This window comes from Stenotrophomonas tumulicola (assembly GCF_014117215.1).
GTDB classification, from domain to species: domain Bacteria; phylum Pseudomonadota; class Gammaproteobacteria; order Xanthomonadales; family Xanthomonadaceae; genus Stenotrophomonas; species Stenotrophomonas tumulicola.
This window is the reverse complement of sequence record NZ_JACGXS010000007.1, coordinates 1-186,764: the sequence shown is the minus strand read 5'-3', so window position 1 is coordinate 186,764 and position 186,764 is coordinate 1. Positions and strand designations below refer to the sequence as shown.

165 protein-coding genes, 4 tRNA genes, 1 other RNA gene, 3 pseudogenes and 2 riboswitches are annotated in these 186,764 nt (G+C 66.6%); of the genes and pseudogenes, 68 read left to right on the top strand and 105 right to left on the bottom strand.

The window, feature by feature from the left end:
- The 13 genes from tuf to H4O11_RS14115 all read right to left on the bottom strand — a co-directional run.
- Nucleotides 1–994 (bottom strand): elongation factor Tu (gene tuf / locus H4O11_RS14175; RefSeq protein ID WP_182340068.1); only part of this gene is annotated, 994 nt, incomplete at its 3' end.
- Between the two features lie 40 nt (nt 995–1,034).
- Nucleotides 1,035–1,110 (bottom strand) — tRNA-Thr (locus tag H4O11_RS14170).
- A 53-nt stretch (nt 1,111–1,163) separates the two neighbouring features.
- Nucleotides 1,164–1,237 (bottom strand) — tRNA-Gly (locus tag H4O11_RS14165).
- Between the two features lie 25 nt (nt 1,238–1,262).
- Nucleotides 1,263–1,348: transfer RNA gene (locus H4O11_RS14160), tRNA-Tyr, on the bottom strand.
- A 136-nt stretch (nt 1,349–1,484) separates the two neighbouring features.
- Nucleotides 1,485–2,501 carry an isoaspartyl peptidase/L-asparaginase family protein gene (locus tag H4O11_RS14155; RefSeq protein ID WP_182340067.1) on the bottom strand — a complete coding sequence of 339 codons (1,017 nt, stop codon included), beginning with the start codon at nt 2,499–2,501 and terminating at the stop codon, nt 1,485–1,487.
- A gap of 450 nt (nt 2,502–2,951) precedes the next feature.
- Nucleotides 2,952–4,043 (bottom strand): redox-regulated ATPase YchF, encoded by a 1,092-nt coding sequence (gene ychF / locus H4O11_RS14150; protein ID WP_182340066.1) that lies wholly within the window; start codon nt 4,041–4,043, stop codon nt 2,952–2,954.
- A 106-nt stretch (nt 4,044–4,149) separates the two neighbouring features.
- Nucleotides 4,150–4,728: an aminoacyl-tRNA hydrolase gene (gene pth, locus H4O11_RS14145; protein ID WP_182340083.1), complete on the bottom strand. Its 579-nt coding sequence runs from the start codon at nt 4,726–4,728 to the stop codon at nt 4,150–4,152.
- 78 nt (nt 4,729–4,806) lie between these two features.
- A complete protein-coding gene (locus H4O11_RS14140; protein WP_182340065.1) occupies nt 4,807–5,430 on the bottom strand; it encodes a 50S ribosomal protein L25/general stress protein Ctc in 624 nt (207 codons plus the stop codon).
- Between the two features lie 109 nt (nt 5,431–5,539).
- Nucleotides 5,540–6,499: a ribose-phosphate diphosphokinase gene (locus tag H4O11_RS14135; protein ID WP_182340082.1), complete on the bottom strand. Its 960-nt coding sequence runs from the start codon at nt 6,497–6,499 to the stop codon at nt 5,540–5,542.
- Nucleotides 6,500–6,639: 140 nt separating this feature from the next.
- A tRNA-Gln gene (locus H4O11_RS14130) sits at nt 6,640–6,716 on the bottom strand.
- 11 nt (nt 6,717–6,727) lie between these two features.
- Nucleotides 6,728–7,600 (bottom strand): 4-(cytidine 5'-diphospho)-2-C-methyl-D-erythritol kinase, encoded by an 873-nt coding sequence (ispE, locus tag H4O11_RS14125; RefSeq protein ID WP_182340064.1) that lies wholly within the window; start codon nt 7,598–7,600, stop codon nt 6,728–6,730.
- The gene (gene lolB, locus H4O11_RS14120) at nt 7,597–8,253 is read right to left on the bottom strand and encodes a lipoprotein insertase outer membrane protein LolB (protein ID WP_182340063.1); all 657 of its coding nucleotides are present in this window, start codon (nt 8,251–8,253) and stop codon (nt 7,597–7,599) included. The genes ispE and lolB overlap by 4 nt, the downstream gene beginning before the upstream one ends.
- Entirely contained in the window at nt 8,250–9,938 is a 1,689-nt protein-coding gene (locus H4O11_RS14115) for a tetratricopeptide repeat protein (RefSeq protein ID WP_182340062.1), read from the bottom strand. Before H4O11_RS14115 ends, lolB begins: the two co-directional genes overlap by 4 nt.
- A gap of 63 nt (nt 9,939–10,001) precedes the next feature.
- Here H4O11_RS14115 and hemA point away from each other — a divergent pair, with 63 nt between their 5' ends.
- The 5 genes from hemA to ppk2 are packed head-to-tail and all read left to right on the top strand — an operon-like array spanning nt 10,002 to nt 15,240.
- Entirely contained in the window at nt 10,002–11,285 is a 1,284-nt protein-coding gene (hemA, locus tag H4O11_RS14110) for a glutamyl-tRNA reductase (protein WP_182340061.1), read from the top strand.
- Entirely contained in the window at nt 11,263–12,348 is a 1,086-nt protein-coding gene (prfA, locus tag H4O11_RS14105; RefSeq protein ID WP_182340060.1) for a peptide chain release factor 1, read from the top strand. The genes hemA and prfA overlap by 23 nt, the downstream gene beginning before the upstream one ends.
- A 3-nt stretch (nt 12,349–12,351) precedes the next feature.
- Nucleotides 12,352–14,052, top strand: a complete 1,701-nt coding sequence (locus H4O11_RS14100) for an O-linked N-acetylglucosamine transferase, SPINDLY family protein (protein ID WP_182340059.1) — start codon at nt 12,352–12,354, stop codon at nt 14,050–14,052.
- Nucleotides 14,049–14,411, top strand: a complete 363-nt coding sequence (locus H4O11_RS14095) for a hypothetical protein (protein WP_182340058.1) — start codon at nt 14,049–14,051, stop codon at nt 14,409–14,411. The genes H4O11_RS14100 and H4O11_RS14095 overlap by 4 nt, the downstream gene beginning before the upstream one ends.
- Before the next feature lie 46 nt (nt 14,412–14,457).
- Nucleotides 14,458–15,240, top strand: a complete 783-nt coding sequence (ppk2, locus tag H4O11_RS14090) for a polyphosphate kinase 2 (RefSeq protein ID WP_182340057.1) — start codon at nt 14,458–14,460, stop codon at nt 15,238–15,240.
- Nucleotides 15,241–15,350: 110 nt separating this feature from the next.
- Here ppk2 and H4O11_RS14085 read toward each other — a convergent pair whose 3' ends face one another.
- Nucleotides 15,351–15,950, bottom strand: a complete 600-nt coding sequence (locus tag H4O11_RS14085; protein ID WP_182340056.1) for a TlpA family protein disulfide reductase — start codon at nt 15,948–15,950, stop codon at nt 15,351–15,353.
- A complete protein-coding gene (locus tag H4O11_RS14080; protein WP_182340055.1) occupies nt 15,947–17,218 on the bottom strand; it encodes a YihY family inner membrane protein in 1,272 nt (423 codons plus the stop codon). Before H4O11_RS14080 ends, H4O11_RS14085 begins: the two co-directional genes overlap by 4 nt.
- Nucleotides 17,219–17,294: 76 nt before the next feature.
- On the opposite strand from H4O11_RS14080, the gene wrbA reads away from it, so the two are divergent.
- From wrbA to H4O11_RS14065, 3 genes are all read left to right on the top strand, one after another.
- Nucleotides 17,295–17,888, top strand: coding sequence for an NAD(P)H:quinone oxidoreductase (gene wrbA, locus H4O11_RS14075; RefSeq protein WP_182340054.1), 594 nt, complete (start codon nt 17,295–17,297; stop codon nt 17,886–17,888).
- A complete protein-coding gene (locus tag H4O11_RS14070; protein WP_182340053.1) occupies nt 17,885–18,241 on the top strand; it encodes a DUF2069 domain-containing protein in 357 nt (118 codons plus the stop codon). The genes wrbA and H4O11_RS14070 overlap by 4 nt, the downstream gene beginning before the upstream one ends.
- A gap of 77 nt (nt 18,242–18,318) precedes the next feature.
- Nucleotides 18,319–18,804, top strand: a complete 486-nt coding sequence (locus H4O11_RS14065) for an asparaginase domain-containing protein (RefSeq protein ID WP_182340081.1) — start codon at nt 18,319–18,321, stop codon at nt 18,802–18,804.
- Between the two features lie 88 nt (nt 18,805–18,892).
- On the opposite strand, the pseudogene H4O11_RS14060 reads toward H4O11_RS14065, so the two are convergent.
- The 4 genes and pseudogenes from H4O11_RS14060 to sufT form a co-directional block, all read right to left on the bottom strand.
- Nucleotides 18,893–20,260, bottom strand: a pseudogene (locus H4O11_RS14060) (S8 family peptidase); the annotation flags it as partial.
- 243 nt (nt 20,261–20,503) lie between these two features.
- Nucleotides 20,504–22,255, bottom strand: coding sequence for a S8 family peptidase (locus tag H4O11_RS14055; protein WP_182340051.1), 1,752 nt, complete (start codon nt 22,253–22,255; stop codon nt 20,504–20,506).
- Between the two features lie 450 nt (nt 22,256–22,705).
- Entirely contained in the window at nt 22,706–23,800 is a 1,095-nt protein-coding gene (locus H4O11_RS14050) for a branched-chain amino acid aminotransferase (RefSeq protein ID WP_182340050.1), read from the bottom strand.
- A gap of 90 nt (nt 23,801–23,890) precedes the next feature.
- Nucleotides 23,891–24,442, bottom strand: coding sequence for a putative Fe-S cluster assembly protein SufT (sufT, locus tag H4O11_RS14045; RefSeq protein WP_182340049.1), 552 nt, complete (start codon nt 24,440–24,442; stop codon nt 23,891–23,893).
- 120 nt (nt 24,443–24,562) lie between these two features.
- Here sufT and H4O11_RS14040 point away from each other — a divergent pair, with 120 nt between their 5' ends.
- On the top strand, nt 24,563–24,982 hold the full coding sequence (locus H4O11_RS14040; RefSeq protein ID WP_182340048.1) for a hypothetical protein: 420 nt from the start codon (nt 24,563–24,565) through the stop codon (nt 24,980–24,982).
- A 120-nt stretch (nt 24,983–25,102) separates the two neighbouring features.
- On the opposite strand, the gene H4O11_RS14035 is transcribed toward H4O11_RS14040, so the two are convergent.
- Nucleotides 25,103–26,563 carry an NAD(P)(+) transhydrogenase (Re/Si-specific) subunit beta gene (locus tag H4O11_RS14035; protein ID WP_182340047.1) on the bottom strand — a complete coding sequence of 487 codons (1,461 nt, stop codon included), beginning with the start codon at nt 26,561–26,563 and terminating at the stop codon, nt 25,103–25,105.
- Nucleotides 26,560–26,880, bottom strand: a complete 321-nt coding sequence (locus tag H4O11_RS14030) for a proton-translocating transhydrogenase family protein (RefSeq protein ID WP_182340046.1) — start codon at nt 26,878–26,880, stop codon at nt 26,560–26,562. Before H4O11_RS14030 ends, H4O11_RS14035 begins: the two co-directional genes overlap by 4 nt.
- A 96-nt stretch (nt 26,881–26,976) precedes the next feature.
- On the opposite strand from H4O11_RS14030, the gene H4O11_RS14025 reads away from it, so the two are divergent.
- From H4O11_RS14025 to H4O11_RS14015, 3 genes are read left to right on the top strand one after another with little or no spacing between them, the layout of a single operon-like run.
- Nucleotides 26,977–27,552 carry an RNA polymerase sigma factor gene (locus H4O11_RS14025; protein ID WP_182340045.1) on the top strand — a complete coding sequence of 192 codons (576 nt, stop codon included), beginning with the start codon at nt 26,977–26,979 and terminating at the stop codon, nt 27,550–27,552.
- The gene (locus H4O11_RS14020) at nt 27,549–27,869 is read left to right on the top strand and encodes a hypothetical protein (protein ID WP_182340044.1); all 321 of its coding nucleotides are present in this window, start codon (nt 27,549–27,551) and stop codon (nt 27,867–27,869) included. Before H4O11_RS14025 ends, H4O11_RS14020 begins: the two co-directional genes overlap by 4 nt.
- 4 nt (nt 27,870–27,873) lie before the next feature.
- Complete coding sequence (locus H4O11_RS14015; protein WP_182340043.1) at nt 27,874–28,305, top strand: DUF3106 domain-containing protein; 432 nt, start codon at nt 27,874–27,876, stop codon at nt 28,303–28,305.
- 46 nt (nt 28,306–28,351) lie between these two features.
- Here H4O11_RS14015 and H4O11_RS14010 read toward each other — a convergent pair whose 3' ends face one another.
- Nucleotides 28,352–29,431, bottom strand: a complete 1,080-nt coding sequence (locus H4O11_RS14010; RefSeq protein ID WP_182340042.1) for an NAD(P) transhydrogenase subunit alpha — start codon at nt 29,429–29,431, stop codon at nt 28,352–28,354.
- Nucleotides 29,432–29,553: 122 nt separating this feature from the next.
- On the bottom strand, nt 29,554–31,887 hold the full coding sequence (locus H4O11_RS14005; protein ID WP_246333496.1) for a DUF1631 domain-containing protein: 2,334 nt from the start codon (nt 31,885–31,887) through the stop codon (nt 29,554–29,556).
- Nucleotides 31,888–32,307: 420 nt separating this feature from the next.
- Between H4O11_RS14005 and H4O11_RS14000 the strand changes: the two genes are divergently transcribed.
- Genes H4O11_RS14000 through H4O11_RS13985 form a run of 4 tightly spaced genes read left to right on the top strand, consistent with a single transcriptional unit; the run spans nt 32,308 to nt 35,216 of the window.
- On the top strand, nt 32,308–32,889 hold the full coding sequence (locus tag H4O11_RS14000; RefSeq protein ID WP_182340041.1) for a nitroreductase family protein: 582 nt from the start codon (nt 32,308–32,310) through the stop codon (nt 32,887–32,889).
- Between the two features lie 20 nt (nt 32,890–32,909).
- Nucleotides 32,910–33,884 carry a 5'-3' exonuclease gene (locus tag H4O11_RS13995; RefSeq protein ID WP_182340079.1) on the top strand — a complete coding sequence of 325 codons (975 nt, stop codon included), beginning with the start codon at nt 32,910–32,912 and terminating at the stop codon, nt 33,882–33,884.
- Nucleotides 33,881–34,435, top strand: a complete 555-nt coding sequence (locus tag H4O11_RS13990) for an NUDIX hydrolase (RefSeq protein WP_182340040.1) — start codon at nt 33,881–33,883, stop codon at nt 34,433–34,435. The genes H4O11_RS13995 and H4O11_RS13990 overlap by 4 nt, the downstream gene beginning before the upstream one ends.
- A complete protein-coding gene (locus H4O11_RS13985; RefSeq protein WP_182340039.1) occupies nt 34,428–35,216 on the top strand; it encodes an N-formylglutamate amidohydrolase in 789 nt (262 codons plus the stop codon). Before H4O11_RS13990 ends, H4O11_RS13985 begins: the two co-directional genes overlap by 8 nt.
- A 32-nt stretch (nt 35,217–35,248) precedes the next feature.
- On the opposite strand, the gene pip is transcribed toward H4O11_RS13985, so the two are convergent.
- The gene (gene pip / locus H4O11_RS13980; RefSeq protein ID WP_182340038.1) at nt 35,249–36,190 is read right to left on the bottom strand and encodes a prolyl aminopeptidase; all 942 of its coding nucleotides are present in this window, start codon (nt 36,188–36,190) and stop codon (nt 35,249–35,251) included.
- A gap of 49 nt (nt 36,191–36,239) precedes the next feature.
- On the bottom strand, nt 36,240–37,091 hold the full coding sequence (prmC, locus tag H4O11_RS13975; RefSeq protein ID WP_182340037.1) for a peptide chain release factor N(5)-glutamine methyltransferase: 852 nt from the start codon (nt 37,089–37,091) through the stop codon (nt 36,240–36,242).
- Nucleotides 37,092–37,449: 358 nt separating this feature from the next.
- Between prmC and ahpC the strand changes: the two genes are divergently transcribed.
- The 5 genes from ahpC (at nt 37,450) to H4O11_RS13950 (ending at nt 42,426) form a co-directional block, all read left to right on the top strand.
- Nucleotides 37,450–38,013 (top strand): alkyl hydroperoxide reductase subunit C, encoded by a 564-nt coding sequence (ahpC, locus tag H4O11_RS13970; RefSeq protein ID WP_182340036.1) that lies wholly within the window; start codon nt 37,450–37,452, stop codon nt 38,011–38,013.
- A 220-nt stretch (nt 38,014–38,233) separates the two neighbouring features.
- Nucleotides 38,234–39,826 carry an alkyl hydroperoxide reductase subunit F gene (ahpF, locus tag H4O11_RS13965; protein WP_182340035.1) on the top strand — a complete coding sequence of 531 codons (1,593 nt, stop codon included), beginning with the start codon at nt 38,234–38,236 and terminating at the stop codon, nt 39,824–39,826.
- Nucleotides 39,827–39,912: 86 nt separating this feature from the next.
- On the top strand, nt 39,913–40,878 hold the full coding sequence (locus tag H4O11_RS13960) for a LysR substrate-binding domain-containing protein (RefSeq protein ID WP_182340034.1): 966 nt from the start codon (nt 39,913–39,915) through the stop codon (nt 40,876–40,878).
- Nucleotides 40,879–41,008: 130 nt separating this feature from the next.
- Complete coding sequence (rnk, locus tag H4O11_RS13955; RefSeq protein WP_182340033.1) at nt 41,009–41,413, top strand: nucleoside diphosphate kinase regulator; 405 nt, start codon at nt 41,009–41,011, stop codon at nt 41,411–41,413.
- A gap of 53 nt (nt 41,414–41,466) precedes the next feature.
- Entirely contained in the window at nt 41,467–42,426 is a 960-nt protein-coding gene (locus tag H4O11_RS13950) for a transaldolase (RefSeq protein WP_182340032.1), read from the top strand.
- A 149-nt stretch (nt 42,427–42,575) separates the two neighbouring features.
- Here the strand turns inward: H4O11_RS13950 and msrA are convergent, their stop codons facing one another.
- Complete coding sequence (gene msrA / locus H4O11_RS13945; RefSeq protein ID WP_182340078.1) at nt 42,576–43,238, bottom strand: peptide-methionine (S)-S-oxide reductase MsrA; 663 nt, start codon at nt 43,236–43,238, stop codon at nt 42,576–42,578.
- Nucleotides 43,239–43,268: 30 nt separating this feature from the next.
- Complete coding sequence (locus H4O11_RS13940; RefSeq protein WP_182340031.1) at nt 43,269–43,532, bottom strand: putative signal transducing protein; 264 nt, start codon at nt 43,530–43,532, stop codon at nt 43,269–43,271.
- A 182-nt stretch (nt 43,533–43,714) separates the two neighbouring features.
- Between H4O11_RS13940 and H4O11_RS13935 the strand changes: the two genes are divergently transcribed.
- From H4O11_RS13935 to rlmM, 3 genes are all read left to right on the top strand, one after another.
- On the top strand, nt 43,715–45,463 hold the full coding sequence (locus H4O11_RS13935) for a glutamine--tRNA ligase/YqeY domain fusion protein (protein ID WP_182340030.1): 1,749 nt from the start codon (nt 43,715–43,717) through the stop codon (nt 45,461–45,463).
- Between the two features lie 146 nt (nt 45,464–45,609).
- Entirely contained in the window at nt 45,610–46,170 is a 561-nt protein-coding gene (locus H4O11_RS13930) for a nucleoside deaminase (protein WP_182340029.1), read from the top strand.
- The gene (rlmM, locus tag H4O11_RS13925; protein ID WP_182340028.1) at nt 46,154–47,236 is read left to right on the top strand and encodes a 23S rRNA (cytidine(2498)-2'-O)-methyltransferase RlmM; all 1,083 of its coding nucleotides are present in this window, start codon (nt 46,154–46,156) and stop codon (nt 47,234–47,236) included. Before H4O11_RS13930 ends, rlmM begins: the two co-directional genes overlap by 17 nt.
- Nucleotides 47,237–47,308: 72 nt before the next feature.
- Here rlmM and H4O11_RS13920 read toward each other — a convergent pair whose 3' ends face one another.
- On the bottom strand, nt 47,309–47,653 hold the full coding sequence (locus tag H4O11_RS13920; RefSeq protein WP_182340027.1) for a hypothetical protein: 345 nt from the start codon (nt 47,651–47,653) through the stop codon (nt 47,309–47,311).
- Between the two features lie 131 nt (nt 47,654–47,784).
- Nucleotides 47,785–48,258: a hypothetical protein gene (locus H4O11_RS13915; protein WP_182340026.1), complete on the bottom strand. Its 474-nt coding sequence runs from the start codon at nt 48,256–48,258 to the stop codon at nt 47,785–47,787.
- Nucleotides 48,259–48,368: 110 nt separating this feature from the next.
- On the opposite strand from H4O11_RS13915, the gene H4O11_RS13910 reads away from it, so the two are divergent.
- Complete coding sequence (locus H4O11_RS13910; protein ID WP_182340025.1) at nt 48,369–48,764, top strand: EF-hand domain-containing protein; 396 nt, start codon at nt 48,369–48,371, stop codon at nt 48,762–48,764.
- Between the two features lie 84 nt (nt 48,765–48,848).
- Here the strand turns inward: H4O11_RS13910 and H4O11_RS13905 are convergent, their stop codons facing one another.
- The gene (locus H4O11_RS13905; protein ID WP_182340024.1) at nt 48,849–50,027 is read right to left on the bottom strand and encodes a UbiH/UbiF family hydroxylase; all 1,179 of its coding nucleotides are present in this window, start codon (nt 50,025–50,027) and stop codon (nt 48,849–48,851) included.
- Nucleotides 50,024–51,229, bottom strand: coding sequence for a 2-octaprenyl-6-methoxyphenyl hydroxylase (gene ubiH, locus H4O11_RS13900; protein WP_182340023.1), 1,206 nt, complete (start codon nt 51,227–51,229; stop codon nt 50,024–50,026). The genes H4O11_RS13905 and ubiH overlap by 4 nt, the downstream gene beginning before the upstream one ends.
- A 106-nt stretch (nt 51,230–51,335) precedes the next feature.
- Between ubiH and H4O11_RS13895 the strand changes: the two genes are divergently transcribed.
- From H4O11_RS13895 to H4O11_RS13855, 9 genes are all read left to right on the top strand, one after another.
- Nucleotides 51,336–51,926, top strand: a complete 591-nt coding sequence (locus H4O11_RS13895; protein WP_182340022.1) for a hypothetical protein — start codon at nt 51,336–51,338, stop codon at nt 51,924–51,926.
- Nucleotides 51,927–51,935: 9 nt separating this feature from the next.
- On the top strand, nt 51,936–52,490 hold the full coding sequence (locus H4O11_RS13890; protein ID WP_182340021.1) for a cob(I)yrinic acid a,c-diamide adenosyltransferase: 555 nt from the start codon (nt 51,936–51,938) through the stop codon (nt 52,488–52,490).
- Between the two features lie 22 nt (nt 52,491–52,512).
- Nucleotides 52,513–53,448, top strand: a complete 936-nt coding sequence (locus tag H4O11_RS13885; protein ID WP_182340020.1) for a histone deacetylase family protein — start codon at nt 52,513–52,515, stop codon at nt 53,446–53,448.
- 90 nt (nt 53,449–53,538) lie between these two features.
- Nucleotides 53,539–55,971, top strand: a complete 2,433-nt coding sequence (gene lptD, locus H4O11_RS13880) for an LPS-assembly protein LptD (protein WP_182340019.1) — start codon at nt 53,539–53,541, stop codon at nt 55,969–55,971.
- Nucleotides 55,968–57,314, top strand: coding sequence for a peptidylprolyl isomerase (locus H4O11_RS13875; RefSeq protein WP_182340018.1), 1,347 nt, complete (start codon nt 55,968–55,970; stop codon nt 57,312–57,314). The genes lptD and H4O11_RS13875 overlap by 4 nt, the downstream gene beginning before the upstream one ends.
- Before the next feature lie 3 nt (nt 57,315–57,317).
- The gene (gene pdxA / locus H4O11_RS13870) at nt 57,318–58,298 is read left to right on the top strand and encodes a 4-hydroxythreonine-4-phosphate dehydrogenase PdxA (RefSeq protein WP_182340017.1); all 981 of its coding nucleotides are present in this window, start codon (nt 57,318–57,320) and stop codon (nt 58,296–58,298) included.
- Nucleotides 58,295–59,095 (top strand): 16S rRNA (adenine(1518)-N(6)/adenine(1519)-N(6))-dimethyltransferase RsmA, encoded by an 801-nt coding sequence (rsmA, locus tag H4O11_RS13865; RefSeq protein WP_182340016.1) that lies wholly within the window; start codon nt 58,295–58,297, stop codon nt 59,093–59,095. Before pdxA ends, rsmA begins: the two co-directional genes overlap by 4 nt.
- Before the next feature lie 13 nt (nt 59,096–59,108).
- Nucleotides 59,109–59,492: a Co2+/Mg2+ efflux protein ApaG gene (gene apaG, locus H4O11_RS13860; RefSeq protein ID WP_182340015.1), complete on the top strand. Its 384-nt coding sequence runs from the start codon at nt 59,109–59,111 to the stop codon at nt 59,490–59,492.
- 14 nt (nt 59,493–59,506) lie between these two features.
- Nucleotides 59,507–60,523, top strand: coding sequence for a symmetrical bis(5'-nucleosyl)-tetraphosphatase (locus H4O11_RS13855; protein ID WP_182340014.1), 1,017 nt, complete (start codon nt 59,507–59,509; stop codon nt 60,521–60,523).
- 87 nt (nt 60,524–60,610) lie between these two features.
- Here H4O11_RS13855 and H4O11_RS13850 read toward each other — a convergent pair whose 3' ends face one another.
- From H4O11_RS13850 to H4O11_RS13815, 8 genes are all read right to left on the bottom strand, one after another.
- Nucleotides 60,611–61,102, bottom strand: a complete 492-nt coding sequence (locus H4O11_RS13850) for a dihydrofolate reductase (RefSeq protein ID WP_182340013.1) — start codon at nt 61,100–61,102, stop codon at nt 60,611–60,613.
- 5 nt (nt 61,103–61,107) lie between these two features.
- Nucleotides 61,108–61,902, bottom strand: coding sequence for a thymidylate synthase (locus H4O11_RS13845; protein WP_182340012.1), 795 nt, complete (start codon nt 61,900–61,902; stop codon nt 61,108–61,110).
- On the bottom strand, nt 61,899–62,783 hold the full coding sequence (gene lgt, locus H4O11_RS13840; protein ID WP_182340011.1) for a prolipoprotein diacylglyceryl transferase: 885 nt from the start codon (nt 62,781–62,783) through the stop codon (nt 61,899–61,901). The genes H4O11_RS13845 and lgt overlap by 4 nt, the downstream gene beginning before the upstream one ends.
- A gap of 51 nt (nt 62,784–62,834) precedes the next feature.
- Nucleotides 62,835–63,332, bottom strand: coding sequence for a TPM domain-containing protein (locus H4O11_RS13835; RefSeq protein WP_182340010.1), 498 nt, complete (start codon nt 63,330–63,332; stop codon nt 62,835–62,837).
- Nucleotides 63,332–64,228: a TPM domain-containing protein gene (locus tag H4O11_RS13830; protein ID WP_182340009.1), complete on the bottom strand. Its 897-nt coding sequence runs from the start codon at nt 64,226–64,228 to the stop codon at nt 63,332–63,334. The genes H4O11_RS13835 and H4O11_RS13830 overlap by 1 nt, the downstream gene beginning before the upstream one ends.
- A gap of 3 nt (nt 64,229–64,231) precedes the next feature.
- Nucleotides 64,232–64,861 carry a LemA family protein gene (locus tag H4O11_RS13825; RefSeq protein WP_182340008.1) on the bottom strand — a complete coding sequence of 210 codons (630 nt, stop codon included), beginning with the start codon at nt 64,859–64,861 and terminating at the stop codon, nt 64,232–64,234.
- A gap of 221 nt (nt 64,862–65,082) precedes the next feature.
- Nucleotides 65,083–65,832: a TerC family protein gene (locus tag H4O11_RS13820; protein ID WP_182340007.1), complete on the bottom strand. Its 750-nt coding sequence runs from the start codon at nt 65,830–65,832 to the stop codon at nt 65,083–65,085.
- Between the two features lie 47 nt (nt 65,833–65,879).
- Complete coding sequence (locus tag H4O11_RS13815; RefSeq protein ID WP_182340006.1) at nt 65,880–66,260, bottom strand: diacylglycerol kinase; 381 nt, start codon at nt 66,258–66,260, stop codon at nt 65,880–65,882.
- A gap of 198 nt (nt 66,261–66,458) precedes the next feature.
- On the opposite strand from H4O11_RS13815, the gene H4O11_RS13810 reads away from it, so the two are divergent.
- On the top strand, nt 66,459–67,163 hold the full coding sequence (locus tag H4O11_RS13810; RefSeq protein WP_182340005.1) for an SGNH/GDSL hydrolase family protein: 705 nt from the start codon (nt 66,459–66,461) through the stop codon (nt 67,161–67,163).
- Nucleotides 67,164–67,327: 164 nt separating this feature from the next.
- Here H4O11_RS13810 and H4O11_RS13805 read toward each other — a convergent pair whose 3' ends face one another.
- The 3 genes from H4O11_RS13805 to H4O11_RS13795 form a co-directional block, all read right to left on the bottom strand.
- The gene (locus H4O11_RS13805; protein WP_182340004.1) at nt 67,328–68,599 is read right to left on the bottom strand and encodes a sensor histidine kinase; all 1,272 of its coding nucleotides are present in this window, start codon (nt 68,597–68,599) and stop codon (nt 67,328–67,330) included.
- A 105-nt stretch (nt 68,600–68,704) separates the two neighbouring features.
- On the bottom strand, nt 68,705–69,418 hold the full coding sequence (locus H4O11_RS13800; protein WP_042613699.1) for a response regulator transcription factor: 714 nt from the start codon (nt 69,416–69,418) through the stop codon (nt 68,705–68,707).
- A gap of 88 nt (nt 69,419–69,506) precedes the next feature.
- Nucleotides 69,507–70,151: an arylesterase gene (locus H4O11_RS13795; protein ID WP_182340003.1), complete on the bottom strand. Its 645-nt coding sequence runs from the start codon at nt 70,149–70,151 to the stop codon at nt 69,507–69,509.
- Between the two features lie 75 nt (nt 70,152–70,226).
- On the opposite strand from H4O11_RS13795, the gene H4O11_RS13790 reads away from it, so the two are divergent.
- The 4 genes from H4O11_RS13790 to H4O11_RS13775 all read left to right on the top strand — a co-directional run bounded on the left by H4O11_RS13790 (nt 70,227) and on the right by H4O11_RS13775 (nt 75,190).
- The gene (locus tag H4O11_RS13790) at nt 70,227–70,874 is read left to right on the top strand and encodes an ATP-binding cassette domain-containing protein (RefSeq protein ID WP_182340002.1); all 648 of its coding nucleotides are present in this window, start codon (nt 70,227–70,229) and stop codon (nt 70,872–70,874) included.
- Entirely contained in the window at nt 70,871–73,393 is a 2,523-nt protein-coding gene (locus H4O11_RS13785) for an ABC transporter permease (protein WP_182340001.1), read from the top strand. Before H4O11_RS13790 ends, H4O11_RS13785 begins: the two co-directional genes overlap by 4 nt.
- A 218-nt stretch (nt 73,394–73,611) precedes the next feature.
- Entirely contained in the window at nt 73,612–74,754 is a 1,143-nt protein-coding gene (locus H4O11_RS13780) for an alginate lyase family protein (RefSeq protein ID WP_182340000.1), read from the top strand.
- Nucleotides 74,755–74,851: 97 nt separating this feature from the next.
- Nucleotides 74,852–75,190: a DMT family protein gene (locus tag H4O11_RS13775; protein WP_182339999.1), complete on the top strand. Its 339-nt coding sequence runs from the start codon at nt 74,852–74,854 to the stop codon at nt 75,188–75,190.
- A 50-nt stretch (nt 75,191–75,240) separates the two neighbouring features.
- Here H4O11_RS13775 and H4O11_RS13770 read toward each other — a convergent pair whose 3' ends face one another.
- The 3 genes from H4O11_RS13770 to H4O11_RS13760 form a co-directional block, all read right to left on the bottom strand.
- Complete coding sequence (locus tag H4O11_RS13770) at nt 75,241–75,795, bottom strand: Hemin transport protein (RefSeq protein ID WP_246333495.1); 555 nt, start codon at nt 75,793–75,795, stop codon at nt 75,241–75,243.
- 173 nt (nt 75,796–75,968) lie between these two features.
- A complete protein-coding gene (gene hemP / locus H4O11_RS13765; protein ID WP_057507839.1) occupies nt 75,969–76,163 on the bottom strand; it encodes a hemin uptake protein HemP in 195 nt (64 codons plus the stop codon).
- A 220-nt stretch (nt 76,164–76,383) separates the two neighbouring features.
- Nucleotides 76,384–77,355 carry a potassium channel beta subunit family protein gene (locus tag H4O11_RS13760; RefSeq protein ID WP_182339998.1) on the bottom strand — a complete coding sequence of 324 codons (972 nt, stop codon included), beginning with the start codon at nt 77,353–77,355 and terminating at the stop codon, nt 76,384–76,386.
- 191 nt (nt 77,356–77,546) lie between these two features.
- On the opposite strand from H4O11_RS13760, the gene H4O11_RS13755 reads away from it, so the two are divergent.
- The 4 genes from H4O11_RS13755 (at nt 77,547) to H4O11_RS13740 (ending at nt 81,970) form a co-directional block, all read left to right on the top strand.
- Entirely contained in the window at nt 77,547–78,845 is a 1,299-nt protein-coding gene (locus tag H4O11_RS13755) for a NupC/NupG family nucleoside CNT transporter (protein WP_182339997.1), read from the top strand.
- A 41-nt stretch (nt 78,846–78,886) separates the two neighbouring features.
- Entirely contained in the window at nt 78,887–79,846 is a 960-nt protein-coding gene (locus tag H4O11_RS13750; protein ID WP_182339996.1) for a ribokinase, read from the top strand.
- A 233-nt stretch (nt 79,847–80,079) separates the two neighbouring features.
- Nucleotides 80,080–81,132, top strand: coding sequence for a tRNA dihydrouridine synthase DusB (gene dusB, locus H4O11_RS13745; protein WP_246333498.1), 1,053 nt, complete (start codon nt 80,080–80,082; stop codon nt 81,130–81,132).
- A 10-nt stretch (nt 81,133–81,142) separates the two neighbouring features.
- On the top strand, nt 81,143–81,970 hold the full coding sequence (locus H4O11_RS13740) for a methyltransferase domain-containing protein (protein WP_182339995.1): 828 nt from the start codon (nt 81,143–81,145) through the stop codon (nt 81,968–81,970).
- A 51-nt stretch (nt 81,971–82,021) separates the two neighbouring features.
- On the opposite strand, the gene H4O11_RS13735 is transcribed toward H4O11_RS13740, so the two are convergent.
- From H4O11_RS13735 to olsF, 3 genes are all read right to left on the bottom strand, one after another.
- Nucleotides 82,022–83,080, bottom strand: a complete 1,059-nt coding sequence (locus H4O11_RS13735) for a metal-dependent hydrolase (RefSeq protein WP_182339994.1) — start codon at nt 83,078–83,080, stop codon at nt 82,022–82,024.
- Nucleotides 83,081–83,204: 124 nt separating this feature from the next.
- Nucleotides 83,205–84,005 (bottom strand): UDP-2,3-diacylglucosamine diphosphatase, encoded by an 801-nt coding sequence (locus tag H4O11_RS13730; RefSeq protein WP_182339993.1) that lies wholly within the window; start codon nt 84,003–84,005, stop codon nt 83,205–83,207.
- A complete protein-coding gene (gene olsF / locus H4O11_RS13725; RefSeq protein ID WP_182339992.1) occupies nt 84,002–85,711 on the bottom strand; it encodes a bifunctional ornithine lipid synthase OlsF in 1,710 nt (569 codons plus the stop codon). Before olsF ends, H4O11_RS13730 begins: the two co-directional genes overlap by 4 nt.
- A gap of 335 nt (nt 85,712–86,046) precedes the next feature.
- On the opposite strand from olsF, the gene metK reads away from it, so the two are divergent.
- Together metK and H4O11_RS13715 are read left to right on the top strand one after the other, a co-directional pair.
- Nucleotides 86,047–87,258: a methionine adenosyltransferase gene (gene metK, locus H4O11_RS13720; protein WP_182339991.1), complete on the top strand. Its 1,212-nt coding sequence runs from the start codon at nt 86,047–86,049 to the stop codon at nt 87,256–87,258.
- A gap of 135 nt (nt 87,259–87,393) precedes the next feature.
- Nucleotides 87,394–87,900 (top strand): acyl-CoA thioesterase, encoded by a 507-nt coding sequence (locus H4O11_RS13715; RefSeq protein WP_182339990.1) that lies wholly within the window; start codon nt 87,394–87,396, stop codon nt 87,898–87,900.
- A gap of 69 nt (nt 87,901–87,969) precedes the next feature.
- Here the strand turns inward: H4O11_RS13715 and ppc are convergent, their stop codons facing one another.
- Both ppc and H4O11_RS13705 read right to left on the bottom strand, forming a co-directional pair.
- The gene (gene ppc / locus H4O11_RS13710; protein WP_182339989.1) at nt 87,970–90,681 is read right to left on the bottom strand and encodes a phosphoenolpyruvate carboxylase; all 2,712 of its coding nucleotides are present in this window, start codon (nt 90,679–90,681) and stop codon (nt 87,970–87,972) included.
- Between the two features lie 79 nt (nt 90,682–90,760).
- Nucleotides 90,761–93,256: a S9 family peptidase gene (locus H4O11_RS13705; RefSeq protein WP_182339988.1), complete on the bottom strand. Its 2,496-nt coding sequence runs from the start codon at nt 93,254–93,256 to the stop codon at nt 90,761–90,763.
- Between the two features lie 108 nt (nt 93,257–93,364).
- Nucleotides 93,365–93,439, top strand: a riboswitch (S-adenosyl-L-homocysteine riboswitch).
- Between the two features lie 35 nt (nt 93,440–93,474).
- On the opposite strand from H4O11_RS13705, the gene ahcY reads away from it, so the two are divergent.
- From ahcY to H4O11_RS13690, 3 genes are all read left to right on the top strand, one after another.
- On the top strand, nt 93,475–94,920 hold the full coding sequence (gene ahcY / locus H4O11_RS13700; RefSeq protein WP_182339987.1) for an adenosylhomocysteinase: 1,446 nt from the start codon (nt 93,475–93,477) through the stop codon (nt 94,918–94,920).
- Nucleotides 94,921–95,100: 180 nt separating this feature from the next.
- Nucleotides 95,101–95,574: a Cys-tRNA(Pro) deacylase gene (gene ybaK, locus H4O11_RS13695; RefSeq protein ID WP_182339986.1), complete on the top strand. Its 474-nt coding sequence runs from the start codon at nt 95,101–95,103 to the stop codon at nt 95,572–95,574.
- A gap of 71 nt (nt 95,575–95,645) precedes the next feature.
- Nucleotides 95,646–96,107, top strand: coding sequence for a hypothetical protein (locus H4O11_RS13690; RefSeq protein ID WP_246333494.1), 462 nt, complete (start codon nt 95,646–95,648; stop codon nt 96,105–96,107).
- A gap of 6 nt (nt 96,108–96,113) precedes the next feature.
- Here the strand turns inward: H4O11_RS13690 and H4O11_RS13685 are convergent, their stop codons facing one another.
- Together H4O11_RS13685 and H4O11_RS13680 are read right to left on the bottom strand one after the other, a co-directional pair.
- Nucleotides 96,114–96,671: a DUF3228 family protein gene (locus tag H4O11_RS13685; RefSeq protein WP_182339984.1), complete on the bottom strand. Its 558-nt coding sequence runs from the start codon at nt 96,669–96,671 to the stop codon at nt 96,114–96,116.
- Between the two features lie 50 nt (nt 96,672–96,721).
- Nucleotides 96,722–97,141 (bottom strand): helix-turn-helix domain-containing transcriptional regulator, encoded by a 420-nt coding sequence (locus H4O11_RS13680; RefSeq protein ID WP_182339983.1) that lies wholly within the window; start codon nt 97,139–97,141, stop codon nt 96,722–96,724.
- 505 nt (nt 97,142–97,646) lie between these two features.
- Here H4O11_RS13680 and H4O11_RS13675 point away from each other — a divergent pair.
- Genes H4O11_RS13675 through H4O11_RS13665 form a run of 3 tightly spaced genes read left to right on the top strand, consistent with a single transcriptional unit; the run spans nt 97,647 to nt 100,731 of the window.
- On the top strand, nt 97,647–98,756 hold the full coding sequence (locus H4O11_RS13675; RefSeq protein ID WP_182339982.1) for a DJ-1/PfpI family protein: 1,110 nt from the start codon (nt 97,647–97,649) through the stop codon (nt 98,754–98,756).
- Between the two features lie 2 nt (nt 98,757–98,758).
- On the top strand, nt 98,759–99,448 hold the full coding sequence (locus H4O11_RS13670; protein ID WP_182339981.1) for a response regulator transcription factor: 690 nt from the start codon (nt 98,759–98,761) through the stop codon (nt 99,446–99,448).
- Nucleotides 99,445–100,731, top strand: coding sequence for a sensor histidine kinase (locus H4O11_RS13665; protein ID WP_182339980.1), 1,287 nt, complete (start codon nt 99,445–99,447; stop codon nt 100,729–100,731). Before H4O11_RS13670 ends, H4O11_RS13665 begins: the two co-directional genes overlap by 4 nt.
- A 72-nt stretch (nt 100,732–100,803) precedes the next feature.
- Here the strand turns inward: H4O11_RS13665 and H4O11_RS13660 are convergent, their stop codons facing one another.
- The 3 genes from H4O11_RS13660 to H4O11_RS13650 are packed head-to-tail and all read right to left on the bottom strand — an operon-like array spanning nt 100,804 to nt 103,559.
- Nucleotides 100,804–101,532, bottom strand: a complete 729-nt coding sequence (locus H4O11_RS13660) for a LytR/AlgR family response regulator transcription factor (protein ID WP_182339979.1) — start codon at nt 101,530–101,532, stop codon at nt 100,804–100,806.
- Nucleotides 101,529–102,575: a sensor histidine kinase gene (locus H4O11_RS13655; protein ID WP_182339978.1), complete on the bottom strand. Its 1,047-nt coding sequence runs from the start codon at nt 102,573–102,575 to the stop codon at nt 101,529–101,531. Before H4O11_RS13655 ends, H4O11_RS13660 begins: the two co-directional genes overlap by 4 nt.
- A gap of 57 nt (nt 102,576–102,632) precedes the next feature.
- The gene (locus tag H4O11_RS13650; RefSeq protein ID WP_246333493.1) at nt 102,633–103,559 is read right to left on the bottom strand and encodes an alpha/beta fold hydrolase; all 927 of its coding nucleotides are present in this window, start codon (nt 103,557–103,559) and stop codon (nt 102,633–102,635) included.
- 181 nt (nt 103,560–103,740) lie between these two features.
- Between H4O11_RS13650 and metF the strand changes: the two genes are divergently transcribed.
- Both metF and H4O11_RS13640 read left to right on the top strand, forming a co-directional pair.
- Nucleotides 103,741–104,568 (top strand): methylenetetrahydrofolate reductase [NAD(P)H], encoded by an 828-nt coding sequence (gene metF, locus H4O11_RS13645; RefSeq protein WP_182340075.1) that lies wholly within the window; start codon nt 103,741–103,743, stop codon nt 104,566–104,568.
- A 47-nt stretch (nt 104,569–104,615) separates the two neighbouring features.
- Nucleotides 104,616–105,191 (top strand): DUF4124 domain-containing protein, encoded by a 576-nt coding sequence (locus H4O11_RS13640; protein ID WP_182339977.1) that lies wholly within the window; start codon nt 104,616–104,618, stop codon nt 105,189–105,191.
- Nucleotides 105,192–105,281: 90 nt separating this feature from the next.
- On the opposite strand, the gene H4O11_RS13635 is transcribed toward H4O11_RS13640, so the two are convergent.
- The 3 genes from H4O11_RS13635 to H4O11_RS13625 form a co-directional block, all read right to left on the bottom strand.
- Nucleotides 105,282–106,235, bottom strand: coding sequence for a Nudix family hydrolase (locus H4O11_RS13635; RefSeq protein ID WP_182339976.1), 954 nt, complete (start codon nt 106,233–106,235; stop codon nt 105,282–105,284).
- Between the two features lie 92 nt (nt 106,236–106,327).
- Nucleotides 106,328–109,063, bottom strand: a complete 2,736-nt coding sequence (gene secA, locus H4O11_RS13630) for a preprotein translocase subunit SecA (protein ID WP_182339975.1) — start codon at nt 109,061–109,063, stop codon at nt 106,328–106,330.
- A 361-nt stretch (nt 109,064–109,424) separates the two neighbouring features.
- Nucleotides 109,425–110,378: a M23 family metallopeptidase gene (locus tag H4O11_RS13625; protein ID WP_182339974.1), complete on the bottom strand. Its 954-nt coding sequence runs from the start codon at nt 110,376–110,378 to the stop codon at nt 109,425–109,427.
- Nucleotides 110,379–110,390: 12 nt separating this feature from the next.
- Between H4O11_RS13625 and H4O11_RS13620 the strand changes: the two genes are divergently transcribed.
- Nucleotides 110,391–110,831: a DciA family protein gene (locus H4O11_RS13620; RefSeq protein ID WP_182339973.1), complete on the top strand. Its 441-nt coding sequence runs from the start codon at nt 110,391–110,393 to the stop codon at nt 110,829–110,831.
- A 270-nt stretch (nt 110,832–111,101) separates the two neighbouring features.
- On the opposite strand, the gene lpxC is transcribed toward H4O11_RS13620, so the two are convergent.
- The 15 genes from lpxC to mraZ all read right to left on the bottom strand — a co-directional run bounded on the left by lpxC (nt 111,102) and on the right by mraZ (nt 128,011).
- Nucleotides 111,102–112,013: a UDP-3-O-acyl-N-acetylglucosamine deacetylase gene (gene lpxC / locus H4O11_RS13615; RefSeq protein ID WP_182339972.1), complete on the bottom strand. Its 912-nt coding sequence runs from the start codon at nt 112,011–112,013 to the stop codon at nt 111,102–111,104.
- Nucleotides 112,014–112,246: 233 nt separating this feature from the next.
- Nucleotides 112,247–113,488: a cell division protein FtsZ gene (gene ftsZ, locus H4O11_RS13610; RefSeq protein ID WP_182339971.1), complete on the bottom strand. Its 1,242-nt coding sequence runs from the start codon at nt 113,486–113,488 to the stop codon at nt 112,247–112,249.
- Nucleotides 113,489–113,700: 212 nt separating this feature from the next.
- Entirely contained in the window at nt 113,701–114,936 is a 1,236-nt protein-coding gene (gene ftsA, locus H4O11_RS13605; RefSeq protein WP_182339970.1) for a cell division protein FtsA, read from the bottom strand.
- Nucleotides 114,933–115,664: a cell division protein FtsQ/DivIB gene (locus H4O11_RS13600; protein WP_182339969.1), complete on the bottom strand. Its 732-nt coding sequence runs from the start codon at nt 115,662–115,664 to the stop codon at nt 114,933–114,935. Before H4O11_RS13600 ends, ftsA begins: the two co-directional genes overlap by 4 nt.
- On the bottom strand, nt 115,661–116,623 hold the full coding sequence (locus H4O11_RS13595) for a D-alanine--D-alanine ligase (protein WP_182339968.1): 963 nt from the start codon (nt 116,621–116,623) through the stop codon (nt 115,661–115,663). The genes H4O11_RS13600 and H4O11_RS13595 overlap by 4 nt, the downstream gene beginning before the upstream one ends.
- Nucleotides 116,620–118,056, bottom strand: a complete 1,437-nt coding sequence (murC, locus tag H4O11_RS13590) for a UDP-N-acetylmuramate--L-alanine ligase (RefSeq protein ID WP_182339967.1) — start codon at nt 118,054–118,056, stop codon at nt 116,620–116,622. The genes H4O11_RS13595 and murC overlap by 4 nt, the downstream gene beginning before the upstream one ends.
- Before the next feature lie 43 nt (nt 118,057–118,099).
- Nucleotides 118,100–119,188, bottom strand: coding sequence for an undecaprenyldiphospho-muramoylpentapeptide beta-N-acetylglucosaminyltransferase (murG, locus tag H4O11_RS13585; protein WP_182340074.1), 1,089 nt, complete (start codon nt 119,186–119,188; stop codon nt 118,100–118,102).
- 2 nt (nt 119,189–119,190) lie between these two features.
- Complete coding sequence (gene ftsW, locus H4O11_RS13580) at nt 119,191–120,528, bottom strand: putative lipid II flippase FtsW (protein WP_182339966.1); 1,338 nt, start codon at nt 120,526–120,528, stop codon at nt 119,191–119,193.
- Nucleotides 120,528–121,613 (bottom strand): phospho-N-acetylmuramoyl-pentapeptide-transferase, encoded by a 1,086-nt coding sequence (gene mraY, locus H4O11_RS13575; RefSeq protein ID WP_182339965.1) that lies wholly within the window; start codon nt 121,611–121,613, stop codon nt 120,528–120,530. Before mraY ends, ftsW begins: the two co-directional genes overlap by 1 nt.
- Nucleotides 121,603–122,997: a UDP-N-acetylmuramoyl-tripeptide--D-alanyl-D-alanine ligase gene (locus H4O11_RS13570; protein ID WP_182339964.1), complete on the bottom strand. Its 1,395-nt coding sequence runs from the start codon at nt 122,995–122,997 to the stop codon at nt 121,603–121,605. The genes mraY and H4O11_RS13570 overlap by 11 nt, the downstream gene beginning before the upstream one ends.
- A complete protein-coding gene (locus H4O11_RS13565) occupies nt 122,994–124,484 on the bottom strand; it encodes a UDP-N-acetylmuramoyl-L-alanyl-D-glutamate--2,6-diaminopimelate ligase (protein WP_182339963.1) in 1,491 nt (496 codons plus the stop codon). The genes H4O11_RS13570 and H4O11_RS13565 overlap by 4 nt, the downstream gene beginning before the upstream one ends.
- Nucleotides 124,481–126,325: a peptidoglycan D,D-transpeptidase FtsI family protein gene (locus H4O11_RS13560; protein ID WP_182339962.1), complete on the bottom strand. Its 1,845-nt coding sequence runs from the start codon at nt 126,323–126,325 to the stop codon at nt 124,481–124,483. Before H4O11_RS13560 ends, H4O11_RS13565 begins: the two co-directional genes overlap by 4 nt.
- Entirely contained in the window at nt 126,322–126,585 is a 264-nt protein-coding gene (gene ftsL / locus H4O11_RS13555; protein WP_182339961.1) for a cell division protein FtsL, read from the bottom strand. Before ftsL ends, H4O11_RS13560 begins: the two co-directional genes overlap by 4 nt.
- Nucleotides 126,582–127,550, bottom strand: a complete 969-nt coding sequence (rsmH, locus tag H4O11_RS13550; RefSeq protein WP_182340073.1) for a 16S rRNA (cytosine(1402)-N(4))-methyltransferase RsmH — start codon at nt 127,548–127,550, stop codon at nt 126,582–126,584. Before rsmH ends, ftsL begins: the two co-directional genes overlap by 4 nt.
- A gap of 14 nt (nt 127,551–127,564) precedes the next feature.
- The gene (gene mraZ, locus H4O11_RS13545) at nt 127,565–128,011 is read right to left on the bottom strand and encodes a division/cell wall cluster transcriptional repressor MraZ (RefSeq protein ID WP_182340072.1); all 447 of its coding nucleotides are present in this window, start codon (nt 128,009–128,011) and stop codon (nt 127,565–127,567) included.
- Nucleotides 128,012–128,335: 324 nt separating this feature from the next.
- Here mraZ and H4O11_RS13540 point away from each other — a divergent pair, with 324 nt between their 5' ends.
- Entirely contained in the window at nt 128,336–129,088 is a 753-nt protein-coding gene (locus tag H4O11_RS13540; protein ID WP_182339960.1) for an NRDE family protein, read from the top strand.
- A gap of 63 nt (nt 129,089–129,151) precedes the next feature.
- Here the strand turns inward: H4O11_RS13540 and rnpB are convergent.
- Together rnpB and rsmI are read right to left on the bottom strand one after the other, a co-directional pair.
- Nucleotides 129,152–129,501: RNase P RNA component class A (rnpB, locus tag H4O11_RS13535), an RNA gene on the bottom strand.
- A 126-nt stretch (nt 129,502–129,627) separates the two neighbouring features.
- Entirely contained in the window at nt 129,628–130,446 is an 819-nt protein-coding gene (rsmI, locus tag H4O11_RS13530; RefSeq protein ID WP_182339959.1) for a 16S rRNA (cytidine(1402)-2'-O)-methyltransferase, read from the bottom strand.
- A gap of 81 nt (nt 130,447–130,527) precedes the next feature.
- On the opposite strand from rsmI, the gene H4O11_RS13525 reads away from it, so the two are divergent.
- The 3 genes and pseudogenes from H4O11_RS13525 to H4O11_RS13515 all read left to right on the top strand — a co-directional run.
- A complete protein-coding gene (locus H4O11_RS13525; protein ID WP_182339958.1) occupies nt 130,528–132,249 on the top strand; it encodes a penicillin-binding protein activator in 1,722 nt (573 codons plus the stop codon).
- Nucleotides 132,239–132,604, top strand: coding sequence for a YraN family protein (locus tag H4O11_RS13520; RefSeq protein WP_182339957.1), 366 nt, complete (start codon nt 132,239–132,241; stop codon nt 132,602–132,604). Before H4O11_RS13525 ends, H4O11_RS13520 begins: the two co-directional genes overlap by 11 nt.
- Nucleotides 132,605–132,650: 46 nt before the next feature.
- Nucleotides 132,651–134,027: pseudogene (locus H4O11_RS13515) on the top strand (FAD-binding oxidoreductase); the annotation flags it as partial.
- Nucleotides 134,028–134,156: 129 nt separating this feature from the next.
- Here the strand turns inward: H4O11_RS13515 and thiL are convergent.
- From thiL to H4O11_RS13490, 5 genes are all read right to left on the bottom strand, one after another.
- Complete coding sequence (gene thiL / locus H4O11_RS13510) at nt 134,157–135,161, bottom strand: thiamine-phosphate kinase (RefSeq protein ID WP_182339955.1); 1,005 nt, start codon at nt 135,159–135,161, stop codon at nt 134,157–134,159.
- The gene (nusB, locus tag H4O11_RS13505; RefSeq protein WP_182339954.1) at nt 135,134–135,613 is read right to left on the bottom strand and encodes a transcription antitermination factor NusB; all 480 of its coding nucleotides are present in this window, start codon (nt 135,611–135,613) and stop codon (nt 135,134–135,136) included. The genes thiL and nusB overlap by 28 nt, the downstream gene beginning before the upstream one ends.
- Nucleotides 135,610–136,077: a 6,7-dimethyl-8-ribityllumazine synthase gene (ribH, locus tag H4O11_RS13500; protein ID WP_182339953.1), complete on the bottom strand. Its 468-nt coding sequence runs from the start codon at nt 136,075–136,077 to the stop codon at nt 135,610–135,612. Before ribH ends, nusB begins: the two co-directional genes overlap by 4 nt.
- Nucleotides 136,078–136,156: 79 nt before the next feature.
- On the bottom strand, nt 136,157–137,257 hold the full coding sequence (gene ribB / locus H4O11_RS13495; protein WP_182339952.1) for a 3,4-dihydroxy-2-butanone-4-phosphate synthase: 1,101 nt from the start codon (nt 137,255–137,257) through the stop codon (nt 136,157–136,159).
- Complete coding sequence (locus H4O11_RS13490) at nt 137,254–137,856, bottom strand: riboflavin synthase (protein WP_182339951.1); 603 nt, start codon at nt 137,854–137,856, stop codon at nt 137,254–137,256. The genes ribB and H4O11_RS13490 overlap by 4 nt, the downstream gene beginning before the upstream one ends.
- Before the next feature lie 77 nt (nt 137,857–137,933).
- Nucleotides 137,934–138,081: riboswitch (FMN riboswitch) on the bottom strand.
- 357 nt (nt 138,082–138,438) lie between these two features.
- On the opposite strand from H4O11_RS13490, the gene H4O11_RS13485 reads away from it, so the two are divergent.
- Nucleotides 138,439–139,977 (top strand): metallophosphoesterase, encoded by a 1,539-nt coding sequence (locus tag H4O11_RS13485; protein WP_182339950.1) that lies wholly within the window; start codon nt 138,439–138,441, stop codon nt 139,975–139,977.
- 56 nt (nt 139,978–140,033) lie between these two features.
- Here the strand turns inward: H4O11_RS13485 and ribD are convergent, their stop codons facing one another.
- The 5 genes from ribD to H4O11_RS13460 form a co-directional block, all read right to left on the bottom strand.
- On the bottom strand, nt 140,034–141,095 hold the full coding sequence (ribD, locus tag H4O11_RS13480; RefSeq protein WP_182340071.1) for a bifunctional diaminohydroxyphosphoribosylaminopyrimidine deaminase/5-amino-6-(5-phosphoribosylamino)uracil reductase RibD: 1,062 nt from the start codon (nt 141,093–141,095) through the stop codon (nt 140,034–140,036).
- Nucleotides 141,096–141,136: 41 nt separating this feature from the next.
- Nucleotides 141,137–141,658, bottom strand: coding sequence for a transcriptional regulator NrdR (gene nrdR, locus H4O11_RS13475; RefSeq protein WP_182339949.1), 522 nt, complete (start codon nt 141,656–141,658; stop codon nt 141,137–141,139).
- A gap of 196 nt (nt 141,659–141,854) precedes the next feature.
- A complete protein-coding gene (gene glyA, locus H4O11_RS13470) occupies nt 141,855–143,108 on the bottom strand; it encodes a serine hydroxymethyltransferase (RefSeq protein WP_182339948.1) in 1,254 nt (417 codons plus the stop codon).
- Between the two features lie 141 nt (nt 143,109–143,249).
- A complete protein-coding gene (locus H4O11_RS13465; RefSeq protein WP_182339947.1) occupies nt 143,250–143,741 on the bottom strand; it encodes an RcnB family protein in 492 nt (163 codons plus the stop codon).
- Nucleotides 143,742–143,860: 119 nt separating this feature from the next.
- Nucleotides 143,861–144,583, bottom strand: a complete 723-nt coding sequence (locus tag H4O11_RS13460) for a hypothetical protein (protein WP_182339946.1) — start codon at nt 144,581–144,583, stop codon at nt 143,861–143,863.
- Nucleotides 144,584–144,847: 264 nt separating this feature from the next.
- Between H4O11_RS13460 and ettA the strand changes: the two genes are divergently transcribed.
- Both ettA and H4O11_RS13450 read left to right on the top strand, forming a co-directional pair.
- Nucleotides 144,848–146,512, top strand: a complete 1,665-nt coding sequence (gene ettA / locus H4O11_RS13455; protein WP_182339945.1) for an energy-dependent translational throttle protein EttA — start codon at nt 144,848–144,850, stop codon at nt 146,510–146,512.
- A gap of 87 nt (nt 146,513–146,599) precedes the next feature.
- Nucleotides 146,600–147,916, top strand: coding sequence for an NCS2 family permease (locus H4O11_RS13450; protein WP_182339944.1), 1,317 nt, complete (start codon nt 146,600–146,602; stop codon nt 147,914–147,916).
- Between the two features lie 89 nt (nt 147,917–148,005).
- On the opposite strand, the gene pncB is transcribed toward H4O11_RS13450, so the two are convergent.
- The 18 genes and pseudogenes from pncB to purL all read right to left on the bottom strand — a co-directional run bounded on the left by pncB (nt 148,006) and on the right by purL (nt 176,830).
- Complete coding sequence (pncB, locus tag H4O11_RS13445) at nt 148,006–149,184, bottom strand: nicotinate phosphoribosyltransferase (protein WP_182339943.1); 1,179 nt, start codon at nt 149,182–149,184, stop codon at nt 148,006–148,008.
- Between the two features lie 434 nt (nt 149,185–149,618).
- Nucleotides 149,619–150,455, bottom strand: a complete 837-nt coding sequence (locus H4O11_RS13440) for a glycosyltransferase family 2 protein (RefSeq protein WP_182339942.1) — start codon at nt 150,453–150,455, stop codon at nt 149,619–149,621.
- Nucleotides 150,452–151,309, bottom strand: coding sequence for a glycosyltransferase family 2 protein (locus tag H4O11_RS13435; protein ID WP_182339941.1), 858 nt, complete (start codon nt 151,307–151,309; stop codon nt 150,452–150,454). The genes H4O11_RS13440 and H4O11_RS13435 overlap by 4 nt, the downstream gene beginning before the upstream one ends.
- A gap of 100 nt (nt 151,310–151,409) precedes the next feature.
- On the bottom strand, nt 151,410–153,599 hold the full coding sequence (gspD, locus tag H4O11_RS13430; RefSeq protein ID WP_182339940.1) for a type II secretion system secretin GspD: 2,190 nt from the start codon (nt 153,597–153,599) through the stop codon (nt 151,410–151,412).
- A gap of 9 nt (nt 153,600–153,608) precedes the next feature.
- A complete protein-coding gene (locus H4O11_RS13425) occupies nt 153,609–154,397 on the bottom strand; it encodes a general secretion pathway protein GspN (protein ID WP_182339939.1) in 789 nt (262 codons plus the stop codon).
- Nucleotides 154,387–155,142 carry a type II secretion system protein GspM gene (gspM, locus tag H4O11_RS13420; RefSeq protein WP_182339938.1) on the bottom strand — a complete coding sequence of 252 codons (756 nt, stop codon included), beginning with the start codon at nt 155,140–155,142 and terminating at the stop codon, nt 154,387–154,389. Before gspM ends, H4O11_RS13425 begins: the two co-directional genes overlap by 11 nt.
- Nucleotides 155,117–156,268 (bottom strand): PilN domain-containing protein, encoded by a 1,152-nt coding sequence (locus H4O11_RS13415; protein WP_182339937.1) that lies wholly within the window; start codon nt 156,266–156,268, stop codon nt 155,117–155,119. Before H4O11_RS13415 ends, gspM begins: the two co-directional genes overlap by 26 nt.
- Nucleotides 156,265–157,143 (bottom strand): type II secretion system minor pseudopilin, encoded by an 879-nt coding sequence (locus H4O11_RS13410; protein WP_182339936.1) that lies wholly within the window; start codon nt 157,141–157,143, stop codon nt 156,265–156,267. The genes H4O11_RS13415 and H4O11_RS13410 overlap by 4 nt, the downstream gene beginning before the upstream one ends.
- Nucleotides 157,140–157,772 (bottom strand): prepilin-type N-terminal cleavage/methylation domain-containing protein, encoded by a 633-nt coding sequence (locus H4O11_RS13405; RefSeq protein ID WP_182339935.1) that lies wholly within the window; start codon nt 157,770–157,772, stop codon nt 157,140–157,142. The genes H4O11_RS13410 and H4O11_RS13405 overlap by 4 nt, the downstream gene beginning before the upstream one ends.
- Nucleotides 157,769–158,227, bottom strand: a complete 459-nt coding sequence (xpsI, locus tag H4O11_RS13400; RefSeq protein WP_182339934.1) for a type II secretion system protein XpsI — start codon at nt 158,225–158,227, stop codon at nt 157,769–157,771. Before xpsI ends, H4O11_RS13405 begins: the two co-directional genes overlap by 4 nt.
- Complete coding sequence (gene xpsH / locus H4O11_RS13395) at nt 158,224–158,694, bottom strand: type II secretion system protein XpsH (RefSeq protein ID WP_182340070.1); 471 nt, start codon at nt 158,692–158,694, stop codon at nt 158,224–158,226. The genes xpsI and xpsH overlap by 4 nt, the downstream gene beginning before the upstream one ends.
- Nucleotides 158,695–158,711: 17 nt before the next feature.
- Nucleotides 158,712–159,146, bottom strand: a complete 435-nt coding sequence (gene gspG / locus H4O11_RS13390) for a type II secretion system major pseudopilin GspG (RefSeq protein WP_246333492.1) — start codon at nt 159,144–159,146, stop codon at nt 158,712–158,714.
- A gap of 46 nt (nt 159,147–159,192) precedes the next feature.
- On the bottom strand, nt 159,193–160,413 hold the full coding sequence (gene xpsF, locus H4O11_RS13385) for a type II secretion system protein XpsF (RefSeq protein ID WP_182339933.1): 1,221 nt from the start codon (nt 160,411–160,413) through the stop codon (nt 159,193–159,195).
- 2 nt (nt 160,414–160,415) lie between these two features.
- Nucleotides 160,416–162,140, bottom strand: coding sequence for a type II secretion system ATPase GspE (gene gspE, locus H4O11_RS13380; protein ID WP_182339932.1), 1,725 nt, complete (start codon nt 162,138–162,140; stop codon nt 160,416–160,418).
- Between the two features lie 138 nt (nt 162,141–162,278).
- Nucleotides 162,279–164,147, bottom strand: coding sequence for a S8 family serine peptidase (locus H4O11_RS13375; RefSeq protein WP_182339931.1), 1,869 nt, complete (start codon nt 164,145–164,147; stop codon nt 162,279–162,281).
- A gap of 188 nt (nt 164,148–164,335) precedes the next feature.
- Complete coding sequence (locus tag H4O11_RS13370) at nt 164,336–172,180, bottom strand: ESPR-type extended signal peptide-containing protein (protein WP_425506061.1); 7,845 nt, start codon at nt 172,178–172,180, stop codon at nt 164,336–164,338.
- Nucleotides 172,163–172,507: pseudogene (locus H4O11_RS19590) on the bottom strand (ESPR domain-containing protein); the annotation flags it as partial. The pseudogene H4O11_RS19590 and the gene H4O11_RS13370, both read right to left, overlap by 18 nt.
- A 438-nt stretch (nt 172,508–172,945) precedes the next feature.
- A complete protein-coding gene (purL, locus tag H4O11_RS13365; RefSeq protein WP_182339929.1) occupies nt 172,946–176,830 on the bottom strand; it encodes a phosphoribosylformylglycinamidine synthase in 3,885 nt (1,294 codons plus the stop codon).
- A gap of 549 nt (nt 176,831–177,379) precedes the next feature.
- Here purL and H4O11_RS13360 point away from each other — a divergent pair.
- From H4O11_RS13360 to H4O11_RS13350, 3 genes are all read left to right on the top strand, one after another.
- Nucleotides 177,380–177,667 carry a hypothetical protein gene (locus H4O11_RS13360; protein ID WP_182339928.1) on the top strand — a complete coding sequence of 96 codons (288 nt, stop codon included), beginning with the start codon at nt 177,380–177,382 and terminating at the stop codon, nt 177,665–177,667.
- A 115-nt stretch (nt 177,668–177,782) separates the two neighbouring features.
- The gene (locus H4O11_RS13355) at nt 177,783–178,487 is read left to right on the top strand and encodes a hypothetical protein (RefSeq protein ID WP_182339927.1); all 705 of its coding nucleotides are present in this window, start codon (nt 177,783–177,785) and stop codon (nt 178,485–178,487) included.
- 313 nt (nt 178,488–178,800) lie between these two features.
- Nucleotides 178,801–180,897, top strand: a complete 2,097-nt coding sequence (locus tag H4O11_RS13350; RefSeq protein WP_182339926.1) for a glycosyl hydrolase family 18 protein — start codon at nt 178,801–178,803, stop codon at nt 180,895–180,897.
- 54 nt (nt 180,898–180,951) lie between these two features.
- Here H4O11_RS13350 and H4O11_RS13345 read toward each other — a convergent pair whose 3' ends face one another.
- Nucleotides 180,952–181,725, bottom strand: a complete 774-nt coding sequence (locus tag H4O11_RS13345) for a DsbC family protein (protein WP_182339925.1) — start codon at nt 181,723–181,725, stop codon at nt 180,952–180,954.
- Between the two features lie 169 nt (nt 181,726–181,894).
- Here H4O11_RS13345 and H4O11_RS13340 point away from each other — a divergent pair, with 169 nt between their 5' ends.
- Both H4O11_RS13340 and H4O11_RS13335 read left to right on the top strand, forming a co-directional pair.
- On the top strand, nt 181,895–183,310 hold the full coding sequence (locus H4O11_RS13340; RefSeq protein ID WP_182339924.1) for a hypothetical protein: 1,416 nt from the start codon (nt 181,895–181,897) through the stop codon (nt 183,308–183,310).
- Nucleotides 183,311–183,413: 103 nt separating this feature from the next.
- Complete coding sequence (locus H4O11_RS13335) at nt 183,414–183,851, top strand: hypothetical protein (protein ID WP_182339923.1); 438 nt, start codon at nt 183,414–183,416, stop codon at nt 183,849–183,851.
- Here the strand turns inward: H4O11_RS13335 and xerD are convergent.
- Nucleotides 183,836–184,813, bottom strand: coding sequence for a site-specific tyrosine recombinase XerD (gene xerD, locus H4O11_RS13330; protein WP_182339922.1), 978 nt, complete (start codon nt 184,811–184,813; stop codon nt 183,836–183,838). The genes H4O11_RS13335 and xerD overlap by 16 nt on opposite strands.
- 56 nt (nt 184,814–184,869) lie before the next feature.
- Between xerD and H4O11_RS13325 the strand changes: the two genes are divergently transcribed.
- Entirely contained in the window at nt 184,870–185,349 is a 480-nt protein-coding gene (locus H4O11_RS13325; RefSeq protein WP_182339921.1) for an RDD family protein, read from the top strand.
- Nucleotides 185,350–185,491: 142 nt separating this feature from the next.
- Nucleotides 185,492–186,616: an alpha/beta fold hydrolase gene (locus H4O11_RS13320; protein ID WP_425506060.1), complete on the top strand. Its 1,125-nt coding sequence runs from the start codon at nt 185,492–185,494 to the stop codon at nt 186,614–186,616.
- The last annotated feature ends 148 nt before the right edge of the window (nt 186,617–186,764 follow it).

The window sequence follows — 186,764 nt, the reverse complement described above, 5'->3', positions numbered from 1 at the left end:
GCGGACGGTAGCCGTTGAAGAACGGGGTGTGGCGGCCGCCCTCGTCCTTCGACAGCACGTACACTTCGCCTTCGAACTCGGTGTGCGGCTTGATCGAACCCGGCTTGCACAGCACCTGGCCGCGCTGGACGTCGTCACGCTTGGTGCCGCGCAGCAGCAGGCCGGCGTTGTCGCCTGCCTGACCCTGGTCGAGCAGCTTGCGGAACATTTCCACGCCGGTGACGGTGGTCTTCTGGGTGTCGCGGATACCGACGATTTCGATTTCTTCGCCGACCTTGATCACGCCACGCTCGATACGACCGGTCACCACGGTGCCGCGGCCGGAGATCGAGAACACGTCTTCCACCGGCATCAGGAATGCCTTGTCCACGTCACGTTCCGGTTCCGGAATCCAGGTGTCCAGCGCTTCGACCAGCTTGATGACAGCCGGCACGCCGATGTCGCTCTGGTCGCCTTCCAGCGCCAGACGGGCCGAACCGGCGATGATCGGGGTGTCGTCGCCCGGGAAGTCGTACTTGCTCAGCAGCTCACGCACTTCCATTTCGACCAGCTCGAGCAGCTCGGCGTCGTCGACCATGTCGGCCTTGTTCAGGAACACGACGATGTACGGCACGCCGACCTGGCGCGACAGCAGGATGTGCTCGCGGGTCTGCGGCATCGGGCCGTCAGCAGCCGAGCAGACTAGGATCGCGCCGTCCATCTGCGCAGCACCGGTGATCATGTTCTTGACGTAGTCAGCATGGCCCGGGCAATCGACGTGGGCGTAGTGACGGGTCGGGGATTCGTATTCGACGTGCGCGGTCGAGATCGTGATGCCACGCGCCTTTTCTTCCGGCGCGGCGTCGATCGAGGAATAATCCTTGAACTCGCCACCGAAGCGCTCGGCACCGATCTTGGTCAGTGCGGCGGTCAGCGTGGTCTTGCCGTGGTCGACGTGACCGATGGTGCCGACGTTGACGTGCGGCTTGGTGCGCTCGAACTTACCCTTGGCCATGGCTGCTTATCTCGAATTCGTCTTGGGGTGGTGCCGATGATGGTGCTCACGAAAGGAATCGAACCTTCGACCTCTTCCTTACCAAGGAAGTGCTCTACCGACTGAGCTACGTGAGCGAGTTTTGCATTATGGCATGAACTGAAATATCTTCAAAGTTCCAGACATTCAATGGAGCGGGAGACGGGAATCGAACCCGCACAATCAGCTTGGAAGGCTGAAGTTCTACCATTGAACTACTCCCGCATCGGGAATTGCCACAACGTGAAACTGGTGGAGGGAGGTGGATTCGAACCACCGAAGGCGTAAGCCAGCAGATTTACAGTCTGCCCCCGTTGGCCGCTTGGGTATCCCTCCTTACCACCCCAACCCGTGCCGCCAAAGCGGTGCGGTGTGTGGTGGTGAGCCCGCAATTCTGCTGATCTGGCGAAGGCCTGTCAACACGTTTTTTCAGTTTTTTCACATGCTGTCGCAAAGCCATTGATACGCAAGGCTATTGGCCAGGCACGTCAATCTGCTCATCCGCGAAAATGGCCAGATGCGGTACACCGTCCGCGCCGATCCACCCGCGGTACATCCCCTGGGTGTTGAACGGCAGGCCGATCTGCCCATCGGCAGTCAGCACGATGGCGCCTCCGTTGCCACCCATCGCCGGGATCAGCTCGTTGATGACCTGCTCTCCAGCCTGTCGCGCCGACTGCCCGCCAAGCCGCACCCGCGCACAGATCTCATGGGCTGCGGCGGTGCGGATGTAGTACTCGCCCCAGCCGGTACCGGACACCGCGCAGCCGCTGTCAGCCCAGGTGCCGGCACCGATGAGCGGCGAATCCCCCACCCTGCCGTAGCGTTTGTTGGTCATGCCACCGGTGGAGGTTGCTGCGGCCAGCCTGCCCTGTCCATCCAGCGCTACCGCGCCGACCGTTCCAAAGTGCCTGGCGGTTTCCAGGTCAGCATGGGCCTGCCCTGCAGCCGCCTCCTTCAACGCCCGCTGCAACTGCTGCCAGCGCGCCTCGGTACGGAAGTAGGCCGGATCCACCAGCGCGATGCCCTGTTCGGCAGCAAAGGCTTCAGCCCCCTGTCCGACCATCATCACGTGCGGAGAATGCTCCATCACCGCGCGCGCCAGCAGGATTGGATTGCGCACGCGCTGCACGCCGGCAACCGCGCCAGCCCGCTGGGTCGCACCGTCCATCAGGGCCGCGTCGAGTTCGTTGCGGCCATCGTGGGTGAACACCGCGCCCTTGCCGGCATTGAAGGTGGGGTCATCCTCCAGCACCGTGATCGCCGCTGCCGTGGCCTCCACCGCGGCATGCCCCGCCGCCAGCTCGGCATGCCCCTTCAACAATGCCGCCCGTAGTGCGCTGCGCGCTGCACGCTCCTGCTCCGGCGACAATCCTGCGCGCTCCACGCCGGCCCCGCCATGGATGACCAGCACGGGAGACACCGGCTCTGCAGTGGCCACCGATGCAACCGACATCAACAGGAGGACGAGGGCTGGACGCAGGGACATGGAAGGCACTCCGCAGGAAGGATGTCGATACGCTGCCCGCGCCGCCGGATCAACGCAAGTCCGGTTGGTCATCCTGCAACCGGCAGAAACGCAACGCCGGTTCTCCACATCCTGCGTGGAAAGCGATGGGGGTTTGGTGTGGACAACCTGCGCTGAGCCCCACGCACCAAGCGCTTCCATGCGTGGCTGTTTTTTGTCCAAAGGCCCTCGAAGCACCCTGTGACGCCCCTCCACGTCCGCCAATCGCGCACGACGCGTGCTTTTCCACACCCCAGGTGGAGAGCGACGGGGAGTAGATGTGGACAAGTACCCGTGAGCGTTCCACTGCAAGCCTTTTCGGCAGTGGCTGTTTTTTGTCCAGAAAAAAGGCCCCGCATCGGCGGGGCCCTCTTGATGCAACCGTGGCCTGGCGCAGCAGCGGCGACCAAAGGTCGCCGGCCACCGGTCCGGTCAGACGTTGAAGCGGAAGTGCAGGACGTCGCCTTCCTGCACCCGGTATTCCTTGCCTTCCAGGCGCAGGCGACCGGCTTCCTTCGCACCCGCCTCGCCCTTGTACTTGATGAAATCGTCATACGCGATGGTTTCAGCGCGGATGAAGCCCTTCTCGAAATCGGTATGGATCACCGCAGCGGCCTGCGGTGCGGTGGCACCCTTGCGCACGGTCCACGCACGGACTTCCTTCACCCCAGCGGTGAAGTAGGTCTGCAGGCCCAGCAGGCTGTAGGCCGCGTTGATCACGCGGTTGAGGCCCGGCTCGGCCAGGCCGAGATCGGCCAGGAACGTATCGCGGTCTTCGTCATCCAGCTGCGACAGCTCTTCTTCGATGGCGGCCGATACCGGGACGACCTGCGCGCCCTCCTCCGCCGCACGGGCACGCACGGCTTCCAGGTGCGGATTGTTCTCGAAGCCATCCTCCAGCACGTTGGCGATGTACATCACCGGCTTGAGCGTCAGCAGGAACAAGTCACGCACCAGGGCCTTCTCTTCATCGTCCAGCCCGGCAGCGCGGCCGGCCTTGCCGTCGGCCAGCGCAGCCTGCAGCCTGGCCAGCACCGGCTTGCGTGCGGCAGCGTCCTTGTCACCGCCCTTCGCCGCCCGCTCGGCACGATTGAGCGCCTTCTCGACGCTGTCCAGGTCGGCAAGCGCCAGTTCGGTGTCGATGGTGTCGATGTCCGAGATCGGATCGACCTTGTTGTTGACGTGGATGACGTCGGCGTTCTCGAAGCAGCGCACCACGTGGGTGATCGCATCGACCTCACGGATGTGGGCGAGGAACTTGTTGCCCAGGCCTTCACCACTCGCCGCACCGGCCACCAGGCCGGCGATGTCGACGAACTCGACCGCAGTCGGGATGACCTTCTGCGGGTTGATGATCGCGGCCAGCGCGCTCAGGCGCGGGTCCGGCACCGGCACGATGCCCACGTTCGGCTCGATGGTGCAGAACGGGAAGTTGGCTGCGGCGATACCGGCCTTGGTCAGCGCATTGAAGAGGGTCGACTTGCCCACGTTGGGCAGCCCGACGATGCCGCATTTGATACCCATGTTCGACAACCTTTGGGGTGAAAGTGATTGGCGAAAAGGCGCACGCACCGTTTGGCCAATCCGTCTCGTCGCACAGCCACCGAGCATGGCCCGGCGCTGCGGCGCTTTATTTCGGGGTGTGCAGGCGCTTCATCGCCTCGTTGAAATCACCCTGCACCGCAAGCGGCAGCACGTCGATGGCATCGTCTATCGCACGTGCGACCAGAATCTCATCGTCCCGGGAAGCGCGGCCCAGCACCCAGGGAACGACGCGGTCCTTGTGGCCCGGATGGCCAATGCCCACGCGCAGGCGATGGAAACGTCCGTGCCCGAGCAGGCGGATGGTATCGCGCAATCCGTTCTGGCCACCATGGCCACCGTCGAACTTCAGCCGTGCCGCGCCCGGTGGCAGGTCCAGCTCATCGTGCGCCAACAGGCTCTCTTCCGGCTCGATCTTCCAGAACCGCAGTGCGGCAGTGACCGACTTGCCACTGAGATTCATGAAGGTCGCCGGCTTCAGCAGCCATACCGGCTGGCCTGCGATGTCGATCCTGGCCGTCTCGCCGAACAGCTTGCTGTCCACGCTCCAGCGCGCACCCGCCTTCTCGGCCAGGGCCTCCACAAAATGAAACCCAGCATTATGCCGGGTCCGGGCGTGCTCTGGTCCGGGGTTGCCCAGGCCAACGATCAGTCGCAATCCTGCCATCATCTCTTCCAGGTCGCTGCCGGCATTCAGTGCCAACAGGTACGGCACCCGTCCCGAAGGACGGGTGCCGCGAAGGCATTACTCGGCAGCCGGTGCTTCTTCGACCACGTCGGCAGCGTCTTCCTTGCCGTGCTTGGCAGTGACCACGGCATCGTCGTGGTCCTTGCCCTGCGCCAGCGACGGAATCTCGACGCCCTTCGGCAGCTTGATGTCCGACAGGTAGATGATGTTGCCGGCCTCCAGGTTGCCCAGGTCGATTTCGATCGACTCCGGCAGGTCCTTCGGCAGGCAGCTGACGGTCACTTCCTTCAGTTCGTGGGTAACCACGACATCGGCAGCCTTGCCGGCCGGCGAGGTTTCTTCATTGATGAAGTGCAGCGGCACCGAAGCGGTCAGGGCTTCGTTCTCGTTCACGCGCTGGAAATCCAGGTGCATGATCAGCTGCTTGAACGGATGGCGCTGCATGTCACGCAGCAGCACGCGCTCGACCTTGCCGTCCAGGTTCAGGTCCAGGATGGACGAGTAGAACCACTCGTTGGCCTGGGCCAGCCAGATCTCGTTGTGGTCCAGGCTGATGGCGACCGGTTCGGCGCTGCCGCCGTAAACGATCGCCGGGATCACGCCAGCGTGACGCAGGCGGCGGCTCGCACCCTTACGCTGCAGTTCACGCTTGGTGACCTTGATTTCATGGGTCTTCGACATTTTCGACTACTCAGGTTGTTGCCTTGCCTTGCGGCTTGGCGGTTTGAAGATGCTTCCGCGACCAGAAGCACCCGGGATATCCCTGCCGTTGTCGGCGGGGACGAAAAAATCAGTCCACGTACAGCGAGCTGACCGACTCACCGAAGGCGATGCGGCGCATCGTCTCGGCCAGCATTTCCGCCACGCTCAGCTGGCGGATCTTGCTGCATACCCGCGCTGCGTCCTTCAGCGGGATGGTATCGGTCACCACCAGCTCGTCGAGCTGTGAATTGGTGATGTTGTCCACCGCCGGGCCGGACAGCACCGCGTGGGTGCAGTACGCGGCGACCTTGAGCGCGCCGCGCGCCTTCAGGGCAGCGGCAGCAGCACACAGGGTGCCGGCGGTGTCGACGATGTCATCGACCATGACGCAGGTCTTGCCTTCGACGTCACCGATGATGTTCATCACGGTGGAGACGTTGGCGCGCGGACGGCGCTTGTCGATGATCGCAAGGTCCGCATCGTCCAGCCGCTTGGCCACGGCGCGGGCACGCACCACGCCACCCACGTCCGGCGACACCACGATCAGGTTTTCCGTGCCGTACGCGCGCCAGATGTCGGCGAGCAGCAGCGGCGAGGCATATACATTGTCCACCGGGATGTCGAAGAAACCCTGGATCTGGTCGGCATGCAGGTCCACGGTCAACACACGGTCGGCGCCAGCGGTGCTGAACATCTTCGCCGCCAGCTTGGCGGTGATCGGCACGCGCGAAGACCGCATGCGGCGATCCTGGCGCGAGTAGCCGAAGTACGGCACCACGGCAGTGACACTGGCAACCGAGGCGCGCTTGAGCGCATCGATCAGGACCAGCAGTTCCATCAGGTTCTCGGCACTGGGCGCACTGGTCGGCTGGATCACGAAAACGTCCTGCTTGCGGACGTTTTCTTCGATCTCGACCTGGACTTCCCCATCGGAGAAGTGCGAGACCAGCGCCTTGCCCGGCCGCACCCCCAGCTCCTTGCAGATGTTCTGCGCCAGGCGTTTGTTGGCGTTGCCGGAAAAGACCAGCAGGTTGGGCGACTGTTGCATCATGATTGTCTCGGGCGGGGGGCGAGTGACGGAATCTGGTAACGGCAGGCACCCGAAGGCCCCTGCAGCTGATTACACCGCGGCGGTTTCCACGTCCCGCGCAAGACAGATGCGCTGGTTGGCGCGGACACGACCGCAAGTGGCAGGGGCGGTAGGATTCGAACCTACGAATGCCAGGATCAAAACCTGGTGCCTTGGGCCTCTTGGCGACGCCCCTGCATCAAAAAATCAGTTACGCTCGAGTGCTTCCAGCAGTGGCGAACGTGCAACGCCCGCGGCCACCCACGCCCGCAACTCCTTCGGAAGTCCCGCCTTCGCCTCCGCAGCAGCTGCCTGCGACGGAAACTCGACGAAACACCCACTTCCCGACCCCGTCAGCCGCGCCGTCCCGATCCTGCTCAACGCGACAAGCACCGCCTCTACGGCAGGCTCGCGGCGGCGCAGCACCGGTTCGAACGCATTGCCGGCCAAGGATCCGGAAGCGAAGTCCTCTATTTTCGCCATTGGACTGTCGCGCGTCAAATCGGGGTCTGCAAACAGGGCTGGCGTAGGCACATGCACGCCCGGATCGGCAACGACGTACCAGGCCGGTGCAAGCACCACCGGCTGCAGCTGCTCGCCCACCCCTTCGGCCCATGCATTGTGGCCGCGGACGAAAACCGGGACGTCCGCGCCCAATCGCAGGCCCAGCGCGGCCAGCCCGTCTTCATCCAGCCCCACCTTCCAGAGACGGTTGAGCACGACCAGCACCGTCGCCGCATCGGACGACCCCCCGCCAAAACCGCCACCGGCAGGAATCGATTTTTCAACGATGATATCGACACCATGGCCGATATTGGCCGACGATTTCAGCAGCCTTGCCGCACGAACAGCAAGATCGTCAGCTTCCGCCACGCCCGCAAGCGACGCGCCCTGCCGGCACACCTGGCCATCGGCGCGCAGTCGCAGTCCGATACGGTCACCCCAATCCAGAAGCCGGAACACCGTCTGCAACGTGTGGTAGCCGTCGCTGCGTCGACCCGTGATGTTCAGGAACAGATTCAGTTTGGCCGGAGCCGGCCACCAGGACCAGCCACCCGCGTCATCAGGAACCGGCGTCATGGACTCTGCGCGCCCCATTGATCGATCACCAGCCGCACCCGGGCATCGCCGCTGCTGGCTTCAATGCGTCGCGGCAGGGCCTGCCGGCCTTCGCCAGCCGGATACCATTCCAGGTACTGCACGTCCCAACCGGCCTGCTGCAGCCGCCGCGGCCGTCCATCGACATCGCGCTGCAGGCCACTTTCATCCGATCCTTCCAGCACCAGTCCGCGGGTCCAGTCCGGCAGTTGATTGACGGGAATGTCCCAGCCAGTAGCGTCCAGCAGCAGCACATGCGCATCGCCCCCCTCGCGGGGACCGCCTTCCAGTCCTTCCAGCCGCCCTGCCCCACCCCCGGCATCGCCGTGCAGGCGCCAGCTCTGCCGGGTCACCGGTGCGCTGAGCTGGACCTGGTAGGCGTCGCCCTGCTGGCTCCAGTCGATTCGACCGCTGCCGCCGTTCCTGCCTTTGCTGACAGCTACCCGGCCCTGGAACTCCCAGTCCGGTTGTGCGCGCAGCGCCTGTACCCGCGCCGCCTCGGCCCGCTCGGCGGCCGGCGACACCGTATAGGCCACGTCAGGGGGGGGCGCCTTCTGCGTCCCCACGCTGGTGCAGGCACTCAACGCCAGGCCCGCGGCCAGCAGCAGCAAGGGACGTGCGATCGAAAACATCATGGATTGAATTTCTCGCGGACGCGCTGCAGCGCGCGGTTGTCGGGGTCCAGCTTGGCCGCCTCATCGAAGTAATGCCGCGCTTCGTCCTGGCGGCCCATCACCCATAGCACTTCGCCCAGATGGGCAGCGATCTCCGCATCCTTCACCACGGTGTAGGCACGACGCAGCTGGGCCAGCGCCTCTTCATTGCGACCCAGGCGATACAACACCCAGCCATGGCTGTCGATGATCGCCGGATTGTCCGGCTCGGCCACGCGCGCGCGGTCGATCAGTTCCAGCGCTTCCTGATAACGCGACGTGCGATCGGCCAAGGTATAGCCCAGCGCGTTCAGCGCGGCGACGTTCTCCGGTTCGGTCACCAGCACCTTGCGCAGGTCGGCCTCGGCGCGCGCGATGTCGTCGCGACGCTCCCACGCCAGCGCGCGGGCATACAGCAGTGCGTTTTCATCGGGGTAAGCGGCAAGCCCGCGGGCCAGCGCATCCAGCTCACCCGCCTCGTCACCCGCCCGCAGGCGCAGTTCGGCTTCCAGCAGGTAGGCATCGCGACGCGCCTCTTCGGCCAGCATGGGGTCGGACTGGATCGCATGTACCTCTTCCAGGGCTTTGTCCTGGTTGCCCAGCAGCCCAAGTGCATTGGCTGCACGCAGCCGCGCTTCGCTCAGTTCATCGCCTCCGGGAACGCTGTGGTACCAGTCCACTGCCTCCTGGTAGCGCTTCAGGTATTCGGCGATCTTGCCCAGCAACAGGCGCTGGGCCGGGTCCGGCTTGCTGGCGGCCTTCGACAGTTCCGCGTAGAGCGCGGAAAGCGCTGCGGCGTCTTCACGCTTGGCCAGCAGCGACGCACGCATGCCGAAGGTCTGTACGTCCTGCGGGCCATAGGCCAACACGCGCTCGGCGGCGGCAGACTCATTCATCGCGTCATAGGCGATGGCCACGGCATTGCGCAGGTCAGGACTGGTACGGGTCTGCGGCTCCAGCGCCTGCAACGTCGCCATTGCCTCTGCGGTCTTGCCGACCTGGTTCAACTGGCTGGCACGCAACAGCGCGACCCGCGGATCATCGGGAAAGCGGCGGACCACCTGGTCGACCATGCGCTGGGCCAGCTCAGGTCGTTCCATGCTCATGGCCAGGCGGCCGAATTCCTGCCACACCTCGATCCGCGCGGGGATGGCATCGTCCGTGACCAGCGCGTCGAGTACCTGCGCCGGCACCGCCGGATCACGCCCGCCACCGACCAATGCGGCCAGCGCGAACTTCCATCCGGACTCATCCGGCTCCGCCAGCACCGCCTTCAGCTCAGTGACCGCCTGTGCCGGCTGGCCCTGGCGCATCGCCAATGCGGCGGCGGCACTGCGCATGGCCAGCGAGCGCGGCGCACGCTGCTGCCACAGCGCCAACGCCTGCGCCGCACCGGCATCATCGTTGGCCAGCATGGCGATACGGGTGGCACGCTCGGCCAGTCCGGCGTCGCCGTCACTGGCCTTGGCGGCCAGCAGGTACTGCCCGGCGGCCTCGCCCAGCTTGCCGGCCTGCAGGGCGAATTCCCCCGCCAGCGCAGGCTCCAGGGAAGGTTCCTGGGAGGCCTCGGCGCGCGCCAGCGCACGGGCGGAGGATGGGGCTGACAGCGCCTGGCCAGCCATCAGGCTGAGCAACAGAACACTGGAGATGCGAATCAATGCGGGCATCGGCGGCATTGGGGCCTTAAAATGAGTGCCTATGGCCAGCAGCTTATCGCAAGCAACTGAACAATGACCCTGTGGGTGCTCGGACTGAATCACCAGACCGCACCGGTGGACCTGCGCGAACGCGCGGCCTTCGCCGGTGACGCGCTGCCGCGCGCGCTGGATTCGCTGCGCGATACTCCGCAGATCGCCGAAGCCGTGCTGCTGTCCACCTGCAACCGCACTGAACTGTATGCGGTTGCCGACTCCGGACAGGCACTGAACCATTGGTTGCAGAGCCAGGCCGGCGACCTGCAGGGCTATCTGTACCAGCACGCCGATGCGGATGCGGTGCGCCACCTGTTCCGGGTCGCCACGGGACTGGACTCCATGGTGCTGGGCGAGCCGCAGATCCTCGGCCAGGTGAAGGACGCATGGACCGTCGCGCGCGAGCAGGGCCTGCTCGGCCAGCGCCTGGACCGGCTGTTCCAGCAGACCTTTTCGGTGGCCAAGCGCGCGCGAACCGATACCCAGGTCGGCGCCAACCCGGTTTCCGTGGCTTCGGCCGCCGTCCGGCTGGCGCAGAATGCGTTCGCACGGCTGGACGATTCGACGGTGCTGCTGGTCGGTGCCGGCGAGACCATCGAGCTTGCAGCCCGCCACCTGAGCGAAGGCAAGGTGCGGCGCCTGCTGGTGGCCAACCGCACGCTGGCCCACGCCCAGGACCTGGCCAGCCGCCATGGCGGCGTCGCGCTGCCGTTGACCGAGTTGGATCGCCACCTGGCCGAGGCCGACATCGTGTTCTCCGCCACCGCCGCGCGCGAGCCGGTCATCCACCGCGATACGGTGGCCGCGGCCCTGCGCGCGCGCCGGCACAAACCCATGCTGCTGTTCGACCTGGCCGTACCGCGTGACATCGAGCCGACGGTCGCCGAGCTCGATGATGCCTTCCTGTACACCGTCGATGACCTGGAACGGGCGGTGGAAGACAACCGCCAGGGCCGTCGCGAGGCGGCCGCCGAAGCAGAAGCGATCATCGACCTGCAGGTGGCCCGCTATGTCGAAACCCAGCAGGCCGGAGCACGCCATGCGCCGCTGAAACAACTGCGTGCATTCGGCGAAGCGACCCGCGCGGAGATGCTGCAACGCGCACGCCAGCAACTGGCGCACGGCAAACCTGCTGATGAAGTACTGGAACTGCTTGCGCACGGATTGACCAACCGGCTGTTGCATCCGCCCACCGCCGCACTGCGTGCGGCCGCGCTGAGTGGCGACGCCGACCTGGCCCGCGCGGCCGAACGCCTGTTCCCGGCTGCCCCGGGCTACCACCACGCACCTGTGAGAACTGATGACGCCGACCCTGCGCCGTAAGCTGGAAGCCTTGGCCGAGCGCCGCGACGAACTGGAACGCCTGCTGGCCGAGCCCGACGTGGTTGCCGACAACAAGCGCTTCCGCGATCTTTCCCGCGAGTTCGCCCAGCTGGAACCGGTGGCGATCGCACTGGCCGACGAAACCCGTGCCAAGGGCGACCTTGCGGCTGCCGAAGCCATGCGCGCCGACCCGGACCTGCGCGCGCTGGCCGAAGAGGAGATCGACGCGGCGCAGGCGCGCCTGCAACAGCTGGAGCAGGAGCTGGCCCTGCTGTTGGTGCCACGCGATGCGCGCGATGACGGCAACCTGTTCCTGGAAGTACGCGCGGGTACCGGCGGCGACGAAGCGGCGATCTTTGCCGGCGACCTGTTCCGCATGTACGCCCGCTATGCCGAGCGCCAGGGCTGGAAGGTCGAAGTCGAATCGGACAACCCCGGAGAACACGGCGGGTACAAGGAAGTCGTCGCCCGGGTGGTCGGTCGCGGCGCATTCTCGCGACTGAAATTCGAATCCGGCACGCACCGCGTGCAGCGCGTCCCGGCGACCGAATCGCAGGGCCGCATCCATACCTCTGCCGCCACCGTGGCGATCATTCCCGAGGTGGAAGAGGTTGACGACGTGCAGATCAACCCGGCCGACCTGAGGGTGGATACGTTCCGCTCCTCCGGTGCCGGTGGCCAGCACGTCAACAAGACCGAGTCGGCAATCCGCATCACCCATGTCCCCAGCGGCGTGGTGGTGGAATGCCAGACCGAGCGCAGCCAGCACGCGAACCGGGACAAGGCGATGAAGCGGCTGAAGGCGCAGTTGCTCGATGCCGAACGCTCGCGCCAGGATGCTGCCCAGGCCGAGTCGCGGCGCCTGCAGGTCGGCAGTGGCGACCGCAGCCAGCGCATCCGTACCTACAACTACCCACAGGGACGGATCACCGACCACCGCGTCGAAGGCCTTACCCTGTACGACCTGCCCAATGTGATGGCCGGCGACATGGACGCGCTGGTGCAGCGGCTGGCGCACGAGCACCAGGCCGACGCACTGGCCCAGCTGTCCGAATCGGCCTGACCGATGCAGGCCGGCGCCCAGCGGCAGCAACTGCAGCAGGCCGTGCGCCGCCAGCCCGGCGACTTCATCGCCTGGGTCATGCTGGCCGACGCCGAACTTGAAGCCGGCGACCTGCGGGCCGGCGAGCAGGCAGCCCGACGTGCGCTGCAATTGCGCCCGGGCCATCCCGAGGCGTTGGCACGACTGGGACGCGTCGCCTGGATGGCTGGCGCCCACGCCGATGCTGCCCGCCTGTTGGGCGAGGCAGCGGCGATCATGCCGGCACACCCGGGCATTGCCTTGTGGCTGGGCCATGCACTGGAGGACGCTGGTGATGCCGAAGCTGCGGCGGCAGCGTACCGGCGCGCCCACGCGTTGCTTCCCGATGAACCCTACATCGCCGCGCAGCGGCTGGCCTGGCAACGCCGGCTGTGCGATTGGCAGGACGTGGAAATGCTGTCACGACAGGTCCGCGATGCGGTGACGCGCGGACAGGGCGCCGTGGAGCCGTTCGCATTCCTGAGCGAAGAAGCAGGTGCCGCCGAGCAGCTGGCCTGCGCCCGCCTGCGCGCGCGGCAGATCAGCACATCCGTGCAGCCACTGCCACCGGCCACGCTGCGTCGGCAGGGCCCGCTGCAGCTGGGCTTTCTGTCCAACGGATTCGGTGCGCACCCCACCGGGCTGCTGACCGTGGCGCTGTTCGAACACCTGCAGGCAGACCCTGCGGTGCAGGTCCAGTTGTTCGCGCTCAACCGCGATGATGGCAGCACGATCCGCGGGCGATTGTCCTCCGCGGCGCGCGTGCACGATGTCGCCGCCATGCGCCATGCGGACATCGCCGCACGCATCCGTGCCGCCGGCATCGACATGATGTTCGACCTGCGTGGCTGGGGTGGTGGCGGTACGCCGGAAGTACTGGCGATGCGCCCTGCCCCGCTACAGGTGAACTGGCTGGCCTACCCCGGTAGCTCCGGTGCACCGTGGATGGACGTGGTGCTGGCCGACGACTTCGTGCTGCCCACGTCGATGGAAGCACATTTCAGCGAACGGGTACTACGCCTGCCACGCGCGTTCCAGCCATCGGACAACACCCGCATGCTGCCGCCACCGCCATCACGCACGGCCTGCGGCCTGCCCGATCATGGCACGGTATTCTGCTGCTTCAACAACAGCTACAAACTCAACCCGCGCAGCATGGCGCGCGCGTTTGCCGTACTGCAACGCGTGCCTGGCAGCGTGCTGTGGCTGCTGTCCGGACCTGGCCATGCCGACCAGCGCCTGCGCGATGCAGCCACCGCCACAGGCGTGGATCCGGCGCGGCTGGTGTTCATGGCCAAGCAGCCGCACCCGCAGTACCTGGCGCGCCTGCAGTTGGCGGACCTGTTCCTGGACACCCACCCCTACAACGCACATACGACCGCATCCGATGCACTGTGGGCCGGCTGCCCGGTACTGACCTGCCCCGGCGACACCTTCGCCGCGCGCGTGGCAGGCAGCCTCAACCACCATTTGGGCCTGGAGCGCATGAACGTGACCGACGATGCGGCCTTCGTCGCCACCGCCAGTGCCCTCGGCAACGACCCAGCGGCGCTGGCCGCGCTGCGCGCCGAGCTGGTGCAGGCGCGCCAGCACAGCGGCCTGTTCGACATGGCCGCCTTCGCACGCGATCTGTCCATGCTGCTGCAGCTGTTGGCCCGCGAGCGTGGCTGGCAGGGCCCGGCATGAACGATCAGCCAGGTTTCGAGCTGGTCCTGCCGCTGTTGCAGGCCGCCCGCGAGCAGACGATCACCGGGCTTCGGCATTCGCCCGCCGATCCGGTCCTGCGCGAGCGCTTGCGTCAGCTTGACCGCGCCATGGGCTGCCTCCAGCTGTGCGCAGCACACCTGATCACTGGCAGTGCGCGGATCAGTGCACTGCCTTGGGCCGGCAACGCCTTCGGCAGTTACGGCGTGATCGAGTTGGACGAGGAAGGCGAGCCGGCAACAGGCGCATTGCTGCAGTTGAATGGGCAGCAGGTAGACCTGCTGCCCGGCGACCTTCTGGTGCAGGGCGTTGGCCCGCCACCGGGCGTCGACAACGCCTGAGCAATGGCTGCGCTACGCTCGGGCTTCCTTCCCGCGTGGTGTGACGATGGCCAAGCTCAAGCGCAAGGAATACGACGAACTGCTGCAGCCGCTGCAGCTGGAACTGACGATGATGGCCCGCTGGGTGCAGCACAGCGGGCAACGCCTGCTGGTGCTGTTCGAAGGACGCGACACGGCTGGCAAGGGCGGCGCGATCCAGGCCATCAGCCAGCACCTCAACCCTCGTCAGTGCCGGGTGGTGGCGCTGCCCAAACCCACCGACCGCGAATCCACGCAGTGGTATTTCCAGCGCTACGCCACCCATCTTCCGGCCGCCGGCGAGATCGTGCTGATGGACCGCAGCTGGTACAACCGCGCCGGGGTCGAACGGGTGATGGGGTACTGCAGCGAAACCGAGTACCAGCAGTTCCTGCACCAGGCACCGGTGTTCGAACAACTGCTGGTGGATGACGGGATCCTGCTGTTCAAGTACTGGCTGTGCGTGGACCAGGAACAACAGGAAAAGCGCTTCGCCGAGCGCCATGTCGATCCCTTGAAGGGCTGGAAGCTGTCACCGGTGGATCTGAAGTCGCGCAGCAAGTACAGCGCCTATACCGAGGCGCGCGAAGCGATGCTGCGCGCCACCCATCGCGACGGGGCGCAGTGGACGCTGGTGGATTTCAACGACCAGCGCTTGGGCAGGTTGACCCTGGTGCGCAACCTGCTGGACCGGTTGCCGGATACGCGGGTGGATGCACCGCTGCCGGAGCTGCCGAAGCTGAAGGGCAAACTGCATCGCGAGCACTACGACGTGCTGAAGCCGATCGAGGATTTCCCGGTCGAGGAGTAAGCGGGCGGTCGGGCGGCGCCCCCCCACCCGCCGAAGCTTTCAAGCCACGGCAACCGCCACGGCAACAGCGGGTATTCCATGAAATGGCGGGGTGGCGCCCGGCTGAACCTTCATTGCTTCGCCGCGGCGATCTGCTTTTCGATATCCGCGGCGGTGACCGGCCCCACGAACGAGTGCGCCAGCTTGCCCTGCGGATCGATCAGGTGGGTCAGCGGCAAGCCGCGCGGCGTAGCGAAATCGGCTGGCGGCGCGTATGGGTCGACGATGGCAATCGGATAGGTCACCGGTCGCTCCTTGAGGAACGCCTGCATATCAGCCGGGTCGATGTCCTCATAGGCCAGGCCGATGACTTCGATCTGGCTGCGCAGGGCGTGCAGCGCCGACAGCTCCGGCATCTCCTTGCGGCATGGCGCGCACCAGGTCGCCCAGAAATTCACCACCACCCATTTGCCACGGTGCGTCGCCAGGTCGTACGCCTTGCCATCCACGGTCGTCACTTCCAGCGTCGGCCGTTCGGCGGTGACCCGCTCGGCTTCGGCCGCCCCTGCCGCATCAGGGTCCGGCGCACCTGCCGCATCCGGATCGGCCGGGGACGGTGCCGCAGGCTCGGCGGGCGGTGTCGCAGCAGGGTCCGCGACCGGTGTCGTCGGTGGCTTGCATGCCACCAGCAGCAGGACAGCCAGGGCCGGGACTAATGCTTTGGGACTCATCGTGTATCTCCGGGGGGATAGATATCGCTGACGCGGCGCTTGAGTTTCTCACGCAACGGCAACCGCAATTCGTCCAGCGCCGCCAGCGCTGCCTGTCCAAGGCTGTCGTCGCGATAGGGAAGGTGCTGCTCGGCGATCGGGATCCGCAGCTGGGTGGACTCATACAGATCGGCAAGCGTGAGCTGGTCCAGGTCCCGGGCCAATATCCATTCGCCACTCTCCGCCCGCCGCACCAACGCGATGCGCTCCATGTCGCACAGCAACTGCTGCAGCAGCGAGTCGGTCATCATCGGCTCGTGCTGCAGGATATCGTCGTCGGTCAGGCCGCGCCCCTGCGAGCGTGCCTGCTGGAAGCGGCCGAGCAGGCGCAGCAGGCCGTAGAACTCGTAGCCGGCGGGCAGGCGCAGCTCCGCTGGCTGGTAGCGGAAGGCGGCCATGGACGAGGCCAGCGAGGCGCCCAGCAGGACCGATACCCAGCACAGGTAGATCCACAGCAGCAGGATAGGCACGAAGGCGACCGTCCCATACAGCTTCTGGTAGGACTGGAAGCTGCCCAGGTAGGCACCGATGCCCCACTTCACCAGTTCCAGCATCACCGCCGCCAGGATGGCACCGGGAACGGCATGCCGCCATTTCACCGTGTGATGCGGCACTACCCGATAGACCAGCGTGATACAGACGAACTCAATCAATATAGGGGCCAGCCGCAACGACAGATCGGCCAGCCATCGACCTTCCTGGGTGCCGAACAACGGCAGCGCGAAGACCCTCGCCGACACCGCCAGCGAGGCGGCGGCAAGCATGGCGCCCAGCGTCAGTACGGTCCAATAGACCAGGAAGCGGGTCAGCTTCGGTCGGCTGGAGCCAACCCTCCAGATCTGGTTGAACGTCTCCTCGACACTGTTGAGGGTGATCAGCAGCGAGATCACGAGCGCGATGAAGCCTGCGGCCGTGAGCTGGCCGGCACTGGCCGAGAACTGCCGCAGGTAGCCTTCAGCGGCGCGCGCGGCGCTGGGGACGAAATTGGAGAACACGTAGTCGCTGAGCTGGTCGCTCCAGCGGTCGAATACCGGGAACGCCGACAGTACGCCAAATACCACGATGGCCAGTGGTACCAGCGCGAACACGGTGGTGTAGGCCAGTGCCGCAGCCGCCTGGAACAGGCGGTCATCCAGGAACCGGCGCCACAGGAAGCGACCGAAGCTTGCCGCACGGGGCCGGTCGCGGGCGCGTTCCATCCATAGGTTGAACGTATTCAAAGGTTCCATCGGCGCAAGCGTACCCGATGCATGATGGGCTCAGGATAGCCATACTGGCGTCCCTTGGACGAGAAACGTGGCCACGATGGGTGAGATCCTGGTGCTTTACTACAGCCGCGGCGGTTCAGTGGCACGGCTGGCGCGCCAGATCGCACGGGGCATCGGCGAGGTTTCCGGCATGTCCGCGCGCCTGCGTACCGTGCCTGCCGTGGCGGCGGTCACCCAGACCGCCCGCCCTGCGGTGCCTGAGGAAGGGGCGCCCTATGTCAGCCTTGTCGATCTTGCCGAATGCGACGGCCTGCTGCTGGGCAGCCCCACCCGCTTCGGCAACATGGCCGCGCCCATGAAGCATTTCCTCGATGGGCTTGGCGCAGAATGGGTGTCGGGCACATTGGCGGGCAAGCCTGCCGCCGTGTTCACCTCCACCGCCTCGATGCACGGCGGACAGGAGTCGACCCTGCTTTCCATGCAGCTTCCACTGCTGCACCACGGCTGCCTGATCGTCGGCATACCCTTCACCGAGCCGGCCCTGAGCCATACCACCGGTGGCGGCACGCCCTACGGCGCAAGCCATGTCGCCGGCGCCAATGACGATCCGCAGCCCACCGACGACGAAGCCGTGCTGGCCCGGGCGCTGGGCAGGCGCGTTGCCGACATCGCGCGTCGCCTGTCGCCATGACCGCCCCCCTGTCGGCCCATCTGCGTGTGTTGGTGGTCGCCCTGCTGCTGTTGGGCGCGGTGTTTGCCATCTGGTTCGCCAATGACCGTCACTGGCTGGCAAGCCAACTGCTGTTCACTGCCCCCCCCTTGCTGCTTGGCCTCGGCTTGCTCACCTGGCGCAGTGCGCGCCCACGATTGGCGTTCTGGTCGTCAGTGCTGGCGTTGGGCTGGTTCAGCCATGGCGTGATGAGCGCATGGAGCCATCGCGACTCCATGCCGTGGTCATGGCTGGAAATCCTGCTCGCCGTCACGGTGATCTTCGCTGCCAGCCTGCCCGGCCTGCGCTCCCGCTTCGGCCGACGCCGTCGCTGACGTCCCCGCCCGCACGCCGTATCATCTGTATTCCAGCCCCCTGCAACGCCGCGCCAGGTTTCCAAGACATGCACATGATGGAAGAGCTCCTGATCGTCACCACCGGTGGCACGATCGACAAGATCTACTTCGACGACAAGTCGGATTACCAGATTGGCGATCCGCAGATCGGCATGATCCTGCGCGAGCTCGGCGTGACCTTCCGTTTCAATGTGATCCCGATCCTGCGCAAGGACTCGCTGCACATCAGCGACGATGATCGTGAACTGATCCGCGCCACCATCGCCGCACAGCCCACGCGGCACGTGCTGGTCACCCACGGCACCGATTCCATGGTGCAGACCGGCAAGGTACTTGCCACCATTCCGGACAAGACCATCGTGATGACTGGCGCGCTGAGCCCGGCACGCTTCCGCGGATCGGACGCCGAGTTCAACATCGGCTGTGCGATCGGCGCCGTCCAGTCGCTGTCCTCTGGCGTCTACATCGCCATGAACGGTCGCATCTGGAATCCGCAGAGCGTACGCAAGAACGTGGCGGAAAACCGATTCGAAGCAGTCTGAAACCAGCTCGTCCCCCATGGGTGGGGGACGATCTTCGTACGACACCAGCACGTCAACGGCAACGAATCACGGCGCCGTTCTACCGGATGCCCGCCTCCATCGCCTTGCCTACCGCTCCATCCGCATTGGCAATGCCCGCGCCACATCCTTCACGGCAGGAACCCGGCAGCGGCCGTGCAGTCGCCGTGAGAATGCGAACGACCTGTTCCGGGCTGAGCTTTCCGCCAGCCGCCGATTGCATCAGGGCCACCACGCCAGCGACGTGTGGTGCTGCCATCGAGGTGCCGTTGTAGGCCGCGTAGGTTGGTGCGCCCGGCGTGGTGCGACCGCTGTTGAGCGTGGAGAGAATGTTGTCGCCCGGCGCCGACAGGGTGATCCCCTTGCCATGGTTGGAAAAACCAGCACGCGCCCCGCGTGAAGTCGTGGCTGCCACCGCTACCACGCCTCGACAATTCGCCGGCGTAAAGCGCGACACGTCGGCGTTGTTGTTTCCGGCCGCGACAACCACCGTTGCACCATGGCCGATGGCGCTGTCCACGGCTGCCTGGGACACCCTGTCGCATGGCCCCTGGCCGCTCAGCGACAGGTTCAGCACCTTCGCTGGATTCCTGTTGTGCGGAACGCCACGGACGTCGCCGCCTGCGGCCCATACCATGCCATCGGCAATGTCCGACGAGTAGCCGCCGCCTTTGCCGAGCACCCGGACATGCACCAGCTTGGCGTCGAAGGCGGTTCCAGCGACGCCTTGCCCATTGTTGGTCGCCGCGGCGACCGTGCCAGCGACATGGGTGCCATGCCAGCTCGATGGCTGGCCCCACTGGCTGTCGCCGGCATCGTCCGGATTGTCATCACGGCCATCGCCATCTCCAGCCATGCCGCCGTCGCTGATGAAATCGAAGCCCGGCAGCGTATTGGCATCCAGTTCGGGATGCCGGGTGCGACCGGTGTCGATGACCGCCACCACCTGCCCGGCGCCGGTGGCCTTGTCCCAGGCAGGCCGCACGTTGAGCGATGCCGTGCTGGTCGAAAAACCCCATTGTTCGCGCAACCGGGGATCGTCTGGATCCAGCGCCACCTTCATGATGCGGTCCAGCTGGACATGGGTTACGTCGGGATCACTCGCCACCGCCGCCATCCATGCGCCGGCCTCGGCGCGGTCCAGTGGATGGCCTGCACGAACCACCGCCGGCCCGACGGCCATCCGGCGCAGCAATCGTGCGCCGCCAGTCACGATGCGCAGCCTGGATCCGGCATGATCAAGTGCCGCCTGCATCGCGCTGTCGTCGCCTGACAGCTGGCTTCCTGCACGGACATGGACAATGAACTGCTGGTGGGTTTCGGCCTGCACCAGGCCGGAGGGATCTATGTCGCCGGCATGGGCCGGTGCGCCGTACATCGCCACCAGTACGCAGGCAATGGCAGGTGACAGAAGACTTTGTTTGCAGGACATCTTCATACGCATACTCCATCGATTCGTGGCAAGCCCATCCTCCGCGTGTACGCATGCGCCGGGTATCGGGCCTCTACCCAAAACACCACCGGCACAATGCGCTGAGTGCAGCGCCATTCGGGGCGGCAGTTGTATTCGGTATCGGTCGGCCGCCGGATCCTTCACCGATCTGCGCAGTGATCTGCAGGCCTGTCACGACGACGCCCCGGCATTGCCGAGGCGTCGTGTGGTGCTTTGAAACAGATGTCGTCAGTACTGCGCGCGGACCGTCACCCCGGAGAAGGTGCTGTAGGCTTTCACCCTTACATGCCAGGTCCCTGCCGCAGGGCTGTTGAAGGTGCAGGTCTCGTTGTTGCCGCTCAGGTAAGGCCGGCAGTTGTAGCTGCTGTCGGTGGGCGCACTGCCCTGGCGAACATACAGGTCCGCATCACCGCTGCCGCCACTGATCGTCACCCGGAGCTGGCTGGCACCACTGGGTACGGTAACCGTGTAGTTCAATGCCGAGCCCGAGGCCGCCGACAGGTTGCCCACCGGCACGTTGTTCTGCAGGACATTGCCGTTACCCGGGTCCGGATCGGTACCACCACCACCCTGCGCCGCCGTCACCGCCGCATCGGCGTCGACGATACCCGCGCCGCAGCCGCCGGAGCAGGCTCCGGGCAGCGCACGTGCGGTGTTCTTGATGATGGTTTCCACCTGCGCGGGCGACAACGGCGTCGGCGCAACGGACTGCATCAGCGCGACCACGCCGGCCACGTGCGGCGCCGCCATCGAGGTGCCGTTGTATGACGCATAGCTGGCGGCGGCCGGTACCGTGGTGCCGGAATTGAGCGTGGACAGGATGGCCTGGCCCGGCGCGGAGATGTCGATGCCGGCACCGTAGTTGGAGAAGCTGGCCTTGGCACCCGCGCTGGTGGTTGCTGCCACCGCGATGACATTGGCACAGTTCGCCGGTACCGACGTGGACACATTGCTGGCCTCGTTGCCGGCCGCCACGACGACCGTGGTACCACGGCCGACCGCGCCGTTGATCGCGTTCTGGTAGGTGGTCGAGCAGCTCCCGCCGCCGCCGAGCGACATGTTGATCACCTCGGCCGGATTGGCATTGGCCGGCACGCCACTGACCGTACCACCGGATGCCCAGACGATGGCGTCGGCGATATCGGAGGTGTAGCCACCGCACTTGCCGAGCACGCGTACCGGCAACACCTTGGCATTGAAGGCAGTACCGGCCACGCCGGTGCTGTTGTTGGTCAGCGCAGCGACCGTACCGGCCACGTGCGTGCCGTGCCAGCTGGAGGTCGCCGCCGGATAGCCCACGCCGCATTCGTTGGCGGCATACCAGTCGCCTTCATCGTTGGCGTTGCTGTCACGCCCACCGCCATCGCGCGCCATCGCCGCGTCGCTGATGAAATCGTAGCCCGGCAGGATGTTGGCATTCAGATCGGGGTGGCTGGTGATGCCGGTATCGATCACCGCCACCACCACGCCGGTGCCGGTAGCCTTGTCCCAGGCAGGGCGCACGTTGATGGAGGCATTGGAGGTGCCGAAACCCCACTGTTCGCTCAGTCGCGCATCGTTGGGCACCAGGGTGGGCCGCATGATCTGGTCCACCTCGACGTATTCCACGTTCGGGTCGGCGGCCAGCTTGCGCATCAGCAGTTCGGCCTGCGCGGCATCGAGCGGCTGGTTGGCCTTGACCACGGTCGGGCCGATGGCCAGGCGGCGTACCTCCTGCAGGCCCAGCGCGCGCCCCTGCCCTGCCGACAGGCCGGCGGCGGCGGTCTTCAACGAGGTCGACAGTGCCGAGCGCGTCGCCAGCGGTGCGCTTCCGTCGCGGTACTTGACGATGAACTGCTGGTGGGTGGGTGCGGAAGACAGACCGCTGAGCTGCACGTCACCGGCGATGGCCGGGGCGACGATGAGCAGGGAGGTGAGCACGGATGCGCTCATGACGACCAATGCACGCTGACGCAAACGCGGTTGCGAAACCTGGGACATCGGAATTCCTTTTGGTGGTCGAACATGGATGCCGGATTCGGCGGTGTGTTCCGGTCCCTGTCCACTGGCTATGGCGGATGGCGGGAACGGGCGACCGGTGTGGGCAGCGCCCCTGTCTGCTGCCCCGACCCAGAAGCTAGTCCGAGTGCGTACCGGACGACAACGTTTCAGCGCCCCTTCAGCGACATGAAATGTCCGAAATGAGACTTCCCGTGTCTAAAATTTGTAAAGGTGAAGGAACTTTCATGCCTTCATCACGGCATGCGGGTGTCCACGGCATGTCCCCGGGTGTCTTTGCCGACATCGGCAGGCACCCCGCGCAGCTGGGCATGGGCCGGCGCTACCGGCACCACGATCACTGTCCAATCCCCCACGAAAAAGCCCGTCACGAGGACGGGCTTCTGCGGAAAACCACCGGGCATCGCCCAGCGTTACGGGGCAACCAGACGATCAGCCCAGCTTGACCAGCCAGCCATGGCGGTCCGGCAGGCGACCGTACTGGATATCGGTCAGTTCCTTGCGCAGCGACAGGGTGACTTCACCGGCCGGGGCGTCGATGTCACCCACCGAAAAACCCTCTCCCTTGAGCTGGCCGATCGGGGTAACCACTGCCGCGGTACCACAGGCGAACACTTCAGTGATGTCGCCCGATGCCACCCCATCCTTCCATTCCTCGATGCTGACCTTGCGCTCGACCACCTTCATGCCACGGTCGCGGGCCAACTGCAGGATGCTTTCGCGGGTGATGCCTTCCAGGATGCTGCCGGACAGTTCCGGCGTCACCAGGGTGCCATCCTTGTAGACCAGGAATACGTTCATGCCGCCCAGTTCTTCCAGGTACTTGCCTTCAACCGGGTCAAGGAACAGCACCTGCGAGCAGCCCTGGGCCTGCGCCTTCTGCTGCGGCAGCAGCGAAGCGGCGTAGTTGCCACCGCACTTGGCCGCACCGGTACCGCCCTTGGCCGCGCGCGCATATTCGGTGGACAGCCAGATCGACACCGGGGCCACGCCCTTGGCGAAGTAAGGGCCTGCCGGGCTGGCGATGACGTAGTAACCGGCCTTGTGCGCGCCACGCACGCCAAGGAATGCTTCGTCGCCGATCATGAACGGACGGAAGTACAGGCTGGATTCGTCAGCCGACGGCACCCAGTCCTTGTCCAGTGCAACCAGCTGCTTCAGCGATTCCACGAAGATGTCCACCGGCAGTTCCGGCAGCGCCAGACGCTGTGCCGAACGCTGCAGGCGACGGCCATTGGCATCCGGGCGGAAGGTCCAGATGGAACCGTCTGCGTGGCGGTAGGCCTTGATGCCTTCGAAGATCTCCTGGCCGTAATGCAGCACCGCAGCGGCAGGGTCCAGCAGCAGCGGACCGTATGGACGCACGTTGGCATTGTGCCAGCCGGTGTCCTTGTCCCAGCGCACTTCCACCATGTGGTCGGTGAAATGCAGGCCGAAGCCGGGCTTCTCCAGGATGGCGGCGCGCTCATCGGCGCTGCGCGGATGGGCCGAGCGGGTGACGTCGAAGCTGAGGTTGGACTGGGACACCGGATGTTTCCTGTTCTGGTTGCGGTTGTTACCGGGATTCCACCACGCGGGCGGTATGCGGTCAGGGCATGTCCATCAAAGCATGCCGGTCTAAAGCATGCCGGTCTCGAGACGGGCCGACTCGGACATCATGTGGCGGCCCCACGGCGGATCGAACACCAGCTCCACGTCGGCCTCGGCGACCGTGGGAATGATTTCCAGCTTGCTGCGCACATCGTCGACCAGGATGTCGCCCATGCCGCAGCCAGGCGCGGTCAGGGTCATCTTGACATCGACCTCGCGGCGGCCGTCATCCAGGTGCTTCAGCTCCACTTCGTAGACCAGGCCCAGGTCGACGATGTTGAACGGGATTTCCGGATCGAAGCAGGTGCGCAGCTGCTGCCACACCAGTTGTTCGACCTGCTCGTCGCTGGCGTCGTCGGGCAGCTCCAGCGGCGCCGGGGCCTCCTTGCCGATGGCATCGCCATCCTTGCCGGCGATGCGGAACAGGTTGCCTTCGACGAACACCGTATAGCTTCCCCCCAGGGCCTGGGTGATGTAGCCATAGCTGCCGGCGGGCAGGGTCACCGTATCGCCCTGCGGGACCATGACGGCCTCGCAGTCGCGTTCGAAGTGGACAGGTTCACTGCTACGGGAATACATGGGGCTCGATATGGGGCTGCGGCCGGGCCGCGCAAGCGGCCATTTTAGCCCAGCGGCCCGCCGCTCGCCCGTGCAGTGCGGCAAACCCAGTATCCTGTGGGCGACCCAAGGGAAAACCGCATGCCTTCGACTGCTGTACGTACCAGGACCGTGTCCTGGCTTTGGCCCCTGATGCTGCTGCTGGGGGCCGGCACCGCCCTGCTCGCCTGGGTATTCGTTGCACTGTTCATCGGCAACCAGGCCGGATGGATGGCCGTGGTGGTGGCCCTGGAACTGGTGTTCATGCTGCGGTTGGGAACGCTGCGCGGTGGCGCACTGCGCGTGGCGCTCGTGGTCGGCGGCACCCTGCTGGTGACCGCGCTGGCCTGGTGGAGCATCGCCAGCGCCTGGCTGGGCGGCTCGATGGGCCTGTCGCCATGGGAGTCGGCGCTGCGCATGGGGCCGCATCTGGCATGGACCCTGGTCGGCCTGGCCAACAGTGCGTGGGACTGGATATGGGTGCCGGTGGCAGCCGTGGTCGGCGCCTGGCTGGCACGCTGACCCTGCGTAGCGCCGGGCCATGCCCGGCGAGCACCGTGGCCTGGCTCAGGCCCATCGTAATGTCGGAACGGAGAGCCGCCGGGCATGGCCCGGCGCTACCGGTTCAGGGGCTGCCCCCCCTCAATGCCCGCCGTCCAGCGCTTTCAGCTCGCTGACCAGCGCGCCTGCCGCCTGCGCACCATCGCCGTACAGCATGCGGGTATTGTCCGCGTAGAACAGCGCGTTCTCGATCCCGGCGAAACCGGTGCCACGCCCACGCTTGATCACCACCACGTTGCGCGCGTTGACCACGTCCAGGATCGGCATGCCGAAGATCGGACTGGCCGGATCGGTACGCGCCACCGGATTCACCACGTCGTTGGCGCCGATCACCAGCACCACGTCGGTGCTGGGAAACTCCGGATTGATGTCGTCCATGTCGGCGATCAGGTCATACGGCACGCCGGCCTCGGCCAGCAGCACGTTCATGTGCCCCGGCATGCGGCCGGCGACCGGGTGGATGGCGAACTTCACCTTCACCCCGCGTGCAATCAACCGCTGCGCCAACTCCCATATCTTGTGCTGTGCCTGCGCCACGGCCATGCCATAACCCGGCACCACCACCACGCGCTCGGCGAAGGCCATCATCGCCGCCACGTCGGAGGCATCGATGGGTTTCTGCGAACCGCTGATTTCCTGTGCCTCGCCGCTCGCGCCGCCACCGAAATTGGAGAACAACACGTTGCTGATCGGCCGGTTCATCGCCTTGGCCATCAGCCGCGTCAGCAGGATGCCGGCCGCACCGACCATCATGCCGGCGATGATCAGCGCCTCGTTGCCCAGCACATAACCTTCGAAAGACACCGCCAGGCCGGTGAATGCGTTGTACAGCGAGATCACCACCGGCATGTCCGCGCCACCGATGGGCAGCGTCATCAACACGCCCAGCGCCAGGGCAAGCACGAAGAACGCGATGATCGCCCACGGTGCCAGGGTGGACGCGGCGATGATGCCCAGTACCACCACGGCCAGCGCCACGAGCAGGTTCAACGCCTGCTGCCCAGGCCAGGTCACCCGCTTGTCCAAGCGACCGTCCAGCTTCGCCCAGGCGATCACCGAACCGGACAGTGATACCGCACCGATCGCCGCACCGGTCACGGCCAGTGCCAGCACCGTGCCCGATGGCTGGCGCGCGGCCAGGTCGGCGATGGCCTGCGCGCTCCAGTGGGTGGTATCGCGGTGGGCCAGGAAGGAATAGCGCAACAGTTCCACCGCACCGATGGCCGCCGCCGAACCGCCGCCCATGCCGTTGTAGAGCGCCACCATCTGCGGCATGTCGGTGATGGCGACCTTGCCCGCCGACCACCATGCCAACCCGCCGCCCAGCACCAGCGCCGCCAGGATCAACGGCACGTTGTGCAGTTCGGGCAGGAAAAACGTCGCGACCGTGGCCAGCAGCATGCCCGCGCCGGCCCAGCGGATGCCGCTGCGTGCAGTGACCGGCGAGGCCATGCGCTGCAGGCCCAGCAGGAACAACGTGGCGGCAACGAGATAACTGGCCTTGACCAGCCAGTCCAGCAGTTCCGGCGTGCTGATATTCAAGGCTGCGACTCCTTCGGATCACTCTTGTCGGCGACCTTGATGCTCGGCTTGAACATCTCCAGCATGCGCGCGGTGACCACGTAACCGCCGGCCGCGTTGCCGGCGCCCAACACTACGGCGACGAACCCGAGGATCTTCTCCAGTGGCGTCTGCGCGTGGCCGAGCACCACCATCGCGCCGATCAGCACGATGCCGTGGATGAAGTTCGACCCGGACATCAGGGGGGTATGCAGGATCACCGGGACCCGCGAAATGATCACATGCCCGGCGATGGCCGCCAGCATGAAGATATACAGCGCTACGAATCCGTCACTCACCGGCAACGCCTCCCGCTCTGGTTGGTGGCCCATCATAACCATGGGCTGAACCATGCGGGCACCCCGGTCAACCGGCGCCCCTTGCAGGCGTTGTCCATGGTGAGCCTGACGAAGGACCCGTACCCTGTGCTGGTGAGCCCCCTCCCGACCGCCGCCGATGCGATGCCTGCCACGCTGGACCTGTTCCTGGCCAGCGTGGGGCCGCGGGCCTTCCGCTTCGCCGAAGCCGGCCTGCGCCACCGCGACGATGCGCTGGACGCGGTGCAGGACAGCCTGATGCGCATGTTGGATTACCGCGACAAGCCCGCCGACGAATGGCCGCCGCTGTTCTGGAGCATCCTGCGGCGGCGGGTGATCGACCTGCAGCGTCGCCGCCGTTTCCGCCTGCCGTTCTGGCGCGACAATGTCGATGCCGAGGGTGAGCCGGTGGACTGGGCCGACCAGGGTCCCGGACCGGCGGAGGTGCATGCCCAGCACGAGCAATACGAAACGCTGGTGCAGGCACTGCGCCAGTTGCCCGCCCGCCAGCGCGAAGCCTTCACCCTGCGCGTGCTGCAGGACCTGGACGGCGCCACCACCGCACGCGCCATGGGCTGCAGCGAAGGCGCGGTAAAAACCCACCTGTCCCGTGCGCGCGACGCGCTGCAGACCCTGATGGAGAACCCGACGTGAGCCGCACCCTGCCCCCCGACGATCAGTTGCACGCCCTGCACCAGCAGGCGGTGGAGTCGTTGTCACCGGCCGTGCTGGCGCGCCTGCGAGCTGCACGCCATGCCAGCGCGGCGTCACGGCGCCGCCCGGCCTGGTGGCTGGCCACGGCACTGGCGGGCGTTGCCGCGCTTGGCATCGGCGTGAACCTGCAGATGCGCGCGCCACCATCACCCGGCATCGCGCCGATGGTGGCCGCCCTGGAGGCCGATACCGGCACGCTGGATGAAAACCCCGACCTGTACCTGTGGTTGGCCAGCACTGACCTGGCGATGGAGTAACCTGATGAAAACCGATCGACGTTCCTTCCTGCTGCCTCTGTTGCTGGTGCTGGTTTCGGCCAGCGGCGCGGTTTCCGCACAGGCGTCACCGCCTGCCTGGGAACAGCTGACGCCCGCCCAGCGCGAGGCACTGGTTGCCCCGGTGCGCGACCGCTGGAACAGCGCCCCGCCCGAACAGCGCCAGCGCATGCTGCGGCATGGCGAGCGCTGGCAGGCGATGACCCCCGAGCAGCGCGAGCAGGCCCGCACTGGCATGCGTCGTTTCGACGGCATGAGCGCGGAACAGCGTGAGCAGGCACGTGCGCTGTTCGCGAAGATGCGCGGGATGACGCCCGAGCAGCGCGGCGAACTGCGCAAGCAGTGGGGTTCAATGAACAGCGAACAGCGCCGCCAGTGGATACGCGACAACCCGCCGCCGCAGCGCGACCGCGACTGATGCAGGTTTCAGCGGGTGGCGGCCGACGATGGCCACCCATCCGGGATCATGCAGTCCAGCGCGTCTTTGCCAGCAGCTCATCGTCCCAGTCGAACTGCAGTTCTCCTTCGTGCACGAACAGGCTGACGAAGTTCAGCACGTTGCGCGCATACATCTCGCTTGCATGCGTCGCGCCCAAGCTGGCCAGGTTCAAGGGCCCATCCACCACCACGCCGCCGTGTTCGATACAGTCGCCCGGTTGGGTCAACGCGCAGTTGCCACCGCTCTCAGCCGCCAGGTCCACGATCACGCTGCCCGGCGCCATGCCCTCCACCATCGCCTGGCTGAGGATCACCGGCGCCGTGCGGCCCGGCACCGCGGCGGTACAGATCACCACATCCACGCCACGCAGATGATCGGCCAGTCGCTGCTGCTGCAGTGCACGCTCGTCATCGGTCAGCGCACGCGCGTAACCGCCCTCGCCCGCCGCACTCACCCCCAGGTCCAGGAAACGCGCGCCCAGCGACTGGATCTGCTCGCGTGTTTCCGGCCGCACATCGAAGCCCTCGACCTGCGCACCCAGGCGCCGCGCGGTGGCGATCGCCTGCAGGCCTGCCACACCAGCGCCAACCACCAGCACCTTGGCGGGACGCACCGTGCCGGCGGCGGTAGTCAACATCGGAAAGAAGCGCGGCGCGCGCTGGGCGGCGATCAATGTGGCCTTGTAGCCGGCCATGCCGGCCTGTGAACTGAGCACGTCCATCGATTGCGCGCGGGTGGTACGCGGAAGCTGTTGCAGCGGAAACAACTGCAGCCCGGGTTCGGTTGCCAACGCGGCGAGATCGGCATCGCGTGCCGGCTGCAGCAGCCCGACCACGCTGGCGCCGGGCTTCAGCCGGGCCAACCGCGCGGGCTCTGGAGACTGCACGCACAGCAGCGCATCGATATCCGCCCAGCGGCTGTCATCCACCAACAGCGCCCCTGCATCCAGATAGGCCTTGTCAGTGAAACCTGCGGTCAGACCCGCACCGGACTCGAACCAGACCGTGGCCCCGCGTGCGGCCAGCTTCTTCGCTGTTTCCGGAGTGAGCGCAACGCGGCGCTCTCCTGGTACGGATTCCTTGACCCCCAGCAACGCTACGGACATGCGCTTCCCCGCTGACGTGTGATGGGCCGATGGTAGCGCGGGTGCGTCAAAAAGGGGACGGAGGGGATTAAGTCGCAATCGGCATGGCCAACAATGACTTAATCCCCTCCGTCCCCTTTTTCTCAATGGACGGTGGTGTTGGCCTGCGGGTCGAGGCGGTCGATCACGCCCTGCATGGCGCTGTCGAAGGCGCCGTCGTCCACGTGCGGGCGCAGCCGGCCCAGCCGCACCATCACCGCCAGTTCCTCCGGCGAGGCCACGCAGAAACGCACGCCGCGGCGGTTGACGAACAGCAGGCGCTGGGAAATCGGACTGATCCACGACAACTTGCCGGCCTGCACCTTGCCATCCTTGTCAACGAAATCCAGCCAGATCCCCACTTCCATGCGGCGGAAACGATCGGCGTCGGCATTGTCGAAGTTTTCTTCATCCACGGAAGTGGCTGGCACATCCAGCGCGGGCGAGTCCGGCACCGGTGCAGCCGGCAGCACCACCTGCGGCAGTTCGGGCAGCGCGCGCTCCAGTTCCGGACGCGATTCAGCGATGCCCTGCAGGGTGTCGTGCAATGCATCTACCGCCTGCGTGGCGCCATCGCCATGCACGCCGACACTGGCGAACACTCGGGCCAGGCCCGGCTGCCAGGCCTGCAGCCACGGCTTGCCAACGATCTTGCGCCGCGCTTCAGCCACTTCGTCCAGCACGCCATCGGCCAACGCCAATGCTTCCACCACCGATGCCCCGTCCTCACCTTCGCGCAGCAGCGCCAGAGTGAGATGGTGCTGCCACGGCTGCCGCAGGAATTCGCCAATGGCCTGCGGCAGGGTGGCATCGGCGATACGGCGGTCCAGTTCGGCACTGGCACGCGCACGTGCCACCTCCAGCTTTTCCTGGCCGCGCTGGGTTTCCGCCGCGCGGCGCTCGGCGATCTCGATGCGCCGGCGGTGCTGGGCGAGGAAATCGCGGAATTCTTCTTCCAGGGTAAGGAAGATCGCCAGGTTCTCGTTGAACTCGGCCACGAGGCGGTCGATGATCTCTTCGACCTTGCCCATCAGTACGCGTTCGGCCTGGCTTTCGCCGGTGTTGCCCTCGCAGGCCTCGGCCAGCGAGTTGAGCAGCTTGCGGGCCGGGTGGGTCTTCTGCACGAACATGCGCCGGTCCAGCATGGCGACCTTGACGAACGGCACCACCAGCCGGCCTATCAGTTCGCGCGAACGACCTTCCAGTTCGCGCTCGTCCAGCATGACATCGAACAGCATGCCGACCAGGTCGATGGCATCCTCATCCTGTGGGTCCAGGCGCGCCTGGCTGGGGTCGACGCCCAGTTGGGTGGCGTTGGACAGCACTTCACTCTTCAGGCGCTGCGCCAGCGATTCGCCGTCTTCACCGATCGCCGCGCGCAGGGTTGCGCTCGGCGTGGCCTGCAGCAACGACAGCACCGACATCATTTCGCGCTGGCTCAGTGGCCGTTGCTGGCCCACCGCCACCTGCGCGGCCGACGTGGCGTCTTCGCGCACATGCCGGGTCTGCCGCAGCAGTTCGTGCAGCGCATCGAGCAGCATGCCCTGTTCGCCGCCCGGACCACCCACGCCATCTGGGCCGCCGCCGGCGTCGCCCGGCATGCCCTGCAGGGTGTCGCGACGTTCGGCCCAACGGTCGGAGAACCGGCGCGCCCATGCCGGGGCAGCCTCGGCATCCTCGCTTTCCTCGAATCCGGATGCGGCCGGGCGCCGCTGCTCCACCAGGTCGTCCATCATGCCGGCCGGGGGGGTACTCGGCGCGCGCTGCGGCGCCGGCCGGCGGGGCGCGGCGATGTTCGGCATCACCCCGGCCTTGGCCAGATGGTCGTCCACCTTCTCGTAGATCTTGCCGACCGGCCCGTGCAGGTCGCGCTCGCACAGCTTGATCAGTACCAGGCGCACTTCCGGGGCCAGTTCGCAATCGGCGAAGGCCTCGTGGATGGCCACGCCCAGGTGCTCAGGACTGATCGGGTTGGTATCCGCGTCCAGTTCCAGCCCGCCACCGATCCAGCCCAGGCGACGGTCCAGCCGGCCCAGCACCGGTTTGAAGTCGCGCAGCAGCACGGTGGCCAGCTGGCGCACGGCCAGGCGGGATTCCAGCTCATGTTCGCCGACCAGGCTCAGCACGTCATCGCCCTGCCCTGACAGCGTGGCTTCCGCCGACAACGGGATGCCGGCGGCGTAGGCCTCCCACGCGCGCTGCAGGTGCGCGGCGAAACCATCGCCGATGTCCTGGCGGCGGCGGCGCAGTTCGCGCATGCCATCCAGGAACAGCAGCTGCGAGGCTCCGGCCGTGGCGGCACGGTCGAACAGCACGTCGTCGAACCGCGCAAGCACGGTCGTGAATGCAAGCGAGAACGCCGGCAATGCGGCTTCCCGGACCTGCATGAGCTGGGACACGTCGCGTCCCGGCATTCCCATCGGACTGGGCGTCACCATGCGAGAAGGCTCCCCACCTTCGCCAAAATTCGATACGACAACGATGACACGACAGCTGACGCCTCCCCAGCGCCAACTGTTCGATAGTAGGCCGTCCTGCCTGTTGCGGACAGTGAATCAGTCCTCACTTCCAAACCTCACAACCGGACGGCCGGCAAGATTCGTATCGTAAGCGGTGCAGGGGCTGCAGCGCGAGCATTACAGTGCGGGAAGCGTACCGCCGGGGCTGGATGGACATCACAGTCTGGGTGGGCAAGAAGGAAACCAGATGAAACGGGGCAGGTCCGTGCACGGACCTGACTTCCGACTATAGCCACTGCCAGGTGACGAACTGTTCAGGCTGGCGCAGGAGCAATGGCTCAGCGGCCCGCCAGACGCCCGCCGCTATACTGGCGCTCCGCTCCAACGCATGGCCTCCGCATGTCCGAATCCGCCGCCCTGCTCGCCCTTGATGCCCGTCGCTCGGTGCCCTCGCGCCAACTGGGTGAACCCGGCCCGGACCCTGCAACCCTGCTGCGGATGCTGGAATCGGCCGTGCGGGTTCCCGACCACGGCAAGCGGGTGCCCTTCCGCTTCCTGAAAATCAGTGGAGAGGCCCGCCATGCCCTGGGCACCTTCCTCGCCGAGCGTGCCCTGCTGCGTGATCCGGATATCTCCGCCGCGCAGTTGGACAAGGACCGCCATCGCTTTTCGCATGCGCCGCTGGTGATCACCGTGGTCGCCAGCCCCAGGCCAGACCCGAAGGTGCCCGAGCAGGAGCAGTTGATGACCGCCGGCTGCGTCTGCTTTGCCCTGCTGCAGGCAGCACAGGCACTGGGCTTCGGCGCCCAATGGCTGACGGCCTGGATGGCGTTCGATCCCGCCGTCCGTGCCCACCTGGGCCTGGGCACGGACGAGCGCATCGCCGGTTTCATCCACATCGGTACGCCGAAGACCGGGGTGCCCGAACGTGAGCGGCCGGATCCGGCGACGCTGCTGCAGGACTGGACGGGCATGCCGTGAGCACGGACATTCCGGTTCCGATGCCGCCCGCCCACCTGGCCAGCGCCACCCCGCCGTCCGGCCCGGCACCGCTGTACCTGGTCGATGCCAGCATCTACATCTTCCGTGCGTGGCATTCGCTGCCGGACCAGTTCCAGGATGCACAGGGCTGGCCGACCAATGCGGTGCATGGCTTTGTCCGGTTCCTGCTGGAACTGCTGGAACGCCAGCGCCCACGGCACATCGCCATCGCTTTCGACGAAGCACTGGACAGCTGCTACCGGAACCGTCTTTACCCTGCCTACAAGGCCAACCGCGATCCGGCGCCGGAAGAGCTGCGACGCCAGTTCGTGCACTGCAAGGCGCTGTGTGCCGCACTGGGCCTGGCGGTGATGGCCCATCATGATTACGAAGCCGACGACCTGATCGGCAGCGCGCTGCATGCACATCGCGGAAACTTCCGCGGCATCATCGTCTCGGCCGACAAGGACCTGTCGCAGTTGCTGCTGGAACACGACGAACAATGGGATTTCGCCCGCAACGTGCGTTGGGACATGCACGGGGTGAAAGGACGCCTGGGCGTCCATGCGCACCAGGTGGCCGACTTCCTGGCGCTGTGCGGCGACGCCGTGGACAACATTCCGGGCGTGACCGGCGTGGGCAGCAAGTCCGCCGCGGTGCTGCTGGCGCATTTCGGCAGCCTGGACGCCCTGTACGAACGACTGGACGAGGTGCCGTTCCTGCGCCTGCGCGGCGCCGCGCAGATGGCGGTACGCCTGCGCGAACAACACGACCATGCGCTGCTGTGGCGCGCACTGACCACCATCGCGCTGGATGCTCCGCTGGAAGGCACCACGCACGGCCTGCCGCGCGCCGCCGCCGATGGTGGGATGCTTGCGGGCCTGTGCGATGCACTGCGGTTCGGTCCACTGACACGTCGCCGGCTGTTCGTGGCGGCCGGACTTGCCGATGCCGCCGCCCTCCCCTCCAATCCTGCATCAAGCGAGTTCGCATGAGCCAGCGCAACAACGAAGTCCCGCGCGTCGTCTATGAAGGCAAGTACCAGCGCATGGTGGTGCGCGGCACCTGGGAGTACAGCGAGCGCACCCACGCCGGTGGACTGGCCGCGATCATCATCGCCGTCACCCCGGAGGACAAGGTGCTGTTCGTCGAACAGTTCCGCGTCCCCCTGCAGGCCAATACCATCGAGATGCCGGCCGGGCTGGTCGGCGACATCGATGCCGGTGAATCCATCGAAGTGTCCGCGGTGCGGGAGCTGGAGGAAGAGACCGGCTGGACTGCCGAGCATGCCGAAGTGCTGATGGTCGGGCCGACCTCGTCCGGGGCCAGCAGCGAGAAGATCGCCTTCGTGCGCGCCACCGGCCTGCGCCGCATCGGGGCGGGCGGGGGCGACGAAAGCGAGGACATCACCGTGCATGAAGTGCCGCGCGCACAGGCGGCGGCATGGCTGGTCGAAAAGATCAGCCAAGGCTACGAGCTGGATGCCAAGCTGTGGGCCGGCCTGTGGATGATCGAGCACCACCTGGACGGTGCCCCCCGTGGCTGATTCCGGTGTCCACGGGCTGCCGGCCCTGCTGGGCGCAGATGACCCGGAGATCTACAGCATCCATCGCCCCCGGGGCGCGTCGCCGTTCCTGCTGCTGGCCGACCACGCCGGCCAGCACATACCGCGCGCACTGGCCGGATTGGGCCTGCCCCAGGCCGAACTGGACCGCCATATCGGCTGGGACATCGGCATCGCCGGCGTTACCCGGGCTTTGTCCGGCCTGTTGGATGCCTGGGCCATCGAGCAGACGTATTCGCGCCTGTTGATCGACTGCAACCGGCCGCTTGCATCACCCACGCTGATCCCAGAGGTAAGCGACCGCACGCATATCCCCGGCAATACAGGGCTGTCAGCGGCACAACGGCAACAACGCGTCGATGCGATCCATGGCCCGTACCACGCCCGCATCGGCGCCGAGCTCGACGCACGGCACGGCCAGGGCCGCCCCACGCTGATGGTGATGATGCACAGTTTCACCCCGTTGATGGATGGCGTGCAGCGGCCCTGGCACGTCGGCGTGCTCTATCACCGCGATACCCGCCTGGCCCATGCATTGCTGCAGGCGCTGGGCGATGAAGGCGACCTGGTGGTGGGAGACAACCAACCGTATTCGGTGAGCAGCACCAGCGATTACGCCGTGCCGGTGCATGGCGAGGGCCGTGGCCTGGTCCACGTCGAGCTGGAAATCCGCCAGGACCTGATCGCCGATGAAGCAGGCCAACTGGCGTGGGCGCAGCGGCTGGCACGCGTGCTGCAACGCCTGCAGGGCCTGCCCTGGTAGAGCGGGGCCATGCCCCGCTGTCCCTTGGGCGCTCAGGCCAGGGAATCGGTCGCGCGCACCAGCGCGTCCACGTTCTCCGCTTCGAACGCCGAATGTCCCGATGCCGGCGTGATTTCCAGCTTCGCTTTCGGCCACGCCTTGGCGAGGTCCCACGCGTTGGCCAGCGGGCACACCACGTCATAGCGGCCATGCACGATCACGCCGGGAATGTCGGCGATGCGATGCGCGTCGCGCAGCAGTTGGTCTTCCACCTCGAAGAAACCGCCGTTGACGAAGTAGTGGTTCTCGATGCGTGCGAACGCCAGCGCGAACTGCGGGTCTTCATGGCTGTCCACGAAATCCGGATCCACATGCAGGAAGCTGGTGGCACCTTCCCACACGCTCCAGGCCTTGGCAGCGGCCAGGCGGGTGGCCTCATCGTCGCTGGTCAGGCGGCGATGGAAGGCGGAGATCAGGTCATGCCGTTCCACCTCCGGGATCGGCTTGAGGTAATGCTCCCATGCATCCGGGAACAGGCGGTTGGCGCCTTGCTGGTAGAACCATTCCAGTTCCCAGCGGCGCAGCATGAAGATGCCGCGCAGCACCAGCCCGGTCACCTTGTCCGGGTGCGCCTGCGCGTAGGCCAGCGCCAGGGTCGAGCCCCAACTGCCGCCAAACACCTGCCAGCGCTCGACCGACAGGTGCGCACGCAGCTTTTCGATGTCGGCCACCAGGTCCCACGTGGTGTTGTCCACCAGGTCGGCATGCGGAGTGGAACGACCGGCGCCGCGCTGGTCGAACAGGATGATGCGGTATTTGGCCGGATCGTGGAAACGACGCATCTTCTCGTTGCAACCGCCACCGGGGCCGCCATGCAGCAGCACCACTGGCTTGCCGTCCGGGTTGCCGCACTGCTCGAAGTACAGCGTGTGGCGGTCGTCGACTTTCAGCGTGCCCTGGTCATACGGGGCGATCTCGGGGTACAGCGTACGCATGCTTGCAGCTCCATCGTGGTGCCCTGCGCGCGGCAGGAGAACCCCCATTCTAGGCCGGTCGTCGGCCCAGCGTGACCCGGTCGCGCCGCTCCAGGTCCTGTACTGTTTCCACCTCCTCCAACCCGGCCTGCGACAGCAGCGCCCGGATCGCCACGCCCTGGTCCCAGCCATGTTCCAGCAGCAGCCAGCCACCGGGCAGCAGGTGCGCTGGCGCCCCGGCGGCGATGACGCGGATGTCATCCAGGCCGTCGGCACCGGATGACAGCGCCGTGCCCGGTTCGAAACGCAGATCGCCCTGCTGGAGGTGCGGGTCGCCGCTGGCGATATAGGGCGGATTGCTGGCGACCAGGTCGAAGCGCTGTCCCTGCAGCGGTGCATGCCAGGATCCTTGGGCGAAGTGCACGTTGGCCAGTCCATGGCGGGCGGCGTTGCGCGCCGCGACCGCCAGCGCACCGGCGCTGTAATCAGTGGCCAGCACCCGCGCGCGCGGGCGCTCACTGGCCAGCGCCAGGGCGATGGCGCCACTGCCGGTACCCAGGTCGGCCAGTTGCAGGGGCGCATCTTCCGGCAACCGCGCCAGCGCCAGTTCGACCAGCAGCTCGGTTTCCGGACGCGGGATCAATGTTGCCGGCCCGACCTCCAGGTCCAGGGTCCAGAACCCGCGATGCCCGGTGATGTAGGCAACCGGTTCGCCCGCCAGCCGGCGAGCGACCAGCGCGTCGAAGTCGCGCCGCTGGGCAGCGGGCAGCGGGTCGGCGGCGTGGGTGAAAAGCCAGCTGCGCGGGCGTTGCAGCACATGCAGCAGCAGGGCTTCTGCCTCATGCCGGGCCTCGTCGCCCCGCAGCCGCACGGTGGCCTCGGCCAAGGCATCACGCAGGCCCAGGTTGTCGGTTTCGCTCATGCGCAGTCACCAGCGGCAGGGGCGCGCAGCTTAGCCCATCAGGCCAGTCGTTAATGGACGGAAAATCCCCTCAGGGAACGCCCCGCAGGCGAGGAAACAAAAGTCGGTGCGCCATCGTTCAGCTTGGATAACCGGGCTTACATAAACCAAGGCTATGAACTTGGAGGCGCGCCCTCCGCGTCCCCCTTACGGGACAACGCTTCCCGTCATTCACTCCATCAATGCAAACACCGTTCAGCACCATTTTGATAGATGCGGCCTATTAAATAGATGCAATCAATGGATTGTTCTTATTGCAATAGAGTAGGTAACCTAGCTCCTGTCGATTCACCCTGCCCCTAGCCCAAGAGGAAAACTGATGTCGCTCATCAACACCCAGATCCAGCCGTTCGAAGCCAACGCTTACCTGAATGGCGAGTTCATCAAGGTCTCCGACAGCACCCTGAAGGGCCAATGGTCGGTCCTGATCTTCATGCCAGCTGCCTTCACCTTCAATTGCCCGACCGAGATCGAAGACGCGGCCGACAATTACGCCGAGTTCAAGAAGGTTGGCGCTGAGGTCTACATCGTCACCACCGACACCCAGTTCTCGCACAAGGTGTGGCATGAGACGTCGCCGGCCGTCGGCAAGGCCCAGTTCCCGCTGGTCGGTGACCCGACCCACCAGCTGACCCGCGCCTTTGGCGTGCATATCGAAGAAGAAGGACTGGCCCTGCGCGGCACCTTCATCATCAACCCGGAAGGCGTGATCAAGACCCAGGAGATCCATTCCAACGAGATCGCCCGTGACGTTTCCGAGACCCTGCGCAAGCTGAAGGCTGCCCAGTTCACCGCCGCCAACCCGAACCAGGTCTGCCCGGCCAAGTGGAAGGAAGGCGAGAAGACCCTGACCCCGTCGCTGGACCTGGTCGGCAAGATCTAAGCCGTCCCCCGCTCCCATGCCCGCCACGGCGGGCGTGGGGGTGAACCCAAGACGGCCGCGCAAGCCAGCATCTGCCAGCCAGCCCCCCCTTCCACAGGTCCGCGCTGTCGCCTTGGGTTCACCCCTACCCCCTCGTTGGTCCGCTACGCTGAGTAGCGGCGCCACGCCCACCTGTTGCCCGGATGCTGGCCTGCATCCGGGAAATATCCAGGAGATGAACATGTTGGATGCCAACCTGCAGTCGCAGCTGAAAACCTACCTGGAGCGCGTGACGCGCCCGATCCAGATCACCGCGCACGCCGACGACGGTGCCAAGGCGCAGGAGATGCTGGAACTGCTCAATACCCTGGACAGCCTGTCCGACAAGATCAGCCTGCAGGTGCTGCGCGATGGCAGCGGCCGGACGCCGTCCTTCGACCTGGGCACTCCCGGGGCGGACATCCACCTGACCTTCGCCGGCCTGCCGATGGGCCACGAGTTCACCTCGCTGGTGCTGGCCCTGCTGCAGGTCGGCGGGCACCCGTCCAAGGCCACCGCCGAACTGATCGAGCAGGTCCAGGGCCTGGACGGTGATTTCAAATTTGAAACCTACTTCTCGCTGTCCTGCCAGAACTGCCCGGACGTGGTGCAGGCACTGAACCTTGCCGCAGTGCTCAATCCGCGCATCCAGCACGTGGCCATCGATGGCGCACTGTTCCAGGACGAAGTGGAGCAGCGGCAGATCATGTCCGTGCCCACCGTGTACCTCAACGGCGAACTGTTCGACCAGGGCCGCATGACCCTGGAGCAGATCGTGGCCAAGCTGGACACCGGTGCGGCCAAGCGCGATGCGGACAAGATCGCGACCAAGGACGCCTTCGACGTGCTGGTGGTCGGCGGTGGCCCGGCAGGTGCCGCCGCGGCAATCTATGCAGCGCGCAAGGGCATCCGCACCGGCGTGGCCGCCGAGCGCTTCGGCGGCCAGGTGCTCGACACCATGGCCATCGAGAACTTCATCTCGGTCAAGGAAACCGAAGGCCCCAAGCTCGCCACGGCGCTGGAACAGCACGTGCGCGAGTACGAGGTGGACATCATGGACCTGCAGCGCGCCACGGGACTGGTGCCGGCGGGTGAAGATGGACTGGTACGGGTGCAGCTGGAGAACGGTGCGGTGCTGAAATCGCGTTCGGTGGTCCTGTCCACCGGCGCGCGCTGGCGCCAGATGAACGTGCCGGGCGAAGACCAGTACCGCAACAAGGGCGTTGCCTACTGCCCGCACTGCGATGGCCCGCTGTTCAAGGGCAAGCGCGTGGCGGTGGTCGGCGGTGGCAACTCGGGCGTGGAAGCGGCCATCGACCTGGCCGGCCTCGTCAGCCACGTCACCCTGCTGGAATTCGACGGCATGCTGCGCGCCGATGAAGTGCTGCAGCAGAAGCTGCGCAGCCTGGGCAACGTGACCGTGCTGACCAGCGCGCAGACCACCGAAGTGCTGGGCGACGGGCAGAAGGTAACCGGCCTGGTCTACAAGGACCGCGTCGGTGGCGATTCGCACCGGGTGGAACTGGAAGGCATCTTCGTGCAAATAGGACTGCTGCCCAATACCGAGTGGCTGGCTGGCGTCATTGCCCTGTCGCCGCGCGGCGAAATCGTCATCGATGATCGCGGCCAGACCAATCTGCCGGGCGTGTTTGCAGCCGGCGATTGCACGACCGTACCTTACAAGCAGATCATCATCGCCATGGGCGCTGGATCGACGGCCGCGTTGAGTGCCTTCGACCACCTGATCCGTTCGTCCGTGACCAAGAGCAGCGGCGCTGTCGCCGAAGCTGCCTGACGCAGGTTCCCAGGTCACCGGGAACGCCTTATGTCCGCTGGGTAAGCCACGCCGTCACCCGGTCCATTACCCATTGAGGTCTCAGGATGAACCTACGTGATCTGAAGTACCTGGTGGCCTTGGCCGAGCATCGCCACTTCGGCAAGGCCGCCGCTGCCTGCTTCGTCAGCCAGCCAACGCTGTCCACCCAGATCCGCAAACTGGAGGAAGAGCTCGGGTTGCCCCTGGTCGAACGCGCACCGCGCAAAGTGATGCTGACACCCGCCGGCCAGGACGCTGCCGCGCGCGCGCGGGTGATCGTGGCCGAGGTGGAGCAGATGAAGGAAGCGGCCCGACGCAGTCGCGACCCGGAAGCGGGCGCGGTCCGGCTGGGGATCTTCCCCACGCTGGGGCCCTACCTGCTGCCGCATGTCATCCCACGCATCCGCGACCGCTTCCCGCAGTTGGAACTGTTGCTGGTGGAAGAGAAGAGCGATGTGCTGCTGGCGCGGTTGCGCGAAGGAAAGCTGGACGCGACCCTGCTGGCGCTGCCGGTCATCGATGACCAGCTGCACACCGAGTTCCTGTTCGAGGAACCTTTCCTGCTGGCGGTTTCCAGCCGGCATGCACTGGCCGGGCGCAGGCAACTGGACGTGCAGGAACTGTCGGCGCAGCGCCTGCTGCTGCTGGAAGACGGCCATTGCCTGCGCGACCAGGCGCTGGAAGTGTGCCGGATGTATGGCGCGAACGAGAAGTCGGAATTCCGCGCCACCAGCCTGGAAACCCTGCGGCAGATGGTCGCCTCCGACGTCGGCATCACGCTGTTGCCGACGCTGTCGGTCAAGCCGCCAGTACCGCGCTCGGACAACATCCACCTGCTGGAATTGACCGGCGAGGGGCGGCCCAGCCGCCGGATTGCCATGGCCTGGCGGCGCAGCTCGGCGATGAATGGCTTCCTGCTGCAGCTGGCGGACCAGTTCAAGCAGTTGCCTCCGGCCCTGTTCGCCTTGACCGACGGGGCGGGCGGCGCGCCGCTCAACGCTTCTCGCGACGTACCGATGCACGTCGACTGAGCCCCAACCCAACGCCATCCGGCGTACGATTGGGGGGTGGGTCGATTCCCGGCCTGTTTGTCCCCACAATGTAGAGAGGCGGCGCCATCAGGCGCCGCCTTTTGTATGGTCCCTTTCAAGGAGTTATGTCATGACCACCGCCAGCGGCCTGCCGCCGTCCATCACTGTTTCTTCCCACGACCTGGCCCGCCTGGAAGCCATGCTCGAAGCACCCGCCATCAGCCAGACGCCCGCAGCGATCGCACTGTCGGCCGAACTCAATCGTGCGACCGAAGTACCGGTCGACCAGATGCCCGCCGGCATCGTCATGATGCATTCGCGTGTCGAATGCGAAGATGATGGCACCGGCGACAAGCATGTGCTGACGCTGGTCTACCCCCGCGAAGCCAATGTCGACGAAGGCAAGGTTTCCGTGCTGGCGCCGGTCGGTACCGCGCTGCTGGGCCTGTCCATCGGCCAGGCCATCAACTGGGATGCGCCCGGCGGCCGTAAGCTTAAACTGCGTGTGACCGCGGTCCATAACGACCAGGCCTGACGTTTCCCGCAACCCTGGCTGCGCCTACGCGCGCCCGCAACGATGGAGATGCAATGAGCACCACCCCGTCCAAACTGTCCCAGCTGCGCGACCTTTCCGTGGTGGTGGCTGACACTGGCGATTACGACGCCATCAAGCGCCTGCAGCCAGTGGATTGCACCACCAATCCGACCCTGGTGAAGAAGGCGCTGGACCTGCCGGTCTACGCCGAACTGATCGAACGCGAGCTGGCCTGGGGCCGGCAGCAGAGCGGTGACCGCGAGGCCGTGGTGCACGCCGTGGCCGACCGCCTGACCATCGGCGTCGGCGCGCTGCTGAGCACGCTGGTACCGGGCCGCGTGTCCACCGAGGTCGATGCCGACCAGGCCCACGACACCGCCGCGACGGTGGCCAAGGCCCGTCAGTTCATCCAGATGTACGCCGATGCCGGCGTGCCGCGCGAAAAGATCCTGATCAAGATCGCTGCGACCTGGGAAGGCGTGGAAGCCGCGCGCGTGCTGCAGGCCGAAGGCATCGACTGCAACCTGACCCTGATCTTCAACCCGACCCAGGCACTGGCCTGCAGCGAAGCGGGCGCGTTCCTGATCTCGCCGTTCGTCGGCCGCATCCTCGACTGGTACGTGGCCAACGGCCAGACCCCGGCGAACATCGACGAGGACCCGGGCGTGGTGTTCGTGCGTGGCGTGTATGCCGAATTCAAGCGCCGCGGTTCGCCGACCGTGGTGATGGGTGCCTCGTTCCGTTCGACCGCGCAGATCGAAGCGCTGGCCGGTTGCGACCGCCTGACCATTTCGCCGGACCTGCTGGAGAAGCTGGACGCCGACCACGGCGCGCTGCCGCGCAAGCTGGTGGCCGGTGCCGCTGAAGCGGTGCAGGTGACGCCGATCGACGCGGCGACGTTCGCTGCCGACCTGGCGGCCGATCCGATGGCGACCGAGAAGCTGGCGACCGGCATCGATGCGTTTGCCAAGGATCTGGAAAGCCTGCGCGAGCGCATCCGCGCGGAGCTGTAAGCGCGCGGAGCTGTAAGGCGGTCGAACGGGCTGAGCCCGCCAGGCCGGGCGGTAGAGCGGGTCCATGATCCGCTGCCGTTCGCGCCAGGCCGGAAACAGGAGCAGCGGGTCATGGACCCGCGCTACCAATCCCCACACCACCGTTCAGCTCAGCGCGCAGGAACCTCCAGCCCGATCGGGCAACTGACGCCTGTACCACCGATACCGCAGTAGCCATTCGGATTCTTCGCCAGATACTGCTGGTGGTAATCCTCCGCGTAGTAATACTCCGGTGCCGGATACAGGATTTCCGTCGTGATCGGCCCCAGGCCGGCGGCATCCAACTGCGCGGCGTAGGTAGCGCGGCTGGCTGTCGCGGCGGCATGCTGCGCCTGGTCCAGGCAGTGGATTGCCGAACGGTACTGCGTGCCGGTGTCGTTGCCCTGGCGCATGCCCTGGGTCGGGTCATGGCTTTCCCAGAACACTTTCAGCAACGCCTCAACGCTGACCACCGTCGGGTCGAACACCACCTGCACCACCTCGGTATGGCCGGTCAGGCCTGAACACACTTCTTCATAGGTCGGATTGGGGGTAAGCCCACCGGCATAACCGACCGAGGTGCTGTATACGCCCGGCAGTGTCCAGAACACGCGTTCGGCGCCCCAGAAGCACCCCAGCGCGAAGCGGATCTGCTCCAGGCCGGCGAAACGGTCCTTCAGCGGATGGCTGTTCACGAAGTGCTGGTTGCTGTGCAGCGGCAGCGGTTGCCCACGCCCGGGAAGGGCTTCTTCCGGTCGCGGCAGGCGCTGCTTGAAGGCACCGATACCCAGGATGCCGCTTCCAAGTCCCAACATGTCGTGCTCCTAGGCCGGCTGGCCGGCAAGATCGTCTGCATCCGAGATGGGGTCTTCCGGTGCCTGGCCCAAGTCCAGTGCCGCCACGACGCCCTCGGCCTGCACCCGCGCCGCGTCCGGTATCGCCACCCGCAGCACGCCGAACAGCGGCAGCTCGCCCATCCCACCCAGCAGCGACTCCCCGAACACGAACGCCGGAATGCCGGCGTCCTCCAGTGCGTGCTTGACCAGATGGGCGTCGAACAGATTGTCAGCCTTGTACACGACGTGCATGGGAACGCTCCTTGGAAGCAGGAAGCCAGCATACGCCCGGCAAGGGACGGTAGCGCGGGGCCATGCCCGGCGAGCGCAGCAGCAGGCCGCCAGGCATGGCCCGCGCTACCGACAGGGACCGGGCACCCACGGCGCCGACACGCTAGACTGGCGATCTTTCTGTCCTTGATTGCCGCCGCACCATGTCCGAGCACACCCCTGCCAGCCCCGAGACCACCGCCGACAGCCACGAAAAGCGCGATTTCATCCGCCAGATCGTGCGCGAGGACCTGGCCAACGGGAAGCACCAGGCCATCAAGACCCGCTTCCCGCCGGAGCCGAACGGCTACCTGCACATCGGCCATGCCAAGTCGATCTGCCTGAACTTCGGCATCGCAGGGGAGTTCGGCGGCGTGTGCAACCTGCGCTTCGACGACACCAACCCGGCCAAGGAAGATCCGGAGTACGTCGCCGCCATCCAGGACGACGTCCGCTGGCTGGGCTTCGAATGGAACGAACTGCGCCATGCCTCGGATTACTTCCAGGCCTATTATCTTGCCGCCGAAAAGCTGATCCGCGACAGCAAGGCCTATGTGTGCGACCTGTCGGCCGAAGAAGTACGCGCCTACCGCGGCACCCTGACCGAACCGGGCCGACCCTCGCCGTATCGCGACCGCAGCGTGGAAGAGAACCTGGACCTGTTCGCGCGCATGCGTGCCGGTGAGTTCCCGGACGGTGCACGCACCGTGCGCGCGAAGATCGACATGGCCAGCGGCAACATCAACCTGCGCGATCCCGCGCTATACCGCATCAAGCACGTCGAACACCAGAACACCGGCAATGCCTGGCCCATCTACCCGATGTACGACTTCGCACATGCACTGGGCGACTCGCTGGAAGGCATCACCCATTCGCTGTGCACGCTGGAATTCGAAGATCACCGTCCGTTGTACGACTGGTGCGTGGACAACGTCGATTTCGCCCATGACGACGCCTTGACCGCACCGCTGGTCGACGCAGGCCTGCCGCGCGAAGCGGCCAAGCCGCGGCAGATCGAGTTCTCGCGGTTGAACATCAACTACACCGTGATGAGCAAGCGCAAGCTGATGGCGCTGGTCACCGAACAGTTGGTGGACGGCTGGGACGATCCACGCATGCCTACCCTGCAGGGCCTGCGCCGCCGCGGTTACACCCCCGCAGCGATGCGCCTGTTCGCCGAGCGCGTAGGCATCAGCAAGCAGAACTCGCTGATCGACTTCAGCGTGCTGGAAGGCGCGCTGCGCGAAGACCTGGACGGCGCTGCCGCACGCCGCATGGCGGTGATCGATCCGGTAAAGCTGGTGCTGGCCAACCTGCCCGAGGGCCACGCCGAAACACTGGCGTTCAACAACCACCCGAAGGACGAGTCATTCGGCACCCGCGAGGTACCGTTTGCGCGCGAAGTGTGGATCGACCGCGAAGACTTCGCCGAGATCCCGCCGAAAGGCTGGAAGCGCTTGGTACCGGGCGGCGAAGTACGCCTGCGTGGCGCTGGCATCATCCGCTGCGACGACGTAGTCAAGGATGCCGATGGCACCATCACCGAGCTGCGCGGCTGGCTGGACCCGGAATCGCGTCCGGGCATGGAAGGCGCCAACCGCAAGGTCAAGGGCACCATCCATTGGGTCAGCGCCCTGCATGCCGTGCCGGCCGAGATCAGGCTGTATGACCGGTTGTTCTCGGTGCCCAATCCGGATGACGAGTCCGAAGGCAAGACCTACCGCGACTACCTGAACCCGGAATCACGCCGCACCGTTACCGGCTACGTCGAGCCGGCCGCAGCCAGCGCCGCGCCCGAACAGTCGTTCCAGTTCGAACGCACCGGTTACTTCGTTGCCGACCGCCGCGACCACAGTGCCAGCAAGCCGGTTTTCAACCGCAGCGTGACCCTGCGCGACACCTGGTCGGCCTGAGTCTGCCATCCGCGTGCGGGGCTGGCCCCGCGCGCCCTTGCCGTCATCCGTGTGCCCGCCTGCTTCATCGGGCGCGGGCTACACTGCGTGCGGCAGAACCGCCGGGCATGGCCCGGCGCTACCCCCACCTACGAGGCACCGCCGCAATGCTGTACGCGCAAGTCCACCTGACCCTTCCCGCCTGGATCCATGACCAGATCGACCTGGCTCAGCGCTATCCAGGCGACGAGGCCAAGGTCGCACTGGCCATCGCGCTGTCGCGCTCGAATGTCGAACACGCCAGTGGCGGCCCGTTCGGCGCGGTGGTGTTCGGCCCGGACGACAAAGTGATCGCCGCCGGCGTCAACCGCGTGATGCCGCACACCACCTCGCTGGCGCATGCCGAGAACATGGCCTACATGCTGGCGCAACAACGCCTGCAGACGCCGCGCCTGAATGAAGCGCTGTCGCCGATCACCCTGGCCACCTCCTCGCAACCCTGCTGCCAGTGCTATGGCGCCACCATCTGGGCCGGCATCGACCGCCTGCTGATCGGCGCCAGTGCAGCCGATGTCGAGGAACTGACCCCGTTCGACGAAGGCCCGCTGCCGACCGACTGGGTCGGTGAACTCAACAAGCGTGGCATCGAGGTCGTGCAGGGCGTGAACCGCGAGGATGCGCGCGCCGTGCTGCGCAGCTATGGGGATGGCGATGGCGCCCGCTACTGAGACAGGCCGCACTGGAACGGGTATCGGGCTGCTGTGCCTGTGCCGCCAGGGCTTCGAGCCCGAACTTGCCGCCGAACTGTCCGCACGCGCCGGTGAGTTCGGTTTCGCTGGTTATGCGCGCACCCAGCGCAACGATGGTTTCGTGCTTTTCATGTGTGACGAAGCCGCCGCGCTGGGCCGGATGCTGTCGTGGCGCGAACTGATCTTCGCGCGGCAGAAGATGGTCGTGCTGGCTGAGCTGCCACAGTTGGACCCTGCAGACCGCATCACGCCGATGCTGGGCATGCTGGCGGATGCGCCGCGCTTTGGCGACCTGTGGGTGGAACACCCGGATTCGGATGCCGGCAAGCCACTGTCCGGCCTGGCCCGCGCGTTCGGCAATGCGCTGCGGCCGGCCCTGCGCAAGGCGGGCAAGCTGACCGACAAGCCGAATGAAAAGCTTCCGCGCCTGCACGTGGTATTCATCGATGGCACGCATGCGTTTGTCTGCATGGCCGCGCCGGCCGACAGTGCGCCATGGGCGCTGGGGATTCCGCGGCTGAAACTGCTGCCGGATGCACCGTCACGTTCGGCCTTGAAGCTGGAAGAAGCCCTGCTGACCCTGCTGGCGCCCGAAGAGCGCGAAGCACTGATGAAGCCGGGCATGCGCGCAGCCGACCTGGGCGCTGCGCCTGGCGGCTGGACCTGGGTACTGACCCGCCAGCACCTGAAGGTATTGAGCATCGACAATGGCCCATTGCGCCAGCACGTGCTGGATACCGGTCTGGTCGAGCACCTGCGCGCCGATGGCTTCCACTGGCAGCCCGAACAATCGCTGGACTGGATGGTCTGCGACATGGTGGAGCAGCCGCGCCGGGTCGCCGAACGCATGGCCACCTGGTTCCGTGAAGGCTGGTGCAAGCATGCGATCTTCAACCTGAAGCTGCCGATGAAGAAGCGTTGGGACGAAACCCGGATGTGCCTGGACCTGTTCGAACAGCAGGCCGGCAAGCCGCTGGTCGTGCGCGCCAAGCAGCTTTACCATGACCGCGAAGAGATCACCGTGCTGGCCTCGCCGCTGCGCTGAGGGCCGCCCCTGCGACCCGGTAGAGCGGGGCCATGCCCCGCTGCTTTTGCTGGTGACGGGCATGGCCCGTCACTACCAGCTTGCAGGCCGCGCACGGGGCCGTGCGAGCTCCATGCGCGCATCCCTGGTGAAAGCGATCACCATGCTGGCTGCCTCGATCCTGCCGTGCAACTCGCTTACCCGTTGCAGGTCAAAGCATTCGCGTCCCCTCATCCGATCGTGCAGGCACGCATTGCTGGCGGCCTGCAACCCGGTGCGGCGGCTTCGGTAATCAGCCTCCAGGCGCTCCAGGCTGGAGGCCAGCCGGCGGCGGCCGAGCGGGCGCGGTACCGCAGTGGGCTGGTCGTCCGGCAGGCAGCAACGAAGTTTCTGCGCCTGCCGGGACGGCAGCACTCCCGCTTTGCTGGCGTTGTCCACGGAAAGCAGGACGCTCTCCAGCGCCGCCTGCGATGGTACGTCCCGCGCTGCCGGCCGGGAGCACGGCGTCCTGTACCAATACCGCCGCAACCCGGCCAAGGCGGGCGACAGGCACGACGTCAGGCCCATCCTTACCTGCCCTGCCCTGGCTTGGCCGGATTGCCAATGCCGACGAGCGCTGCAGCCAGTTCCCTGCCCGGCTTCGCCGCAGCCGTGCGGACATCCTGTGGAAACTGCCGGGCGGCACCGATCAGCTGCTGCGTTGCGCGGATCTGGTTCGCATGCGCGCTACCCGGCCGGGTGCCCGCGCTGTTCCGCATGAGCGTTTCCAGCGTCGCCTGGTTCTGGCGCTTCAACGCTGCCACGGTGTCGACGATCCGGTCCGCCTGCATCGGGTGGGCACCTTCCACGTGCTGGCGCAGGGCCTCCGCGTGTCCGCCTCCAAGCCGCAGGCCGCTGGTGCGCTCGGCATTCTGGACCTGCCTGAGCAGCCTGGCCAAAGGCGCCTGTTCACTGCCGGCTGCGAAGGCGATCGTCTGCATCGCATCCAGCCTTGCAGCGCGCCCCGGGTGGAACAGATCAAAGAGCGCATTGATGATGTTCATGCAGGCTTCCTCACTGCGTGGAAAGATCGTGGGAATATGCCGATCAATACGGCACCCGGCTTGCAGAATCCCTGCATCGGGGATGCCCTGCCCCCAAAGAAGGAGTCGCCATGCCCAGCCGTCCCAGCTTCCTGTTCGTCCTGCTGCTGGCCACCCTTCCAGCACTGGCGCAGCCGACGCAACCCACGCCTGCACAGAGCCAGCCACTGCGCGATGACAGCGGCGTGGTACGCGCGCAGGAGCTGTCATCGGGCCGGGTGACCCACAGCGTGGACATCGACGTGCCATTGGGTGAAACGCCGGTGACCGTGCGTTCGGTGACACCGACCGGCGCAACGGGCCAGTATCGCGTGCGCTTCATCGAGCTGGACGTGGATGGCGACGGTTTCATCAGCCAGGACGAGGCACAGGTCAATCCGTCGCTGGCCGATGAGTTCAAGGCGCTGGACGTCAAGCGTCGCGGCAAGCTCGATCGCGCGGACCTTGCCGGCTGGCTGGTGGATTGAACCGGTAGTGACGGGCCATGCCCGTCATGCCGCGCGCGGCCAGGAAATGCATGACGACCAACCGCCGTCACCCACCAGGACCGGTCACACGCCCGCCGCGCGCCTCCAGAACTGCTGCAGCAACGGCGGCCACTTGCCTGCGCAGCCCAACGCATGGCCACGGACCAGGGTGAGGTGCATCTCGTCGTTGGAGAACAGCCGGTTGATGGCATCAAAGCCGTAAGCGGCAATCGTGTTGTCGCTGCGTCGTTCGCGCGCCCAGCGCTGCAGCCGCTGCGGCGACAATCGTGGCTGGCCACGGCGTTGTGCCGAGGGCGCCAGCGTACGCTGTAGCGCCGACACATCGCGCAGGCCCAGGTTGACGCCCTGCCCGGCCAGCGGATGCACCACGTGCGCCGCATCGCCCAACGCCAGCACGCGCCCTGCCACGTAGCAACGCACCAACTGCCGGCGCAGCGGGAACGCCGCCCGCTTCGAGGCCAGCGCCAGCGCGCCCAGGCGGCCACCTGATGCACGGGTGAGTTCGCGCTCGAATGTAGCGTCGTCCAGCAGCAGCGCCCGTTCGGCGTCGGCATCCGGCAAGGTCCAGACGATGGAACTGCGATGGCCCGCCACCGGCAGCAGTGCCAACGGTCCACCGGGCAGGAAGCGCTGCCACGCCGTCGCCTGGTTGGGCAGCGCGCTGTCCACGTACGCCACCACGCCGCGCTGCCGGTAATCGTGCTGGTCCACCTCGATACCGGCCAGCCGCCTCAGCGTGGAGCTGGCTCCATCGGCAGCGACCGCCAGCACGGCATCAATGCGGCGACCGTCGTCCAGTCGCAGGCGCACGCCCTGCTCGTCCTGCTCCATGTCCTCAACGCGGGCCGGGCAATGGACCTGCACGCCGGCAGCCGGCAAAGCCGCCCACAGCCGGTCCAGCAGCAGGCCGTTCTCCACGATCCAGCCCAGCTCGCTGCGGCCGAAGCGGTCGGCATCGAACAGCAGGTCATCCCCACCGGCGGCATCCCATACCTGCATGCGCCGGTAGGGATGGGCACGGGCACGGACCACCGACTCCCATACGCCCAGGCGCTGCAGCAGCTGTACGTTGTCCGCGGCGAAGGCAAACACGCGGAGGTCCGGCTGGTCCGCCTGCCATGGCGCAGGCTCGCGGCCCTCCACCAACGCCACCGACAGGCCGGCCCCGGCCAGCGCCAGCGCACAGCTGGCACCGACCACGCCGCCACCTACGATCGCCACGTCGACGCGGGCACGGCTCATGCCACTTCCCCACGACACAGCCGGGGCACCTCGCCACGGAACCCCATCGCACCACCGACCAGCATCGACTGCACCGATGTCGCCTGCGTGGCCAGCAGGCCCACGCTGCGCAAGGGGCGCAGCAGCGGGGCCGCATTGCTGGTCAGCCGCGCCAGTCCACCGGAAAATGCAATGGTCTGGCTGCGGTCTTCTTCGCGGCGCTGCACATAGGCCTGCAGCAGCGCATCGCCACCTGCATCGCCTGGCGCTTCCAGCAACTCGGCCAGGGTCAGCGCGTCGCGCAGCCCCAGGTTGAAACCCTGTGCGCCCAGCGGGTGGATGGTCTGCGCGGCGTTGCCCAGCAGCACCGCGCGCTCGCCGACCAGCGCCTTCGACAACACCTGGCGCAGCGGATAGGCGCTGCGCTCACCGGACTGCAACAGGCGCCCGGCGCGCCAGCCGATGGCCGCCTGCAACCGTTGCAGCCAACCTGCTTCATCCAGCGCCATCACCGCATCGGCGTCGGCACGGGCAACGCCATGGACGACGCCGAAGTGGCGGTCACCGCGCGGCAGCAGCGCCGTAGGGCCGGTGTCGGTCAGCCGTTCCCATGCGGTGCCATCCGGAGCGCGCTGGCTGCGCACACGGGCCACGAACAGGGTCTGCTGGAAATCGTGTTCGTCCACGCCGATGTCGAGGGCGGCACGTACGCCGCTTGCGGTTCCGTCGGCGCCGACCACCAGGCGCGCAAGCACGATATGTTCGCCGCGCCCGTCCTGGACACGCACCTGCCGATGGCCATCCACCACCTCGCCCAGGCCAAGGAACCGCGCCGGACGCTGGCGTTGCACACCAGGCAGTTCCTGCAGGCGTGCTTCCAGCGCATTGCCGAAATCACGCGCCATCACCACCTGGCCGAACCACGGCCGCCCGTAATCCGCTGCAGCCAGTTGCACGCGGCCGAAATCGCCGGCGCGGCTGATATGGATACGGGTGATCGGACCCGGCGGGCTTGCCAGCTTCTGCATCACGCCCAGCGCAGTCAGCGCGTTGACGGTGGCCGCGGCAAAGCTCAGGTTGCGCTGGTCGAACACTGCCGGCAACGCGCCGGCAGCCGTGGCTTCCAGCAGCAGCACAGTACGGCCAAGGCGCTGCAGGGCAATGGCCAGGCTGGCACCGACCAGCCCGCCGCCGACGATCAGGACATCAACACGTTCGCTCATGGGCCCATGATACGCGCTCGCTGGTCGTCGCTGTCCGGGGCCGGGGGCCTGCGCCAGCATGTCCGGGCGGTCTAGAATGGGCACCGCCTTCCCCTGTGCGCGCCCCATGTCCCCCATCACTACCACGCAACGTGCCACCGCGCTGACCTGCCTCGTGCTGCTGATGGCGGCCACGCGCCTGAACCATTTCGCCGCCATCCCCGATGCCTCGTGGGCAGTGTTCTTCATCGGCGGCTTCTACCTTCGCGCCTGGACGCGCTGGGCGTTCCCGTTGCTGATGGCCCTGGCCGTGCTGGTCGACTGGGTGGTGATCCACCGCGCCGGGCTGGATTTCTGGCAGCACTATTGCGTGTCGCCGGGGTACTGGATGCTGCTGCCTGCATACTTTGCGATGTGGGCCGGCGGCATGCTGCTCGGCCACGGCTACCAGGGCGCGCACTGGTCCACGCTGGGCAAGGCGGCGTTGCTGCTGCTCGCTTCGGTGGCGGTGTGCCACCTGTTCGCCCAGGGCGGCTTCTACTGGACCACCCGCAATGTCGCCAGCCCGACAGTTGGCGGCTGGCTGCAGAACTATGCCGACTGGTTCGGCCCCTACCTGGGTACGGCAGCCCTGTACGCAGGCCTGGCCGCGGCCCTGCAGGTGGCGCGGGAACAGGTCGGCAAACTGCGCCAGGTCCAGCGCGACATCCGGCGCTGAGGCGGCGCGATGGGCAATCGCCTTACCCGCATCTATACCCGCACCGGCGACGACGGCAGCACCGGGCTGGGCGATGGCAGCCGGGTAGGCAAGGACGACGCGCGCGTTGCCGCCTTCGGCACGGTCGACGAGGCCAATTCGGCGCTGGGCGTGTTGCTCGCGGTGCCGCTGCCGGCCGATGTCCAGGCACTGCTGACCACCCTGCAGCACCAGCTGTTCGACCTTGGCGGCGAGCTGTGCATCCCCGGCCACGCCGCCATTTCCGATGGCGACGTGGCTACGCTGGAACGCCAGCTGGACCACTTCAACGCCGACCTGCCGGTACTGAAGGAGTTCATCCTGCCAGCAGGCGGCGAAGCCGCCGCCCGCTGCCACCTGGCGCGCACCATCGTGCGCCGCGCCGAACGCGAGGCAGTGGCCCTGTCGCGGGTGGACGCAGTGAGGCCGCAGGCGCTGCAGTATCTCAACCGGCTGTCGGACCTGCTGTTCGTACTGGCCCGGGTACTGGCCCGCGCCGATGGCCAGGGCGAAGTACTCTGGCAGCATTCGCGACGCCACGACTGATCACTCCGGACCTCCTTCGCCCATGCTGGTTTTCACCCATCCTTCCTGCCTGCAGCATGACCCCGGCCCGGACCATCCCGAATCTCCCCAGCGCCTGCTGGCCGTCCTCGACGCTCTGCGCGATGCGTTCCCCGACCGGCTGGACTGGCGCCAGGCCCCGCCTGCCAAGCGCGGTGAACTGGCGCGCGTGCATGAAGATGGCCTGATCGACCTGGTGCTGCAGGCGCAGACCACCGCGCTGCGCCAGATCGACCTGGACACCCGCACCTCGCCCGGCTCTGCCACTGCGGCGCTGCACGCCGCCGGGGCAGGCGTAGCCGCCGTGGACGCGGTGATGCTGGGCGACGACCCGCTGGCGTTCTGTGCGGTACGTCCGCCGGGCCACCATGCCACCGCCAGTGCCGCCATGGGCTTCTGCCTGCTCAACAACATCGCCGTGGCCGCCGCCTATGCCCGCGACCGCTATGGGCTGGAGCGGATCGCCGTGGTCGATTTCGACGTCCATCATGGCAATGGCACCCAGGACATCTTCCAGCACGACCCACGGGTTGCCTACTACAGCACCCACCAGGCCGGGCTGTTCCCGCATTCCGGGCTGCGCCGCGACCGCGGCGCCGGCAACCTGCTCAACATCCTGTTGCCACCCGGCAGCGGCAGCCTGCGCTTCCGCAATGTGTGGGTGGAAGAGATGCTGCCGGCCATCGATGATTTCCGCCCGCAACTGCTGCTGGTGTCTGCCGGTTTCGACGCGCACCTGCGCGATCCGCAGGCCGACCTGATGCTTGAGACCGAGGATTTCGCCTGGATCACCACCGAACTGCTGGCATTGGCCCGGCGCCATGCTGCCGGCCGCGTGGTGTCGATGCTGGAAGGCGGCTATGACCTGCAGGCGATTGCAGACTGCAGCGTGGCCCATGTGGGGGCCCTGCTGGATGCCCAGGCGGACGCGCCCCGATGAACCCGAACCGCCATGACTGAGCGACCTTCATTGCCCCTATGCAAGGGATGGGGCAAGCTACGGACCGTTTTCGCCTGAATGTCATCACGCGTGCGCAAAGCCTTCCGCCTGCTGCCTCTCCCTCTGGGTATCGCCCTGTGCCTTCCGGCATTGGCCGACGACAAGCCACCGAACTGGGGGCTTTGCCCGGTCAGCGACGTGCTGCCCGCTTTCAGTGATGCCCCGCCAGCCGACAAGGCTGCCGCTGAAACCCGTACCGAACTGCCCACCGATATCGAGGGCGACCAGCTGTCCGGCACCTCCACCGTGCCGCAGTACGAGGGCAACGTGGCATTGAAGCGCGGCGACCAGTTCCTGGGCACCGATCACCTGAGCTTCGACACCGAAACCGGCAACTATGTCGCCGAAGGCAACGTGCGCTACCAGGACTCGTCCATCCGCATGCTGGCCAAGCGGGCCGAAGGCAACCAGGAAGCCGATACCCACAAGATCTCCGACATCCAGTACCAGCTGGTGTCGCGGCGCGGCAACGGCGGTGCCGAATCGGTCGACCTGCAGGGGGCGGTCGGACAGATGCACCGCTCCACCTACACCACCTGCGATCCGTCGCAGCCGGTATGGAAGCTGTCGGCGCCGCAGATCGAAGTGGATAACGACGAGGGCTTCGGCACTGCACGCAACGCCGTGCTGCGCATCGGCAAGGTGCCGGTGCTGTGGTCGCCCTACTTCAAGTTCCCCATCGACGACCGCCGCCAGACCGGCCTGCTGTATCCGGAGCTGGGCCTGTCCGGGCGCAATGGTTTCGATTATGCCCAGCCGATCTATTTCAACCTGGCGCCGAACTACGATGACACGCTGACCCCGCGCTACATGAGCAAGCGCGGTTTCATGCTCGACAATGAGTTCCGCTATCTCTACGACGGTGGGCGCGGCGAACTGCGCACCGCTTACCTGCCGGACGATGAACTGCGCGAGAAGGACCGTGGCCGGGTCGAATTTTCCGGCTACCACAACTTCAACCCGAACTGGCAGGCGCGCGCCAACCTGGCCTGGGTGAGTGACGAGCGTTACGTCGAGGATTTCTCCAACAGGCTGCTTGGCGTGACCGCCTCGAACCTGCAGAGCCAGGTCGGCCTCTACGGCACCGGTGAGAACTGGACCGCTGGCCTGATGGCCGACTACTGGCAGCTGACCGATTACACGCTGACCGAAAGCTCGCTTCCCTACAACCGGCAGCCCCGCCTGTTCGGTACCTGGGACAAGCCGGTGCTGCCGTGGCTGGAAGTAGGCGTCTATGCCGAAGCCGTCCACTTCACCCACGATGACGTGCACGGCAAGACCATCGACAGCGATGGCGAATACGTCCGTGACGGCAGCGAGCGCGAAGTGCTCGGCGGCTCGCGCCTGGACATCAAGCCCTACGTCACCATGCCATTCAGTGGCGCGGCCTGGTATGTCACCCCCACCCTGGCCTGGCGCTATACCGGCTACGACCTGGAACAGGGGCTGGCCGACAGCATCCGCGCCAACAACCTGCGCGCGGCCGGCATCGATCCGGCCACCGCCACGCCCGACCAGCTGCGCGGCAACACCTCGCCCAACCGCAGCGTGCCGATCGCCAGCCTGGACGCCGGGCTGTTCTTCGACCGCGAAACCACCATCGGCGGCAAGCCCTACCTGCACACGCTGGAACCGCGCCTGTTCTACCTGCGCACGCCCTACCGCGACCAGAGCGAGCTGCCGATCTTCGACACCCGCGACTTCACCTTCAGCTGGGGCCAGCTGTTCCGCGATTCACGCTATACCGGCGCAGACCGCCAGAACGACGCCAACCAGCTGACCATGGCGCTGAGCACCCGTTTCATCGACCAGGAAACCGGTCGCGAGCGGTTCTCCGGCAGCATCGGCCAGATCCTGTACTTCGAAGATTCGCGGGTGACGATGCCCAACAACGCCACCCCGGTCGAGCAGGGCAAGTCGGCGTGGATCGCCGATGCCAACTACATGATCAACGACCGCTGGAACCTGGGCGCCACCTACCAGTGGGATCCCAAGTACAAGCGTGAAGACCTGGCCAGCGTGCGTGCGCGCTACCTGATGTCCAACGACGGCATCGTCAACATCAGCTACCGCCACCGCATCAACCCCGATGGCAGCAACCTGCTGAAACAGGCCGACCTGTCCTTCCTGTACCCGATCAACCCGCGCTGGAGCGTGGTCGGTCGCTACTATTACTCCCTCGAAGACAGCAAGCCACTGGAAATCATCGGTGGCGTGCAGTGGGACAGCTGCTGCCTCGCCGTACGTGCGCTGGCCCGCCGCTATGTGCGCAACCGCGAAGGCGAGCTCAATACCTCCTTCCAGCTCGAGTTCGTCCTCAAGGGCCTGAGCTCCCTTGGCCAGAACACGGACCGCACCCTGCGCCGTGCTATCCTCGGCTACAACCGCGACGACCTCTATCTGGTGCCCCCCAGCAACACCGGCGCGACCCGCGACGACTACGATCCGAACCTGATCCCATGACCAAGACCCTTCCCGTCCTTCTCGCCTCCCTGCTGGCGGTGTCCACTGCGTCCGTGCCGCTCCAGGTACTGGCCCAGCAGACCCAGCCACTGGACCGCATCGCCGCCGTCGTCGACGAAGACGTCATCCTGCAGAGCGAACTGGACCGCGCGCTGGCCAACATCAAGGCCCAGTATGCAGGCCGCGAAAACCAGCTGCCGCCGGATGACGTACTGAGCCGGCAGGTGCTGGAACGCCTGGTACTGGTGAAGCTGCAGGTGACCCGTGCCGAAGGCAGTGGCATCCGCGTTTCCGACCAGGAACTGAACCAGGCCATCGAGTCGATCGCCCAGCAGAACGGTGCCGGCGTGGACCAGCTGCGCTCGCGCCTGGCCCAGGACGGTATCGACTTCGATGAATTCCGTCGTTCGGTGCGTGATGAGATCGTGGTCCAGCGACTGCGCCAGAGCTTTGCGCAGAGCCGCATCAGTGTCAGCGAAGGCGAAGTGGATGCCGCGATCAAGCAGGAAGCCACCGCCGGTACCCAATACCACCTCGCGCACATCCTGATCGCCACCCCGGACGGTGCCGACGCCAACCAGATCGCGACCGGCCAACAGAAGGCCGACGGCGTGAAGGCGCTGCTGGACAAGGGCGAACTGGACTTCAACGCGGCCGCGGTGCGGTATTCCGACAGCCCCAACGCGCTGGAAGGCGGCGACCTCGGCTGGCGCAGCATGGACGAAATCCCGCAGGCCTTCCTGCAGGTGATGCAGGACATGAAGGCCGGCGACGTGGTCGGTCCGCTGCGTGGCCCGAGCGGCTTCCAGCTGCTGAAGCTGGTGGAAGTACGCGATTCGGGCGCCGCCGGCGCCACCGGCCAGACCGTTACCGAATACCACGGCCGCCATATCCTGGTACGCATCACCGACCAGCAGGATGATGCCGCTGCCAAGGCCAGGATCGATACCCTGCGCGCCCGCATTGCCGGTGGCGCCGACTTCCAGGCCGTGGCCAAGGAATCCTCGGAGGACAACAACAGCCGCGGCCAGGGCGGTGACCTGGGCTGGTTCCCCGCCGATGCGTTCGGTCCGGACTTCGGCCGCGAGGTCGAGGGCGTGGACGACGGTGGCATCAGCCAGCCATTCCGCACCGATGCCGGTTGGCACATCGTGCAGCGCGTAGCCACCCGCCAGACCGACGTCGGCGTGGACAACCAGCGTGCACAGGTACGCGAGACCATCGGCCGCCGCAAACTAGAAGAAGAGTACAACCGGTTCCTGTCCGAACTGCGCGGCGAAGCCTATGTCAGCTTCCGCAGCGGCGACCGGGCGGAGAATACCGCCACCCCGCCGCAGTCCTGAGCCATGCAACCCCAGCTCGCTCTGGTACCGGGCGAGCCCGCCGGGATCGGCCCGGAGCTGTGCATCCGCTTGATCCAGCAGCCGCGCACTGATTGCCGGCTGCTGGCCTTCGCCGACCCGGATACCCTGCGCGCGGCCGCCGCCGCGCTTGCACTGCCCCTGCAGTTGCTGCCCGAACACGCGCAGGCGCGCGTGCCCGGCGACCTGCGCCTGCGCGCCATGCCCAATGCCACCCCCAGCCGCTTCGGTACCGCCGATCCACGCAATGCAGCGGCCGTGATCGACGCCTTGCTGGCCGGCGGCCAGGCCTGCCTGGATGGCGAACTGGACGGTATCGTCACCGGCCCGGTACACAAGGCGATCATCAACCAGGGCGGCATCGCCTACAGCGGCACCACCGAGCTGCTTGCCGGACAGGCCGGGGTGAAGGTGGTGATGATGCTGGCCAACGACATCGTCCGCGTCGCCCTGGCCACCACCCACCTTCCCTTGCGCGATGTGGCCGATGCGATCACCAGCGAAGGGCTGGAGCACGTGCTGCGCACGCTGCATGCCGCGCTGCTGCGCGAGTTCGGCATCGCGCAGCCACGCATCGCGGTGCTGGGACTGAACCCCCACGCGGGCGAGGACGGCCATCTTGGCCGCGAAGAACTGGACCTGGTCATACCGCTGCTGGAGCGCCTGCGCGCCGAAGGCATGGCCCTGGTCGGGCCGCTGCCGGCCGATACCGCCTTCCTGCCGGCCAAGCTGGCAACCTTCGACAGCGTGCTGGCGATGTACCACGACCAGGGACTGCCGGTCCTGAAATATTCCGGCTTCGAGCAGGCCGTGAACCTCACCCTGGGCCTGCCATATCCGCGCGTGGCGGTCGACCACGGCACCGCCCTGGAGCTCGCTGGCCGAGGCAGCGCCGATCCTTCCAGCCTGCGTGCCGCCACCCGCCTGTGTGCGCAGCTGGCCCGGCAACGTAGACTTAGCGCATGAATCCGCATTCCCCCGCTGGCCCGGCGTTCACCGCCCCGGCCAAGAAGCAGTTGGGCCAGCACTTCCTGGCCGACCGCCATTACATCGACAGCATCGTCCGGGCGGTCAATCCGAAGGATGGCGACCGCCTGGTGGAAATCGGCCCCGGCCAGGGTGCGATCACCCTGCCGTTGCTGCGCCAGCATCCGCGCCTGACCGTGATCGAGTTCGACCGTGACCTGATTGCCCCGCTGACCGCTGCCGCCGCACCACTGGGCGAACTGGCCATCATCCAGAGCGACGTACTGCGGGTTGATTTCACCGCGCTCGCCGATGGAGGACAGATCCGCCTGGTCGGCAACCTGCCCTACAACATCTCCTCGCCGATCCTGTTCCATGCGCTGGAGCATGCCGGCGTGGTCCGCGACATGCATTTCATGCTGCAGAAGGAAGTGGTCGACCGCATGGCCGCCGGCCCCGGCAGCAAGGTGTTTGGTCGCCTCAGCGTGATGCTGCAGGCCTACTGCGAGGTGACCTCGCTGTTCGTGGTGCCACCCGGGGCCTTCCGCCCGCCACCGAAGGTCGATTCGGCCGTGGTGCGGCTGGTACCGCGCGACCCCTCCACTATCGGCATCAATGACCGCAATCGCTTCGCCGAAGTGGTCAAGGCGGCCTTCGGGCAGCGCCGCAAGACGCTGCGCAATGCATTGAACAACGTGGTGAGCGCCGAACAGTTCATCGCTGCCGGCGTGCGTCCGGATGCACGTGCCGAGCAGTTGGAGGTGGCGCAGTTCGTCGCCCTGGCCAATGCAAGCTGATTACACTTCCCCGATGCCCGACGCCGAACAGTACGCCATGGACGTGGAAGTCGCTCCGCGCTTCCTCGATGACCAGTCCGCTCCCGAAGACGGTCGATTCGCCTTTGCCTATACCATCCGCATCCACAACCGTGGCCAGGTCGCTGCACGCCTGGTCGCGCGCCATTGGCGCATCACCGATGCCAATGGCCGCGTGGAGCACGTCGATGGCGACGGGGTGATCGGCGAACAGCCGCGGCTGCGTCCCGGTGAAGATTTCCGTTACACGTCCGGTGTCATGCTGGGGACCGAGCACGGCACGATGCAGGGGCACTACGACATGGTGGCGGATGACGGTACCGAGTTCGCTGCTTCCATCGCGCCCTTCGTGCTGACCATTCCACGAACCCTGCACTGACACGGAGGCCAGCCATGAGTGTGTGGGCTATCGGCGACCTGCAGGGTTGCTATGACGTGACCCAGCGACTGCTGGAGAAGATCCGCTTCGATCCGGCGCAGGACACGCTGTGGTTTGCCGGCGACCTGGTGAATCGCGGCGGGCAATCGCTGGAAACACTGCGCCTGGTGCATTCATTGCGCGCCAACAGCGTGGTCGTGCTCGGCAACCACGACCTGTCGTTGCTGGCGGTCGGTGCGCGGTCGGAAGAAGAGCAACGCAAGGTCAACCCGGACCTGCTGCGGGTAGTGACCGCAGAAGACCGCGACGTGCTGCTGGAGTGGCTGCGCCTGCAGAAACTGGTGCACACCGACCGCGAGCTGGGCTGGATGATGGTGCATGCCGGCCTGGCGCCGAAGTGGACCACGCAACTGGCCGAGAAGCATGCGCGCGAGGTCGAGCAGCAGTTGCATGGCAACGGCTACCGCAAGCTGCTGCGCAACATGTACGGCGACAAGCCGATCTGGGCGCCCAACCTTGCCGGCTACGATCGCTCGCGCGCCATCATCAACTTCTTCACCCGCATGCGTTACTGCACGCCGCGTGGTCGCATCGGCATCGAAGACAAAGGCACGCCGGGGACGCAGGAACAAGGCCTGTACCCCTGGTTCGAAGTCCCCGGGCGCGTGGAGCGCGACCTGAAAGTGGTGTGTGGCCATTGGTCCGCGCTCGGCCTGACCATCACCCAGGGCGTGCACGCCATCGACACCGGTGCGGTGTGGGGCGGCAAGCTGACCGCCCTGCAGCTGGATACCGAAGAGCTGCGCGTGGTGCAGGTGCCTGGGCGCGACGTACCGGCGCCTGTTGCCGGTGCGCGGCCGCCCACGCGACGGCCACCGCAGGAGCGCCAGGACCCACCGCAGGCGCCTGCCGCCAACGCTGAACCGCGCACGCGTGGCCCACGCCGACGTCGTGGCCGCGGCCGTGGCAACGGCGGCGGCAACGGCGGCGGAGCGCCGGGCACTCCGCCCGCAGCACCGGCACCCGCGTGACTGGACAGGCACCGCGCCTTGTCCGGCGCGTGCACAGGATGATGGGGCACCGCCGGGCATGGCCCGGCGCCATGGCATGAAGCGCAGCTACCTGCGGATGTAATGCACGAACCGGAATGCAAACGGATGCCGCTCATCGGCAGCGTGCAGCTGGCTGTCCAGCGCTTCCCACACGGTGTCATCCACCTCCGGGAAATGGGTATCGGCCGGCACCTCGGTCTCCACCCAGGTCAGGTACAGATCGGTCGCCTGCCCGATCAGCAGCCGGTAGATCTCCCCGCCGCCGATCACGCATAGTTCGGCGGCACCCTCGCCCGCCGCGATCGCCTGCGCCTCACCCAGCGCAGCTACCGCCTGCATGCCCGCGAACGGCACCTGGCCGCTGCGGGTAAGCACCAGGTTGGTCCGGCCGGGCAACGCGCGTCCAAGCGACTCGGCGGTCCTGCGCCCCATCAGCACCGGCTTGCCGACCGTCAGCGCCTTGAAGTGCTTCAGGTCATCCGGGAGGTGCCATGGCAACTGGTTGCCGTGGCCAATGCCACGGTTACGGTCCAGCGCAGCGATCAGGGAAAGCTTCACTGCACTCACACCGCCACCGGTGCCTTGATCGCCGGGTGCGGGTCGTAGCCCTCGATACGGATATCGTCGAAGCTGAAACCAAACAGGTCGTTGACCTCCGGGTTCAACCACAGGGTCGGCAATGCGCGCGGCGCGCGCGACAACTGCTCGCGCGCCTGTTCGTAATGGTTCGAATACAGGTGGGCATCGCCCAGGGTATGCACGAAATCGCCTACCCCCAGCCCGGTGGCCCGCGCCACCATGTGGGTCAACAGCGCATAGCTGGCGATGTTGAATGGCACGCCGAGGAAGATGTCGCCGCTGCGCTGGTACAGCTGGCAGCTCAGCTTGCCGTCCACCACGTAGAACTGGAACAGGTTGTGGCAGGGCATCAGTGCCATCTGCGAAAGCTCACCGACGTTCCAGGCACTGACCACCAACCGTCGCGAATCCGGGTTGCGCTTGATCTCTTCCACCAGCCATTGCATCTGGTCGATCTGCCGGCCGTCGGCGGCGGCCCAGCTACGCCATTGCTTGCCATACACCGGGCCGAGGTCGCCGTTTTCGTCGGCCCACTCGTCCCATATCCGTACCTGGTTGTCCTTCAGGTAGCCGATATTGGTGTCGCCCTTCAGGAACCACAACAGCTCATGGATGATCGAGCGCAGGTGCAGCTTCTTGGTGGTGACCAGCGGAAAGCCGTCGTCGAGGTTGAAGCGCATCTGCCAGCCAAACACGCTGCGGGTGCCGGTGCCGGTACGGTCGCTCTTCTCCGCGCCGTGCTCCAGCACATGCGCCAGCAGGTCCAGGTAAGGCTTCATGGCTTCGCCCCGGCGGCTGCCGGCTGCGGCTGCAGCACCGGTGAGCGGTGGGACATCCACAGCAGCACCAGGCCCAGCGCCACCAGCGGCAGGCTGAGGATCTGGCCACGGGTCAGCCAGTCGAAGGCCACGTAGATACCGTTGTCGGGCATGCGCACGAACTCCACTGCAAAGCGGAACAGGCCGTACATCAGCGCGAACAGGCCCGACACGAGGTACCGGTTGCGCGGCTTGGCCGACACCACCCACAGCACCACGAACATCACCAGGCCTTCCAGCAATGCTTCATACAGCTGTGATGGATGGCGCGCGTAGGAGTTCAGTGCGCCGCTGGCGAACTGCGCCTTCAGCGTGGCGGTATCCAGCTGCGCCAGGGAAGCAGGCAACCCCGACGGGAATACCACGCCCCAACTGCCGTCGGTGAACTTGCCCCACAGTTCATCGCCGATGAAGTTGCCGATGCGGCCGAAGCCCAGCCCCAACGGGACCAGCGGCGCAACGAAATCCATGGTGTCGAAGAAGTGCAGCCGGTGCCGGCGCGACCACCACCAGCTGGCGCCGAGCACGCCCAGCAGCCCGCCATGGAAGCTCATGCCGCCATCCCACACCTTGAACAGCAACAGGGGATTGGACAGGAAATCGCCCAGCGCATAGAACAGCATGTAGCCGACACGGCCGCCCACCACCACGCCCAGCATCGCGTAGAACAGCAGGTCGGAGAAACCATCGGCGTTCACTCCAGGCAGGCGCCCGGCAGCGATGCGCCGTTTGCCCAGCCACCACGCCGAAGCAAAGCCGAGCAGGTACATGATGCCGTACCAGTGCACCTGGATCGGCCCCAGCGAGATGGCGATGGGGTCGATGTCGTGGAAATAGATCATGGGCGGTGCCTTGCGGGAATCAATGTATTTTCCGCCCAGCGCGCCCGCGGCTCAACCAAGGATCTGCGGCGCGTTGGGCAGGGCGTCATCGTCGGACCGTGTGGAAGGAGGAAAGTGCCCGGCCAGCACGTCCGAAACCTCGTTGATCGCCGCCACCAGGGCGGACGCCGGATCTCCGCCCTGCAGCAATCCTTCGCGCAGGTGCGCGCAGATGGCCTGCCACTGTGATGCCGGCACGTGCGGCCGCAGGCCACGATCAGCGACGATCTCGATCGCATGGTCGGCCAGAAGCAGGTAGACCAGCACGCCGTTGTTGTTTTCAGTGTCCCAGGTGCGCAGCTGCGCGAAAGCACGCTCAGCGGCCTGCCGTGGCGTCACCCCGCTCCACAACGCCGTCAGTGGCAGGTCCGCTTCAACGGCAAACATCACCTGGCCGCCATGCCGTTGTTCGCCCGCGGCGATCGCTGCGGTGATGGACTGCAGGGTCGCCGTCGGGAACGTCCGCCGCACGGAGGGAGAAACCACATGGCGCCACCAGCGTCGCATCATCACCAGCCTCCCGAAGCGCCGCCGCCGCCGGAGCGGCCACCACCGCCTCCCCAGCCACCGCCACCAAAACCGCCACCAAAACCGCCACCACCGCCCCAGCTTCCGCCGCCGCCGCCGCCACCGCCCCAGCCACCGCCACCGGCGAAGCGACCGGGATGGCCGGAGGTGACCGCCATCAGCAGGCCGACGATACCGGCCACGCCACTGGCCAGCAGCAGGGAAGTGAACAGGAAGGCGACCACGGCCGCACCGCCAGCGGCGATCACCCCACGCAGCGGCCGCGGCAGGCGTCCCAGCACGGCGCGCAGCAACGAACCGACGAAGAAGCCGATCACCACCGCCACCATCCAGCCATCGCCGCCGCCTTCACCCTGTCTCTGGCGATGGTCGCTGACCGGGGCGGGCAATGGCTCGCCATCAATCAGCTTGACCAGTACCGCGCTCGCTTCGGTGATGCCACCGGCATAGTCGCCGGCGCGGAACGAGGGCGCCAGGTATTCCTGGATCACCCGGTTGGCGACTGCATCGGGAATGGCGCCTTCCAGTCCGTAGCCGGGTTCGATCCGCACCCGCCGGTCATCCTTGGCCACCACCAGCAGCACGCCGTCATCCACGCCCTTGCGGCCGATCTGCCACTGGTCGAACACTCGCGTGGTGTACTGGGCGATATCTTCCGGCTGGGTGCTCGGCACGATCAGTATCTGCAACTGGCTGCCTTTGCGCTGCTGCAGTTCGGTCGCCTGCTGCACCAGCAGCCGGGTGCGTGCCGCGTCCAGGGTGCCGGTGGTGTCCACCACCGGCGAATCCAGCTTCGGGATCGCAGCGAGGTCCTGCGCGTGCAGGTTGCCCAGCGGCAACCAGCACCACAGCACCAGCAGCACGGTGGCAAGGCGCATCGATCAGTTGCCTGGTTGCGGCGGCTGCTGGGGGGCAGCTGCGGGAGCGCCGTTGCCGAAGTTCACTTCCGGTGCATTGGATATCTGCGCTTCGTTTTCCACCGTGAAGTTCGGTTTGGCCTGGTAGCCGAAGATCTTCGCGGTGACCACCTGCGGGAAGGAGCGGATGAAGGTGTTGTAATCCTGGACCTGCTGGATGTAGCGGCCACGGGCCACGGTGATGCGGTTTTCCGTCCCTTCCAGCTGCGCCTGCAGGTCGCGGAAGTTGGCGTCGGACTTCAGCACCGGGTAGTTCTCGGTCACCACCAGCAACCGCGACAGCGCGCTGCCCAGCTCGCCCTGGGCCTGCTGGAACTGCCGCAGCGACGCTTCGTCGTCGGCATTGACGTTCACCTGGCCGACGCGCGCGCGCGCATTGGTGACCTCGGTCAGCACCTGGCGTTCCTGGTTGGCGAAGCCCTGCACGGTATTGACCAGGTTCGGCACCAGGTCGGCACGGCGCTTGTACTGGTTCAGCACTTCGGACCAGCTGGCCTTGACTGCCTCGTCCTTCTGCTGGATGGCGTTATAGCCGCAGCCGGACAACAGGGAAGCCAGCAGGAGCAGGGGAATCAGGCGGGTCAGCAGGCGCATGGCCGGGCTCCGGTGAGGTTCGGGAAGCCGAGCATGCCATGTTTGCGGTGAATGGGGCGAAGGGGTGATCGAACGGGTGAAACCCCTGGGTGGCTGCGGCATGAGAAGGAGAAAGGCGGCAGCGCCGAGCCATGCCCGGCGGAAACCATCAGGCCCCATCCCCCCAAAGCCGCCGACCATGGGTCGGCGCTACCGAAGACGCGTGGCCCCCCGCCGCAACATCACCAGTTGCCGGCACCCGGCACGTGATGTGCCAGCGCACGACGGCGCATCAGCAGGTTCAGCCATTCCACCAGCACCGAGAAACCCATTGCGGCGTAGATGTAGGGCTTGGGCACGTGCACGTCCAGTCCATCCAGGACCAGCACCACGCCGATCAACAGGATGAAGGCCAGTGCCAGCATCTTCACCGTCGGGTTGGCATCGATGAAACGGCCCAGCGGATTGGCCGCCAGCAGCATTACCGCCACCGACAGCAGGATCGCCGCCACCATCACCGGAATGTGCTCGGCGATGCCGACCGCCGTGATCACCGAATCCAGCGAGAACACGATGTCGATGACCGCGATCTGCGCGATCACCATGCCGAACACCGCCGAGGCCTTGGTCGTGGTCGGATCTTCATCCTCACCGCCGGTGATCAGCTCACGGATCTCCATGCCGCCCTTGATGAGCAGGAACAGGCCGCCAACGATCAATACCAGGTCGCGGATGGAAATGCCCATGCCGGCCACGTTGAACAGGTTGGCCTGCATGTGCGCCAGGTAGGCCAGCGACACCAGCAGCGCGATCCGCGTGATGCAGGCCACGGCGATGCCCAGCTTGCGGGCGAACGGGCGGCGCTCCTCGGGCAGCTTGCTGACCGCGATGGAGATGAACACCAGGTTGTCGATGCCGAGCACGATTTCCAGCGCACTGAGCGTAAGCAGGGTCAACCAGACGTTCGGATCGGAAAGAAGTTCAAGAAACATGGGGGAAGTCTTCGCAAAGGCAGGGGAAGGTGACGCGGCAACGGGGCCTAGAACAATCGAGGGACGAGAATCAGGCCCCAGCACAGCAGGACATTCATCATCAGCACGAATACCGCCGCCGAGCCCATGTCCTTGGCCCGGCCGGCCAGTTCGTGGATCTCGCTGCCATAGCGTTCGATCACGGCCTCGATGGCGGAATTCAGCAGTTCCATCGCCAGCACCATCAACAACGGGGCGATCAGCAGCACCCGCTCCACCGGTGTGTCGCCAAGCCACAGGGCCAGCGGTGCCAGCACCACCAGCAGCCAGGCCTCCAGGCGGAACGATGATTCATGCAGCCAGGCCGCGCGCAGGCCCTGCCAAGACCAGCGCGCAGCCTGCAGGATGCGGCGCGGCCCACGTGGCATATGCCCGAACTGGTCAGCCATGCGGCAGGTTTCCGGTGGTGGCGCGGATGACAGGGTCGCGACGAGGCAACCACCGGGACAGGAAGCGGACGGTCATGAAAGGCCAGGATGGGCAGCAGGCACCCATTTTGCCATAAGGCCGCCCAGCACACCCGACCGGTGGCTGACAGGGCCCGCGCCGCCGCTATCATGCAAGGCTGCAACCCGCTGGAGTCCTCGATGAAACCACGCCACCGTCGCATCCTGCTCGCCATGGCCATGGGCCTGTCCACCATCGGCATCGCCCATGCCCTGGCCCCGCCTGCCCCCCTGGTGCCCGCCCAGGTATCCAACACCGCCTGGGCCGACGACATGGAAACCTTCGCCAGCCACGACCAGGCCCAGCCGCCGCCGCGTGGCGGCATCGAGTTCATCGGCAGTTCGTCCATCCGCATGTGGGAATCACTGGCGCAGGATTTCCCCGGCAAGCCGGTCTTCAACCGCGGCTTCGGCGGATCGGAAGTGCGTGACAGCACCTACTACGCCGACCGCATCCTGGTCCCGTATGCGCCCTGCAAGGTGTTCCTGTATGCCGGCGACAACGATCTCAACAGCGGACGCACGCCGGTACAGGTGCGCGATGACGTGCTCGCCTTCGTGCAGCGCGTGCACAAGGACCTGCCGGACACCACGGTGGAATATCTGTCGATCAAGCCCAGCCCGTCGCGCGCGCATCTGCTTGCGGGAATCAACGAAGCCAACACGATGGTCCGGGACGCCTTGGCGAAGCTGCCGAACACCGGCTACGTCGATGTCCATACGCCCATGCTTGGCGCGGATGGACAGCCCGATCCGAAGCTGTTCCAGCAGGACATGCTGCATATGACCGCAGCCGGATACGCGATCTGGACGCGGGTGGTGGCGCCGAAGGTTTCCTGCGACTGACGGCCGCGCAACAGGAGGGTGACGAGAGGGTTCGTCACCAACTTCCGCCGGGCATGGCCCGGCGCTACGTCGAGGGGTGCATGGCCTGTCGAAGGCCGGGCGGGGAGGCTGTGCGGGGTCCACCCACTCGACCCGCCCTTGCACGGATCAGGGCGAGACGGTATCTACCGGAAGATGACGGTGGCTTCGGTGCCTTGCCCGGGCTCGCTGGTCAAGGTCACCGTCCAGCCGAAGCGCTTGCACAGGCGGCGGACGATCGACAGGCCCAGGCCGGTGCCCTGTGGACGCTCCGGCTCGGCACGGTAGAACGGCTCGAATGCCCGTGCCAGTGCCTGGGCGGACATGCCGATGCCGGTGTCGCGTACACGCACGCGGTCGTGTTCAACGTATACGTCCACCCTGCCTTCATCGGTGTAGTTGCATGCATTGCGCACCAGGTTGCTGACCACCACCTGCAGGACCCGCGGCGGCCCGTGCAGTTCCACGCCCTCGACGCCGTGCAGTTCGACATGCACGGGGCGGTCGGTCAGCAGCTCGGCTGCCGTGTCCACTTCATAGCGCACGATCTCGGTGACGTCGAACATTTCCAGCTGCGGCTCGACGTCGGCTTCGCGCGCCAGGATCAGGAAGGCATCGATCACCGCCTCCATGTCCCGGCCCGCGCGCTGGATGCGGTGCAGGCTGCGCTGCTGGCGTGGTGAAGCGGTTTCGTCGGCCAGCGCCATGTCGCTGGCCACGCGGATGACGGTCAGCGGCGTACGCAGCTCATGGCTGGCATCACGGGTGAAGTTGCGCTCGCGGGCCACGTTCTCGGTCACCCGGCTCGCCAGCGAATGCAGGGCCGCGGCCAATTGCCGCGTCTCGCCCTGCATGTCGGCGGGCAGCTTGTCTGGATCCAGGTCGCTGGCCTGGGGGTGCACCGGGTCCCAGCGCGACACGCGCCGGGCCAGCCAGTTCACCGGCGAAACCAGCCGATTGGACGCGCGGTAGGTCACCCAGGTGGCACCGTAGACAGCCAGCAGGGTCAACAGCACCGGCACGATGCCGAACCAGACCGCCAGCATCTCCGCACGCGAACGCAGGAACACCAGGTACAACCGTCCCTGTGGTTGTGCATCCACCCACACCAGCTGGTCATCGCCGGGCAGTTCGTGGAAGCCCGGTGCAAGTTCCCGCAGGTTGGCCGGCAGGTTCAGGCTGGAGCGCCCTGTTTCCAGCAGATAGCCGCGGATATTGCGGGTATTGGGGGGTGGCTGGGTCGGCGAGGCATCATGCAGCGTCCAGAAATAGGCCGCTTCCTCGCGCAATGCCACGCTGACCAGGCTGTGCTTGATCACCAGCGACACCAGCCATGCCCCCAGCAGTACTCCAAGGCTGGCCAGCACGGCCTGCAGGATGAAGGCGATTCGGATCTTGCGCGGCAGGCCGTGCGGCATCAGGCGGGGTCACTACGGGAAATGGCCGCGCCGAGTATAGGCAGCCAGTGCGTCAGGCGCCTGTGCAGGCATGGCAAGCAGCCTGCACAGGGCACGCGCGTCGGGTCAGCCCATCGGCTGGGCGATATCCGCGATCCGGTAACCGGCACTCTGCACCGTGTGCAGCAGGGGCCGGTCGAATGGCTTGTCGATGATCTTGCGCAGGTTGTACAGGTGGCTGCGCAGGGTATCCGAATCGGGCAGGCCATTGCCCCATATCTCGCGCTCGATCTCCTGCCGGGTCACCACCCGCGGCGACTCGCGCATCAATATGGTGAGCAGCCGCAAGCCGATCGGCGACAGTTGCAGCTCGGTACCGGCGCGGGTGGCCCGCATGCTGACCGGATCCAGCACCAGGTCGGCGACCTTGAGCACTTCCGAACCCACCTGCCGGCGTTCGCGACGGATCAGGGCACGCAGCCGCGCTTCCAGCTCCTGGATCGCGAAGGGCTTGGTCAGGTAATCATCGGCACCGAATCCAAGGCCGGTGAGCTTGTCATCCAGGGTATCGCGTGCCGTCAGCATCAACACCGGGGTCGACTTGCGTGCATCGTTGCGCAGGCGGCGGCAGACCTCGATTCCATCCAGGCGCGGCAGCATCAGGTCCAGCACGACCACGTCGTAGCTGTTCTCTGCCGCCAACCGATACCCGTCCAGGCCATCCTGGGCGTAATCGACCTCGAAACCACGGCCTTCCAGATACTCGCCGATCATCTCGGAGATATTGCGGTTGTCCTCGACCACCAGAACAAGGCCGGAGGTTTCCTTCGTCTGACGCATGATCTTCCCTCTAATCTTCAGCTTTGTGAAACATGCCGCATCGACGGTGCACGCGATGTGAAGTGGAATCAAGCGTTGCGCGTACCCGTCACAACAACGGCTGCAGCAGGGGCCAGACATTGGCCAGCACCTTCGGCTGCGCCTGCGCGGTCGGGTGCAGGCCGTCGGCCTGCATCATCCCCGGCTGCAGCGCCACGCCCTCCAGCAGGAAGGGCAGCAGCGGCACGTCGTACTGGTCGGCCAGCGCGCGATACACCGCCGCCAGGCGTTGCCGGTAGGCCGCGCCGTAGTTGGGCGGCACGTCGATCCCCAGCATCAGCACCTTCGCCCCGCCCTGGCGGCTGGCCAGGATCATCTTCTCCAGGTTGCCACGGATCTGCGCCGGGGTAAGCCCGCGCAGGGCATCGTTGCCCCCCAGCGCGATCACCACCACGCCTGGCTTCTCGCGCGCCAGCAGCCCCGGCAGCCGGGTGGCCGCACCTGCCGTGGTTTCCCCGCTCATGCTGGCGTTGACCACCCGCGCGGGCGAGCCCGAACGGGCGCTGAGCCGCTTGTCCAGCAGGTCCACCCAGCCGCTTCCGGCCGGGATATTGTGGGCAGCGCTGAGGCTGTCTCCCAGCACCAGTACCGTCGTTGCTTGACCTTTGGCACAGGCCAGCACCGGCAGCAGCAGCAACCATGCCAGCAGCATCCCCATCCGGCCCCATGGCCGGTTCCGTCCTGTAACGCGCATTGGAGTCTCCTCATCGACAGCCTGTCCCCCCGCAGCGCGCCCGTCGCCATCGCCGTCGACCAGGTCGGCAAATCCGTGCATGGCCCGGAGGGTGAAGTCCACATACTGGACAACATCAGCATGACCGTCCATGAAGGGACGTCGGTCGCCATCGTCGGCGCCTCCGGTTCCGGCAAGACCACCCTGCTCGGCCTGCTGGCCGGCCTGGACCTGCCCAGCCGCGGCAGCATCACCCTGGCCGGCAGCGTGCTCGGCACGCTGGATGAAGAGGCGCGCGCGCAACTGCGTGCACGCGAAGTCGGCTTCGTGTTCCAGAGTTTCCACCTGCTGCCCGCGCTCACCGCCGCCGAAAACGTCGCGCTGCCGCTGGAACTGGCCGGACGCGAGGACCCGGCGCGGGTAGACGACGTGTTGGCTGCCGTAGGCCTGTCCCATCGTGCGCGCCATTACCCGCGGCAGTTGTCCGGTGGCGAACAGCAGCGGGTCGCGCTGGCGCGTGCCTTCGTCACCCGCCCACGCATCCTGTTCGCCGACGAACCGACCGGATCACTGGACCAGGCCACCGGCCAGCACATCAGCGACCTGTTGTTCGCGCTCAATGCCGACAGCGCCACCACCCTGGTGCTGGTCACCCACGACCTGCGCCTGGCGCAGCGCTGCCAGCACATCCACCGCATCGACAACGGACGCCTGCAGCAGGTCGCGCACGAGGCCAGCGCATGAACCTGCTGCGGCACGCACTGCGCTCGCTGCGCCGCGAGGCACTTGCCGGCGACCTGCTGACCGTATTTGCCGCGCTGGTGCTGGGCGTGGCAGTGATGACCGCCGTCGGCACGCTGGTGGACCGCGTCAACCTGGCGCTGGCCAACAGCACCGCCGAGATGCTCGGCGGCGACCTGGGCGTCAGCGGACGCGCCGAAGCGCCGTCGGAATTCGCTGCCGAGGCCACCCAGCGTGGGCTGCGCAGCACGCGCATCGCGGCGTTCGGCAGCGTGCTGTTCCACGGCGAGGCCAGCCAGATGGCCACCATCAAGGCCGTGGAGGCCGGTTATCCGTTGCGCGGGCAGCTGCGCGTGCGGCTGGCCGATGGCGCGGCGGTGGATGACGCCGCTGTTGCCCCGGCGCCAGGCCAGGCCTGGGCCGATCCGCGCCTGCTGCAGGCACTGGACCTGCGCGTGGGCGACGAGCTCGAGTTCGCTGCCGGCACCCTGCGCATCGCGGGCAGCATCGAATCCGAGCCGGACACCTCCAGTGAACTGCTGACCCTTTCCCCCACCCTGCTGGTCAACCGCGCCGATGTCGAGGGCACCGGCCTGCTGGATCCCGGCAGCCGCATCAGCTACCGGATGATGTTCGCGGGTGAACCGGAGGCCATCGCCGGCTTCCGCCAATGGCTGCAACCGCGCGCGCAGGGCCTGCGACTGGTCGGGCTGGGCGATACCCAGCGCGGTGTACGCGAATCGTTCCAGCTGGCCGGTCGTTTCCTCGGCCTGAGCGCCCTGCTGGCCGTGCTGCTGTCCGGCGTAGCCACGGCGCTGGCCGCCAACCGCTTCGCCTTGCAGCGGATCGACCAGGTCGCCGTACTGCGTTGCCTCGGCGCGCGCCAGCGCGACATCCTCGCCGGGCTTGCACTGCAGTTGCTGTTGCTGGCCATTCCCGCGTGCCTGGTCGGCGTGCTGATTGGCATGGCCGCACAGGAAGGGCTGGTGCAGATCCTCGGTGGCCTGGTGCCGCAGCGGCTGCCTCTCCCCCAGGCTACCCCGGCCCTGACCGGTGCCGGCATCGGCCTGTTGCTGCTGATCGGCTTCGGTCTTCCGCCGCTGCTGCGCCTGCGCAACGTACCGCCCATGCGCGTGCTCAACCGCAGCTTCGCCACGCTGCCACCGACCTCGCTGCTGGTGTATGCCGGCGCGCTGCTGGCCAGCCTGGCACTGACCGTACAGGTCACCGGTGACCTCAAGCTGGCGCTGTGGGTGCTCGGTGGGCTGGCTGCGCTGGCCCTGCTGGCCGCGGGCGGTGGCTTCGTGCTGCTGGCCCTGGTGCGCGGCCTGCAGCATCGGCTGCACGGCAACTGGCGGCTGGGGCTGGCAGCCCTGACCCGCCGCCGCGCGCTGGCGGTCATGCAACTGGTCGGCCTTTCATTATCGTTGTGTTCGCTGTTGATCCTGGCCGTGGTCGGCCCCGGCCTGCTGCAGCAGTGGCGCGACCGCCTGCCCGCCGACACGCCCAACTACTTCCTGATGAACATCCAGCCGGACCAGCGCGATGCCGTGCTGGACGCCCTGCGCGCGCAGGGCGCGGTGGATGCCAGTGTCGAACCCTTCGCCACCGGCAGGTTGCTGGCGCTCAATGGACAGACACCGCAGCGGCAGGGGGAGGACACCCGGGACGACTCGGCCCAGGGCAATGCCACGCAGGATGCCAGCGATGCACAGGATGATCGCGACCGTCCGTTGAATTTCAGCTGGCGCACCACCTTCCCGCCCGCCAACCAGCTGCTGCAGGGCCGTTTCTGGTCCCAGGACAGCACCGCGGCCGAAGCATCCGTGGAAGAAGGCTGGGCCGAGCGCTATGGCGCGCGGCTCGGGGACCGGGTCACGCTGCAGGTGGGCGAGCAGCAGCGCGACTACACCATCACCAGCATCCGCAAGGCGGAATGGAACACCTTCCGGGTGAATTTCTTCCTGCTGGTGAACGCCAATGCGGTCGGCGATGCACCCCACAACCTGATCTCCGCCTTCCACCTGCCGCGTGCCAAGGCAGCGGGGCTGGGCCAACTGGTGCGCGACCTGCCGAATCTTTCGTTGCTGGACATCGACGGCCTGATCAGCGAAGTCCGCCAGGTGATGGACCGGGTGGCCCAGGCCATCCAGCTGGTGATGGGTTTCAGCCTGTTGGCCGGCGTGCTGGTGCTGCTTGCCGCATTGCAGTCCACCGCCGGTGAGCGCCGCTACGACAGTGCCGTGCTGCGGACGCTCGGTGCCACGCGGCGCCAGCTGCGTGGTGCGGTACTGGTGGAGTTCGGTGCGCTGGGCCTGCTGGCCGCGATCCTGGCCGTCGGCGCAGCGGCGATCATCGGCGTGGTGGTGTCGCGCCAGGTGTTCGAGCTGGTACTGCTGCCGCCGTGGCCGGGCTTGCTGCTGGGTGGTGCGGGCGGCGTGGCGCTGAGCGTGTTGGCGGGATGGTGCGGCACGCGGCGCATCCTGCATACGCCGCCGGCGTTGGCACTGCGCGAAGCGTAGGCAGGTCGAACGGGGACGCCGCCGCTCGCGGCTGGCGGGTCATGGCGGCTGGAGGGTAAAGCGGGTCCATGACCCGCTGCCTTGGGTTCTCTTCCGGCACCCGGCCGCGACCTGCCCATCCCTCTCAACCCGTCTCCGACGGATGCGTTCGCGGTTCCCTGATTCTTCGCGCCATGCACAGCCGTTAGCGTGGTGACTCGGTTTTCTGGAGCCCTGCCATGCGCGCCCGTGCCATCGTGTTCACCCTGCTCGCCACGCTTCCTTTCCTCGCCAGGGGGCAGGCGTTCCGCCATCCCGGCATCCTGCTCGACGCCGCCGCCCTTGATGCAACCCGCAACGCGCTCGCGGCAGGAGATGCGCTCAAGACGCAGGCAATGGCGGCCGTCCGGGCAGATGCCCTCGCCTCGCTGGCATACATCCCGACACCGTTCGCCCGGGTCGAATGCGGCTCTTTCGACAAGCCCAGCATGGGTTGCAAGCCGGAACGCGACGATGCAAAAGCCGCCTATACCCATGCCCTTCTCTGGGCTTATCTCGGCGATGAAGCACATGCCCGCAAGTCCATGCAGATCATGGATGCATGGGCGGCCACGCTGGTCGGTGGCCACAGCAACAGCAACGGCCCCCTGCAGGCTTCATGGACAGCGCAGCTCTGGACGCGGTCGGCGGAGATCATCCGCCATGCCAGCACGGTCTGGCCGTCGGCGAACGCCCGGCTGTTCGGCGACTGGCTGCTGGCGCAGTACCTGCCCGACATCCAGCGCATGGGCCCGTGCCCAGGTGGCAACTGGCATGCAAGCAGCATCGAAGCACGGATGAACCTGGGCATCTACACCGACCGGCGCGACCTCTACGAAGCGGCAGTCGCAGACTGGAAAGACCGCCTGCCCACTTATGTCTACATGCCGGTGGATGGCGCTGGACCAAAGCCGCGCAGGGGCTGCAATACCCCCATCGAAACGCTGTGGTTCGGCCAGACTGTCATGGCGGCCGGCCTGGCCGAGGAAACCTGCCGCGACCTGGAGCACACCGCCTATGGCGTGGCCGCCTATCTCAATGCGGCAGAAACCAATCGCCTGCAGGATGGAGATCTCTATGCCAGCGAAGGTGAACGACTGGTTGCGGCAATGGAATTCCATACCGACATGCTGGGGCGGGACAGCGTTCCGGCATGGCTCTGCAAAGGCAAGCTGGTATCGGACGTGCGTGGCACGATGGAGCTTGGCTACAGCCATTTCGCCGGTCGAATGGGCCAGGCACTTCCCCATACCCAACGCTGGCTTGCAGGGCATCGGCCCAGTCACGGTGATTTCCACTTCCTGTGGGAAACCCTGACGCACGGCGTGGCGCTGCGGGAATAGGCCGCACCGGCAAACCAGCGCGGCATCAGCCTACAGGCGTTGACCTGCCGCGCACGCCAGGGGCGCATAATCCGCCGACTTCCCCGGCGTTCCCGACATGGCCCAGTACATCTATCCCGTGTTGCTGCTGCTTGGCAGCAACATCTTCATGACGTTCGCCTGGTACGGGCATCTGAAGTTCAAGAGTGCCCCGCTGATGACCGTGATCCTGGTCAGCTGGGGCATCGCCTTCTTCGAATACTGCCTGCAGGTGCCGGGCAACCGGCTGGGCAGCGCGGTGTACTCCGCACCGCAGCTCAAAGGCATGCAGGAAGTGATCACGCTGGTGGTGTTCGCGGTTTTTTCCGCGTTCTACCTGGACCAGCCATTGAAGTGGAACCATTGGGCGGCGTTCGCGCTGATCGTGGTCGCCGCGTTCCTGATGTTCAAGGAATAGCAGCGGGCGCAGCGGGGCATGCCCGCATGCGCCCGCTGCCACCGGATGGCTCAGGCATGCAGGGCCAGGCGGCCGGGTTCGGAACTGCCTTCCGCACCTTCAAGCCGCGCAATCCGCCGTGCGGTGGCATGCCCCAACGACGACAACGGGGCCAGGCTGGCCGCCAGCCCGCTGCCCTGTTCGACCGCGTGCAACTGCATGGCACACATGCGCCAGCGTTGTCCGCCGAGGTTGCCGGCAAGCCGTCGCCACAGCCGCTCACCGACACTGGCGTCATCGGTTCCTACCGCGCGCACGGCCAGTCCGCCGACAAGTCGGTCCCAGGCCAGGAAGTCACTATCCGGCAACAGGTATAGGCGCCAGCAGCACCGGCCGCGTGCGTCGGTGAAGCACAGGCTCTCGCGTACGCCTTCGCTGTCCAGGCCCTGGCAGGCGTGGGCAGCGACAGCGTCCTGCCAGCCGGCCAGTTCGTTGCTGTCGGCGCGATAGAGGCACAGCACGGTGCCCAGCGATGCCAGCTCGGTTGCCGAAGGCCGGTTCATGCGCGCCTGCAGCGGCATGATGCGCGGCAATGAAGCACGTACTGCGGACAAGGCTCTGCTCATGGGATCACCTCAAGGTGGCCGGGCTGACCGAGGAAGGAGCCCCCGGCCGCCGCCATCGCCACGCGGGCCATGGGCGGAAGACCGAGGGGGAGAGAGACAGGTGGGCGGTCGCCCGTGGCGATGCCAAGCCGCGACAACGCGGATGGCATCGGGGAGGGAGGCGACCGACCCGTTTACTTGGTCAGGATCAGCTTGTCGTTGCTGGTATGGCGCAACCGATAGAAGCGGTCGCCATGCTGGATCAGAATCTCGCGGCGCCCTTTCAGCAGGGCTTCGCTGTCGATCACTTCCTCGGCGGGCACGGCACGGACCGGACGGTCGCGGAGGGTCAGGGTTTCGGGGCGCAGTAGCACAGCTTGAGCATTCATCGTCTGGACTCGATGCGAGGGGCGACTCAAATGATAACGATTCTCAGTTCGCAATCAACACCCATTCTCAAATTGATTGATCGGATTGATGATCGAGTTCACAATTTCGATAGATTTTATAAATGAAGGTCGGCGCAGCGCCGCCCTGCGAGTCCGTGGCAGCGGGCCATGCACGGCGGGCGCAAACGCCCACGGAGCAGGGCCCGGCGCCACTTTGGCTTCAGCCGAAGACCGCTTCCACCCGCGCCCAGGCATCCTCTTCCAGTGATGCCAGCAGCTCCAGCGCCTGCAGGTTCTGCAGCAACTGCTCTACCCGGCTGGCACCCAGGATCACGCTGGAAACATTCGGATTGCGCAGGCACCAGGCAATGGCCAGGGTCGCAGGTGCCTGCCCCAGCGCGGCGGCCAGTTCGGTGAAGCGGCGCACCTGTGCCATCCGCGCCGGACCATCGGCCCCCATCACGATGTCCTGCAACCAGCCCATGTCGTCGCGGCCCAGGCGCGATCCTGCCGGGAAGCCGTCATTGTATTTCCCTGTCAGCAGGCCAGACGCCAGCGGCGAGAACGTGGTCAGCCCCAGGCCCGCATCGGCGTACAGCGGCGCATATTCGCGCTGCACCCGCTCGCGGTGCAGCAGGTTGTATTGCGGCTGTTCCATCGTCGGGGCCTGCAGGTTGTGCCGGCGGGCGATGTCCACCGCTTCCTGGATCTGCACCGCAGACCACTCCGAGGTGCCCCAATAGAGCACCTTGCCCTGCCGTACCAAGGCATCCATGGCCTGCACGGTCTCGGCGATCGGCGTGTCCAGGTCGGGGCGATGGCAGTAATAAAGGTCAAGGTAGTCCACCCGCAAGCGCTTCAGGGCGGCGTGGCAGGCATCGGTGACATGCTTGCGCGACAGCCCGCGCTGGGTGGGGCCCGGATCGGCGGCACTGCCGAAGAACACCTTGCTGGAGACACAGAACCCATCGCGCGGCAGGCGCAGGTCGGCAATCACATCGCCCATCACCTGCTCGGCGCGGCCGTTGGCATAGCCCTCGGCGTTGTCGAAGAAATTGATGCCGTGATCCCAGGCGGCGGCAATCAGGTCGCGCGCCTGGTCCCGGGCGATCTGGTCGCCAAAAGTGACCCAGGCGCCGAAAGACAACGCCGAAAGCTTCAGTCCGGAACAGCCGAGGCGACGATAAAGCATGGAAAACTCCAGCGGCAGGCCCGCAGTCGGGCCCGGAAAGGCATTCATTCTACCTATCTGCGTCTGCCGCGAGCCCTTGCCATTACAGGCCGGATCGACGCTGATCGCATCGTACAGCGCGCTTTTCCTTGCCCCGGCCCCTGCCCTGCACTAGGCTTCCCGTTTTTCGCGGTGCCCTCAGGGGATTCAACATGGTCGAAGGTTTGGGCAGGATCGGCTTCGGCCTGTTCGGGTTGGCAGTGCTCGTTGGCATTGCCTGGTTGTTCTCCAACAACAAGCGCGCGGTGGACTGGAAACTGGTCGTCACCGGCATCATCCTGCAGATCGCCTTTGCGGCGGTGGTGCTGCTGGTACCCGGTGGCCGCGATGTATTCGATGCACTGGGCAAGGGCTTCGTGAAAGTGCTGAGCTTCGTCAATGAAGGTTCGTCCTTCATCTTCGGCTCGCTGATGAACGTGGATAACTACGGCTTCATCTTTGCCTTCCAGGTATTGCCGACCATCATCTTCTTCTCGGCGCTGATGGGGGTGCTGTACCACCTGAACGTCATGCAGGCGATCGTACGGGTGATGGCCCTGGCGATCACCAAGGTGATGCGTGTCTCCGGCGCGGAGACCACCAGCGTCTGCGCCAGCGTATTCATCGGCCAGACCGAAGCACCGCTGACCGTGCGCCCCTACATCGCCAGGATGACCCAGTCCGAACTGATCACGATGATGATCGGCGGCATGGCCCATATCGCCGGTGGCGTGCTGGCCGCCTATGTCGGCATGCTCGGCGGCAACGATCCGCTGCAGCAGGCCTTCTATGCCAAGCACCTGCTGGCGGCCAGCATCATGGCTGCGCCGGCGACGCTGGTGGTGGCCAAGCTGCTGATCCCGGAAACCGGCACCCCGCTGACCCGCGGCACGGTGAAGATGGAGGTCGAAAAAACCTCCAGCAACATCATCGATGCAGCCGCAGCCGGTGCTGGCGACGGCCTGAAGCTGGCCCTGAACATTGGTGCCATGCTGCTGGCCTTCATTGCCCTGATCGCCCTGATCAATGCCCCGCTCACCTGGCTGGGCGATGTCACCGGACTGTCGGCCGCACTGGGCCGCCCGACCGACCTGTCTACCATCTTCGGCTACGTGCTGGCGCCGATCGCCTGGGTCATCGGTACGCCGTGGGCGGATGCCACCACGGTCGGCTCGCTGATCGGCCAGAAGGTGGTGATCAACGAGTTCGTCGCCTATAGCGAGCTGTCGCGCATCGTCACCGGGCAGGTGGACGGCGTGACGCTGTCCGACGAGGGGCGGTTGATCGCCACCTACGCACTGTGCGGCTTCGCCAACTTCAGCTCCATCGCGATCCAGATCGGCGGTATCGGTGGCCTGGCCCCGGAACGTCGCCACGATCTGGCCAAGTTCGGCCTGCGCGCCGTGCTGGGCGGTACCATCGCTACCTTCATGACGGCCACCATCGCCGGCGTGCTGACCCACTTCAGTTGATACCCTTGGTTTCACCGCGCTTCACTGAGAAAAGTTTTCCTATGAGCAATGTCGTCGTCGTCGGTTCCTTCAATGTCGATCATGTGTGGCGGTGCGAGGTCCTTCCCGCGCCGGGTGCGACCATTGCCGGTCGCTACAGCACCGGGCCGGGGGGCAAGGGCTTCAACCAGGCCGTCGCTGCGCGTCGTGCCGGTGCCGATACGACCTTTGTCTGCGCCCTGGGCGACGATGCGGGCGGTGCGATGGCCCGCGGGCTGGCGGCACAGGATGGATTCACCCTGACCGCCGAAGCCTGCAGCGAGCCGACCGGCACCGGCGGCATCTATGTGGACGCACGCGGTCGCAACACCATCGTCATCGGCCCGGGTGCCAATGCCGCGCTGAGCATTGGCTTCGTGCAGGGCCAGCAGGCGCTGCTGGCCGCGGCCAAGGTGGTGCTGGTACAGCTGGAATCGCCGGTGGACACGATCGAAGCCGCACTGGGCCTGGCCCGCGAAGCCGGGGTCATCACCGTGCTCAATGCGGCGCCGGCCGACGCGCCCTCCAGCATCAGCCTGTTGAAGCTGGCCGACGTGATCACCCCGAACGAAACCGAATTCGCCGCACTGCTCAACCGCCATGTCGGCGAGCGCATCGATCCCAACGACGTGGCGGCACTGGACGGTGCCAGCCTGCATGCACTGTGCCGCAAGCTGGTGGGCAGCGGCACGGTGGTGGTGACGCTGGGTGCGGTGGGCGTGTTCGTGTCCCATGATGAAGACACCCTGCGCGGCGATGCCCAGCCGTATTACCGCATTGGTGCCGAACAGGTGCAGGCAATCGACACCACCGGTGCCGGTGATGCCTTCAACGGCGCATTGGTGGCCTCCATCGCGCACTCGCCGGACGCCCCCTTCGCGCGCCACGTGCGTTTCGCCAACCAGTTCGCCGGCCGTTCGACCGAAAAGGAAGGCGCCGCCGTGGCGATGCCGCACTTCACCCCGGACGACCAGCCGGCCTGACCTGGCCGGCAACGCCGGGCCATGCCCGGCGGGTTTCCCGTACTATCGCCGGGTGTGGCCCGGCGCTACCGCGGGCGTGTACCGAGCCGCCCAGCGTGGCCCGCATCTGGGGCCGACGGAAGCAACCGTCAAGCATCTGCTGATTCCCGTACGGCATGAGCCCCATCCGGATGGGCCTGAACACCCCCCTTTCCGGTGCCGTCGCCCCACTGCACCGGCACTACAATGGCCGCATGCAGATCGGCTCCTTCTCCATCGCCCCGAACGTCGTGCTGGCTCCCATGGCCGGCGTGACCGACAAGCCATTCCGCCTGCTGTGCAAACGGCTGGGCGCCGGGCTGGCTGCGTCGGAAATGACGATCAGCGATCCACGCTTCTGGAACACGCGCAAGTCGCTCCATCGCATGGACCACGCTGGCGAACCCGCTCCGATCAGCGTGCAGATCGCCGGGACCGAGCCGCAGCAGTTGGCCGAGGCGGCACGTTACAACGTTGACCACGGCGCGCAGATCATCGACATCAACATGGGCTGTCCGGCCAAGAAGGTCTGCAACGCCTGGGCCGGCTCGGCGCTGATGCGCGATGAAGACCTGGTGGCAAGGATCCTGACGGCGGTGGTCGACGCCGTGGCGGTGCCGGTTACCCTGAAGATCCGCACCGGCTGGGACTGCGACCACCGCAACGGGCCACGGATCGCGCACATCGCCGAAGACAGCGGCATTGCCGCGCTGGCCGTGCATGGCCGCACCCGCGACCAGCACTACACCGGCCAGGCCGAATACGAAACCATCGCCGCGATCAAGGCAGCGCTGCGCATCCCCGTCATCGCCAACGGTGACATCGACTCGCCGCAGAAGGCTGCACAGGTCCTGGCCCGGACCGGCGCGGATGCGGTGATGATCGGCCGCGCGGCGCAGGGGCGGCCATGGATCTTCCGCGAGGTGGCGCACTACCTGGCTACCGGCGAGCTGCTGCCACCCCCATCACTGGCCGAAGTGCGCGACATCCTGCTCGGCCACCTGCATGCGCTGCACGATTTCTACGGCGAGCCACAGGGCGTGCGGATCGCGCGCAAGCACCTTGGCTGGTACGCCAGGGACCGGCCGGAAAACGCAGCCTTCCGCGCGGTGGTCAACCGGGCCGAGGATCCGGCCAGCCAGCTCGCGCTGACCGCGGATTATTTCGACCAGCTCATTGCCGACGAACCTGCGACGCCCTTTCGCGAAGTCGAGCCATGCCTGGCCGCTTTTGCATCCGCCGGGCATGGCCCGGCGCTACACCCATGAAGCCACGCCCATGACCCCACCGATTTCCTCCCCCACGTACCTGCACGGCTTCTCCGGCACCGAACAACAGCGGTTGATGACCCAGGCGCGCCTGCTGGAATCGGCCATCTTCGGCCAGATCGACTACAGCGGTGCACGACGCCTGCTGGAAGTAGGCAGCGGCGTGGGGGCACAGACCGGAATCCTGCTGCGTCGATTCCCGGACCTGCATGTGACCGGCGTGGACCTGAGCCAGGCCCAGCTGGATACCGCGCGCGCCAACCTGGAACAGACTCCATGGTGCGGCGACCGCTATACCCTGCTGCAGGCCGACGCCGGCGACCTGCCGTTCGAGGCACGCACCTTCGATGCCGCCTTCCTGTGCTGGGTACTGGAGCACGTGCCTTCGCCCGCGCGCGTGCTGAGCGAGGTGCGCCGCGTGTTGTCCCCGGGCGCGCCGGTCTACATCACCGAAGTGATGAATGCCTCCTTCCTGCTTGATCCCTACTCGCCACATATCTGGCGCTACTGGATGGCCTTCAACGATTTCCAGTACGACCACGGTGGCGACCCGTTCGTCGGCGCCAAGCTGGGCAACCTGTTGCTGGCCGGTGGCTTCCGCGATGTCCACACCGAAATCAAGACCATCCACCTGGACAACCGTGAACCGGCGCGACGCAAGACCATGATCGCGTTCTGGGAACAGTTGCTGCTGTCCGCTGCCGAGCAGCTGCTGCAGGCCGGCACGGTGGACGAGGACACCGTGGAGGGCATGCGCCGTGAATTCCGCCAGGTGCAGAACGACCCCAACGCGGTGTTCTTCTTCTCGTTCGTGCAGGCGCGCGCGACGGTCTACTGACCGGCTGGCGTGGTGCCATCCGTAACGCCGGGCCATGCCCGGCGAAAGGCGCTACCGTGGCGTTGCAGTGGCCGGCGTCGCCGTTGGCTCTTCCCAGATCCGGTCCCACATCAGGCCCAGCCGACGGCCGACATCCGCGCGCGCGGCCGGGCTGCTGTAATCGCTGCGCAGCTGCTCGGGCACGATGCCACGCCAGTGCCCATCGTGTTGCTCGGCCACCACGAAACTGAAGGTGTAGTCCGGCTCCAGCCCCATGCGCAGGTCGCTCAGCACCAGTCGGCCATCGACCACCCGGGCGCGCATGAAGCCACGGTTGAACCATTGCAGCCGCTGCACGGCGGGAATATCCCCGGCCTCACGCATGGCCTGTACGTTGGAGGCAAAACCTTCGAAGCGCATCGGCCCGGTATCGGCAACCAGCGAACGGTCGGCCACCACGTAGCCGCTGGGCGTCATCGCCACCACCCGCCACAGCAGCGTGGTGAAGGGCATCGGCACCGAGAAGCGTGGCGCGTCGCCCAGCCCCATTGCCGCAAGGCCCTGCTGCGCGGCGCGGTCCACCTGTGCCTTGGCCAGCAGGCTCCAGCCCAGGTAGCCGCTGCTGGCCACCAGTGCCACTGCCAGCGCCTTGCCGGCCCACGGCCTGCTGCGGCCGAACCACGCCAGCACGCAGCCCAGCAGCAGCCATACGGTGTACAGCGGGTCGATGATGAAGATGTTCGAGCCCATCGTCGGCGGGGGCTGCAGCGGCCACCATAACTGGGTGCCATAGACCGTCATCGCATCCAGCAGGGGGTGGGTGACCAGGGCAAGCTGGATTGCCCAGAACCAGCGCTGCGGAGCCTGCGCCACGCGGCCATGGCCGAAACGCTTGAACAGCCACCAGATCGCCGCAGCCACCCACGGCAGCACCAGCAGGGAATGGCTGAAACTGCGGTGTTCGGTCATCAGCGCCACCGGATCGGCTGCCCGCAGGCCCAACCACAGCGCATCCAGATCGGGCAAGGTGCCCAGGCCGGCGCCAGCCAACAGGGCCGCGCGGCGATGGCCGGGCGGGGCGATGGCGGCCGCAACGGCACCGCCGAGAACGATCTGGGTCAAGGAATCCATCGACTGATGCTAGCGGGTTGCGTCGACGCCGTCTCTGTAGCGTCGAGCCGCGCTCGACTGCTCTTCGGCCAGCCCGCGCTGCGCGCGACAGTCGAGCATGGCTCGACGCTACAAACGCTGGGTGCTACGCGGCCTGCGACATCCGTGCCCCCGGCAGCTCCACCAGCGTCTGGCCGTTGTGGTCCAGCAGCCGCAGGCTGCCGTCGTGGTCCTCGGCCAGCGCCGTCAGGCTTTCCACCCAGTCGCCGTCGTTGGCGTAGACTAGGCCATCGCGCTCGACCAGCGCCGCACGGTGGATGTGCCCGCAGACAATGCCGTCCAGCCCACGCCGACGCACGTCGTCCAGTCCCGCCTGGACGAACCGCTCGATGTATCGTTCCGCCGCGCCGCTGCGCTTCTTCAGGAATTCCGACAACGACCAGTAGCGCATGCCGAGCCGTCGGCGCGCCGCATTGAGCAGGTGGTTGCCGGTGAGAATGCGGTAGTACAGCCAGTCACCGAACTTCTCCTGCAGGCCACCGAAGTGGGTGATGCCGTCGTAGTCATCACCGTGGGCGACCAGCAGCCGGCGCCCGTCGGCGGTTACGTGGATCGCACGCCGGCGCACCCGCATCGCCGGCAGCATCAGCCCGCAGGCCTGCCGCAGCGAGGCATCGTGGTTGCCGGGGATGTAGATGATCGCCGTACCGGCGCGGCGCAGGGCATGCAGCGCCTGGATGACCTCGCTGTGCGACTGTCGCCAGGTAGCCCGGCGGTGTGCCATCCACCACAGGTCGATGATGTCGCCGACAAGGTACAGCCGCTCGCAGCGCAGTTGGGAGAGGAAAGCCGCCAGCTCGGCGGCATGGCAGTGGCGCGAGCCCAGGTGCACGTCGGAGACAAACACGGCGCGCCGGCGCGGCGACAGGTTCACCAGCCCGCTCATGCCGGGATCCCCGCGTCGCGCAGGTAGCGTTTGCGCTTGTGCGGCCTGATCGCGCACAGGTCCACCTCGATCAGTCCATCGATCGAGTCGCTGAAGTCCGGATCGACGCCGAACGCCAGGAAGCGCGCGCCGCCGGGCTCGCACAGATCGGTGTACTGGCGGTAGAGCGTGGGCACGCCGGTGCCGAGCGCGGCCAGGTTGGCCTTGAGCACGTCGAAGGCGGCACTGGCGTCGAGTTCGCCGAAGCTTGGCGGTGCGGCGAAGTACTGGAACGGCCGGTTCGATTCCACCAGCCCCGCAGCGGCGCCGTAGTAGCGCTGGTAATACGCCACCAGTTGTTCGCGCGCATCACGCGGCAGCGCCGCGCTGATCGATACCGCGCCGAACAGGTAACGGATGCCCGGCTGGCATTGCAGGTAGGCGCCGATGCCCTGCCACAGGTAGTCCAAGCTGCGGCTGCCCCAGTAGTCCGGCACCACGAAGCTGCGGCCCAGTTCCAGGCCTTCGGCGATGCGGGTGATCGCATCGTCCGAATAACGGAACAGCGAGGCGCTGTAGAGCCCGGCCAGGCCCCGGCGGGCCAGTGCCTGGGCACCGCGCATGATCCGGTAGGCACCGGCGATGCGCTGTGCTGCGCCATCCCAGATCACGATGTGCTGGTACTGCAGGTCGAAGTCGTCCAGGTCGCGGCTGCGGCCCGTGCCCTCGCCGACCTGCCGGAAAGTCAGTTCGCGCAACCGCCCCAGTTCCCGCAGTAGTGCGGAGTCGGCCTGGCAGCTGGCCAGCAGTATCTGCTTGCCGTCTGCAGTCTGCCCCAGCACGGTGGCGGCGGCGATGTCGGCGGCCACCTGCGCCGGCGGCGCCGGTGCGGCCAACGGTTCAGGGCCGGCATGGCGCGCGTCGGCTGCAGGTTCATTGCGACCCAGGGCATACAGCGCCCGCCGTACCGCCAGCAGCTGCGCCGCCGGATCACCCTGCCCCAGTTGCATCGGTTCACCGATGCGAAGCCGCAGTGGCCGGCCACGACGCGCGAACATCTCCCGTGCCAGCAGCGCGGTGCCGGCCGGCTTGAACAGGGTCGAGGCGCCGTAGAACAGCGCGGAGTTGCGCGCCTCCACCCGGACCGGCAGCACCGGTGCTGCAGCAGCGCGGGCAAAGCGGACAAAACCCCGTTGCCAGCGGCCATCACGGATGCCGAGCAGCGACAACCGCGAGACCTCGCCGGCTGGAAACACGATCACGCACTGCTCGGCCGCCAGCGCCTGCTCCACCGCCTGCAGGCTGGTGCGCTGGACCTTGCCACCGAGGATGCGTACCGGCAGCAGCAGGTCCTGCAGCGGCCCGATCGCGCCCAGCAGATCGTTGGCCACGATCCGCACGTCACGGCGGACGCGGCCGACCGCATCCAGCAGCGCCAAGGCATCCAGCGCGCCCGAAGGATGGTTGGCCACGATCAACAGGCGGCCGGTAGCCGGGATCCGCGCCAGCGCGCCGGGGTCCACGTGGTAGCGACCCTCGATGAAATCCAGCCCGGCCGCGACGAAGTCGAAGCCGCGCACATTGGCATTGCGACGCAGGAACTCCTCGATCCGGTCCAGCCGCGACCAGCGCCCGACGCTGCGCAGCAGGGGCCGGGCCAGTTGGCCGCGACGGCCGTGGAACCAATCGGGGTAGCGTTGCTGCAAGCGCTGCTCGAGTTCCTGCATGGCGTGCTCACTGCTGGCGGCCTGATTGGCCGACAGGCTGCGCCCGCCACGCGGCAGCCACGTTGCGGTTTCGCGGCAGATCGATGACGGCCCGCCGTTGGCCCCAGGCCCGACCCCAACCCGCGCCATGAAGGTCGCCGGGCAGCCCGGCTGGTTGTCACATGGGTGGAACACTGGGCGTCGAGGCTGGGGAGCAATCACGCCATGGCGGCCCCCGGGGGCAGGCACGCCGGCTTAACCACGGGCAACATCCGCTGGTCCACAATGCAATGGCGCGACTTGCCGTGTATCATTCGCGGCCATCTTTCCATCCGAATCAAGGGATATAACGCCTGATGTCCAGCTACCTGTTCACTTCCGAATCGGTCTCCGAAGGCCATCCGGACAAGATCGCCGACCAGATTTCCGATGCGGTACTGGACGCGATCCTGGCCAAGGACCAGCGCGCCCGCGTGGCCTGCGAGACCATGGTCAAGACCGGCGTGGCGATCGTTGCCGGCGAGATCACCACCAGTGCGTGGATCGATCTGGAAGCGCTGACCCGCCAGGTGATCCTGGACATCGGCTACAACAGCTCCGACGTCGGCTTCGACGGCGCCACCTGTGGCGTGCTGAACCTGATCGGCAAGCAGTCGCCGCACATCGCCCAGGGCGTGGACCGCAAGAAGCCCGAGGAAATGGGCGCTGGCGACCAGGGCCTGATGTTCGGCTATGCCACCAACGAAACCGACAGCTACATGCCGGCGGCGATCCACCTGTCGCACCGCCTGGTCGAGCAGCAGGCAAAGATCCGCAAGAAGAAGAACTCGCCGCTGTCGTGGCTGCGCCCGGACGCCAAGAGCCAGGTCACCCTGCGCTACGAAGGCGGCAAGGTATCGGCCATCGATGCGGTGGTGCTGTCCACCCAGCACGCCCCGGGCATCAAGCAGAAGGACCTGATCGAAGCGGTCCGCGAAGAGATCATCAAGCCGGTGCTGCCGGCCAAGTGGCTGCACAAGGGCACCAAGTTCCACATCAACCCGACCGGCAAGTTCGAGATCGGCGGCCCGGTGGGCGACTGCGGCCTGACCGGCCGCAAGATCATCGTCGATACCTACGGCGGCTGGGCCCGTCACGGTGGCGGTGCGTTCTCGGGCAAGGATCCGTCCAAGGTCGACCGTTCGGCTGCCTACGCTGCCCGCTACGTGGCCAAGAACGTGGTCGCTGCCGGCCTGGCCGACCGCTGCGAAGTGCAGGTGTCCTACGCCATCGGCGTGGCCGAGCCGACCTCGATTTCGGTCACTACCTTCGGCACCGGCAAGATTCCGGACGAGCAGATTGAAAAGCTGATCCGCAAGCACTTCGACCTGCGCCCGTACGGCATCATCAAGATGCTCGACCTGATCCACCCGATGTACCAGCAGACTGCGGCCTACGGCCACTTCGGCCGCAAGCCGAAGGATTTCAGCTACCTCAACGGCGCTGGCGACACCGTCAACGCCACGGCCTTCTCCTGGGAGAAGACCGATCGCGCCGCCGCCCTGCGCGCGGATGCGAAGCTGAAGTAAGAAGCTGAAGTAAGAAAGCACGAAGGGCCGTGAAAGCGGCCCTTCTCTTTCTGTAGAGCCGAAGGTAACGGCAGGAGCCGTCGACAAGCCGCCGGGCATGGCCCGGCGCTACCTGGTTGCCGATACAATCGGCCCATGTCGACCGAACTGAAATCCCACCAGCTGACCATGACCGTGCTGATGTCCCCGGACATGGCCAATTTCTCCGGCAAGGTCCACGGCGGAGCGGTCCTGCGCCTGCTCGACCAGGTCGCCTATGCCTGCGCCAGCCGTTACGCAGGCTCCTACGTGGTAACGCTGTCAGTGGACCAGGTGATGTTCCGCCAGCCGATCGCGGTGGGCGAACTGGTCACCTTCCTGGCTTCGGTGAACTACACCGGTACCTCGTCGATGGAGATCGGAGTCAAAGTGGTGGCCGAAGACATCCTCAAGCGCAGCGTGCGCCATGCCAACAGCTGCTTCTTCACCATGGTGGCGGTGGACGAGGAAGGACGCCCTACTCCCGTGCCGGCCCTGCAGCCGACCACGTCCGATGAAAAGCGCCGGCAGGCTGCCGCGCTGCTGCGCCGGCAACTGCGGCAGGAAATGGAACAGCGCCACCTGGAGCTGCTGGCATCCAATCCGCCAGCACCGGAAGGTTGAACGCGCCCGCCGGGCATGGCCCGGCGCTACCGAAGCCCGTGGCGCCAGGCCATGCCCGGCGGATACAGGTCAACCGGTGTTCTGCACGCCCTGCGAGACACCGTTCACGCAGGCCACCAGCGCGCGCAGCAGCGCTTCGTCCTCGCCACCACTGTCGCGCCAGCGCTGCAGCAGGTCCACCTGCAGCACGCTGATCGGATCCACATAGGGATTTCGCAGGCGGATCGACAACGCCAGCCGCTGGTCATGCTCCAGCAGCGACGCCTGTCCCGTCAGTGCCAGCACCCAGCGTTCGGTCAGCGCCCACTCGTCCTGCACCTTGGGAAAGAAATCACCGTGCAGCGCGCCGGACAAGCGCGAGAACTGTTCGGCGATGGTGATGTCGCCCTTCGACAACACCATCGCGATGTCATCCAGGAACGTGCGGAAGAACGGCCAGTCGCGCGCCATCTGCCGCAGCGCGTCTTCGTGGCCGGCGTCGACGGCGGCCTGCAGGCCGCTGCCCACGCCGAACCAGCCGGGGATCACCGCGCGCGCCTGGCTCCAGGCGAATACCCACGGAATGGCGCGCAGGTTGGTCAGCGCCGCGTCCTGGCCCAGCCGCCGCGATGGACGCGAGCCCAGTGTCATGCGCTCGATCACATCGATGGGCGTGGCGCTGCGGAAATAGTCCATGAAACGCGGTTGGTCAACGAAGGCGCGATACGCCCGGCTGCTCGCCTGCGCCACCACGTCCATTACCGGCCGCCACGCTTCCTCGCGCGGTTCGGGCGCACGCGGCCGCAGGCTGGAACGCAGCACCGCCCCGGTAGCTTGTTCCAGCGACCGCAGCGCCAGTGCGCGTATGCCGTACTTGCGGTGGATCACCTCGCCCTGCTCGGTCACCCGCAGCCGGCCACCGATGCTGCCGCGTGGTGATGCATCCACGGCGTGGGTGGTCTTGCCGCCACCGCGGCTGATGGAGCCGCCGCGGCCATGGAAAAAGGTCAGTGCAATGCCGGCCTCCGCCGCGACTTCCAGCAATTCGACCTGCGCACGCTGCAGGCCCCATCGCGAAGCGGCGATGCCTCCATCCTTGCTGCTGTCCGAGTAGCCCAGCATCACCATCTGCACATCGCCGCGCGCGCGCAGGTGACGCCGGTATACCGGATCCTGCAGCAGGTCACGCAGGGTGGCCGTGCCGTGGCCGAGGTCATCGACGGTCTCGAACAACGGCGCGATATCCAGTGGCACGGCGTCCTCGTCATCGACCAGACCACCGCGTCGCGCCAGCGCAAGCACCGCCAGCACGTCGCCGCGGTCATGCGCCATGGAGATGATGTAGCTGCCCAACGCCTCCGCGCCATGTCGGTTGCGCGCATCGGCCAGCGCGCCGAATACCGCATCCAGGCGCTGGTTCCCGGCTTCATCGCTGGCGGGCAGGGCCTGCCCGCCGCTGGCATAAGGACCCAGCAGTGCGGCGCGGGCAACGGCATCGCGTGCTTCCCACGCCGCCTCGCCGTCCAGCACCGTCGCCAGCGCCTTCGCATGCACGCTCGATTCCTGGCGCACGTCCAACCGCGCCAGGTGGAATCCAAACGTCTTCACCCGCCACAGCAACCGCTGCACCGCGAATCCCCCGGCATGCTCGCCGCGGTTGGCACGCAGGCTGTCGAGGATCAGCTGCAGGTCTTCGATCAGTTCGGCCGGCCCCGGGTAGGCATCCTCGCCATCATCCAGCGTGGCCTGGAGGCGCGCGCGCATGCGGTCGTTGAGCAGGCGGTACGGCATGTCGGCATGCCGTGGCCGTGACACCACCTCGGGGAAGCGCTGCCGGTACGAAGTCACCCGGGCCTGCAGGGCATCACTGACGCCGATCCGTTCGGTGGACTGGCTGAGCAGGCTTGCCAGCTGCAGCAGTTCCTTCTGGTACTGCGCCAGCACGGCGCGACGCTGGGCATCCAGGGTGGCGCGGATGGTGCCGGCATCCACGTTCGGATTGCCGTCCATGTCCCCCCCCACCCAGGTGCCAAAGCGCAGCAGCCGTGGCAGCGGCAGGCCTTCGCCATAGGTATCGTGCAGCGCCTGCTGCAGCGACTCGTACAGCACCGGGATCACCCGGTACAGCACCTGCACCAGATAGAAACCGACGTGTTCGCGCTCGTCATCGACCGTTGGCCGCTCCGGCGAGGAATCGGTGGTCTGCCACGAGGCGGTGAGCGCCATGCGGAACCGCGCGGCATCGGCAGCCGCCTCGCCCGGCGTACGCTGGCCATCCAGGTCGTCCACCAGGCTGGCGACCATGATCTGTTCTTTTTCCAGCAACGCCCGGCGCACCGCTTCGGTGGGGTGCGCGGTGAACACCGGCTCGATGTCGATGCGCGGCAGCCAGGCTTCCAGTTCCTGCAGGGTCACGCCCTGTGCCTTCAGCTGTTGCAATGCGTCCTGCAGCCCATCCGGCTGCGGCGCCTGCGTACCGGCGCGCTGGTAGTCGCGGCGTCGGCGGATGCGGTGCACGCGCTCGGCGATGTTGACCACCTGGAAGTAGGTGCTGAAGGCACGCACCATGGCTTCGGCCTGCTCCGGCGAGCGACCGGCCAGTTCATCGGCCAGTTCGGCAAGCGGCGCATCACTTTCGCGGCGGGCGATGGCGCTGGTACGCACCTGCTCCACGTCGTCGAAAAAGGCATCGGAAACCTGCTCCACCAGCAGGTCGCCGACCAGCGCGCCAAGCCGGCGCACGTCATCGCGGAGGGGAATGTCAGGGGTAGCGAACATGATGCTGCTGCGGAACTCGTTCATCGGCGACGCACGAACCTCAAGCCAGGATCCCAGCCAAGCCTAACGCAGTTCGAAGGTTTCATCCGGTAGCGCGCCACCGTCAGCGGATGCGCTCGCCCGGGCCGATGGTCTGCTCCAGCCAGCGCTCGCTTTCGGCCAGCATGGTCATGATCGATTCGCGTGCGCGATAGGCATGCGACTCGTTGGGCAGCATCACCAGCCGTGCCGTCCCCCCCAGTCCCTTCACCGCCGCGAACATGCGCTCGCTCTGCATCGGGAAGGTGCCGGAATTGTTGTCGTCCACACCATGGATGAACAGGATCGGATCCTTGATGTCGCCCGCGTAATTGAACGGCGACATCTTCAGGTAGGTGTCCTGCGCCTGCCAGTAGTTGCGCTCCTCGGCCTGGAAACCGAACGGCGTCAGCGTACGGTTATAGGCACCACTTCGTGCGATGCCTGCCTTGAACAGACGGCTGTGCGCCAGCAGGTTGGCCGTCATGAACGCACCATAGGAATGCCCGCCGATGGCGATGTGCTCGCGGTCGGTGACACCACGACGCACCACTTCATCCACCGCCGCCTGTGCGTTGGCGACCAGCTGCTCGATGTAGGTATCGTTCGGCTCGGCATCGCCCTCGCCGATGATCGGCATGGTCGGGCTGGCCAGCACGACATAGCCCTTGGCCAGGAAGGCCTGCGGTCCCCAGTAGCTGATCGCGTTGAAACGATATGGCGAGTCGGTGACCTGGCTGGCTGCGGCCGCGCTCTTGTACTCGCCGGGATAGGCCCACATCAGCAACGGCCGCGGGCCATCGCGCCTGGGGTCATAGCCCGGTGGCAGCAACAGGGTGGCGGTCAGGTCCACGCCGTCCTTGCGCTTGTAGCGGATCTGTTCCTTGCTGACACCACGCAGCTGCGGCAATGGATGCGCGAACGTGGTCAGCGCGCGTGGCGTGGCGGTGGCATCGTCCAGCGGCTGCACGAAATAGTTCGTCGGCTGCTCCGGGTTTTCGCGGGTGAACAGCAACGACGACGCGTCCTGGCCCAGCAATGCGATCGGGACCGAGTAGTCCGGGGCCTGCGAATGGAACAGGCGCGTGGCCTTGCCGCTGGCCAGTTCGAACCGGTCCACGAACGGACGGTCGCCTTCCGGCGATGCGCCCGCGCCGTAGAAGAAGATGCTGCCGCCGTCGGCACTGGTCTGCAGCAGCGCACGGCCATTGTCGTCGCGCAGCACGCCCGGCTTGCCCGGGTCGTTGTAGCGGTCCTGCGCGTCACGGTCGAACAGCAGCTTCGGCTCGCTGGCCGATTGGTCCGGTGCGATCAACCAGGTCTTGGTGCGGCGCGTCTTCCACCACGATTCATTGAGCAGGGCGAGGTCGCCACGCCCCCAGGTAATGCTGGAGAAGCGACTGCCCAAGCGGGCCAATGTCACCGGCGCGGTCTCGAACGGTGCCGCCTGCATCATCACTGCATCGCGGATGGCCGCCTCGCGGTTCGGGTCACCACCGTCCTGTGCTTCGGCCCACACCAGGGTGGCAGGCACGTCGGCGCGCCAGCTGATATCGCGCACCCCGGTCACTTCGGCATCGTTGCCGGTCGGCAGGCCCTCCACCAGCGGTCGCACCGCCACGGTGTGCACCAGCTTGCCGGCACGATCCAGTACTTCGATGCGGCGCGGGAAGCTGCTCACCGGCACGACATACGAGTACGGGCGCTGCACATGCTGGCTGAGCAGGTAACGGCCATCCGGGGACAACGAGAAATCAAGATAGACACCGGCCACGCCGACCGGGCGCTCCTGTCCATCCAGTCCCACCTCCGCCGGTTGCGCGCGTGCGTAGTAGTCGAAGAGGCGCGCATCGGCTTCGTTCTTCAGCAGGTCCTGGTAGGTGCGGATGGAGACCACGCCCGCACCTTCAGTCGTCTGCTGGACCGCCGGCCCGGTCGGGGCAACGTCGCGGGACGGCGGGTCGCCCGCGTTGGTCAGCTGGCCCATCACCAGCAGGCCGCGGCTGTCAGGCAGCCACTGGTAGCCATCCCCGAGCACGGTGTTCAATCCGCTGCGCAGGCGCCGCGCGCTTGCCGTCGCCACCTCCACCAGCCATAGCTCATTGGCCCCGCTGGCCGCATCCACCTGGTTGAACGCCAGCCACTTCTGGTCCGGCGACCACGCCAGGCTGGCCACCGACAGCGCGGGCGGCAGGCCGCTGATCTGCCGCTCCTTGCCATCGCCGATACCCAGCAGCCACAGCCTGTTTCCGTAACTGAAACGGCTGTCGGAGAACGTGCGCGGGTTGATGCGGCGTCCGGCCAGCTTCAGCTCCGGCTGGGCAACCACCCCGATGGACGGCAGCGACGGCATCTGCAGCAAGGCGGCCACGTCGCGCTGTGGTGACAGGAACAGGGTCGGCGCGCGGGACTGGTCGACCACCGCCTGCAATGCGGCGGACGGCAGCTGGTAACCTTCCACGCCCTTGGCCGCCTGCGCCGGGGCCTTGCCGGCCGCCCCGGCCAGCGGTGCCACCGCCAGCAGTGCCATCGACAGGACCACGCCGGTCCAGCGCCCTGTACGGCGCACGCGCTTGCTCATGACCATCCCTTCGCTGCATGTGAATACCCGACCTTAACAGCCGCCACGCCTTTCACCCCCTGCCGATGGTTGGGCACGGCGCAGGCGGCGATATAATGGGCACCTTCCCCCGCCGAGGGGCGCTGCGACCGGAGACCCCGGCCAGGCTCGGAGGGTGGCAATGTAAAACGGCGCCCGGCTAGATACGAGCACACGCTCGTCCACAACCGGAGCTTTCAATGAACGCTGTTGCCAGGACCTTCTCCACCGAAGGTGATTACAAGATTGCCGATATCTCGCTGGCCGACTGGGGCCGCAAGGAACTGGACATCGCCGAGCACGAGATGCCGGGCCTGATGTCGATCCGCCGCAAGCACGCCGCCACCCTGCCGCTGAAGGGCGTGCGCGTGACCGGTTCGCTGCACATGACCATCCAGACCGCCGTGCTGATCGAGACGCTGAAGGACATCGGCGCCGACGTGCGCTGGGCCTCGTGCAACATCTTCTCCACCCAGGACCATGCAGCGGCTGCGATCGCCGCCACCGGCACCCCGGTATTCGCCTGGAAGGGCGAAACCCTGGAGGAATACTGGGATTGCACGCTGGATGCGCTGACCTTCACCCTGGCCGACGGCACCCTGACCGGCCCGGAGCTGGTGGTCGACGATGGCGGCGACGTCACCCTGCTGATCCACAAGGGCTACGAGCTGGAAAATGGCAGCACCTGGGTCGACGAGCCGGCCGCTTCGCACGAAGAGCAGGTCATCAAGAACCTGCTCAAGCGCGTGGCCACCGAGCGTCCGGGCTACTGGACCCGCGTGGTCAAGGACTGGAAGGGCGTCTCCGAAGAGACCACCACCGGCGTGCACCGCCTGTACCAGCTGGCCCAGGCCGGCACGCTGCTGATCCCGGCGATCAACGTCAACGACTCGGTCACCAAGAGCAAGTTCGACAACCTGTACGGTTGCCGCGAGTCGCTGGCCGATGGCCTGAAGCGTGCGATGGACGTGATGCTGGCCGGCAAGGTCGCCGTGGTCTGCGGCTATGGTGATGTCGGCAAGGGCTGCGCTGCGTCGCTGCGTGCCTACGGTGCGCGCGTGGTGGTCACCGAAATCGACCCGATCTGCGCCCTGCAGGCGGCGATGGAAGGCTTCGAGGTCAACACCATCGAATCCACCCTGGGCCGTGGCGACATCTACGTCACCACCACCGGCAACAAGGACATCATCCGCGTCGAACACCTGGGCGCGATGAAGGACCAGGCCATCGTCTGCAACATCGGCCACTTCGACAACGAGATCCAGGTCGATGCACTCAACGCGCTGGCTGGCGTGCAGAAGATCAACATCAAGCCGCAGGTGGACAAGTACGTGTTCGCCAACGGCAACGCGATCTTCCTGCTGGCCGACGGCCGCCTGGTGAACCTGGGCTGCGCCACCGGCCACCCCAGCTTCGTGATGTCCAACTCGTTCGCCAACCAGACCCTGGCCCAGATCGACCTGTGGGCCAACAAGGACAGCTACGAGAAGAAGGTGTACCTGCTGCCGAAGAAGCTGGACGAGGAAGTCGCCCGCCTGCACCTGGAGAAGATCGGCGTGAAGCTGACCACCCTCAGCCAGGAACAGGCCGACTACATCGGCGTGCCGGTGGAAGGCCCGTTCAAGCCGGAGCATTACCGCTACTGATCAGGCGGCGTGCCGTATTGATCCCGGGACGGGCGCCTTCGGGCGCCCGTTTTCGTCTGCGGCCGCATTGCGTGCCGGTGACGGCCACGACCTGTCTGGTAGAGCGGGTCCATGACCCGCTGCTGCTGGCGCCAGAGTCCGGGTCAAGGCAACACACCTTGATCTCGCTAGAATGCGCCCATGACCCCAGCCATCAAACTGCTCCAGCGCGAGAGGGTCGCGCACACCGTACACAGCTACGTGCACGATACGCATGCCGATTCCTTCGGCAACGAAGCAGTCGAAAAACTCGGCCTGGACGCAACGCAGGTATTCAAGACGCTGTTGGCCAGCACCGAAACCCACGAGCTGCTGGTCGCCATCGTGCCGGTTGCCGGGCAGCTGGACCTGAAGGCACTGGCCCACGCTGCCGGCTGCCGGAAGTGTGAAATGGCGGCCGTGGACGCCGCACAGCGCGCGACCGGTTACCTGGTGGGTGGCATCAGTCCGCTCGGCCAGAAAAAGCGGCTGCGCACCTTCATCGACGCCAGTGCACAGGCGCTGGCCACCATTCATGTAAGCGCCGGACGACGTGGCCTGGAGGTCGCGCTGTCACCCCGGGACTTGGCTACGCTGTGCGATGCCCATTTCACCGTACTCGAGCGTCCGCGCTGATGCGCTGGCCGTTTTCCGCGCGCGTCGTGGCACCCAGCGACGGGCCCGCCGCGGAACGGCTGCAGGCGCTATTGTCGTCCGATCCCAGTCGCATCCGCGCCGCGGCACGCGATATCGCGCACCTGCGCGAGGCAACGGAACTGGATGTGTTGGCGGCATGGGTCGGGCGCATCGACCGCGCGATCGCCGGCATCGCACTCGGCCGCACGTTGCTCGCCGACGACGTGCACGTGACGTTCGCGATGCGCCGGCTGCGATACTGGCAGGAACACGCAGGTTGCACATGCGGGTTGTATCCGCACTACCTGTTCTTTGATCCACGCCGAGAAGCCCAACACGGCCACGTACGGATCAAGGCACTCGGCGAGGCCGAAGGCGGGTGGGGCCAGATGCACACCGTCATCTGCTCGGAGTGCGGATCCGGGTGGCAGGCATCGGACCGCGAATACCACTACCCGTGGTGGGAGTGGCAGCGCGTACCGGAGTTCGACGAGCTGGGACCAGGTCCTGTTCCTGGTGAGAAAGGAACCTGATCCCTGTCACGGACGCCAGTTGGCGTTGCCGTCCCAGAATGCCACTGCACGCGCATACGCGTCACGATCCAGCGGCACGCCCGAGCCGCCCTCTTCCACACCCAGCGCATTGCGCATCATGGTGATCGGCGCCATCGGCACCTCTTCCGGCTCGGCGGTGTAGATGCAGCCGACGATGCCCCAGTCGGCGTCGATCGGGGAACCTTCCTTCGCCAGCTGCCCGGCGCTGTACAGGATCACCACCAGGTAATCGGCCACCGGCGATTCCACGCCTTCGAACCAGCGCACCAGCACCGGCAACTCTTCGCGGTTGCGGGCCTCGTAACCGCTGCGCAGCAGGTGGCGGTTGCCATCGGTGATCGGCACGGTCAGGCAACGCGTGCTGGTCCAGTTCGGGTACACGAACAGTTTGCAGAACGGCGCATAACCCTCCAGCACCTTCAGCGGTTCATGCGTGTTGAGATGCTGGACGAACTGCTCGGCACTGCAGTCCTGGATGGTGTTGGCACGCGGCGTGCGCGGGAACAGGCGCGGCCGGGCGAATTCGGTGAGGACGATGGACATGCTTCGATTCTAGCAAGCCACCCCTGCGCCGTAGAGCAGGCGCGGCCCCGCTACCTCGCGCCGGCATGGACCCTGAGCTGCACGCCCAGCGCGCGCATGGCACCGAGCACCGTGCCGAAGCTGAGGGTGCGCCTGCCGGACAGCTGCCGGCGCAGCACATCGCAGGGCAGGCCACACGCGCGGGCGATGCGGCGCAGGTCGTTGGCATCGGCGACGGCCAGCAACGCCTCGGCCACGGTCTTCGGGTCGCCTCCACTTTCCACGATGCAGGCATCCAGGTAGCACGCGATGTCCAACGCGCTGCGCGGATATCCGCCGGCGTCCCACCACTCGGGTTCGTCGGCGGGATGCTGCATGCCGTAGCGCTGCAGCATGCGCTCCAGTTTCTCGATGACTTCGACGGGCAGGTCATGCATGCCGTCGCCAATCAGGGAGTACAGGCGTGCGGCGCTCACGGTAAGTTCGGGCATCGGTCAACCTCACACGTCATGGGAGGCCGCCTGCAACAGGCGCAAGGCGGCGGACGATGCGGGTTGGAGTACCGGGAACAAGCCAAAAACCGGCGGATGGGAATCCCCACGCATCGCCCGCCAGAGGACTGGCGTGGTGATGCATTCTCCGCCGTGCCCAAGGGGCAAAACAGAGCCAATTTGGTCCATTCGACGGGACTCCAATCCCGGCCGGTGCTTCTACGTCACCAGCCCGGCCATGCTGCAAAGTACGTAGCTTCCGCGTCCATCAGGAAACCTGCAGTTTCATCCAGCACCGCTGCCATTCCAGATATGCCAACGCCTGTCGCCACCAGAGGAGGCCGTGGTCCGGGCATGACCAGCCAGATATCCGTCCATCTACGACACCCCGTCCGGGCAGTGCCGGGCCATGCCCGGCATGGTGCGCCGCATCCCCGATCAGGCGATTGAAATCCGTTTCACATTACGCCCGGAGACTGCACATCCCTGTCCTGGAGACCCAACCATGCCCCGCACCCATCTGCTCGCCACGATCCTGATGCTCTTTCCTTTCGTCGCAGCGGCCACGGATCCACCGCGCGCCCTGCTGGTGGTCAGCAGCGAGGGGCGCGACCAGGGCCAGACCCGGCCGGGTTTCGAAATGGATGAGTTCGCCCAGGCCTGGCTGATCCTGAAGCGCAACGGTTTCCACGTGGAGGTGGCCAGTCCGCGCGGCGGCCGCGTCGAAGCTGACAAGTTCAATCCGGAGGAAGCCTTCAACGCAGAGCTGCTGGCCGACACCGATGCCACTTCGAAGCTGGCCGCTACCCTGCCGACGGCCTCGCTGGATCCGCGCCGCTACGATGCAGTGATGGTGATCGGTGGCAAGGGCGCGATGTTCGACCTGCCTGTAGATACGGCACTGCAGGACGTGCTGGCGGCGGTCTGGACGCAGGGCGGCGTGGTCGCTGCGGTCTGCCATGGACCAGCGGCATTGGCGGAGGTGCGCCTGGCCGATGGCAGCCACCTGGTGCAGGGCCGGGCGATGACCGGCTTCACCGAGGAAGAAGAAGCGCTGTTCGGCAAGCGATGGGCAAGCGAGTTCGCGTTCCAGCTGGAACCGGCGATGCGTGGACGCGGTGCCCGCTGGGAGGAAGCCCCCCTGATGATGCCCAAAGTGGTGGTCGACGGGCGCCTGGTGACCGGACAGAACCCCTATTCCACCCCCGCCACCGCCGAGGCCGTGGTACGTGCCAGCGGACGCGTGCCAGTTGCCCGTGACCGTTGGCGCGACGAGCGCAGCATGGCCCTGGTGGAACAGCACCTGCGCCAGCGTGACGGCCACGCCGCTGCCGAGCTTGCGGCCCATGGTGCCGATTACCATGCGCAGTTGATCGGCATCCTCGGCTATTACCAGCTGCAGGCAGCGCAGTCTCCGCAGGTGATCGGCGATGCACTGGCGATCATGCTGCTGGGCCGGCCGTGGATGGACGAGCCGCAACTGGACGTGGCCATCGCCGAGGCGCACCTGCGGCTGGGAGATACCGCCGCCGCACGCAAGCACCTGCAGCCGGTGCTGGAAAAGCATCCGCAGCTGGAACAAGCTAAGGCCTTGTTGGCCCGCATGCAGCCCTGACTATGGACGCCGAGCGCCTGCGCCTGCTGTTGATCGAAGACAACCTGCCGTTGGCGACCGCCATCGTCGACCTGCTGCATGCCCAGGGGCATGTCGTGGATTTCGCCGGCGACGGCGTCAGTGGGCTGCGCATGGCGCTGGCCGATCCACCCGACGTACTGTTGCTGGATATCGGCCTGCCCGGCCTGGATGGCATCTCGCTGTGCCAGCGGCTGCGTGAACAGAGCGACCGCCACGTGCCGGTGTTGATGCTGACCGCTCGTGATGCGATGGCCGACAAGCTGAAGGGCTTTGAAAGTGGCGCCGACGATTACCTGGTCAAGCCCTTCGATGATGCCGAACTGCTGGCACGCTGCCTGGCCTTGGCGCGACGCCATCGCGCGGGCCAGGCGCATCTGTTGCGCGTGGGGCCCCTGTGCATCGACCGGCGCAGCGGGCAGGCCTGGCGCGATGGCCAGCCGTTGGACCTGCAGCAACTGCCACAGCGCATCCTGCTGGCGCTGGCCGAAGCCTGGCCACGCACCTTGACCCGCAGCGAGCTGGTCCAGCGCCTGTGGGGCGACCAGGCGCCGCCCTCCGACCCGCTGCGCTCGCACCTGTACCTGCTGCGGCAGGTACTGGACAAGCCCTTTGCCGGCGCCATGCTGCGCACCGTGCACGGCGTGGGCTTCCGCCTCGAGGCGGCGCCATGAGCCACCCGGTCCACCGCCTGCGCAGGCGGCTGATGCTTGCATTTTCCGGCTTCGCCCTGTTGGTGGCTACCGTCTTCGGGCTGTATGCACTGGCATTCATGTACGTAGTGGAGGACAGCGTATTCAACGCCGCGTTGCAACGCGAGGCGCAGCGTCAACTTGCCGCGCATGCGGCACAAGGGTGGGTCACGCCGCTTGACCCGTCCATGCGGGTGTACCGCGATCCGGCAGACCTGCCCGCTGACATGCGCGCCACTTTCCAGCGCGAACCCTGGCGCAGCGAGTTCCCCGGCAGCGACGGGCGCCATTACCACGTGCACCGGCTGCTGCCCGCCGCACCCGCTTCGCCGGCCTGGCTGGTGGCAGAGGTAAGCGGGCAACTGGTGGTCAGGCCGATCCGTGACCACGTGGTGATGGTGCTGCTGGTCAGTGGCGCGGCGATGGTGCTGTTGGCCGTGCTGCTTGGCGGCTGGATGGCCCGGCGCTCCACGCGCAGCCTGTACCGTCTGGTGGACCAGGTCGAAGGTTTGTCCGCGCGCTACCTGCCACCCGATCTTTCCAAGGATTTCGAGAACGACGAGATCGGTGTGCTGGCGCGCGCACTGGACAGGCTGTCGGCGCGCATCACCGATTTCGTCGAACGCGAACATGCTTTCACCCGCGACGCCAGCCACGAACTGCGTACGCCGTTGGCGGTGATCTCCAGTGCAGCCGGCCAACTGCTGGGCGAGGACGGGCTGTCCACGCGCGGACGCCAGCACCTGCAGCACATACGCCTGTCGGCCCTGCAACTGCAGCAGGCCGTGGTCACCCTGCTGGCGCTCGCCCGCGAGGACGACCAGGCCCAAGCCGCCGTCCCCTGCCGGCTGGCCCCGCTGCTGGAACGGGTGATCGTGGATTACGCGCCCCTGCTCGAAGAGCGCCCGGTCCAGGTCCGGATGGAGGTCGGCGAAGACGCCACCCTGCGGGCGGAGGAAAGCGCGCTGCAGCTCGTGCTGGCGAACCTGGTTGGCAACGCCTTCGCACATACCCGCGACGGACACGTGCAGCTGTGCATGCGCGGACCCGCGCTGGTCATCCGCAACAGTGCCGATGCCAGCGAGATACTGCAACGCTGGCCCCGGCCGCGGCCGTTCGACAAGGGGGCCGACAGCCAGGGAGATGGGCTGGGCCTGAGCATCGTGCGCCGCCTGTGCGACCAGCAGGGCCTTTCGCTCGACATCCATGCCGAGCCGGGCAGCACCGTGGCCGTGCTCGGCAACCACGCACCCGGCAACGCATGAAGCACCCGCGCGGAACGGTAATGGATCGGCGTCGACCGGCGCACAGCGGGGAGTCTCCGCCCGACGCCGGTGTTACAACGCCATCCGCTCGCGCAGCTCACGTGCCTGCCGGCGCGATACCTCCACGTGGCTGCCGTTGGACAGGACCAGGTCGTAGCCGTCGCCGATGGAAGGCTCCACCGCACGCACCATGTGCAGGTTCACCAGGGTGTTGCGGTTGGCACGGAAGAACAGCGCAGGCGGAAGCCGCGCCTCCAGCGCACTGAGGCTGCGACCGAGCAGCGCGTTCTGGTCGCCGAACCACAACCGCGCGTAGTTGCCATCGACCACGATGCGGCTGATCTCGGCCACTGCCACGAACCAGCAGCGATCGCCATCACGCAGGAACACCTGGTCGTGCACTCCCAACAACGAACGTTCGGCGCCCGCATCGGGCAGCACACGGCGATCCAGCGCACGTTGCAGCGCTTCCTGCAGGCGCGGCGCCTCCACCGGCTTGACCAGGTAATCCAACGCGTTGGCCTGGAACGCGCGCACGGCATATGCATCGTAGGCAGTGACGAACACCACCGGCGGTACCGCGTCCAGGCCATCCAGTACGTCGAATCCACTTCCGGATGGCATCTGCACATCCAGCAGCACCACGTCCGGCCGTAGCCGCGCGATGGCCTCCCGTGCGGCCGGCACGTCGTCCGCTTCGCCGATGCACGCCACCCACGGCAGCGTGGACAACAGGGTGCGCAGCTCCTGCCGCGCCAGGCGTGCATCATCGACCACCAGTACCCGCAGCGGTGCGTTCATTGCGGCACCTCCAGCAGCGCCTGCATGCGATCCCCCTGCCGCCGCAGCGCGAAGCGACCAGCCGTTCCGTCCAGCTGCGCGCGCAGATAGGCCAGGCCGACGCCATGGCCAGCTGTATCCACCGACACGCCCAGCGGATTCTCCACGCACACATGCAGCACATCGTCCTGCAGCCGCGTGGCGATGCGCAGTTCACCACCGGCCGGGCTGACCGCAATGCCATGCTTGATGGCATTTTCGACCAGCAACTGCAGCGCCATGGCGGGCAGCCGCGCACTGCCGCAGCCGGGCGGGGTTTCCATCACCACGCGCAGGCGCTGCTCGTAGTGCACCGCTTCGATGGCCAGGTAATCGCGCACCACCGCCAGTTCTTCGTCCAGCGCCACCCGATCGGCGCCGCCGTGTTCCAGCGCGTGGCGCAGCGTGCGCGACAGCCGCGACACCATCTCCCGTGCCCGTTCCGGATCCTCGTGGATCAGCGCGCGCAGGTTGTTCAAGGCATTGAACACGAAGTGCGGATTGAGTCGCGCACGCAGTGCGTCGCGCTCCAGCGTGCTGCGCGCAGCCTCGGCGCGCAGCCGCGCCAACTGGGCCTGGCGCGCGCGCCGCATGCTGTGCAGGCCTCCCCACACACCGATCCACAACGTCAGCACGATGGAGGTATTGAACCAGTACACCAGGGTGGCGCCAGGACGGTAGTCCGCCTTTCCGCCCGGCAGCTGCACCCAGCCATTGGCCAGCGCCGGCACCAGCACGCCCGCTACCGCGAGCTGGGCCAGCGTGGTGCCGATCACCACGCCTGCGGCCAGCTTCAGCAGCAGCAACGGTACCGGATCGTCCCACCAGTGCCGCCGCACCGCGCGCGAACGCAGCACGCCGCTGGCCAACCAGAGCGCCAGCGCCAGCACCATGCTGATCAGCGTCGCACCGCTGCTGCTGCCACCGGCGAACTGACGCATCACCAACAGGCTGAGCAGCGCATAGACAGACCATGCGACGGTATTGAGCAGCCAGAAACGCAGTGGGGAATTCGGTTCGTACATGTACTGGCCCGTGTGGTGCGTGCGCGGTGATCCAATGCCGCGCACGCAGCGTCATCATCACTCGGCGGTATCGAGGAAGGTGCGTACCTGCCCGTACAACCACTGCGGATCATCCCACATCAGGAAGTGATGGCCCTCCCCGCTCATCTCGATGCGCACGCCGGGCAGCTTCGCGTACTGGTGCTGGAAGATGTCGCGTGTCGATGCCTCGGTGGCGCCGAACGCGCGGTAGCCAGCCCAGCTTCCCAGTACCAGCGTCGGTGAGCGGATCTCCGCGACCTCGTCACGCAGGTCATGCACCAGCATGGAATGCATCGCCGCCGCCGTCGTTGCGCGGCCGCTGTCATGCCCCCAGCGGCGGAGCAGCTGCAGGTGCCCATCATCACGCACCATGCCTGCCAGCGCCGCCTCGGCCTGTGCCTGGTACGTCACCGCGTCACTGGCCAGCATGCCGGCACGCAGCTGGTCGGCCACCGGTTTAATGCTTGCGGCAGTGGCCTGCGGATTCCGGATGCCGGCATAGAACGGCAGCGAATCGACGATGACCAGTGGGCCCACGGCATCGGGGGCGGCAATGGCCATCTGCAGCGCCAGCACGCCGCCCAGGCTGTGGCCGATGATGGCCGGCCGCTCCAGGCGCCGCTGGCTGGCGTAGGCCAGCAGCTCATCGCGCATGGCCGGCAGGAAATCGTCGGGAAGCGGGTCCGCCGCGGCTGCGCCGGCGAAACCGGGCAATTGCACCAGGTGGCACTGCACCTGCGGCTGCAGCGCCTGGCAGGTTTCACGCCATACCGCCGCGCCACTGTTGAGGCCGGGGATCATCAACACCGGCCGCCCCGTGCCGATCACCTCGACTTGCACATGGCCGGTGCTGCCGGCGGTGGTGGCGCGTGCGGGGCCGGAGAACGCCATCATCGCCACCAGTCCGATCATTGCCAACGGCACGACGCTCTTGACGCTGTGCCGGAAAGAAATGCCTGTCATGTGCTGCGCTCCTGTCATGGGATGGGAGCACAGCCTGCAGGCCGGACGAGGGGCCGGGGAGAAAGAATGACCAACGGCCACGGCAGGCGGCGAACGGCCGGACACGCCGGATGTTGCTATCACTTGCACATCCATCGCGATGAAGAGATATACTTGGGACGAGCCCGCTGCCACCAACGCCATGACCTCCCTGAGCTTCGAGTTCTATCCCCCCAAGACCGACGACCAACGCGCCCAACTGGACCGTACCGCCCGCAAGCTGCGCGCGTTCGGGCCGGAGTACGTGTCGTGCACCTTCGGCGCGGGCGGCTCCACCCTCAGCTATACCTCCGAAACGGTGCGCCACCTCAAGCAGCACCACGGCTTCGACGCCGCGCCGCACCTGTCATGCGTGGGTGGCAGCCGGCAGGAGATCCGCGAGCTGCTCAAGCTGTATCGCGCCATCGGCTGTACCCGCATCGTGGCGCTGCGCGGCGACCTGCCTTCGGGCATGGGCCATCCGGGCGACCTGCGTTACGCCGCCGAGCTGATCGAGTTCATCCGCGCCGAGCATGGCGATGCGTTCCGGATCGAAGTCGGTGCCTACCCGGAGACCCACCCGCAGGCCAGCGACGCGTTGGCCGACCTCAAGCATTTCAAGAGCAAGGTCGATGCCGGCGCGGACGCTGCGATCACGCAGTACTTCTACAACGCCGATGCCTACTTCCATTTCGTCGATGCCGTGCGTCGGCTGGGCGTGACGGTGCCCATCGTGCCGGGCATCATGCCGGTATCCAACTTCAGCCAGCTGCGGCGCTTCTCCGAGCAGTGCGGCGCGGAGATTCCGCGCTGGATCGGCCGCAAGATGCAGGCCTACGGCGATGACAGCGAATCGATCCGCGCGTTCGGTGCCGAGGTGGTCGCCCAGCTGTGCCAGCGACTGACCGAAGGCGGCGCACCGGGCCTGCATTTCTACACGCTCAACCTGGCCAGGCCCACCACCTCGGTGCTGAAACTGCTGCACGGCTGAGCGTGCCTGCATCGCGCTGCCGCGCGTTCAACGCTACCCTGCAACAGATGAATTCCACGCTTGCCTTGCTGCTGTCCCTGTTGCTTGCCGGCGTTTCGCCACCGGTGCAGGCGCAGGCGCAGCGCCTGAACCGCTGCAGCGATGCCACCGGCCAAAGCGTCTATACCGACCGTCCGTGCGAGACCGTCGGTGCCCGTTCACGCATGCCCGCCGCATCGGCCATGCCGGGCGGCAATACGCTGGACCGCGACCAGCTGGGCGCGCGTTGCCCCCGCCGCCTGAGCGAGCTGGTCGGCGCCCTGCGCGGGGCGGTTGCTGCCAACGACGTCAACCGCCTGTCGTCGTTGTACCTGTGGAGCGCCGTGTCCGATGCCGGCGCACAACGCGTCCTCGGCCAGCTGGAATCCATCGCCCGCCGGCCCCTGGTGGATATCGTGCCGGTCTATCCCGCGCACGACGACGACGCCATGCCGCCTCCCGCAACAGAGGAAGCCGCGGCCCCACCGGTCCACCAGAACCCCATCGCGCTGCGCCTGGAACAGGTGCTGCCCGGCACCGCTACCCCGTCACGCAGTGTGCTGGGGCTGCGCCGGCAGTACGGGTGTTTCTGGATCACGCTGTAAGCTTCCCGCCCAGCCACGCTCGGCGGGAATCAAATGCGCCGCTGCGCTCGCCGAGCTTGGCTCGGCGCTACCGGCCGCCCGGTCAGGTGGTCACTCCGGCCACAGCCCACGGATGGCTGCGACCCCCTGCGCGCCATGCCGGCGGGCGGTGCCGATGTCGGCCGCGCCAAGACCGCCCAGCGCATAGATCGGCAATGCCACCCGTGCGCGCAGGTCAGCGAAGCTGTCCCAGCCCATCGGGGTGGCGCCGGGATGGGTGGCGGTGGACTGCACCGGGCCCAGCACGACGAAATCACACCCCAGTTGCTGGGCGGCCTGCAGCTGCGCCAGGTCATGGCACGAAGCGGCCACCAGCTGGCCTGCGGGCAACGGACGCTGCTGCAGCGTGGCCAGTTGCTCACTGCCCAGGTGCACGCCCACGCCCAGGCTGCGGGCCAGTTCGATATCGCGGTTGAGCAGCCATTGCATCGGCCCCCGTACGCTGCGCAACGCCGTTTCGATCAGTTGCCTGCGCTGTGGATGGCCATCCGGCAGCCGTAACTGGACGCGCTGCTGGCCACCGGCTACCGCCTGCAACAGGCGTTCGTGCCATTGCAGCTGGTCGGTATCCTCGTCGGCGGGGGCGGGCGTGATCAGGTAGCGGTCCGGCTGCCGCAACGCTGCCACGACCGGCAGGTCCGCCGGCGGCATGGAATAGCGCGACAGCTTGTCTGGCGCCACCCAGGCGATCGCCTGGCCCTCGCGGCCACGCGGCGTGCCTTTCCAGCTGCGGATATGCCGCACTTCCAGGGTCAGGTGCTTGTCCGGATACAACTGCGGCACGTCCATCAGCCAGTCGCCGATCTCAGCCTCGATGCCCAGCTCTTCGTGCAGTTCACGCGCAAGCGCCTGTTCGGAGCTTTCACCGGATTCGCGCTTGCCGCCCGGGAACTCCCACAGGCCGGCCATGTCCCGGTTCTCGGTACGGCGGTTGAGCAGGATGCGGCCACGGGCGTCGGTGATGACGCCGGCCACGACGTGGATCGATCGTTTCGGGGGAGGCATGGGTGCAGGATGCCCAATACCACGCCACTGGCGCAATGCCCCTGTCGGGACGGCGAAAAGAAAACGCCCCGCGTTGGCGGGGCGTTCCTGGGTCAGCTCAACTGGCCGTGGCAGTGCTTGTACTTCTTGCCACTGCCACAGGGGCAAGGATCGTTGCGGCCGATCTTCGGCTCATCGCGCTGTACCTGCGCGACACCCCCCTGCCGGGCCGCCTGCACCTGCGCGGCCTCCTCGTCGGCGCCATAACCACCGGCATCCTGGTGCTGGAACTGCGACTGGTCCAGGCGCGCCTGGGCCTGCTGGCGTTCTGCCGCTTCCAGCGCGGCAACTTCCTCGTCGCTGCGGATGCGCACGCGCGACAGCAGGGTCACCACTTCGCGCTTGACGTTCTCCAGCATGTCCGAGAACAGTTCGAACGCTTCCTTCTTGTATTCCTGCTTCGGCTGCTTCTGCGCATAACCGCGCAGGTAGATGCCCTGGCGCAGGTAATCCATGCGCGCCAGATGTTCCTTCCAGCTCTGGTCCAGCACGGTCAGCATCACGTGCTTTTCCAGCGCGCGCATGGTTTCGGCACCGACGCCGGCTTCCTTCTCGTCGAAGTGCTGGTTGACGCGCTCCTGCACCTTCTGCGCGATGCCCTCGGCATCCAGTTCTTCGTGTGCCTTGACCAGCTCGACCAGCGGCATGTCCAGCGCGAATTCGGACTGCAACGTGGCTTCGAGGCCCTGCAGGTCCCACTGTTCGTCGATGGAGTTCGGCGGCACGAAGCGGGCGACGATGTCGAAGATCACATCGTCACGGATGCCGTCGACGTTGTCCTTCACCGATTCGGCGTCCAGCAGTTCATCGCGCTGGGCGTAGATCACCTTGCGCTGGTCGTTGTTGACGTCGTCGAAGTCCAGCAGGTTCTTGCGGATGTCGAAGTTGTGCGCTTCCACCTTGCGCTGCGCCTTCTCGATCTGGCGGCTGACCATGCGGTCTTCGATGACGTCGTCTTCCTTCATGCCCATCATGCGCATGGCCTTCTGCACCCAGTCGGAGGCGAAGATGCGCATCAGGTTGTCTTCCAGCGACAGGTAGAAACGGGACGAACCCGGATCGCCCTGGCGGCCCGAACGGCCACGCAGCTGGTTGTCGATACGACGCGATTCGTGGCGCTCGGTGCCCACGATGTGCAGGCCGCCAGCGGCCTTGACCGCGTCGTGGCGGATCTGCCATTCGGCCTTGGCGGCGGCGCGCTGCGCCTCGGTAGCCTCTTCGCCCAGTTCGTGCAGCTCGGTTTCCAGCGAACCGCCAAGCACGATATCGGTGCCGCGGCCGGCCATGTTGGTGGCGATGGTCACCGCACCCGGGCGGCCGGCGTTGGCGACGATGGTCGCTTCGCGGTCATGCTGCTTGGCGTTCAGCACCTCATGGTGCACGCCGGACTTGGCCAGGTGTTCGGACAGCATCTCCGACGTTTCGATCGACGTGGTGCCGACCAGCACCGGCTGGCCCCGCTTGTTGCAGTCCTGGATATCGGCCAGCACCGCATTGAATTTGCCCTGGCGGTTGAGGAACACCTGGTCCGGCGAATCCTTGCGGATGGTCGGCCGGTTGGTCGGGATGACCACCACTTCCAGGTTGTAGATGCTCTGGAACTCGAACGCTTCGGTATCGGCCGTGCCGGTCATGCCGGACAGCTTGTTGTACATGCGGAACAGGTTCTGGAAGGTGATGCTGGCCAGCGTCTGGTTCTCGCGCTGCACCGGCACGCCTTCCTTCGCTTCCACCGCCTGGTGCAGGCCATCGGACCAGCGGCGGCCGGCCAGGGTACGGCCGGTGAACTCATCGACGATCACCACCTCGCCGTCGCGCACGATGTAATCCACGTCGCGCTGGTAGATCGCATGCGCGCGCAGCGCGGCATTCAGGTGGTGCACCACGGTCAGGTTCTGCGCGGCGTACAGGCCTTCGGTCTCGCCGTCGAGGATGCCCGCTTCCACCAGCAGCCGCTCGGCGTGCTCCATGCCCGCTTCGGACAGGTGCACCTGCTTGCCCTTCTCGTCGACCCAGAAGTCGCCCTCGGCCTCTTCGCTTTCCTGCTTCACCAGGTTCGGCACCACGCGGTTGACGCGGATGTACAGCTCCGGGGAATCGTCGGCAGGGCCGGAGATGATCAGCGGGGTGCGCGCTTCGTCGATCAGGATCGAGTCGACCTCATCGACGATGGCGTAATTCAGGCCGCGCTGGTAACGGTCCGCCCGCGACAGCGCCATGTTGTCGCGCAGGTAGTCGAAGCCGAATTCGTTGTTGGTACCGTAGGTGATGTCGCTGTCGTAGGCCTCGCGCTTGTCGCCATGCGGCATGCCCGGGTACACCACGCCCACGCTCAGGCCCAGCCAGTTGTACAGCTTGCCCATCTGCGCCGAGTCGCGGCGGGCCAGGTAGTCGTTCACCGTGACCACGTGCACGCCCTTGCCTTCCAGCGCGTTCAGGTACACCGGCAGGGTTGCCACCAGGGTCTTGCCTTCACCGGTACGCATCTCGGCGATCTTGCCCAGGTGCAGCACCATGCCGCCGATCAGCTGCACGTCGTAATGGCGCATGCCGAGCACGCGGCGGCTGGCCTCGCGACAGACGGCGAAGGCTTCCGGGAGCACCTTGTCCAGGGCTTCACCGTCGGCGATGCGCTGCTTCAGTTCCGGCGTCTTGGCCTGGAGCTGCTCATCGCTGAGCTTCTCCATCTCCGGCTCCAGCGCATTGACCTTGGCGACGATGCGGTTGAGCTGGCGCAGCTGTCGTTCATTACGACTGCCAAAAACGCGGGTAAGCAGGCTGTTGATCATTAGGGAACCGTTTGTCAGGTGAACGCCGCACGGCTCCAGCTGGAATCCGTCCGCCGCAAACGAAACGGGGCGCCCAGCGCCCCGTCGATGGCATCACCCATTGTAACTTGGGATGGGCGCGCGGAGTTTCAAGCGCTTGGCGGTTCGCAGGGCGGTGCGGTAGCGCCGAAGGCGGCGGCAGGAGCCGCTGCCAACGTCGCTTGCGACGGCCCGCAGGGTGCCGGTCAGGACGACCGGCATAGCCATGCTCGGCGGGATGCCGGCCACGTTCGGCAAAGTACCGCGCGGAGGGCGCCGCTGCGCTCGCCGGGCATGGCCCGGCGCTACAGGCTATCGGGCATGGTCCGGTGCTACGGGGCGATCAGCCGCGTGAGACGCGACCCACCGGCGTGTTGCCGCCGTCGCCGAGGAATTTGCGCGGATTGACCACCCGGCCGCTTTCCCAGACTTCAAAATGCACGTGAGCACCGGTGGAACGGCCCGTGGAACCGGCCTTGGCCACCTGCTGGCCGGCGCGGACCAGGTCGCCCGCCTTCACCACCAGGCGGGAGTTGTGCGCATATCGCGTCACGTAGCCGTTGCCATGATCGACATCGACCACGTTGCCATAGCCACCTTTCACACCGGCGAAGCTGACCACGCCGTCGGCCACCGCCATCACCGGGTCGCCCACCTTTGCGTGGAAGTCGATGCCCTTGTGGTTGCCGGCACCGCGGCCGAACGGATCGGCGCGGGTGCCAAAGCCGGAGGTCACGTAGCTGTTGCGGATCGGCATGCGCGAAGGCACGGCGTTCTGCTGCAGCTGGTGGTCGAACATCAGCGATTCCATCACCGACAACTGGCGGCCTGAAGCAGCGAAGCGCTGCTCCAGCACCTGTAAGTCGGCGTTGACGTCCTTGACCGGGATATCCACGGTCGGGCCGCCGGCATCGCCGTCACCCAGGCCGGGGGTTTCCTGGAAGTCGAACTCGCCGTCCTCCAGCTTGCCCATCTGGGTCAGGCGCTCGCCCAGCGCATTGAGCCGGGTGGCCTGCGCCTGCAGTTCGCCAAGACGCGCGGCCAGGGCGTTGACCTGGGTCTGCGACTGCAGCCGGACCTGGGCCAGTTCACGCTCCTGCTGCGCCACCTTGTCCTGCAGGCGGGAGTCGCCGAACGCGTTGGCCCCCATTCCGCCGGCAAGGCCGATAATGCAACCCATGCCCAACACGCTGCCAAGCAGGGCGCGGGGTCGGTCTTCGAAGTAAAAACGCAGACGCGCGAGGGGCGTTTTTGCCTTTCCATCACGCGTTTTGATTACGATCTTTTTGAATGCCATCAGTGAGTTTTCATGTCTGAGCCGAAATCCAGCGTTCGTCCCGCCTCCGCGCCGAAGCCGGCGCTTGATGCGGTCATGGCGGACAAATCCGGTAACCCGTTGCGCCGAGCCCTGTGGCTCGATTCGCTGGACCGGCAATTGCGCCCCCATTTGCCACCCACCCTGCGCACCCGTTGCCGGTTGGCGAATGTGAGCGACGAACACCTCGTTTTTCTCGTCGAATCCCCGGTCTGGCACGCCAAGCTGAGGCTTGCCGAAACCCAGTTGATCGACGCGGCCCGGTCCATCGGGCTGAAGGCCACCAAGGTGACCATCAAGACTGCGTCCCCCGCTCCACCACGCTCCCCAGCGCTCGACAACCAGAACGGACCCCACGCAGTTTCAGCCGCCACGCACAAAGGGCTACGCGACGCCTTGGCTTGCCTCCAGGACACGAAACCGTCCAGATCCTGATGACAGCGGAGCATCCGGCTCCGCTTCCCCGCAGCGCCAACATTCCGTGGAAGTGGCGTGAAACATTTGCGAGGACCGTGGGGCATCCTAACGGCGTAAGGTCCAGCAGTCGTTAGGGTTTTGTTATTTAAATGTTAAGTTCAGTCTGTTGGCAGAGCGGGTTCATGCCAGTGAGGACCACTTCCCATCGCAGTGTTCCCCGCTGGCAGGCCGGCAAAAACGCAAACGCCGCCCGGAGGCGGCGTCAACTTGCTGATTCAACAGTACTTGTCAGGCGTACGCCGGCGTACCGTAGGCCACCGGCTCGTTGGCGGCGGGCGTGTCATAGCTGACCCACTCCCAGGCGGTCACGTCCGCCATCAGGGCGCGCACCAGCTTGTTGTTCAACGCATGGCCCGACTTGAAGCCTTCGTAGGCACCCAGCACCTGCCCACCGGCCAGGTAAAGATCGCCGATCGCGTCAAGGATCTTGTGGCGCACGAACTCATCGGCATAGCGCAGGCCGTCTTCATTGAGCACGCGGAATTCGTCCAGCACGATGGCATTGTCCATCGAGCCGCCAAGGCCCAGGTTGCGCTCGCGCATGTACTCCAGGTCACGCATGAAACCGAAGGTCCGTGCGCGGGAGATTTCCTTGGTGTAGGCCAGCGTCGAGAACTCGATTTCCTGCCGTGACTGCTTGGCCGGGATCATCGGATGGTCGAACTGGATGGTGAAGCCCAGCTTGTAGCCTTCATACGGATCGAAGCGCGCGACCTTGTCGCCGTCGGTGACTTCCACCGTCTTCAGCACGCGGATGAAGCGCTTGGCAGCGTCCTGTTCGATGATGCCTGCCGACTGCAGCAGGAACACGAACGGACCGGACGAGCCATCCATGATCGGCAGTTCAGCCGAGGACAGCTCGACGATGATGTTGTCCACGCCCAGGCCGGCCAATGCCGACATGAGGTGTTCGACGGTCTGGATCTTGGCGTCGTTGCAGGTCAGGCCGGTGCACAGGGTGACCTCGGTGACCAGCTCGGCCTTTGCCGGCACGTCCACGACCGGATCCAGGTCCACGCGACGGAACACGATGCCATGGTTGACCGGCGCCGGACGCAGGGTCATGTAGACCTTGTCGCCGCTGTGCAGGCCAACGCCGGTGGCGCGGATCGTGTTCTTGAGGGTACGTTGCGGGATCATGGGGTGACCAGAAGCATGCGGCGGGCCGCGATGGCCTGCCCCGGGGGATGAGACAGATTAACACGCGGCACCCCCTCTTCCGGCTGAGCGACCTGCTGGACCATCCCGCAGGGCAAGCCGACGCGCTGAGGAGACAGTCGCGATGACAGGGCGGCCGGGCCCATCCTGGCCCGGCGCCTGTGTTGCAGGGACATGGTGCCGATCACCGGGGAGGACAACCCCGGCGGCGGCGATCAGTCCGCCTGGCGGCGCAGGAACGCCGGGATGTCCAGGTAATCGTTGGGCAGTTCAGCCGTCGCCGTGGCACCGGAGGCCGGGGCGGACGCGGCCGGCGAGGAGGCCGCCACGCTGTCGCTGCTGGCACGGCGCAGGCCCAGGCCGACGCCACCTACCGCCTTGGACACGGCATCACCGCCATTGTCGAAATCGGAGAATTCCGGCTGGCCGGTGGTGGCATTGCGTACCAGCTTGATCGGCGCACGCTCGCCCGGGCGCTGGCCCTTGCCGGCGGCGACACGGTTGAGGCCGGTGGCGACCACGGTGACACGCACTTCGTCCTGCATGTCCGGGTCCAGCACGGTACCCACGACCACGGTGGCATCTTCGGAAGCGAAGCCATCGATGGTACGGCCGATCTCGTCGAACTCGGCCATGGTGAAGTCCGCACCGGCGGTGATGTTGACCAGGATGCCATTGGCACCTGCCAGGTTCACATCGTCCAGCAGCGGGTTCTGGATCGCCGATTCGGCGGCGGCCTGCGCACGGTCGTCGCCGCGGGCAGTGCCGGTACCCATCATCGCCAGGCCCATTTCGGACATGACGGTGCGCACGTCGGCGAAGTCGACGTTGATCAGGCCCGGACGCACGATCAGGTCGGCGATGCCCTGCACGGCGCCCTGCAGCACGTCGTTGGCAGCGCGGAAGGCCTGGATCATGGTCGCGTTGCGGCCCAGCACGGTGATCAGCTTCTCGTTGGGGATGGTGATCAGCGAGTCGCAGTGCTGGCTCAGCTCTTCGATGCCCTTCAGCGCCACCTGCATGCGGCGACGGCCTTCGAACGGGAACGGCTTGGTGACCACCGCGACGGTCAGGATGCCCATTTCCTTGGCCAGCTGCGCCACTACCGGTGCGGCACCAGTGCCGGTGCCACCGCCCATGCCGGCGGTGATGAACACCATGTCAGCGCCCTGCAGGGCGTCCATGATGCGTTCGCGATCTTCCAGTGCGGCCTGGCGGCCCACTTCCGGGTTCGCGCCTGCGCCCAGGCCCTTGGTCACATTGGTACCCAGTTGCAGCTGCAGCTTCGCACCGCAGTTCTGGATGGCCTGCGAGTCGGTGTTGGCGGTGATGAACTCCACCCCGTCCACCGCTGAGTTGACCATGTGCGCCACGGCGTTACCGCCGCCACCGCCCACGCCAACGACCTTGATCACCGCATTGGGTGCCATCTTTTCAATCAATTCAAAATGCGCCATGTCCGTGTCCTCGGTTGTATCCGCTTCCTTTGGCATGGGTGGGAGAGGCGTCCTGCCTTCCGCTGCATGCCGCCGTCGCGGCTGTTTTGGTTTGTTGTTGCGATGTGTTGCCTGTTGCTTGCTGCTTGTTGCTTGTTGTTTGCTGCTTGTTGTCTGTTGCGGTGTGCGTGTCGCCGTTCCATGCCGCCGAGCATGGCTCGGCGCTACCGCGGTCAGAATTCGCCTCGGAACCAGGTCTTCAGCTTTTTGAACATGCTGCCGGCGCGCCCGGTCGGCAGCGAGGGCCGACGCGGATGCTCGATCTGGCTGCCCATCAGCAGCAGCCCTACGCCGGTGGCATGCACCGGATTGCCCACCACTTCGCCCAGCCCGGTGACGTGCTGCGGGATACCGATGCGGACCGGCATCTGCAGCATTTCCTCGGCCAGTTCGACCACGCCTTCCATCTTGGAAGCACCGCCGGTGAGCACCATGCCGGCGCGCACCAGCTCCTCGAAACCGGAGCGGCGCAGTTCGGCCTGCACCATCTCGAAGATTTCCTCGTAACGGCCCTGCACCGCCTGCGCCAGGGCGTGGCGCGGCATGCGACGCGGTGGCCGGTCGCCGACGCTCGGCACCTGGATGCTCTCCTCGGCCGTGGCCAGCTGGGCCAGCGCGCAGGCATAGCGCACCTTGATCTGCTCGGCTTCCGGGGTCGGCGTGCGCAGCATGTGCGCGATGTCATTGGTGACATGGTCGCCGGCGATCGGCAGCGAGGCCGTATGGCAGATCGCACCCTGCACGAATACCGCGATATCAGTGGTGCCTGCGCCCATGTCCACCAGCACCACGCCCAGTTCGCGCTCGTCGGCGGTCAGCACCGCCACGCTGGAGGCCAGCGAGGACAGCACCAGGTCATCCACCACCAGCCCGCAGCGCTGCACGCACTTGCTGATGTTGGCCGCCGCCGATTGCGCGCACACCACCAGGTGCGCGTGCACCTCCAGGCGCACGCCGGTCATGCCGACCGGGTTGCGGATGCCTTCCTGTGAATCGTCCAGCACGTACTCACGCGGGATCGCATGCAGGATCTTCTGGTCGGCCGGGATCGCCACCGCCTTGGCCGCGTCGAGCACGCGATCCAGGTCGCCCCAGGTCACTTCCCCGTCGCGGATCGGCACGATGCCCGGCGAGTTCTTGCACTGCACGTGGTTGCCGGAGATCGAGGCATACACCGAGCGGATCTCGCAGCCGGCCATCAGCTCGGCTTCCTCTACCGCGCGCTGGATCGACTGCACGGTCGATTCGATGTCCACGACCACGCCACGCTTGAGGCCGCGTGACTCATGCGAGCCGATCCCGATCACCTCGATGGGATTGCCCGGCGAATACTCGCCCACCAGCGCCACCACCTTGGAGGTGCCGATGTCCAGGCCGACGATCAGCGATTTATCACCCTTGCGATTCATGTCCTTTCCTGCGTGTTCTTCGGCGCGTCGGCCGGCGGCTTGCCCCAACTGAGGGTGAAACCATTGGTGTATCGGAGGTCGGCGCGTTCGATCGGCGCAGCCTGGCTGGCCAACTGCGGCAACACGCGCACATAGCGCTGCAGGCGTGAGCGGGCGTCATCACGACCGACCACGACTTCGGTGCCATTGCTGAGCAGCAGCGACCAGCTGCCGCGCGCGTCCATGCTGAGCCGGGAAACGTCCAGCCCGGCCGGTGCGAACAGTGCGCGGGCATCGTTGTACAGGGCCACTACTTCTTCGGTCTGGCTGTCCGGGCCATCCAGCTCCGGCAACTGCAGGTCGGCCAGCTTCTTCGGCGTGGGGAACAGCTTGCCCTGCTCTGACAACAGGCGGTCGCTGCCCCAGCGTGCGAACGGCTTGTGTTCGACCAGGGTCACTTCCAGCACGTCCGGCCATTGCTTGCGCACGCGCGCGCTTTCCACCCATGGCAGGCGCTCGATGCTGTCCTGGGCATCCTGCAGCCTGACCGCGAAGAAACCGGCGTGCGCATACGGCAGCAGTACCTTCTGCAGTTGTTCGGCAGGCACGCGCTTGAACTCACCGTGCACGCGCAGCTTCGCCAGCGGCCAGCGCTCGGCGCCGACCCAGCCGTTGAGCACGGCCACGACCGGCAGCGCCACCACCGACAGGGCCAACAGCCAGACGAAGATGCGCAGCACCGCGTTCATGCGTGCGATGCCTCCAGGGTCTGTTCCAGCACGCGCCACACCAGCTCTTCAAAGCCGATGCCCGCCTGGCCGGCCGCCTTCGGCACCAGCGAATGGCTGGTCATGCCGGGCGCGGTGTTCACCTCCAGCAGGAAGAAGCGGCCACTTTCGCGGTCGCGCATCACGTCGACGCGGCCCCATCCCCGGCAACCGGCGGCATGGAATGCAGCCAGCGCGATGCGGCGGATTTCGTCCTCGTCCGCGCCATCCAGGCCCGGGCACAGGTACTGGGTGTCGTCGGCGATGTACTTTGCGTCGTAGTCGTACCACTGGCCCTTGGGCACGATGCGGATCGACGGGAGCGCCACGTCGCCCAGGATGCCGACGGTCAGCTCGTCGCCGACCACCATCTGTTCCATCAGCAACTGGCCGTCGTAGCGGGTGGCCAACGCCACCGCGTCATCCAGGCCGGAGTCATCGAATACGCGGCTGATGCCTACGCTGGAACCTTCATTGGCCGGCTTCACCACCACCGGCAGGCCGATCTCGGCGGCATTGGCATGTACGTCCCCTGCCGTGACCTTGCGGTACTGCGGGGTCGGCAGGCCCAGCGACAGCCACACCTGCTTGGTGCGGATCTTGTCCATGCTCAGCGCCGAGCCCAGTACGTTCGAACCGGTATACGGGACGCCGAACGCCTCCATCAGCCCCTGCACGATGCCGTCCTCGCCACCGCCGTTGTGGCCGTGGAGGATGTTGAACACGCGATCGACCTCGCCGGCGACCAGCGCCCTGGCCAGTGCCGGGATGCCGTCGATGGCGAAGGCGTCGACGCCACGCGCCTGCAGCGCTTCGAGCACGTTGCGGCCGGAATCCAGCGATACCTCGCGTTCGCTGGAGGTACCGCCCAGCAGCACCGCGACGCGTCCGAAAACGGCCGGATCGGTGCCTCGCAACGCCGGGAAAGCGAAGTCACTCATTGCCCGCCCCCCATGCTGAAGCCGTCGGTGGCGATCTGCTGGGCGACGGCACCGATATCACCGGCCCCCATCATCAGCAGCAGGTCGCCGTCCTGCAGTACGTCCGGCAGCACGTGCGCCAGTTCGACTGCCTTGCCGACCACGACGGGTTCGCCGCGGCCGCGTGCACGGATGGCGCGCGCCAGGGCCTCCGAATCCGCACCGGCGATGGGCTCTTCACCGGCCGGATATACCTCGCTCAGCACCAGCGCGTCGACACTGGACAGCACCGCTGCGAATTTGTCGAACTGGTCGCGGGTGCGGCTGTAGCGGTGCGGCTGGAATGCCACCACCAGGCGCCTGTCGCCCCAACCGCCCCGGGCAGCAGCAAATACCGCCTCCAGTTCGCTCGGGTGATGGCCGTAGTCATCGATCAGGCGCACCGTGGCGCCATTGGCGATGGTCACTTCGCCCAGGTCGTTGAAGCGACGTCCCACGCCGGCGAACTCCTGCAGCGCACGCGCGATCGCGTCCGGCGCCACGCCCAGTTGCCAACCCACCGCCGCGGCGGCCAATGCGTTGAGTACGTTGTGGGTGCCCGGCAGCGCCAGCACCACTTCCTGGCTGGTGCCCTGCGGCAGGCGCAGGGTGAAGCGCATCCGCGCCCCTTCCTGCACCACGTTCTCGGCCCGCACGTCGGCATGGTCGCTGAGCCCGTAGCTCATCACATGGCGCGGGGTCCGGGCGGCCAGCGCAGCCACCTCCGGATCGTCGATGCACAGCACCGCCAGGCCGTAGAAGGGCAGCCGCTGCAGGAACTCGGCGAAGGCGGCCTGCACGCGGGCGAAATCGTTGCCGTAGTTTTCAAGATGGTCGGCGTCGATGTTGGTGATGATCGACATCAGCGGGTTCAGGCGCAGGAAGCTGCCATCGCTTTCGTCGGCCTCGGCCACCAGCCACTGGCCGCTGCCGAGCTTGGCATTGGCGCCGGCAGCCAGCAGTTGGCCACCGATCACGAAGGTCGGGTCCAGCCCGCCTTCACTGAGCACGGCTGCCGTCAGGCTGGTGGTGGTGGTCTTGCCATGCGTACCGGCCACGGCGATGCCGCGGCGGAAGCGCATCAGCTCGGCCAGCATCGCCGCACGCGGCATGATCGGAATGCGCTGGCTGCGCGCTTCCATCAGTTCGGGATTGTCTTCGCGGATGGCGCTGGACACCACCACGCAGTCGGTGCCGAGCACGTTGGCGGCCGAGTGGCCGCGCATGATCCGGGCACCCAGCCCAGCCAGGCGACGCGTCGCCGCGTTGTCGGCGTTGTCCGATCCGGAAACCTCATAGCCCAGCGTCAGCATCACTTCGGCGATGCCGCTCATGCCGGTGCCGCCGATGCCAACGAAATGCACGCGCGGGAACGCGCGCACCAGGTCGTTGGTGTCGTGCAGGCGGCGGATCATGCGCGACCTCGCGTGGTGACGGCGCGGTGGCGCAGCACATTCTTCATACAGCTTCCTCGAGGATGATATCGGCGATACGTTCTGCCGCGTCGACTTTGGCCAGCGCACGCGCGGCCTGCGCCATCTGCATGCGGCGGGCGGGATCCGCGGACAGTTCGCCAAGCAGTGCGGTGAGTCCGGACACCAACGTGTCGCCCTGCTTCAGCAGGACCGCGGCATCGCGCTCCACCAGGTACTCGGCGTTGCGCGTCTGGTGATCGTCCACGGCGGCAGGGAACGGCACCAGCACGCTGCCGACGCCAGCGGCGCAGAGCTCGGCCAGGGTGGACGCGCCGGAGCGGCAGACCACCAGGTCGGCCCAGGCGAAGGCCTCGGCCATGTCGGCGATGAAGGGAGTGATCTCTGCGTCGACGCCGGCCTTGGCGTAGGCTTCGACGGCTTCGGCATGCATCTTCTCACCGCTCTGGTGGCGCACCTGCACGGCATGCTGCCCAGCCAACGCCGCCACGGCCTGGGGCACGGCGCTGTTGAGCGCGCGTGCGCCCTGGCTGCCACCGACCACCAGCACGCGCAGTGCACCACGGCGATCGGCGAAGCGCAGTTCCGGGGCAGCAATCGCGGCGATCTCCGCGCGCACCGGATTGCCTACGGCTTCCTCGCGCGTGGCGAAGCTGCCCGGGAAGCCGGTCAGCACGCGCTGGGCGAAACGTGCCAGGAAGCGGTTGGTCATGCCCGGCGCGCGATTCTGTTCGTGCACCAGCAATGGCAGGCCATGCAGGCGTGCGGCCAGGCCGCCCGGGCCGGACGCATAGCCGCCGAAGGCGATCACCGCCCGCGGGTTGCGGTCGCGCAGCAGGAAACCTGCCTGGCGCACCGCACGCAACAACCGCCAGGGGGCGCCCAGCAGGGCCAGCTTGCCCTTGCCACGCAGCCCGCCGATGTCCAGCGTGTCGATCGGCACGTCGTGCTGTGGCACCAGCCGGGTTTCCATCTGGCCGGCCGCACCCAGCCAGGTCACCGCGATGCCACGCGCGCGCAGCACCTTGGCCACGGCCAGGCCCGGGAAGATGTGCCCGCCGGTGCCGCCGGCGAGGATCATCACCGGCCGCTGCGAAGCCTGGGCAGCAGGCATGTTCATCCCAGCCTCCCGAAGGTCGGCTCGATGCGGGTCTGCAGCCGGCTGGTACCGCGCGTGGTGGAAGCAGGTGCGGTCGCCACGGATCCTGCTGTCGTGGCCGCATCGGCAGTACGCGGCGACGCACTCGCCCTTGCAGCCTTCGCTGCATCGGCGGCTACGTCCGCCTCCTCGTCCAGTCCGCCCATGCGCACGGCCTGGCGGCGCTCGGCGCGATCCAGCTCATACGACACCCGCAGCAACAGGCCCATCGCCACGCAGGTCATCAGCACGCTGGAACCACCGGAGGAGATCAGCGGCAGGGTCAGGCCCTTGGTCGGCAGGATGCCCAGGTTCACGCCGATCGACACGAAGCTCTGCATGCTGATCCACAGGCCGATGCCGAAGGCGATGTAGCCGGAGAAGTGACGCTTCATTTCCACGCAGCGCATGCCCAGCCACATGGTGCGGCCCACCAGCAGCGCATACAGGGTGATGATCAGGCAGGTGCCGAGGAAACCCAGCTCTTCGGCCGTCACCGAGAAGATGAAATCGGTATGCGCTTCGGGCAGGTAATACAGCTTCTGCACCGAATTGCCCAGGCCGACCCCGGTCCATTCGCCGCGTCCCACCGCCATCAGCGCGTTGGACAGCTGGTAGCCGTCACCCTGCTGGTCGGCCCATGGGTCGAGGAAGGAGGTGATGCGGCGCATGCGATAGGGCTCGAAGATCGCCAGCGCGCTCATGCCGATCATGCCGAAGATGATCGGCATGGACATGCGCGGCATGTTCACCCCGCCCAACACCAGCATGCCGGCGGTGATCGCCAGCAACAGCGTGGACGAACCGAAGTCGGGCTGCAGCAGCATCAGCACCACCAGCGCACCGGCAACCCCCAGCGGCTTGAGCATCGCCGGCCAGGTCGCATTGACTTCGTCGCGGAAACGCACCAGGTAGCTCGACAGCCACACGATGTAGAGCACTTTCACCGCTTCGACGGTCTGGAATTTGGAGATGCCGAGGTTGATCCAGCGGCGCGCGCCGTTGACGCTGCTGCCCAGCCCGGGAATGAACACCACGATCAGCAGCGCGAAGCAGCCCAGCAACAGCAACTGGTTGTACTGCTCGATCGACTTCAGCTCGGTGCGCATGGCGACGAAGGCCAGCACCACGCCAATGGCCAGGAACACCAGATGGCGGTTGAGGTAATAGAACGGACTGCTCATCAGGGCGATCGAACTGGACGCCACCATCACCACGCCCAGCCCGGTCAGCGCGATGATCGCGCCGAGCAGCCACTTGTCGTAGCGGCCTCCGATGGCTTCAAGGCGTGTTGCCTGGCGGGACAGGTCGTTCATCAGCGCACCTTCAACGTCGCCAGGCCGACCAGCACCAGCACCACCGAGATGATCCAGAAGCGCACGATCACCCGCGGCTCCGGCCAGCCCTTGAGTTCGAAGTGGTGGTGGATCGGCGCCATGCGGAACACCCGCTTGCCGGTCAGCTTGAACGAGGCGACCTGGATCATCACCGACAGTGTCTCGATGACGAACACGCCCCCCATGATCACCAGCACCAGTTCCTGGCGCACGATCACCGCGATGGTGCCCAGCACCGCACCCAGCGCCAGCGCGCCGATGTCGCCCATGAACACCATGGCCGGATAGGTGTTGAACCACAGGAAGCCCAGGCCCGCGCCGGCTATCGCCGCGCAGATGATCACCAGTTCGCCGGCGCCGGGGATCTGCGGGATCTGCAGGTAGCTGGAGAACACCGTATTGCCCGAAGCGTAGGCGAACACGCCCAGCGCGCAGGCCACCAGCACCGTCGGCATGATCGCCAGGCCGTCCAGGCCATCGGTGAGGTTGACCGCGTTGGAGAAGCCAACGATCCAGAAATAGGCGATGGCCACGAAGCTGATGCCGGCCAGCGGCAACGCCACCGACTTGAACATCGGGATGTAGAAGGTGAGCGCGGAGGGCACGTCGGCGGTGAAGTACAGGAACAGGCCAGCGGCAAGGCCAAAGATGGACTGCAGCAGGTATTTCCAGCGCGACTTCAGGCCGTTCGGATCGCGGCGGACGATCTTGATCCAGTCGTCGTACCAGCCAATGGCGCCGAAGCAGATCATCACCGCCAGCACCAGCCACACGTAGCGGTTGCCCAGGTCCGCCCACGCCAGCACTGCCAGGGTGACGCTGAGCAGGATCAGCGAGCCGCCCATGGTCGGCGTACCGGCCTTGGAGAAATGGCTTTGCGGGCCATCCTTGCGGATCGGCTGGCCCCCCTTGAACTGGGCCAGCTTGCGGATCACTGCCGGGCCCATCCACAACGACAGGAACAGCGACGTCAGCGCAGCCAGGATGGCGCGGAACGTCTGGTAGTTGAACAGCCCGAACGAGCTCTCCAGCTGCTGCAACCATCGAGCCAGTTCATACAACATGGGGGGCTTCCTCTCCTCGCGCCAGCAGCGCTTTGACGATCTTGTCCATGGCACTGCCACGGGAACCTTTGACCAGACAACGCACGCCGGCATGCAGTTCTTCCTGCAGTGCCTGCGCCAGTGCGTCGTGGGTCGCGAAATGTCGGCCGCCATCACCAAACGCAGCGGATGCCGCCGCGCTCAGGGCGCCCAGGGTGTACAGCCGCTTCAGCCCAGCCTGGCGCGCGCGCTGGCCGGCCTGCGCATGCAACGCCTCCGCATCGGGCCCCAGTTCGCGCATGTCACCCAGCACCAGCCAGCCTTCGCTGCCGGTACCGGCCAGCGCGCCGATCGCTGCATCCAGCGACCCGGGGTTGGCGTTGTAGCTGTCGTCGACCAGCACGGCTCCATTGGGCAGGCGATGGGCGATCTGCCGCCCGGGTACCGGCTCGGTCACCGCCAGCGCCGAAACGATGGCCTGCAGCGGAATGCCGGCCGCCAGCGCAAGCGCGGTGGCCGCCAGTGCATTGCCGATGTTGTGCCGGCCGGGGAGCGGCAGCGACGCCTGCGCGTCGCCGGCCGGCGTGTGCAGCATGAAGTGGCTGCCACTGGCATCGATCGTTATCGCAGAGGCCGACACGTCGGCACTGTGCTCCAGCCCGAAGCGCAGCACCCGGCAACGTGGCGGCCGGCCGACCACATGCTGTTCGAACCACGCGGCAAAGGCGTCGTCGGCATTGATGACCGCAACCCCATCAGCAGGCAGCGCCGCATAGATCGCGCCCTTGGTGGTGGCCACGCCCTGCAGGCTGCCCATCCGTTCCAGGTGCGCGGCGGCGATGTTGTTCACCAGCGCCCAGCGCGGACGCACGATGTCGGTCAGGTAGGCAATGTCGCCCGGCTTGCCGGCACCCATTTCATAGATCGCGAAATCAGCATCTTCCGGCGCGTCGATCACCGCCAGCGGCAGGCCGATCTCGTTGTTGCGGTTGCCCGGGTTGGCATACATCACCTTGTGCGCGGCACGCGCATGCTGCTGCAGGATGCCCAGCAGCAGCGTCTTGACGCTGGTCTTGCCGTTGCTTCCGGTGATGGCGAACACGCCGGTGGCGCGGCCACGCTGCATGCCCGCGGCGATGCGTGCCAGCGCCAGTTCGCTGTCGGCGACCAGCACCTGCGGCAGCTCCAGCGGCAGCAGGCGCTCGACCAGCAGCGCGCTGGCCCCGCGCGCCTGCGCATCGGCGGAAAAGTCGTGTCCATCGAAACGCTCGCCGCGCAATGCGACGTACAGGCTGCCAGCGGCCATCTGACGGGTATCGTTGCTGATCGCATCGATGGCCACGTCATCGCCGTGGATCTCGCCACCAGCCCAGTGCGCAATCAGCGAAAGCAGGGTGCGCCTCACGGTTTCACCTCCGCATGGGCCCGCGCCGCCAGTGCAGCGGCTGCGACGACGGTGTCATCGAAGTCATGCCGCACACCGGCAACTTCCTGGTAGGGCTCATGGCCCTTGCCGGCGACCAGCACGATATCGCCCTGGGCCGCCTCGCCGATGGCCAGCGTGATCGCACGCGCGCGGTCGCGCTGTACCACCACGCTGGAGGCATCGCGCAGGCCAGCGAGGATATCGGCGACGATGCGGTCACCGTCTTCCCCGCGCGGGTTGTCATCGGTGACGATCACGCGGTCGGCAAGGCGCTCGGCGATGGCCGCCATCTGCGGCCGCTTGCCGGCATCACGCTCGCCGCCGCAGCCGAACACGCAGGCCAGTGACCCGCTTACATGCCCACGCAGGCTGGACAACGCCTGTTCGAGTGCATCCGGCGTATGTGCATAGTCGACCACCACGGTGGGCTGTCCCTGCTCCCCGCCCAGTCGGTTCATGCGCCCATGGATGGGCTGCAGCTTGCCGAGCACCGATGCGATGGTCGGCAGCGGGTGCCCCAGCGCATGCAGGGTACCGGCCACGACCAGCAGGTTGTCGACGTTGAAACGCCCCAGCAGCGGCGAGCGCACGCCTGCCGATTGCCCGTCGATCTCCAGCGCGAAGGCCAGGCCACGACCATCCAGCACGATGTCCCGGGCACGGACGCTTGCCCCGCCGACGCCACGCGAACTCACCCCGACGGCCTGTTGGCCGGCTGGAATCCGTGCATGCAGCTGGCGGCCGAAGGCATCGTCCAGGTTGACCACCGATGCCCGCAGCCCATCGCGATGGAACAGGCGTTCCTTGGCAGCACCATAGGCGTCCATGTCACCGTGGTAATCCAGATGGTCGCGGGTGAGGTTGGTGAACACCGCCACGTCGTAATGCACGGCGTCCACGCGACCCTGGTCCAAGGCGTGCGAGCTCACTTCCATCGCCACCGCCTGCGCGCCCTGGTCACGGAGCTGCGCCAGCAGTTCATGCATCTGCAGTACCAACGGCGTGGTGAAGCCGGTCGGCTGCACAGCGCCGTAAAGACCAGCGCCCAGCGTGCCGATGCTGCCACTGCGCGTGCCAAGCAGGTGCCAGGCCTGGGCCAGCAGCTGCACCGTGGACGTCTTGCCGTTGGTGCCGGTGACACCGACCATGGTCATTGCGTGGGACGGTGCAGCATGGAACTGGTCGGCCATCGCGCCCATCCGCGCACGCAGCCCCGGCACCGCGATGGCGTCGTCCGGTGCAGGCAGCCCAACCGGTGCGGGCGGCTCGAACAGGATGGCGGCGGCACCGGCGGCACGCGCCTGGTCGACGAAGCCCAGCCCATGGGCACCGAAACCGGCGATGGCCACGAACGCATCGCCCGGACGCACCACGCGGCTGTCCATCACCAGCCCGGTAATGGCAGTGTCGTGGCCAGCCAGGTCCACTTCGGGCAGCAATCGGGACAGCAGCAGGCTCCGGCTCATTGCGTGCCTCCTGCCTGCGGACGCGGCGGTGCCTGCGCGGTGGGCAACGCGGCCTCGAATTCGGCCGCCGCATCCGCAGGCAGCACGGCATCAGCCGGCGGTGTCGGCAACACCGAAGCGGAGTGACCGGTCTTGCCGGATTCCTGCGCGGCCAACCAGGACTGGATATCGTCCGGCGGAACGTCCATCAGGCGCAGGGCGCCCTCCATCACATTGTGGAACACCGGTGCGGACACCAGGCCACCGTAATACTTGCCGCCCTGCGGATCGTTGATCACCACCACCGTGGCGAAGCGCGGATTGGTGGCCGGGACGACGCCAGCGAACAGCGCGTTGTAATGCCCGGCGATATAGCCACCAGGGCCCGCCTTGCGCGCGGTGCCGGTCTTGCCGGCCACGTGGTAACCCAACACTGCCGCCTGCTTGGCGCCGCCTTGGGTAACCACGGTTTCCATCATCGACACCACCTGGCTGGCGATATCGGGATCCACTACCTGGCGGGCCTCGTTGTGCTGGCCCTTGACGAAGGTCGGCGGAATCAGCTTGCCGCCGTTGCCAAGCGCCGCGTAAGCGGTGGCGATCTGCAGCGGGGTCACCGACAGTCCGTAACCATAGGACATGGTGCTTTTCGACGGACCGCTCCAGCTGGCCGGGCGCGGCAGCACCCCACCGGACTCACCCGGGAAGCCACTGCCCGGCCGGCTGCCATAGCCGAACTTGTGCACCGAATCGTAGAACACCTGGTCCGGCAGCTTGGCCACTACCTTGGCCGCGCCGATGTTCGAACTGCGGGTGATCACGCCCGTCACGGTCAGCACGCCGTTGTTGCGCGGCACGTCCTTGATGGTGAAGCGGCCCAGTGCCATGTAGCCCGGGTTGGTGTCGATGAGGGTGTCCTTGGTCACCACGCCGGCCTGCAACGCCGAGGCGATGGTCAGCGGTTTCATCGTCGAACCCGGCTCCACCAGGTCGGTCACCGCGCGGTTGCGGCGCGTGTCCGGGGCCGCGCCGGCCAGCGAGTTCGGGTTGTAGGTCGGCAGGTTGACCATCGCCAGTACTTCACCGGTGGCCACGTCCATGATCACCATCGAGCCGCCGGCGGCCTTGTTGGCCACCAGCGCGTTGCGCAGTTCCTTGTAGGCCAGGAACTGGATGCGGCGGTCGATGCTCAGCGTCAGGTCCTTGCCGGGCGTGGCGGCGCGCAGCAGGTCGCTCTCCACCGTTTCGCCCTTGCGGTTGCGGATCACCCGCTTGGCACCCGCTTCGCCGCGCAGCCATTCGTCGAAGGCCAGCTCCAGGCCTTCCTGCCCGCGATCGTCGATGTTGGTGAAACCCAGCACATGCGCCATCGCCTCCCCCTGCGGGTAGAAGCGGCGGAACTCGCGCTGCGCGGCGACACCGGGGATCTTCAGCGCGACCACCTTCTCCGCCTCGTCCGGGTTGATCCGGCGACGCAGGTACATGAACTCCTTGTCGGCCTTCTGCGAAAGCCGGCTGCTCAGGTCGTCCACCGACATGTTGACCGCATTGGCCAGTTCCGGGATGCGGTCGGGCGTGCGCAGCAGTTCCTGCGGGTTGACCCAGATCGACGCCACCGGGGTGGACACCGCCACCGGTTCGCCGTTGCGGTCGGTGATCATGCCGCGCGAGGTCTTGATCGGCAGTTCGCGCAGGTAACGCGCTTCGCCCTGGCGCTGGTAGAAGTCGCTGTTGATCAGCTGCACGTAGGCAGCACGTCCGACCAGCGAAACCGAACACAGCCCCAGCGCCAGCGCCACCCAGCGCAGGCGCTGGCGCAGGTTGAAGCTGTTGCGCGAGCGGTTGCGGCCGGCCTTGCTCATGGGCGCACCACCACCACGTCGGCCGCTTCCGGGAACTTCATGCCGAGCTTTTCACGGGCCACGCGATCCACGCGGGTGGACTCGGCCAGGGTGGCCTGTTCCAGTTGCAGGCGACCGAACTCGATGTTCAGGTCGTCGCGCACGCGTTCGGCACGCGCCAGTTCGATGAAGGTCTGGCGGTGGCGATGGCGCACGAACACCACACCGATCGCCGAAGCGATGGTGCACGCCAGCAGCACGATCAGGACCAGCCGGCTCATCCGGCCACCTCGCGCTTTTCAGCCACGCGCAGCACGGCGCTGCGCGCGCGCGGGTTGGCGGCCAGTTCGTCGTCATTGGCCTTGATGGCGCCGCCGATCAGGTCCAGCGTAGGCACGAAGACCTGTTGTTCCGGCAGGCGACGGTTGCTCGGAGGTGCTTTGGCCAGCCGATTCATGAACTGCTTGACGATGCGGTCTTCCAGCGAATGGAAGCTGATCACCGCCAGCCGGCCGCCCGGCTTCAGGCGCTCCACGGCCGCGTCCAGGCCGGCCTCGAGATCGGCCAGCTCGCGGTTGATGTGGATGCGGATGGCCTGGAAGCTGCGCGTCGCCGGATGGATCTTGTCTTTGCCGCGCGGCATCACCGACGCGATGACCTCGGCCAGTTCGGCGGTCCGGGCGAACGGCTGCTTCTGGCGTCGGGCGACGATGGCGCGTGCGATGCGACGGCTCTGTCGCTCCTCGCCATACGTCCACAGCACATCGGCGATCTCGGTGTCGGCAGCGCGCGCGATCCACTGCGCCGCGCTTTCACCGCTATCCGGATCCATGCGCATGTCCAGCGGACCGTCCTTGCCGAAACTGAAGCCACGCTCGGCCACGTCCAGCTGTGGCGAGGACACGCCAAGGTCGAACAGGATGCCGTCCAGGCCTGCGGCCGTTGCGTCCCACTGCAGCAGCTGGGCGAAGCTGCCACGGAAAAGGGACACGCGCGGATCCGGCGCAAAATCGCGCTCGGCAACCGCAATGGCTTCGGGATCCTTGTCCATGACCAACAGGCGGCCCTCCGGACCGAGCTGCTCCAGCACGCCGCGCGCATGGCCGCCACGCCCGAACGTACCGTCCAGGTAGCTTCCGTTTTCGATCACCCTCAGGCCTTCCAGGACCTGGGTGTACAGGACCGGCAGATGCACCGCCGGCGACTGCGACACCGGGAGGTGACCGGCCTGCGCTTCACCGCGCACCCGGGCACCCCGGCTCACAATTTCAGATCGAGAAGCCCATCGCCCAGATCCTCGTCAGACAATGTCTGCTGGATCAACGCGCGGTGCGCCTGCTCGCTCCATAGTTCGAATTTGTCGCCCATGCCCAGCAATACCGCCTTCTTTTCGATTCCCACCGCGCCGCGGTGGCTGGCGGGGATGCTGATCCGGCCGTTGCCGTCCAACTCCAGGTGTGCAGCCGAGCCGACCAGCTTCTGCTGCAGCAGCCGTACGACGCGCTGGGTGTTGGGCTTGGCCATCACGTCGTCGCGCACGCGTTCCCATTCGGATTCGGCATACAGCCAGAGGCAACCGGATTCGAACGGGTTGTAGGTCAGGACCAGGCGGTTGTTGCTGACGCGCGCGACAAGGTCGCGGTGCGCGGTCGGAACCGCCATGCGCCCTTTGTCGTCAACTGTGATGGCCGTCTCGCCTTGAAACACGACGCCTGCACCCTTCCTTCTGCCCGGTGAAACATTGAACCACGAAAAACCACAAAACACCCGGTTTTCCCTCTTATGCCCACCTTAGCAGCGGGCAAAGGGTTGTCAACAACTTTTGGGGGGCAAAATCACCTGCCTCATCAATAGGTTGCGACGATGTTTAGAGACTTGTTCAAGGCTTATCCACAAGTTGCTGTTTCATCTCGCCTTTTAAGATTTCGACGAAGTTCAGCCGCGTGCAGGCGGCGTGAAACATCGCTGCCGCATTCATCCAATGCCCCGGCCACATGGCGGGGGACTGCGCAAACCCGCACAATGCGGAGCATGTGCCTGCTTGCTTTGGCTTGGTCGCATCACCCGCGCTGGCGGCTGGTGCTGGCCGGCAACCGCGATGAGTTCCACGCCCGCCCGACGTCGGCGCTTTCCATCTGGCCGGACGCACCGGGCGTAGCGGCCGGACGTGACCTGCGTTCAGGGGGGAGCTGGGCTGGCATCGGGCCCGGCGGCAGGATGGCGGTGGTCACCAACGTCCGTGATCCGCTTGCGACACAGGCCGGTCCGTCGCGCGGTGCGCTGGTTGCCGACTACCTGCGCGGCACACAGCCAGCAGCAGCGCGGATCGACCAGCTCGAATCCGCCGCCCATGCCTATGCGCCATTCAACCTGTTGCTGGCCGACCGCAGCGGTGTCGAGTACCTGGGCAACCATCCGGCCGAGCGGCAGACTCTCGGCGACGGCATCCACGGCATGTCCAACGGGGCCCTGGACGCCCCCTGGCCGAAGACGCTCGGGTTGATGGAGGCATTGGCTGCCTGGATCGATGCAGGCAAAGCGGAACTGGAACCGCTGTGGTCGGCGCTGGCCGACGAGCAGCGTCCGCGCGACGAGGACCTGCCGGACACCGGCATCGGCCGGGAACTCGAACGCTGGCTCAGCCCGGCCTTCATCCGCGGCGACGACTACGGCACCCGCGCCAGCACGATCATCCTGATCGACCAGACCGGGCACGGGGAAATCCACGAACGCCGCTTTGGCCCGCAGGGCATCCATCTGGGCGGCGATCGAATCACCTATTGACGCTGCCCCGGCCATCAACCCCTTTGGGAAAAGGGGCTTCATCGCCGATGTGATGGAAGCAGGAGGCGGAGCCGGCCGATAAGCCGGGTTTTGTCGTGGACAGTCATTCCTCTAGGCGCCGCGTCACCACGGCGCTCAAGCAACCTACCCGGACCCGACGCGGGCCGCGCCATGAGGTCCCTATTTGGTCTTGCTCCAGGTGGGGTTTGCCGTGCCGGTCTGTTGCCAGACTCGCGGTGCGCTCTTACCGCACCATTTCACCCTTACCGGCCTTCCGAAGAAGACGTAGGCGGTATCTTTCTGTTGCACTTTCCGTCGGCTCGCGCCGCCCAGGCATTACCTGGCACCTTGCCCTGTGGAGCCCGGACTTTCCTCGGCATCCCGAAGGATGACGCGACTGCCTGGCCGACTCCGCCAGCGCATATTCTAGCGCAAATGCCGTGTCCGCCGCGCCCGGCGACTGCAATCCGGTAGCGCCGGGCCATGCCCGGCAGCCGTTCGATGCAACGTTCATGGCGCTCGCCGGGCATGGCCCGGCGCTACGAACCGTACAGCGCCTTGCGCGGGGCACCGGTCAGCTCCGCAGCCAACCTGGCTGCGGTGGACGGTGGCAGGTGCTCGCTCAGTTTGGCGTAGACGCGCCGTCCGTGCGCCAGCTGCGCCTGCTCATCGTCCTGTGCCCCCTGCACCATCACCACGAATTCGCCCTTGCGCTGGTTGTCATCGCCATCCACCCGGTCCTGCAGGCTGGCCAGATCGCCATCCAGCACGGTTTCGAACAGTTTGGTCAGCTCACGCGCGAGCACCGCCGGGCGTCCGTCGCCAAATACGGTCCGCATGTCTGCCAGCGATTCGCTGATCCGGTGCGAGGATTCATAGAACACCATCGTGCGCACTTCGCCGGCCAGCGCCTGCAACCGCTCACGGCGTCCCGCTCCCTTGGCCGGCAGGAAGCCTTCGAACGTGAAACGGTCACTGGGCAGGCCCGCCACGCTGAGTGCGGCAATGGCCGCGCATGCACCCGGCACCGGGCTGACCTTGACGCCTGCGGCACGGGCAGCCCGCACCAGGCGGAATCCGGGATCGCTGACCAGCGGCGTGCCCGCATCGCTGACCAGCGCCAGCGACTCACCGGCCTTCAACCGCGCCACGATCCGCTCTGCCAGCATCTCTTCATTGTGTTCATGCAGGGCCACCAGCGGCTGCTGTATCCCGAAGTGGGACAGCAGCTGGCCCGTGTGCCGGGTGTCCTCGGCACAGATGGCCGCCACCGTGCGCAGCACCTCCTGCCCACGCGGGCTCAGGTCGGCCAGGTTGCCGATCGGGGTGGCAACGACATACAACGTGGCAACGGTCATCTCAACGGCACTCCAAGGTCAAGGGTAGAATCCTAGCGTGTACCTGGCCACGGCCGCTGCCCTTCCTGCATGGACCCGATCATGAACAAGCCTGCTGTCCGGATCTCCGCCCTGTCGTTGTCGCTGCTGTTGCTGGCCGGCTGTGCCACCACCAGCCTGACCAGTGCGCCTGAATCGCCGGCGCAGAGCGAGGCACTGCAACTGATCGAGCAGGGCCGTCCGCGCGATGCCGCGATGCAGTTGGAGGCGCTTGCCGGCACCCTGCGTGGCGCAGCCCGCAGCAATGCGCTGGCCGATGCCGCGTTTGCCTGGCATGAGGCAGGCGACGCCACCCGCGCACGCAGCCTGTTGTCGCAGGCGCAGCCCCGCCAGCTGTCCGCTGCCAGCCGCCAGCGTTACCTGCTGACCACCGCCGAACTGGCGCTGGCCGACAAACAGCCCGCACAGGCACTGGCTGCCTTGTCCGAGCCGAACGCCAACGTGCTGCCGGCGCTGGCACCGCGCTGGCACCTGGCCCGCGCCGCAGCCCTGCAGGCGGGTGGAGACAACTTCGGCGCAGCCCAGGAACGCGCCCGCGCGCATGCCGCCCTTTCCGGCAAGCAGCGCACCGACAACCAGGGCGCCATCGCCGCCCTGCTCGGCACGCTGGATGATGCGGCCCTGCGCGACCGGGCCACGGCGCTGCCGGCCAACGACCCGCTGTACAACTTTGCCGGTCGCGCCCTGATCGCGCGCGGCTTGCCGTTGCCACGCCCGTTCGATCGCGAAGCAACCGCCCAGTTCGATACCAGCAAGCGCCCGCCCGCCATGAGCGACGGCTACCAGCCGCCGGCAAGGATGGCGGTGCTGCTGCCGCTGACCGGACGCATGGCCACCGCCGCCCAGCCCGTGCGCGATGGCCTGTTGACCGGCTACTACGGCGAGTCCCGGCGCAAGCCGGAAATCGACTTCATCGACACCACCGGCACTCCTGCCGGTGCCCTCGCTGCCTACGACAAGGCCGTCGCGGCAGGCGCCGACTTCATCGTCGGTCCACTTGGCCGGGACGAAGTGGATGCGGTTTACGGACGTGCGCAGCTGCCGGTTCCGGTGTTGGCGCTGAACCGTGGCAAGGATGCGCCACCGGCCGGCAGCGCCGGTTTTTCACTGGCGCCGGAGGACGACGGCGTGATGGCCGCCGAATACCTGCGCGGCCGCGAACGCAGCCAGGTGCTGGTCGTGCACAGTAGTGACGACACCGGGCGCCGCACCGCCGCCGCCTTCGCCGAACGCTTCACCCAGCGTGGCGGGCAGGTGCTGGCCACCGTGGCCGTAGCCGATGCGGTGGGCGACATCACCGCCCGGCTGCGCGCCGCCGGCCCGGCTGACGGCGTGCTGCTGGCCGTGCGTGCGCCACAGGCACGGCAACTGGCGCCGCAACTGGCATTGGCCGGTATCGGCGGCGGAACCCGGGTAGGCACCTCGCAGCTGACCATCGGCAGCGGCAAACCCGAGGAAGACGTGGCCCTGGACGGCATCGTGTACCCGAACGAGGCCTGGAATGTCCGCGGCGTCGCCGGCCTGCCCAGCGCTGCGGCGGCGGGCCAGTTGCTGCCCAGCGCGCGTGGCGCATCAGGACGCCTGTTCGCCTTCGGTTTCGATGCGTGGAAGATCAGTGCCTACCTGGACACGCTGGCGCAGCAGAGCGGCCTGGCCGGGGCCACCGGAACGCTGTACCTGGATGGCATGGGCAACATCCTGCGTTCGCCAGCCTGGTCCACTTTCAATGGCGGGCGGCCGATGCCGATCGCCAATGCCAACTGACAGGGCTCGCCGTGGCGCAGCGGTCGAAGCCGCTGCCGAGCAGTTGCTTCGTGACGAGGGACTGCGCCTGCTGGCGCGCAACGCGCGTTACCGCGGCGGAGAACTGGACCGGGTGATGGACGACCACGGCACCGTGGTATTCGTTGAAGTGCGCTACCGCGCACGCCACGATTTCGGCGGTGGCGCGGTATCGGTGGACGCACGCAAGCAGCAACGCCTGGCGCTGGCGGCACAACTGTACCTGCAGGCGCATCCGGCATTGGCCGAGCGTCCTTGCCGTTTCGATGTGGTGGAGGCCACTGGCGATCCGCCCCGGCTGCACTGGCTGCGCGATGCATTCCGCGTGGAAGGCTGATTGGGTTCGTAGCAGGTCATGCAACCGCTCTACAGTGGATACCGAAATGAACAACATGCTCCCTGCCGAACTGGCCACCGAACTGTCCGTGCTGCTCGGTGCAGAGGGATGGCGCACCGATGATGGCGCCCTGGAAGCCAATGCGCAGGACAACTCATGGCGCCACCAGCGCCCCGCCGCCGTCGCGCTGCCGACATCACGCGAGCAGGTGCAGGCACTGGTACGCGCCTGCCGCCGCCATCGGATCGCACTGGTAGCCCGGGGAGCGGGCACCGGAACCACCGGCGCGGCGGTGCCGCTGGAAGGCAGCATCGTGCTGTCGTTCGCGCGCATGGACCGCATTCTTTCAATACGGCCAGGCGACCGCTGCGCGGTGGTGGAGCCGGGCGTCCTCAACGGCGACCTGCAGCATGCGCTGTCGGCGCATGGGCTGTTCTGGGCACCGGATCCGTCCAGCGCGGACATCTGCAGCATCGGTGGCAACCTGGCCTGCAATGCCGGCGGCCCGCGCGCGGTGAAGTACGGCACCAGTCGCGACAACGTGCTGGGCCTGGTCGCGGTCACCGGCAGCGGCGACATCATCCAGTGCGGTGGTGCCTATACCAAGGATGCTACCGGCTATGACCTGACCCATCTGCTGGTGGGCAGCGAAGGCACGCTGGCGCTGATCGTCGAAGCCACGTTGAAGCTGGCCGCGCTGCCGGTGGCACAGGCGGGGCTGCGCGTGTTGTACCGCGATGCCGATGCGGCAGCGCAGGCAGTGTCGCGCGTGATGGGGCAGCCGGTGGTGCCGACGCGGTTGGAGTTCATGGACGCCCGCAGCCTGCAGTTGCTGCGGCTCAATGGCGCCGACGTAGCGGATGCTGGCGCGATGCTGCTGATCGAAGCCGATGGCGACCACGACACCCTGCCCTACCTGCTGCAGGCGCTTGCAACGGCCGCCGAAGGGGACGGCATGCTCGCCCTCGACGTGGCGATGGAAGGGGCGGCACGGGAGAAACTGTGGGCCGCACGCAAGGCGCTTTCGCCTGCGCTGCGCAGCGTCGCACCGGGCAAGATCAATGAAGACGTGGTGGTGCCGGTATCGCGCATACCGGAACTGGTGGCCGGGGTGCAGGCGTTGGCGCGCGAGCATGACCTGACCATCGTGACCTTTGGACATGCCGGCAACGGGAACCTGCACGTCAACATCCTGTACCACCCGGATGACGCGGACGAGAATGCACGCGCGCATGCCGCCCTGCCGAAGATCTTCGCGCTGACGCTGGCGCTTGAAGGCACGCTGTCGGGTGAGCATGGCATCGGGCTGGCCAAGCGTGATTTCATGGCGCAGGCATTCACACCGGAAACGCTGGCCGCGATGCGTGCGATCAAGGCCGCGCTGGATCCGGATGGCATCCTCAATCCGGGCAAGGTGCTGCCGACGGCAGCTTGCCCCAGGCCCGCAGCAGCCGTGACAGCGGGATCGACCATCGATGGGAATCACCGGGCCCGCCCATGATGTCCCCCCGGTGGAATCCGTGGCACCCGCATGGTGGCGCCCACCGTCCACTCAGGCGAAGTGCTGGTAGCCTGCCCCTGGATCATCCCGGCCAGTGGATACGCCGCTGCCTGCGGTTGTCTGCCCCACGCAGGTGAGCCGTAGCCCCAGGCGTGCAGAGACCCGTTGCAGGTCCTCGCGCCGCCCTGGTGCTGCGGTGAAGCAGAGTTCGTAATCATCGCCACCGGACAACGCACACGCCTGGGCTCCTGCCATGCCCAGCACGGCACGCAACGGACCGGACAACGGTACCCGCGTGGCATCGACGTCCGCCCCGACAGCACTGCCGGCCGCGATATGCCCCAGGTCCGCAAGCAATCCATCGGAGATGTCCACCGCGGCTGACGCAATCCCCTGCAGCGCCAGGCCAAGTTCGACCCGCGGCGTCGGCCGCAACAGGCGCTGGCGCAGGAACTCCACGTCAGCGTCGGCCGCTGGCCGGGTGACATCCAGCCCATTGTCCTGCCACAGCTTCAGCGCGCCTGCCGCATCGCCCAGCGTACCGCTCACCCATATGTCATCGCCGACCTGCGCGCCATCGCGGCGCAACGCACGGCCATGTGGCACCTGGCCGAACGCAGTCACCGACAACGACAACGGTCCACGCGTGGTGTCGCCACCGATCAAACGCCACCCATGCGCATCGGCGAGCGCGAAGAACCCATCGGCAAAGGCGTCGACCCAGGCGGCATCGGCGTGCGGCAGCGACAAGGCCAACGTGCCCCAGGCAGGGGCAGCGCCCATCGCCGCAAGGTCGGAGAGGTTCACCGCCAATGTCTTCCAGCCGATGTCGGCAGGCAACGTTTCCGGCGGAAAATGCACCCCGCTGTTGAGGGTGTCCGCCGTGACCGCCAGCCAATGGCCAGCCAACGGTTGCAGCAACGCCGCGTCGTCGCCGATGCCGAGCACGATGCCATCACCGCCCCGGCTGCGGGCGCGGATGCGATCGATCAGGGCGAACTCGGTGAGCGACACGGGCGGTATCCGGATCAGTTTCCGGATTCGGCCTTGCGCCATTCCACGGCCGCACGGTCCAGCACGCCGTTGACATAGGTGTGGCCATGCTCGGAACCGAAACGCTTGGCCGACTCGATGGCTTCGTTGATCACCACGCGATACGGCACATCGGGACGGAGACGCAGCTCATACGCAGAAAGGCGCAGCACCGCGCGTTCGATCGCATCCACTTCTTCGATGCCACGATCGATGAACGGGGCCAGTGCCTCGTCCAGGTCACGTCGATTGTCCAGCACGCCGTGCACCAAGGCCTCGAAGTAAGCCAGGTCAGCGACTTCACGCGCCTGTTCGTGGGCGAACTGCGCAACCAGCGACTGGCCGTTGCCACCGGAGATCTGCCAGGCATAGATCGCCTGCACGGCGCGACGGCGGGCGCGCGAACGCAGCACCGGATCGACGCCATCGCGGCGTACGGGTTTCCCGGACGGCCTGCCCTGGGTGTTCTTGTTCATGGCAGCTGCTCCAGAAGATTGACCATTTCCAACGCCGCAAGTGCGGCTTCCTCGCCCTTGTTGCCATGGCTGCCGCCAGCGCGTGCCTCGGCATCCTCGGCGCGTTCCACGGCAAGGACACCGTTCATCACCGGCACGCCGAAATCCAGCTGCACGCGCATCAAGCCTTCGGCGCAGCGGTCGGCGACATGTTCGTAATGGCGGGTATCGCCGCGGATCACGCACCCCAGGGTGATGATGGCGGCGTGCTCGTGGGCTGCGGCCAGCCGCGCGGCGACCAGGGGGATCTCCCATGCGCCGGGAACGCGGATGACATCCACCTCGCTTTCGCTGATGCCATTGCCGGCCAGCGCCTGGCGGGCACCGGTCACCAGGGTGTCGGTGATGCGGGCGTTCCAGCGGCTGGCCACGATGGCGAAGCGCGCCGACCCGGGAGTGCGAAGATCGCCTTCGAAATGGCTCATGTGCGGATTGGGGGACGTAAGAGGGGACCAAGTTTACCGTGCGCAGGCCCTTCGCGGGCCCGCGCACGCCATGCCAGGCTCAGCAGCCCAGCGTTTCCACGACTTCCAGGCCATAACCGGCCAGGCCGATCTGCCGACGCGGGGTACCCAGCACGCGCAGCTTGCCCAGGCCCAGGTCGGACAGGATCTGCGCCCCGGCGCCATTGCGCCGCCACTGCCCCACGTCCTTGTCCTTGCCGGGCACCACCGGCTGTGGCTGCTGGCGCAGGCGTGCCAGCAGCGCCTCTCCATCGCGCGGCGCGGACAGGACCACCATCACGCCGTTGTCGGCCGCCGCAATGGCGCGCAGCGCATCGGTGGCGGCTACGCCAAAGTCATCGCGACGCCAGTGCAGCAGGTCCGCCAGCGGATTTTCCACCTGTACCCGCACCAGCGTCGGCGTCTGCGCATCCGGCACGCCGCGTACCAGCGCGAAATGCAGGTCGTGCGCGATGCGATCGCGGTAGGTCACCAGGTTGAACGGGCCGAATTCGGTGTCGATCCCGCGTTCGTCCACGCGCTCGACGGTCTTTTCGGTGGCCAGGCGGTAGGCGATCAGGTCGGCGATGGAACCCATCTTCAGGCCGTGCTCGCGGGCGAACACTTCCAGTTCCGGGCGGCGCGCCATGCTGCCGTCGGGGTTGAGGATTTCCACCAGGACGCCAGCCGGTTCCAGCCCGGCCAGCATGGCCAGGTCCACGCCGGCTTCGGTATGGCCGGCCCGGGTCAGCACGCCGCCGGGCTGCGCGATCAAGGGGAAGATATGGCCCGGTTGATGCAGGTCGGCGGGCCGCGCGTTGGGTTTCACCGCCGTACGGATGGTGTGCGCGCGGTCGTGCGCGGAAATGCCCGTGGTCACGCCTTCCGCGGCTTCGATGCTGACGGTGAAGTTGGTCTGGAACTGGGCGGTATTGGCCTGCACCATCGGTGCCAGGCCAAGGTCGGCGGCGCGGGTGCGGGTGAGCGGCAGGCACACCAGGCCACGCCCGTGGGTCACCATGAAGTTGATGTCCGACGGCTTGACCAGCTCTGCGGCCATGATCAGGTCGCCCTCGTTCTCGCGGTCTTCGTCATCGACGATGACGACCATGCGGCCCTGGCGGATGTCTTCCAGGATGTCCGGAATCGAGGCGAAATTCATGCGCGTGCTCCTTCACCCAGCAGGCGTTCCACATAACGGGCGACCAGGTCGATCTCAAGATTGATCGCACTGCCCACGCCGGTGGCGGAGAACGCGGTATTGGCCACGGTGTGCGGGATCAGCGCGACTTCGAAGCCTTCGTCGTCCACTTCGTTGACGGTCAGGCTGACCCCATCCACGCAGATCGAGCCCTTCTTCGCGATGTAGCGGCGCAGCGCGGCCGGCGCAGCGAAGCGCCAGCGCTGGGCGCGGGCGTCCTCGTGGATGGACAGCACCTGGCCGAGTCCATCCACATGCCCGCTGACCAGGTGGCCACCGAGGCGGTCGGTCGGACGCATGGCGCGTTCGAGATTGACGACCGCGCCCTCGCCCAGCTGGCCCAGCGTGGTCAGGCCCAGGGTCTCGGTGGACGCGTCGGCCTGGAAACTGTCTTTGTCGAACGCGATGACGGTCAGGCAGACGCCGTTGATGGCGATGCTCTCGCCCAGCTGCACGCTGTCGAACGGCAGATTCCCGACGTGGAAGGTAAAGCGGACATCGCCGCCGATGGAGTCTCGCGCGGCCAGGTGGCCGACGCCTTCGATGATTCCAGTAAACAAGTAACGTTCTCCGCGAAAAGTGAGCGAAAAACGCCGCAAGGCAAACAGATGCACACAGGGGCCAGAGGATCCCGTGGCATCGTCTTCTTTCATCCGGACTATGACCGTCGGCTCCGGCTTCGGACCGGATCTGCTGACCCCCGGCGATGGGCCGGGGCGCTCGCGGGCTCGTGCCCCGAGGCACCTACCGCCGGTGGGGAATCGCACCCCGCCCTGAAGACGTTTGATCTACCGGATGACCCGGCAGCGACATGATACCAGCCTGATCCGCCCGTCGCCTCGAACACATCGTTGCGCTCCCGTCCGGCGCGACACGGGCATTGCCCCCGGCTGACGGAGACGGCAACGGTACAGCTTGGCACTGTGGCACGCCCGGATCCGCCTCGCGGAGAACCGCCCCGCTGTCCTGTAGCGACTTCCCCACGCCAGTCGTCCACATCGCGTCACATGACTGCAGGACCGGCACCACGGCAGGCCTGGCTGTGGAAATCCCATGGCGAACTGCGAACGGCGTCGGTGACGCCCTACTGCATTCGGGCGCAAGGGGAGCTCTCCTCAGGTCTCCACACCAGGAGACCGACGATGAAGTACTTTCCTTCCCGCTTCCTGCTTGCCGCGGCGGCACTGCCATTGGGCGCTGCACTGACCACCGCGGTCGAGGCGCGCGTACTCAGGTTCGTCGTCACGGCCGATCCCCAGTATCCGTGGACAGAGAAAAGCGATGACGGCACGAATGAGTCCGAAAGCACGAAGAGAAGTCGCTCTGCTGACTTCATCCTGCGCCAGGCAGCGGCGGTCCGCGCATACCGCCAGAGCCAGGGCGGCACGGGCCAGGTGCCGTGGTTCATCAATGGAGACATCACCGCATTCGGCCATGGCTGGCAGCGCGACTTCATGTTCGACACGGCCTTCAAAGCCTATGACGGGAACTTCTACTGGGGGCTGGGCAACCACGACTACCAGAACAACGTCGGCGACTGTACCGACGACGGCTGCGCTGCAGGCATGCTCTATCGAATGCGCCACGATGCGGAAACGTATCCCTTCCGGAGGCTGGATATCAGCCGGAAAGACAACGGCTGGGCACTCTATTACGGCAGCATGGCCTACAGCCTCCAGTTCGACACACTGCTGGCCATACAGCTGCAGAACGAACCGACCTATACCACCAAGTTCGATTCAGGCAGGGCAACGTTCCTGGTCAGCCAATCCCTGGATTTCCTCGAGCAGGAACTGGAATGGGCGCGTGCCGCCGGCCATGGCGTCATCCTGAACATGCACAAGGCGCCCTTCGTCAATTGGAAACATGACGCTGGCAGCGCCGACGGCGGGCGGTTCGCGGACTTGATCGCACGTTACGAAGATACCGTCCTGGCCATCTTCGCCGGGCACCTGCACAAGAACATCGGCAGGAAGCGCAGCTTCGGCACGGTGCCTGTCTATTATGCCGGCGCCCCTCAATACGGCACCTGGCTGGTCGGCGCCTACGACACGGACAAGCGCCAGTTGCAGGTCCACTCCGTACACGACAACGACTGGACCCGTACCAGGCTTGAAGGAACTTCCAGTGCCACTTCGGTGCGCAACCGTGTCCTGCCCGACGACCCGGCGTACGCAAAGGAAGGCTGGGGAAGCTGGGGACCGATCGCCATGTGTCCCGAACGCCACTACATCTTCGGCATGATCGTGAAAGGCGAGAGGTTCCAGGGAAACGGTGCGAATGACGACGACAGCGCGCTCAATGCGGTGCGTTTCCGCTGCGCCCCACGCGGTGAACACGGGCAGAAGGAGATCAGGAGCAAGGAGGGACCCTTCGGCGAATGGGACGATTTCCAGGCTTGCCCGAACTACGGTCATGCCGTCGGCTTCCAGATGCGTATCGAATCCGATCAGGGAAGTGGCGACGATACTGCGATGGGCAACCTCAATCTCTTCTGCTCGGGCGGCTGGATACTGACAGGCCGGCCGCCAGCCCAGTGGGGGGAGTGGGGAACCAAGCACATGTGCCCCCCGGGAATGGCACTGAGAGGCTTCACCAGCAAGGTCGAGGACGACCAGAGGCACTATGATGACTCAGCATTGAACCGGATCCAGATGTTCTGTGGTCCGGAGCCGGATTGAAATGTCCTGCGGCCCGATGAAGCGGGCCGTGGCCTGCCTTGGCCGGATCAGCCCGATCAGCCGGCCTGCGGCCGCAACAGCAGCCGCAGGTCGTCGCCTACCTGCCGCTGGTCGACGACCGTCATGCGGCGTTGCTGTTCCATGGTGGTGATGCCGAGGTCGCCAAACAGCGGCCGCCCCTCGTCGCCAAGCAGGGTCGGCGCCTGGTAGAGGAGGATTTCGTCGACCCAGCCGGCGCCCAGCAGCGCACCGGCCAGGGTGGCACCCGCCTCCGTATGGACCTCATTGATCCCGCGTGCGGCCAGCAGTGCCAGAACGGCGTCCAGCGCCAAGCGCCCATCCGTGCTGGGCACCGCAACGAACCCGGTGCCCGGGAGGTCATCGGGCACTGTCGTTGCGGCATCGTGCAGATAGAGCGTTGGCGCGCCGTGCTGGCGTACGCGCGCGCGCGCCAGCGATCGCAGGCGCGCATCAAGCACCACCCGCAGCGGCGGCGCCACATCGGCATCCGCCAACCGCACGGTGAGCATCGGGTCATCCGCCAGCACCGTGCTGGCACCGGTGAGGATCGCGCCGGCCCGTGCGCGCCAGTGTTGTACATCTTCGCGCGCTGCGGGCCCGGTAATCCACTTCGAGCGGCCATCGGCCATGGCCGTGCGCCCATCCAGGCTGGCCGCCAGCTTCACCCGCAACCAGGGACGGCCGCGCTCCTGCAGTGACAGGAAACCGCGGTTGAGTTCCCGCGCCTGCGTGCGCAGCAGCCCTTCTCCGACCTCGATGCCCGCCTCGCGCAGCAGGGCGAATCCTCCCCCATCCACTCGCGGGAATGGATCGCGCATCGCCGCGACCACGCGCGTCACGCCGGCTTCGATCAGCGCCAACGCACAAGGCGGGGTACGGCCATGGTGGGCGCAAGGTTCCAGGGTCACGTAAGCCGTGGCGCCACGCGCCTGCTCCCCGGCTTCGCGCAGCGCGAACACCTCGGCATGCGGCCCGCCGGCGCGTTGGTGCCAGCCTTGGCCGACCACGCGTTCACCATGGGCGACCACGCATCCCACCATGGGATTGGGTCGCGTCGTATACGCACCGCGCTCGGCCAGCCGCAGGGCATCGGCCATGTGCAGGTGGTCGAGGGCGGAAAAGGCACTCACGTGCCGGGTCAACCCTTCTTTTTCTTGGTCAATGCAATCACGTCGCCGAGCAGTTGCAACTGCTCGGTGCTGGCCGGCAGCTCGCGCTCCAGCTTCTCGATCTCCTCCCGGAAATCGGCCACGTCCTCGAAGCTGCGGTATACCGACGCAAAGCGCACGTAACCGACATGATCCAGCTTGCGCAGTTCGTTCATCACGAACTCGCCGACGCGGATGGACGGCACCTCGCGCTCACCACAGATGCGCAGTTGATGCACCACCGCGCGAACCGCCGATTCAATCTTTTCTTCGGGCACCGGACGCTTCTGCAGCGCGCGGTCGAACCCCGCGCGGACCTTGCGCACATCGAACGCCTCACGGCTGCCATCGCCCTTGATGATGGCGGGCAGCTTGAGCTCGATGGTCTCCAGCGTGCTGAAGCGCTCGCTGCACGCCTCGCACTCACGTCGACGACGGATCGTCGCACCGTCTTCAGAGACGCGCGAATCGATCACACGGGTGTCGACATGTTGGCAGAACGGGCAGTACATGGAGCGCCTTGCATCTCGCGGATGTCACGCCGTAGTCACGGCAGCGTCGCAACGGTACCGGAGATGGCCGTGGGCAGCAAATACGCTGCCCTGCAGCACCGAGCCATGCCCGGCGAACGCCAAACGCACCGCGCCGGGCGTTCGCCCCGCATGGCCCGGCTCGCTATCGGGGTCCGCCGCAGGCGACCAGGATGGTTCAGCCGTAGACCGGGTACTTCCGGCACTGCGCGCTGACCGCATCACGCACGCGGGCGATCACCACCTCGTCGGCCGGGGCATCCAGCACGTCAGCGATCCAATTGGCCAGGTCCACGCAGTCCTGTTCCACATAACCACGGGTGGTCACCGCCGGGGTGCCCAGGCGCAGGCCGGAGGTCACGAACGGCGAACGCGGATCGTTCGGCACCGCGTTCTTGTTGACGGTGATGTGGGCCTTGCCCAGCGCGGCTTCCGCGTCCTTGCCAGACACTTCCTTGCCGATCATGTCCACCAGCATCAGGTGGTTTTCAGTACCACCGGAGACGATCTTGTAACCACGGGAAACCAAGGTCTTCGCCATCGCCTGCGCGTTCTTCACCACCTGCTGCTGGTAAGTGGTGAAGGCCGGCTCCAGCGCCTCCTTGAATGCCACCGCCTTGGCGGCGATGACGTGCATCAGCGGACCGCCCTGGATACCCGGGAACACGATCGACTGCAGTTTCTTGACCAGCTCTTCGCTGGCGCCCTTGGCGATGATGATGCCGCCACGCGGCCCACGCAGGGTCTTGTGGGTCGTGGAGGTGACCACGTGGGCATGTTCCAGCGGGCTCGGGTACACGCCTGCGGCGACGAGGCCGGCGACATGTGCCATGTCCACGAACAGATAGGCGCCGACCTTGTCGGCGATGGCACGGAAGCGCGCCCAGTCAACCACCTGCGAATAGGCCGAGAAGCCCGCCACGACCATCTTCGGCTTGTGCTCCAGGGCCAACCGCTCAACTTCGTCATAGTCGATCAGGCCCTGGTCATCCACACCATATTGCACCGCATTGAACAGCTTGCCCGAGGCGTTGACCTTGGCACCGTGGGTCAGGTGGCCACCATGGGCCAACGACATGCCCAGGATGGTGTCGCCAGCCTGCAGCAGCGCGAAGTACACCGCCTGGTTGGCCTGCGAGCCGCTGTGCGGCTGCACGTTGGCATAATCGGCGCCATACAGCTGCTTCAAACGGTCGATGGCCAGCTGTTCGGCGACATCCACGTACTCGCAGCCACCGTAGTAACGCTTGCCCGGGTAACCTTCAGCGTACTTGTTGGTCAGCTGGCTGCCCTGGGCCTCCATCACCGCCGGGCTGGCGTAGTTCTCGCTGGCGATCAACTCGACGTGATCTTCCTGGCGCTGGGCCTCGTTGGCGATGGCCTTGGCCAGTTCAGGATCGTAACTTTCGATGCGGACGTCGCGCGGGAACATCGGGTGGTACTCCAGGACAGGGAGGAAAGACCCCGATTGTAGCCCGTCGCCGGCACCAGGACCGCTCCCCCGATACGCCCCTGGCTGCGCCGGAGGGACGCTCTGCGGGGAGGCGATCTGCATCGCCCCCCCCCAAGCTTGTCAGCGGCCGTTGATCACGTAGTCGGCAAGGATGCCGGTGGCGATGGCGACCAGCAGCAGGTTGCCGCGGTCGTCCCGGACCCAATGGTGTCCGCGTGGCGGGCGGCGCACGTGATAGCTGTTGTAATCATTGACCACGTAGATTGGCCCCCGGTAGTAGTCGCGATAGCGGTGGCCGACCTTCCAGCCATAGCCGGGTCCACGTCCATAAGCAGGGCGATAGGGGGATCCATAGACCACGCGCGGTGGCGGGGCCGGGCGGTAATAGCCGGGATGGCGCCGATCATCGCGCCAGTCCCGACGATCATGACGACGGTCATTCCGCGAGTCCCGCCGGGCTTCACGGTGATCATTCCGGTGATCGCGGCGATCATCACGCCATTCGCGCCGGTCATGGCCACGGTGCCGGTCGTTGTCGGCAAAAGCCGGGGCAATGGTGCCGAATGCCAGGACAGAGGCAACGGCACCGGCCAAGAGTCGATTGATGCGCATGACGAAACCTCTGCTGCTGGGTGTAGATCACATATTGCTTATCGCATCTGAATCATTTCCCGCTGGAAACGATTCCTGAGCTGGCACGTCCTTGCTTGTTCAGGTTTCGGCCAGCAACGTCAGTCCGCAGCCTGCCAACGACCCAGGAGTTGGATCGGATTGCCCTTTCCGGTCACGGTAACAGCGTACCGGCCCGGCTCCAGCGACTCCAGCCTGCAATGTCGCCACGCATCGCCGCGGTCATCGCATTGACGGGGCGGGAATCCCCCTTCCCCGATCGGCCCGTGCACCTCCAGTTGGACTTCCGCGTCGCCTCCCCAGGTCACCAGGTCCACGCTGGAGCGCCTGGACAACCGCAGCTGGCGGGATGCCTTGTATCCCGGCTCGCTCGTCCGCTCCGAAAACACGGCAACCGCCTGCCCCTGTTTCAAGTCCGGCGATGGGCCTGGAATTGAAAAATCCAGCCGCATGTCCTGGGGACCGCCAAGGAGCCGCAGCTGCACGCGCTTGGCTCCGATCGAGCTGGAAAGGTCCAGGTATCCGCCCCATGTTTCGGCACCATCGAGCGGAATGGTCCGCAGCACCGGACCGCCGACAAGTGCGAACTCCAGGGTGCCCGACAACGCCCGGCCAGGATCCGCGGTGGCTATCTCCCAGCCAAACCCCTTGTCCGTGCTGGCGAACGCCAGATCAAAGATGCGCTGCGTGCCGGAGCCAACCGTCAGGTCCTTCAGGGAAAGCGGTGACGGCAGCAGCGGCGGATCCTCGGCGCCCAGCGCCAGCAGCGGGACGGCAGGGAACAGCAGGAGGCAGAGGGTGGCAGCCAGGCGTGAGCGGATCATCGAAGCGTCTCCGGTAGGTGGGCGGCACGTTGATCGTGCGCTTGCCCGCCCACGCCGGTAAGCCATGTCTTTCCCCACTTTGTCGTGGGAGAAAGGCGCGCATGGCGGTGCCCTGCCTTCGCGTCCTGCCACGAACACCCCGCTGAACCGCCCTCGCCCTGCCATGGCAGTGAAAGAGGCTATCGGCGATAATGGGAGGTCAAATATTCCGTTTTCCGCCGGCCAGCACCAGGGTCCCGGTGGATCGACCCTCTGGGAGACTCCATGTCCTCGCAATACATCTACACCATGAACCGCGTCAGCAAGATGGTTCCGCCCAGGCGGCAGATCATCAAGGACATCTCGCTGTCGTTCTTCCCCGGCGCGAAGATCGGCCTGCTGGGCCTGAACGGTGCCGGCAAGTCGACCGTGCTGAAGATCATGGCCGGCGTGGATACCGATTTCGAGGGCGAAGCCCGCGCCCAGGCTGGCACCAAGGTCGGCTACCTGGCCCAGGAACCGGAGCTCGATCCGACCAAGACCGTGCGTGAAGCCGTCGAGGAAGGCGTCGGCGAGGTGCTGCAGGCCCAGGCCGCGCTGGATGCGGTGTACCTGGCCTATGCCGAGGAAGGCGCCGATTTCGACGCGCTGGCCAAGGAGCAGGAGCGCCTGGAGGCCATCCTGGCCGCCGGTGACGCACATACCCTGGAAAACCAGTTGGACGTCGCTGCCGATGCCCTGCGCCTGCCACCGTGGGATGCCGTGGTCGGCAAGCTGTCCGGTGGTGAAAAGCGCCGCGTGGCGCTGTGCCGCCTGCTGCTGCAGAAGCCGGACATGCTGCTGCTCGACGAACCGACCAACCATCTCGACGCCGAGTCGGTGGAGTGGCTGGAACAGTTCCTGGCGCGCTACACCGGCACCGTGGTGGCCGTCACCCATGACCGCTATTTCCTCGACAACGCCGCTGAGTGGATCCTGGAGCTGGATCGCGGCCGCGGCATCCCGTGGAAGGGCAACTACACCGACTGGCTGATGCAGAAGGACGAGCGCCTGAAGCAGGAAGACAACCAGGAAAAGTCCCGCCAGAAGGCGATCCAGAAGGAACTGGAATGGTCGCGCCAGAACGCCAAGGGCGGCCGCACCAAGGGCAAGGCCCGCCTGGCCCGCCTGGAAGAGCTGCAGTCGGTGGATTACCAGAAGCGCAATGAAACCAACGAAATCTTCATCCCGCCGGGCGAGCGCCTGGGCAATGCGGTGATGGAGTTCAAGAACGTGTCGAAGAAGTTCGGCGACCGCCTGCTGTTCGACGACCTGAACTTCCTGGTCCCGGGCGGCGCCATCGTCGGCATCATCGGCCCGAATGGCGCCGGCAAGTCGACGCTGTTCAAGATGATCACCGGCCAGGAGAAGCCGGACACCGGCGAGATCGTGGTCGGCCCGACCGTGAAGCTGTCCTACGTGGACCAGAGTCGCGACGCGCTGGAAGGCAACCACAACGTCTTCCAGGAAATCGCCGGCGGCCTGGACATCCTCAACATCAACGGCATCGAGATCCAGTCGCGTGCCTACATCGGCCGCTTCAACTTCAAGGGCCAGGACCAGCAGAAGCTGGTCGGTTCGCTGTCCGGTGGCGAGCGTGGCCGCCTGCACATGGCCAAGACCCTGCTGCAGGGTGGCAACGTGCTGCTGCTCGATGAACCGTCCAACGACCTGGACATCGAAACCCTGCGTGCGCTGGAAGATGCGCTGCTGGAGTTCCCGGGCAACACCTTCGTCATTTCGCATGACCGCTGGTTCCTGGATCGCATCGCCACGCACATCCTGGCGTTCGAAGGCGATTCACACGTGGAGTTCTTCCAGGGCAACTACCGCGAATACGAAGAAGACAAGCGCCGCCGCATGGGCGACGACGCCGCGCCCAAGCGCCTGCGCTTCAAGGCGCTGAAGTAAGAAGCCCCGAGGACGGCCGCCCAGTGCGGCCGTCCTCCTTTTTGCCCCATGGGTGTGTCGTTTCCACCCCGACCTGCGAGACCCGCCATGCGCCTGACCGAGCGCCTGTTCCAGTTGCAGCAACATGGCACCACCGTGCGTACCGAGCTGCTGGCTGGAGTGACCACCTTCCTGACGATGTCCTACATCGTTTTCGTCAACCCCGACATCCTGTCCACCACCGGCATGGATGCAGGTGCCGTGTTCGTTGCCACCTGCCTTGCCGCCGCGCTGGGTTCGCTGGTGATGGCCTTCGCCGCCAATTTTCCGGTCGGCATGGCGCCGGGCATGGGCCTCAACGCGTTCTTCGCCTTCACCGTGGTCGGTGCGGCCGGACTGCCGTGGCAACAGGCGCTGGCGGCAGTGTTCATTTCCGGCCTGGTGTTCCTGCTGCTGTCGCTGACCGGCGTGCGCGCCTGGCTGGTGTCAGGCATCCCGGCCTCGCTGCGTTCGGCGATCGTCGCCGGCATCGGTCTGTTCCTGGCCATCATCGCCTTGCAGAAATCCGGCGTGATCATCGGCAACGAAGACACGCTGGTGACGCTGGGCGCGCTGGACACCGCGCCGCCGCTGCTGGCACTGGGCGGCTTCCTGTTGATCGCCATCCTGGAGGCGCGCGGCATTCGCGGCGCGATCCTGATCGGCATCCTCGCCGTCACGGCCGCAGGCTGGCTGCTGGGTGACGTGCAGTACCACGGCCTGGTTTCGCTGCCGCCAAGCCTGGCACCGACCTTCCTGCAACTGGACCTGCCTGGCCTGCTGCACCACGACGGCGGCGCGCCGCTGGCGGTGCTGTTGCAGGTAGTGCTGGTGTTCGTGCTGGTGGAAGTATTCGATGCCACCGGCACGCTGTACGGAGTGGTCGGCCGTGCCGGCCTGCTCAAGCTGCCGGGTTCGCAGAAGCGCTTCGGTCGCGCCCTGCTGGCCGACAGCACCGCCATCGTCGCCGGTTCGTTGCTGGGTACCAGCAGCACCACCGCCTTCGCCGAAAGTGCTTCAGGGGTGCAGGTGGGGGGCCGCACCGGCCTCACCGCGCTGGTGGTGGCCGCGCTGTTCCTGGCGGCGCTGCTGTTCTCGCCGTTGGCGGCGATGGTGCCCGGCTATGCCACCGCGCCAGCGCTGTTGTTCGTCGCTGGATTGATGCTGCGCGAACTGGTGGAAGTGAACTGGAGCGACTTGACCGAATCGGTACCCGCGGCGCTGTGTGCGCTGGCGATGCCGTTCACCTACTCCATCGCCAATGGCCTGGCATTCGGTTTCATCGCTTATGCCGCGCTGAAAGCGGGCACCGGGCGCTGGCGCGAAGTGCATCCGGCCGTATGGCTGGTGGCGGGATTGTTCGTGCTGCGGTTCGCGCTGGAATGATCTCTGCCGCTGCGCTGGCCGAGCATGGCCCGGCGCTGCAAACGAAACGCCCCGTGTAGCGCCGAGCCATGCTCGGCGAGCGCGCTGGGTCAATCGCCCGCCGGCAGTTCGAACACCTGGCGCAGGTAGGCCAGATAGCCCGGATCGTCGCACATGCTCTTTCCAGGCGAGTCGCTCAGCTTGGCCACCGGCTGGCCATTGCACCGGACCATCTTGATCACGATGTTCAACGGGGTCGGCCCCAGGTCGTTGGTCAGGTGCGTCCCCACGCCGAACGCCACCTGGCAGCGACCGCGGAAATAATCGAACAGCCGCATCACTTTCTCGATGTTCAGGCCATCGCTGAACACCAGTACCTTGCTGCGCGGATCCACCCTGCGATGCTGGAAATGCGCCAGCATGCGGTCGCCCCAATCGAACGGATCGCCCGAGTCGTGGCGCACGCCGTCGAACAGCTTGCAGAAATACATGTCGAAATCACGCAGGAAGGCATCCAGCCCGACCACGTCCGACAGGGCGATGCCGAGGTCGCCGCGGTACTCCCGCGCCCACGATTCCAATGCCGTGACCTGCGAATCGCGCAGGCGCGGTCCCAAGGCCTGGAATGCCTGCAGGTATTCGTGGGCCATGGTGCCGTGCGGGGTCATGCCGTACAGGCGGGCAAAATGCACGTTGCTGGTGCCGACCAGTTGCGGACCGAGTGCATCGCGCAACAGCGGCAACAGCCGCGCGTGCCAGTCGCGCGAGTAGCGGCGCCGCGTTCCGTAATCGGCGATCCGGCATTGATCGAACCCCGGGGTGTCGCGCAGCAGCGCCGCCTTGGCCTGCAGCCGACGCTCGCCTTCGGCGATGTCCGGCGTGGTGGTATTGCGGAACCACACTTCGTTGATGATGGCCAGCAGCGGCACTTCGAACATGATGGTGTGCAACCAGGGGCCGGTGATGTCCAGCTCGATCTCGCCTGCCACGCTGTCCGACGCACGGAGGGTGATGTACTTGCGGTCGAGGTGGAACAGGCCGAGGAAGTCGGCGAAATCGGGCTTCACGAAGCGCAGGCCACGCATGTAGTCCAGCTCTGCGGTGGTGAAGCGCAGGCTGCACAGGTGGTCGATCTCTTCGTTGATCTGGTCGATGTAGCGCGCCAGGTCGATGCCCGGCGTGCGGCACTTGAACCGGTACTGCACCAGTGCGCCGGGATGCTGGTGCAGCACCGCCTGCATCATGGTGAACTTGTACAGGTCGGTGTCGAGCAGGGATTGAATGATCATGCCGCCATTATGCGCCGCGCCGCGCTGCGGTGTGCTGGCCAGGCCGCGCCCGGCCCCTGCTTCATGCAACGTCAACGTCAACGTCAACGACAACGGCAACAGCTGCAGGGCTGGGGGTTGGTTGGGCGAGGTGGGTTGGCGGGACCCGCCGTGAACCCATCCATGGGGGCTCCTGTTCGGCTCCTGCCTCACAAGGTCCCGCCAACCCACCCCGCCCAACCTTCGACAGGTCCATGCAGCGCCGGGTAGCGCCGGGCCATGCCCGGCGGAATGGGGTGATCGGGGACCGGCATCGTACACACGGCAGCGGGGCATGGCCCCGCTCTACCAATTTTTTTTCAACGCGGCTGGCGGCCCACGGAACCCGTCGCCACCCCGCAAGCAGATCCTGCCGCCAGCCGCGAGGGGCTTCGCCGTTCGCTGTACACACCCCTTCAGCGCCCGCGCAACAGCCGTGGCAACTGCAGCGCGGCATGCGCCCAGATCGCAGCCCATACGGCCGCACGGACGGGAAGGCTGCGCTGGCCTGCCTCGAACTTTCCGAAGTAACGCCACAACCCACGATGCTTGTGCCATTCCACGAAGAACGGGCGCGAACGACTGGATACCCCGCGCACATGCAGCACCTGCAGGTCGTTGGCGATGGCCACCGTGCCCCCGGCCTGGCGCACGCGCCGGCACAGGTCCAGGTCCTCGGCATGCAGGCGGTAACCGGCATCCCAACCGCCGATGCGGTCGAACAACGTGCGTGGCATCAGCATCACCGCGCCGGACAACGCCGGCACCGGCTGCAGCGTGCTGGCCGGGTCGCGCGCGATCGCCAGCTTCGAACCCTGTCCCGGCGAGCGCAGCATCGCCAGGAAGTCCGGATCGCGACGACGCACTGCCTCATCCTGCCGCCCCTGCTCGTCCACCTGCTCCACCCCCAGCAGGCAGTCACCCAGTGGCAGCGCACGCTCACGGAGCGTTGCCAGCGTTCCGGCATCAACCATCACATCGGGGTTGATGAAGGCCAGCCACGGCGACTGCGACGCGGCGACGCCCTGGTTGTTGGCGGCCGCGAATCCGGGATTGTCCGGATTGGCGATGAAGCGCACCCGCGCATCATGGCTGGCATGGCGCTGCAGGACCTCGACGGTATCGTCCGAGGAGCCGTTGTCGACCACCCGGATCTCGGCGATGTCACGAGCATCGCGCAGGCGTTGCAGGCAGGCATCGATGGTGCTGCCGCTCTGGAACGTGACGACGACGGCGACGATGGCATGGTTCAAGCGGACGGCTCCTGCGGCGGCGATGGCGCACCGAACAGATCCGCCTGCGCCTGCGGCATTATCGCCTGCCGGTAGCGCGCCTGCAGTTGCGTGCGCACCTCGTGCAGGGGATCGTGCATCAGGAAGTCCGCCAACCGCGGCGTCCATGCCGGCCAGCGGTTGGCCAGCGCTTCCAGGTCACCCGGATGGTTGCCGCCCTCGCCCGCACGGGCCACGAAGGCGCTCTCGCACAGGACATTGCGCCATCCCAGGCCGCTCATGCGCAGTCCGAGGTCGACCAGCGCGGCGTTCCAACCGCCATAACTCTGCACATCCAGCCCACCTGCACGGCGCCGGGCATTGCCACGCACCAGCACCGCATGGGTGACCGCAGACGGGAGCTCGGGATGTTGCGGCGGCAGGTCGGCACAGGCATGGGCCAGGGCTTCCAACGATTCCGGCAGAGGATTGATCTCACCCATCCGTGGCCAGGCCACCGTTTCGCCGGCGTTGCACCACGGGGTGGCAGTGGCAACGGACGCATCACGGGCAAAACAGGCCTGCAACTGGTCCAGCCAGCCGGGCGCCGGCACGCTGTCCGGAGCCAGCACCGCAACATCCAGGCCAGCACAGGCATGCAGCATCTCGTCCAGATGGGCGACCTCACCCAAGGGCCGGGCGCGGCGCGTGTACTCCGCCTGCAACGGGGTGTGGGCCAGCCAATGTTCCACCACCGCCTGCGCGCGCGGACCCGCCTGGGCATCGTCGGCCAGCCAGACGGCGGTCCCGGCGGCCGTGCCGTGGTCCAGTGCCGCAAGACAGCGGTCCAGCGCTGAATCGTCCACGCCCAACGGCAACAACACGATCGCCCCCATCCCGCCTCCGCTGGTGGATGCACGGCGGGCGGTTGCCTCGGCCGTGTTTCCCCAAGCCTAGCAAGCCAGGCAGCCTGGATGCGACTGCCTTTGCCGTGCGCTACTTCTTGCCAGCGCCGTCGATCGGCTCCATCGCGCGGAAGCGACGGCTGTACTCGTCGGTCAGCTGGCGCGACTCCTGGCCATTGCGGACGATGGTCGGGGTGAGCAGGACGATCACCTCCGAACGCCGGCTGTTGCGGGTCTTGCTGCCGAACAGCGCACCCAGCACGGGAATGCGGCTCAGGCCCGGGATGCCGCTGTGGCCATCGGTGCCGCTGTCGGTGATCAGGCCGGCCAGCATGATGGTGTCCCCGCTCTGCACGGCCGCCTCGGTGGACAGCTTGCGGGTGGAGATGCGCGGATTGCAGTTGCTTTCCTGCGGATTGCAGTCGCGGGCGACGTCTTCGGCGCTGCTGACTTCCTGCACGATGTCCATGAAGACGGTGCCGTCACGGGTGACCCGCGGGCGGACTTTCAGGATCACGCCGGTGTCGATGTACTGGACCTGGCTGTAGCTGCTGGTACCAACGCCGGTATTGACGGTGGTGGTGTTGATCGGCACCTTGTCGCCGACGTTGAGCGTGGCTTCGGCGTTGTTGCGCACGAAGATGGATGGCGTCTGCAGCAGGCGCAGGTCGGTCACTTTGTCCAGTGCGCTGACCACGGCGGCGGCATTGCGGCCAAGGAACGTCCAACCCAGCCCACTGCTGCCGGTGATCGAACCGGCGTAGGTGCCCCATACATCACGCCCGGCAGCGTTGGGCAGGGTGGCCCCGCCCACCGCTCCGGTATAGGACGCCCCCTGCACGGCGTTCTCGAAGTACCAGTTCACGCCATAGCTGAGTTCGCCCTGCAGCGAGACTTCGGCGACCTGCGCCTCGATGTGCACCTGCATCGGCATCACGTCCAGCTTTTCCACCACCTCGCGGATGGAACGCCATGCCTGCGGCGTGGCGCGCACCAGCAGCGCGTTGGTTTCCTCCACGGCGGAAACCCCGACTTTGTCGCCCTCCACCTCCAGGTTGACACTCACGTTGCCGGACTGGCGCTGCGGCAGGCTCATGCCGCCCTGCCCGCTGGTGCCACCGGTCGAGCTGCCGGTTCCGCTGAAGGAATCCATGCTGTCCTGGCCACGGTCGTTGCCGCTGCTGTCCAGCAGCGACGAGGACCCGCCTGGCGCCAGCGAGGTGCTGTCGCCACCACGGCTCCCCCGGCCATCGCCACTGCCGAAGGTTTCGGCCAGCCGCTCCGCCAGGTCGCGCGCCTTGATGTAGCGCAGCTCGTAGGAAAACAGGCGCGGGGCACCGCCTGCCGTGTCGATGCGGTCCAGCCACTGCTGGATCTGGTCCAGGTAACGCGCCTGCGGAGTGATCACCAGCACCGCGTTGGCGTTCTCCAGCGGCAGGAAGCGCAGCATGCCGGCGCTGGGCGTCTTGCTCTCTTCGCCGAAGATCTTCTCCAGGTCCGCCGCGACCTGTTCGGCCTTGCCCGAGGAGATGGGGAACACGCCGACCGACATTCCGGACAGCCAGTCGACGTCGAAGATTTCGACGGTGCGAAGGTAGTTCTCCAGTTCGCTCCGCGTGCCGCCCAGGGTGATCACGTTGCGGCCGCTGTCGACGTTGACGATGGCGTTGGGCCGCGCGTAGGGCTCCAGCACCTTCTTCATTTCGGTGGCGGAGATGTACTGCAACGGCACCACGCGGACCTCGAAGCCGCGCGCGCTGGCAGCAGGCGCGGTGCTCGGCGCGACGGTGCCGGCCAGCGCCTGGTCGGCAGCCACGATGTTGTAGCGGCCACCGCTGTACACCATGCGTGCATTGTTCCAGCCCAGCACCATTTCCAGCAGGTTCAGCGCCTGTGCCCCGGACACCGGCTTGGGCGTGGCCAGGGTCACCGTGCCCTGCACGCCCGGGGCGATGACGTAATTCTGGCCCAGCATGTCGCCCAGGATGGCCTTGACCACCGCATGCACGGATTCGCCTTCGAAGTTGAACGTGGCATCACCGCTGCTGGCCTGCGACAGCGACGGTGCCGGCGACGCGGCGGCACTGCGGTTGATCACCGTGCCGGTGCCGCGACGTATCACCGCCTTGGGACCCGACTGGTCGTCATCGCCAGCGACAGCCACCGGAACGTCCACGCCGGTATCCAGGCGCGCATTGCGGCGTACGTCCGGCGTCGGCGCGGTGCTGCAGCCGACCAGCAGGGCCAGGGCGAACGAGCAGGAAAGGAAACGCAGGTTCATGCTTTCACTCTAAGGGTTGGCGCCGCCGCCGGGGGGCGGCGTCGGCTGGCGTTGTTGCTGTTGCTGTTGCAGTTGTTCGCGACGGGCGCGGATGCGCTCGCGGATCGCACGCATCTGTTCTTCACTGGGCCCCTGGTTCGACGGCTGCTCCGACGCTGCCGGGACCCCTTGTGCCGGCACGGGGGGAGCTGTCGTTTCAGCGGCGGCGCCTCGCGCCGGCTGCGCAGGCCGTGGCACGGGCGGAGGTGGCAATACCGGAGGCGCGGCGCCATTGCCGGAGCGTGGGTCATGCAGTTGGGTCGGTGCCTCCCCTCCCTGTCCATCAAAGACGCTCAGCTCCAGCACCTGTGCCCCCTCGGGACCCAGCACCGTCGCCCGCCGCGGTTCCAGCGCCAGCAACTGCCAGCCTTCCACCGCGTCACCGCCCAGGCGCAGGCGCAACGAACGATTCTGTTCGCTGGTCAGGGTGGCCATGCCGAAATCGCCGGCCAACAGCACGCCGGTCAGGCGCAACGATCCGGTGTTGGATGCTGCCGGTCCCCCCAGCCGGAACGGATGCGGGCGCCGGTCTTCGGCGAACACAGGGCGTTCGCTGATGGCCGCATGGCTGGCCGGCACGGTCATCGGATCATCCGCCAGTGGTCCAAGCGTGGGCAACGGGGGATGGGCGGCGACGACATCGGCGCGTGCACTGATCTGTCGTCCCAGCCCCGACAACGCGGCCAACCAGGACAGCGCGGCCACCATGGCCAGGCCCAGCAGTATCCACCCACGCAGGCTGAACCGATCAATCCGCATCGGCAATGCCCCCCTCTTCCGGCACCGCGTCACTGGACGGACCAACGGTAGCCGCATCGTCCGGCGAGCCCGCCGGCACCGGCTCCCCTTCATCGGCGGCCGGTGGCGGTGGCGCTGCCGCCTCTTCCGCAGGGCGCGCCGGCAGGGGGTTCACACCCGTCGTGGGTTGCAGGTAGCCCACCAGTTCGAAGGATACGTCCAACCCGGTTCCCGCCTCATCCGGGGATTGCTGGAAACGCTGCGCGAGGATGTTGAGGTTCTCCACGAACAATCGGGGCGTACCGGTCTCCAGCGTATGCAGCACGTTGGCCATTTCCTCCACGCCACAGCGCAACCTTACCTGCATCGCCACCCGCACACGCGTGGCATCGCTACGGTTGTCGGGCATCGGCGTGCGGTTGCTGACCACGCATGCCTGGTTGCCGGGGCTGGCCGACAGCACGGCATCCTGCACGCGCGCGCCGAGTGCAGCCGCCGCGCCCTCTGCGGTGGCTTCGGCCAGGAAGCCGGGACGCTGCCGCAGGCTGTCGCGCACCTCGCGCAGGCGTGCCTCGACCTGTGGCTGCTGGTCCAATTGTGCCTGGACGCGCTGCTGGCGCTCCTGCAGTGCCACGATTTCCTGGTCGATCGCACGCCAGGGCACGGTGAACCAGGGATGCACCAGCAACAGGTAACCCAGCCCCAGCACGGCCAACAGCAATGCCAGGGCCAGCCAACGGTCACGGGCGGTGGGTGGCATCGGCATCGGCCGCCTCCTTCGCAGGCACCGTGGCAACTGCGGCGACAGGGCGCAGCTCGGCGGTCAGGGTGAAGCGATCACGTCCACCGGCACTGCCGTCTGCCTGCAGCACGCCGGTCAGGTTCACCCGCTGCCACAAGGCCGAGCCCTGCAGCAACGGGACGAGCTGGTTGGCTTCGCGGCTCAGGCCGATCAGCTGCAGCTGGTTGCCTTCCACGCCCATCTTTTCCAGGTAAGTGCCGTCGGGTAGCAGCCGGCTGAGTTCGTTCCACAAGGACAACATGGCCGGACGCTGCGCACGTTGCTGGTCCAGGAAGGCCGCGCCGTCCACCAGCGCCTGCAGTTGCGCGCGCTCGTCAGCGACGCCACGGGCATTACGGGCGCTGCGCTCTACGTCGCCGCGCAGTGCGTCGGCAGCCTGTTCACGGTTGTCCAGCAGCTGGCTGCCCGCCAGCAGCAGCATCACCACCGCCGCACATGCCAACAGCAGTTCCACGCGCAGTTGCGGGTTACCCGTGCGCTGGCGCTGCGCCATGGGCATCAGGTTGACCTGCAGCGGACTGCCATCCTCGCCGAGGACATCGATGCCGCCCACGGCATCGGCCCAGCTGCCGACGGACTGTTGCCATTGTTCCAGGCGCACCCGCGGCAGGACCACCAGCTCCGCTTCCAGCTGTTCTGGCGACACCAGGCCCAGCGGACGGACATCGAAGCTGACCTGCTCGGCGGTGAAGGGCGTCTGCCGGTCGATCTCGTAGGCCATGACATCGTGCAGGCGTTCGGCCGCCGTGGACGGCAGCCGCAACGTACGCCGCAGCACCTGGTCGGCGGCGATCAGCCAGAACCGCGGCAACCGGTGCACGCGCGGCTCGAGTACCTGCGACAACGCCGTCGCTTCGCAGGGCCAGGGCAGGCGCCCCGCCTCGATACGCTGCGACCCCACTTCACGGGTCAACAGCAGCACGTCACCCTTGACCTGCAGCAACAGGCGCGCGGGCGCCCAGCCAAGCGCCCACTGCCAGCGCAACGGCAACCACGCCAGCAGCGACCCGCGCCACCAGCGCAGGAAATGGCCGGCGCGCGGCGCAACCTGGCCTGCCACCTGCCTGAAACCGTCCTGCCATGCAGTCATTGCGACGCCATTCCCTGCTCCCATTGAAGCACTGTGTATGCCTGCCCCGTGGCGACGCTGCGACTGTTGCGTGCCACCGCGCGGCTGACCGCGACCCGTCCGCGCTGATCCGTTACGCGGCACTCGATACTATAGGTGCCACTGCCGCTGGCAAGGGCCGGCGTATCCGACATTCCACCAGCCCCCTGCTGTTGCTGCTCGCGCTGGGCCAGCATCAGCGCGGCATCCAGGCCCAGCGCCGTCAGCACCGGGCCCTTGGCGAATCGGGGATCCGGGCGTGCCTGGCGCCCATAAAGGCTCAGCATCGGCCGCATCTTCCGATACAGCGCCGGCGTCATGCCCAACACGCGCTGCAGTTCGCCCAACGTGTCAAAACGCGCATTGCGCGGCCCATAGGGCAGGCCTGCGGCGACATAGTCCGGGGCCTCGGCACCGCCCCCGGGCGGGCTCAGGTCGTCGGCATCGCGCCAGTCGACAATCGCCCCGGCCAGGTGCGCGGCCTGTTCCGCCGGCACGTCCAGCGCCTGCAGGAACGCCTGCAGCAGTTGCAGGTCAGCCAGGTTGATGTTGATCTTCCCGCTCTCATCCTCGACACGGATGTCCACCCGCGCGCCGTCGAAGCTCCAACGGTACAGCCGGCCATCAGGCTGCCAGGGTGGCCGCAAGGGGTCCGCACGCAGGCGCGACATCGCGTACGCCACCCCGGCACGCCCGATTTCCTGGGCGCGGCCGGTATCGTCCTGCACCCGCTGCTGCAGGTGCTCGATGCGCGCGGACAGTGCGAATGCACCGACCAGCGCGGTCAGCAGCGCCACCAGCCACAGCACCAGCACCAGGGCCGCGCCGCGTGGGTTGCGGTTGCCGCACGCGCTCATCGGCTGCTCCCCTGGCTGGCATTCTCCAGCGCTACCAGCAACTCAGGCCAGGGGGTTCCCTGCAATGGGTCGACCTGGATGGACACCAGCAATGGCGGATGACGGGTATCGGCCCAGACCGGCTCCCACTCGGTGAGCTGCCCACTGGCCGCATCACGCCCGCGATAGCGCAATGTCACCCGGCGCAGGTCGTCGGCCAGCAGTTCCGGCGCGCGCGCGGGCGTTTCGGCGATCTGCTCACCGTCCTGCACCATCACCAGGCCCAGCTGCAGGCGCACGCCCCGCGTGCCACGCACCACCTGCAGGTCGTGCACGTAGCTGCCTCCGCGCCCCAGGTAACCGGGAAGCTCGGAGACAAAGCGCAGCCGCTGGGCTTCGCCGACGAAGTACAGGGGTTCGCGCGCGGGGTCCAGGGGGTCGATCGGGCTGCGCAGTGCCTGCGCCAGCTGGCGCCGCAGCAGGCCCTGCACCGCGCGCATGCGCTCATTGTCGGCTGCGATGGCCTCGCCACGCTGGCTGATGGTCATCGCCGAACGCACCGTGACGAACGCCAGCGCGAGGCCACCGGCCAGCAACGCCGTGGCCAGCAACACTTCGATCAGGGTGAAGCCGCGTACGGTGCGCCTCATGGAGCGCTCTCCAGCACCGGCGGAAGCAGGCGCAGGGTGCGCCAGGTCAGTTGGCCACCGCGCTGCTGTGCCCAGCGCACCTGCAGTTCCAGTTCCACCAGCCGCGGGCCGGCCGCGATGTCGCTGGCGGCATTTCCGGCACGCGGCTCCACGTACGGCCGCACCTGCAACGACCACTGGTAGCGGTTGTTTTCCCATTGCCCCAGTTGGCGGCCTTCCTGCAGTGGCGCCTGCACGCCGGCACCCGCCAGCAACGACTGCGCGTGCAGCACTGCACGTGAACGCAGGTCGGCCTGGCCGACCTGCCGTGCCGCACCCGACAGCGTGCCCAGCAGCAGGGTCAAGGACAGTGCCAGCAGGGCGAAGGCAACCAGCACCTCCAACAGCGTGAAGCCATGTGCATGCCGCCGTGGGGGACCGGAACGGGCCCTGGGTCGCGCAACGGCGTGCGTCATGGCGCGCGCTCCGGCCGTGAGGTCACTTCACCGGTCAGCCAGCCCACGTCGATGCGCCAGCGCGCATCACCGCGCTTGAGCACGATGCGTCCGCCGCTGGCGCCGCCATCGGGATGGAATTCGATCACGCCCTCGCCAGCGTCGTGCTGCAGCTGCGACGCCCCTTCAAATTCGACCTGCAACGCGTCGGGCAGCGTTCCCTGTCGTCCTGGCGCGCTTTGCCAGTGGCGCTCACGCGGGGTAATGACGAAACGTTGCGGCGTGCCGCGCGCGATGGCTTCGGCACGCGTCTGTCGCAACTGGTTGGCCATGTCCTTGCCGGCGTTGCGCAACTGCATCCCCCCCATCCCGCGCGAGAACATTCCGGCCGTGAGCAGCCCCACCGCGGCGATCAGCGCGATGACCAGCAGCATCTCCAGCAGGGACATGCCGCGCATGTCCTGCCGACGCGCACCACGCAGGGTCATGGCCAGGCCGGTCGCTGTCACTGCTCGTAGCGGATGTCCGCATCGAAGCTGGTGCCGCCGGCCTTGCCGTCCTTGCCCAGGCTGACCAGCTCGTAATCCTGGTTTTCGCCCGGCGCACGATACTCCAGCGGACGGCCCCATGGATCATTGAGGTCCGACGCCTTGGCATAGGGACCCATCCAGCCATTGACACCTGCCGGCTGGGTAACGAGTTCGTCCAGCTTCGACGGCAGGCGATTGGTATCGAGCCGGTAGGTGTCGACCTTGCTGGCCACGGTCTGCACCTGGGCCTTGGCGATGTTGGCCTTGCCGCGGTCGGCACCGCCCAGTACGCGGCTGGCGACCAGGGTGAGCACGGCGCCGATCAACACGATGACGATGATGATTTCCAGCAGGCTCATGCCGGACTGCCGGCGCGGCGAGGAAATGCGGGGAATGGCACGTCGTTTCATCAGCAGCGTTCCTGTGTCTGGAAAAGCATGGAGGGGATGGGCATCGTCAACCGATGGCATTGGTGAGGTCATACATCGGCACCAGCACGGCGATGATCACCAGGCCGACCACCGACGCCAGCACCAGCGTGATCGCCGGTACCATCGCCGACAGCAACCGGTCGATGCTGCGCGCGGTTTCCTGCTCGAAGGTATCCGCCGTTTTCATCAGCATGCCATCCAAGGCGCCGGATTCTTCGCCGACCTGGATCATCTGCAGGGCCAACCGCGGGAAACGCTTGCCGCGCCCGAGCGCCGCCGACAGCCCATTGCCGTTCTTGACTTCCTCGCTGGCGGCATCCACGTCGGCGGCCAGCGCACGGTTGCCCAGCACGTTGCGGGCAATGCCCAGTGCCGCCAGCAAGGGCACGCCATTGCGCAGCAGCGTACCCAGGGTGCGCGCCAGGCGTGCCGCTTCCAGCTTGCCCAGCAGGGTTCCAATACCCTTGCGCCGCAGCAGCCAGCCATCCAGCGCCAGGCGGAAAGCGGGTTGCCGCGCCTTGCGTTCCAGCAACCATGCCAGCACCGCCGGCACCACGATGAAGAAGATCCAGCCATCGCGTACCAGCAAGCCAACCTGCAGCACCCACTGGGTGAACCAGGGCAGCTCCACGTCGAGGCTTTCGTACATCTGTGCGAACTGCGGCACCACGTAACCGAGCAGGAACAGCAGCGCGCCGCCCACCACCACCAGCAGGATAGCCGGATAGATCAATGCATTGACCACCCTGCCCTGCAGCGCGCGGCTGCGTTCGAGGTAATCAGCCAGCCGTTGCAGCGTATCGTGCAGGCTGCCGCCGGCCTCGCCTGCGCGCACCATGTTGACGTACAGGCGCGAGAACAATCCGTGCTGGCGCTCCAACGCGGTGGACAATGCCGCGCCACCGCGGACGGTGTCGCGGATTTCGTTGACCACGCGCCGCGAGCGTTCGTCTTCAGGCAGGCTCAACAGGATGGTCAGCGCGCGATCCAGCGGTTGGCCCGCACCCAGCAGGGTGGACAGCTGCTGGGTGAACTGCAGCAGCGCCGCGCCCTGGAAGGGCCGCGGCTTGAACAGGTTGCGCCACCGGCTGCCGTCCAGGCCGCCCTCGCTGGCCAGCCGGGTGTCCATCGGCAGATGCCCCTGCTCCTGCAGGCGGACCACCAGCTCGGCCTGGCTCGGCGCCTCCATCTGGCCGTCCACCACTTCGCCGTGTGCGTCCAACGCCTTGTAGCGGTACACCGGCATGCTCAGCTTTCCTCGGTGGTGCGCAGCACCTCTTCAAGCGTGGTCTGGCCGGCCAGCGCCTTCAGCAGGCCATCTTCATACATGGTGCGCATGCCACCGCTGCGGGCGATGCGCTCGATTTCGCCCATGCCGTCGCGACGCATCACCGCCCTGCGCAGCTCGTCGTCCATCACCAGGAATTCGACGATGGTGGTGCGGCCCAGGTAGCCGGTCGGGGACAGCGCCGAGGGCCGCGGCCGGAACAGGTGGATGGTTCCCTGCGGCTGCAGGCGGCGCAGGTCGAACCGTTCGATCTCTTCGGGCGAGGCCTCGTAGCGCTCTGCGTGGGTGGGTTCCAGCCGCCGCACCAGGCGCTGGGCCAGGATGCCGTTGATGGTGGAGGTCAGCAGGTAATCCTCCACCCCCATGTCCAGCAGGCGGGTGATGCCACCGGCTGCGTTGTTGGTATGCAGCGTGGACAGCACCAGGTGGCCGGTGAGCGCGGACTGGATCGCGATGCGCGCGGTTTCCAGGTCGCGCATTTCGCCGATCATGATGATGTCCGGATCCTGGCGCACGATGCTGCGCAGGGCATTGGCGAAATCCAGCCCGATCTGCGGCTTGGCCTGGATCTGGTTGATGCCTTCGATCTGGTACTCCACCGGGTCTTCGACCGTGATGATCTTGACGTCGGCGGTGTTGAGCTGGCTCAGCGCGGTGTACAGCGTGGTGGTCTTGCCCGAGCCGGTCGGCCCGGTCACCAGCAGGATGCCGTGCGGCTGTTCGAGCACCCTGCGGAAGGCGGGCAGGAACTCATCGGTGAAGCCAAGCCGGTGGAAGTCGAATACCACCGTCTCGCGGTCAAGCAGGCGCATCACCACGCTTTCGCCATGCGCGGTGGGCACCGTGCTGACCCGCAGGTCAAGTTCCTTGCCCTGCACCCGCAGCATGATGCGGCCATCCTGCGGCAGCCGGCGTTCGGCGATGTTCAACCGCGCCATGATCTTGATGCGGCTGATCACCGCGGCGGTCAGGTTGGCCGGAGGGCTCTCGCCTTCCACCAGTACGCCATCTACCCGATAACGCACCTTCAGCCGGTTCTCGAACGGCTCGACATGGATATCCGAGGCGCGCAGCTCCACCGCACGCTGGATCACCAGGTTCACCAGCCGGATCACCGGCGCTTCGGAAGCGAGATCGCGCAGGTGTTCGATATCGTCCACGGCGGCGCCCTCGCCGTCGGCGGTCTCGACGATGGCCCCCATGGCACTGCGTCCCTGGCCGAACCAACGCTCGATCTGGTCATCGATTTCCGATCGCTGGCCCACGCGCGGATGTACCGCCACGCCCATCGCCAATGCGATGGCCTGGCAGGGATACGGATCATGCACATCGGCCTGCCACAGCAGCAGCCCGCTTTCATCCAGCGCGATGGGACAGACATGGAACTGCTTGAGGAAACGCAGCGACACCGGCAGCGCATCTGCCAATGACGGCGGCGGTGTTTCCGGCATCTGCCGTGCGTCCAGCAGTGGCAAGCCCAGCACGTCGGCGCTGATCTGCGCCTGGTCGCGCTCGGACACCAGCCCCAACCGGACCAGCAGCGACATCAGGCTGCCGCCGGATTCGGCATGCAGCGTGCGTGCACGGCCCAGGTCGGTCTCCTTCAATCGCCCGCGCGCCAGCAGCGCGGCAATCAAGGGCGCTTCGGCATTGCCCAGGTTGGCAGGTTCAGCAACCGCGTTCACAAACAGCCTCGTCTGCAGGTGTCCAGACTGTAGCAGTTAGCCATTGCCCACAGCCGCTCCAAGGGCGAAAAATGCGACGGATCCAAACAAAAAGGCCCGCCAGCAGGTGCTGGCGGGCCCCTCTTCCAGGTAGCGGACTTACTGCGTGGCGAGCAGGCTGACGCCGGTGAATGCGGCTTCACCGACAACCTTGATGTAATAGGTCCCGGCTACCGGCGCAGTGATGCGCACCGTTTCCGCATTGCCCGCGCGCGAGGACTTGGCCTTGAACGCAGTGGTGGTCGGCTCGCTGCCTTCGCCTACATAGATCGACACATTGCCGGTGCCGCCATAGGTGACGAAGCTCACCACCTTGCCCGCGCTGGCTTCGAAGCTGTACAGCGCTTCGCTGCCTGCCGCGCCGGTGATTCCGGCGACGGCGACCTTGTTGGTCAGCGGGATCGCGGTCGGGCCGCAATCTTCGGTGCACGGCTCCTTCAGCGCCTCGTCCAGGGCTGCCTTGGCATCGACGATGCCGGTACCGATCGGCGTGCCCGCCGGGATGGTTACCGGGAAGTTGCGCGCCGTCTGCTTGAGCAGCGTTTCCAGCTGCGCCGGAGTCAATGGATCCCTGCCGGCGTCGGCCACTGCGCCCTGTACCAGCGCCGCGACGGCCGCCACGTGTGGCGAAGCCATCGAGGTGCCGGCCATGCCCATATAGGTATAGGCACCGGAGGTGGGCGTGGTCGCGCCGTCGTAGCCTGCCTGCCAGACGTAGCCGCCCGGATTGCCATCCACGCCACCGCCACCGCCCGGACCGGCCAGGTCCACCACCGCGCCGAAGTTGGAATAGGACGCGATGCCACCGGTGATGCGGGCAGCACCAACGGCCACGACGTTGTTGCAGCTGGCCGGGCGGAAGTTGGCTGCATTGGCGGCCGAGTTGCCGGCAGCCACCACCACGGTGGTACCGCGCGACACGGCACCGTCGATGGCGTCCTGGTACAGCGCGTCGCAGGCGCTGCCTCCGCCCAGGCTCATGTTGATGACCTCGGCCGGGTTGGCGTTGGCCGGAATGCCGGTCACGGTGCCGCCGGATGCCCAGGTGATCGCGTCGGCGATATCGGACAGGTAGCCACCGCACTTGCCGAGCACGCGCACCGGCAGCACGCGTGCCTTGTACGCCACGCCGGCCATGCCGACACCGTTGTTGGTCGATTCGGCGATGGTGCCGGCGACATGGGTACCGTGCCAGGAGCTGTCTTCGGCCAGCGAACCGGCATAGCACTCGTTGTCGTTCTCTACCCAGTCACCCTGGTCCAGCGCGCCCGGCACGCGGTCATCGGTGGCGCGACGCGACGTTTCCGCGTCGCTGATGAAATCGTAGCCTTCCAGCAGGTTGCCGGAGAAATCCGGATGCTCGGGCAGGATGCCGGTATCCAGCACCGCCACCACCACGCCTTCGCCCTGGGCGACATCCCAGGCAGCCGGCGCGTTGATGCCGCCGGTGGCACTGCTCAGGTGCCACTGGTACTGCGCGTAGTACGGGTCGTCAGGCACCAGCTGCGGCGACACTTCGCGCGGACGCAGGTCGACGCGCTGCAGCTTGACGTCCGCTTCGGCGTACTGCACCGACGGATCTGCCTTCAGTTCGGCCAGCACCTTGGCCAGGTCCGCAGCGCCCAGGCGCGACTTCAAGTGGACCAGGTCGGCGCCGACACCCAGCCTGCGTACGACCTGCGGGCTGAACGCGGCAACGCGTGCGTTGGCGTTTGCAGTGACGCCAGACAGCGACGCGCGGGCAAAGGCGGAATTGACCACCGACAGTTTGGCCGAACTGTCCCTCGCTGCGGCCGTGCCGGCGTGGTACTTCACGATGATGCGGTCCACGCCCTGCTGCTGGGCAGTGGTGGATTTCTGTGGCGCGCTGACTTTGAAGTCTGCGGCCTGCGCCATGCCCATGCCGGCGGTCATCGACAGCACGGCAGCGGCGAGTACGTTGATGCGGAGGTTCTGCTTCTTGATCACGTCGAAATCCTCTTCTGGGTCGATGGTGGAACCAAACCTGCGGCCTTACTTCCTTGCGACCACCCCTGGCCGGCCATGCCAGGGTTGCCGTGACCCGCCCCCTCAGGCCTCACTTGTGGGTGGCGACCGGGAGGTCGCCACATGGATGGAGGTGGTGGTGACGGCCCGTGGCCGTCACCTGCAGTGGGTTACCAGCCGAAACCGGCACCCATGCCGACCGAACTGTCGTCACCGCTGAATGCGCCACCGAAGGTCACCGTGGCGCGATCGCTGATGGCACGCTGGTAACCCAGCGACAGCGCCGATTCGCCCCCCTGGAAACCGACACCGACACCCACCCGGTTCTGCGTGCGGATACCGGCAGCACTGGTGGCCATGTTGAGCATCGCCGAGCTCATCGCGCCCTGGCGGTCGATGCGGCGGTCCATGTGGCGCAGCTTGCCGTCGATCTCGCCCTTGAACACGTCGAAGCTGTCGGACAGGGTGGAGAAACGCGTATCGGTATAGCTGTTGGCACTAGCCACGCCCTGGTCCAGCTGGTCCTTGTTGACCGCATCGGTAGCCTCGGTACCCGCCGCCACGTTGGTGACCTGGCGCTCGTTGCCGGTGCTGCCCACCGAAACGGTGTTGGCACGGTCGGCCACCGAGCCCTGGCCCAGCGCCACCGAATTGTCGCCCGATGCGGTGGCACCCAGGCCAATTGCGGTGGCACCGGCGCCGCTGGCGACCGCACCCTGGCCCACCACCGCTGCAGGGCTGGCATCGGCAGCGGGGACGGTCGCCGGCAGGCTTCCGGCACCCGCGGTAGACGGCCCCGAGCCGCCGCCGGCAGCCGGCGTGGGCGTGGGCGTGGTGCTGACGGGGGAGCCGGAGGCCAGGCTCTGGCCCAGCGAAGATACCCGTGTATCCAGCGCGCTCAACGCATCACCGACGTTGTTGTAGGTGTTGCCCTGGATCACGTAGTTGGGCGCGACGAACACACCCTGCAGGCCCACGCTGGCGCCGCCACCGAGCATGCTGGCGGCATTGCTGAGCGACTGGAACAACTGGTCACCATTGACCGCCTGGCGGCTGCCGCTGGCGATGCTGCCGCTGGCGACGTTGTCGATCGTGGTGCCCTGGTCTCCCGACAGGGTCAGCCGGCCACGATCGCTGTCGTCGTAGGCCAGCGAATTCGAACTGGTGACCTCGATGCTGCCGATCCGGGTGTCGATGTCGCTGACCCGGTTTTCCACTGCACCGACACGCTGGTTGGTCACCGTCAGCTGCGAGCCGGTCACCGCATCGGTGCTGTCCGCCGTCAAGCGTCCCTCGGCGACGTTGACGATACGGCGCGTGGCAGGCGCACTGCCGCCGGCACCGCCGCCCACCGACACCACGTTGGCCTCAAGCGCCTGGGAGCCCGCACCCAGTGCCACGCTGCGGGCACCGCTGGCCACCGCATCACCGCCCAGTGCCAGCGAGCCGGATCCCGAGGCGACCGCCGAATTGCCGACCGCGGTGGCGTTGAAGGCCGTGGCCTCGGCCAGGCCACCGACAGCCGTGCTGAAGTCCCCGCTGGCCTCCGCGCGGAAGCCCAGCGCCGCCGCGATACTGCCATCGGCCGAGCTTTCCGCACCGACTGCAGTCGCTGCATCGCCAGCTGCATTGCTGAAGTAGCCGACCGCGACCGCCTCCACGCCGCTGGCATCCGCCAATGCACCCGCGGCGGTACTGCCATCGCCGCTGGCCACGCTTGCGGCACCGTAGGCCGAACCCTGCTCGCCGGATGCCACGCTCTCCGCACCCGTGGCCGTTGCGTACTCGCCATTGGCCAGCGCACTGGCGCCGCTGGCGGTGGCATTGGCGGCCACGGCCTGCGCATTGGCGCCATTGGCGGTGGCATTTTCCGCAGCGGCCAGCGCGTTGAAGCCAACCGCCGCCGCATTGCTGCCAATCGAGGTGGCACCGCTGCCCAACGCTACCGCACCATCGCCGATCGCATTGCTGGCCTCGCCGGCCGCCAGGGCGTTGTCGCCTTCCACGTATGCGCCGGCGTCGCTGTCATCGCTGCCGCTGGCCTGGAAGTACTTGCTGGCGTTCTCCCCTGCCGCCGTCGCCGCGTTGAGCTGGTCCAGGTTCACCGCATCGGTGCCCTCGGTACCGGCGGCCACGTTGGTGATCTGGCGCTCAGCGCCGGCACTGCCGACCGACACGCTGTCATCGCGTTCGGCAATCGAATCGGCACCCAGCGCCACGCTGTTGAGGCCTTCGGAAATGGCTGCATTGCCCAGCGCGGTACTGTTCACGCCCGGCGACCAGGCACCACCACCGACGGCGGTGGAGTAATTTCCAGATGCTTCGGTGGCGAACAGCCCGCCCAGCGTGCCACCGACGGCCACGCTGTTGGTGCCAGTGGCCAGGCTGCCCTGGCCGGCCGCGGTGCTATAGGCACCACTGGCCACCGAATCACCGCCCAGCGCCAGCGAGTTGGCACCGGAGGCATTGGCGAAGCTGCCCAGTGCAGTGGCGTTGAAAGCCGATGCATCGGCATAGCCACCGATGGCCGTGCTGTAACCGGCCGTCGCCTCGGCCGCGAAACCGAAGCTGGCCGCCGTGGTTCCGATCGCCACGCTTTCGGCGCCGACGGCGGTGGCACCGCTGCCGTCGGCAGTGCTGAAGTAGCCCACCGCGACCGCTTCTTCACCGCTGGCTTCGGACAACACGCCGCTGGCAGTACTGCCTGCCCCACTGGCCACGCTCGCGGCACCGTAAGCTGCACTCTGCTCGCCGGACGCCTCGCTTTCGGAGCCGGTGGCGGTTGCATACTCGCCATTGGCCAGTGCATTGGCACCGCTGGCAGTGGCATTGGCGGCAACCGCCTGTGCATTGAATCCGCTGGCGGTGGCATTTTCCGCAGCGGCCAGCGCATTGAAGCCGACCGCTGCCGCGTTGGTGCCCAACGCCGTGGCACCGCTGCCCAACGCAATGGCGCCATCGCCGATCGCGTTGCTGGCCTCGCCGGCCGCCAGCGCGTTGTCGCCTTCCACGTATGCACCGGCGTCACTGTCTTCGCTGCCGCTGGCCTGGAAGTATCTGCTGGTGTTCTCGCCCACCGCGGCCACCGCGTTGAGCTGGTCCAGGTTCACCGCATCGGTGCCTTCGGTGCCTGCGGCCACGTTGGTGACCTGGCGCTCCGAACCGGCACCGCCGACCGACACCGTGTCGGCACGGTCGGCGACCGAGTTGGCGCCCAATGCAACAGAGTTGCCCGCTTCGGCGCTGGAGAAGTAGCCCACCGCCGTACTGTCCTCGCCGGTGGCGAAGCCCAGCGTGCCAACCGCCGTGGAGTTGTCGCCGCTGGCATAAGCGCCGGCACCGACCGCAGTTGCCGCTTCACCGCTGGCTTCGGTGGAGATGAAGAAGCCCAGGCCGGGAATCAGGTCGACCGGGCCACCGATGGCGGTGCTGCTGGTGCCCGTAGCCACCGTCTGCGTGCCGATGGCGGTGGAGTAATCGCCGATCGCATTGGATACCGCGCCGAAGGCAGAGGATTGCGCGCCTTCCGCATACGCGCCGACGCCATACGACGACGCCGCAAACCCGCTGGCAACCGAACTGGCACCGACCGCCGTACCGCCCACACCGGCGCTGGTGGCACCGGTATCGACGGCGACGCCGCCGTTGGTGATCAATGGGTCACCGTTTTCATCCACGGCCACGCCGCCCACCGCTACGCTGCCCGGGCCACTGGCCTGCGCGTTGTTGCCGAAGGCCGCGCTGTTCTGGCCGGCAGCCAGCGCATTGAAGCCCACCGCCGTGGCGTTGTCCGCCACCGCCGTGGCGCCACTGCCGAGTGCGGTGCTGCCATCGGCCAGCGCGTTGCTGGCTTCACCGATGGCGGTGGCGTTGGCACCGGCGGCAAATGCACCGGCGTCGCTGTCGTCGCTGCCGGTCGCCTGGAAATACTTCGCGGTGTTGTCGGCCACCGCCGCCACTTCGTCCAGCTGGTCCAGGTTCACCGCGTCGGTGCCCTCGGTACCGGCCGCCACGTTGGTGACCTGGCGCTCGGAACCGGCACGGCCCACCGACACGCTGTCATCGCGGTCGGCAACCGAATCGGCGCCCAGCGCCACGCTGTTGTCGCCCGACGACGTTGCCGCATTGCCCAGCGCGGTACTGTTCACGCCCGGCGACCAGGCCCCACCGCCGACGGCGGTGGAATAGTCGCCGGAAGCTTCGGTGGCAAGCAGGCCGAACAGCGCGCCGCCGACGGCCACGCTGTTGTTGCCGGTGGCCAGGCTGCCCTGCCCGGTCGCGGTGCTGTAGGCACCGCTGGCAAGCGAATCACTGCCCAATGCCACCGAACTGGAACCCGATGCCGTGGCGGTATTACCGACAGCCGTGGCATTGAAGGCCGACGCCTGGGCGAAACCACCCACGGCGGTGCTATAGCTCTGCGTCGCTTCGGCGCCAAAACCGAAACTGGCCGCGCTGGTGCCGATGGCCACGCTTTCAGCGCCGACCGCCGTCGCACCGCTTCCGTCTGCAGTGCTGAAATAACCGACGGCAACCGCTTCTTCACCGCTGGCTTCGGACAACACGCCGGTGGCGGTACTGCCTGCACCGCTGGCCACGCTGGCCGCGCCGTAGGCCGCACTCTGTTCGCCGGACGCTTCGCTTTCCGCACCGGTAGCAGTGGCGTATTCGCCAGTAGCCTGTGCATTGGCACCATTGGCAGTCGCATTGGCTGCCGCAGCCAGCGCGTTGAAGCCGATGGCTGCGGCGTTGGTACCGATCGATGTGGCACCGCTGCCGAGCGCCACGGCACCGTCGCCGATGGCATTGCTGGCCTCGCCGGCCGCCAAGGCATTGTCACCTTCCACATAGGCGCCCGCGTCGCTGTCCTCGCTACCGCTGGCCTGGAAGTACCTGCTGGTGGTCTCGCCCGCCGCTGCCACGGCGTTGAGCTGGTCCAGGTTCACCGCATCGGTGCCCTCGGTGCCTGCCGCCACGTTGGTGACCTGGCGCTCGGCGCCTTCGCTGCCTACCGATACGCTGTACTCGCGCACGGCTTCAGAGCCTGCGCCAAGGGCAACACTGTTGGCGCCCTGCGCACTGCTGCCGGCGCCCAGGGCGATGGCGCTTTCTGCCAGCGCCTCCGAGTTGGTACCCACCGAGATCGTATTGATCTCGTTGCCAAGCGCTTGATAACCCAAGGCGATGCTGTAGTCGCCATAGCCGAACGCGCCGCGTCCCACCGCGGTGGAACTGTTGCCATTGGCCCAACTGTTGTAGCCGATGGAGGTGGCGCCAGTGGCGCTGGCCCACGCTGCCGGACCAAACGCGCTGGCGTTGCTGGCGGTTGCCCACGCGCTGGAGCCGAATGCAGTGGCGCCTTCGGCGGTGGCCCAGCTGTATCCACCTACCGCCGTGCTCTCGGCACTGCTGGCGAATGCATTGTCGCCCAGTGCAACGCTGTAACTGCCCACCGCACGCGACTTGTTGCCCGCTGCCAGGCTGTTGTCGCCAGTGGCCTGCGCTGCCGCACCGAATGCTGCGCTGGTCACGCCGGTGGCCAATGCGGCATTGCCGATTGCCGTCGAACCCGCACTGGCGCTGGTACCGGTCAATACGGCATTGCCATCACCATCAACGATGGGACTGTTGTATTCGTCATAGGCCTGGCCCAGGCCGCCGATGGCGATACTGCCATCACCGTCGGCGCTGGTGTTGCGACCCAGCGCGACGCTGTCATCGCCGAACGCGGCGGCGCCGGCCCCTTGCGCCACGGCGCCGGCGCCGATGGCATTGCTGGCCGAACCTGCCGCCAGCGCACCCTCGCCCTCGGCCCATGCACCGACGTCAGTGCCGGTTTCCGGCTGTGCCTGGAAATACTTCGCCGTGTTGTCGGCGACAGCAGCCACTTCATCCAGCTGGTCCAGGTTCACCGCATCGGTGCCCTCGGTGCCCGCCGCCACGTTGGTGACCTGGCGCTGGAAGCCAGCGTTGCCGACCGACACGCTGTCGGCACGGGTTGCGATCGAGTCGGCACCAAGGGCCACGCTGTTGGCACCACGGGATTCGGCTGCATTGCCCAGCGCGGTGCTGTTCGCCCCGGGCGACCAGGCAGCGCCACCAACAGCAGTCGAATAGTCGCCTGAAGCTTCGGTGGCCAGGATGCCAAACAGCGCACCGCCCACGGCGACGCTGTTGCTGCCGGTAGCCAGGCTGCCCTGTCCGGTTGCCGTGCTGTACGCACCGGTTGCCTCCGACGAAGCGCCAACGGCTACTGAACCTGCGCCTACGGCAGCACTCTGCGTGCCCACGGCGGTGGAGAAATCACCAATCGCATTGGATACCGCGCCGAAGGCAGAGGATTGCGCGCCTTCCGCATACGCGCCGACGCCATACGACGACGCCGCAAACCCGCTGGCAACCGAACTGGCACCGACCGCCGTACCGCCCACGCCGGCGCTGGTGGCACCGGTATCGACGGCGACGCCGCCGTTGGTGATCAATGGGTCACCGTTTTCATCCACGGCCACGCCGCCCACCGCCACGCTGCCCGGGCCGCTGGCCTGCGCGTTGTTGCCGAAGGCCGCGCTGTTCTGGCCGGCAGCCAGCGCATTGAAACCCACCGCCGTGGCATTGTCCGCCACCGCCGTGGCGCCACTGCCGAGTGCGGTGCTGCCATCGGCCAGCGCGTTGCTGGCTTCACCGATGGCGGTGGCGTTGGCACCGGCGGCAAATGCACCGGCGTCGCTGTCGTCGCTGCCGGTCGCCTGGAAATACTTCGCGGTGTTGTCGGCCACCGCCGCCACTTCGTCCAGCTGGTCCAGGTTCACCGCATCGGTGCCCTCGGTGCCTGCGGCCACGTTGGTGACCTGGCGCTCCGAACCGGCACCGCCGACCGACACCGTGTCGGCACGGTCGGCGACCGAGTTGGCGCCCAGCGCCACGCTGTTATCGCCACGGGCAGTGCTGTAATAACCCACTGCGGTGCTCAGCTCGCCGCTCGCCCAGGTCTGTGCGCCAAGGGCACTTGCGCCCTCCCCGGGTGCATAGGCGAAGAAGCCCAGTGCCGTGGATTGCTCGCCTGCCGCCTCGCTCAGGGTGCCGCCCGCCAGGCTGAGGTCACCGCTGGCAATGGCGCCTGCGCCCACGGCCGTGGCTGATTCGCCGCTGGCCTGGGTCTGCACGAAGAACCCCAGGCCGGGAAACAGATCGGCCGGACCACCGATGGCGGTGCTGCTGGTGCCCGTAGCCACCGTCTGCGTGCCGATGGCGGTGGAGTAATCGCCGATCGCATTGGATACCGCGCCGAAGGCAGAGGATTGCGCGCCTTCCGCATACGCGCCGACGCCATACGACGACGACGCAAACCCGCTGGCAACCGAACTGGCACCGACCGCCGTACCGCCCACGCCGGCACTGGTGGCACCGGTATCGACGGCAACGCCGCCGCTGGTGATCAGCGGGTCACCGTTTTCATCCACGGCTACGCCGCCCACTGCCACGCTGCCCGGGCCGCTGGCCTGCGCGTTGTTGCCGAAGGCCGCGCTGTTCTGGCCGGCAGCCAGCGCATTGAAACCCACCGCCGTGGCGTTGTCCGCCACTGCCGCGGCGCCACCGCCAAGTGCGGTGCTGCCATCGGCCAGCGCGTTGCTGGCTTCACCGATGGCGGTGGCATTGGCGCCGGCGGCGAATGCGCCAGCATCACTGTCGTCGCTGCCGGTGGCCTGGAAATACTTCGCGGTGTTGTCGGCCACCGCCGCCACTTCGTCCAGCTGGTCCAGGTTCACCGCATCGGTGCCCTCGGTGCCTGCGGCCACGTTGGTGACCTGGCGCTCGGAACCGGCATGGCCCACCGACACCGTGTCGGCACGGTCGGCAACCGAATCAACACCCAGTGCCACGCTGTTGCTGGCCGAGGCGATGCTGCCCGCGCCGAGCGCAGAACTACCGAGTCCGGTCGCCTGGGCACCGCCTCCAAACGCCGCAGCCAGTGAAGCGCTGGCGACACTGTTGCTGCCGATGGCGACCGCAAACATGCCGTTCGCTTCGCTGCTGGCGCCGACCGCTATCGCATTGATGCCATTCGTGCGGGCGTTCCCGGCAACCGCGCACTCCACCAGGCTGCCATCGACCCGTTCACAGGTTTCGTTGCCGCCAACCGCCACCGACTGCGCATGGGCCTGCGGCATGCCAGCCGCCCATCCCAACGCCAGTGCCAGCGAAGCGCCTACCAGGACCGGAGCGCTGCCATTGCGGCGTCGCTTGTCGATGACGGTCCCGGGCTGGTCGGAAGTGGCAAGTTCCGAGGCCACCACCATCTGTCCGAGTGCTTTATTCCAGACCTTGCGATAAATCCGATTCATCTGATACGACTCCTGGTTGGACTGGTTTTGGGCAAAGCAACGCCATCGCCGGGCGCATCGGCCCAACGTCCCCTAAGGGCGCTTGTTCGCGAGATTTACTGCAGTTGCCGGACGACGAGCAGAGAAACGTACAGCGGTGCGCGCGATCCTGCGGGTACGGCTGACTGAACACTTCCAGAACGAGATAGAAGATGTAACGTGAACATTTGGCAACGTCAATAGTTTGACCAACAAAAACGTATTGACGTGATGCAAATCACATTTTTACCCATTCATAAGCTTCACCCGTCAGCGCATGACGGATGCGATGCCTTCCGTCACCATGTCCACAACGTCGCCGTCTGGTCGATAACGTCGGCCAACATAAAAAAGGCCCGCCGGTTTCCCGTCGGGCCTCCATACGCCAAGGCACTGGCGCGCCGCATCACCCGTGGGTGGTCATGCGCACCATACGCGGGCGTTGCGGAACATCCGCAGCCACGGCGAATCGCCCTGCCACTCCGCCGGTGCCCAGCTCAGGTTGAGCGCGCGCGGGGTGCGTTCGGGATGCGGCATCATCAAGGTGACCCGGCCATCGGAAGTGGTCAGCCCGGTGATGCCATCCGGAGAACCGTTTGGATTCAACGGATACTGGCTGGCTACCTTGCCTTCGCCATCGATGAAGCGCAGCGCCACGCGCGCCGCAGCCTGGTCGACGGCATTGTCGAACACCGCACGCCCTTCGCCATGCGCCACCGCCACCTGCAGGCGCGATCCCGCCATGCCCCGCAGCAGGATCGACGGCGATTCCACCACTTCCAGCAATGAAGTACGCGCTTCGAACTGCTCGCTGGCATTGCGGCGGAATTGTGGCCAATGCTCGGCGCCGGGGATGATCGCCTTCAACTGGCTGATCATCTGGCAACCATTGCACACCCCCAGCGCGAAGCTGTCCTCGCGCGCGAAGAACGCGGCAAAGGCATCACGGAGCGCGCTGCGCTCGAGGATCGACGTCGCCCAACCGCGGCCTGCACCCAGCACGTCGCCGTAGCTGAAGCCACCACAGGCGACCAGGCCAGCGAAGTCCTGCAGGCCGACGCGGCCATCGACCAGGTCGCTCATGTGCACGTCGAACGCACGGAAACCAGCACGTTCAAAGACGTTTGCCATCTCGACCTGCCCGTTGACGCCCTGCTCGCGCAGGATGGCGATCTTCGGCCGTGCACCGGTGGCGATGAAAGGCGCGGCAATATCCTCGTCGATGTCGAAGCTCAACTTCGGCTTCAGCCCCGGCGCATTGAAACTGCGTGCAATGGCGCGCTCCTGGTCGGCGCTGTCCGGGTTGTCGCGCAGCTTCTGCATGGCATGGGTGACCGACCACCACGCATCGAACAACGCCTCCCAGCGCCACTGGACGAGGTCTTCGCCATGCAGCGACACGCGCACCACCGGTGCAGTGGTGGGCCGCGCGATGCGTTGCGCGCATTCGGTCAGCGCATGTCGTTCGACCAGATCGGCAAAGGCCGCACGGTCCTCCCGCGCCACCTGTACCACCGCTCCCAGTTCTTCGTTGAACAGGCTGCGGAACGGATCATCGCCCCAGGCGTCGAGCAGGATGTCCAGCCCCATGTGCGAGGCGAATGCCATCTCGCACAGCGCCGCAAAGGCGCCGCCGTCGCTGCGGTCGTGGTAGGCCAGCAGCAGGCCAGCCTGGCGTGCATCGCGGATCAGTTCGAAGAACCCGCGCAGGCGCTGCGGGTCATCCAGGTCCGGGACCTTGCCGCCGAATGCCGGCAACCCGCTGTGGTCGGCATGCACCTGGGCCAGGATCGAGCCGCCCATGCGCTGCTTGCCAGCGCCCAGGCCGATCAACCACAGTTCACTGTCGACGTCCCGCTGCAACAGCGGTGTCAGCTGCTGGCGCACATCGGTCACCGGCGCGAACGCAGAGATGACCAGCGACACCGGCGACACGCTCTTGTGCGCTTCACCGCCATCCTGCCATTGCGCCTGCATGGACAACGAGTCCTTGCCGACCGGAATGCTGATGTCCAGTTGCGGGCACAGCTCCATGCCCACGGCCTTGACCGCATCGAACAACCGTGCGTCTTCGCCGGCATGGCCAGCAGCGGCCATCCAGTTGGCCGACAGCTTTACTTCTTCCAGCGCGTCCACCGGGGCGGCGCACAGGTTGGTGATCGCTTCGCCCACCGCCATACGTGCCGAAGCGGCCGCGTCGAGCAGCGCCAGCGGCGTGCGCTCGCCCAGCGACATGGCTTCGCCAACCACGTCATCGAACGCGGCCACGGTGATGGCGACGTCGGCTACCGGAACCTGCCACGGGCCGACCATCTGTTCGCGTGCGGTCAGCCCGCCAACGCTACGGTCGCCGATGGTGACCAGGAAACTCTTCGACGCCACCGTGGGATGCGCAAGCACGCGCAGGCCCGCTTCGTGCAGGTCCAGCCCCTGGGTCTTCAATGCCGGCCAACGCGGTGCCGGCGGATGCGCGGCATCGCGGTGCATCTTCGGCGCCTTGCCGAACAGCACGTCCATCGGCAGGTCGATCGGGGCATCGGCCGGGATGTTGCCGGGCACCGCGCCATAGGCCACCACGAGGTGCTGTTCAGCGGTGGCAATGCCGACGGCGGCGAACGGGCAACGCTCGCGCGCGCACAGCGCCGCAAACTCAGCCAGGCGCCCGGGCGCCACGCCCAGCACATAACGTTCCTGCGATTCGTTGCACCACAACTGCATTGGCGACAGCGACGGGTCATCGGTGGGCACCTTGCCCAGATCGATCACGCCGCCCACGCCGGAATCATGCAGCAGCTCCGGAATGGCATTGGACAGGCCACCGGCACCGACGTCGTGGAAGAACTTGATCGGGTTGTCCAGGCCCATGGCCACGCAGCGGTCGATCACTTCCTGGCAACGCCGTTCCATTTCCGGGTTGTCGCGCTGCACGGTGGCGAAATCGAGGTCTTCGGCGCTTTCACCGGAGGCCACCGACGAAGCAGCGCCACCGCCCAGGCCGATCAGCATCGCCGGGCCCCCCAGCACGATCACCACATCGCCATCCTGCAGCGGAATCTTCTCCACCTGCACGCGATCGATCGCCCCAAGGCCACCGGCCAGCATGATCGGCTTGTCGTAGGCACGGGTCAGCGCCTCGCCTTCGGGCAGCTCGAAGCTGCGGAAGTAGCCGAGCAGGTTCGGGCGGCCGAATTCGTTGTTGAACGCAGCGCCGCCCAACGGACCGTCCAGCATGATGTCCAGCGCCGGTGCCATGCGCGGGTTGAGCGCACGTGGCGCCTCCCACGGCTGCGGCAGGCCCGGGATGCGCAGGTGCGATACCGAGAAACCGGTCAGGCCGGCTTTCGGTTTGCCGCCACGACCGGTCGCCCCTTCGTCGCGGATCTCGCCACCGGCACCGGTGGATGCGCCCGGGAACGGCGCGATCGCGGTCGGGTGGTTGTGGGTTTCGACCTTGATCTGGAATGCGCTGGGCAGCACCGCTTCGCTGCGGTATTCGCCCGTGGCCGGATCCGGACGATAGCGCGCCGCAGGACGACCTTCGATCACCGCCGCGTTGTCGCTGTATGCGCTGAGTGTGTGCTGCGGGGTCTGCTGGTGGGTGTTCTTGATCATCCGGAACAGCGAGCGGTCCTGCTCCTGGCCGTCGATGGTCCAACTGGCATTGAAGATCTTGTGCCGGCAATGCTCGGAGTTCGCCTGCGCGAACATCATCAGTTCCACGTCCGAGGGCTTGCGGCCCAGCTGGCCGAAGCGCTCGCGCAGGTAATCGATCTCGTCCTGCGCCATCGCCAGGCCAAGGCGCTGGTTGGCGCCTTCCAGGTCATCCAGCGCTATCCGCTCCAGCGTGCCGCGTGCCGGCGTGCTGAACAGCGCCTGCGCCTGTTCCACCGCGCCCAGCACCGACTGCGTCATCGGATCATGCAAGGCCTTGGCCAGCGCCTGCTGCACGGCCGGGTCGCTGGGCCAGTGCAGCACGTCGATGCGCAGGCCGCGCTCCACCCGGCTGACCGGCTGGCCGGCACCGCGCACCAGTTCGGTGGCCTTGCTGGACCAGGGTGACAGCGTGCCCAGGCGGGGGACCACGAAGCGGCTGGTGGCCCCTTCGGCAACCGGCTCGGCCTGCTCGCCTGCTTCCAGGATCCGGCGCAGGGTGGCGGCATCGGCACTCGCCTGGCCCTCCAGCTGGACGAAGTAGACGTGCCAGGCACCGCTGATGCGCAGATCGGCAGCGATAGCCTGCAGGCGGGATTCAAGACGTTCGCGGCGGAACGCCGACAGGGCGGGCGCGCCCTCGAGGACCATCATGTCCGGGGAACCGTGGTTGGGAAACGGGCCGGCTATTGTACCGGAAGCAGTGCGGCGGTCCTGCCGCCGTACCGGAACCGGCATGCCCGGCGATGCACGGGAAATGAAGGCAGGCCCCCAGGCGGGCGACAACGCTACAGGCCACCCCACCTGCCTGAACATGTCGCCATGCCCTCTGTCCCTGCCTCCATCCTGCCCATCACGCCAGGCCTGCCTTCCTCTGCGGCCCCGCTGCGCGGAAGCCCGCGTCCGATCGCCGCGACAGGCACGGCACCCGCCAGCGTCGGCAACGCCGCCTTGCGCCGTGGTTGCGATGGCGGGCAGCAGGACCTGGGTGGGCATCGCGCCCTGCACGAAAACGCTCCGCGCCCGGTACAGGCTGGGCAGAATCCACCCGGCCTGATGGCACCGGCCCCCACTCCACGCCGTCGCGCCCCGGCCGCGCCGATGTTCGCCGATCTCCGGCTGCGCCCATCACCCCTCCCTCCCCTGGCCCACAGCGAGGCGTGGCGCCGGCCTGACCCGGCACCGCCACCGCAGGTGACAGCGATGACGCCCAAGCCCCATTCGCCTGACATGGTCCTTGAGGCGTGGCTATCCGAGCGCCCGATCCCTGTCTTGCGCACGGAACATCATCCACTGGGCTTGATCGGCCTGCAGGGGTTGCCCTTGCGGGAGCGCAACGGCGACCGCGCCGGTGACCCATGGCCCAGCCGCAGCTGCGTCGTGGGCGGCACCGTAGCGCACGCCATCGCTACACGAAAAAACCTTTCACCGCAGACGAGCGAACTGCATCCGCTGGGCATCTTCCGCGCGCTCACCAAGGCGCGTATCTGATGGCGGTGGCCCGTTGCACGGCCGCACAGCAACCCAGCGGCTGCGCGATTTCTGGCGGCACTCCATAGCTGCAGATTCCACGCTGGGCACCTTCCCCCTATATCTGGAGAGCAGCATGATCCGCACCATCTATTCCCCCCCCAGTTTCGTTGCGCGCGCTGTCGACACCTTGCCGCGCGTCCCGCAGAGCAGCAAAAACCTGTCGCCATCGCGCATACACAACAGCACCACCTTGCCCCGCCCGTTGCCAAGGCTGGCGAACTATCGCGAGTTCACGCGGGACTACACACCGCGCGGGCCTGTGTCCTTCAACGTACGGCAGGCCGCAGCCACGGCCGTCCCTGCGGCATCGGCTCCTTCAACCGCCCCTGCCAGCCGGAAACTGTGCGCCTTCACCGGACTTCCCCTCCACAATGGCAAGCTCAGCATCGGTCGCGGATTCATCACGCGTCCCATGAGCGCCGCGTTGCGCACTGCATCGCCTGTACCAGCCACGGTCACTCCGCACGCACCACGGATGCGGCTATCACTTGGCGTATTAGCTGGCGTAGCGGTTGTCGGGACCGCAGAAAACGCCGCGCAACCAGCGCAGTCCCCACCCTCGGTGATTTCGCATACGGCATCGGCGTCGCAGCCAGCCCCGAACCCGACACGGACAGACGGCGAAACCGTCCTGAACAACATCGGCAGGATCAGGCAGATGTGGCAGAGCGGCTACTTCACAGCTCGAGGAAACCCAGCGCATACACCGCGAACTGCCCTGGACTCGGTGCATCGCATCCAGCAAGAGATCGCACAGGCACGAATGCGGGGCAACTGAGCCCGATCACGCATTCCTCCGCCCTTTCGAAGCCATCCGCCATGCCGCGGGGTGACGCCCAGGCAATCCTGGCGCTTCACCAGCGCCAGGACGCGCTACGTGCAGCCGCCTGCGGCTGCCATCCCAGACACGCAAAAAGGGAACCAGCGCACGGTTTGCTTGACCCATCGATGACAACGTTGTCGTAACCGCCTCATGCCAAGGCGGTGGTCTGGTCCGGCTCCCTCCGTCGCGGACTTCGCGGCGCTCGGACCTGCGTTACACGCGGCGCCATCGTGGCCCGCGCGACATCCTGATCGATCGGAGACACACCATGTACGACTCGATTGTGCGCAGTGCCGTCCGTCCCCTCCATGTCCTTCGCCACCATCGTCCCGGGTGGCTGCTGGCGCTTGCCATCAGTGGCGCCTTGCCCACCCTGGCGCATGCCGCCAACTGCAGCGGTGTCGATGAATGGGACCAGGCGAAGATCTACCGCAGCGGTGACACCCTGCAGAAAGGCGGGGTGCTGTACCAGGCCAGGCAGGACATCTGGAATGCACCACCCGACCATCCAGCAGGCGCCCCGTACTACGACAACCTCGGCAGTTGCGACGGTGCCGGCAACAACCAGCCGCCAGTGGTCGGCCTGACCTCGCCGGCCAACGGAGCCACGTTCACCGCAGGCAGCACGATAACCGTCAGCGCCAACGCCAGCGATCCGGACGGCAGTGTCAGCAAGGTGGAATTCTTCCGCGGCGGCAACTCGCTCGGTGTCGATACCAGTGCGCCGTACAGCGCCAGCTGGTCCAACGCCAGCGCGGGCAGCCATACCCTGCGTGCGGTGGCCACCGACAACAACAACGCCATCGCCAGCTCGGCCACCATCACCATCAGCGTCACCGCGGCAGGGGGAGATACCACGGCGCCCAGCGTGCCCGGCGGCCTTGCCGCGGGCACCCGCACCGCCACCAGCATCGCGCTCAGCTGGAACGGCTCTACCGATAACGCCGGTGGCAGCGGGATAGCCGGTTATGACGTCTACCGCAATGGCAGCCTGGTCGGCTCACCGTCCAGCCCCGCCTATACCGATGGTGGACTGACACCGTCCACGACCTACAGCTACAGCGTGCGGGCGCGCGACAACGCCGGCAACGCCTCGGCACAAGGCAGCGCGATCAGCGCCGCCACCGTGGCCGACAGCGGTGGCGGCGCCGGCAAGCGGGTCATCGGCTACTTCACCCAGTGGGGCATCTATGGCCGGAACTACCGGGTGAAGAACATCGACAGCAGCGGCTCGGCGGCCGGGCTGACCCACATCAACTACGCCTTCGGCAATGTACGCAACAACCGCTGCGAAGTAGGCGTCACCCAACCGTCGGATGCCAATACCGGGGCCGGCGGTGATGCCTTTGCCGACTACAGCAAGGCCTTCGCTGCAGCCGAGAGCGTGAGCGGCAGCGCCGACAGCTGGGACCAGCCGCTGCGCGGCAACTGGAACCAGCTCAAGCAACTGAAGGCGAAGCACGCCGGATTGAAGGTATTGATCTCGCTGGGCGGGTGGACCTGGTCGCGGGGTTTCTCCAGTGCGGCACGCCCGGAGAACCGCCAGGCCTTCGTTGCGTCGTGCATTGATGCGTACATCCGCGGCAACCTGCCGGTGACCGATGGCGCAGGTGGGCCCGCCGCCGCGCTGGGGGTGTTCGACGGCATCGACATCGACTGGGAATATCCGGTGGCCTGCGGCATCGCCTGCGGCGCGCCGGAAGACAATGCCAACTTCACCGCGCTGCTGGCGGAATTCCGCAGGCAGCTGGATGCAGTTCGCCCCGGCCTGCTGTTGACGGTCGCCGTTGGCGCCGGCATCGACAAGATCCGCGTGACCGATCCGGGTGCCTACCATCCGTACCTGGACTACATCAATGTGATGACCTACGACTTCCACGGTGCGTGGGACCCGCAGACCAACCATCACTCGGCGCTGTTCGATTCGCCGTCCGATCCATCCAGCGGTGACCAGCAGCAGTACAACAGCAATGATGCCATCGAAGCCTTCATCAGCCGCGGCGTACCTGCCGCCAAGCTGAACCTGGGCATCGGCTTCTACGGACGTGGATGGAACAACGTGGCCGGCGGCAACAACGGCATGTACCAGACCGCCGGGGGACCCGCGGCGGGCACCTACGAGGCCGGCATCGAAGACTGGAAGGTGTTGAAGAACCTTGGCTGGCCGACGTACACGGACACTACCGCCGGCGCGACCTGGGTCTACAACGGCAGTACGCTGTGGAGCTTCGACACGCCGGCCAACGTGGCCCGCAAGATGGGCTACGTAAAGACCCAGGGACTCGGCGGTGCGTTCTTCTGGGAGTTCAGCGGCGATGACGCGCAGGGCACCCTGGCACGCGGCATCAGCGACGGGTTGAAGTAACCTCGTGCAGGCTCCCCGGCAACGGCCGGGGAGCTTTCGGCCGGGGCCGCTGCCTCAGCGGCCACTCCGTTCCAGCGCAGCCTTCAGCTGCGCCGGTGGCAGGTAGCCGCCCAGCTGCGTGCCGTCGGCGGCGAAGATCGCCGGGGTGCCGTTGACGCCCAGTTGCTGGCCCAGCGCGTACTGCATTGCCACCGGGTTGGTGCAGTTCTTCGCCGGCACCGGACTGCCCTGCTTGGCAGCGGTCAGCGCCTTGCGACGATCGGTGGCACACCACACCGAAATCATGTCGGTGTAGTCCTTGCTGCCCAGCCCCATGCGCGGGAACGCCAGGTACTCCACGGTGATGCCGTTGCGGTTCAGTTCGGCGATGTCCTGGTGCAGCTTGCGGCAGTACCCGCATTCGATGTCGGTAAAGACACTGATGGTGTGCTTGGCATTCGGGGCCGCGAAGACGATACGGTCGCCATGGTTGGCCTTGTCCAGCAGTCCGCGGCGATAGGACAGCAGTCCTTCGCTGTTCACCAGCGCCTTGGCCTGGATGTCATACGGCTGCGATTGCATCAGGTAGCGGCCGTCATCCGAGACGTACAGCACCTGGCCGGATACCACGACCTCCCGGAAGCCGGGGAACGGGGCGGCGCCGATGTAATCCGGCTTGAAGTTGGCATCCAGCTGCTGCAATGCCGTGCGTACTTTCTGCTCGGCCGGGCCGCCGCCTGTGGTACTTGCAGACGATGACGCAGCCACCTTTGCGGCGGGAGGGGCCTGTTGCGCGCAAGCGGTCAGGCTGAGTGTGCCGAACGCAACGGCAAGAGCGAAACGGAGCATCGGAGATTCCGGCGGATCGGGAAAGATGCCCTGATTCTCGCATACCCGGTGCTGCCATCCGTCACCCTGACGTTGCTGCCCTGATCGACGCTGGCAACCGTTTTCTGGGAGCGCGATCCCATTGCCGGGCACATCATCGCAGCCTCAAAATGCTCCCTGGAACGACGATATGAGTTTCATCCCCCCGCTTGGCCTGATGCTCCGTGCGTACGCGCTCAGGCAGACAAGCGCAACGGTAAAGCTGGCTGCCACGCACTATTCGGCTGCCAGGTACCACGCCGCGCTAATGGCAATCCGCAACAGCGAAGACAAGCTGGCGCGACGATACTGGTCGGGGAAAGCAAGCACGGAAGAGCTTGTCCTGGGAGCAGTACGCCTTGGGAAGCTGGGGGCGACGTTGTTCGACCGCAATTCGCCCAGAATGTCGACGGGAGGCGACACCAACACGCTGCTTCCTCCGAACAAGCTGCTCATGGCCAGGTTGCTTGAAATCCGCATGCTGCAACCCTCCAGGCCGTATGCACCTGCCGTGGCAGCACTGCAGGGCATACTGCTACGAAACAACCCTCATGGCCGCTACGACCGCACGATGCTGGCCCACGACTTCTGGGCGGGTGATCTCCTCGAGGCGGATGTCATGGAACAACGCATTGTTGAACTGGCTCGACATGAGCTACGGAACAGCGACGAACGGCATTCAGCGGGGGCGGAACTCAAGCGCACCTCCGAAATCATCGATTTCGTTTCGACGCAGAAACCCACGTCGCCGGCAACCGCCATCTCCCGCATGCAGGAATGGACCCTCCGTTCCTTGAACGCTTCGATACAGCAGCGCAAGGTTAATCAATCCAGGCTGCTGCCGCATGGCCCTGCTGCGTTTGCCTCCCGTGCGGACGAGGTGGCGACAGCCTTCTGGGAAGGTCGCCTGCCCGACTTCGACGATCTGGCGAACCGGGTAGAGAGAGCCGTGGCCTGCGCACTCGGCGATGCGCCCGCTGCAGATCCTGCCACCGCTGCCAAACGGTGCCATCTGTCCTTCGAAGTGATCGTGTATATCGAGCAACGGAAGCCACCGGAAGCGACAGCACTGCATGGCACCTGGTCTGTGCTTGCCGAAAAGCTCGAACGCAAGGCTGCCGCCACGCTGCTGGAAGCCAACCAGCTCCCCCCACCCGAACATCCCGGCATACCTGACGCATGGTCCCCTCGCGCCAATGGGGAGCCCCTGCACATGCCGCACTCCCAGGCTTTCGACGACGCCCCCGATAACTGGTCGAATGAAGGCAGCAGTGTCCCGGCGCCGACGATGCGCCTTTATCGCAGCTTCACTGCTCCCGACCTTCGTTCATTTGACGACATCATGCTGGAAAGCCCGACATCAACGCTGGCGTCCTCGGGAATCGGCTCGATCGGCATGCCCATGTCGACTCCGCCGCAGCACGTTGGACACGCCGGCAGGGAGCACGCCCCCAACAAGGAGAAGGTCGTATTCGACGCGATAAACACCGGAATGAAGGGGTCGCCTGCAAACCGTTCCAGCAGCACCTCATCAGGCATCTCTTCGACCGAAGGCTTCTCCATCTGAATCGTCTCGTCACGCACACGCACGACCGATTTATGAAAGGAATCGCATGGCCAAATCATTAAGCCTGTAAGCATCGAAGCTGACATGCCACCCCGTGCACTGGATGAATACCGCCTTCCTTTGGTTCCGCGCCCGCGTGCTCCGCAGTACGCGGGCGCACCTGCAGCGAGCGGAAGGATTGATCAGCCGCTACCTGCACGGCGAGCTGGACGAATCGCAGCAGCAGAAGGCCTTGATACGGAGCCTGCGTGCCATCGACTCGGTGGAAAGACATCTTGCACGCCAATACTGGAGCCACCGATGCGATGCGCAGTCGCTGCGACACCACGTCGATGAGCTGGCCTGCATCCGGGCCAGGTTGTCATCGCAGCCACATGCACAGGGCGTGGCGCAGACGCTGAGGACGGTATCCAACCTGTGCCCCGCGCGGCGCCAGCTCAGGGACCTGGATGTCCTGTGCCAGCAGCTCCGGCTGCCGGTGCACAGCGCGGGAACCGCCCGCTCCCAGGCGCGGGAAGAGCGATTTCAGCCCCGGGGATGATGCCGCGCGTGCAGCTTCTGCAGGTGCTCGCGTGCCACCAGCGTGTAGATCTGCGTGGTCGACAGCGAGCTGTGCCCCAGCAACATCTGCAGCGCACGCAGGTCCGCGCCACGGTTCAGCAGGTGCGTCGCAAAACTATGCCGCAGGCCGTGCGGACTGATCCGTGCCGGATCGATTCCCGCCAACGCAGCGTATCGCTTGACCAGGTGCCAGAACCCCTGCCGGCTCATCGGGCGCAGGCTCGGCTCGATGAACAATGGCACCTGGCCGCTGGCATCGGCCGGTACCGCGCGCTGGTTCGCCAGTTGCGGGCGCGATTGCTGCAGGTAGCGTTCCAGCCAGTGTTGCGATTCTTCGCCCAACGGAACCAGGCGCTCCTTGCTGCCCTTGCCGGTAACCCGCAGCACGCCCTGGCGAAGGTTCACCGCAGTGGCGGGCAGCCCCACCAGCTCGCTCACGCGCAAACCGGCGGCATACATCAGCTCCAGCATCGCGCGGTCACGCAGGCCCACCGTATCGTCGACATCCGGCGCCGCCAGCAGCGCGTCTACCTGGCTTTCCGCCAGTGCCTTGGGCAGCAGCCGCGGCAGCTTCGGCGGATCCAGCAGGGCGGTGGGGTCATCGCTGCGCGCACCACGGCGGACACAGTCGGCGAAAAAGGCCCGCAACGCGGACAGCAGACGGGCATTGCTGCGCGGCGACCAGCCATGGCGGGTACGCCAGGCGAGGTAATCGAACAGGTCTGCGCGGTCGATCATCGCCAGCCCCCCCGCTCGTCCGTCACGCCAGCGGGCCACGCCTTCCAGGTCGCGCCGGTAGCTGTCCAGGCTGGCACGTGCCAGCCCGTGTTCGGCCCAGGCGGCATCGAGGAAACGGGTGATCAACACGCCATCCGCGCTGTCCAGCGCGGGCAACGCCTGCACCAGTTGCCGGCGTTCGGCAGGGGTAGCGGCAACGACCATGCCGGAAGGATACGCGGCGCGCTGCGTCGCCCACCAGCTTTGCGTATGCTCGGCGCATGGCCAGCACCCACAACGAGGTCTCCGTGTCGTCCAGCCGCCCGCCCTCCCTGCTGGGATGGCGCCTGTTGTCACTGCTCTACGACCTGTTCCCGGCGCTCGCGCTGTGGATGTTCCTCGGCTCCCTGTTCGTGATCGCGTTCACCCTCAGCGGGCATGCCCAACGCGAAAACATCACGCCCTTCAGCGGATGGCAGTGGGCGTTGTGGGCCAGCTGCTGGCTGGTCACTGGGGTGTATGCCACCTTCAGCTGGCGACGTGGTGGCCAGACCCTGGGCATGCGCCCATGGCGGATCGCGGTCGTCCCCATTGATGGCGGAAGGGTCACCCTGCGCGCACTCTGGTTGCGCTACACCGTCGGCACGCTGTCGCTGCTGCTCTGCGGCGCAGGCTTCTGGTGGGCGCTGCTGGATCGGCAGCGACGGGCCTGGCACGACCGTGCCAGCGGCACCAGGGTCGTCCGCCTGCCGAAGCGGTAGCGCCGGGCCACGCCCGGCGGATGGAGGCACCGCCACGCAGCTGAATCAATGCTGCACTGTCATCAAGTCGTCATCGAACAGCGGTAGATCGCACAGGGCCACCCTCGCTAGCCTGTGCAGCCAATTCCGTGTCCCGATGACCATGATGCGCTTGCTGCTGGCCTGCGCGTGCCTGTGGCTGGCCGCCTGCTCCCCTTCTGCTTCCACCTCGCTGAGCGAACGCCTGGTGTCGCCCGGCGGCGCCTCGCCGCTGCTGGACCAGGCCCATATCGCCGCCACCATCGCCACCGTGCCCAACCGCAGCGGCTACGTGGCCAGCCGCGCAGGCGTGCGCATCTTCTGGCGCGCCTTCGATGCCGGCAACTATGGCCTGCGCTACCACTACGCACGGCCCCGCCACGAGGGCGGCGAGGCGATGGACATGGACCTGCGCCTGGACCTGCCCCGGCCATTCACGCCGAAGGCATCCCGCGGCACCGTAGTGCTGCTGCACGGCTGGATGATGAGCGGTGATTCCCTGCTGCCCTGGTCGCTGCAACTGGCACAGTCCGGCTACCGGGTAGTCACCATCGACCTGCGCAACCATGGCCACTCCGGCACCGGGCCTGCTGGCTATGGCACGATCGAATCCGACGAAGTGGTCGATGTCATCGCCGATCTCCGCAACCGCGGCGAAGTGCAGGGACCGCTCTACCTGTTTGGCATTTCCTACGGTGCGGCCACCGCGCTGTTCACTGCGGAAAAACTGGGTCCGCAGGTGGCCGGCGTGGTCGCAATGGAGTCATTCGCCAATGCCGGCGATGCCATCCGCAGCATGATTCCGCACCTGCTGGCCAGCCAGCCGCAGGGCTGGCAGGCACAGACGGTCGCGGCTTATGCGCGCTGGCGCTATGGCGCGCAGGACATCAACCGCGTGATCGCGGCGGCCAACCACCGGCTCGGCGTGGACCTGGACCGGGTCGATGTCTCCCGCGCGGTGGCCGACAGCAGTGCCTGCGTGTTGTTGTTGCATGGTGATGGCGACCAGCATATCCCGGTCAGCCAGGGCCGCCAGCTGGCACGGGCCAGCACGCGCGTGCATTACGTCGAGATGCGCGGCGAAGACCACATCACCCTGCCGATGCGCATCGACCTGCTTGGCGGCATGGTGGGCGACTGGCTGGCACGCGACGGAAGCGGTCCTGCCGGTACCTGCCCTGCCCCACGCATGCCGGTCGAAGCGAATTTCATGGCGCTGGCGATGCCGGTGGGTGGGTCGAACGGGTGAAACCCCCTCGCGGCTGGTGGGCTTTCGAGCTGCATCTGGGGGTTGGCCGGGGCGGGTGGGGTATGCGGGGCACGCGTGAATACATCCTTGTAGCTCTTCGCGGCTCCTGCCGCTCAAGGCCCCGCATACCCCCCCCCCCCCGCCCCCG

Coding starts and splice junctions, on each gene's coding strand:
- H4O11_RS13875 (WP_182340018.1), top strand. CDS start 55,968: ATGACCAAGACCCTTCCCGTCCTTCTCGCCTCCCTGCTGGCGGTGTCC.
- H4O11_RS13620 (WP_182339973.1), top strand. CDS start 110,391: ATGTCTGAGCCGAAATCCAGCGTTCGTCCCGCCTCCGCGCCGAAGCCG.
- H4O11_RS14095 (WP_182340058.1), top strand. CDS start 14,049: ATGAACGATCAGCCAGGTTTCGAGCTGGTCCTGCCGCTGTTGCAGGCC.
- H4O11_RS13885 (WP_182340020.1), top strand. CDS start 52,513: ATGCTGGTTTTCACCCATCCTTCCTGCCTGCAGCATGACCCCGGCCCG.
- H4O11_RS13780 (WP_182340000.1), top strand. CDS start 73,612: ATGCGCGCCCGTGCCATCGTGTTCACCCTGCTCGCCACGCTTCCTTTC.
- H4O11_RS13680 (WP_182339983.1), bottom strand. CDS start 97,141: ATGCCCGAACTTACCGTGAGCGCCGCACGCCTGTACTCCCTGATTGGC.
- H4O11_RS13425 (WP_182339939.1), bottom strand. CDS start 154,397: ATGCGGATTGATCGGTTCAGCCTGCGTGGGTGGATACTGCTGGGCCTG.
- ftsA (WP_182339970.1), bottom strand. CDS start 114,936: ATGAATCGCAAGGGTGATAAATCGCTGATCGTCGGCCTGGACATCGGC.
- wrbA (WP_182340054.1), top strand. CDS start 17,295: ATGGGTGAGATCCTGGTGCTTTACTACAGCCGCGGCGGTTCAGTGGCA.
- sufT (WP_182340049.1), bottom strand. CDS start 24,442: ATGTATTCCCGTAGCAGTGAACCTGTCCACTTCGAACGCGACTGCGAG.
- nusB (WP_182339954.1), bottom strand. CDS start 135,613: ATGAACAAGAACACCCAGGGCAGGCCGTCCGGGAAACCCGTACGCCGC.
- H4O11_RS13845 (WP_182340012.1), bottom strand. CDS start 61,902: ATGAAGCCTTACCTGGACCTGCTGGCGCATGTGCTGGAGCACGGCGCG.
- H4O11_RS13525 (WP_182339958.1), top strand. CDS start 130,528: ATGAACAAGCCTGCTGTCCGGATCTCCGCCCTGTCGTTGTCGCTGCTG.
- H4O11_RS13935 (WP_182340030.1), top strand. CDS start 43,715: ATGTCCGAGCACACCCCTGCCAGCCCCGAGACCACCGCCGACAGCCAC.
- H4O11_RS13795 (WP_182340003.1), bottom strand. CDS start 70,151: ATGCGCGTTACAGGACGGAACCGGCCATGGGGCCGGATGGGGATGCTG.
- H4O11_RS13910 (WP_182340025.1), top strand. CDS start 48,369: ATGCCCAGCCGTCCCAGCTTCCTGTTCGTCCTGCTGCTGGCCACCCTT.
- H4O11_RS14005 (WP_246333496.1), bottom strand. CDS start 31,887: ATGGTGACGCCCAGTCCGATGGGAATGCCGGGACGCGACGTGTCCCAG.
- metF (WP_182340075.1), top strand. CDS start 103,741: ATGACCTCCCTGAGCTTCGAGTTCTATCCCCCCAAGACCGACGACCAA.
- H4O11_RS13755 (WP_182339997.1), top strand. CDS start 77,547: ATGGTCGAAGGTTTGGGCAGGATCGGCTTCGGCCTGTTCGGGTTGGCA.
- H4O11_RS13325 (WP_182339921.1), top strand. CDS start 184,870: ATGGCCAGCACCCACAACGAGGTCTCCGTGTCGTCCAGCCGCCCGCCC.
- H4O11_RS13915 (WP_182340026.1), bottom strand. CDS start 48,258: ATGAACATCATCAATGCGCTCTTTGATCTGTTCCACCCGGGGCGCGCT.
- glyA (WP_182339948.1), bottom strand. CDS start 143,108: ATGTTCCCGCGCGACGTCCGCATCGAAAGTTACGATCCTGAACTGGCC.
- H4O11_RS13855 (WP_182340014.1), top strand. CDS start 59,507: ATGAGTGTGTGGGCTATCGGCGACCTGCAGGGTTGCTATGACGTGACC.
- lpxC (WP_182339972.1), bottom strand. CDS start 112,013: ATGATCCCGCAACGTACCCTCAAGAACACGATCCGCGCCACCGGCGTT.
- H4O11_RS13775 (WP_182339999.1), top strand. CDS start 74,852: ATGGCCCAGTACATCTATCCCGTGTTGCTGCTGCTTGGCAGCAACATC.
- H4O11_RS13715 (WP_182339990.1), top strand. CDS start 87,394: ATGTCGACCGAACTGAAATCCCACCAGCTGACCATGACCGTGCTGATG.
- H4O11_RS13415 (WP_182339937.1), bottom strand. CDS start 156,268: ATGACTGCATGGCAGGACGGTTTCAGGCAGGTGGCAGGCCAGGTTGCG.
- H4O11_RS13595 (WP_182339968.1), bottom strand. CDS start 116,623: ATGAGTGACTTCGCTTTCCCGGCGTTGCGAGGCACCGATCCGGCCGTT.
- xerD (WP_182339922.1), bottom strand. CDS start 184,813: ATGGTCGTTGCCGCTACCCCTGCCGAACGCCGGCAACTGGTGCAGGCG.
- olsF (WP_182339992.1), bottom strand. CDS start 85,711: ATGCAGGAACTCGAGCAGCGCTTGCAGCAACGCTACCCCGATTGGTTC.
- H4O11_RS13800 (WP_042613699.1), bottom strand. CDS start 69,418: ATGCGTCAGACGAAGGAAACCTCCGGCCTTGTTCTGGTGGTCGAGGAC.
- apaG (WP_182340015.1), top strand. CDS start 59,109: ATGCCCGACGCCGAACAGTACGCCATGGACGTGGAAGTCGCTCCGCGC.
- ubiH (WP_182340023.1), bottom strand. CDS start 51,229: ATGAGCGAACGTGTTGATGTCCTGATCGTCGGCGGCGGGCTGGTCGGT.
- H4O11_RS13565 (WP_182339963.1), bottom strand. CDS start 124,484: ATGAGCCGGAGCCTGCTGCTGTCCCGATTGCTGCCCGAAGTGGACCTG.
- ychF (WP_182340066.1), bottom strand. CDS start 4,043: ATGGGTATCAAATGCGGCATCGTCGGGCTGCCCAACGTGGGCAAGTCG.
- rlmM (WP_182340028.1), top strand. CDS start 46,154: ATGGCGCCCGCTACTGAGACAGGCCGCACTGGAACGGGTATCGGGCTG.
- pdxA (WP_182340017.1), top strand. CDS start 57,318: ATGCAACCCCAGCTCGCTCTGGTACCGGGCGAGCCCGCCGGGATCGGC.
- H4O11_RS13960 (WP_182340034.1), top strand. CDS start 39,913: ATGAACCTACGTGATCTGAAGTACCTGGTGGCCTTGGCCGAGCATCGC.
- H4O11_RS13660 (WP_182339979.1), bottom strand. CDS start 101,532: ATGAACGCACCGCTGCGGGTACTGGTGGTCGATGATGCACGCCTGGCG.
- xpsI (WP_182339934.1), bottom strand. CDS start 158,227: ATGACGCACGCCGTTGCGCGACCCAGGGCCCGTTCCGGTCCCCCACGG.
- H4O11_RS13940 (WP_182340031.1), bottom strand. CDS start 43,532: ATGCACGTCGTGTACAAGGCTGACAATCTGTTCGACGCCCATCTGGTC.
- H4O11_RS14065 (WP_182340081.1), top strand. CDS start 18,319: ATGGAAGAGCTCCTGATCGTCACCACCGGTGGCACGATCGACAAGATC.
- purL (WP_182339929.1), bottom strand. CDS start 176,830: ATGATGGTCCTCGAGGGCGCGCCCGCCCTGTCGGCGTTCCGCCGCGAA.
- H4O11_RS13540 (WP_182339960.1), top strand. CDS start 128,336: ATGTGCCTGCTTGCTTTGGCTTGGTCGCATCACCCGCGCTGGCGGCTG.
- gspM (WP_182339938.1), bottom strand. CDS start 155,142: ATGCCGATGCCACCCACCGCCCGTGACCGTTGGCTGGCCCTGGCATTG.
- H4O11_RS13335 (WP_182339923.1), top strand. CDS start 183,414: ATGAATACCGCCTTCCTTTGGTTCCGCGCCCGCGTGCTCCGCAGTACG.
- lgt (WP_182340011.1), bottom strand. CDS start 62,783: ATGATCTATTTCCACGACATCGACCCCATCGCCATCTCGCTGGGGCCG.
- rsmA (WP_182340016.1), top strand. CDS start 58,295: ATGAATCCGCATTCCCCCGCTGGCCCGGCGTTCACCGCCCCGGCCAAG.
- H4O11_RS13675 (WP_182339982.1), top strand. CDS start 97,647: ATGCCCCGCACCCATCTGCTCGCCACGATCCTGATGCTCTTTCCTTTC.
- H4O11_RS13435 (WP_182339941.1), bottom strand. CDS start 151,309: ATGGGGGCGATCGTGTTGTTGCCGTTGGGCGTGGACGATTCAGCGCTG.
- H4O11_RS13730 (WP_182339993.1), bottom strand. CDS start 84,005: ATGAGCGGGCTGGTGAACCTGTCGCCGCGCCGGCGCGCCGTGTTTGTC.
- H4O11_RS13655 (WP_182339978.1), bottom strand. CDS start 102,575: ATGTACGAACCGAATTCCCCACTGCGTTTCTGGCTGCTCAATACCGTC.
- secA (WP_182339975.1), bottom strand. CDS start 109,063: ATGATCAACAGCCTGCTTACCCGCGTTTTTGGCAGTCGTAATGAACGA.
- ahpC (WP_182340036.1), top strand. CDS start 37,450: ATGTCGCTCATCAACACCCAGATCCAGCCGTTCGAAGCCAACGCTTAC.
- H4O11_RS13650 (WP_246333493.1), bottom strand. CDS start 103,559: ATGACAGGCATTTCTTTCCGGCACAGCGTCAAGAGCGTCGTGCCGTTG.
- ftsZ (WP_182339971.1), bottom strand. CDS start 113,488: ATGGCGCATTTTGAATTGATTGAAAAGATGGCACCCAATGCGGTGATC.
- H4O11_RS14010 (WP_182340042.1), bottom strand. CDS start 29,431: ATGTCCGTAGCGTTGCTGGGGGTCAAGGAATCCGTACCAGGAGAGCGC.
- ftsL (WP_182339961.1), bottom strand. CDS start 126,585: ATGAGCCGGCTGGTCCTGATCGTGCTGCTGGCGTGCACCATCGCTTCG.
- H4O11_RS13705 (WP_182339988.1), bottom strand. CDS start 93,256: ATGAGCAAGCGCGTGCGCCGTACAGGGCGCTGGACCGGCGTGGTCCTG.
- pip (WP_182340038.1), bottom strand. CDS start 36,190: ATGCGTACGCTGTACCCCGAGATCGCCCCGTATGACCAGGGCACGCTG.
- rsmI (WP_182339959.1), bottom strand. CDS start 130,446: ATGACCGTTGCCACGTTGTATGTCGTTGCCACCCCGATCGGCAACCTG.
- H4O11_RS13450 (WP_182339944.1), top strand. CDS start 146,600: ATGCGCCTGACCGAGCGCCTGTTCCAGTTGCAGCAACATGGCACCACC.
- H4O11_RS13360 (WP_182339928.1), top strand. CDS start 177,380: ATGACGCCCAAGCCCCATTCGCCTGACATGGTCCTTGAGGCGTGGCTA.
- pth (WP_182340083.1), bottom strand. CDS start 4,728: ATGGCAGGATTGCGACTGATCGTTGGCCTGGGCAACCCCGGACCAGAG.
- hemA (WP_182340061.1), top strand. CDS start 10,002: ATGACCCTGTGGGTGCTCGGACTGAATCACCAGACCGCACCGGTGGAC.
- H4O11_RS13405 (WP_182339935.1), bottom strand. CDS start 157,772: ATGAGGCGCACCGTACGCGGCTTCACCCTGATCGAAGTGTTGCTGGCC.
- hemP (WP_057507839.1), bottom strand. CDS start 76,163: ATGAATGCTCAAGCTGTGCTACTGCGCCCCGAAACCCTGACCCTCCGC.
- H4O11_RS13625 (WP_182339974.1), bottom strand. CDS start 110,378: ATGGCATTCAAAAAGATCGTAATCAAAACGCGTGATGGAAAGGCAAAA.
- ppc (WP_182339989.1), bottom strand. CDS start 90,681: ATGAACGAGTTCCGCAGCAGCATCATGTTCGCTACCCCTGACATTCCC.
- murC (WP_182339967.1), bottom strand. CDS start 118,056: ATGATCCGCCGCCTGCACGACACCAACGACCTGGTGCGCGCGTTCCCG.
- H4O11_RS13815 (WP_182340006.1), bottom strand. CDS start 66,260: ATGGCTGACCAGTTCGGGCATATGCCACGTGGGCCGCGCCGCATCCTG.
- H4O11_RS13825 (WP_182340008.1), bottom strand. CDS start 64,861: ATGCGCCTGCTGACCCGCCTGATTCCCCTGCTCCTGCTGGCTTCCCTG.
- H4O11_RS14115 (WP_182340062.1), bottom strand. CDS start 9,938: ATGCCCGCATTGATTCGCATCTCCAGTGTTCTGTTGCTCAGCCTGATG.
- mraY (WP_182339965.1), bottom strand. CDS start 121,613: ATGTTGTATGAACTGGCTCGATGGTTGCAGCAGCTGGAGAGCTCGTTC.
- rnk (WP_182340033.1), top strand. CDS start 41,009: ATGACCACCGCCAGCGGCCTGCCGCCGTCCATCACTGTTTCTTCCCAC.
- H4O11_RS13890 (WP_182340021.1), top strand. CDS start 51,936: ATGGGCAATCGCCTTACCCGCATCTATACCCGCACCGGCGACGACGGC.
- ppk2 (WP_182340057.1), top strand. CDS start 14,458: ATGGCCAAGCTCAAGCGCAAGGAATACGACGAACTGCTGCAGCCGCTG.
- H4O11_RS13930 (WP_182340029.1), top strand. CDS start 45,610: ATGCTGTACGCGCAAGTCCACCTGACCCTTCCCGCCTGGATCCATGAC.
- H4O11_RS13350 (WP_182339926.1), top strand. CDS start 178,801: ATGTACGACTCGATTGTGCGCAGTGCCGTCCGTCCCCTCCATGTCCTT.
- lolB (WP_182340063.1), bottom strand. CDS start 8,253: ATGATGTTTTCGATCGCACGTCCCTTGCTGCTGCTGGCCGCGGGCCTG.
- ribB (WP_182339952.1), bottom strand. CDS start 137,257: ATGAATTTCGCCTCGATTCCGGACATCCTGGAAGACATCCGCCAGGGC.
- H4O11_RS13785 (WP_182340001.1), top strand. CDS start 70,871: ATGAACCTGCTGCGGCACGCACTGCGCTCGCTGCGCCGCGAGGCACTT.
- H4O11_RS14040 (WP_182340048.1), top strand. CDS start 24,563: ATGCCTTCGACTGCTGTACGTACCAGGACCGTGTCCTGGCTTTGGCCC.
- H4O11_RS13520 (WP_182339957.1), top strand. CDS start 132,239: ATGCCAACTGACAGGGCTCGCCGTGGCGCAGCGGTCGAAGCCGCTGCC.
- thiL (WP_182339955.1), bottom strand. CDS start 135,161: ATGGCGCAAGGCCGAATCCGGAAACTGATCCGGATACCGCCCGTGTCG.
- H4O11_RS14085 (WP_182340056.1), bottom strand. CDS start 15,950: ATGAGTCCCAAAGCATTAGTCCCGGCCCTGGCTGTCCTGCTGCTGGTG.
- xpsF (WP_182339933.1), bottom strand. CDS start 160,413: ATGCCGGTGTACCGCTACAAGGCGTTGGACGCACACGGCGAAGTGGTG.
- H4O11_RS13410 (WP_182339936.1), bottom strand. CDS start 157,143: ATGAGCGCGTGCGGCAACCGCAACCCACGCGGCGCGGCCCTGGTGCTG.
- H4O11_RS13560 (WP_182339962.1), bottom strand. CDS start 126,325: ATGAGCAAGGCCGGCCGCAACCGCTCGCGCAACAGCTTCAACCTGCGC.
- H4O11_RS13355 (WP_182339927.1), top strand. CDS start 177,783: ATGATCCGCACCATCTATTCCCCCCCCAGTTTCGTTGCGCGCGCTGTC.
- H4O11_RS13950 (WP_182340032.1), top strand. CDS start 41,467: ATGAGCACCACCCCGTCCAAACTGTCCCAGCTGCGCGACCTTTCCGTG.
- H4O11_RS13340 (WP_182339924.1), top strand. CDS start 181,895: ATGAGTTTCATCCCCCCGCTTGGCCTGATGCTCCGTGCGTACGCGCTC.
- H4O11_RS13670 (WP_182339981.1), top strand. CDS start 98,759: ATGGACGCCGAGCGCCTGCGCCTGCTGTTGATCGAAGACAACCTGCCG.
- H4O11_RS13990 (WP_182340040.1), top strand. CDS start 33,881: ATGAGCCAGCGCAACAACGAAGTCCCGCGCGTCGTCTATGAAGGCAAG.
- H4O11_RS14135 (WP_182340082.1), bottom strand. CDS start 6,499: ATGCAACAGTCGCCCAACCTGCTGGTCTTTTCCGGCAACGCCAACAAA.
- H4O11_RS13460 (WP_182339946.1), bottom strand. CDS start 144,583: ATGATCCGCTCACGCCTGGCTGCCACCCTCTGCCTCCTGCTGTTCCCT.
- H4O11_RS13600 (WP_182339969.1), bottom strand. CDS start 115,664: ATGAACGCGGTGCTGCGCATCTTCGTCTGGCTGTTGGCCCTGTCGGTG.
- H4O11_RS13905 (WP_182340024.1), bottom strand. CDS start 50,027: ATGAGCCGTGCCCGCGTCGACGTGGCGATCGTAGGTGGCGGCGTGGTC.
- H4O11_RS13685 (WP_182339984.1), bottom strand. CDS start 96,671: ATGTCCATCGTCCTCACCGAATTCGCCCGGCCGCGCCTGTTCCCGCGC.
- prfA (WP_182340060.1), top strand. CDS start 11,263: ATGACGCCGACCCTGCGCCGTAAGCTGGAAGCCTTGGCCGAGCGCCGC.
- H4O11_RS13835 (WP_182340010.1), bottom strand. CDS start 63,332: ATGATGCGACGCTGGTGGCGCCATGTGGTTTCTCCCTCCGTGCGGCGG.
- ftsW (WP_182339966.1), bottom strand. CDS start 120,528: ATGAACGACCTGTCCCGCCAGGCAACACGCCTTGAAGCCATCGGAGGC.
- dusB (WP_246333498.1), top strand. CDS start 80,080: ATGCAGATCGGCTCCTTCTCCATCGCCCCGAACGTCGTGCTGGCTCCC.
- xpsH (WP_182340070.1), bottom strand. CDS start 158,694: ATGACCCTGCGTGGTGCGCGTCGGCAGGACATGCGCGGCATGTCCCTG.
- ahcY (WP_182339987.1), top strand. CDS start 93,475: ATGAACGCTGTTGCCAGGACCTTCTCCACCGAAGGTGATTACAAGATT.
- ispE (WP_182340064.1), bottom strand. CDS start 7,600: ATGACGCCGGTTCCTGATGACGCGGGTGGCTGGTCCTGGTGGCCGGCT.
- nrdR (WP_182339949.1), bottom strand. CDS start 141,658: ATGTACTGCCCGTTCTGCCAACATGTCGACACCCGTGTGATCGATTCG.
- H4O11_RS13370 (WP_425506061.1), bottom strand. CDS start 172,180: ATGTTTGCGGTCGCCATCGGCAGCAACAGTGTCGCCAGCGCTTCACTG.
- ybaK (WP_182339986.1), top strand. CDS start 95,101: ATGACCCCAGCCATCAAACTGCTCCAGCGCGAGAGGGTCGCGCACACC.
- H4O11_RS13750 (WP_182339996.1), top strand. CDS start 78,887: ATGAGCAATGTCGTCGTCGTCGGTTCCTTCAATGTCGATCATGTGTGG.
- H4O11_RS13320 (WP_425506060.1), top strand. CDS start 185,492: ATGATGCGCTTGCTGCTGGCCTGCGCGTGCCTGTGGCTGGCCGCCTGC.
- H4O11_RS14055 (WP_182340051.1), bottom strand. CDS start 22,255: ATGTCCCAGGTTTCGCAACCGCGTTTGCGTCAGCGTGCATTGGTCGTC.
- pncB (WP_182339943.1), bottom strand. CDS start 149,184: ATGATCATTCAATCCCTGCTCGACACCGACCTGTACAAGTTCACCATG.
- H4O11_RS13635 (WP_182339976.1), bottom strand. CDS start 106,235: ATGCCTCCCCCGAAACGATCGATCCACGTCGTGGCCGGCGTCATCACC.
- H4O11_RS13830 (WP_182340009.1), bottom strand. CDS start 64,228: ATGCGCCTTGCCACCGTGCTGCTGGTGCTGTGGTGCTGGTTGCCGCTG.
- H4O11_RS14025 (WP_182340045.1), top strand. CDS start 26,977: ATGGTGAGCCTGACGAAGGACCCGTACCCTGTGCTGGTGAGCCCCCTC.
- H4O11_RS13995 (WP_182340079.1), top strand. CDS start 32,910: ATGCCGCCCGCCCACCTGGCCAGCGCCACCCCGCCGTCCGGCCCGGCA.
- gspG (WP_246333492.1), bottom strand. CDS start 159,146: ATGAAACGACGTGCCATTCCCCGCATTTCCTCGCCGCGCCGGCAGTCC.
- H4O11_RS14140 (WP_182340065.1), bottom strand. CDS start 5,430: ATGTCGAAGACCCATGAAATCAAGGTCACCAAGCGTGAACTGCAGCGT.
- H4O11_RS14080 (WP_182340055.1), bottom strand. CDS start 17,218: ATGGAACCTTTGAATACGTTCAACCTATGGATGGAACGCGCCCGCGAC.
- H4O11_RS13640 (WP_182339977.1), top strand. CDS start 104,616: ATGAATTCCACGCTTGCCTTGCTGCTGTCCCTGTTGCTTGCCGGCGTT.
- ribH (WP_182339953.1), bottom strand. CDS start 136,077: ATGAGCCATTTCGAAGGCGATCTTCGCACTCCCGGGTCGGCGCGCTTC.
- H4O11_RS13895 (WP_182340022.1), top strand. CDS start 51,336: ATGTCCCCCATCACTACCACGCAACGTGCCACCGCGCTGACCTGCCTC.
- metK (WP_182339991.1), top strand. CDS start 86,047: ATGTCCAGCTACCTGTTCACTTCCGAATCGGTCTCCGAAGGCCATCCG.
- H4O11_RS14070 (WP_182340053.1), top strand. CDS start 17,885: ATGACCGCCCCCCTGTCGGCCCATCTGCGTGTGTTGGTGGTCGCCCTG.
- H4O11_RS14000 (WP_182340041.1), top strand. CDS start 32,308: ATGTCCGAATCCGCCGCCCTGCTCGCCCTTGATGCCCGTCGCTCGGTG.
- H4O11_RS13805 (WP_182340004.1), bottom strand. CDS start 68,599: ATGCCGCACGGCCTGCCGCGCAAGATCCGAATCGCCTTCATCCTGCAG.
- H4O11_RS13735 (WP_182339994.1), bottom strand. CDS start 83,080: ATGGATTCCTTGACCCAGATCGTTCTCGGCGGTGCCGTTGCGGCCGCC.
- H4O11_RS13345 (WP_182339925.1), bottom strand. CDS start 181,725: ATGCTCCGTTTCGCTCTTGCCGTTGCGTTCGGCACACTCAGCCTGACC.
- H4O11_RS14155 (WP_182340067.1), bottom strand. CDS start 2,501: ATGTCCCTGCGTCCAGCCCTCGTCCTCCTGTTGATGTCGGTTGCATCG.
- H4O11_RS14100 (WP_182340059.1), top strand. CDS start 12,352: ATGCAGGCCGGCGCCCAGCGGCAGCAACTGCAGCAGGCCGTGCGCCGC.
- H4O11_RS13810 (WP_182340005.1), top strand. CDS start 66,459: ATGAAACCACGCCACCGTCGCATCCTGCTCGCCATGGCCATGGGCCTG.
- H4O11_RS13665 (WP_182339980.1), top strand. CDS start 99,445: ATGAGCCACCCGGTCCACCGCCTGCGCAGGCGGCTGATGCTTGCATTT.
- murG (WP_182340074.1), bottom strand. CDS start 119,188: ATGCCTGCTGCCCAGGCTTCGCAGCGGCCGGTGATGATCCTCGCCGGC.
- ribD (WP_182340071.1), bottom strand. CDS start 141,095: ATGGCCGATGCCCTGCGGCTGGCCGAGCGCGGTGCGTATACGACGCGA.
- ahpF (WP_182340035.1), top strand. CDS start 38,234: ATGTTGGATGCCAACCTGCAGTCGCAGCTGAAAACCTACCTGGAGCGC.
- gspD (WP_182339940.1), bottom strand. CDS start 153,599: ATGAACCTGCGTTTCCTTTCCTGCTCGTTCGCCCTGGCCCTGCTGGTC.
- H4O11_RS13760 (WP_182339998.1), bottom strand. CDS start 77,355: ATGCTTTATCGTCGCCTCGGCTGTTCCGGACTGAAGCTTTCGGCGTTG.
- H4O11_RS14015 (WP_182340043.1), top strand. CDS start 27,874: ATGAAAACCGATCGACGTTCCTTCCTGCTGCCTCTGTTGCTGGTGCTG.
- H4O11_RS13820 (WP_182340007.1), bottom strand. CDS start 65,832: ATGTTTCTTGAACTTCTTTCCGATCCGAACGTCTGGTTGACCCTGCTT.
- H4O11_RS13465 (WP_182339947.1), bottom strand. CDS start 143,741: ATGCGCATCAATCGACTCTTGGCCGGTGCCGTTGCCTCTGTCCTGGCA.
- prmC (WP_182340037.1), bottom strand. CDS start 37,091: ATGAGCGAAACCGACAACCTGGGCCTGCGTGATGCCTTGGCCGAGGCC.
- H4O11_RS13740 (WP_182339995.1), top strand. CDS start 81,143: ATGACCCCACCGATTTCCTCCCCCACGTACCTGCACGGCTTCTCCGGC.
- ettA (WP_182339945.1), top strand. CDS start 144,848: ATGTCCTCGCAATACATCTACACCATGAACCGCGTCAGCAAGATGGTT.
- H4O11_RS13770 (WP_246333495.1), bottom strand. CDS start 75,795: ATGAGCAGAGCCTTGTCCGCAGTACGTGCTTCATTGCCGCGCATCATG.
- H4O11_RS13485 (WP_182339950.1), top strand. CDS start 138,439: ATGAAGTACTTTCCTTCCCGCTTCCTGCTTGCCGCGGCGGCACTGCCA.